Below are 207,698 nucleotides of genomic sequence, written 5' to 3'. Positions count from 1 at the left end.
TGCTGTTGTTTAGTGGGATATATTCTATACTGATAGCCTTTTTGCTGTAACATATCGTTCACCTCCTGTCACTTACTATTATATCACCACTATGTTCTATTGTCCACCTCAATTACTTGCGTAAATTTGGTGGACGTGGCATTCATCTCCCGCCTATAGAGGCATGGAGTCTTCTGCCACATTAAGATAAAATTTCTCTTACCCTGTTCAAGGCACTTCTTATCACATCATCCATATCATAATATTTATACTCTGCCAGCCTGCCACCAAAAATGACATGCTTCTCTCCTGCTGCCAGCCGGGCATATCTCTCATACAGAGCCTGATTCTTGTCATTATTGACAGGATAATAGGCTGTCTGCCCCGGCTGCCAGTCAGCAGGATATTCTCTTGTTATATAGGTCACAGGCTGAGTGCCGAACTCAAAATGCTTATGCTCAATCACCCTTGTATATGGCACCTGACGCTCCGTATAATTCATCACTGCCACGCCCTGATGATTGACTTTCTCCAGTCGCTCTGTCTCAAAGCGCAGCCCGCGATACTCCAGCTGGCCCAGCTGATAATCAAAATAAGCATCAATGGCACCCGTATATACCACATGCCTTGCCATGCCAGCATACTCCTGACGGCAGGCATTATAATCCACGCCAGTGCGCACCTCTATGCCATCCAGCAGACCTGCAATCAGCTTATTGTAGCCGCCAATCGGAATCCCCTGATATCTGTCATTGAAATAATTATTGTCAAAGGTATACCGCACCGGCAACCGCTTGATAATAAACGCTGGCAGCTCCCTGCAGCTTCTGCCCCACTGCTTTTCCGTATAGCCCTTAATCAGCTTCGTGTAAATATCCGTGCCAATCAGGGAAATTGCCTGCTCCTCCAAATTACGCGGCTCACCGCTGACCGCCTTGCGCTGCTCCGCAATTTTCTCCGCTGCTTCCTTTGGCGTTGCTACCCCCCACATCTTGCTGAAGGTGTTCATGTTAAAGGGCAGATTGTACAGCTCCCCCTTATAATTCGCCACCGGGGAATTCACATAATTATTAAACTCCGCAAACTGCTGCACATACTCCCACACTTCCCTATCATCTGTATGAAAAATATGGGCACCATATACATGAATATTGATACCTTCCTTTTCCTGACAATAAACATTGCCTCCGGTATGCTCACGCTTTTCCAGCACCAGCACAGACCTGCCAGCCTTCTTCATTTCATGGGCAAACACTGCACCATACAGCCCACTGCCCACTATCAGATAATCGTACACAGCTATCTCTCCTCCTCGCATTCTATCAATATCACTTTACAAAAAATTCTCTATAATTACAAGTAAAACTTGCATTTTCTCTATCCAAAAATGCTGTAGAGGCTAGAAAAAAAGGATTATAAGCAATTTCCCATATATGATGTGCCACTACACCGTTAATTGCAACTACAACCAATACAACCAGCATATACTTATTATCTGTACACTTTTTCCAAGCAGAACGATTAAATAAAAACACTGCCAGTAATCCTAACACACCATACCTCATCAAAATATTTTGATAGGAGCAATCTATAAAGAAATACACTTGTGAAAAAGGTGCCAACGTACCACCATTCCCTAAAAACTTAATATGTTGCCCAAATAAAGTAACAGGATAATCCAACAAGCCTTTGTGTCCCAAATTCAAACGCTGTGATAAAATATTATTTAGTTCTTTCAAAATAAAATTGTCAGGTGTGTAAATATATGCCAACCCCATGATAACAAATGCAAATAAAGGCATAATATACATACCATATTTTTTGAAAAATGCTATCATAACTCCATTGCTACACTTAAATCCATTTGTTTTTAACCATCCCCTGCAAACAGAAAAAGCCAATATAGCAATCAGCATACACCCACAGTCAAGTCTTGTATGGCAAAAAGCGTATACAAAAATCATTAGTATAAAACAACATAGCAAATGGAATTTTTTTATTTTATCACCTAACAAATACAATATTCCAAGCATCAGGAAACAAATATGAGCTGCAAAATTCGTTGGATATACCATTCCAAAAGAATTTCTCTCGAATACATATCCAGCTCTATCCACATATACTAAATCCTCTATAACATCCAATCTGGAAGCAACAAACGACAAAAACAAAGTCATGCAATTCATAAGCACAAACACCTTGATTATTTTTCTAAAGCTTATCCCTTTAGCTCCCAGTAAAACTAGCACATATAGTAAAAAATCTATTTCACGGGTAAAAAAGAAAATAAGTGCCCCTAATAGGCAAACAACACTTCCCAAAAATACTTCTCGATAAATATAGCTATCAAACCACAGCATCTTGCTAATTATAAGCAACAAACCTAATAATATGAGCAACTTTGGCGCATAAGGTATCTTAAACATTGTTGTTGTCAACAAGCTTCCTAGTAACACTATCCCGTATCCCGTTAAATATAATTTTTCCCTGGTTATGCCATACAACACGCTTGCCATAAAACTGCCAACTCTCACCAAATCAATACACCACCAATGCCCCCCAGATATTTATGCCAAGAGTTTTGCAATACCTTAATAATTCTTCTATCTTGCAATATAGATCTACTCCAGGTCTAATAATAAAAATTACTTGCCCAAAATCTGATAAAGCTTTCAATTTATCACTGTCAACACAGGCTGTATTAATATATTCAAAACACACGTCTTTTATCTGTAAGGAATTATTAAACTTGTTAAATTCAATCATATTATCTGACATATCACAAACAGTTACCTTTTGAGCACTATATCGCCTTGACAATAATTCTAACTCCAAACTGGTTTCAGACATATCATATCTAAAATTCCCATCTGCAAATGAATTTAATACCGTTATCCCGGCAGCTTCCAATTCTGTTTCTGACTTGATTTTGTCATTAAACATATACTTAACAATGTACCAAAAAATTGGTACACTCACCCCCAACGCAAGACCAAACAGTAAAAACTTTAGTGCTGCCTTTATCGGACTTTTATGAATTACAGATGTTGGCTCATTTCGCTTAATGAATTCAAATTTTTCACGCTCTTGAAATGCCACAGCCTTTTCCATATTAGCAATATTTAACTTATCATTTTGTACAATATTCCTTATGTTATTTTGCTTATTTAAAATATCATACTCAACAGCATATCCACTTCCCTGCTTCACCAAAACAGTTTGAGCTTCATCAGCCCATTCTGTCTTTAATATGTTTGCCTTTATGCATTCAGCTAATGGAACCACCGTATCCATATCCTTATGCATAACTGTTACATTGAATAAATTACCATAAGAAAATACCTTGACTGCACTTTCCAAATCCTCACTGGAAATATCTTGATATAACTTTGTGATTTCTTCTCTAAAAGCCGTGCTCTTTATATACGCAACATACTTATTTACCAACAAATGAGGATTTACCTTGGTTTTTACCTCAAAGACCATTTCACATTCTGGAACTTTATACGGATCTAATTGCATTATCATAGATTTCGTTTTAAATTTCTCAGATTCCACCAAGCGTGCTTTTGCTTCATCCATACTCTCTGTATATTGTGCTATTTGGTTCTCTAACAGAGCAATCTGTTCCGAATGAATTTTTCCCTCTGCCCCTTTGTCAATGCGTGTATTATACATAGCCAAACAAAAACCTAATACACTGCAACCAATTGCACATAAAATAATCCATACACCTATTTTCTTCCTTTGTTGCCATGCTTGAACCAAAATCTCCCTCATGACAATATTGCGTAATTTAATATCATTTATATTTACATACTGAATCAATCTTTGAATCATATATCTTCACTTTCCTAACCTTTATGATAGCTCAACTTTATTTTTCCTCAAAACAATCCACATAACCAATGTAACCATTGTCTCAGTCAACATTACTGTTACACTTACTCCCTCTGCCGCAAAAAAATAAATCATTGGCAATACCAGGCATGTATTAAAAATTGCCGCTGCTATTAAAATCATATTGAATGCACGCTGCATACCAAATGTCAGCATTGTCTGTATACCAAAAATATTACTCAGTGATATCATGAAAGGACAAAAGGCCATAATCCGCAGCAATAGAACAGATTGGTCATACCCATTTCCCAGCAAAATATTTATTACCCGCTCAGCAAAGATAAAAATAACTATCGAAAGAACAAAATTACTCCCACCCAACAGCAGCAACACCTTTCTTAAAAATACCAAGGCATCTGTTTTTGATTCAGCTACCTTTTTGCTTACATGAGGATAAATTGCCTGAGTTACAGGAGATAGAAGTTGCACAACATTATCAATTATTTTTTTCGCACCACTAAAGTACCCCACCACCGTATTATTTGTCAGCATCCCAAGAAAAACCACATTACTGGCAGTATACAAATTTATCGCTACTGTAGAAGTAAATATCGGCCAGCCATCTGCCAGTCCCCCCTTAACATCATTATAAGTTGGAACTACAAACACCTCCGGGTATTTTCTCAGCAATATCAGCCAGGAAAACAGCGCAGCCAGCAATGGCACTGCTGACTGGCAAAGAGCTGCTATAATATAATCATCTGAATCATTCACCGAAACAAAAATACCTATGACACTAAAAAATCTGGCAAGAACATTCACCAGTGTTATGTAACGCATCTGCTGAATTCCTTGGAAAAACCAAACTGGAAACAATACATTCCCAACTACAGTAATGTATAAAACAGAATACAAGCAGGCATCCAAATTTGTATATGCGCTTCCCACTAAAAGCCATACCACAAATACGATGGTACTCAGCAATAACAAAAGCACCTTCCCGCCAAAAATTCCAGCAAATACTTTCCCACGCCTTCTAGGAGAATCATGCCTCGCAATTTCCCTGGGTGCCAGCAAATTGAACCCATAATCTGTGAACAATACAAAATACTGTATTATCCCTTGTGCGAACACAAGCATGCCATAACCGTCCACTTCCAATACACGCACTAAATACGGAAAAGTAATGAAAGCAAGAACATACTGCAAGCCTTTGATGATACCAAGAGAGCAAATATTTTCTGCTAATTTTAAATTTGCCTTTTTCATAAATTACGGTTTCCATCCTGGTTTATAAATTTCATTCATACCCATATTTCCTAATAAACCATCCCTGATAGCTCTCATGCGTAAAATCACTTCCACTTTTGATTTCCCACGCAACGGACACAAAATAGCTTTTAATATTGACACAAATAAGGATAATATAAAATACTTTTTAAAATGTGTTTTTCTAAATGCAATAAAATTACGCCATCCATAGTAACTTTTCCATGATAGTTCATTGTAATTCATCATAGTATCATGAACCATCTGATATTTAGAAATACCTACTATCTTTCCAACTTTACTCAACCGATATGAATGCTCCACATCATCTTGCCAAATAAAATAATCTCTACGAACCAAGCCAACCTGTTCCATTTTTAATTTATTTACAACAATGCCTACATAAGAAGTAAAATCTGGATAAAAATATTCATTCTTAAAGTCATCCTCTGGAACATTTAGTTGTATCCTTCTTGACCATTTTGATACTAAATATCCTCTATGAAAATTGTTATAACTATCTTGTTCCACGACCTTGCCACACACTATTGATAAATTTTCATCCAAATGTGATTCGATATATGCCTGCATTCCCTGCAAATAATCGGATTCCGGGTATGCATCATCATCTGATATCATAATCCAATCAGCGTCCAGTTCCAAAGCTTTTTTTTCTCCTAAATAAAAACCACCACTTCCCCCTGTATTTACTTCAGAATATATTGTGTATTTTTCAAACTTTTCTGCGTGAGTTTTCCATTCATTCAAAAACTTTTCTGTTCCATCCGTTGAGCCATTATTTACCACTATTACATATTGGGGGGCTTGTATTTGTTCTGAATAACATTTTAAAGCTTTTTTCAACTTTTCTAAACGATTATATGTAACAATAATACATCCTATCAAAGCATCTTTCTTGCCCCATAAAGTAACATCATTAGAATGCAAAATATTCTCTCCTTCTATGAAAATATCAATTATTGCCCATAATATGCATTTTTCCCATGCTTTCTCATGTAATGTTTATCTAAAATATATTGCTTCATCTCAGACGATGGGTTTAACATCAACGTTTTATAATCCATTTCAGCAATTTTCTCTAAAACAACCGCATTATGCACAGCATTCGCAGCATCACTCCCCCATGTAAACGGACCATGGTTTCTTACGACAATACCTGGGATACTCATGGGATCATATCCTAGTTTTTCTATAGTTTCTATAATAACCTTTCCTGTATTAGCCTCATAATTATCCATCACTTCATGTACCAACAATTCTCTAGTACATGGAATATCCCCATAAAAGTAATCAGCATGAGTAGTCCCTACAGCAGGTATATTAATTCCTGCTTGCGAAAAAGCCACTGCATTAACCGAATGAGTATGGACTACCGCATTTATACTATCAAAATGCCGATACAATTCTAAATGTGTTGCAGTATCTGATGACGGTTTCCACTTCCCCTCAACAACTTTACCTGTTCCAATAGACAAAACCACCATATCCTCAGGTTTCATGCCATCATAAGGTACACCAGATGGCTTTATTACCATAAATTCTCTATCTGAAGATATGCCGCTGACATTTCCCCAAGTATAAATGACAACACCTTTTTTAACTAACTCTAAATTAGCTTCACAAACCTCTCTCTTTAATAAATCCAACATATATTTGCACCACCCAATCGCCATACGATACACTAAACATTGTGCACTTCCTTCAATATATTCAGTGTATGCCTAATCCCATCCTCCAAACTAAAAGCAGGCTTCCATCCCATGCTCTCAATCTTTCTAGTACTTAAAACTTGCTTTACAATAGGTGACGTATTTTTATTTGGAATTTCATCAGACAGTAAAAAATGTACGCTTTTCTCCCCTGCATTGCCAATAACTTTCGCTAAATCAGCAATTGTTACTACAGAATCTGGATTTGCTAAATTATATGCCTCTCCACTATTCCCCTTAGTAAGTACTGAAAACAATGCTGAAGCACAATCCCCAATATAATTGTAACTTCTTATTTGTTTGCCATAACTTTTTAGAATTATATCCTCACCAGAAATAACATTCTTAAAGAACTGAGCATGTGCCCTATTATCACTATTAGTAATATACGGTCCATATGTATGAGATGGGCGTACAACTACACTCTCAACGCCATATTGCTCCATATACGAACAACACAGATTTTCCGTAGCTCTTTTACTAGACGGATAACAAGAACGCATAGATTGAATATCTAAATAACCCAAATAATCTTCTTCAAATGAACTGAGTTTCAAATCTCCTTGACCGTAAACTTCACCAGAGGAAACGTATAAAAACCTCTTAACTGAATATTTCTGAGCATACTGTAGCAAATTATATGTACTAACGATATTTCCTACTATAGTACCGACGGAATCACTAATAAACGCAGAAGGATGTGCATTTCCAGCAGCATGTATAATATAATCAACTGGAAAATTGAATTTAATATTCTCCTTTAAATCATAATACACAGGAATAACTTCATTAAATCCTGCATATTCATTTTTAATTTTATTGACATCACGTCCTGCAACAAAAATACATATACTACCACTTATTTTACGATTGTATCGTATCAACATATCCGTTAAAAAAGAGCCAATAGTTCCCGTTGCACCAGTGATTAAAAATTTAGCATTACATAACTTTTCTACATCCAAAGTATGATTTAGTGCAACATCCAAGTCATTTATATACGTTTTGCTATTGTGCAAATTATTACCCATAATCCCCATAAATGTACCTTTCTACGACCATCTACTTCAGCCAATCAGAGCGTTTCGCACTAAGCAATGCTTTGAAAATATCAATATCATCAACCGTCGTGAGCTTAATATTCTTTTCTGAACCAGCAGAAAAAAATACTTGCTGTCCCATCTCTATCATAAGCGTGCAGGATGCAACCGAGTTGGTTATTCCAGCCTCCAAAGCTTTCTCGTGCAAATTGCATATATCTCCCAAATAAAATCCTTGAGGAGTTTGGGTTCTCTTTAATCTATCTCGTGGATAACTTCCTATAGACTGAAATCCATTATCAGTTTCTATCATAGCTTCCGCACAAGGTATTACCGTGATAGCATTTCCTTTCTTTTTAGTAACACGTATGCAATCTGAAATGATTTCTGCTGAAACCATGGGACGTATAGCATCATGAACTAGCACTATATCATCATTTCGGTACTGTTTACGCAATGCATATACTCCATTACGTATAGAAGCCTGCCCATTTTGTCCCCCTGGCACAATAGTAGTTAGTTTTGAAATATTAAATTGTTTAGCATATGCTTGTAAAACGGACTCCCAGCCTTCAATACAAACAACCGCAATCCCATCAATTTCAGGATGATTTTGAAATGCCTCTAACGTATATACAATAACAGGTCTTTCATTTACTGTTAAAAACTGTTTAGGTATATCTTGGTTCATTCGCTCTCCGGAGCCACCAGCAATTATTAACGCAATGTTAGCCATAACAACCTCCTGATATCATTAAGCCATAAATATATAATCAATCATCTAAATAAACTTCCATACCATGTGTCTGCCGTTTTTGTTCTGGAGGCAACACCATATAATCCTGATATATCCCAGTTAAATATGAATCCCAGCAAGAAAAAGTAGGGTATTTTTTTCCTTCAAATTCAACATAAACTGTTTTTTCAAAATCTGCTTTTAGCATACGTTCTCCTACACCATATATACCTGCAGTAACTACACCTACATATTTACTGCCTTCATAACAATTCTCGCTGGCTATATCAATAATTTTATTAACGCAATATCTTTTGCCTATTAATTTAGCCACAGGTTTTAGTAAGTATTTAAGATACTTCTTGAATTCTGTTCTACCTTCCCCTAATTTTGCATCTATTAAAAAATACATTTTTCTATAAAAACTACATCTCCGATAAACATTCTTTACCATTTCCATATCTTCGGGTAAGCCATCTACAGGAAGAATGTCCACCCACAATTTTTTCTCTGCATTTTCAGAATATCTTATATCCATACTCGTATTAATATTCACTAATTGCGCATATGGATAAAAAATACCATTTCGTTCCCCTGAATATATTTGATATTTTTGACCTTCATTTTCATACAATTTTATTAGCTTTTCGTAATCACTTCTAGGCATGCATACATCAATATCATCATCCCAAGGTATAAATCCCTTGTGCCGTATAGCCCCCAATAAAGTTCCACCGACCAATAAGCATCTAAGATTATGGTTATTGCAAAACTCCATTAATACATCTAACATTTTCAGTTCTTCTTTCTTTATTTCTTCCACCGATAATTTTCTCATATTATATTTCACCTATACAGTTTCTTAATCTGCTAAAATGCAGTACCTTAAATTTATTTATCTGTACCATGATGTTTGCGCCCCTCATGAATAATTCCAGCTACATGTTTTACATGGTTCATAACATACCAAGATAATAAACGATAAACCAAAAACAAAAATGGCAACCCGCAAAGAATTGGACTCCATATACCAATTCCTACTAGTACTATTGAAATAGCACATATTAAAATATAGTACTTAATACGAAAGCTATCCACATCACGTGTAACCCTGATGCGAGGAAAAAATTCTTTCTTTGAGATATACTCAATAAAACGCACCAATACAATAGTCAATAATACAACGCTCAAAGATGTAATCAACCTATCATCAGGTATAAAAATAACTATAGGAATCATATATTTTAAAGTAACTTCTATTGCCATGGTTAAGGCATTAATTTTTCCTCGATAAAAGTTATGCACACTATAAGTAACCAATAACAACAAAACACAAAAAACATATAATCCTCTATTATCGGGAAACATACTCATTAGAAACCAACTACCCAACACTCCCAGCACAACCCTGACAGTAATCAAATTCTCCAAATGTCTGAGTATGAGAAAAAAATATGGCTCTGGTATTCTAATAGTGGGATTTTTTTCATAACGAACACTAACAATTTCATTAAAAATATAGCCACATTCGTAAAAACAAAACATTGTAACGAAAGCAATAAACCAATTTACTGCAAGTTCAAGCCTAAAGTCTGACAGGGCGAATACTAAATAGAGACTTGGTAAGGCATCTATCAAGAAAAAGGATATTATATTTATTGGATTTGTATATCTGGTAGCAAAAGTCCAGCGTAATGGTAAGTAGTAGCATCCCCAATTTAACTTTGACACATTTTCAAGGGGATTTTTCATATTACCTTTCAGCTCCTTCATCAATAAATTGATATTTTTTACCATTTAATCTTTTTTCAAAATACCTTCTATCCTCTTTTTTACAAGTTATTACCGCCTCATCAGCTATTTTCAACAAATCTATATCTGTTTTATTATCTGTACAAACAAATATTCTTTTATAGCAAAATCTTTCTGCAACCACTTCTGCTTTTCCTCCAAATTCGGCTCTAATAGCTAACACATTTAGCATATCACCAGCAGTTTGCAACAAATCAGCAGGAGCGTTGGATACAATAACCAATGCATATCCAGCATTCAGTTTCTCATGCATAAGCTTAATAACCTCCTGACGATATGGCAGAACAAAACCATAGCGATCACTTTGAGGTATCTTATTATATGCCCAATAACAAAGCTTCATATATAGAGAGGGAAATATTTTACCAAAGGCTCGCATAACAAAAGAAGTAAATATTTTTGTGTGATAATAATAATTAAGTAAAGCAAAATGAGAATTACCATCATAAATAGTATCATCCAAATCAAATACCGCTAAATTATCAACCTGTTTTCTCATAACACCCATCCCTCACAGCAAAAAAATTTGCATAGAAATATTCATTTTTACACAAAACCCTTCCCGTGATTCCCAAACTTCCTTTTTAAAAACTTATAAACCTTTTTCCCCCAGTTTTGCTTCTCCAAAAACACCACTGGCATCTCTACGCACCTCAGCTGATTATATTCCAGCCAAACATTGAATAACCGCTCGCTCAAGAAACCATATACCCTTGCTTCATATTTGTCATAATCCGTAATATCAATCTGCTTCTCCAGCTCAAAAAGAATATCAAACAGCCATCTGCAATATTCATCAAACAGCTCCTTTTTCATCACAAACATATTAAGAATATGCAGGCTGGTGCGATTCATAACCCTGCAAAAAGCTTCATGGTACTCAGGATACTTGGCTGCCAAAATCATCTCAACAGCCTTCAAGTCCCGCTCATTATGAGCATGCGCATATTGGCTTCTTACAGTTTCAATATAATAATTCCGCTTTTTAGGCAGTATAACATCATATTTTGCTAATAAGTGTTCATAATCAGTCCTGTGCAGGATTGACTTTCGCTTCCCTGCCAGGGTGCTATGGAAGCTGCCATCTGAAAAATACCGTCTATAATGGCATAACCCCAGATATGCACACGACATATTTTTCCACGCCCAATACAGCCCTGTCAGCTCGCAATAGTTAGCATTCCTGCCGGAGATATTATCCCCTGTGTTATCTCCTATATAGCCCAGGCCTGACTTTCCTGCTCTGCCTACATGCAAGGGAACATACACATCTTCCTCAGGCATCCAATATTTCTTATGCGTCGCAACTATAATCTTTATATCCAAGATACCTAGCTCCCTCTCCACCTTTAATATTCACCTTTAATATGCACCTTTTTTATGCAGCACCGCCGAAAAAGTCTGTAACAAATATTTTAAATCCAGCCAGATAGACCAGTTCTTCACATACCACGTATCCATGGCTACCCTCTCATCATACGTGGTATCGCTGCGCCCGCTGGCCTGCCACATACCGGTAATACCAGGACGCACCATGTAATATTCCCTGATATGATTGCCATACTTTTTGACTTCTTCTCTCACGATTGGACGAGGTCCGACCAGACTCATCTCGCCTTTAAGAACATTAAAAATCTGAGGCAGTTCATCCAGACTTGTTTTACGCAAAAATGCCCCCAGCCTGGTAACCCGCGGATCGTCAGTCAGCTTGAAATTGGCTTCCCACTCTTTTCGGGCTTCCTCATTTGCTGATAAATACTGTGCCAAAACTTCATCAGCATTCTTTACCATAGTCTGAAACTTATAACACGGAAATTCCTCGCCATTTCTGCCCACACGCTTGTGGGCAAAAATAATGCCTCCGCGATTATCTATCCCCACCGCTATAGCTAAAAATAATAAAATTGGCGATATAAGCAAAGTTCCAATAGCAGTCACAGCCATATCAAAGGCAAACTTAAACACACGGTTATACCAACGCGACAGATTATTCTTGCTTTTGATAATCGTCAGCTGCTCCACAAAAAGAGTGCTAATCTCCACGCTCCCCAAAGGTGAGCCCACAAGATTCGGCGTAAATAAAATAGTATCTGTCAAGTGCTGTACACTATATAACAAGCTACGCATCCTGCCAGGCTCCAAGCCTGGGGCAGCAATTATCAACGTCCTTACGGAGGAATTTTGAAGAACCCTGGCAGTATCGCCAAAATCTCCCAGCACCTTGTATTGTTCCGGCAAATAGCTTGATATCGGATGGTCATCCAAAATTCCAACTACCTTGTAAAAGTAACAGCAGTCATGCTGCAGGCTGTTTACCAAGAGTTCGGCTGTCTTCCCCGCCCCCACCAGCAAAACCGGCTCTTTCAGAAAATCACGCCCCTGCATCCATTTTCCTGCCATGCAGCGGAACAACACCATATATACAAGGGAAAAACTGAAAAAGCAGCCTGCATAATACCTTGATATGTGCATATTATTTCTTACCAAAAAGATAAACAGCGTATACATGAGCAAGCTGAAGCAAATGCCCTTGAAAATATCCTTTGCCATTTCTAATGATGGCCGGTTGAACTTGTACCCATCACTCAAAAACATCAACAAGATAAACATTATTGGTATGTAAACATACTGATAATCCCATGGCAACACCATCATCCGGCTTGCATCTATCCTGAACATTCCCTGCAATATCAGGGCAGTTTTCTCCGCCAATACCAAGGCGATGTAATCAAACAAAATGTACAGCAGTACAATCAACCTTCTGCTATATATTGTCCCCAAACGATTTGTGGTTATTTTCAAAGCAAAACTCCCCCGTCAAAAGTACTACTGCTACAAGCAAAAGTTATCCACAATTTTTTGTCTTCGTTCACTATGATAACACATCCGCCCCCCCGAGCAAGACACGTAACGTTTTTTTTAAAAAAATGACAGTATTCTCCCTGTTTCTTTACACAAAAAATAAGTGTAGTCATCAGAGCCCACTACACTCTGACAACTACACTTTTATAAGACTAAAGAGCAGCCTAAAAAACACCTATGAAATTATTAGATAATCCCGTTACTATCTCTTGCCTGGCACCATTTTCTGCAAATATGCCTCGCTGTCTGACAACAATAGCTGCAAATCCTGCCAGTCCTGCTGGCTAAAACAAGCTTCATACAGCTCCTGCTTGTTCTCAGCTCCCCGGAACTCCTCCAGCATGTGCTGCACATAAAGCTGGCGATATTCCCTGCCAATGCGGTGCAGGGTAAACACAGCATTGGTGTATTTCTTGCTCCAATAGATTCCCTTGAACTTAACAAAATCCTTGCTGCTGGACAAAAAGCCGTAAATAAAGCCGCATTCCTCGTTGATGGCAAAAAGCTTGTCCGAGCGTACCGAGGAATCAGGATTGTCACGGCGATAATAATACCCCGGCTTGTCAATGAAAATCACCCTTTGAGCATAGCACATAAGCTGGAACCAGAAGCCGTTGTCCTGATAGGATGCCCCAGGCGTTTCATTGTGGCGGATATGATGCTCCTGCAAATAATCACGGCGGATAATGCCGCACCAGCTCATCATGGCACAGAAAAAAATATCCATATCTTCCTGAGGATTTTTTACAACATTATACACTCCATCAGGGGCGGCATGCTGATATTCCTTCTTGCCCTCGCGCCAATCGCCCGTAAAATGATAATAATCCGCCTTAGTGATTTCCGTCTGATACTTTTCAGCGGTCTCCACCAAAGTAAACAGCATATCCGCCCCCAGGGCATCATCAGCTTCCAAAATCTGGATATACTTTCCACGGGCAGCATCCATGCCGGTATTGACTGTATGGCCGTAGCCGGTATTTGCCTTGCTGATAATCCTTATCCTGTCATCCCGGTCAGCATAAGCCTGCAAAATATCTGCTGAGCCGTCTGTAGAGCCATCATCCACCGCAATAATCTCAATTTCCTTCAGTGTCTGCTCCATGGCACTTTCCAGTGCCCCTGCCAGATATTTCTCCACATTGTACACAGGAATAATCACCGACACCAGCGGGCTGTCCTTGTCATAGGTATAGTATTCCTTAAACTCTGTGAATCTGCCAGTCTTGTGCTTTTTGAGATAATCCTCCATGAGCTTGTCACCCACAGCTCCCATATACTTTGCCGCTGCCTTATAATCCCCCTGCTTTTCTGCATTTTTCCCTGCCAGATAGCATATCCTGACATTCTTGCTGACCTGCTTTTCCATGTCATACCAGGGAGAACGGCGCACAACCTGCCAGTAAGGCTCCGCTATCTGCTCATCCGCATACTCAAACCATGGCTTGCCCTCATTGAGAAAATGCCAAAAAACATTCTGGCTTTCGTCACAATGGATTTTATAATGGTTAAAGGCATCCATCAGCAGTATGGTACCGCTTTCCCATACCTTAAAATCACCCTGCAATACATGGTTGATAGCATCCTGCTCCAATATTGCATACCGTGGCTTGTTCTGCTTGAAGTCCATCAGTATTTCCTGTGTCAGGTTCATCTCCCGCCATTTTGCCACATCAATCAGCATACAGCCGGCATTCAGATAGTTTTCTGACCTGAGATTCAGCCTTTTGGCACTTCGCTGGTGATTGCCCTCGTTGACAGCCGCCATGGGATGGCCATCCAAATCCGTCTGCCACAGGCTATCCAGCTTGCTGACGCACAGCATGTCCGCATCAAGATACAGCACACGCTCCACATCATCAGGAACCACCAGCGGCACCATCAGCCTGATTAGCACCGTATTATTCAGCCTGCCGATGCCGATATTGCCCAGTGCCTCATCCATTTCCGCCAGTTCATTGGACACCTCATAGACACATATCTCCACGTTGCTATAGAGATTGCCCATTTCCTCCAGCTTTTCCACATCCTCGTCATTGATTCCCTTGGCAAAAAGATGAAATGCCACGGGATGCCCCGGATTTTTCAGCACAATGGAGGTCATGACAATTCCGGCATATTTAACGTAATTGGCATCTACGCCAAAGGCACAGTGAAATTTTTCCTGCATATCTATTACTCCCCATACAAACCGAGGCCTTCCCACGCAGAATTATCCCTAATCCTCCCATGAGAAAGCCTCCTCTGCTCTTTATCCTGTTGTTAGAAGCTCCATCTATAACCCAGATTTACGCGCCAGTTCTCTGACAGCTTATCTGCCAAAGCCGTGCGTGTCAGCTCGGCATAAAGGTTCTGCTGCGGTGCAGTCTGGAAATTGAAACCGATGCCGTACTCCATCCATGTGTCCTTAAAATCTGCCGTTGCCTTGTCATGCAAGGTCTTATAAGTCATATAGGTCGTATTCTCACCTATAAATTCCCTGAGCAACGAGCAGGTCAGATAAAAATTCCCCTTGTCTACCTTTCTGCCGAAGTTAAAACCTGCCCTGCCCACAAGGGAATCCGAGCCCTGCATGTCAATCCTGGAGCCGTTGCTCATATAGAAGGTATCGCCATCCATACGGCTATAATTCAACTCCACTTGCGGTTCTATATAATAACCGCTCTTGAGCTGCTGCCGATAGCCATACTCCAGTGAGGTATTAAGACCATTGGAGCTGGTATCACCACTATATGTCTTGCGGGTATTGTCATCAGTAGCAGTGATTTCATTGGACATGCGCCCATATTTCATGATGGCATCAATATAATGCCCCTTGTTGCCAATAAAGCTGCCATACACTCCCAGGAAATTACCATTACCGCTGCCATCAGCTCCCATACCGCTAAAATCAGCCTTGGTATGCAGATAGCTAAGACCGGCAATCACCTTGCCGTCATTTCTTTCATAAGTCCTGTCGTAACCGCCCTGAATACCCAGCATCTTGTAGTCCATGCCGCCTTCCATGTCGCCATCACCGCCATAGCTGCGGAGCCAAACGCCTTCCTCGGCAGTGTTGTCCCGCAGGTCACCCATACGCTTATGAATATCGTTGTTGGCAATACGCGACAAGAAGAAGAACACCCTCTGAGTATTGCAGACAACCTTGGTAACAGCTTCCATCTCTGCTTTCATTTCCGCCTGCTCAGCCGCCCGTATTTCTTCTTCAGTTGGGCCTATTTCAGTTTGTATGGTAGTCCATGTCTGACCATTAACACTAAGAACACCACTACCTATATCTGTGTAAGTATTTGTCTGAATTGTTGTCCATCCAAGTGCTGCATTGGCAACTCCCGGTACAAACAAAGCATACCCATCAAAGCTCGCATGCTCATCCACATTTACTTCCGGCTCCGGCATGGCAACTGCCGCCACACCCTGGGCACCTGCCACTACAGTCAGTGCCGTCATTACTTTTGCCAAAGAGCTTTTTGCTCTTTCCGGCATCATGTTTAACATATCCATTCCCCCATTATAACTATCTGTATAAAACCACAGGACAATTATACTTAAAAAATGGATACATAGTCAAACGATTTTTGTTCAAACAACTAGACAATTTGCTTTATTTTTTGTTCACGCTTACAGCTCTATCACGCCATAATGCACCTTGGAATACTTTCCCCCTGCCATCCGATGAAAACCCAGCCGGGCAAATTCGCCGCTGCCGCTGGCTTCCTTCATGACAACACGCAGCCTTGCCACACGGCAAGCTTCAGCCACAGCTTCCTCGGACAAAGGACGATGGTCAGCCACGCCACGCAGGGGGGAAATACTGCTGCTGGCAGTCAGGGGCTTTCTGAACATGGGATCAAAATACACCACATCCACGGAGTTATCCGGCTGCTGGCGAAGATAGTCCAAATAATCCTCATTGACCACATTGATGCGCCGCATGGCGGCATACAGAGGATAGTTGCCCGGCAGGAAATGCTGCAAGCCGTAGCCTGTCACCGCCGCAATCAAGGGACTGACCTCCAGGCCGGTAACGCTGCCACTCTCCCCGACGCCAAAGCTTGCCACGATAGCATCCGCCCCAAAGCCCAGGGTACAGTCCAGCACAGACATGCCTTCCTGCAAGCCCATTGCCTCTGTCATGTGGTCTTTTTCGCCTAACCGCAGGTTTTTCAGCCGCAGCTGGGACATATTGGGATGAAAGAACAGCTCCCCTGCCTCCGTATGCAGCCGCAGCTCCTTCTGCAAGGCTACCAGCACCGCATCAGCCTGATAGCGTTCCATCAGCTCTGCCACCGACTCCTTCTGCCGGGGAACCTGCTGCAGCCCCAGCCTTTTCGCCATCTCAGCCGCCAGCTCAAGGCTCTCCTTATGACATTTTCTATCCGTAGTCACTACTGCAACCATAAATACAACTTCACCACCAGACTAGATTTATTTATCGAACTTTCCTAACAATAACGAAAGACAGTATGACAATTATGTACATTTCAGCAGGAACGAAGAACGGCATGGCATGTACCATTCATAGGGCACTGAGACGCGCCTCGGTACTTAACGATACACAAGCCGCAGGCGCAGTGTGAGTTTAGTACCGCTAGGCGTGGATAGTAGCGCGAGCGTGCCCAAGAATGGTACAGCCATGCCGTTCGCGATATCATTGCGTGATATTATTACGCATATTCAAAATCCTGTCCTCTTAAACATCTTCGCCAGCTCATCGGTGCTGAATTTAATAATTGTCGGCCGTCCATGAGGGCAGGTATAAGGCATTGCCGTATCATTAAGCTCTGCCAGCAAAATCTCCATCTGCCGGAAATTCAGCTTGAACCCGGCCTTGATGGCTGCCTTGCAGGAAGCAGTGGCAATAGCTGCCTGGCGAAGCTCCGCTGCCGATGGCTTGTGCAGCTCCTCCAAAGATGCCAGTATTTCCCGGATAAAATCCTCCGCTTCCCCGGAGGGCACATCCGCAGGCACTTCCGTCAGCCGGAACTGGTTCGGCCCCGCAGGCTCCAGCCCGAAGCCCAGCTCCTTCAGCATAGCCAGATTATTTTCGATAATCTCCGCTTCATGGCTGCTGAAATCCAGCATCAGGTGCACCAAAAGCTGCTGCACAGGAATCTCTCCTGCCCGTGCCGAAAACCTGTCAAACAAAATGCGCTCATGAGCGGCGTGCTGGTCCACAATATACAGCCCATCTGCATCCTGGGCAATAATATATGTATTGTCCACCTGCCCGATAGGCACCATCCGGCAGGATTGTTCCCTGTCATTTTCCACAGGCATAGGCTCAGGCACAGACACAGACTCAGGTACATGCTTCATCTCAGGCACAGGCACAGATACCATCTCATGCACCGTTTCAGCCTCAGCCTCAGGCACAAACACCGGCTGAGGCTCAGGCTCAGGAGGCTCAGCAGTTTTGGGCACTTCCATCCTGGCTGCCGCCTCACGCCATTGCATAGCCGCCTGCCTCCGTTCCTCATACACAGGCACATACCTGGCAGGAGCCGCCGAAGCACGTTCCACATCCTTTGCCTCCAGCAAAATTTCCTGCATTCCATGAGCCACATGCCTGTCTATCTCCGCCTGCTCCACCCCGGCAGCCATATTCCCCAGCTGTCCCAGCTGCCGCACCTCATCCTTTGGCCTGATGGCATCCAGCACAGCCTTGTAGACAGCCTTGAACACCCGGCTCTCATCCTCAAACTTCATCTCGCTTTTCTGAGGATGCACATTCACATCAACAGTATTCTGAGGCACCTGAATATTCAGTGCCACCAGGGGATAGCCGGTCTTGGGTATCAAAGCATGGTAGGCATTATCAATTGCCCTGGCAATAGCCCGATTGGCAATAATCCTGCCGTTGACAATAAAGGTCTGCCAGCTGCGGCTGCTCCTGATAGCTGACGGCTTGGTAACAAAGCCCGAAAGCCTGATATCCTCGTCCTCAAATTCCAGCGGCAGCAGGGCACTCCCCACCGTACCGCCATAAATGCTTTGCAGGGTATCCTTCAAATCACCATTGCCCGGGGTAGACACCGCCATCTTATTATTATTTATCAGCTTAAAGGCAATCTGCGGATTGGAAATCGCCAGCTTGACGATAAACTCATTGATTTTGCCGCCCTCGGTATTGTTGGTCTTCAAAAACTTTTTCCGGGCAGGGGTATTGAAAAACAAATCCTCCACCCGGATGGTGGTGCCGATGCCACAGCCTGTTTCCCCAATCTCCGGCAGGCTGCCGCCGCTGATTTTAATCTCCGTCCCCAGCTCGTCACCGGCCTGACGGGTAGTCAGGGTAAAACGTGACACAGAGGCAATGCTGGGCAGTGCCTCTCCCCTAAAGCCCAGTGTACCGATGGTCAGCAGATCATCCACCTTCACAATCTTGCTGGTGGCATGGCGGAGGATAGCCAGCTCCGCATCCTGACGGCTCATGCCGATGCCGTTGTCCGACACCCGCATAAAGCTGGTGCCGCCGGCGGCAATCTCCACCTCGATGCGGTCAGCATGGGCATCAATGGCATTTTCCACCAGCTCCTTGATAACGGAAGCCGGACGCTCCACCACCTCACCGGCAGCAATCTTGTTAATGGTATTGTCATCCAGCACATGCACAAAGCTCATCCCAGGCCAGCCTCCTTTTTCGCCTGCTGCTGCAAGCGGTACAGCTCATTCATTGCCTCCAGCGGCGTCATGGTCATCACATCCAGCTTCAGCAAATCATCACTGAGGCTGCTGGCAAACAGGGAGCCCATATCAGCACTTTCCTTAACAGGCTTAACAGGCTTAACAGTTTTTGCAGGCTTAACATTCTCAGCACTACCTGCTCCCATATCTCTTACAGCTCTCACATCAGGCGCAGCCTCCGCCATCTGCGGCGCAGCTGCCCCTTTTTCCAGGGTTGCCAGAATCTTTTCCGCCCTGCCTGTCACAGCCTTGGGCAGGCCTGCCAGCCTTGCCACATGGATGCCGTAGGACTTATCCGCCGCCCCGGCAATAATCCGCCGCAAGAAGGTAATATCCCTGCCCTTTTCCTTGACAGCAATACAGAAATTCCTGATTTTGTCATCCTCCAAATCCGTCAGCTCATGGTAGTGGGTGGCAAACAAGGTCTTGGCATGCACCTTCTCCCTGATGTGCTCAATCACCGCCCGGGCAATGCTCATGCCGTCAAAGGTGCTGGTTCCCCTGCCTATCTCATCCAAAATCACCAGGCTGTCACTGGTGGCATACTTCAAAATCTGCGCCACCTCGTTCATCTCCACCATAAAGGTGCTCTGGCCGCTGACCAGATCATCACTGGCACCGATACGGGTAAAAATCCTGTCCACCGGCGCAATCACCGCCTCCCGTGCGGGGATAAAGCTGCCAATCTGCGCCATCAGCACCAGCAGCGCCGTCTGCCGCATATAGGTGGACTTGCCTGCCATATTTGGCCCGGTGATCAGCATAATCTCGCATTCATCATGGTTCAGCCTGGTGTCGTTAGGCACAAACAAATCCCGCTGGAGAATCCTCTCCACCAGAGGATGCCTGCCATCCTTGATGTCGAGCTGTCCGTTATTGGCCAGCCGTGGCCGCACATAGTTGTAGCTGGCTGCCGCCTCCGCCAGCCCCGTCAGCACATCCAGCCGGGCAATCTCCCGGGCCGTAGCCTGAATATCCCCCAGCTTTTCCTTGATGGCATCCCGGATTTCCACAAAGAGGTTATACTCAATAGAAACAATCTTCTCCTGGGCTCCCAGGATTTTCGTCTCAAACTCCTTCAATTCCTCTGTGATATACCGCTCTGCATTGGCAAGAGTCTGCTTGCGGACATAATGAGGCGGCACCTTGTCCGCACCGCTGTTGCGCACCTCGATATAGTAGCCGAAAACCTTGTTGTAGCCGATTTTCAAGAAGCGGATGCCGGTCTTTTCCTTCTCCTGCTCCTCCATCTGCTGCAAAAGCTGCCTGCTGTCACGGGAAATCAGCCGGTACTGGTCCAGTTCCTCGTTGTAACCGTCACGGATAATCCCCCCGTCACGGATGGTCAGCCCCGGCTCATCCACGATAGCACGCTGCAGCAAGTCCACAAAATCCTCATAGAGATGGATGCCCTCCCGGCACTTCTGCAAAAGCCTTGACTTCGCCCCGGTCAGGGCGGCATGAATACCCGGCAGTGCCATAAAAGAGGTACGCAGTGCCGCCAGATCCCTGGCATTGGCACTGCCCACCTCAATGCGGGTTAAAAGCCGCTCAAAATCATAGATGCTCTTGCAGGCTGCCTGCAGCTGCTGCCGCATGAGAAAATCCCCTGCCAGCTCCTCCACGCTGTCCAGCCGCTGATTAATTTTGCCAATATTCATCAGGGGATATTCCAGCCACTTCTTCAAAAGCCTTGTGCCCATAGCCGTATGGGTAAAATCCAGCACATCCAGCAGGGTATCCTTCTTGCCGCCGTCCCGGAGGTTCCTGGTAATCTCCAGATTGCGCAGGGTGCAGGTATCCACCACCAGATTTTCCGAATAATCCAGCCGGGTCAGCTGGGAAAGGTGAGTCAAATCCGTCCGCACCGTATCATGGAGATACCCCAAAAGGGTAGCCACCGCCACCTCCGCCAGGGGCTCTGCCGGGCGGTTATTCACATCAAAATGCTGCACCAGCAGCTCCTGCACATTCTTTACCGGCACCTCAATATCCGTAAAGAGGCAACTTGCCATCCTGAGGGAGACAAACTCCTCCAGATCCTGACGGCAGGACAGCTCCCCCAGCACCAAAAGCTCCGGCATCATGATGCGGTACAGCTCATCATACAGCCCCTGCTGGCGGTCAGCCCCCTTGTAGATGCAGTAAAAGCACTCACCGGTGGAAATATCCGCCCCTGCCAGCACCAGCTGGCTCTCCTGTTCATACACCAGGGCGATATAATTATTCTGGGCAGATTTCAGCACGCTTTCCTCCAGGATGGTGCCGGGGGTGACTACCTTCACCACCTCACGCTTGGTCAGCCCCTTGGCCTTGGGGTCACCAATCTGCTCGGCAATCGCCACCCGGTAGCCCTTGGTAACCAGCTTGCCCAGATAATTGTCCACGGCATGATAAGGGATGCCGCACATGGGATTTTTGGCCACGTCCCCGCTGCGGCTGGTCAAAGTAAGCCCCAGTTCCTTGGACACAATCTCCGCATCCTTAAAGAACATCTCATAAAAGTCCCCCAAACGGAAGAACAAAATCTCCTTGGGATGAGCCTCTTTGATTTCCATATACTGCTGCTGCATCGGGGTAAGTTCCATTAGTGCCAATCTCCTTTAATCAATGCCAATCTCCCTTAATCTAGTTCGCCTTTAACTCAGGGGCAAATCTCCCTCAAGCCAGTTCTCCCTTGAGCAGCCAGGTCTGGGCTGTGTGTATCTTCACCTGCACCAAATCCCCCGGCTTTTCGCTGCCAGAGTGCTTCCAGAGCACAATCTTGTTGGTATCGGTACGTCCCGTCCAGACCGTATCATCCGTCTGGCTTGGACCTTCCACCATGACCTCAACTGTCTTGCCTGTCAGCTGCTGATTGATTTCCAGGCTGATGCTGTTCTGCAGCTCCATCAGCCTGTTCAGCCGCTCATGCTTGCAGCGGTCATCCACCTGATTTTCCATCTCCGCCGCCGGGGTGCCGGAACGCTTGGAGTAAATAAAGGTATATGCCTGGTCATAGCGTATCTCAGCCAAAAACTCCATCAGCTGCTGGAAGTCCTCCTCGGTTTCCCCCGGAAAGCCTACAATCAGGTCGGTAGTCAGGCTGGCCTCCGGCACAGCCGCCCTTATCTTCCTCACCAGCTCCCGATAGCCCTCCACCGTATATACCCGGTTCATGGCCTTGAGAATCCTGTTGCTGCCGTACTGCACAGGCAGATGGAAATGCTTGCAGATATGGCGGCTGTTCTTGATGACCTCAATCACCTCGTCACTTAAATCCTTGGGATGGGAGGTCATATAGCGAATCCTTTCTATGCCCTCCACCTTGTCCACCATAGCCAGAAGCTCCGCAAAGCTGGCCTTGCCGTGGTCCTTGCCGTAGGAATTCACATTCTGGCCAAGCAAGGTAATCTCCTTGAAGCCCTGGGCTGCCGCTTCCTGTACCTCTTTCACTATATCCTCCGGCAGGCGGCTCCGCTCCCTGCCCCTTACATAAGGCACGATGCAGTAGGTGCAGAAATTATTGCAGCCGTACATGATAGGAATCCAGGCTGACAGGGCAGTCTTCCTGTGGATTGCCACATCTTCCGGCATTTCGCTTTCCCTGATTTCCGTGTCCACCACATGCTTGACGCTGGCAGCCTCCAGCTTCTGCACGGTGCTGACAACCTCGTGAATCTTGTTGGTGCCCAGCACAAAATCAATATGAGGCGCCCTCTTAATGAGCTTTTCCCCTTCCTTCTGAGCCATGCAGCCGGTGATGCCCAGCAGCAAATCAGGATTTTTCCGCTTCAGGCCCTTGATTTCGCCAATCTTGCCATACACCTTGTCCTCTGCCGTCTCCCGCACACAGCAGGTATTAATCATGATGAGGTCAGCCTGCTCCATGCTTTCCGTCGGCTCATAGCCGATTTTTGCCAGCTCCCCTTCCATGCGCTCCGCATCGCTGAAATTCATCTGGCAGCCATAGGTTAAAAATTTTACATATTTTTTGTTTTCTGACACCTTTTCTATCATCCTTTTAATATTTTTCCATAGATTTCACTCATTTATTGACTCTTAATTTTAACAAAAAAAGTCGGAAATGTCCATAACCACCATAAACGCCATAAACGCCATAAACGCCATAAATTCATAAATTCGTAAAAATTTCTTTATACCGGCTGTAATCATCATCGCCTTTTTGCGTATAAGATACAAAAGTGAGGCAAATTGAGGAAAATCTCCTTGGCAGCAAGCAAAAAGCAGGAATTTCACAAAATTTGTCGAATATAGTCGAATATAATCGCATGTAAATGTCTACAGGGCGAACAGCAAATGAAAATAAGAAATGAGGAATGCAGAATGAAAATGAATATGAAGAAATTATTAGTTTTTATCTCCGCCCTTGCCATGAGCATCATGCTGCTGGCAGGTGTGTGCAGTGCCGCCGCCAGCCAGGGCAGCAACGGCAAGGACAAGGTAGCCATCCTGCTGATGGGCAGCAACGACTTCAAGTCCACCCAGTATTTCACCATGATTGAAAACCACTTTTTAAAGAATAATCCTCATGCCAGCCAGATTGTCCTGGGTACCGACATTCAGAGCAAATACCAGGAATACTGGCTGGACAAGGGCTTCCTGGAGGAACAGCAGCCAACCAAGGATGACCTGCTGGCCATGCCGGAATACCTTGGCGTTGACAAGGTGCTGGTGCTGATTGTCAAGGACCCGGTAGTGGAAAAGCATTTTGCCTTTACCCTCATGGAGTCCGGCGAAAAATCCCGTGCCTCCATCCAGATTAACGCTTTCCTGATTGACAAAGAAAAAATCCTCAAGAGCAAGGTTTCCAACAACGAAGATGATTCCTTCTCCAGCGACCTGCGTGCCAAGCGGGGTGCCTTCAAGAAGTGCATGAAGGAGCTGAGTGCCGAGATGCTGCCACTTTTCTAAGCAGTACCGCACGCTAAAAAAACATCTGCAATAATATTAAACGGGCTGTTCCTATAAGATGGGAGCAGCCCGTTTTTTATCGATCAACTATGATAACTATTAACTATTGATTTTTGTATTTATCCCATGCCCCGGTATAATCGTCAATGCCGAATTTCTCAGGGGCAAAGACAGGGTCCCGCCCGGCTTTTTTCTGCTGTTCATAGTCCCTGAGAATTGCCACCGCCTTAGGCGCCATCAGGATAATGGCAATGATATTTGCCCAGCCCAGAAGGCCGTAGCCAATATCGCCCAAAGCCCATATAGCATCCGCATTCACCAGGCAGCCAAAGAAGGAAGCCAGCACGAAGATAATCCGCACGGTATTCAGTGCCAGCTTGTTGCGCTTGAACAGGTAGCGGATATTTGCCTCCGCCTGATAGCAGTAGCCGGTCAGGGAGGTAAACACGAACAGCACGATAATCACCGCCAGCACCTTGCCGCTCCATGCCCCGAAGGTATTCATCAAAGCGTACTGGGCCCACTTGATGCCGGACTCAATATCACCGATGCTGCTGAACAGCAATCCCCCCTGCCCGTCTGATACATTGTAGGTGCCGGTCAGCATGATAATCAAGGCCGTAGCCGTGCCAATCAGCAGGGTGTCCACGTATATGGAGCAGGCCTGTATCAACCCCTGCTTGGCAGGATGTGAGGTCTCAGCCGCTGCCGACACGATGGCACCGCAGCCCATGCCTGCCTCGTTGGAGTAAATGCCCCGCTTGACGCCCCAGGAAACAGCCGAACCGATAATCCCGGCAAACAGCGGCTCAGCACCTATGGCAGAGGTGACAATCATCTGCAGCATCCCCGGAATCTTGTCAAAATTCATGCCCAGGATAATGACTGCAAAGCCCATGTAAATCAGGCACATAAAAGGCGTCAGGATTTCTGCCACCTTGGAAATGCGCTTGATGCTGCCGAAGATAATAAAAGCCAGCAGGGCACAGCAGATAAAGCCCACGATGGTGCGATCCACCGCAAAGGCTTCCTCAAAAACCAGCACAAGAGAGTTTATCTGCACTCCCGGCAGCAAAAGCCCCGGCCCCATCACCGCCAGCACCGCAAAAAGCCTGGCATAATTTTTGCACTTCAGGCCATGCTCCAGATAATAGGCAGGGCCTCCCATGAACACGCCGCTGGAATTCTTTATCTTGTAGGCCTGTCCCAGCACCGACTCCGTAAAGGCGGAAGCCGCCCCGATAAAGGTAATCATCCACATCCAGAAGATAGAGCCGGGGCCGCCGATAAAAATGGCCGTGGCCACACCGGCAATATTGCCCATGCCAACCCTTGCCCCTACCGTGGTGGCAAAGGACTGAAAGGAGGAAATGCCATGCTCGCTTTTCTTGTCGCCAAAGAGCAGCCGCACCATCTCCCCAATCAGCCGCACCTGGGGAAATCCCAGGCGGACAGACAGGTACAGCCCTGCTCCCAGGCAGAGGCTGACCAGTGCCATGCTCCAAATCAAAGCATCCAGCTCATTCACCAGAACTGAAAAATTTTCCATACAATAACAACCCCTAACACATTTCTTTAAATTATCACGCTACCCAAAATGCCAATATGCAAATATAAATCCATATACAAGCGCAGTGAACATATTTTATAGCCTTTGCGCACGACCGTCAAACCCGTCCACTGCACAAATACTTTAAAATTCCAGTTCCACACCCGACAGACAAAAAATAATCAAAAGCCAAAAAATCTCCCACAAAAAAAGCGGTCAGAGAAACGTCCCCTGCACCGTTTTTTTGCAGTTTTTTAAGTTTTTTCTATTATCTTTATTAATGCTGCCACGAATTTATTACATCACTACATAAACAGCCAGACTGCTGCACCATATTACCGGCTAATTGCCTGCATGGCTATTTTTCCTGCATGGCTGACCTGACATTGCTCAAAACCCCCAGATGCACCTCCATCGGCAGGTTATCCACCGTTTCCTCCGGCTTCTTCGTGCAGCCGTCCACGCTGCCTGCCAGCACCATCTCATGCAGCATGCCCCGCTCCATATCGTCGGAGGGCAGCAGGCTGATGCCGTACATTCTGGACAGCAGGGCGCTGACGCCCCAGCCCCACCAGTTGGAAACACCGCTGATGAGGGCAATGTCCGCCACCTCCCTGGCGCAGATAGCCTCCCCGTGAGGGACATACTTTTCGATGGTCTCCGCCAGGGCACCCATGCCGATTTCGTTACCACCATCACCGATAGAGATAGTAGTTATCCCCCGTTCCCGGGCGGCCTCAATAATGCTGGAAGCATCCACGAACATGGCATCAATAATGCCCCCCCGCATGTTGTGATAATGCCCGTCCCGTGCCTTGCCTGGACGCTCAATAGTCAGCACATGGCTAGGTTTAATGGCATCCAGCTGGGCGGCAATAAACTCATCCGCCTCATACTTAGGCAGCATGAGAGGACGGCATTTGCAGCCACGCCTGGTCACTGCCGCATTCACCACCCAGTAGGCTTCCTCATCCGTCAGCAGCCACACAGGCACGCCTATGGACTCAAAGGCAAAGGCAAGATTGGCAGCCCCCAGGGGGCCATCCGTCTCCCCGGTAAAATTGTGGAGCCCCAGCCGCACCGGAAAGCCCGTCAGGATAACCACGCCGGTAATCTCCTGCAACGCCTCCTGCAGCCTGTCCAACGGGTTGGCAGGTGCATTGGCTAAAAGCCCCCTGTTGCCCGGATCATATCGCATTGCCTCATCTAATTTCTTAAAAAAGCCCACAGCAAACACACCTCACAATTCAATCCATTCACACAATACAATTGTAATATAATTTACTACTTTATTTAATTATTTTATTTTTTCTTCTGCTCCAAAAAATCATTGACTGCATCATTTTTCATGTTGGTAATAAACATATGCCCAGGTGCATGGGTAATCACCAGCGGCAGCTTCGCATGCTCAATCACCGACTGTGGCGTAACGCCACAGCCCCAGAAAACAGGAATCTCCCCAGGCAGTATATCCACCGGGTCACCGTAGTCCGGCTTCATCAAGTCCGTAATCCCCAGTTTCTCAGGCTCCCCGATATTCACAGGCGCACCATGCACGTTGGGGAAACGCCCCGTAATCTCATTAGCCCTGCCTGCATCCTCCGGCGTCATCGGCCGCATGCTGACCACCAGCTCCCCCTTGAAAGGCCCGGCAGGCTCAGTCATCACCTTGGTGCGGAACATAGGCACATTGCGCCCCATGGAAATGTGCCGCACATCTATACCGGCCTCCATCAATGCTTCCTCAAAGGAAAAGCTGCAGCCAATCAAAAACACTGCCATATCATCCTGCCAGTAAGGCGTAGCATCCGTCACTTCCTTTACCAGCACGCCATTTTCAAAGATGCGGTACTTGGGAATATCCGTCAGGATATCTGCCCCCTTGCCCATATCCTGCACATATCTGCTGCCATGCATAACCTCCAAAAGAGGGCATGGCTTGGGATTCTGCCGGGCAAACTGCTCAAAGTCCCCGGCGTATTTTTCAGGCATAATCACCAGATTTGCCTGGGCATAACCGTTGCACATGCCGGATGTCTGCCCGGTGATTTCACCGCTCCTGATTTTCAGCCATACATCCTCCGGCCTCGCATTGCTATAATCTGCCATGAAAATCACTCCTGCCTTATAGTCATATAGAGCCTGCCATCATATCATCTTTCTAGTCACATCAGGCTCATATTCACATCTGCCTAATAGCCACATCAAAAGCTTCGCCATTTATCGTCAGCCTGAACTGTTTTGCCACTGCACCGGGCACCGCCAGTACAGCCTGTTCCTTCATCTGATTGATAACCTCTACCATAGCCTCATGCTGCTGCCGCAAAAGCTGCTGTGCCTCCTGCACGGAAATCAGCCTGAACTGCAGCCTGTCCCCGGGCATGGACTGAGCCAGAAGGGGCAAATCCACCGTTGCCACCGTAGCCAGCTTCGGATACCCACCTGTGGTCTGATGGTCTGCCAGCATAATAATAGGCTGGCCGTCCGGGGGAATCTGAATTGAGCCGAAGGCTATGCCATCCGTAATCAAATCCTGCTGCTTTGCCTTTTCCACCGCCGGCCCCTGCAGCCTGTAGCCCATGCGGTCAGAATTATTTGATACTGTATAGGCAGCTTCTGCAAAGGCAGCAATGGACTGCCGGGAAAAATAATCCTCCTGGGGCCCCAATATCACCCGTATCTGCCTGCTTGAGCCACCGTCAGCACCTGACACAATGCCTCTCTTTGCCATTGCATCCACATAGCTTGACGGCAGTTTCCGAAGCCCTGCTTTGCCTGACAAGGCCTTTGCCGCATACGCCCCCGGAGCTCCCACCGGCAGCACATCACCTGCTGCCAGCTTGCGCCCATGATAGCCACCCAGCCCCAGCTTGAGATTAGTGGACCTGCTGCCCAGCGCCCTGTCTGTGGCAAATCCCCCTGACACGGCAATATACGCCCGAAGGCCTGATTTTTGCGCCGCCACCTTCAGCCGCTGCCCTGCCTTGACAGCTATCGCCCTATAGGGCTGCACAGGCATACCACCCAGTTGCACATCAGGCATGCCTCCGGCAACAGCTGCCAGCGCATCCTGCCCAAATTCCAGCTCAGGCCCCAGATAGGTCGCCTCCAGCAGGGCAGCATCCTCAGAAAGCTCATCGTTGCCTACCAGGGCATTGGCCAGCAGGGCGGCAGTCCTGTCCATTACCCCTGAGACCTGCACGCCGCTGGCCTGATAGCCATACCTGCCCTCATCCTGCACCGTAGTCAGCATGCCGCCATTTATCACCATGATACCTGCCATCGTCTCACCCACCGAAATTCCACAAAAAACATTCATCAAAACTCATTGACGTACATTAATGCTCACTAACACATAAAAATATCCGCCAAAATTCACCAACACTATTCACTATCATTGGCTATCGCCTTGTATTCAGCCTCAGAAATCGGCTTGAATTTCACATAGCTGCCAGCTGACAGCAGCACGGGATTTTCACTTGCCGCATCATATAGCTTCAAAGGCGTGCGGCCAATAATCTGCCAGCCCCCCGGTGACTCCACGGAATAAATCCCCGTCTGCCCTCCGGCAATGCCCACGCTGCCGGCGGCAATCTTCAGCCGTGGCGACTTCTTCCGAGGCGTAGCCAGCCTTTCATCCATACCGCCCAGATAGGGGAAACCGGCCACAAACCCCAGCATATACACAGGGTACTCGGGGGCAGCATGCAGCCGGATGACTTCCTCTGCCGTCATGCCGTGTTGCGTTGCCACCTCATCCAGGTCAGGGCCGTACTCGCCACCGTACACCACGGGGATTTCCACGACCTGCCTTTCCCCTGCATCCGCCAGCTTCATGCTGCCAATGACAGCCGAGAGCTTCTCCACCAGCTCATCATAGCCCAGCACCAGCGGATTGTACACGATCATCAGGGCACAATATGTAGGAACCGTCTCCACAATTCCCTCAAGCTCCCCTTCTGCCGCTGCCATTTCCACACAGCTCTGCAGTGCCATGACCTTGCGATTGATTTCAATATTTATTTCCTGCCCGAACTCCACGGAAACCGCGCTGTCACCCAGCACCAGAAAGCGCACCCCGGCAGGAACAGCTGACTCTGCCAAGCATGTCACCCCATTTCCTCTTTATCTCAAACACTATTTACCTCAAACAACAGCCTGCGCAATATTGCAGTTATAGCACTTTATGGCATCGCACCATATTATATCGCATTGCGCCTTGCCACCTCATATTCCGCCTTATTGTGCCTGAAAGTTTTGCACGGCAATCCCTTCTGCCGCCAGTGAAGCACGGATTTTCTTCACCAGCTCAATAGCCGCTCCATTGTCCCCGTGCACGCAGATACTGTCTGCCTTGATATCTATGGTCTTGCCATTAATGCTGACCACCTTGTTTTCCTTGGCCATTTTTACTGCCCTTGCCGCAGCCTCGTCCCCATCGTGGATAACTGCGCCCAGAATCTTGCGGTTTACCAGGGAGCCATCGTCATTGTAGGCCCGGTCAGCAAAGACCTCGCTGATGACGGGCAGCCCTGCCTTCTCCGCTTCCTCTAGCATCACGGAACCGGCCAGCCCCATGAGATAAATCCCCGTATCCACGCTGGCCACCGCCTCGGCAATGCCCCTTGCCAGCTTTGCATCCTTGGCTGCCATGTTGTACAGTGCCCCGTGGGGCTTTACATGCTGCAGCTTCAGGCCGTGGCTTTTGGCAAAAGCCATCAACGCTCCCAGCTGGTATTTCACATAGGCACCGGCCTCCTCCGGCGTCACCGTCATAGGCCGCCGCCCGAAGCCCAGCAAGTCAGGAAAACCGGGATGAGCTCCCACAGCCACGCCATATTTTGCTGCCAGTGCCATGGTCTTTTCCATAATCAGCGGGTCACCGGCATGATAGCCGCATGCCACATTAATAGATGTAACATGAGGCACCACCGCCTCATCCATGCCCATGGTATAGGCACCGAAGCTCTCCCCCAAATCGCAGTTCAAATCCACACAGCTAAAATTTACACAGCTCATGATTTTCCTCCAAAATTTATGAAGTTTATCAAAAATATATTCATTTATTTTTTTGTATACATTGTGAAAAACTTTGCCCGAAAAAACAACAAAGGGCCATCAACTGACAGAAAGCTATTCATATCAGCTGATTGGCCCATTCCAATCCAAAATATTTACTTTTTAGTCCAGCAGGGTTGCCTTGCCGGTATAGTCAAGATACTCCTGAATGACTTCCTTCTCAATGCGGTGCAATGTCTCAGGGTCCTTGCCGCCGACCTTCCTGCCCTCAATCTCACAGGCATGCTGGCACATCCTGGAAGAAGCGGTCACGATAACCTCGTCTGCATCATACATCTCCTCCAGGCTGAAAGGACGCTCCATTACAGTGATGCCCAGCCTGCGGCATGCCTCAATCATGTGGGTCTTGGCAATGCCCCGGAGAATAAACTGGTCATCAGGATGAGCAATCAGCATGCCATCCTTCAAAATCTGGATGTTGCTGTGGCAGCACTCGGTCACAAGGCCGTCACGATGCAGCACGCACTCGTCGGCACCGGCACGGACAGCCAGCTCAGTGCCCATAACAGCAGGCAGCAGGTTCAGCGTCTTGGCATTGCCATGCTGGAAGCGAGTATCAGGACGGACGATCAGCTTCAGCTCTTCATTCGGATCGCCAGCCTTGGACGGCTTAATCCACACCCACAGCTTGCCCGGCATGTCATTGCCATAAGCATGGTTACGAGATGCCACGCCACGGGTTACCTGCCAATAGACGAAATGGGTTTCCCCCTCCACCTGGCGCAACAGGTCGGTGAGCAGCTCACCCAGCTCCCGCTTGCCCATAGGAATCTTGATATCGAAATAATTGGCACTGGTATAGAACCTGTCCAGATGGTCTTCCAGCAGGTACACCACATGATTGCCGCCGATAGTGGCATCATAAACGCCATCGCCAAAGAAATGTGAACGGTCATTGAATGGAATCATCACCTCGTCAGGGGTACCAATCTTTCCATCGTAGTAAGCTAATTCTTTAAACATACAATCACCTCATAAGCAAAATTCTAAGGCATATCTGTTTTTCACAGTTACTACTATAACATACTGTAGACGATTTGGCTATATTTTTTCTTTATTTTCGCTATGTATACAAAATATTTCTAAATTGGCTATGCAGTGCCTTTTCAGCAGCTGTGAAAGCTCCCCATAACCCGGTTGTCGTACCTTGTTACCTGCCAATAGGCTTGACAAGCCGCGCCATATCCTCTATATTGACTTTAGCACTGCCACAAGTGCTGCAAGTACTGTAAAAACAGAAAAGGAGTGCTATTTATGAATTCACACACAAAGCTTTTACGCATGGTCTTCATGGGCATGATGATAGCCCTGGGCGTTGTCATTTCCCCTATTCTCAGGGTGGAGGGCATGTGCCCTATGGCTCATCTCATCAACATCACCTGCGCTGTCATGCTGGGACCTCTGGAAGCCTTTATCTGCGCCTTCCTCATCGGCATCATCCGCATGGCCTTGATGGGCATACCGCCTCTGGCACTGACAGGTGCCATCTTCGGCGCCGCCCTGTCCGGCATCCTTTACCGCGCCAGCAAGGGAAAGATTGCCTTTGCCTGCCTGGGGGAAATCATCGGTACCGGCATCATCGGCGCCATCGTCTCCTATCCTGTCATGGCACTGCTCTGGGGGCGCAGCGGCCTCACCTGGATGTTCTATGTGCCGTCCTTTATTGCCGGAACCCTCATCGGCGGCTCCATCGCCTTTATCCTGCTGACAGTGCTGCAGAAAAACGGCGCCCTGAAAAATATCCAGCAAAAGTTAGGAGTAAATATACATGGACGGCTCAAATAAGGACAGAAATGTAAGCAGGCTGACGGAGGCAATCCCCCTGCTGCTGGGCTATATCCGGCAGCAGGCACCCCTCATTCACTGCATAACCAACCCCATCTCCATCAATGACTGCGCCAACATCCTGCTGGCAATCGGTGCCCGTCCCATCATGGCCGAGCACCCAAAGGAGGTGGCTGAAATAACTGCCATAGCCAAAGCATTGGCACTGAACCTGGGCAATATCACCGATGCCCGCATGGAGTCCATGCGGATTGCCAGCCAGGCGGCACACCGGCTGCACATTCCGGCCGTCATCGACCTGGTGGGCATCGCCTGCAGCAGCCTGCGCCTTGACTACGCCCGTAAGCTGATCAGCCAATATCCCCCGGCCATCATCAAGGGAAATATCTCGGAGCTGCGCACCCTGCTGGGGCTGCCGGTTACCCCCGGCATGGGTGTAGAGGCAGGTGCCAGGGAAATGGCCACAGCCGAGAATGCACCTGAGTACATCAGACTGTTCAAGGAAAAAGCCAGGGAGTACCATACTACTCTCCTGGCTACGGGGCCTATGGACCTGGTGGTGTCGGAGCATGCCGCCTGCACCATACAGAACGGTACGGAGGCACTGGCTTCCATTACCGGCACCGGCTGCATGACCAACGTGCTGGCAGGTGCCTGCCTGGCTGCCGCCAGCCACACGAATAGAACAGACCTTGAGGCGGCCATGCTGTCCTGCCTGCTTCTGGGTATTGCCGCCGAGAAAATCCATCACATCTATACGGAAAAAGGCCCCGGCAGCTTCCACCTGCACCTGATGGACAGCATTCACAGCCTCACCCCGGAGGACTTGACCGCAGCTGCCAAAATAACTCAGTATTAATCCATAAAAATAAGCACAGCTGCCAGAGTTAATTACTCTCCGACAGCTGCACTTTTATAGCACTAAAGAGATGCCTCATTTCATACAGCTCATGCGGTACGCAATAAGGCATCTCTTTTCTATTGTCCCAAAAATACATTGCGTAATACATTGATTGGCAGATGAACAGACAACCATTGCACAAAAATATTCCCAGCCTCTCCACTACTGTATTGACAGAAGCACTTTCTGCTATTATAATATTCATAACATATTTACCAAATATGTATTATATGCTTTATCGTATCAGCTATAGTTTACAGGAAGGAAGATGTTTATGAAAGATTTTACTATTGAGGTTCATGGCTGTAGGCAGGCAGACTATACCGGCGCCTTGAGCCAGCCGATTTATCAGTCTGCCACCTTCAGGCATCCAGGCTTTCAGCAGAGTACAGGTTATGACTATAGCCGCTGCGGCAACCCTACCCGGGACAACCTGGAGGAAACCATCGCCGCCCTGGAAAAGGGCCAAAAGGCATGGGCCTTCAGCTCCGGCATGGCTGCCATCAATACAGTGTTCCAGCTGTTCAAGCCGGGAGACCACATCCTGCTGACGGAGGATTTGTACGGCGGCACTGTCCGCCTGGGAGAAATTTTCGCCAAGTACGGCATTGAGTTTGAATACATCGACACCACCAATTTAGAGCTTGTGCAGCGCAGCCTCCGCCCTGCCACCAGGGCAATTTTCATCGAAACACCTTCCAATCCTATGATGCTGATTACTGATATAAAGGCGTTGGCTGAACTGGCACATATCCATGCTGCCCTGCTGGTCGTTGATAATACCTTCCTGACACCTCATTTTCAGAAACCCCTGACACTGGGGGCGGATATCGTGGTGCACAGCGGCACCATGATTTCCTTCAAGGTCAGGGATAGCGACCTCGCCAGGAGCATTCTGGGCAAGGTGAAGCTGATTGCCTTTGCGGAAAGCCTGGGGGGCGTAGAAAGCCTGATTACCTACCCTCTCTACCAGACACACGAATGCATGCCAAAATACCTGCTGGAGCGCACCGGGCTGGATGACAGGCTGCTGCGCCTGTCCGTAGGCATTGAGGCAACGGAGGATTTGATTGCCGATTTGCAGCAGGCATTCCAGTAAAATCGAGTATACATTTATATCTGTAAAACTGGAAAATCCTGTAAATCTCATTAAGCTTTATTTCATAAAATAATCTTTATTCCATAAAATCTCAATCAGCTGCAAGGAGGAATTGCCATGAGCCTGAGTGAAACAAAAAATAATCTAAATAGCACACAAACAGATTTTGTTGAATTACTCCCTCCTAACGCCTAGGCGTTTGAGGAGGGAGATTCCCACTTCTACGAGAACAGCCTTCTGCCTTGGCAAAAGGACTTACACACTCTCCGTGGGCGTTAATTTCCGTAATTCCTACGGTATTTTTACGCTTTGAAGCTTATGCAGATATTATTTCTTTTGCTTTAGCCAGAATATTCCTGGCTGCATTCACATCTCTATCGTGATGATGACCGCATACCGGACAATCCCATGCACGAATAGCAAGATTTTTTGTATCTTTATTCTGATAGCCGCATTTACAGCAAGTTTGAGAACTTGGGTAGAATCTAGGAACCCTTACCACTCTGCAACCATGGGGCACTGCCTTGTATTCAAGCATCCTGAAAAACTCCGACCATGATATATCAGAAATGGCTTGTGCCAATTGATGGTTTTTCAGCATATTCCTGACCTGCAAGTCCTCTATACCGATCAGTTGGTTTTCCTTGACCAGTTTAGTGGAGACTTTGTTCAGATGATCCTTGCGGATATTTGCTATCTTTTCGTGTATCCTGGCAACGATTATTCTCTGCTTATTGCGATTATTACTGCCTTTGACCTTGCGAGAAAGCTTTCGCTGCTCCCTTGCCAGTTTTTTACTGTATTTCTTCAAGGTTTTCGGATTAGCAGCAACATCACCATTAGAATCGGAGTAGAAATCCTTAATGCCCACATCTATACCTATTTCTCCGCCATTATTAGGAAAAATTTCTACTTCTTCCTCAACACACAGGGAAACAAAATACTTGCCTGTAGCCTTGCGTGACACAGTGACATTCAAAATTCTGCCTGTGAAATTCCTGGAAAGCTTTATTTTTACCAGGCCTATTTTAGGAAGCTTCAGCTTGCCATTCTTGATTGCAATATTGTTATTAACGCACTGGGAACGATAGCTGAGACAATGATTGTGCTTTGATTTATATCTCGGATAGCCTGCTTTTTTGGCAAAAAAGTTTTTGAACCCCTTATCCAAATCCTTTAACGCCTGCTGCAGCGAGGTACTATCCACCATATTCAGCCATACATAGTCCGGCTCACATTTTAACTCGGTCAGCATTTTGCTGGTCTGCTTGTAAGTCACGCTTGTTTTTGAATTTGTCCATGCTTCTTTACGGATATTCAAAAACCTGTTATACACAAACCTGGCGCATCCCAGTGTCTGATTGATTAGCTGTTGCTGTTGTTTAGTGGGATATATTCGATACTGATAGCCTTTTTGCTGTAACACATCGTTCACCTCCTGTCACTTACTATTATATCACCACTATGTTCTATTGTCCACCTCAATTACTTGCGTAAATTCGGTGGACGTGGCATTCATCTCCCGCCTATAGAGGCAGGGAGTCTTCTGCCACATTAAGATAAAAATGCATATGAAAAAGGTACTGTCATGTCCCATTCCCCAGTGGGGAAGCACCATAACAGTACCTTTTATTTTTCTGAAATTATTGTATCTGGTTCTCAGCTCACGGCAAAACCTTCATATCGGCAAAAGGCCAGAATACCACCATTGCCTTGCCCTTGATTAAATCAAAAGGCACAAAGCCTACATCCGGGAAGCGGCTGTCCTCTGAGTTATTGCGGTTATCCCCCATCACAAAGATATGCCCCTCCGGGATAGTAACCTTCGGATAATCCCCCCGGCATTTGCTGAGAATATAATTCTCAGTCTGCAGCTCATCATTGACAAACACGTTGCCATCCTTGATTTCGATAGTATCTCCCGGCACGGCAATCACACGCTTGATAAAATCACGGCTCTGATCCTTCGGATACTTGAAAATCAGGATTTCCCCCTTCTCCGGCGCACGGAGATGGTAGATAAACCTATTTACAATCAGCCGCTGCTGATTTTCCAGGGTAGGCCGCATAGAAGGGCCATCCACCAGATACGGCTCCACGATAAAATTGCGAATAATCATTGCCAGCACCACGGCAATTACAATGGATATTACCCAATCCTTGATTTCTTCCCCTAAATTATCCATACCAACACCTCTGCATTCTCTCTTGCTGTGCTGCTGTCACATCAGCACAATGCTGTAATATAGTAATAACATATAATAATATATACTGACATAACAACATGATAATACCACAATATAATATCACAATACCACAATACTATCAGCTATTTTTCAGAAACTGCCTGTAACGAAAAATAGAGGCTGACCAAAAAGGCAGCCTCTACAATTACCGGAATTAACGCTTCTCGCGGATACGAGCAGCCTTACCAGTGAGGTTACGGATGTAATACAGCTTCGCACGACGAACTACGCCACGACGCTTAACCTCAATCTTCTCCAAACGTGGGGAATGTACTGGGAAAGTACGCTCTACACCAATACCGCAGGAAATCTTGCGAACGGTGAAAGTCTCACGAACGCCGGAGCCGGAGCGCGCAATTACAACGCCCTCAAAAGCCTGGATACGCTCACGGGAACCCTCCACTACCTTTACCAGGCAGTTTACGGTATCACCCTGCTGGAAAGCCGGGATATCGCTTCTGAGCTGTTCTTTCTCTAATTCCTGAATAATGTTCATTTCATTTCCTCCTCTTTACGGACGTTCGTGCCAAGTGTTGGATTCTAATATAGCCTTGATCAGAGGACCGCCCAAATACCCCAATATAATATCACAGAGAAGAAAGACCTGTCAAGAAATTTTCAGCTAACAATATCCTATACTCATCAAATAACAGCCGTCTTTTTGCTGATAGCTGCCACCTGCTCAACTGTCATCTTGGCAACTCTGGCAATAACCTCGATGCTGATATTCTCCTTCAGCATGTTGTTAATCATTTCCATCCTGTTTTTTTCCATGCCCCTTGCTTCACCTTGTGCCACTATTCTATCCAGTACCTCACACATATTGGTTCCCTCCGTTTCAAAAGAATGATCTGCTATGCTTTCAGCGTAGCGCATATCCTTGGTCAAAACCGACATCAGCTTCAGCATGCTATCAGTATGCTGTATCTTTTTTGTTGATGGTATATACTCCCTGCCGCTATTAATCTGTACAAAATAGTCAGCAATAATCTGAAAATCACCTTTATATTTCTTTACCTGCTCAGGAGTGAGCCTCGGAACATCAATGAGATTTATTTTGAAATCATTAACAAATGGCTTCAATATATCCGGCACCTCAACCACATCATATAGGCTCATTGGCTTCTTCCAAGGAGTTTTGCCAAAATACAGCACCAGCGTTATGACAGGATATCGCTTATTGCGTACCCTGCGTTTTTTGCCAGTAATCTCATCAGCTACAACCTTATCCTGATTCATCTCATCACGATAGGAATCACCATCATAGCCAAAAACCCTTATAGGCATATCCCAATCTATAGCAATCTGGTTTTCAAAGCCAATCAGTGCCAGGCGAACATTGCACTTCACATCCATGCAATATTTTGCCACATCACGCTCTTGCTCATGCAACGTGCCATCATCAGCCTTATACTGAGAAAAGGGCTGAGCATCCACCAGGCTGTCCGCCTTGATAATCTCCCTGCCATCAAAAAGGCTGCCATTCACGATATCGGCTACAACATCATTATATGCCTCAAAATTCTTCTGTGCAATATCTTTTTCCCCCATAGCATATCCCCCTAGCTATTATCTTCCCCTAACATCTTCATTATAAAGCTATAAACAAACAGGCTGCTACCCAATAAAAACATTATAGTAACAGCCTGTCCATCAACACATATACAATTATACAATCTTCCCCATGGCTTCACGCACCACAGCCTCTGGCACATCGTTCCTGCCAGTGACAGTGCCAATGCTGCCATCCATCAAAATCCACTTTACCTTGCCGCCTACGGTCTTCTTGTCGTGGAAAATATCCCCATAGAGCTGGTCAACAGTACAGCCCTCTGCCCTGATTGGCAGATGCAATGCCTCAATAAGCCGGATGACACGCTCCACCGAAGCACCATCTATCATGCCCAGTGCCTGGCTGATGTGTGCCGCGCACACCATGCCGATGCCCACAGCCTCGCCATGGTTATACCTGGTGTAGCCAGTGTTCTTTTCGATGGCGTGAGCCGCCGTGTGGCCAAAATTCAAAATCGCCCGCAGCCCCAGCTCCTTTTCGTCCTGGCTGACCACCTCTGCCTTAATTTCACAGGAACGCGCCGTCATGTGCAGAGCCGCCTCGTTGTCAAGGCTCAGCACCGGCTCCGGATTATCCTCAAGATACCTGAAAAAATCATTATCATAAATAATGCCGTATTTGATAATCTCGCCCAGTCCCGTGTAAATCTCCCGCTTCGGCAGGGTTGACAGCGTATTTAAGTCCATAAATACCGCCTTTGGCTGATAGAAAGCACCAATCAGATTCTTGCCCAGCCGGTGATTTACCGCTACCTTGCCACCCACGCTGGAATCAACCTGTGCCAGCAGGCTGGTAGGCACCTGTACAAAAGGCACCCCCCGCATGTAGGAAGCTGCCACAAAGCCGGCCAAATCGCCAACCACGCCGCCTCCCAGGGCAAAAATCGGGGATTTCCTGTCCAGCCCCAGCTCTATGCATCTGGTAAACAAATCCTCCGCCACAGCCAGGGACTTGGAGCTTTCACCGGCAGCAATCTCGTAAACCTCCGCCTCAATGCCGCCCTGACGCAGCAAGCCTGAAAGCCACTCTCCATACAACGGTCCCACATTGGTATCAGTAATAATCAGCCCTTTGCCGGAAAAACTGCCCTGACGGCAAAAATCTGCTATTTTCTCTCCCAAGCCATTGCCAATATAAATATTGTAGCTGTCCTTCCCCAGCTCCACAGGTACTATACGCATGTCAAAACCATCTTTCTAAAAACACATTGCATAACACTATATAACATCTCATTATATAACTCTATATAACTCCGGATAACACTATGAAAATCCAAATAACACCACATCAAAGCCCCCGCAGCCTTACTCAATCAGCCCCAGGTTTCTCATGACATTCTCCACCTTGTCCGTATCCACAGGCTTGGAGGCATAAGCATCACAGCCCTGACGGAAGGCCTCATCCACATACCCCACATCTGCCAGGGCAGTCATCATAATAATCTTCAGGTGATCCTCATCCGCAACATTCTTCTGCCTTTCCAGCTGGCGGATTACCTTCAGCACCTTCAGGCCGTCCACCTTCGGCATCATGATATCCAGGCAGAGCAAATCATACGGGCTGTTGTTCTTTATAGAGTCCATATAGAGGTCAACCGCTTCCATGCCGTCAACTGCCACATCCACCTCACCATAGGTCTGCATGAATTTCTGCAAGAAATTGCGGCTAATGCGGTCATCCTCTGCTATTAAAATCTTCATTGTTATTCCTCCTAGCTGTTCAGCTTATCTTCGCAATACTTTAAAAGATCAAGAATATCGTCATCAGGCTCCTCATTCCCATCATCGTCCAAGACAGGTACATGCAGCTCCTTCGGCAGAGTATTTTCCGCCTCCGGCTCAGAACCGGATTTTTTCTTTTTCTCCCAATAAGGATTCACAAACACTGACTGGTCCTTCAGCTCCGTGTCCGCCTTATCTGCCAGCACCAGCGGTATGGTAAAGGTAAACCTGCTGCCTGCCCCCGGCTTGGATACCAGATGGATTTCTCCATCCATGGCAGTCACCAGCTCCTTGACAATCATCAGCCCAAGGCCTGTGCCGCCAAAACGCCTTGTGGTGGAGCCATCCACCTGGCTGAAAGGCTTGAACAGCTTTTCCTGTGCCTCCATGGTCATGCCGATGCCGGTATCCTCCACAAAGAACTCCAGCAGGCTCTTGATGCCCCGCTTAAAAGTCCTTGCCCCCAGGGTAATGGAACCCTTGGCTGTAAACTTCAGGGCATTATTCAAAAGATTGTGCAGTATCTGCCTGAGCCGCAGGGGATCCCCCTGAATAAACTGCGGCAAATCACTGCAATCAGGCGGAATAAACTCCAGCCCCTTGCCTGCTGCCACCTGCCCATGCAGGGCGCTAACCCTTTTCAGCAGCACATGCAGGTCAAGGTCAATCTTCTCTATGACCATCTTGCCGTTTTCCAGCTTGGCATAGTCAAGGATATCGTTGATGATTTTCAGCAAGTCCTCGGAGCACTGCTTTGCCGCCTGCAAATTCGCCCTCTGCTCCTCGTTGAGGGGCGAGCGCAAGGTCAGGTTGATCATGCCAGTCATGCCGTTAATCGGTGTCCTGATTTCATGGCTCATATTGGCCAGGAACTGGGTCTTGGTGTTGTTGGCAGCCTCCGCCATGCGCCGTGCCTCGGTAAGCTCCTTCTCCCGCTGCTTGCGCTTGGAAATATCTATCATGGTCAGCACAATCTGCTTCTCGTTTTCCTTCCACACCTGCGTCAGGAAAAACTGCAGCCAGATGGGCTCCTCTGTCACCCTTGAAATCACCGCCGCCACGAACTCGGCTGAAAAGCCGTCATCCAGCACGGCAGCCTCAATATTGTTGCGGATAATGCAGAACTTGCACTTATCACTCCTGCCGCAGCCATAGGGCATGCAGTTTACGCATTTGAACACATCCCCCAGCTGCTGCCCCAGTGCATCGTTATAGGTTCCACCCAGGGTTTCCAGTGCCGCCTCATTGACCTCCACAATCTCGCCCCTGATGCTCAAGCTGCAAATGCCTATCTTGGCAGCCTCGAATACAGAGCGCATATAGTACTGGTCGCTCTCCATTTTTCTTGCCAGCCCGTGCAGCCTTGTTATATCACGAAACACCGACGTACTGCCGATGATATTGCCTGCCTTATCATAACGGGGCGAGCAGGTAGCTGACAGGTACACCTGCACATCACCATGCATGATGCCTATATTTTTCCCCAGCCCCACTGTCCTGTTTTCCTTGATTGCCCTTGCTACCGGGCAAAAATAGCGTTCCTTGGTCTCCAGGTTCACCAGCCTGCATATATCAGCAAACAGCATCCTGCTGCCAGGCTCATAGCTACATTCAAAAATAGCTTCCGCAGCCTTGTTCATATATGTGATAAAGCCCTGCACATTGGTCAGCACAAAGCCGTCTCCCAGCCCGCCAAGAACGCTTTCCAAATCCCCGTAGGAAAAAGGGGTTCCTGTATCTACATGCACTACTAACGCCTCCCCTGATACCTGGCTACGTTGGTAATCATGCTGGCCATGCCGGACAAAGGCAGCTGCTGCAAAACAGCCCCCTTCTCATAAGCAGCCCGCGGCATACCATATACTACACAGCTTGCCTCATCCTGCCCCAGGGTAACAGAGCCTGCCTCCCGCATTTTCAGAAGCCCCCTTGCTCCATCATCCCCCATGCCTGTCAGGATTACGCCCATTGCCCTGTCCCCGATTCTTTCCGCTACGGAATTGAACAGCACATCCACGGACGGGCAATGCCCATTGACCTTGGGACCATGATTTACATCCAGCTGCATCATGTCCCCCAGCCTCTTTACCATCATCTGCTTGTCACCTGGCGCCACATACGCCCAGTTATTCTCCAGCCTGTCACCGTTTTCCGCCTCCTTGACGGAAATGTGGCACTCGTTGTTCAGCCTGTCAGCAAACAGCTTGGAAAACATAGGCGGTATATGCTGGACAATCACAATCGGCGGCAAGGGCGGCTGCAATGCCTTCAAAATCGCAGACAATGCTTCCGTACCGCCGGTAGAAGCTCCGATAGCTATCAGCTGCACTGCCTTGCCAGGCACAGGCACCTTGATCTGACTCATCGGCACAGACTTTGGCGGCTCCCTGTCCTCGCCCCGCATGGCAGACATCTGCTTCATATTGCTGACGATCTTGTTCATGTTGGCAGCGATTGTTTCCTTGTAGGAGTCCGTACTCATCCTGCTGCCATTATAAACAAAGCCATTGGCAGCAGACATGGTATTGGCAATAGCTGTAGTGGACGCCACCGTAGCAGTTGCCGCCTCCACCGCCGCCCGGGCTGTAACCGCTGTTTTCGGCACCTCCTGCACCACCTCTGCCATCCTGATGGTGCTGCTGCCCTCGGCTGGAAAGCTGGCTGTCAGGGACCTGGCAGGCGGCTTTTTGTCAGCCAGTAGCTCATAGGAAGCCAGCGGCCTTGGCGGATTGGCATCAGCCTGCTTCACCAGCTCCTCCACCTGCGCCAGCTGGGCTTCCTCAGCCTCTGCCTCCTGCTTTGCCTGTTCCACCATCAGCCTGCCGTGCTCCCGCGCCTTTTTTACCATATCTGCCATATCATCCATGTAGCTGCCGCTGCTCAGGGTGCTGGATGGCTTCTCAATAAACGCAAAAGCCCCTGCCTCCATGGCCAGTGCCTTGTAGGCAGGCCTGGAGCTTGACACAATCGTCGGCAGGTTGTACTGGACGATCAGGCGGCGCAGAAACTCAATGCCGTTCATGTTCGGCATTTCCACGTCCAAAATCATCACATCCGGGTCAAAGGACAAAATCTTGTCCCTGGCTGCAAAAGGCTCCCCTGCCTTCTCAATGGCACTGCCAGACGGCAGCCTGTTCTTCAGCCCCCTGGCCAGCACTTCCCGGAAAAACATCGAGTCATCAACTATTAAAACTTTTATTGCATCCATACTAAAGGATCACTTCTTTCGATAAACGGACGGCATCACATACTCAAAAGGTGCCGACTGCCTGTCAATTACTTCGGAGTGGCCCACAAACAAAAAGCCTCCCGGCTCTAAAAAATCATAAAACTTCCTCACCAGGGCATCCCTGGTGGGCGTATCAAAATAAATCATCACATTGCGGCAAAAGATGACGTGGAAGGGCTTCCTGAAAGGAAAAACCGGCGTCATCAGGTTGAACTTCCTGTATAGCACCTTTTGCTTCAGCCTGTCGGAAACCTGATAATTCCCATCAGGCAGGCGATGAAAAAACTCCGCCTGCCACTGTGCCGGAAGGCTCCTGACCGCCTCTCCCGTATAAACCCCGGACCTTGCCACATCCAGAATATCCTGGGACAGATCCGTTGCCAGCAGGGTTGTCTCCCATTCCGGCCCCCGCAGGGCGAAAAAATCCGCCATAATCATCGCCAGCGTATAAGACTCCTCACCACTAGAGCAAGCCGCACACCAGGTGCGCACATCACCATCCCTTATGCAGCTCTCCAGATAAGGCAGAACCTGCTTGCCAAAAAAGTCAAAGTGGTCCGCCTCCCGCATAAAAAACGTATGATGGGTGGTAATGGCCTCTGAAAGCAGCGTCAGGGCTTGCCCTGACGCATCCTCCAGCACATAATTCAGAAATTCCCTCTCATCGCCAAAGCCAGGCTGCCCATGCCTTTCATTGAGCAGCTTGAACAAACGCGATTCCAGCAGTGCTTTCTTCTCCAATGGCAGCTGTATGCCGAAATGCTGCTGAACCAGCTGGGCATACTGCTGAAATAAAGCCTCCTGCATAAAGCTCTCTCCCTCATTCTCCAAGCCCTAAAAGCTGCATAAGCGTCAATACTTGCCAAAGCCCTCATCATCAGTCAGGGCAATGGTCTTCGGCTTTACCCCCGGCCGTGCCGGCTTCACGGCACCTGACTCATTGAGGACAGGCTTCTGGATAGCATCCATCTTTGCAGGGGCACTTGCCGCAGCCGCCGGCTTAAAAAAGCCGCTTCCGGCACTTCCCAGCCTGAACTTGCCCACGTTGGCCTTCATGCTGTCAGCCTGAGCACTGAGATGCTGGCTGGCAGTAGCAGCCTCCTCGGAGGTGGAGGAATTGGACTGAACTACCTGGGATACCTGCTGCACGCCCTGATTGATCTGCTCCAGGGCAAGCTTCTGCTCATTGGAAGCCTTGGCAATGCTTGCCACGATGTCAGCTACGGAAGCCACATCCCCCACAATCTCGCTCAGTGCCTGGGCTGTCTTGTGGGCAATGCCGCGGCCTGCCTCCACTTTCTCCATGGAGCCCTCAATCATATCCGTGGTCTCCTTGGCAGCCTTGGCACTGCGGGCAGCCAGGTTGCGCACTTCCTCCGCTACCACGGCAAAGCCCTTGCCATGCTGTCCGGCACGGGCAGCCTCTACAGCCGCATTCAGTGCCAGTATATTGGTCTGGAAGGCAATCTCATCGATTACCTTGATAATCTTGGAAATATTCACGGAAGAAGCATTGATTTCCTCCATGGCAGCCAGCATTTCCTGCATCTCCTGGTTGCCCATCTCAGCCCGGTTCCTGGTACCTACGGTCAGCTCATTTGCCTTCTCCGCATTCTGGGCATTGCTTGCCGTCTGAGAAGCAATCTCAGAAATAGAGGCTGACAGCTGCTCCACGGAAGCTGCCTGCTCGGAAGCACCCTGGGAAAGAGCCACGCTGGCGTCGGACACGTTCTGTGCCCCGGCAGCCACCTGGTCCGCCCCATGATTGATTTCCAGCAATACATCGCGAACACGCTGGCGCATGATTTCAAAGCTGGCAGCCGCATCCCCCAGCTCATCGCCGGTGCTGGTAACAACCTCGGTTGCCAAATCGCCATCAGCAATCCTGTCCGCAGACTCGCTAAGCTGAATAAGGCGATTCTTCACATCCCGGTTAAACAGAATACCTGCAGCAGCAGAAGCCAGAACCATTGCCAATGCCACCATCACGATAGCAATAACATCCCTGTCCAGTTCCTCACTGATAGCTATATCGCGCTTCTTGGCTGAATCGTAACCCATATCGGCAATCTCATGAAGCTTGTCGGCAATGGCTTCATCATTCTTGACATAGTTGGTGGCAACAGCCGTTCTTGCACCTGACTCCAGCGGCTGCACAGCCTGCTGCCTGAGATAGCTGGCCGTGCTCTGGCGGAAATTGTTGTATGCCGTAGTCAGGGTTGCAATCTCAGTCTTTGCCTGATCGCTCTTGGCAGTCTGCTGCAGCACCTTCAGGCACTCATCTGCCTCATCCAGATTCTTCTCCATGGCAGCTGTGTATTCCTGCTTCTTTGCCGGATCATCACTGCGCAGCACCAGCAGCATATTTGCCCTGGCATGCTGGAAATGCATGCCCATCTCATAGGCATTGGCACTGGCCGCCACATCGTCAGCCATAATCTCCCTGTAGGTTGCATCCGTATCCCGTGCTACCGTGATGCCATAATAAGCAACGCCCACAATCAAAAGCTCCATGATGACCATGAATATCATCAGCTTGGTTCCAATTTTCATATTCTTAAATAACATCATATCTGCACCTCTATCTCAATACGCCGGACAATTACTGCATCCATGCGTTTATGATTTGACAGCTGCATCCCCCCGGATGCACCTTTATGGCTGCTTTTCCCCAGCACCGCTGCCATCCTCGGCCTGTTCAGCCGTCTCCCCGGCAGCACCGCCCAGAAGTTCCTGATCATCCTCGGAAAACAGCTTTTCCCAGTCCAGAAGCAGCACAACGCTTGACTCCAGCTTGCCAATGCCCCTGATGTACTTATTCTGGGAAGCACGCAAATCCGGCGGCGGTACCACGTTCTTCTCCGCAATGTCCAGCACCTCGGATACACCGTCCACAATAAGTCCGATGAGCACGCCATTGATTTCCACCACAATCACGCAGGTCCTGTCCGTGTACTCGCGGTACTCGCGCCTGAACCGTAGACGCATATCCACCACCGGGATAATCTTGCCCCGCAGGTTGATGATGCCCCGTACATAGTCAGGCACCTCTGGCACATTGGTAATCTTCTGAATGCCAATGATTTCAATAACCACCCTGATGTCAATACCGTAAACCTCATCCCCCAGGGAAAAGGTCAGATATTTGTCCTTCTGGGTATCTTCTTCCTCCATGAGATTTTTCTCATCTTCCACTCAAATCCCTCCCCAATTATGAATAAATCATATTATGCAGCATCTGCGGGTCCAGTATCAGGCTGATACTGCCATCCCCCAAAAGGGTGCACCCGCTGATGCCGGTTGTATTCATCAGCTTGCTGATGTACTGCGGCACAGGCTTTACCACGATTTCCTGTACCCCCAGCAGCTTGTCTGCCAGCACGCCAAAGGTCTTCTCCCCTGCTTCCAGCAGCAGCACAATCCCCTCTGACGGCTCCGTAATAGCCTCATCAATCTTGTACATATCATAGAGGCGCACCACAGGGCAGCACTTGCCCTGTACCATAATCATCTCCTGCCCGTCAGGGTCCTGGAAAATCTGCCCCTCCTCCGGACGGAAGGAACGGCTGATGCTGGTTATAGGTATCGTAAAGCTGGAACCGCCCACGCTGACGGACATGCCGTCAATAATCGCCAGCGTAAGAGGTATCCTGATAGTAGTGGTGCTGCCCTGTCCCGACTCGCTGTCCACCACAACATTGCCCCCCAGCGTCTTAATGTTGGACACAACCACATCCATGCCTACGCCCCTGCCGGAAAACTCCGTCACCTTCTCCTTGGTGGAGAAGCCAGGTGCAAAGATAAAGGAATAGATTTCCCTGTCGGTGTATTCCGCCTCCGGCTTGGTGAGAAGCCCGTTCTTCCTGGCGCGTTCCATGATTTTTTCCTTGTTCAGGCCGCCACCGTCATCCTTGATTTTGATAACTACCTCGCCACCGGCATTTTCTGCTGACAGGGTAACGGTTCCCATCTCCTGCTTGCCGGCATCCAGGCGCACCTCCGGCATCTCAATGCCGTGGTCGATGGAATTCCTGACAATGTGCATGAGCGGGTCAGAAATATGCTCATTGATGTTCTTATCAACCTCTGTTTCCTCACCAACCAGCACCAGCCGCGCCTTCTTGCCCAGCTTCTTGGTCATATCCCGGACGATGCGGTTCATCTTCTTGAAGGTACCCTCCAGCGGCACCATGCGCAGTGCCATCACGCTGTCCTGCAGCTCCCCATTAATCTTGTGCAGCTGCCTGGCAGCCTTCTGGAAATTGTCCAGCTCAAGGCCGGCCAGGTCAGGATTCTGGGTAACCATGGCCTCGGCAATAACCAGCTCCCCCACCAGATCCATCAGCTTGTCCAGCTTGTCCACCCGGACGCTGATCATCTGGGCTCCTTCCCCGTGATGCACAGGCGTCCTGCTGCCGGTTACAGGCGGAGGCGGCGGTGCCATCGGCTCCGGCCTTTCCGATACAGGCGGCAGCTCAGGCTTGATAGGCTCCGTGTTTTCCATGGCGTTGATTGCCACTGTCTCAGGTGTCGGCCAGTATTCGCACTCTGCCGTGCTGCTTAGCTCCTTCAGCTCCAGCTTCTCCATGAAAATGGTCTGGTCAAGCTCCTTCTTCACCTCATCATAATCCATTTTGGTAGTGAAGAAAATACGGAAACCCAGCGATTTGATGGTATCAACAGCTGTATCGTCCTCCAAAATCTTTTCCGGCAGGTTATGGATTTCGATAACCTTTTCCTTCAGGTTGTTCAGCACCCCAAAGGCGCGGACCTCCTCCATCTCGCAGCCTTCCTGAAAGAAGATAGTGGCTGCAAAGACATGGATGCCATCCTCCTTCTTGCCTTCCCCTGCCGCTGCCTCCCCGGGCTCCGGCGTCTTGGCTGCACCGATGTAATACTGCTTCGGCTTTTTCTTGGCGGCATTGGCATTCTTTGCCTTCCTGAGATCAATATCCGGGTCATCGCCATTTGCTATTTTCATCTCCCTGAGGAAATTCTTGGTATAATCCCTCAGCTCCTGGCTGCTCATGTCCGGCTGACCGCCATTATCCAGCTTGTCCATCTCAATGCGGATAAAATCCACCGCATTCAGCACGATATCCGTAATGGCTGTGGCATCCACCTTCTGCGGATGCAGCTCACGGATATAGTAGAAAATATCCTCTACCGAGTGTGCCAGGGTTGACACCTCATCGAACATCATCATGGCCGCGGAGCCTTTTATCGTATGCATGGCGCGAAAAATTTCATTTACATCGTCCACACTGAAGCCGCCGTTTTCCTCACTGCCCAGGGCAATCTGTTCCAGCTGCTCCAAAAACTGTCTGGTCTCGTAGATGAACACTTCTACCATAGGTTCTGCCACACAATCATCCCCAATCCTAAAAATTACTAATATCCCACTTTTTCATTATACATCAAAAACAGGCACTAGTCCAAAAATACCATACTATCACTTATATAGATTCAATATATGTTTTAAAAATCCTGCTTTTTCGTCAAAAAATTTTTATTTTCCCAGCTCAATAGCAAGGGAGCTGCCGTTACGCGTTTTTGTCACCTGAATTTGCTGGGAAACAGCCTCGATAAGCTCCTCACGATGGCTGATAATCGCCACCAGCTTGTTGCTGTCCGAAAGCTTCAGCAGGATTTCCATTGCCTTCTCAATGGATTTCTTGTCCAGGGTGCCGAAGCCCTCGTCTATAAACAGGGCATCCATGGAAATTCCTCCCAGCTCGGAGGATACCTTGTCAGACAAGCCCAGTGCCAGGCTCAGAGATGCCTTGAAGCTCTCGCCGCCGGACAAGTTCCTGACAGGGCGGCGCCGCCCTGTATAGTTATCCAGCACCTCCAAATCAAGATAGGTATGGCTCTTGTTCCCCAGCTCCTTCTCCTGCCGGTACAGCTCATACTGCCCGTCACTCATAGGTATCAGCCGCCTGTTGGCAGCCCGGATAATGCTGTCAAAGCCTGCCGCCTGAATATACTGCTCCAAGGTCAGCTTGCCCTTGCCGGTCTGACCGCTAACCAGGTTGTAGAGCCTGCTCATGATGTGCGCCTCATGCCTGGCAGCCGCAAACTCCCCCTGCAGCTCTGCGATTTTGGCACGGCGGCTGAGATTGTTCTCCCGGCGGCGGCTGATGCGCCCCAGTGCCTCCTGACATTCCTGCTGCTGCACCTTGTTCTCAGAAATCTTTCGCTGCAGCTGGCCACGGTATTCTGCCAGCTCCGCTTCACGGCTGCCGCCGTTTCCACCGTTACCACTGTTACCGCCGTTACCACTGTTACCGCCGTTACCACTGTTGCCACCGTTACCACTGTTACCGCTGCTACCGCCGTTGCCGATTTTAAGTGCCAGCTGCTCCAATAGCTGCCTCTGGCCTTCCCGGTCAGCGACAGCAGTCTTGGCATTCTCCCGCTCCTTGAGCAGCTTCTGCCTCTTTAGCTGCAATGCCTCCGTGTCCCTGCCGGAAGCTTCTGCCAGCTCCTTTTCCACCTGCTGCAGCCTTTTTGCCCTGCTCTGAAGGTCAGCAGCTGACTCACGCTTTTTTTGCAGCAGGGCTGCCAGCTGCCCTGCTTGCAGCTGCACCAGCTCATAGAGCTGCCTGAGACCTGCCTCTGCCGGAATTTCCATGGCAAAGGCCTCACCCCTTGCCACAGCCTCCAGCCAGCAGCCGGATTTCAGGCATTCCAGCATGTAGCTCCCTATCTGGCTGTCCAGGGTGGCCAGCTCCGCCCGGGCTGCTGCCGCCTCCGCTGCTGCACTGCTTCTCGCCGCCTCCGCCTTTTTCTCCTGCTGCTGCAATTTCTTTACATCCGCCTCCGTAACCGCCTTTTCCGGTAGTTCCGCAGGAGACGGATGCATAGTAGCACCGCACACAGGACAGGGCTGTCCTGCCACCAGCTTTTGAGCCAGGATGCCTGCCCTGTTCCTCTCAAGCTGCATCTCCCCATCCAGCCTTGCCCTCATGGCAGCGGCATGGGCGGACTGGGCTGACTCCAGCCCCTCCTGCAGCTCCGCCAGCCGTTTTTTTGCCCTGCCGTACCTGGGCACCTGCTGGCTCTGCAAATTACCCAGCCTGTCCGCCAGCTCCCTCAGGGCATTGATTTCCTGCTGGCAGGCCGCCAGCCTTTCAGGCACGCTGGAAAGCTGCTCCCTGCCGGACTGCAAGCTGCGGATTTTCTCCTGCAGTGCCTTTTCTGCCTCCGCCATCTGCTGTTCCCTCTTTTCGCAGTCAGCCAGCCGCTCCCGGAGCCCTGCCAGCTCCTTTACCAGCCCGTTGTATTTTTTGAGATTATGCTCAGTGTTCTCCGCCAGTGCCAAATCCTTCTGCAGCTCCTGCAAGGCCTCCCGCAGGGCGGCAAGCTTCTCCGCCAGCTCCGCCTCCATCGGCACGTCCGCCTCTATGGCCCTGTCCAGAAGGGACAGCATTTCCTCTATGCTGCCAATGCCGCCGCTCTTTCGCAGCTGTTCCTGCAGCTGGCTAATTTCCTCCGCCAGTGGGCTGCCCGGCTCCGCCTCCGCATCACAAAAATACTGGATCAGGCTCCTTTCCAGCACATCTGCCGCCTTAATCGCCTTTCCCCGGCGTTCCCTCAGCTGCAATTCCATGGCCTTGTAGCCCTCGGTCATGAAGATGTGCCGCAAAATGCCGGTACGTTCCTCGGTTTTGGCATTCAAAAGCCCCCAGAACTCCCCCTGGGCAATCATGGCCAGCTGCTTGAACTGCTTTTCATCCACATGGAGAAGCTCCTGCACCGCCTGATTGACCGCCTTGATGCCCTCGATAGGCGTATCATCTCCCGGATAAAGCACCGCCTTCTCCTTTTCCAGCTTAAAGCCGGTGCCTCGCTTCAGGGGGCGCATGTAGGAGGGCTGGCGGTAAATCCTATATATCCTGCCCTGATGGGCAAAAGTAAACTCCACATAGCTCTCCGTCCCCGGCGGGGCATACTCGCTGCGCAGGCTGTCCGTGCTGCGGTAGCTGCCGCTGGCAGCATCAAAGAGGGCGAAGCAGATGGCATCAAAAATCATGGTCTTCCCGGCACCTGTTTCCCCGGCAATCAAAATCGGCATATTCAAATCAAAGCTCTGAAAATCTATCTCCGGCATCCTGTCCCCATAGGGGCCGATGCCGCTGATAACCAGCTTAATGGGCTTCATCCACTACACCTGCCTTTGCACCAATCTCCTGCATAACCGCCATTTCTTCCTCGCTGATCTCCTGTCCGTAGACCAGCCGGTAAAAATCCCCCACCAGCTCGTCAAAGGAACGCAGCTCCGCCGCCCGGAACACATCCTCCTGCTCCAGCGCCATGGTACGGGAATTGCGATAATCCAGCTTGACGGCGTTGGGATAGTAGCCCTGAATAATCCCCATGGCGTTGTCCAGAGGCTCCTCATCCGTCAAGGTAACGTAGATATAATCATCTGTATCCTGCAAGTTCTCCCGGCTGACCAGCTGCTCCAGCCTGCCGGTCAGGTGCCGCAAATCACGCCTTGGCTTCAGGGGCAGCAATTCCACTGCCACATGGCCGGCCCCATCAATATCTACAAGCGGCACGCTCTTGTCATCGTTGCACTCCCCCAGGGAGTATTTCAAGGGGGAGCCTGCATAGCGCACATTTTCCCCGCCTGCCTGCTGGGGCCTGTGGATATGCCCCAGGGCCGTGTAGGCAAAAGGCGCAAAATTATCCGCCCCGATCTGCTCCACCAGCCCCACCTGCTGCACGGCAACGCTCTCCGAGCCTGCCAGCTCCGGCAGCAGGCTGCTGCCAGCTACAAACTGGTGGGCCACCAGCACATTGCAGGCTTCAGGATTGATATCTGCATGCCGCAATATCACCTTTACCGCCTGGTCATAGCTCTCAATTTCCTCATCAGGAAAAAAATGACGCACCTGTGACGCCTTCACAAAGGGCAGAAGGTAAAAATTCACCCCGTCAATGCACCTGTGGTAAAGCTCCCCCTGATACCTGGCAGCAATATAAATCCCCTTGGCCTCGAAGAAGCTGCTGCCGAAGTTCAGCCGCTCATCCGAGTCATGGTTGCCGCTGATCATGAACACCTTTATCCCACGCTCTGCCAGCCTGTTCAGAAAATAATCCAGCAGCCGCACCGCCCCCTCGCTGGGCACAGACCTGTCGTAAATATCCCCTGCCAGCAGCACGCCATCCACCTGCCGCTCATATGCCAGCCGGAGCACCTCGTCCAGTATATAACGCTGCTCCCCCAGCAAGTCAAAATCCCCCAGTGACCTGCCCAGATGCAGATCCCCCAAATGCAAAAGCTTCAAACCGCACACTCCTTTCACTGACTGTGATTGCAACTGCAATTACGATTAGGATAGATGATATATATATACATGTATGTATGTAACATTTCAGATGCAATATGCAAATAATCTGCACGCAAAAAGCGCAGCACGGGTACTGCCATCCACCGGCAATGCCCCATGCTGCACCACATCATGCGCCATCCGTATACAACTCTGACAGATTGCTCTTTTTCACCTTGGCAAGCTTAATCTGCTGGATAAAGGCCTCCTTGATAGCCGTTATCAGCTTTGCCAGATGCAGATCCTTGCCATCAAAAGGCACAAAGCCCCCTGCCATCACCTGATGGCCGCCACCGCTGCCAAAGCCTGCCAGGGCTCTTGCCGTAATCACACCGGCATCCAGGCCGCTGCTGCACCGTACTGACAGCTTGAGCCCCTTTTCCTTCTTGGAATACACCACCGAAAAGCTGACCGCCACAAGGCTCAAGATAAAATCCGAAACTGATGCCACCAATGCCTCCGGGCAGTTTTCCCCGGCAAAAGCAAAGGCCGTATCCCCGTCGTACAGCTCTATGCTCTCTATGGCCTTGGCATAAGCCTCCAAATCCTTGAATTCCAGCTCCGAGTTTTCCAGGTAATAAATGGTATCCCCGTCGCAGAAGGCAAACAATCTGGAGAGCATATCCAAATCCAGCTGGCTTACCCCCCTAGACAGCTTCGCCGTATCGCTGCGGATGCCAAAGGTCAGCACCAATGCCGTCTTCTCATCCATAGGAATCTCATTTTCAAAAAAATAGCTGGCAATAATCGCCGCACAGGAACCCACCTCCGGGCGAATATCCGAAAAGCGGTACTCAGCCGCAAAAAATGTGGGATGATGGTCAATGCTGGCAATTTCTACACCCCTGGTATCATCCACATTGGCATTGTACTTCTGTGAGTCAATCAGGATAATCTCATCGTCCTCCCGCAGGATATCACTGATATCCACCAGCCTGCTGAAGCTGATGCCCAGCTTTTCCATGATATAGTTTGTGTTGAACCTTTCAATCTTGCCCTGATAGCACACCGTGGACTCCACGCCGCAGTGCCTGAGAAGCTGCTGCAGCCCGTAGGCGGAGGCTATGGCATCCGGGTCCGGGAAATTGTGGGTCTGAATATATACATGCTCATGAGTAATCGCCCTCAAGAGCCCATTTAACTGCTCCGTCATGAAACTACCTCCCTGTATAATTTCCATCTGACAATATATAGTATAATCTACTTACGCCTTTACTGCACTAAAATTTTTTCCAAAATCCAAAAATGTTTCCAAAAAGAGAGATATTTGCTATAATATCACTGTGTTAGGAAAATTTTATGAAGGAATGTGATTTAATGATACCTGAGAAGTTTATGCAGATTGGTGCCATGATTATGCAGAACCCTGAGATGCTCCAGAAGCTGGCTGCTGCCAAAAGCCCACAGGAAGCATATGAAACAGTAAAGCCTGCCCTGGGGGATATGAGCCTGGAGGAGTTCCTGGCTGCTGCCGCTACCCTGGCACCGATGATTCCACCTGACCTGACTGATGAGCAGCTGGATGCCATGCCTGCCGGCAACATCATCCGCGCCTTCAGGGGCTGGGTAAAGGATCTGCCACCTCTCCAGTAAGCAGCAGTCAGCTTAGAAACGGCAAACAGACCACCAAAAAGGGACTATCCCCCATGACAGGCTTGAACGGCTCTATGCCGCCAGCCGGCCTGGCAAGGGGACAGTCCCTTTTTCTATGGACATTTCATTAGTACAGCTTGCCTGCTAACAAGCATTTTCAGCCAAACAGCCTGCAAGGCTTAGTAAAACAGCTTCAGAGCCTTGGGAATGGTCTCGATTTTCAGCGGCAGCTTCGGCCCCAGCTCCCCGTCCAGGTCGCTGACCAGCTCCGTATCACAGGACACCTCAAAATTTGCCGCCTGGCGATAGATGACCTCCTTGCGCCCCGTCACATCCTTGCCAGCCAGCAGCTCTGCCGTCAAGGTCATCAGCTCCGCAATATTGCACTGCTTCACCAGCAAAAGGTCCAGCTTGCCATCCTGCACGCTGGCCAGCTTCGCTGCGTTCTTGAAGCTTGCCACCACGCTGCTGTTCACAATCAGGAACAGGAAAACCTTCTCCCGGATTTCCTCATCTTCCGTCCTGATGGTAACATCCAGTGCCTTGAACTGGGGCAGGGTTTTCAGCCCCTGCACATAGTAGGCCAGCTTGCCGAAGGTATTTTTCAGCTTGGTGTCCACCTCGTGGGCAATGGAGGTCACCATACCGGCACTGGCCACATTGATGAAGTATTCATCCCCCACCTTGCCCAGGTCAACTTCCATCACCTTCCCCTGAGCAATCCTGTCAAAATATTCCTTTGTATCAAGCCGCAGATAGGTGGCAAAATCGTTAGATGTGCCGCTGCCGATAATGCCCACAGGCACATCAAAGCCCTCATGCATGACGAGATTTACCACCTCATGGACGGTGCCATCGCCCCCTGCCGCAATAACGCCCTCCGGCTCCGCCTGGCGGATGAACTCCGCCAGATCCTTATTTTCCGGGGTAGTGCGGTAAGGTATCACCATGCAGCCCCGCCTTTGCAGCTTGCCAATAATATTGTCCAGGCTGCGCTTGAACTTCGCCTTACCGGACACGGGATTATATACCAGTACAATCTTTTTCATAACAATCAGGCAGCCTCCTTGCCAGAAGTTGTGTCCTTGAACACGCCAATGCGCCTCAATGCCCTGATGCTGTAGGCACCAATCATCGGAATGCGGGCAATATCCTCCTCCAGCATGCCGCCAATGACCAGCAGCACTGCTAGATATACGATGCAGCCTACAGGCACGGCTGCAAAGGTGGAAAATACGTTGCTGCCCCACCATTCCATGGTAAAGCCGTAGAAGAAATAAACTGAAACCGCCATGACCGCCGCAGCCGCAATGGTCTTGATAAACTGAGGCAGCTCAATCCGGTAGCCTATATAGCGATGGATAAAGTACATATTGATGATGGCCGCCACACCCATATCGGCAGCCGTAGCCCAGGCCGCACCCATGATGCCCAGGGACGGCTGTGCCGTCAGCACCCAGTTCAGCACTACCTTGAAACCGGCGGCAATAATCATGTTCACCATAGGGATGGAAGGATGCCCCAGCCCCTGCAAAACTGCCGTAGAAACCTGATGCAAGCCCAGCAGCACAATGCTGAAGGAAGACACCAGCACCGCAGGACCTGCCCCCGGCGCATTGTAAATCAAGGTGGAAATCGGCGTTGCCAGCACAAAGACGATGACAAAGGCCGGGAAGCACACAAAGTTGGAAATGCGCACCCCGGAAGCCGTCTGGCTGAATACCAGCTTGTCATCCTTCAAGGCCCGTGCCTTGGAAATGGCCGGTACCAGGCTGACCGCCAGGGAAGCCGTCAGGATGGTGGCAAGGTTCACCAGTGGCACAGCCATGCCCGTAAGATAGCCGAACAGCTCCGTGGCCTCGTTGACGCTGTAGCCTGCCACCTCCAGCCGCTGGGGCACGATGGCCAGGTCGAGGTTGGACACCACCGGCAGCATGATGCTGGCAGCGGACACCGGCAGAGACAGGGCAAAAATACGCTTGATAATCTTCCAGGTGGAGGAACGCTCCGACTCCGGCAGGGGCTTTATATCCCTGCCATACTCATTTTTGATGTCCCTTTCCAGCTTCCAGTGGAAATACACCAGCACCAGAAGGCCGGCCACTGCACCGGCAAAGGCACCCAGGCTGGCACCTGCCGCCGCAAAATCCAGTCCCCAGGGCAAAAACAGGCTGGCGAACAAAATCATGGTGACAACCCGGAAAATCTGCTCCACAATCTGGGAGACAGCCGTTGGCGTCATGCGCTGCCAGCCCTGCAAATATCCCCTTGAGCTTGCCAGAAGCGTCACGAAGAAAATCGCCGGTGCCAGTGCCACCACGGACCAGTATGCCCTGGCATCCCGGATGAAGTGCCAGTCAATCAGCCATTGGGCGCCAAAATAAGTCAGGGCAGTAAAAATCAAGCCCGTCACAAACATCAGGGACATGGAAATCCTGAAAATCCGCTTTGCCCCGAAAATATCCTTCAGGGCCACCCGCTCTGCCGTAATGATGGAAATCGCCACCGGCACCCCTGCCGTAGAGACACTGAGGGCAAAAAAGTAAATCGGAAATGCCATCTGGTACAGCCCGATACCCTCGCCCCCCAGGATTCTAGACACAAAAATCCAGTTCAGGGAACCGATAACCTTCACCACTACACCAGCAACCGTCAGAATCAGGGTGCCCTTCAGAAAGGACTCCGCCTTGCTGGATTTTTTCTTCTCATCAACTTCTTTTTCCTGCATAACGAGAAACCTTCACCGCCTTTTTAGTGGGATTTGCCTCAGTTGCAAATCCTTCCTAATCTAGCTATAATTAAGAAAGGGCTATAAACATAGCCTCTCCATCTTACACTATAACAGCAAAATTATATCATCTAATACAAAACTCTGCAAGCAGACTATTTTTTTGAGAGGAGGCAGGAGCCCGGCTGCCTGATGAAGCCGGGATTCCTTACACATGAGCGTAAACTTACTTGACTTCAACATTTCCGTGGGCAGAAAGAAACCCCGCACCATCCCGGGCCTGCCCAATCAAAGCACCTGTCCTTTCTGCGATGTGGAAAACCTGACCGGCATCCTGGCCACCGAGGGCAATATCATCCTGCTGAAAAACAAGTACAATGTCATGGTGCCCTCGGACCAGCTGGTGCTGATTGAAACTGACCAGTGCGAAAGCGACATTCCCGACTACACCCCGGAGCACATGCACAGGCTTATCCGCTTCGCCCTGCGCCACTGGCTCACCATGACCAACTCCGGTGACTACAAGGCAGTGGTGCTGTTCAAGAACTTCGGCCCTCTCTCCGGCGGCACAATCCGCCATCCCCACATGCAGATTGTGGGCTTTCCGGAAATCCAGCCGGAGCTGATGTATGACCCGAAGGAGTTTGACGGCATCCAGGTAGCAGAAAAAAACGGCGTGGAGATAAATATTGCCACCCAGCCTCATGTGGGCTTTACGGAAATCAACATCAATCTGCTGCCAGCTGCCTACTCCGACAAGGTGAGCTTCGCTGACGGCACTGAGCAGTCACCGGCACCCCTGCCCCTGCCAGCAGCCATGAACGCTTTGGCGGACTACATCCAGGGGGGCGTGTCCTTTCTCAGGGACATCCATCAGAGGGAGAGCTTCAGCTACAATATCTTCTTCTACATCTACGAGGGCAGGGTGCATGTGCGCCTGATGCCGCGCTACCCTACCTCGCCGCTCTTTATCGGCTACAACATCCATCTCAGCCCTACCAACAAGGAGCAGACAGCTGCTGCCCTCAGGGAGAAGATATTGAACTATTGATACAAAAAATTGGGACTGCCACCAACGCAACAGTCCCAATTTTTTTGTCATATTTTTTAGGTAATCAAGCCTCTTGCTAAGATGAAGAACAGCATTACCGGCAGCACATACTGCAAATACGGCTTCCATCGGCAGGAAATCTTCATGCCGCTGCCAATATTCGCCTCCTGCAAATAATTGTCAAAGCCCCAGCCATACCTGCTGACGCAGAACAAAAGATAAATCAGGGAACCGCCCGGCAGCAGCAGGTTGCTGACAATGAAGTCCTCGCTGTCCAGAATCCCCCTGTCCCCCAGCAGCGTCACATGGCTCCACTCGTTGAAGCCCAGCACGCACGGCATGCTGCCCACCAGAATCAAAATGCCGTTAAAGATGACCGCCTTCTTGCGGCTCCAGCCAAAGGTATCGATGAACAAAGCTATAATGTTTTCAAACACCGCCAGCACCGTAGACAGGCTGGCAAAAGTCATAAACAGGAAAAACAGGCTGCCCCACAGCTGCCCCCCTGACATGTTCACAAACACGTTAGGCAGGGTAATAAAAATCAAGGACGGACCGGCATCAGGCCGCAAGCCGAAAGCAAAGCAGGCCGGGAAAATAATCATGCCTGCCATAATAGCCACAAAGGTATCAAGGGCACAGATGCGGACAGATTCCCCAGCCAGTCCATGAGCCTTGGACATATAGCTGCCAAAAATCTCCATGGAAGCGATACCCAAAGACAGGGTGAAAAACGCCTGATTCATGGCGGCAGTAATCATATTGCCAAAGCCTACATGCTCCACAATATCCCAGTTGGGCATCAGAAAGAACTTCATGCCCTCCGCAGCCCTTTCCAAGGTCAGGGAATGTACCGCCAGCACCACAATCAGCACCAGCAGTGCCCCCATCATCACCTTGGTAACACGCTCCAGTCCCTTCTGCAAGCCAAAGCTGCACACAAAAAAGCCAAGGACAATGGTCAGCACCGTCCAGAAAGCCATCTCCAAAGGACTTGCCAGCAGGCTGTTGAACACGCCGCCTACCTCCTCAACGGACTGGCCGGCGTAAAACTCACCTTGCAAAAACTTGAAAAAATACGTCATCATCCAGCCTGACACCGTGGTATAATACAGCATCAGGATGATATTGCCTGCCAGGGCAGCCCAGCCGTGGAGCTGCCACAGCTTATTCTCCGGCTTCAGCACCCGGTAGGCACTCACCGCACTCTTTCGGGTATGCCGCCCTACAGCCAGCTCCATAGTCAGCACCGGCAGCCCCATAATCAGCAGGAACAGGAGATAAAACAGCACAAAAAAGCCGCCGCCATTCTCGCCTGCCACATAAGGAAACCGCCATACATTGCCTATGCCGATGGCACAACCGGCACTAACCAGAATAAACCCGATACGGGAATTAAAGGACTCACGCGCCATCTAAAACTTTCCTCCTACACAAAAACATTCACAAGTCAGTATTGTAATATAAAACAGACAAGTATGCAAATGAAATTTGTTCTATGTATACAAAAAGAAAGCACCCGGCAGATACCAGGCATGGCAGGCAGGGCAGCTATGCTATCCATTCATGCCTCGGGATTGTCCAGCACATCCACACAGTCCTGAAAATCAATGTACTCCCCTCGCACCGCAAGGATATTTCCCTCGTCAATAAACTTTTCCAGCCAGTCGTAAAAAGTCTCCATGCTGTCAAATTTCCAGGACTTTGACTCCAGCCATTCCTTCAGCCGGTGCCTGCTGGTAAAATCCTTTTCAAACCTCACTACCACCACTCCCTTGCATATTGCAAAAATATATAGGGGGATTGGCTATCCCCAACCTAATCATTTTCTATAGCTGTCCAGCCCTGCAAAGCAGAACTTTTTGATATGGCTCAAAAGCTCCCCGTCACTGCAGCTGATATGAACCATCTTCTGATACTCAATATTGCTGTGCTTGCCATAAGTCACCAGCAGTATAGGCGCCATAAAGCAGAAAAAGCAGATGTACAGCCTGATATCGTCCATGGCCAGCCCCGTATAATCGCTGAACAGCTTCAGGGCCAGGCTTCCCTTCACCTTCACCACCTGCATCAGCACCGCGCTGACATGGGCAGACTGATCCGTGTGCATAACCTCCCGGCTCCAGACCTGCATCTGCCAGTTTTCCCTGCTCCATGCCTGCTCCGCCACCATGTCCACCAGGGCCGAAATCTTCTCCCTGGGGGAGCTGTCCCTGCTGGCAATCTCCCGGAGGCTGTCCTCATTGACCATGAACTGGTGTATCTGATACAAAAGAGCCTCATACAGCCCCTCGCGGCTGCCAAAATGATAGTTTATGGCCGCCAGGTTCGTCCCTGCCATCTGGCAGATTTCCTTGCTGGTCACCAGGGAAAAGCCCTTCTGGGCCGCCAGGATACCGGCACATTCCAAAAGCCTTTCCCGTGTCTGCCTGCCGTCATCCCGCTGCTGCCTCTTAGGTTCACCTTTTTTCAGGCTTCCTGTTTTTTTATTTTCCATGTTCATAAAATACCCACCTGACCTTTTACACAGTTTTATTATAAAACAGCCAGCCCGACAAAGGCAAGGTTACGGCAGCGATAATCAGCAGGGGCACAAAATCCCCCAGCAGCTCACCTGCCGCCGCCCCCTCCAGATAAATCCGCCGCACCGCATCCACCGCAAATCGCAATGGGTCTGCATAAGTGGCGTACTGCAAAACATCAGGCATGTTGATAACCGGCGTTGTCAGCCCCGACAGCAGCACCATGGGCATCATCAGCACCATCAAGTATACCATGACCTGCTGCATACTATCTGAAATGGCGGAAATCATCAGCCCCACGCCAATCAGGCTGAAAATAAAAAGTATCAGTGCCAGATACAAGGTCACAAGAGAGCCTGCAAAAGGTATCTGGAACCAGAACCTGGCGATGCAGAAAAGAATCGTGCTCTGCACCAGCCCGATCAGCATGGGTGGCACCGCCTTGCCCAGCAAAATCTCCGCCGGGGACAGGGGCGTAACCATCAGCTGGTCAAAAGTGCCCTGCTCCCTTTCCCGGGCAATGGACATGCCGGCCAGCAGCAGCACCTGCACGAAGGCAATCATGGCAATCAGCCCCGGGGAAAAAATCCAGCGTGTAATCTGATTGGGGTTGAACCAGGTACGGCTCCTGACCTCCACCTGTCCCCCGGTGAGGCCTGCCTCCGCCAGCCGCTCCCGGTTCCATGCCGCCACCACCTGCCCGGCATAGCCTGTTGCCATCCCGGCTACGGAACTGTTCCTGCCATCGGCTATTACCTGCACCTCTGCCAGCTCACCCCGCTGCAGCTTCTGCTCAAAGTCCCGGGGTATCACCACCGCCATAATAATCTGCTCACTATCAATCAAGCTGCCCAGCTCATGGGGGCTGGTCAGATAAGCCGCCTGCTGAAAGCAGCCGGAACCGGCAAAGTGCCCCAGAAGGCTCCGGGAAGCCTCGCTGTGGGACTCATCTACCACAGCATAGGGTACATTATCAAGGTTGTAGCTGGCGGCATAGCCGAACAAAAAACCCTGCATCAGGGCAGGCACCACCATCATGGCCCGCATCCTTTTGTCCTTCAAAGTAGTCAAAAGCTCCTTCTGGCACATAAAAAGCAGGCGGCGCACAAAAACCACCAGCTTTTCCTGCCACAATCCTGCCATCGTCATCATCCACCCCTTCTTAATCCTGCCATCGTCATCACCCAAACCTTCTTGCTCCTGCCATCATCATCACCCAACCCTTCTTTTCGTCAGCCGGAAGGCCAGCCCGATAAACAGCCCCCCATAGCCAGCCAGCAAAAGGCACTTTTCCACAATCAGCGGCCAGTAGTTGCCAGCCAAAAACAAGGATTTTATCAGCTGTAAATAATGGGTGGCAGGAAAAATCTGGCTGATGACCTGGATGGCCAAGGGCTCTGAATGCAAATCAAAGAGAAAGCCTGACAGCATCATGGAGGGCAAAAAGCTCACCAGCATGGAAACCTGGCAGGCAAGGAACTGATTCTTGGTCACGGCGGAAATGGTCAGCCCCAGCCCCAATGCCACGATGATATACAGCATGGAGGCAAATAAAATCACCGCCAGGGAGCCCCGCATGGGCAAATCATACAGCACACGCCCCACCACCAGGCACAGGCAGAAGCCGATAAAGGCCACGCAGAAATAGGGGATGATTTTGGACAGCACGATTTCCAGAAGGCTGGCCGGGGTGACAAAGATGGCTTCCAATGTTCCCCGCTCCCACTCCCGGGCCATGACCACTGCCGTCAGGAACACGCCGCATAGCGTCATGACCATCATCAGGATGCCCGGCACGAAAAACCAGGTGCTGGTATTGGCATCGTTGAACCACACCCGGCTTACCACTGTTGCCTGTCCCACGGCAGCTGTCCCTGCTTGACCGTATGAGGCCGACAAGGCGTTATTGGCAGCCCATGCCAGCACCGCCGACTCAATATACCGCTGGGCGGACATGGCGGTAATCGCCTCCACTCCATTTAGGAGCACCTGCACCTCTGCCCCGCCTGTGGTTGCTCTGGCAGCAAAGTCCCCCGGCACCACAACGGCGGCATGCACCTCATGGGACAGCAGCATTTTCTCCGCTTCCTTCATGCTGGTAACATAGTGAGGCGAAAAATACTCGGAGCCCTCCACAAAACTCACAGCCGACCTAGCTGTGGGGGAGCTGTCTAAAAGAACTACCGCCACCGGCACATTCCGCACATCCAGAGACATGCCGAAGCCCATGATGATGATCAGGATAATGGGCAGAACCACCCCCATCAAAAAGGTGCTGCTGTCCCTTTTGATCTGCAAAAATTCCTTTTTCACCAGTGCCCAAAGCCGCCCCGGGCTAAATGACCTGCCAGCTTCGGCCGGTATTCCAAGCCCTCTCCGGCTGAATGACTTATCAGCCATGCTTGCCACTTCCTTCCTGCTGCCTTGCCTGTTCCACGATGGCAATAAAAATCTCATTCATACCGGCCCCCGGCATTCCCAGCCGCCGGCGGATTTCTTCCGGGCTGCCCAGAATCAGCATTTCCCCGTGGTCCTGAATCATGATGCGGTCACAATACTCCGCTTCCTCCATAAAATGGGTAGTGACAATAATCGTCGTACCGGCAGCTGACAGCCTGGCAATCTGCTGCCAGAAATTCTGCCTTGCCTCCGGGTCAATGCCGCTGGTGGGCTCATCAAGAAACAGGATTTTCGGCCTGTGCAAAAGTGCCGCCGCCATGGACAGCCGCTGCTTGTAGCCCAGGGGCAGGCTGTCTGCCACCTGCCCAAGCTTTTCCGAAAGGCCGAACTCCCCCACCACCTCATCAATGCGCCGGGAGAGCTTCCTGCCCCACAGGCCGTATATGCCGCCATAAAAATGCAAATTCTCCTGCACCGTCAGGTTTCCATAGAGGGAAAACTTCTGCGCCACATAGCCGATGCCCTCCCTGGCCTTGTTCCTGTGGCGGCGCACATCTACTCCCCCCACAAAAAGCTCCCCGGAGGTGGCCGGCAGCAGGCCGCACAGCATACGGAATGTAGTGGTTTTCCCGGCGCCATTGGGGCCCAGCATGCCAAAGACCTCCCCCCTGTACACCTTGAATGAGGTATGGGACACAGCTGTAAAATCCCCGAATTGCTTGACTAAATCATGGACAATGATATCTGCCTCTGCCGTGCTTTTATCCTCTGCCCCTGCCATTTCTGCCATAGCAGCCGGTGCCGCCACAGACCGCCCCTCAGCCTCCCCTACAGCCTGCTGACCGGCTGTCCGCCTGACGCCTGCGCCGTTCATGCCCTTTAGCCCCCTTGGCCAGTCCTCCTGCAATTCGGCCGGGGTTCCCTTTGCCAGCAGCCTGCCCTTGTCCAGCATGTAGACCATCTGACAGCGTTCTGCTTCCTCGCCGTAGGCGGTATTGACCAGCACCGTCAGCCTTTCCTCCTGCACCAGCTGCAAGAGGATTTCCCACAGCTCACGCCGGGAAAGGGGGTCCACCCCCACGGAGGGTTCATCCAGCAGCAAAAGCTCCGGGGATCTGACCAGGGTACAGATAAGCCCCAGCTTCTGCTTCATGCCCCCGGACAGCCTGCCAGCCAGCCTGTCCGCAAACCAGGACATCTCCGTCATAGCCAGCAGCTTGCCTACACGCTTTTCCCTGGTATCCTGCGGCACCCCGTGCAAATCCGCATACAGGTCAATGTTTTCCTGCACGGTCAAATCCTCATACAGGCCGAATTTCTGAGGCAGATAGCTGATGAGGGACTGCACCCTCTGAGGCTCCCTGGCCACATCCATACCTGCCACCTGCAAATGGCTGCCCTCTCCCAGTGGCAAAAGGCCGCACACCATCCGCATGAGGGTGGTCTTCCCGGCGCCATCCGGGCCCACAAGGGCGGTTATCTCCCCGGCTGCCACCTCCAGCCTCACATCCTGCAGCACCACGCCGGACACCATGAGCTTCCTTGACTCTCCCATTTCCTCTGCTGATACCCTGAGATGATTTTCCCCGGCAGCTGCCTGCAACCTGTTTCCTGACATTTCCCTCACCTCAGCGCACTATCCTGACTGTGGCCGGCATGCCCAGCCTCAGCACATTATCTGCATCATCCACATAAACCCGTACCTCATAAACAAGGGAAGTACGCAGCTCCTCCGTCTGCACCTGCTTCGGTGTAAACTCGGCTGTGCCGGAAATATAGCCTACCTGCCCATCGATTGCCTTGCCCGGCAGGCTGTCAATATACACCCGTGCCTGCTGTCCTTCGTATACCCTGCCCAGCTCCGTCTCCGGCACATAGGCACGCACCCATTTCTTGCCCGGCAGGGACAGCTTGAACACAGGCCTGGATGGAGATGCCATATCCCCGGCCTCTAAAAGACGGGAACGAATGACACCATCATCAGGTGCCTGCAGCTCATACTGGGACAAAAGGTAGATATAGCGCAGCTGCTCATTCCTCAGTGCCTGCAAGCCTGCCTCTGCTCCGGCAATATCCTCCTGCCTAGGACCGGCTTTCGCTTCCTGCAACGCCGCTTCTGCCACAGACATGGTGGCCTGCTTTGCCTCCATATCATGATAGGCATTGTCCAGCTCCTGCTGGCTGATACCAGCGATGCTGGTATATATGTCACGCTTCCTCTGATAGACACCGGCGGCATGCTCCGCCGCTGCCTGTGCCTGACGGAGATTACCCTCCGCCTGGCGGATTTCCTCCGGCCTGGTGCCGTTGTGCAGCTTGTCCACCGTGCTCTGCTGGGCGGCAATCTCTGCATTCAGCCTTTGCAGCTGCAGCTCCAGCTCCCGGGTATCCAGCCTGGCCAGCACCTGCCCCTTCTGCACCCTGTCACCTTCCTCTGCCAGCATTTCCAGTATCCTGTCACTCTGACGGAAAGCCAGGGACACCTCACGCACATCTACATTGCCCTGCAAGACCAGTTCCTCCTGATTGTCCTGCTGGCAGAAAGCATGATACAGATATGCCGCTAGCCCCAGCAGGCAGGCTGCTAAAAATAAAACCGCCTTTTTCTTTGCTGCCATGATATTACCTCCCATGTTGCTTACGTTGTAATTCAAATTTTAATTTGAATTTATTGTATCACACCATCAGCCAAAATTCAAATTGAAATTTGAATTTTGGCTTGTTTTCTTGATAAAAAATTAGTGCAGCTGCCGGAGCCAATTATTCTCCAACAACTGCACTTTGCTAACTTTGCTGCATTTTTATGATACCAACAGAACTACCCTGCTGATAAATTCACCTTTTTCAATATTATTTAAGCAAACTGAGGAACCAGGCTGCATTCTGATTGGACTGAGCCAGCATGGCCTGTGCCGCCTGCACCAAAATGCTGTTTCTGGCGTATTCCATGATTTCCTTTGCCATATCCGCATCCATGATGACGCTCATAGCACTGGTCAGATTCTCGCTCTGGGTTGTCAGGTTGCTGATGGTGTAATCCATGCGGCTGGAAACCGCACCGATGGTGGTGGACTGCCCCAGTGCCTTGTTCAGGGCATTGTCCAGCACATTAATCGCTGCATTGGCAGCCTCCTGGGTGCCCACACTCAGCACGCTGCCATCACTGCCCTTGAGCCCCAGCCCATAGGCGGTCATATTGCCGATGCCCAGCTTGATGCCCTGGTTCGCCTTGGTGCCGGTCTGGGTATAGAGGGCATTGTCACCACAGCCGTTCCGCGCCTCAATGGTTTCCGTAAAATCATCCAGCACCGCATTGACCGTCTTCTTCACATTGCCCTGGCTGTCCGTCACGCTGATGGTAAAGCCGCCCAAAGCACCATCCAGCCCCTTATCCTTCGCCTGCACCGTAATGCCGTTCTTGCCGCTGGCAGTCTTCACCTCATTGCCGTTGGCATCAGTACCTATGACATTGGTAGTATCTGCCGAATCCAGATTAGCAGCTTCAAAGACACCGGCATTATTGTTCAGCCTGTTGGCTTCCTTGAAGATGTCACCCAGGGTTTTATCCTTGGCAGCAAAGCTGGTGGTGCAGGTCTTGCCATCCTTCACGTAGGAAACGCTTACCTTATCAGTGTCCTGAATGTTCAAGTCCTGGCCCGCCCTGGACTGCAAATCCGTCAGCTTGGTGGAAAATGTGGTATCTTCTGCCAGGCTCTGATTGGTGAAGGACTGCTTGGTGGCACTGCCCTGACTGTTGTGGGAGCCATCCAGCAGGTATTGGCCGTTAAAGGTCACCAGGGCATTGTCATCTATCTGGTCAATGTACTGGTCAAACTCCTTCTGCACGTTGCGCCTGTCTGCATCCGTCATGGTGCCGTTGGCGGCAGCAATGGCCTTTTCCTTCAAGGTGCGCAGAATATCTATAGTGGAGGACAGTGCCCCGTCTGCCACCTTCATCATGCTCTGGCTGTTCTGGGCATTCTGCCTGGCCTGGTCCAGGCATCTTATCTCCACGCTCATGCGCTGACCTATAGCCCAGCCCGATGGATCATCTGCCACGCTGTTTATCTTCCGTCCTGTGGCAATCCGCAGCATGCTCTTGTGCATGGCGGCATAGTTGCGATTTAGTACATTCAAAATGCTCAGTGAGCAAACAAAGTTATTCTTCATGGTTATCCCGTCCTTGTAAACCACTACAAATTGCAGATTAACAGCTTCAGTTGCAAGCTAAAATCACAAATCCAAACTGCAAAAACATATAAAAACGTACACAATATGAGAAAATCCATTTTCTCACTTTATATGTATATCGTAATATTGACATGATAAATTCACCTTTGTGATTATACGTTACGCTAGCAATATCATCAATGGCTTGTTATTTCGTGCACGCTGTTCAGACATTAAAAAGGGACAGGTAGCGGCAGTACCTGTCCCTCTTGAGGTCTGAACAGATACAACAAAATGATCCGCGTCGCTTTATAAAAAAGACAGCATTTACCAATGATGATGAAATAGCAAATATCCATGACCTTCTCGATAACAAAAAAGACAGATACATCACAAAGACATATCTGCCTAATTTTCACCTTGATTTTCCTGCAAGGCTGCCAGGTACTGCAAATCCTTCTTGTCCAGCTCCGCTGTCCTGAGAAGGTCAGGGCGGTGCTTCAAGGTTGCCTCCAGGGACTTTTCCCTGCGCCATCTGGCTATTTTGGCATGGTCGCCGGAAAACAGCACCTCCGGCACCTGCATGCCCTCAAACTCCCGGGGCCGCGTGTACTGGGGATGCTCCAAAAGGCCGTTATAAAAGGAGTCGGTAGGCGCGGATTCCTCGGAGCCAAGCACTCCCGGCAGCATCCGGGATACGGCATCCGTAATCATCATGGCTGGCAGCTCGCCGCCAGTCAGCACAAAATCACCGATGGAGATAATCTCATCGGCAAGATTCTCGCTGATACGGGCATCAAAGCCCTCATAGTGGCCGCAGATGAAGATAAGCTGCTCATACTGTGCCAGCTCCCGTGCCTTGGCCTGATTGAATACCGCCCCCTCCGGGCTCATCAGAAGCACCCTGCGCTTGGTATAATTGGTAGTATCCTTCAAAAAGCGGACAGCCCGGAAAAGGGGCTCCGGCTTCAGCACCATGCCGCTGCCGCCCCCGAAGGGAGAATCATCCACCTGCTTGTGCCGCCCTTCCGCAAAGTCCCGGAAATTCATGATATGAATATCCAGAATACCCTTTGCCACGGCACGTTTGGTAATGCTCTCCCCGAAGGGGCCCGCAAACATGGCAGGAAACAAGGAAAGAATATCTATCCTCATCAGGCTTCCTCCGGCAAATCCACCACCATCCTGCCCTCAGGCACGTTGATTTCCTTGACTACGGCTTTCAGGGCAGGCACCAGAATCTGCTTCGCCTGGCCCTTCCGGGACACCACATACACATCGTTGCTGCCGGTCTTCAAGACCTCGGTAACAAAGCCCAGGGACTCTCCCTCCAGGTCAAAAACCTCCAGCCCGATAATGTCAAAGGTATAGTATTCCCCTTCTTCCAAAGGCATAGCCTCAGACTTATCCACATACAGCAGCTTGCCGGTCAGCAGGGCTGCCGCCTCCCGATGAGGGCACTGCTTCAGCTTCATGATGACAAACTGCTTGTGATACCAGCAGTCCTCCACATCCATCAGCTCATCGCCCACATAGACATGCTCCAGCTCCTGAAACCGCTCCGGGAAATCAGTCAGGGGAATTACCCGCATTTCGCCCCGGACACCGTGGGGTGCGCCTGCCTTGCCGATGACAATCCTGTCACCCTTGTCGGCTGCCCTATTTTTCTTAGCTGCGGATTGCGATGATCTTATCATCTTCCACCACTACTTCCACATTGAACTGGTCACGGATGTTGTCCCCAACCTTCAGCTCAACAAAGCGCTCGCTCTGTCCCTGCACAATCTCTGCACCCAGTGCCAGCTTCTCCAGCTCGTCACGACGGGCAGTAGTCTGAGCTATGTACTCCTCACGCTTCTGACGCTCCATGCCGAAATGACGGTGAATCATGGCCTGAGCTTCCTCGTTAGGCAGGTTGCCCTCATCGTCCTTCTGGTTCAGGGCACGCTCTGCCTGAATATTAATCTGGGAAATCTCCAGCTGTGCCTGCTGAATGCCGTTATTCATTTCCTCCAGCATGGAATTCTTCAGCTTTTCTGTCAGCTTTGCCTTTATCGTCAAAGGGAATTTTACTAAAACCTTGTCCATTATAAAGCCTCCAATCCTCTCATAATCAACTTCTACATTATTTCACCGGCATATTTCATTTCACATTTTATCTCATAGCATATGCCATACTTCATGTCATATTATGCCATATTTTGTGCCATATATAGAAATTGCGGCAGAAAAATCTGCCGCAGTTTCGGCTGAGGTAATCAGCTAACTATTTCTACATTCACTTTTTTATTCTCGCGAGTAGCAGCAGCCTTGACAACAGTACGCAACGCCTTGGCGATACGACCAGATTTGCCAATTACCTTGCCCATATCCTCATCAGCCACATGAAGCTCGAACAGGACGATGCCGTCCTCCTCTTTTTCATTCACAACAATCTGATCAGGATGATCAACAAGGGACCTCGCAATAATCTCAACGATCTCTTTCATGCTATGCCTCTTTCTTAGTCTTTAGCATGCTTAGCCGCATCAAACTTAGCCATGATGCCCTGCTTGGAGAACAAAGAACGAACAGTGTCAGTAGGCTGTGCACCCTTGGACATCCACTCCAAGGCCTTCTCCTCGTCGATGTTTACTACTGCAGGCTCCTTGGTGGAGTCATAGTTGCCAACAATCTCAATGAAACGGCCATCGCGTGGTGCACGGGAATCAGCTACAACAATACGATAGAAAGGGTTCTTCTTAGCACCCATACGGTTCAAACGAATCTTTACTGCCATGTGAAAATTCACCTCCTTAGATGTGGTATATCTAAACTCTATTTTTTATAGAAGATATACTTGCTTAGATAATATATAATCAATGCATGAACGGAAGCTTTAGGCCGCCAAAGCCGCCTTTCTTGCCGCCCTGCATTTTTTTCATGCGCTTCATCATCTTCTGCATTTCCTCAAACTGCTTCAGAAGCTTGTTGACGTCCTGCACACGGGTACCGCTACCCATAGCTATGCGCTTTCTGCGGCTGCCGTTGATGAGCTTTGTATTTGCCCTCTCCTTGGGAGTCATGGACAGGATAATCGCCTCTATGCGACGCATTTCCTTGCCATTGAGGTCAATGTCCTTGTCCTTCAGGGCATCCTTTACCTGGCTTCCCAGCCCCGGAATCATGCCGATAATCTGCTCGAAGGAACCGAGCTTCCTTACCTGCTTCATCTGGCTCAGGAAATCGTCCAGGGTAAATTCATCCTTGCGCAGCTTCTTGCTTAATGCTTCCGCTTCCTTGGCATCAAAGGCATCCTGCGCCTTTTCAATCAAAGAGAGCACATCGCCCATGCCCAGGATACGGGAAGCCATGCGGTCCGGATGGAAGGGCTGCAAAGGCTCCAGCTTTTCGCCCATGCCCACGAACTTGATCGGGCAGCCGGTCACTGCCTTGACAGACAATGCCGCACCACCGCGGGAGTCACCATCCATCTTTGTCAGAACCAAGCCGGTCAGCTCCAAATCTTTGTTGAAGCTTTCCGCCACGTTCACGGCATCCTGACCGGTCATAGCATCTACCACCAGCAGAATTTCGTGCGGCTTTACCTCACGCTTGATGTCCTTCAGCTCCTGCATCAATTCCTCATTGATGTGCAGACGGCCAGCGGTATCGATGATAACCACATCATTGGCGTGAGTAAAGGCATAATTCAAGGATGACTTGGCAATAGTCACAGCGTCAGTCCCCGGCTCCATGGAGAATACCGGGATGTTCAGCTGCTTGCCAATGACCTGCAACTGGGTAACAGCTGCCGGCCTGTATATATCAGCCGCTACCAGCACAGGGCGCTTGCCCTGCTTTTTCAGTGCCAGTCCCAGCTTGCCGGCGGAGGTTGTCTTACCTGCACCCTGCAAGCCTGCCATCATGATGATGGTTGGCGGCTGTGATGACATATTTATCTTGCTCTGGGAACCGCCCATCAACTCGGTCAGTTCCTCATTAACAATCTTGATTACCACCTGGGCAGGCGTCAATGCTTCCATAACATCCTGACCGATGGCGCGCTCCGTTACACGCTTGACAAAGTCCTTTACTACCTTGAAGTTTACGTCTGCCTCCAAAAGAGCCATCCGCACTTCCTTCATGGCAGACTTTACATCGTCCTCTGTCAGCTTGCCGTGTCCGCGCAGCTTTTTAAATGTTTCCTGCAGTCTGTCTGCCAAACCTTCAAAAATCAAAACTATTCCTCCTGAGCCGTGTCAAGGCTGGTATATGGTGCAAGCCGCTGCAATACTGCGGCCACCTGCGAACCTGCCCCGCCAACATCAAGTCCTTTCAGCTCATCATAAATTTCTGTCAGTTCATGACGCTGCTTCTCAATCCTCTGAGCCAGCCCCAGCTTCGCTTCATACTCTGCCATGGTCTGCTCGGAGCGGTGCAGTATATCGTATACTGCCTGCCGGGATACACATAGGCTTTCCCCTATCTCCGACATGGAAAAATCCTCAAACAGGTGCATTTCCAGGCAACGCTGCTGCTTTTCTGTCAACAGCGGCCCGTAGACATCATATAGCTGAGCCAGATATAAACGCTGTTCCAGCACAATACCACCTGCTTTCAAGGCACACCCTTACCCGACCATAGCTATTATAACCAGCTGGGGAGGGGTTGTCAAGTATTTTTCCTTGTCAGCTCAAAAAATTGCCATTATTTGGCGGCTGGCGGTGGAAGAAGTGGAGATTGTTCAGGCGTTAAGGGGGAGGAGGCGGGGCATAAGAAAAACCGGTTATGAAATAACCGGCTTTTCTTATGATATATCATTCGATGATACTTTTGCGCAAATTAGATAGCTCTCTCGACCTTGCCAGAACGCAGGCAACGGGTGCAAACATTAACACGCTTAACCTCGCCCTCAACAACGGCACGAACACGCTGAATGTTTGGCTTCCAGGTACGCTTGGTCTTCAAGTGGGAATGGCTGACATTATTGCCGCTCAACTCACCCTTACCGCATACTTCACATACACTTGCCATGTAACACACCTCCTTATAGTATCTATGAGTGTGTACGGTCTTCACACACAATATGAAAATTATAACACACGCTCACTGTTGATTGCAACCACCGGCATAAATTTTCTTCCACAAAAAAACCGACACCGTTGCCAGCGGCAATATCCCCTTGCCCCTGACTCGCTGCAAAGCATGACAGCATTTCTCACGCTGTCACAGTTAGCTATTATAGCAGATAAAAAACTTGTTGTAAAGTATTTTTACTTTACAGCATCGGCTAATTTTAAAAGATGCTGCAATTCTTCCTTGCTGAAGTGATATTTCTCGCCGCAGAAGTGGCAGCATACCTCCGCCTGCCCGTCTGCAATCAGGGATTCCATGTCATCATGGTTGAGATTAAGCAGCACGTCCTCCAGCCGTTCCTTTGAACACTGACACCTGAAAGCAAGGTCAGTAGTAGTCAAAAACTCCATCTCAAAGCCATTCATGATTTCCAGAATGATTTCCCTGGCATCCTTGCCCTCATCAATCATGGTGGTGACAGGGCGGAGCTTTTGAAGGTTTTCCTCCAGCCTGCTGATGGTTTCCTCATCTGCATCCGGCATGGGCTGAATAATAAAGCCTCCTGCCGCTTTGGCAGAAAAGTCCGTATCCACCAGCACGCCAAGTCCGATGCTAGAAGGCGTCTGCTCGGAAACATATAGATAATTGGTCAAATCCTCGGCAATCTCACCGGTGACAATCTCGCTGCTGCCCCGCATAGGCTCACGCAGGCCGGTGAAACGGGTAACGGTAACAAGTCCCTGGCCCACACCGCCGCCTACATCCAGCTTGCCCCTGTCATTCAATGGCAGCTCCACATGAGGATTAGCCACATAGCCACGGACAAACCCCTCCGGCACCGCATCCGCCGTAATATTCTTCAGAGGGCCGTCCCCCCGGATATTGACAGTCAGCGCCTCTTTATTTTTCAAATTTGCCGCCAGCAGCAGTGCGCCTGTCATGGTGCGCCCCAGGGCTGCCGCCGCCACAGGATAGCAATCATGCCGCCTGATGGCTTCATTTACCAAGTCCGTAGTCACGGCAGCATACACCCTGACACCTTTGGTAATCGCCTTTACTAACTTATCGCTCATAAATCCATCTCCATGACAACCTCGCCGGAGTTAATATCATAAATCCGTATAGAGTCATTCTCAATTACAGCACAGGTCTGCCTGCCGTCCTCACGCTTGGAAAGGGACGGGGAACCAGGGTTCAGGAACACTGTATTGCCCCGCTTTTCCAGCACATTGACATGCACATGGCCGCAGATAAAAATATCCGCCCGGATTGCCTCTGCCATCCTATCCTTCTCAGCATCAGCCTCCACAGTATGGCCATGCACTGCCACAATATGGCGCCCGTCTGCAAAAGCATGGACATAAGGGGACTGAATAGGCATATTCAGCACCAGCTGGTCTACCTCGGAATCGCAGTTGCCCTTACAAATCAGCACAGGCTGCGAGCAGCCATTGATTTTTTCAGCCAGCCCTGCCGGATTGTAATCCTCCAACATAGGATTGCGGGGCCCGTGGTACAGCACATCCCCCACATGGATAATAAAATCCGCGTCCTTGAAAAATTTTTCATAAGCCTTTGCCCAATGCTCCTGACAGCCGTGGGTATCGCTTATTACACCAATCTTCACAGTAAAGTCCCCCTTATCAATTGCCTACAACATCTGATAGCAAAACACGCCTATCAAATCTGGCGCAGCAGGTTTGCCATCTCAATAGCAGTCATGGCACCGTCAGCACCCTTGTTGCCAGCCTTGGTGCCGGAGCGCTCAATAGCCTGGTCAAGATTTTCAGTAGTCACCACGCTGAAGGACACTGGTACGCCGGTAGCCATGCTCGCCTGAGCGATGCCCTTTGCAGCTTCGTTGCACACATAGTCATAATGAGTAGTTGAACCGCGGATGACAGTGCCCAGGGCAATAATCGCATCATACTTGCCGGACTCAGCCATCTTCTTGGACACCAGCGGCAGCTCAAAAGCCCCCGGCACCCACGCAACCGTAATATCATCCTCGCTGGCACCATGACGATGCAGGGCATCCAGTGCGCCCCCCAGCAGCTTAGAAGTGAAAAACTCATTAAAACGGGAAACCACAATACCAAAACGCAGCCCCTGCGCATTCAGCATACCCTCTAAAACCTTAACTTCCTTCATATCACTATTCCTCCTATAAAACGAACTAATATAGAATAATTAAAGAGAAAAGCACATTATACTTATACGTCACTGTTCACATGAAGGCGGCGGCATTGGCGGTGCCATAAGCAGGCCGTTGTTCAACCTCGGTACTTAGCGGGTGATATGCCGGTGGCATATCACCCAGTACAAGACAACTGCAATGCGTTGTCTTGTACTGCGACTTTGCAAGCCGCAGGCGCAGCAATAGCTTAGTACCGCCAGGTTGAATGCCGAGTGCAAACGTGCCTGCGATGGCACTGCCATGCCGCCCGCCCCCAAAGTGAACAGCGTAACGTAATGTTACTTATTCGTGCAAAATATGTCCCATCTTGGTTCTCTTAACCTTCATATATCCTTCATTGTACTCATTGCGAGGAGTCTCCAGCGGCACCCTGTCCACAATCTTCAGGCCGTATCCCTCAAGTCCTGCCCTCTTTGCCGGATTATTGGTCATCAGACGGATGGTAGTCAGCCCCAAATCTGCCAAAATCTGCGCCCCGATGCCATAATCACGCTCATCCGGCGCAAAGCCCAGCAGCACATTGGCCTCCACAGTATCCTTGCCCTGGTCCTGCAGCTCATAAGCACGCATCTTGTTGCCCAAACCGATACCGCGTCCCTCCTGACGCATGTACAGCACCACGCCGGTGCCCTCAGCCTCAATGCGCTTCAGGGCAATAGCCAGCTGATCTCCGCAGTCGCAGCGCAGGGAGCCCAGGGCATCTCCGGTCAGGCACTCGGAATGAACGCGCACCAGCACATCCTCCTTGCCCTTTACCTCGCCCTTCATAATAGCCAGATGGCACTTGCCGTCCAGCTTGCTCTCGTAGGCATGGATGCGGAAATGGCCGTACTTGCTAGGCAGGTCTGCCTCGGCAATCTTTTCCACGAAGCACTCAGTCCGCTTTCTGTACTCAATCAGGGACTGCACCGTAATCAGCTTCAGGCCGTGCTTCTTAGAAAACTCAATGAGGCGCGGCGTGCGCATCATGTGCCCGTCATCATCCATAATCTCGCAGCAGAAGCCAGCCGGAGTCAAGCCTGCCAGCTTTGCCAGGTCAGTAGTAGTCTCGGTGTGGCCCGCCCGGCGCAGTACGCCACCCGGCACGGAGCGCAGCGGGAAGACATGCCCCGGACGGCGGAAATCCTCCGGCTTGGAGTTGGGGTCGATCATCTCCTTGACAGTCTGGCACCGCTCAAAAGCAGAAATGCCGGTGGTGGTGCTGGTGGCATCCACAGACACGGTAAAGGCAGTCTCATGATTATCGGTGTTGTTCACCACCATCTGCCCGATCTTCAGCCTGTCCAGAATAAAGCCCTCCACCGGGGTGCAGATAAGCCCCTTGGCATGGGTAGCCATAAAATTAATATGCTCCGGGGTGCACTTATCTGCTGCCACAATCAGATCGCCCTCGTTCTCGCGATCCTCATCGTCCACAACCACAATCATATTTCCATTCCGGATTTCCTCAATTGCTTCTTCAACTGTTGCAAAATCTGCCATTATAACCGCTCCTTAAAATATAAAAATAATCAAAGCCTTAAATAAATCAAAGTAAAATCAAACCAAACCAGCCCTGTAAAGCCAGGCACCAGTCAGTCAAAATCCGCTTTTTAGCAGCATTTCCATGGTAACGCTGCCAGCCTCCGGCTGCCCATCCTTCCGGGCTGACTGCCTTGGCAGCAGCAGCTTCTCCACATACTTGCCTACCACATCGTTCTCGATGTTGATCAGGGAGCCTTCCCCCTTGCTGCCCAGGTTTGTCACCTGACGGGTATGGGGAATCAGGGACACCGTAAAATCCCTGTCCGTCACCGCCGCCACTGTCAGGCTGATGCCATCCAGGGCCACAGAGCCCTTCTCCACAATGTAATGCAGAATATCAGCATCTGCCGCTATCTTCATCAGCACGGCATTCTTGTCATCCTTCATAGAAACAATCCTGCCTACGCCATCAATGTGGCCGCTGACAATATGCCCTCCCAGGCGGCTGGCAAGAGTCAGTGCCCGTTCCAGATTGACCGGGCTGCCAATCTTCAGCTCCGCCAGGGAAGTGCGCCTGACGGTCTCCGGCATCACATCAGCCCGGAAGCTGCTGCTATTGAACTCCGTCACTGTCAGGCAGATACCGTTGACTGCAATGCTGTCCCCCAGCTGCACATCCTCCAGCACCCTGCTGGCAGACACCTGCAGCACACCGCTGCCTATGGCCTTTATCCTGCCCACTTCTTCAACAATTCCTGTAAACATGTCCTTCACCTTTTAACTCAGACTCACATCATTATATATACGATATGCCTCTGGATTTTTCCTGCATGATACAGAAAATTTTTCTATTTTTCCGTATTTCTTTTTACAATTCCCGTCAAAAGCACATCAGAGCCCAGCTGCCTCAGCTGAATGTCCTCCAGCTCCACGGCATGGCTTAATTCCCGGAAGCCATCACCTTCCACCGGGGTAAGGGCATCCCTGCCTCCTACCAGCTTCGGTGCAATAAAGGCATATACCCTGTCCACCAGACCTGCCTGCAAAAGGGAAAAATTCACGCTGCCGCCTCCCTCAACCAGCACGGAGGATATCTTCATGGCTCCCAGCTGCTCCATCAGGCTGTGCATATCCACTTGGCCGCCACTGCCAGCCACAATGACTTCCGCACCTGCCGACCGCAGTGCTTCCAGCCGGTCTGCCGGTGCCCCTGCCGTCACAGCCACAATGGTACTGGCGGCACCGTCTGTCACCAGCTTTGACTCCAAAGGCAGCCTTGCCCGGCTGTCCACCACAATCCGCACAGGATTCCTGCCCGGATACTCCTTCAGCCTGGTTGTCAGGGCAGGATTGTCCGCCAGCGCCGTATTGATGCCCACCAGGATTCCATCGTAAACATCCCTCAGCCTGTGAGTCTCGTAGCGTGATGCCTCATTGGTAATCCACTGGGACTGACCGGCGGCCGTGGCAATCTTGCCATCCAGCGTCATGGCGGTTTTCAGTGCCACAAAGGGCAGCCCTGTGGTCATCCATTTCAGGAACACCTCGTTCAGCTGCCTGGCTTCCTGCTCCAGCACCCCTGTAGTCACCTGAATGCCGGCTTCCTGCAAGATGGCAATGCCCTTGCCAGCCACCTTGGGATTGGGGTCCATCATGGCAACCACCACCCGGCTGACACCTGCCTCCACCAATGCCTTGGCGCAAGGACCCGTCCTGCCATAGTGAGCACAAGGCTCCAGGGAAACGTACACCGTAGCCCCCCGTGCCAGCTCGCCAGCCATGTTCAGGGCATGGATTTCAGCATGGGGAGTACCGGCCTTCCTATGCCAGCCCTCTGCCACTATTCTGCCGTCCCTGACAATCACGGCTCCCACCAAGGGATTGGGGGACGTGCGCCCCAGGCCGTTTCTTGCCAGGCTGATGGCACGCGCCATCATCTGCTCGTCGAAATCCTGAAACTGCCCTGATGCAGCAGCTTCCCCCCATCCGGCAAGCCTTCCTTTCAAATTCTTTTGCATCCTATCACCTCTGATTTTTGCATGATACAAAATATTTGAAGTACAGAGTGAAGTCCTCTAAAAACGCAAAAAATGGCTGTCGAAGAAAAATCCTCAACAGCCATCGTAAACACACAAAAAGATGCACGCAACACGTCTTTTCTCATCCAGACTATACTGTCGGCTCCGGAATCTCACCGAATCCTGCCCTCCCCAGCTCATGCACGGCAACCGAAGCTGCCGCCCCATTCACTGCCTCAGGCTCGCGGGCTGTACCGCCGGTAGGGAATCACACCCTGCCCCAAAGACTGTCTCTGTATTTCTGTGTATTATTTTAGCATAAATTTATATTATATGCAACACATTTTCCCAAAATACTATGCCGGGATGTAGTTTCAAGTTCTTGTTTCTCTTTCCGGGTGAAACAAATCCACCTGCCGCCTGGCAGCCCTGTCCACATCAAACATGTTGACCAGCTCCTTCACTGCCTGCGTAGGGGAAATCACGCCCTGCAACACGGCTTCCCTAACCTCCGGCATCCTGCCGGTAATCACCGGGTCCTCAAAGAACAGGCTGTGGAGATGCTCGTCAATCATGCTGTGCATCCACTCCAAAAGCTGCCCCCGGCGCCGCTTCTGAAAGACGCCGCTCTTTTCCGTCACTTCCCGGAACGCCCTGATAACCTCCCACAGCTCAGGAATACCATCCTTGGTATAGGCAGAGCAGGTATAGGCATGAGTCTGCCAGCCCTCGGTAGCCGGGCGAATATATTCTATCATCCGCTCATATTCGCCCCTTGCCACCTTGGCCTTCAGCAGATTGTCCCCATCTGCCTTGTTGATGACGATGGCATCCGCCAGCTCCATAATTCCCTTCTTGATGCCCTGCAAATCATCACCGGCGCCGGTCAGCACCACCAGCATAAAGAAGTCTACCATAGAGCGCACCGTGGTTTCCGACTGGCCAACCCCCACTGTTTCAATCAAAATCACATCGTAGCCTGCCGCCTCGCACATGAGCATAGTTTCACGGCTCTTGCGCGCCACCCCCCCCAGGGTTCCCCCGGCAGGTGAGGGCCTGATGTACGCTTCCTGCCGCCTTGACAGGGTTCCCATCCTGGTTTTATCCCCCAGGATGGAGCCCCTGGTGACAGAGCTTGTCGGGTCTACCGACAGCACCGCCACCCTGTGCCCCCTGTCACACAGCATGTTGCCAAAGGCCTCAATTATCGTACTCTTGCCAGCTCCCGGCACACCTGTAATCCCTATACGCAGGGCTTTCCCCGTGTGGGGCAGCAGCCGCTGCAATACCCGCTGTGCCTTGACAAAATGCTTGGAGCTATTGCTTTCAATGAGAGTTATAGCCCTTGATAATACCATGCGGTCGCCTTTCAGAACACCATCGACATATTCATCCTCGCTCATGATAAGCCGCCGCTTCGGTTTCATTTTGCCGCTGGCCAGCATAGGATTAATATTGCCCGTAGTTGTGTCCTTAACTCCCTCTATACCGCTCATGACACTACAGGCAAACTTATCATCCTTTTCCTCCGGCACCCAGCTGGGTTTTGATGTGGTATATTTTGCCATAACTCACACTTCCTTCTAGCTCCTTCTAATCCCTTCTAAAGCTTATTCTGCCAGCTCCTCCTTCGCCCTTTCAATCAGCAAAGTAAGCAGCTTGATGCCTGCCTCCGGAATGTTCGTGCCCGGAGCAAAAATTGCCACAGCACCGCTCTCATAGAGGAAATCGTAATCCTGCACAGGTATTACTCCCCCTATGCACACCATAATGTCCTCCCGTCCCAGCTTGGCAAGCTCCTGTACCAGCTGCGGCAGGAGCGTGTTGTGCCCGGCTGCCAGGGAGCTGAAGCCTACCATGTGAACATCGTTATCCACCGCATCCTGAGCAGTTTCCTCCGGTGTCTGGAACAGAGGGCCTACATCCACATCCCAGCCCATATCCGCAAAGGATGAAGCGATAACCTTCTGTCCCCGGTCGTGTCCGTCCTGTCCCATCTTTGCCACGAAAATACGCGGACGGCGGCCTGTCAGCTCCTCAAACTCATCAGCCATCTCACGGGCTCTGTCCAGCTCCGTCTTGTCGGTAAACTCAGAGGAATACACGCCGGAAATGGTGTGGATAACCGCCTGGAACCTGCCGGACACCTTCTCCACGGCATCGGAAATCTCACCAAGGGAAGCATGTGCCCTGGCTGCATCCACCGCAGCCTCCAACAGGTTGCCGTTCTCACGGCTCTCTGCCGCCTTGGTAACACCCTCCAGGCAGCGGCGCACATCATCAGCATTACGCTCCCGGCGCAGCTTCTCCAGGCGCTCAATCTGCGCCTGCCGCACAGCGGTGTTATCGATGGCAAGGATTTCCAATGGGTCCTCCTTTTCCAGCCGATACTTGTTCAGGCCGATGATGGACTCATTGCAGGAGTCAATCTGCGCCTGGCGTCGTGCCGCCGCTTCCTCGATGCGCATCTTTGGCAGGCCGCTGGAAATGGCCTTTGCCATGCCGCCCAGGGCCTCCACCTCCTGAATATGCGCCCAGGCACGGCGGATAATCTCGTTGGTAAGAGCCTCCACATAGTAGGAGCCGCCCCACGGGTCAATAATCTTGCAGACACTGGTCTCGTCCTGAATGTACAGCTGGGTATTTCTGGCAATCCGTGCCGAGAAATCAGTCGGCAGGGCAATAGCCTCATCCAGCGCGTTGGTATGCAGGGACTGGGTATGCCCCAGCGCCGCCCCCATTGCCTCCATCAGCGTCCTGGACACGTTGTTGAAAGGGTCCTGTGCCGTCAGGGACCAGCCGGAGGTCTGGCAGTGGGTTCTCAGTGCCATGGACTTGCTGTCCTTTGCACCGAAGGACTTGACAATCTTCGCCCACAGCACACGGGCTGCACGCATCTTTGCCACTTCCATAAAATAATTCTTACCGATCGCCCAGAAGAAGGACAATCGCTTGGCAAAAGCATCCACAGGCAATCCCGCTTTGATACCTGTACGGATGTATTCCAAGCCGTCGGCCAGGGTATAGCCCAGCTCAATATCAGCCGTTGCGCCAGCCTCCTGCATGTGGTAGCCGGAGATGGAAATGCTGTTGAACTTAGGCATGTACTTGGTGGTATACTCGAAAATATCACCGATGATGCGCATGGACATTTCCGGCGGATAAATATAAGTATTCCTCACCATAAATTCCTTCAAAATATCGTTCTGGATAGTACCGGCCATAACCTTCTTATCCACACCCTGTTCCTCGCCGGACAGGATGTAAAAGGCCAGAATCGGCAGCACCGCACCGTTCATGGTCATGGATACGGACATCTGGTCAAGAGGTATGCCGCTGAACAGGATGCGCATGTCCAGGATGGAGTCAATGGCAACGCCTGCCTTGCCTACATCGCCCAGCACCCGGGGATTATCCGAGTCATAGCCCCTGTGGGTAGGCAGGTCAAAGGCGATGGACAAGCCCTTCTGACCGGCAGCCAGGTTGCGGCGGTAAAAGGCATTGGATTCCTCCGCCGTGGAAAAGCCTGCATACTGCCTTACTGTCCAGGGACGGAACACATACATGGTAGAGTACGGACCTCTCAGGCAGGGCGGTATGCCGCTGGCAAAATCCAGATGGTTCATGTGATCGTATTCATCGTGGTTATATATAGGCTTGATAGGAATATGCTCCATGGTCTTGCCGGTCAGGGCGGCAAAATCAGCACCGGCAGCCGACTCAAACAGCCTCTGCCACTCCGCCCCGCTGCCTGCCGGAGCTTCCTTCAACTTCATATTGGTAAAATCAGGAAAAGCAGCCATTACTCAATCATCCCCTTCCTCTTCTGCAAAAGCTGCAGGATAGCGTAGCAGTTGGCACGGACATTGATATACTCGTCAATCCCTGCCTCCCTGTAGGTATCTGCCAGCTCCTTCGGCGCGGCACCTGCCAGGAATACCATTGCCTCCGGCAGTGCCTCATGAAGCTTCGGCGCAAGCGCCGGCACAATCTCCGGGTAAGTGGCATCCGTGGAGCAGATAACCACCGCATCCGCCCCGGACCTGCCTGCCGCCTCCGCAGCTTCCTCCACAGTCTGGAAGCCGTTGTTGCCCAGCACCTGGAAGGCTCCCACCTGCAAAAAGCCCGTGGTGAAGTCCGCCCTTGCCTTGTGCTGCGGTATCGGCCCCATGTTGGCCAGGAAAATCTTTACGTTGTCATCATGCTCTGCCTGATACTTCTCCGTAGTCATGCGCAGCTCCTCATACCGCTCGCTCCAGCGGTGGGGCAAAATCGCCTGTACCGCTTCCTTTGCCGCGGCCTCAGCAGACCGGCTGCAATCAATGGCCGCCCTCAGTTCGCCGATATCGGCACCTGCCCTGGCAGCCTCAATGGCAACCTGCACAATATCGCCGCCTTCCTGGCTGATTTTGCCCAGCTCCGCCAGCTTTTCCGCCTTGAACACCTCGTCCATATCTGACTGGTAGGCTGCGATGGCCTCGCTCCGTGCCCTGCGGTTAGCCTCAAAATCCTCCGGCCTCTCATCCAGCAGCTTTTCCGTCATATTCGGGTACATGTTGCTGCCTACGATGCGGTCACGCCTGAACTCCAGCTTCTTGAAGCGGCTGGCAAGCACTGCCCCCACCTGCGCCTGAGGATATCCCTCCAGCAGGGCTGCTGCTATACCGCCCATGCCTTCCACAGTCTGAAACTCCGCCCAGATTTTTTCCTTAATCTCTTTGGTCAGGCTTTCCACCGCCCAGGAGCCACCTGCCGGGTCAATAGGCTGCAGCAGCCCGAACTCCTCCTGCAGCATAACCTGCACGTTCCTGGCAATACGGCGTGAAAACTCATCCCCCTTCCGCACTGCCTCATCAAAGGTGCCGTTCTCGAAGGACTCAATGCCTCCCACCACCCCGGAGAACATCTCCGAGGTATTGCGGAGCATATTCACATAAGGGTCATACTTAGTCTTGAAAAACAGCGCCGGCTTGCCGTGGATATGTATCCGCTGGGCCTCGCTGCTGCAGCCAAAGGCCTCGGCAATCTGCGCCCAGACAGGCCGCACCGCCCTCAGCTTGGCAATCTGCATAAAGAAATTGGCGCCCATAGAGAAGCCGAACATTATCTGCCCGGCAGCCTCGTCCGCCGTCAGTCCCCTCTCCAGCATGGCACGCATATAGTCCGCCGCTATGGACAGGGTATAGGCGATTTCCTGCACATCGTTGGCGCCGCCCCGGCTGAACACATCGCTGCCAGCCATAAAGGTCTTCAGGCCTGGCGCATTTTTAATCGCCCACTTTGCCGCCAGATAGGCCTCATCGTACAGCTTGGCCAGGGACTGGCTGTTCCTGCCCCTGGCAGCCAGCTCACCGACAGGATTGGCGCCCACAATGCCCTTTAAATTCCCCAGGCTGCCGCCCCCTGACCGCACAGCCGCTGCCGTCAGTGCCAGCACAGGCACGGCAGAAGCACCTGCGTAGATGTACAGGGGGTACTTGTCGAGCTTCAAATCCGAAAGCAAAGTGCTCATGTCATCCAATGTGCTGATGCTGCAGCCTCCGTCACCGGGCCTTTCTGCCTTGTCACTGCTCCGGCAGTCAAGGGTGGCAGCATCCAGGCGCACATTGTAGATAGTAGAGCCCTTGTCCTGCTCGTGGCGGAGCAACTGGTTATTCTCCTGTGGCATAGTCAGATCACATGCCTGGGCAATCCCCCAAGGCGCCTTGATATAGCCGTTTGGCGTAGCACCACGCAAAAAATCATCCATGCCGGGGAAGGAATTTTTCGGCAGTATTTCCTCCGTATCCCTGCGGAAATACATAGGCGAAAAGGTAATCCCCTCGTAGGTGTCCGTATACATCTTCTTTTCAAAGGGCGCACCCTTCAAAAGAGCTATACAGGCTTCCTTCCATTCATCATAGCCGGGCGGGGCAAATTCATCCAAAGGCACATCAGGAAAAACGCTTTCCTGCTCCGCCCTTTTCAAAATCGCCTGAAGGTCCAGGTCCTTCTCCTCACTCATACAACAACCTCCTTCAACTAAAAAATCCATCTGCCAGAGCATGCAGATGGACTTGCTACGATAGCATGCGGCAGCCTGCCACAGGCTCATATGCCATGACAAAGGCTATAGCGGCACTCAATGCCTGTTCTATAGCCAACGCCAGAAAGGCAACGGAAACCAGCTGCCTAAAAAAACAAAACCAGCCCCGGGGACGCCGCGGCAAAGCCGCAGCAACCCCAAAGCTGGTAGAAGACCGATTTCACGCCCAAAGCAAAAGCTGTCGTTTCATAGCTCCATCCCCTACCCATCGCTCGCAGGTACAAGCAGATGCATCCAAAACTCCCCTGCTGTGGATGCAGCCGCTAACGGTGACGATTGAACAGGCAGTTCTCCTGACTCGGCTTCATAGGTTGGCACGCCTTCCCAGAGCCATCACGCCTTTACGCCGCAATGTGCTGCCCCAGTGACATAAATGTGCCGCCCTCTGCCTTACAGTGGCGGGACCGTTCCGGCTTATACCGGATTCTCTATTAAGTCTGATATACAGACACCTGTCCTTACTCTATTAAATTAATTATATTGTACAGCTAGATTTTATTGTTGTCAATTAATTTGATATATCTTACGATATTATTTTTTTATATTTCCTATGAATTATGAATCAACTGCCCGGACAATGTTGCCTGCCCCCTCTGCCTATATTATACTACCAATATCTATCAAAGCATAACAATAAAGATAAATAAATAATGCTAAAATAAAGCACCTGCTGCCACTAGTGCATTGACATACAGGTGCCTCATAAAATTAGGAGATATCTAGAAATTATATTAGAACTTGTAACTGAAACTCAGCAGATAATTCACCGGCGCAGAATAATAATAGGACGAGCTATGGCTCAAATTATCCTTGCGATCCAAAATGTTATCTACAGAAAGCGCCACCTCGGTATTCTTGTCAGGAGCGTAGCTGGTACGCCAGGAAGTCAGGAAATACGGCTTGGTAGCATAAGCAGGATCACTGGACGGATTCATAACTCGACTGCACAGATATGAGCCGGAAAGGGACGATGTCCACTTCTCTTTTTTATAGGTAATACCGCCGGTAAGCTGCAGCTTGCCCTGAGTACGCTCCCAGCCTAATTTCTTGCTTTCACTTTTGGTCTCAGGATTCTGCCAGGTAACACCATACTGATACGACCAGCCATTGGTACCGCTAATATCGCAGGAAAGCTCAATGCCTGTATTGCGAAAATCCTCGTTGGTATATGTATAAGATGTTTTCTTTTTATCCCACTTGGCTGCAATGTTGTCCGTTATATCCGTATGGAAAATTGCCAACCGCCAATTGTGTTTGTTATGGTTCTGCTTCCAGCCAATTTCATAATTTATGCCATACTGCGGCTTTAAATCAGGGGCAGGATTTGCATTATCTGAGGACGGAAACATCTGAGCAAAAGTAGGCATAATAAAAGACTGATTTACACTGGCATAAAGATTATTATTATCGTTCATCTTATGCAGCCATTGCAGGGAACCACTCAGGTTATTATAGTTTTCAGCAGCTCCCGTTGTCCAAGTTTCACGCAAGCCGAAAATACCTGTATTTTTCGCATCAAAATGCTGCTCCCATTGGCCAAAGACGCCCCAGTTATTGCGCATGCGATTTTTGATGCTGTTACCTGTCGTGCTAATAGCCGGTAAAGCCTGATATACCTCGTGCTGACCGCTTATCCCCAGAATTGCCGTGGACTTATCGCCAATTTCCCAGATACGCTGACCATCAAAGCCATAAGTCGTATTACACTCCCTGGTATTATATCTGCTATCTGTACGCTTGCCGGATGTACTGCCAGTAGTTGTGAAATATGTCGGCCCCTCTGACTCAACAGTACCAGTATTCCAATACAGATTTCCCTTCCACTTATCATCCTTGTAGTTCAGCTGTGTTACATGCTGCTCCGTGGTGTATTTCCGCCCATTAAACTGTTCTCCGGGCACAACTCCCTGCCCGGCAGAATTATCTACCCGCGTAATAAAACGCTGGTAGTCAGCTTCTGTCTTAAAGAAATCGTACACCATCTGCAAACGAGGATTGATATTCCAATTGAATCCGAAATTAAGCTTATCGGCATCCAAGATATCAGTACGCGATTGTCCTTTCAATTTCTTATAATCTAAATCAGAAAGGCTTGCCCCTTCCTGCTTATCCCATTTATCAGTATGCAGATGAATGCCAAGTATTTCATCGCCAATGCTCAAATCATACTTCTGCTGGCCATAGTTGCCAAAGCCTACAGTAACTTTATTAGGGTTGTTCTTTTTCAAAATAATATTTACAACGCCAGCCATTGCCTCACTGCCGTAAAGCACGGAGCCGCCACCCTTGACAATTTCGATGCGCTCAATATTCTGGGCCGGGATCATTTCCAGATTATACTTGGTACGCCAGGCAACCGGATTGCCATTGACAAGCACCAGCGTACCATTACGATTGCCGCGAATACCCAGCTCATTGTTCATAGTACCCATAGAAGCACCATTAGCACCAAAGGATTTATAAGTAAAACCATTAAGCTGGCTAAGTGCTTCTGCCGCGTTAGTGGCTCCGCTTTCCTTGATCTTTTCCGCAGTCAGCACCATTGTAGATGCCGGCACATCCACATCTTTTTTCGCTGTGCGTGTCGCAGTGACGATAGTATCATCCATCTCGTACACATCCACTGTACTTGTACTATCATTCCCTCCTGGTGTACCATCTTCAGCAGCCAAAGCCAGCGGCGCATGTGCGCTTAAAGCCAGAATAATACCTGCTGTCAGCCATTTCTTTTTCTTCATCTAAATAACCTCCCACCGTGCTGCAATAATACTGCGCAAAAAATTATATATTACGGGTTGAAAACAACCCTCTTGCTGATAATGCACGTTACCGGCTCATCATAAACATTCCTGGCAGCAGCAAAGCTATAGCTGTAGGCCGCCTTTACCGCAGCATTATCCAGGTCGCTATAGCCGGATGAGCCTGCCACCTCTACAGATGACACGCTGCCCTCGGCAGTCACCGTCAGCCTTAGCAGTACAGTGCCGCCAATTCCCTGCTCCTGCAAGTCACGAGGGTAACGTGGCTCATTGCCGCCAAGAAACTTTGGCGGAGTCTTTGGCCTCTTTGCCGCAGCTTCATCCCTGCCGGAACCGCTGCCATCGCCGTTTCCCTCTCCGCAGCCATTACCGCTGCCGGAGCCATCCCCCGATCCTGTCCCGGTTCCATTGCCACTGCCCTTCCCTGTACCACTGCCGTTGCCATGGCCGATACTGGAAGCAGCTCCACTTGCAGCAGGGCTGGCAGCTACTGTACCAAATACCTGCCGTGGTGTCTCTGCCGTTCTATGGATTTCCCTGTATTCCTGCTGCTTTTCCGGCTCCTTTGTATACTCCTCGGCAATCTCAGGCAGCTTCGCTGTTTCAGCAGGCAAAGCTACTGCATCAATAGCCTGGGGCAATTCTGCCGCAGGTGCCGGGGCAGGACTTCCCCCACCGCCGCCACCGCCATTATCGGCAGCCATATCATATACCGTCACATCCACAGCAGGCTTCTTTTCCTGTGCCGCCTGGGCAAAAATCCCCGTTAATGCTACCAGCATAAATACAATAATATGAAATATGGCAGAAATGCCATAGGCATGATATTTATCCTTCTGCTCCTGTGTCATGTCAGGACCTCCCGCTCTCCGCCGCCAAAGCAAAGCGTGTAACGCCAGCCCCTTTCATCTTGTCCAAAAAGCCGATAACCATGCCATAATCCATGCCCTGGTCTGCACGCACCACCACTGCAAAACGCGGATTGCGCCGCTGCTCTGCCGCCGCCCGGCGAAGAAGCTCCCCCTCTGCAATAGGCTGGTCCTCCAGCCACAGGGAACCATCCGCCTTCATGGTCACAAGATAAGTCACCTTCATCTGCGTTTCCGCATGCTGCGCCTGTGGCAGATTCACATCCACGGTCTTGATATTCACCATGTACAAGGTACTCATCATAAAAAATACCAGCAGGAAAAACATGATATCTATCATAGGGATAATATTTACTTCCGGCTTGCAGGCAGCCCGCCTGTCCCTCAGCCTCATACTGCCTCACCTGCTTTATACAGCTCACCTGGTTTCCCTGACAGAGCCTTCCTGCTGGCTTCCACCAGGGAGAAGCACTGCTCCATATCCGTAATTATATTCTCCAGCCGCTGGGTAAAATAAGAATGCACTGCCAGGGCGATAATCGCCACGCACAGCCCCATTGCCGTGGCAATCAAGGCCTCGCCGACACCGCCTGTAATAGCAGTTGCCTGTCCTGATTCCACATTGAATACACTAAATGCGGAAATCATGCCGCTGATAGTTCCCAGGAGTCCCAAGAGGGGTGCCATGGTCACGATAACGCTGAGATAATACAATCTTTGGCGCAATCTGGACAATGCCACGCCTGACTGCACCTCCATATAGCCTGTCAGCTGCCCATGCTCTGCCCCCTCGGCAAGTATCTTAAACGCCCCTGTCAATAAACCTGCCAGATCACCACTGCCATCTTTAGCAATACCAATTGCCTTGCCAAAATCCCCGGCTGACATTGCCTCCGCAAACTGCCTGGTAAAGCCGCGCCCACTGTCACGACGGGCAAAATACCGCCATCTTTCGATAGCTATGCTTACCACCAGAAATGAACATAGCAGCAATACATACATAATGGAGCCGCCCTTGTGAAAAAACTCTACGCCATTAACAATCAAATCCATAAACTATAATCTCCTGTACAATACCTTTTGCTGCTGTACCAGCTTGTTTTCCCAGTCCTCATAATTTTCAGGCACAAACTCATGCACCAGATACCGTGGCTGCACTGCATCCACAATCCGCCTGGCGGCAGCCGTCCTGAAAGGCTGATGCCGGTCAACCTTCAATACATAATCCATCATTTCCCCGGCAGACAGATTATACTCAGGCTGGTTATGCCGCTGCCTCTCCTTTTCCACATATTCCCCGGAAAAAGAGGTATGCAGATGAACCCCCTGGATACTGCCAGCAGCTGAACCAAGGCTGTCCACTATCCGCAAAATATAGTCTGCCGCCTGCGACTCACAGCACAGCCTCGTGTTTGTATTCATCAAATGCCCTGTATCCAGCATGATGCCGCACTTGTGCTTTGTACCAGCCAGCAGCTCATGCACTAAGGCTGGCAAAGTTAAATCCAACCCGGGCCACCAGAGATTTTCATATAGGAGGGCCATCTCCGATGGCAGCCGGGCTGTAAGCTGATTGATTATATCCAGCACAGCTTCTATGACCTGTGCTGAACTGTAGGCAAAGCTGCGGCAGCGGATTTCGCTGCTTCTTGCCTGCGCCACATGAAAAACGGCATATTCTGCACCGCAGTCTGCTGCCTGCTGAAAATTGGCTGCCCACCTGTCCAGCCATGCCTCACGGGAAGCACCAAAGCAGCTTTCAACCTTCTCCCAGGAACCAAATTCCCGCAGCAGTGCCTGTTCATTTTCCAGCCAGAAATCCAGCCAGCTGGGCCAGAACCAAAGATGAAAGCCCTTGATGATATCCGGCTGATGAAAGCTTTTATCCCAGGGGGCACAGCACATAAACTCTATGCCGTCAAGATGATGCCTTTGCAAAAAAGAGGCAAGCTGTGCCGAATTGCCTCCCAGCAGACCTTCTGTATCTGTAATATCATTGGAGAGGTTGACTAATTCCAGCATAAACTGCCTCCTTTACAATCGATTATTAGAAAGTGCAGGTAAGGCCTACCTGATAGAAGCGGCCTGCACATGGGTAATAACTTGCCGGTCCCCATGCACTAGCTAATGAGCCTTTCTGCTCAAAATGCTCCTGATTTGTAAGATTGTTTACCTTGAAGTAGGTAGTAATGTTCTTCTTAATATCATAGCTGAGGTTGAAATCCCAGATGTTATAGCTACTGTTGTTATTATAATACTGAGCATCCAGGCCACTGCCGATAGTACCCAGCAGATTTGCCTTCCAGGCACCGCTGTGATAATGAACACCGATGCGATAGCCATTCGGCTGAAGATTGCCAGAATCTACAGCCATAGGCGAGCCTCTAAATGTTTTCTCACGCTTGATGTAGGAATAGCCTAAGTCATAGCTCCACATCGGGCTAAGCTCCTGCTTGAAGGACAGCTCCATGCCACGGTGTTTTTCCTCATCAACATTTGTTGCCTCCCAAATAGTACCACTAGGTAAATTCATCCACTGGATAGCATCTTTAAGCCTGCTATAAAAGAAAGAGATTCCCATGCTTGTCTTTTCATCAAAGTTATGATTCATGCCCACAGTGGCAGTATAACCTGTCTCTGGTTTCAGATTCGGGTTACCAACATATCCATAACTATTGTAATACAAATCATCGGCAGTAGGAGCCTTGAAAACACGTCCCCAGGAAGCATATACCTGGGTGTCAGCATCCGCTAAATAGTTTATAGCAATCTTTGGGGACCAATGAGTACCAAACATACTATGATTATCCATGCGTATTCCCGGCACTAATGTCCACTTATCTGCAAATTTCCAGGTATCCTGCAGGAAAACGCTCTTATTGTTAAGCTTTTTGCCATAATATCCATTTGTTGCATTTTCCGAATTGCTCTGATGCCATTCTACACCGGTAATCAGCGTATTATAATCATTCAAAAGCCAGCCATATTGTGCATCCAATCCCATGGTACGATTACTAAAAGAACCACTCTGGTCTATCCATTTGTAGTTATAAAAAAACCGCACATACCCTGGCACATCAGTATCTTCGTTAAAATTCCAAGTCAAATTATAGTTGTTAAAATTCTCTCTTAATCGCAACCCATAATAATTAGGCTGGGAAAAAGAACCATAACACTCATATTGCCCATCATCAACAGAACGATGAGCATAAGACAATGCCAGCGAGTCACTATCTGACAAACGATTTTTCAGCTTCATGGAAAAGCTGTTATTATTATAATCGCTATTTGCCATAGTAGGACTATTGCCATCAAACTTATAGTCAAAATGACCGCGCTTCTGCAAACCGCCAGTTATAAACCAGCTGAAATCATTCTCCTTGCCCTGAGTGCTGATTGCATAGTTATGGCTTCCCCAGGAGCCGATATTAATGTCCACCTTGGTTTCATTTTTTACTGCATTTTTGGTAATGATATTGATAACACCGCCAACTGCATCACTGCCATACAGGGCACTGCCACCGCCCTTGACAACTTCAATGCGCTGAATATTGTCCATAGACGGTATCATATTAAGGTCAACACTTGCTCTACCAAAGCCCCCTTGAGCATCATTCAACTTCTGGCCATCCACCAGCAAAACTACCCTCTCATCGCCATTAATTCGCACATAACTGCGCAAACCACCTGCCATGCGCACAATGGATACACCATTAACATGGCCGATTGCCTCATCCACGCTCTGATAATGATTATCCTCAATCTCCTTTGCCGTAATGACCGCAGTATTGGCAGGTGTTTCCAGCTTCTTAGTCGGCATGCGCTCTGCCGTAACTACAGTATCCTCCAGTTCATAGACATCCACCGCCGTGTCAGCAGCATTGCTGTTTTCAGCCTCTGCCGCAAATGCCGTAGTGCCCATAGCTGCACCTGCCAACAAAGCAGCCATTACCTGCATAGTCAGTTTCTTTTCCCATTTTCTCATTTTCTTCATATAATCTCTCCCCTTGCCTGATAAAAAAATAAGCCGGCCACAAGCTCGAAAAGCCTTGACCAGCAAATACCTCCGCGTGAAATAATGCAACAAAATGCAAAGCATTAAATCTGCACAAAGACACACAAAAAAGGAGTCCCTCCATAAAAAGAAAGACTCCCCTATTATCGTCAATCTCCTCCCCATCGCTCGTGGGTGCGGCAAAGCATCGTTGCCTGCCTTAACGGTGATTCATGACAGGCAGTTCTCCTGGCTCAGGTTCATCATGCCTGTGCGCCTTCCCAGAGTCATCGCTCCAGTGACATAACTTATGCACAGCACTCCCCTTACAGTGGCGGGACCGCTCCGGCTTTGCACCGGTATTCCCTTTTAAACCCGGCACAGCAAAACGCCATGCCAAGGTACCTGACACACCCATATTCAATTTGTATAACCTTTTTTCATGCTACATCAAAAAACAAATTCTGTCAAGACATATTTTCTCACTCAGAATACAAAAAACTTTCTTTCTAGCTATCATCAGCCAAGGGCAATTCCCTCACATGGCAGATAGCTTCTGATACTCCGGCAGGCTGGCAAGCCTGTACATCAGCTCATTGGTCATCAGGCAGTCAGAGGCCGCCCGGTGGTGGGTATCAACAATGCCGAAATAATCACAGAGATATTCCAGCTTGTGACAGGATACATTTTTCAGAAGTTTTCTAGACAAATATAAGGTATCAAGATACCATCCTTCAAAGCTCACTCCCTGCGCCTTGAGAAAATTCATATCAAAATTCACATTGTGCCCCACGATGGTCTCCCCCTGCAAAAAGACACTGATTGCAGGCAGGACTTCCTCAATCATCGGGGCATCTGCCACCATTTCATTGGTGATGCCAGTAAAATTCTGAATAAAATACGAAATCCTTCTCCGGGGCCGCACCAGCTGCTGAATAGCCTCCACCTGCTCCCCGTTCCGATATTTCAGGCAGGCAATCTCAATGATTTCACTTTTTGCGGGACTTGTCCCGGTTGTTTCCAAATCGATAACCGTATAATCCTTGGGTATGTCGTATGTCAGCTTCGCCATAAGCTCTCCCTTTTCTCCTGATATATAACCATAATAATTGTATTACATTTGATTGACATCTAACTTTGTTTGCAATATAATATTTACAAACATATTTTTAGGAGGTAAATTATTATGCCAGTCAAAGCAGCTACCAGCATGGTGCAATTCCGCATGGACACTAACCTGAAGGAACAAAGCGAGGAAATTTTTAAAAAGCTTGGTTTAACAATGACCTCGGCATTTACAATTTTCGCCCAATCGGTAGTAAACCACCGCAAAATACCATTTGAAATCAGTCTGCCCGAAGAAACTCCCAACTATGCCACCAAAGCAGCTATGGAAGAATTTTATGATGCAAAAATGGTTGCAGAACCGGGAGCCGAATATCTTGCCAAACGTTTTCAGCGGTGATTATAATGCTGTATGTCAAGGAATCCAGCCAATACAAAAAAGATTTTGAACGTGCCATCCGTCAAGGTAAAAAGCTTGAGCTGCTGGAAAAAGTATTGATTCTTCTCCTCAACCGCCAAAAGCTCCCCCTGCAATACCACGACCATAAATTAAGCAGCAACTACAAGGATTTCCGTGAATGTCACATACAGCCGGACTGGCTGCTCATCTACCGCATTGAAGGCGATACGCTGTTCCTCGCCCGCCTTGGCTCCCACAGCGAGTTATTCAAATAAAGCACAGCTGCCTCAGTATTGCCAATTTATCAGCATTTGGCAATACTGAGGCTTTTCTTTTTAGTTAACCAGCTATCTGCGCCTTCATGATTTCATCAGCACCCTATTCCACCATCGCCAAAAATTCCGCCTCGCTGAGGACAGGTATCCCCAGCTCCTGTGCCTTCGTCAGCTTGCTGCCGGCAGCCTCCCCGGCCAGCACATAGTCCGTCTTCTTGGACACGGAGCCTGCCGCCTTGCCGCCGTGGGACTCAATCAGCGACTTTGCCTCGTTGCGGCTGAGAGTTGGCAGGGTACCTGTCACCACCACCGTCTTGCCAGCCAGCTTTTCATCCACAATGCCGCTGTCCTTCAGCTCCATGTTGACGCCTGCTTCTTTGAGCCGTTTGATAATATCAATATTCACAGGGTCCCGGAAATACTCATAAATCGCCCTGCTGCTGATCTCGCCGATATCATTGACTTCCCGGACAGCCTCCGCATCAGCCTCCGCCAGCTTATCCACGGAATGGAAATGCAGCATCAGCTCCCGGGCAGCAGCCTTGCCAATGCCGGAAATGCCAAAGCCTGCCACCAGCCGCTGGGGCTCGTTGGCCTTTGCCTTTTCGATAGCTTCCAGCACCTTGTCAGTATTTTTTTCCTTGCCAATCAGCCCCGCTGCGATCATGGCCTCCCGATGCCGGGACAGCACAAAGATATCCGCCACATCCTTCACCAGCCCGGCTTCAATCAGTGCATGAATATTCTGCTCTCCCATGCCCTTGATATCCATGGCATCCCTGCCCACAAAATTGATCAGATGATTCTCCATCTGTGCCGGGCAGGATGGATTGGTGCACCTGATATCCGCCATGCTTTCCTCCCGGACAGCCTTATGGCCGCATACAGGACAGGTATCACCAATAAAAAATGGCTCAGTGCCCTCAGGCCGCAGATCATGATTTACAGAGCGCACCTTGGGAATGATTTCCCCGGACTTGAACACGCGGATGGTATCCCCAATCCTGATATCCAGCTCATCAATAAAATCCTGGTTGTGCAGGGTTGCCCGCTCTACCTTGGTACCGCAAAGCTGCACCGGCTCAAAAACAGCCGTCGGGGTGATGCGGCCTGTGCGCCCTACGGAAAGCTCAATATCCAGCAGCCTGGTTTCCTTTTCCTCCGGCGGATACTTGTAGGCCACCGCCCACTTGGGCACCTTGGAAGTCTGCCCCAGCTGCTCCCGCTGGGCAAAATCATTGACCTTTACCACGGCACCGTCAATATCATAAGGCAGGCTGCCCCGGGAGGCCCCGATTTCATCAATAGTTGCCATGACCTCCTCGGCAGTACGGCAAACCTTGTAGTTGTGAATGACCTTCATACCCTGCTTTTTCATGAAATCATAGGCTTCCGTATGGCTGGCAAACTCCCTGCCCTCAGCTGCCTGCAAATTGAACACGAACATGGACAGCTGCCTTTCCTTGGTAATGCGGCTGTCCAGCTGCCTGAGGGTACCGGCAGCACAATTCCGGGGATTAGCAAAAGGCTTCAATCCCAAAAGCTCCTGACGGTCATTTACCTTGGCAAATGCCTCCCGGCTCATGTACACCTCCCCCCGCACCTCAAAGTACGGCAGGCTGTCCTTCAGCTTCTGCTTTATATCCTTGATGACACGGGCATTTTCTGTCACATCCTCCCCCTGAATTACCCCGTCCCCCCGGGTAATAGCCTGGGTGAGCAGGCCATCGCGGTAGCGAAGGGCCAGGGAAAGGCCGTCAATTTTTTCCTCCACCACAAACTCCGGCTCATCCAGTGCCTCAATAGCGGAGTTCACAAAATCCGCCACCTCCGCCTTGGAAAAAACATCCTGCAAGGAAAGCATAGGCACATCGTGCTGCACCAGCACCCCTGCCTCACGCCTTGCCGTACCGCCCACCTGCTGGGTAGGAGAAGTCTTGGTAATCAGCTCAGGATATGCCCCTTCCAGGGATTTCAGCCGCTGCATCAGCAGATCATACTCATAATCACTGATTTCAGGACTGTCATTGTCATAATAGCATTTATTATGATGGCGGATTTCCTTCCGCAGCCTGTTCAGCTCCTTTTTGACCTCCGCTATATCCATCTCGTTTACGTTTACATTGGCACTTTCACTTGCGTTCACGTTTGCCTTTGCCTTTACATTCACATCTGTAGCCATACACTTACACCTTCTTTAATGGCGCATACTTCTGCATCAGCTTTTTCAGCCCGATGCCCGGAAAATTAATCTGTATCTCCCTTTCCTCCCCGGAGCCGGAGACACCCACCACAGTTCCCGTTCCCCACTTGCTGTGGGCTGCCTTGTCACCAGTTTTCCACTGGATGCTCATATCAGGGCGTGCCAGGGATTTGGTGCCCATCTGCACCCCCTTGGCAATGGCAGGATTGATGCTGCGCACTGCCGACAGAGCTTCCAACCCCGACATTGGCTGTCCCTTGGCAGCTGCCGGACGGCTCGCACTGCTGGAAAAATGCGGAGCAAAGCTGCCAGCAGAAGCCATGCCCCCGGCAGGCCTCTGCTGTTCTATCGTACCGGCCTGAGGGGAATTCTTTGCCGTAAAACCTCCTGCATTGCGGCTGTAGCCACCGTAGCCGAAACTGCCCCCAAACCGCTTGCCCCCATAGCGGCTGCCATTGCCATGGCTGCCATAACCATTGCTGCCACTGCCGTAGCCATCATAATCATTATAGCCCCCAAAGCCGCCTTCATCATCAAGCCGCCTGCGTCGGAAAGCAAGCTCCTCCTTCAGCTCATCAGGAATTTCATCCAAAAAGCGTGACGGCTCATATACATTGGTACGGCCATAGATGGTGCGCATACCTGCATAAGTCATATACAGCTTCCGCTGGGCACGGGTGATGCCCACATAGCAGGTACGCCTTTCTTCCTCCATCTGCTCCGGCTCCATCAGTGTACGGGCATGAGGGAACATCCCCTCCTCCATACCTGCCATGAAAACTACCGGGAACTCCAAGCCCTTGGCGGCATGGAGCGTCATCAGGGTAACCCGTTCCTCCTCCAAGTCGGACTCATCAATATCGGAAAGCAGCGCCATCTTGCTCAGAAAATTCTCCAGATTCGGTTCTTCTTCCTCCTCCTTCTCAAACTCCTTGGCAACGCCTATAAATTCATGCAAGTTCTCAATGCGGGACTCATTCTCGATTTTCTTCTCCGCCTTATCATTTTTCAGTGCCTCTACATAGCCGGTCTTCTCCATGACCTCCTCAATCAGGTCGGACACCGCCAGCTTGTCCATGCGCTCCATCAATTCCAGCAGCAGCAGGGCAAACTGCTTCAAAGGGTTGCGGCTTCGGGCTGTAAGGCCCGGCACGGCAGCCAGCAGTTCCTCATTGGCTATTACCTCAAACAGGCTCACATCATTTTCCACCGCATAAACCATCAGCTTGTCCACGGAAGCGGCGCCGATACCCCGCTTAGGCACGTTGATGATGCGCATCAGGCTGACAGTATCCATAGGATTGAACATAACCCGGAGATAGGCCACAATATCCTTGATTTCCATGCGGTCATAGAATTTCAGCCCCCCTACCATGGTATAAGGCAGTCCTACACGCATAAAGGCATCTTCCAGCACCCGGGACTGGGCATTGGTGCGGTACAAAATCGCCATATCGCCATAAGACGCCTTGTAAATATCATGCTGCTTGCTGATAGTATCCGTGATGAACCGGGCCTCATCCCGCTCATCCGAAGCAAGATAGGTGGTAATCTTGTCCCCCTGGGCATTATCCGTCCACAGGCGTTTCTTCTTGCGATGAGAGTTGTGGTCAATTACCGCATTGGCAGCCGCCAGTATATTCTTGGTGGAGCGATAATTCTGCTCCAGCATGATGGTACGGGCATCAGGATAGTCCTTCTCAAAGTTCAGGATATTGGTAATATCCGCACCGCGCCAGCCGTAGATGGACTGATCCGCATCACCCACCACGCAGAGATTGCGGTAGCCCCCTGCCAGCAGGGTGGTCAGCTGATACTGTGCCCCGTTGGTATCCTGATACTCATCCACCAGAATGTACTTGAAACGCCTCTGATAGCGGCTGCGGATTTCCTCATTTTCCGACAGCAGGGACACCGTCACCAGCAGCAAATCATCAAAGTCAAGGGCATTGTTCTCCCGAAGCATTGCCTGATATTTCTTGTATACCTCGGCAACCTTTTTCTGATAAAAATCCGCTGCCTGAGCCTCAAATGCCAGAGGCCCCAGCATCTGATTCTTGGCGTTGGAAATAGCATTGCGTATAGCTCCCGGATTGTACTGCTTATCGTCCAGATTCAGCTCCTTGATGACCTTCTTGACCACCGTCTGAGTATCACCAGTATCATAGATGACAAAATTGCTCTTGTACATGCCAGTGGCCTCAATCTCCCGGCGCAGAAATCGGGCGCAGAAGGAATGAAAGGTACTGAGCCAGATTTCCTTGGCATAAGGTCCAATCATGTTCTCCACACGCTCCCGCATCTCAGCTGCCGCCTTGTTGGTAAAAGTGATGGCCAGAATACTGTAGGGGGCAACGCCATGCTCCAACAGGTTGGCAATCCTGTGGGTAAGCACCCGTGTCTTGCCTGAACCGGCACCTGCCATAATCAAAAGAGGGCCTTCAAGACATGCCACCGCTTCCCTCTGGTCATCATTCAATCCGCTAAAAATATCCAAGCCGCTTCATCCTCCCGCTCTCGGTCACTCCCTGACCACCTCAATACAAACCGTTCAGCTTATGATTGCCCTGTGGCATAATTAACGCAAAAGGGCTGGCATTAGCCATAAGCAACCTCTGCCAGCCCATTATCACAACTAAACTCTTACATCTCTAAACTTTAAGCTCTAACATCTAAGCTTTAACATCCAAGCTCTGACTTATTACAGACCTATTACAGCTTTGCAGCAGCCTCAGTCAGCTGCGGTACAATCTGCTTCTTGCGGGACATAACCCCCGGCAGATATATAGAATCACCAGAGGCATCCTTGCCAAAGGCGTCAGCAATCAGCTGCTTCGGCTCGCCCACAAATACCAGCTCCGTAGACTCCTCCATGATATCGGTAACCATCAGCAGAGCCAGGTCATAGCCCTCTGCCTTGCACAGCTCATTCATGGCAGCAGTCAGCTCTGCCTTCTTTGCCAGGATATCGGCGGTGTCCATTACGGAAATCTGGCTGACGATAGCCTTGTAGCTGCCAAATGAGAACGGCTTTGAGTCAGTTTTAGCAATCTGGGCAGGAGTCAGGTCACCCAGGTCGGCACCTGCCTTCAGCATAGCCATGCCGTACTCCTTCAGATCAACACCGGCAATACCTGCCAGCTTTTCAGCGGCATCCTTGTCCTGCTGGGTGCAGGTAGGAGACTTAAAGAGAACAGTATCGGAAACGATAGCAGACAGCAGCAGGCCTGCAATCTCCTTGGTCAGCTCCACCTGCCAGCGGTCAAACATCTTGGCAACGATGGTGGCGGTGCAGCCAACAGGCTCAATGTGCACGAAAATCGGGTTGGCAGTATTGATGCCCCCCAGGCGGTGATGGTCGATAATGCCCTGCAGGTCAGCAGCTGCCAGGCCGTCTACAGCCTGTCCTTCCTCATTGTGGTCAACCAAAATAATAGGCTGCTTTTCCTCTACGGACTGCACCAGCTCCGGTGCCTCCACCTTGAAGTAATCCAGGGCATACTGAGTCTCCTTGTTCACCTCACCGGCACGGATTGCCACAGCATCCACCCCCAGGCCCCGCTTCAGGGCAGCATAACCCAGTGCGGAGCAGATAGAATCAGTATCAGGATTTTTATGACCGGTAACAAATACTTTACTCAAAACAACTTCCTCCTAAAAATGTGCATTATTTATCATAATTCATCGACAATTACAATAATCAGCCACACCAGCAAGCAGCTACAACAAGCAGCTACAACAAGCATCAGCTTCTGGTGCCTGGCCCTTCCTGCAAGAGATTGGCATAATCCAGCTGCCGCATCGCCTCATAGGCCACAATCGCCGCCGCATTGGACAGGTTCAGGGAACGGGCTCCCTCAATCATGGGAATACGGATGCAGTGCTCCCAGTTTGCCTTCAGGATATCCTCAGGGATACCGGCTGTTTCCTTGCCAAATACCAGCATATCATCCCTGCCAAACTGCGCCTCGGAATGAGCCCGGGGTGCCTTGGTGGAGCAATAATGGAATTTGTGCTCAGGATACATGGCCTTTACCTCGGCAAAATTTTCGTGAACATGCACCTTCACCAGATGCCAATAATCCAGCCCGGCCCGCTTCAGATGCTTGTCATCAATGGAAAACCCCAGGGGCTTCACCAGATGCAGCTCTATGCCCGTAGCAGCGCACAGGCGGGCAATATTGCCGGTATTGCCGGGAATTTCCGGCTCAATCAATACGATGTGCATTTCCTGTCACCTGCAGCCCATCAATCGCAGTCAGCAGTAACTACCGCACCCTTGGAAGCGGAAGTGGTCAGCTTGGCGTAACGGGACAGGTAGCCGGTCTTGATCTTCGGCTCAGGCTTTACCCAGGCAGCCTTGCGCTTGGCCAGCTCCTCATCGCTGACACGCAGCTCCAGCTTGCGGTTCGGGATATCGATATCGATGATGTCCCCGTCCTCAATCAAGGCAATCGGGCCGCCAGCCATTGCCTCAGGGGAAACATGGCCGATGCAGGCACCGCGGCTGGCACCGGAGAAACGGCCATCAGTAATCAGGCCTACCTTCAGGCCACGGCCGGAAATAACGGCAGTTGGATTCAGCATCTCCTGCATGCCAGGGCCGCCCTTAGGGCCTTCGTAGCGGATAACAACTACATCACCCTCCACAATCTGCCCCTCCATGATGGCATTCACAGCAGACTCCTCAGAGCTGAAGCACTTGGCCTTGCCGGAGTAAACCAGCATATCCTCTGCCACAGCGGAAGCCTTCACTACAGCGTTTTCAGGACAGAGATTGCCGGACAGGATAGCGAGACCGCCCTCCTTGCGATATGGATCCTCAACAGTCCTGATCACATCAGGGCGGAGCGTCCTGGCATTGGCAATCTTTTCCTCTACTGTGCCCACAACAGTCATGGCATCAGTATGAATTACGCCCTTCTTGGACAGCTCCTTCATGACGGCATTGATGCCGCCTGCCTCGTTCAGGTCAATCATGTGATGGGTGCCTGCCGGGCTCAGCTTGGCAATATAAGGAGTGCGGCGGCTGATTTCATCAAACTTGGCTGCCGGCAGCTCAATACCTGCCTCATGGGCAATAGCAGTCAGATGCAGTACAGTATTGGTAGAGCCGCCAATACCCATATCCACAGTGATAGCATTCTCAAATGCCTTTTCAGTCAGAATATCCCGTGGCTTAATATCCTTCTCAATCAGGTTCATGATTACCTGACCGGCACGCTTTGCCAGCTGGCGGCGTGCACCGGTATAGGCGGCAGGAATGGTGCCGTTGCCAGGCAGCCCCATGCCAAGAGCCTCAGTCAGGCAGTTCATGGTATTGGCAGTAAATAGGCCTGCGCAGGAACCGCAGCCAGGGCAGGCAGCGGACTCGATGGCAGTCATATCCGCCTCGGAAATCTTGCCTGCGGCAAACTCACCGGCAGCCTCAAAGGACTGGCTTACGCTGATGTCACGGCCATTGTAACGGCCAGGCAGCATCGGGCCGCCGCTGACAACTACGCAAGGAATATTCAGCCTTGCAGCTGCCATCAGCATGCCAGGCACAACCTTGTCGCAGTTAGGAATCAGCACCAGGCCGTCAAAGCCGGTAGCAGTAGCCACAGCCTCGATAGAATCAGCAATCAGCTCGCGGCTGGCAAGGGAAAACTTCATGCCGGTATGCCCCATGGCAATGCCGTCACACACGCCAATAGCCGGGAATTCCATCGGCGTACCACCGGCAGCGGCAACTCCCAGCTTGGCAGCCTCAGTTATCTCCCGCAGGTGAATATGACCAGGAATAACCTCGTTGAAGGAATTGCAGATACCGATTAACGGCTTCTTCAAATCCTCCGGCCCAAAGCCCATAGCATTAAACAAGGAACGATGGGCACACCGCGTTGCGCCCTTCTTTACAACATCAGACTTCATTACACAACTCTCCTAAAATAAAATTAGCAATTTTAGCTTCATATATTTTGTATACTTCAGTTTCATATTATTTTACACCAAAATCACCGTCATGCCAATAAGGAAAACGAAAATTTGTTTAAAATCACTCCCCACTGCCCAAATGCAGCATAGGCAAGGCGGAAAAACCGCACAGCAAAAAGCCCCGGCATTTCGCCGAGGCAATATCATCAAATGGTGGCTGCGAAGAGACTTGAACTCCTGACACTCCGGGTATGAACCGAATGCTCTAGCCAGCTGAGCTACGCAGCCAATATGGAGCTGATAACCAGAGTTGAACTGGTGACCTCATCCTTACCAAGGATGCGCTCTACCTACTGAGCTATATCAGCATATTAACAATAACATCATCTATACCAAACAGCAAAGCGATTTGGTTGCGGGAAGAGGACTCGAACCTCTGACCTTCGGGTTATGAGCCCGACGAGCTACCTGCTGCTCCATCCCGCGATGTAAATGATGCCTGCGCTCTCACAAGCACCGACAATTTGGTATTATATCAGCATAATAACCATTTGTCAAATAAAATTTTAAACTTTTTTACTGCTGTAGTATTAAAGGCAAACATGATATAATACTAGCATTACATAATGATAATATTATACTACGAAAAGTTCCCAATGATACTTTGATACTTTTCAAATGATATCTTTCTAAACAATACCCTACCTGGAAAGTGGTGAGATATGTGCTTGAAGACAATAGCATAGTATTGATGCACAAAAATATACCTGTCGCCCATTTCAATATAGACTCATACACAGGACGCATCATCAGCAAAATCAGCATCCTTAATCACGAGCATCTGCCCATACCCGTGCAATGCAACTCTGGCAATGATTTCACTGCTGTTGATGCCATGCAGAACTGGGTGGCTTTTCGTAGTATTCCAGCCAGCAGAAGCCACTTCACCAACTACCTGGAAAAGCTGGGAGTAGTTACGCCAAGTGCAGCTGCCTACAAAAGCCTCGGGCTGAATCTTTCTGACCAGTACTGGTACAGACCGCTTCATATGGATATTGACTGGCGCGATATAAACTTGTTTGAAAACAGCTTTCTCAGGGAAACCTTCCAGTCCCATGCCAGCAACGATGGCAGCTTTATATCACCTGACAGCAATTCCAACGGCGAATTGCCAAAATTCTGGTGCATTGAGCATGGAAAAAGATTGTTATACAAACAGGGCTCCGGCCCTCTTTATCAGCAGCCATACAATGAGGTATTTGCCAGCACTTTATTAGATAAATTGCAGATGAGCCATGTTTCCTACCAGCTAAATAGCATCGGAGATAAGCCCTATTCCGTATGTGAAACCTTTGTCGATGACCATACGGAATACATCCCGGCCTCAGACATACTCATGATGAAAAAGCATTCCAACAATGACAACGCCTATCAGCATTTTTTCAAGTGCATCGAGGCTCTGAAAATTGATGTTCCCCAGCAAGCTATAAACAATATCCTCATATTTGATTGCTTAATTAATAATATAGACAGGCACTACGGCAATTTCGGTTTTATACGCGATGCAGACACGCTGGAATTTAAAGGACTGGCGCCTGTTTTCGACAACGGCAACAGTCTTTGGTACAACGTATCTGATTGTGAAATAATTACTAGAAATCAGCCAGCCAAGCCATTTAGAAATACCCACGAACAACAGCTTAAGCTGATAAAAAGCTCTGCCCTCTTATTGTCCATGCTTGATGATAATTTTGTCAAAAAAGCTGCTTATGATATTTTTGCACCAGCAGTAAAAACAGGCAGAATTAGCATAAAAAGAGTAGAAAGCATCATACGGAATGTGAATTACAACGTGCTGGTATTGCACAAATTTCAAGAACAAATTAATAATAAATAGAATAAATCAGCTATAAATAGAATTATAGAATTTTGATGCACGTGATGTGATATAGCGAGCCATGTTTTGGTTCGCTATTTTTTATCCCCTCCCCTGTCATCCCTCCCAAGCCGCATGATACCTGCATTCACCCACCTTCATTACAAAGCGTGCACCACAGAACGGTAGCTCTATGATGAAGGTTGCCGAGGGTGCTGTAAGCTCCACCGTTGAGATTCTGAAGACCTTGAAGGAAAAGGCTGTAAACGCAGCTAACGATTCCAATACCGATAGCGATCGTCAGACTATCCAGAAAGTCATTAGTTGATGAATATATTGATATCGGGGATTTATCAAGAGAAGATATGGCAGAAAAAATAAAATCAATGAACGTTGATATATTAGTTGACTTGGCAGGTCATTCGGCAAATTCTGGTCTTTCATTATTTGCGTATAGAGTTGCTCCAGTACAGATTTCAGGCTTGGGCTGGATGGAAACTACAGGTTTTTCAGCAGTTGATTACCTTATAACTGATGAATATTTGGATCCGACTGGTAATACATATATAACAGAAAGACCATTATACTTAAAAAGTCAATTTTGTTACAAATGCCATAGGGATGTAGTTGCATCATCAGGTGCACCATGCATAAAAAATGGATATATTACATTTGCTACGTTCAATCGTATTAGTAAATTTACTAGTGAAATTCTAGAGCTATGGCGAAGAATTATGTATTTAGTTCCAAATTCATTTCTATTATTGAAGTGTGATATCTTATCCAGCAAATCGAATATGCAAATGGTTCGTAAAAGGTTAGCTAATGCAGGTCTTGACAACAAACGTATTATATTGGAAAGTCCATCATTAGATTATTTAGAGCGTTATCTAGATGTAGATATAGCTCTTGATACTTATCCATACACTGGTGGCGGTACTACTTTTGATGCACTTTATATGGGGTTTCCAGTGGTCAGCCTTTATGGGGAACGCCGTAGCTCACGGTTTGGGCTTAGTATCCTGACCAATGCTGGTGTGGGGGAATTAGCTGTGCCCACACCAAAAGAATATGTAGAGCGTGCGGTTGCTCTTGCTAGTGATTGGGATTTACTAGATGTTCTTCACAAAAATCTGCGTACCATGCTGGAAAATTCGCCTGCTATGGATGCAGAAGGCTATGTGCGCGAAATTGAAGGTAAATATAAAGAAATTTTATCTGCGGTACACAACCATGATGTTTTCGATTAAATATATTTTCTTATGTTCGTTCTTATGTTATAATAATGGAAACAGAGAGTATATGTGTTGCGGTTGTAAGTTTATTTTGGGAGGCGATGCATGTGAAGAAGATTTTAGGTATCATGATTGTGCTGGGGGCAATTTTGCTAAGCAACATAGTTGTGGATATGCCTTTGGCACATGCTGCATATTGGTGTGATTGGTGCAACGAGCGTGGCGTATGCCATGAACGTAATACTGATTGTCCATATTGGCAGGATGGTCAGCAAGGACAGGGCAGGCATCAGGGGCATCATCGTCGTGCAGCTCATTGTCAGTGGTAAATAGTATATGATGTAAAAAAATCCTGTTTCAGATGTTTTTCTGAAACAGGATTTTTCTATTATCTCTATTGCAGCATCATGGCTTTGCCATAGCAGCTAACTCCTCTGGGGAGTATCGCCCAGAAGCTTTCAATGCCTCAAGAGTAACAATTCCATCGGACAGCAAATCGCGTATTGTATTAATTCGTCCACGCGCTTCTCCACGGGCTTCGCCAGCCTCCAGCAGGGCTTCTCGTTCCTCTTTTTCGTTCCATTCAAAGCCAAACATATCAATTACCTCACTTTCGTTGTGCAGCAAGTAATTCTTCATAACATCGTTATCAATGCAGTATCTGATGGTGTCCCTGACAGCTTCATCTACAGTCAGTCCCTGCTTTCTGAGCAGCTTATAGTGATTGGAAAAAATGCTGTATTCTCGTAACGGCTTGCATATCTTCTTCAAATCTTCGTTCTTGCCGGTTGCCAGGTTATAGACATGAACAACCAGTTCCAGCTTGTCAGAAGGTGTCTTGAAAGCATCGCTCAGCCTGAGTTCTTTGTGCTCAAAGCTGGTATCCTCACCATCATAGAAAACATAAAACTCAGGGGCGGGGAGCTTTATCAGTTCCGTGCTGTATATCTTACTCCTTTGATTATAACAGAATTGAGCGATTTTGTGAATCGTTTCCACTATGTAGACGAAAAACTATTCTACAAACATTATACCACTTTTTGATAAAAATAGGAATGTATTTTTGAAAAATATACATAAAAACCAATTATTGGTTCAGCCTTGAATTCACCAGCACTTTATAGCTAAGCAAATAGACAAAAATTATGCAACAAAAATATCGCCCCCGCAAGACTTGGCTTACAGCCTGTCTCACGAGGGCGATACAAATTTATATACGCTATTGAAAAACTTTGCTAAACAATCTCATAAGGCTTCATAAGACTTCATAAGCCTTATAGCATCAATGCCTCTTGGTACGGAGCAATGCCCAGATCAGGTTCTTGATGTCCTTATCCTTGTCAATCTTGACCTGTACGGCACGCTCGTTGCCGATGATGTTGAAGTTCTCAACCAGGAAGCAGTAAATCAGGATGCCCAGGGCAACCAGGCCCACGCTGACGATGATTTCGCCGATGCCTGGGAAGTATGCACCGCTCTCATACATGGAGGTGAATACGCAGTTCAGGCGGTTGACAATAACACCCAGAACTGTCAGCCAGGCATAGGTCAGGAGACCGCCTCTGGTCTTTCTCAGAGGACTGAACATAATCAGGATAGGAATGATGATACCAAAGAGCATCTCCGCACAGTACATATTGCTCTGGAGAGTACCCTGGAACACATAGCCCCACAGATCCATAGAGAACAAATCATAGAGCTTCATCAGGAGATATACGCCCATGATACGGGTACCCACGCGGGTAAGCTTCAGCATAATCTCATGAGGAATCTCATGGCCATAAGCGGTTTTGGCGAGAGTAGTCTCAATCGTCACCATGGCAGAACCAACGAAGAAGGAGGACAGCAGGAAGTAAATCGGCAGGAACTCACTCCACCACAGTGGGAACATTCTTTCCTTCATAATCAGGAACAGGCCGCCCAGGGAGGACTGATGCAGTACCGGGAAAATAAGGCCGATTACCACCAGCACAGGCAGTATCTTGACGATATATCTGTGCAGCTTCTTGACCAGCACACGCTCAGTAATAATCTCGAAGAACTCCAGGCTCTGGATGGTAGTATACAGGGAAATACACCAGAATACCTCAAAGAGTACCGAGGTGTGTCCCCATGACACGAACGGACGCCAGAAGTTGAACCACTGGCCGATATCCAGGAAAAGTCCTGCCATTACCAGCACATAGCCCAGCAGGGATGTCAGCAGGGCACCACGGGCCACAATCTCATACTGCTCATAGCGGAACATGTGCACAAGCAATGCCGTGGAATAACCACCGCCTGCCAGGGCAACGCCGCACATTACGTCAAATGCAATCCACATGCCCCACGGAGTTTCATCGGTCAGATTGGTAACATACTGGAAGCCTGTCAAAAGACGGAACAGCACGGTGGCTGCCATCAAAAGCACAAGGCCTGTCAGGACAAAACGAGTCGGGGTGATGGTAAAGTCCCATCCCAAAATTCTAAAACACTTATATACCTTCATGCTCAGCCCTCCTTATCCTGCTTGTCATCATCCTGCTTCTTGTTCTTTTCCACACGATGATTGTAGAATGAAAGGCCTGCCAGGAACAATGCCCAGGCAGCGGCAAAGCCAGGAACCTTGGACATATAGCTCTTGGTGTAGCTGGTAACAGGTGTCTCGCTGACCTGCTTGAAGCCAAGTTCCTCGAAAGGCACATCGGAGATGTAGAGCCACTGGGAACCGCCTACCTCATGCTCGCCATAGACATGGTTCACATAGCGGCTATCGGAATTGATGATTTCATGAGCTTTCTTGATGAGCTCGTCCCTGTCACCGGAAATAAGTGCGCCGGTGGTGCAGGCGGATACGCAGGCAGGAGCATCGCCCTTTTCTACCCGTGCTTCGCACATCTGGCACTTGGCCACCTGCGGGAACTGCTCGTTCCACTGATACTTAGGAATGGAGTACGGGCATGCTACCAGGCAGTAGCGGCAGCCTACGCACAGGTCAGGGTAATAAACCACGGCTCCGGTCTTCTCGTCCTTCTGAATCGCCTTGGAGAAGCAGGCGGAAGCGCAGGCAGGCTCCAGGCAGTGCAGGCACTGCTTCTTGACAAATCTCAGCTTGTCATCCGGGCGGAACTCCTGAATCACCGTCCAGCGGTTGTCATCCAGCTCCACGCGGCCATCCTTTATATTGCGAGGCTTCGCCTTGAAGTCAAGGCCATTGTACATCTTGCAGGCAACGCTGCAGCCCTCGCAGCCAATACATTTTGTAATATCTACTAATACAGCCATTTATTTCAACCCTCCTTAACTAAATAACCGGTCATGACGGTTTACAAAGGTTGTATGCAGGTACTTTTCAGCCTTCTCGCTAAGAGGCTTGCCGAAAAATTCCTTGTAAACGGACTGAATTTCGGTATTATCATGGCTGCAACGCTTGGCTGAGCCGGTATCTTCCTTGTAGATGGCTTCGATGCGCTTCAGCTTGGCGCTGTTCTGAGCAGCTACGGTGGATTTCGGCTGTCCGCCGCCACCGATGCAGCCGCCAGGGCAGGCCATGAACTCAATAAACTGCCACTTGCTGCTGCCGCTGGCCTTGATGCCGTCCAAAAGCTGACGGGCATTCTCCAGGCCGTGGCACACGGCAATATTCACTGTGCCAACACCCGGAATAGAGGCAGTTGCCTCCTTGACCGCAGTCATGCCGCGGACAGGCTGCCAGGACAGAAGGTCAGCAGGCGGATTGGAGCCGGTGGCAAAGAAATAAGCGGAACGGACTGCCGCTTCGGTAACACCGCCGGTAGCACCGAAAATCTTGCCTGCACCTGTGGATTCACCCAGAACGGAGTCATATTCCCGCTCAGGCACGGTATTCAAATCAATGCCCTTGGACTTCAGCAGTACGGCCAGTTCCCTGGTGGTCAGCACATAGTCCATATCCCGGTTGCCGTCTACCTCCAGCTCCTCGCGGGCTACCTCAAACTTCTTGGCCGTGCAAGGCATGATGGAAACATTGACGATGTTTTCCGGCTTGATGCCCATCTTGTCAGCATAGAAGGACTTGATGGTAGCGCCCATCATGTTCTGCGGTGACTTGCAGGTGGACAGGTTGTGCATCAGCTCCGGGTAGAAATACTCGCAGTACTTTACCCAGCCAGGGCAGCAGGAGGTCAGATGCGGAATCTCATCCTTTGCCGCAGTCAGCCTGTGAACAAACTCGGATGCTTCCTCCATGATGGTCAGGTCGGCTGAGAAGCAGGTATCAAATACTGCATCAAAGCCGGCTTCCTTCAATGCGCCAGCCATCTTGTTGCCAACGCTGGTGCCAGGCGGCATGCCGAACTCCTCACCAAGAGATACCTTGGTGGCCGGTGCGGTCTGCACTACCACATGCTTGGTATCATCATCGATAGCTGCCAGCACTTCCTTGATGTTGCGCTTTTCCGTGATAGCACCGGACGGGCACCACATAACGCACTGGCCGCAGTTGACACAGGCGATTTCGCTTTTCAGCGGCAAAGGATAATTGCCATACACGCCCATGACATTCTTGCAGGCCTCCACGCACTGGCCGCACAGGATGCACTTTTCATCATCTCGTTCAATGGACGGATTGGCATCGCTGATGGCTACACGGCCCTTGAGGTTAACCGGGAAATCGCCCTTGCCCTGATACTGGTCAGGAATCCAGCCTTCGGCTCCTGATGGCTTTCCCTTGCAGCCTGCGGCCATGACGCCGAAGCCCACGGCTCCGGACCCAGCTACAAGCTTTAAAAATTTGCGCCGAGAAATTTTGCTACTCATACAAACTCTCCTTATAAAAACATAACTCCCCAACAAGAAAAACAATAATTCCCATTTATTATTTTATCACTTAAAAATAAGGATAAGAAATATTTTATATTTATGGAATGATTAAGTTCACCTATAATAGGCACTCAAAAACAGTTAATTAATGTTTGATGGACGCTTAATTAACGCTTAAAAGGATATTTTATCAAGAATACCCGTCAGATATGCGATGGTAACACCATAATTGGTCATAGGCACAGCTGCCTCCTTCGCCTTCTGGATGCGCGCCATAATAAACTTGCGGTTGAACATGCAGCCGCCGCACTGAATAATCAGGTCATACCCGGACAGCTCAACAGGAAAATCCGTACCGCTGACCACATCAATCTGCATATTCTCACCAAATCGCTTTCTGAGCATGCACGGAATCTTCTCCCGGCCGATATCTTCCTTCAAAGGCGCATGGGTGCAGCACTCAGCGATGAGCACCCGGGATTTCTCCGTGAGGCTGTCTATATGCTGTGCCCCTTCAACATAATATGAAAGGTCTCCCTTGTAAGCTGCGAACAGCACGGAGAAGGAGGTCAGCCTGCTTTCAGCCGGCTTGTGCTCATAGACATGCTTGAACACCTGGGAATCCGTGATAATCAGCTGGGGCGGGGCACTCAGCCGGGACAGGGCCAGCTCCAGCTTTTCTGCCGTGGTGCTGACCACAGTGCATTTCCTGTCCAAAAGCTCCCGGATGGTCTGCACCTGGGGCAGAATCAGGCGGCGCTTAGGTGCCTGAATGTCCTGGGGCATTACCAGCAGCACCACATCATCCTCCTTGACCAGCCTGCCTGTGATGAACTCATTGTCATAGTCCTCCGGCATCAGCTTGGCAAGAGCCAGGCGCAGCCCGTCTACATCCTTTGCCCGGCTGCAATCCAGCAGCAAAGCTTCTACCTTGCTTTCCTTCAGCCTGCCCTTGAGCTGTGCCTTTAGATTAGCTGCCACAGCCTCGTTGTCACCGAAGATGTTGATGAGGCACAGCACAGGAATATCCTTCTGGCGGAAGGAATCCAAAAGCCCCAGCTCCGCGGCAAAATCCGCCCTGCCGTCAGCCGGAAAGACGATGATGGCAATCTCCGCCTTGTCCATAGCCAGCTTTGTCTTTTCCAGCCGCTGGGCTCCCAATACCGTGGTATCCTCAAGGCCTGCCGTGTCCATCAGCACACAGGGACCCAGGGGATTGATTTCCATGGCCTTGTAGACAATGTCCGTAGTTGTTCCGGCCACCTCGGATACGATGGAGGTGCTCTGGCCTGTCAGGACATTCAGGAGAGTTGACTTGCCGCTGTTGGTCCTGCCAAAAATACCTATATGAAGCCTGTTTGCGTTTGGTGTTGAATTTAACTCTGCCATAATTAAAACCTGAAATCCCTTTTACCCTTGCTAATATCGGCAATATGCTCTGCGGCAATCTTCCTGACCTTTTCGTTAGGAATCTTTTTCAGCTCCTCGGCTATCATGGCCATGCCCTTTGCCCTGGTTTCTTCACTGGCATAATCCTCCAGATATTCCTTCAATGTCATCAGGGCATTTGGATGGCAGCAGTTCAGAATCTGCTTGCTCTTGCAGAGGGACATGAACCTGTCCCCGGTACGGCCTTCTCTATAGCATGCCGTGCAGAAGCTTGGCACATAGCCCAGATTGATGAGCCAGCTGATTACCTCATCCAGGGTGCGCTGGTCGCTGACATCGAACTGGGCGGAGTTGTCATCCTCAGGCTCCTCCTCGGCATAGCCGCCTACGCTGGTACGGGAAGCACCGCTGATCTGGGAAATGCCCAGCTCAAGAGCCTTCTCCCTGACGGCCTTGCCCTCACGGGTGGAGATAATCATGCCGGTATACGGCACAGCCACCCTGATGAGGGCGATAATCTTCTCGAAGATTTCATCGCTGATGCCATTGTCAAAGGCCTCAGGGTCAATATCATCAGCCTTCTTGACACGGGGCACGCTGATGGTATGAGGGCCTACACCATGGACGGCTTCCAGATGCTCTGCATGCATCAGGATACCGGCAAATTCATAGCGGTACATTTCCAGCCCGAAAAGCACGCCCAAGCCTACATCATCAATGCCGCCTGCCTGGGCCCTGTCCATGGCCTCTGTATGGTAGGCATAATCATGCTTTGGTCCGGTCGGGTGAAGCTTTTCATAGGCTTCCTTGTTGTAAGTCTCCTGGAACAGGATATAAGTGCCTATACCGGCATCATGGAGCTTCTTGTAGTTTTCCACCGTGGTAGCGGCAATATTGACATTTACCCGGCGGATGGCGCCATTCTTGTGCTTGATGTTGTAGATGGTGTTGATGGATTCCAGCACATACTCGATAGGATTGTTGACCGGGTCCTCGCCAAGCTCGATGGCAAGCCGCTTATGTCCCATATCCTGCAGGGCGATTACTTCCTTGCGGATTTCGTCCTGAGTCAGCTTCTTGCGGCTGATATGCTTGTTTTTCAGATGATAAGGGCAGTACAGGCAGCCGTTGACGCAGTAGTTGGAAAGGTACAACGGCGCAAACAGCACAATGCGGTTGCCGTAGTAGTCTTCCTTGATCTGCCTTGCCAGGTCATAAATCTCCTGCAGCTTTTCCTCATTGTCGCAGGCCAGGAGCACGGAAGCCTCCCGGTGGGTAAGCCCCTTGCCAAGCTTCGCCTTGGCAATAATGGCATCAACTACCTCCATATTGTCCTTGTTCTCATCGGCATATTGCAGGGTTGCCTTTATTTCCTCGTCGGAGATAAATTCCTCTGCCTTCATTGATTTTACATCATACATTTTCTATCCCCCTGTTTCTATAGTCTCCCCGGTCACAGACTATGTTGTAACCGGCATTTTTAACACGGTTTTTTAAGCACACAATACACTCTGCCGCTTCCTCGCCTGTGCAGATTTTGGCATCGTACAGGGCATACTTTTTGCGTACTGCCTTGGGCGAAAGGTTCGGCATGACTACGTTGGCACCTGCCCTGAGCCCCTTTTCCCTGCCCACCGGGTCAATGGTGCCCAGAGCCGTGGTGGCAGGCAGCAGTACATTGGGCAGCAGCAGCCGGATGATGGACAGCAGGGTGAGCGTCATGGCAGCCGTTCCCCCCGGCTCATTGCCAAAGGGCGTATCATGCTGCGGTATAAAAGGGCCGATGCCCACCATGTGAGGCTTCAGCTCCCGCAGGAACTGCAAATCCTCATGCAAGGTATCAACGGTCTGCCCCGGGGAGCCTGTCATGAAGCCTGCTCCCACCTGATAGCCTATTTCCTTCAGCGCATACAGGCACTCTTTGCGATGCTGCAGGGACATTTCCCTTGGATGGAGCTTTCTGTAGTGCGCCTCGTCAGCCGTTTCATGGCGCAGCAGGTATCTTTCAGCACCTGCCTCAAAATAACGCTGATAGCTGGCCCTATCCTTTTCACCGATGGACAGGGTGATGGCGCAGTCAGGATGGTTTGACTTGATGCTGCTGATAATCCGGCACAGCCTGTCATCTGTAAAATACTCATCCTCGCCTCCCTGAAGCACAAAAGTCCGAAAGCCCAGCTCATAGCCGTTTTGGCAGCAGTCCAGGATTTCCTCAGCGGTCAGCCGGTATCTGGAAGCCTGCCTGTTATCACGCCTGATGCCGCAGTAGTAGCAATTGTTCTTGCAGAAATTGGTGAACTCGATAAGCCCCCGGATAAAGACTTCCTGCCCATAGACGGCTTTCCTGACGGCTACAGCCCGCTGACGCAGGTATTCCCCTTCGTTGCCCTCCAGCAGATACTGAAGCTCGTCCCTTGTGATATCCTTTTTTGCTTCAATATCGTCAACAACAGAAATATTATCATCTCCTAAAAATAGCTACTATTTATACTTACAGATTAATGATATTACTTTTGCTAATTTAAAGCAACATTATTAACAGAAAATTTCTACAAAAAACGCAAAAAACTTCATGGGCAGCAGACATTTGACTGTTGTTCAATAACATATTTTCCCACTAATAATATTATGCCTGATAGTATGCTTGCATTTTTTGAGAAATGGGCGTAAAATGTAGGGAGCCTTTGGCTACAGTTTATTTTCATATTTTAGCTATATAATGCGGTGAAATTGTTTTTGAAAGGTGAGATTTTATGTTCAGTGGCATTGGTGTTACAGAGCTTGTTTTGATACTGGTTATTGCCTTGGTAGTTTTCGGGCCTGGCAAGCTGCCTGACGTGGGCAAGGCTTTGGGCAAAAGCATCAGGGAGTTCAAGAATGCTGAGAAAAACATCATTGAGGATGTTACCGTTGTAGACGAGGATAAGAAGTCTACCGGTACCAAGGCGTAAGCCCCATGGCGTATAAGGCATAGTGATATGGCAAATACTTCAGAGGTATCAAGTGTATCGGATGAGCTGACGGTACAACAGGAGGAAGCGGTGCAGGAGCAGGAGAGCACCATGCAGGAACGTGAGGATGTGCAGCAGGAGAAGGCAGTACAGGAGCAGGAGAATGCCGGGCAGGGGCATGAAGCTGGGCAGCAAGAGCCTGAGGAACAGGCAGCCAATATGTCCATCCTGGCGCACCTGACGGAGCTGCGGCGGCGTATCCTGTACAGCCTGCTGGGCGTGGCGATGGGTTCAGCTATTGCCTATGGCTTCCTGGACAGGATTATGGCCTGGCTGGTTGAACCGGCAGGAAAGCTCTACTATATGCAGCCGGCGGAGGCATTTTTTGTCTACATCAAGGTGACCATGTTTTCCGGCTTCATCATCTCCCTGCCGATTATTTTTTATCAGGCATGGGCGTTTCTGCTCCCGGCCCTGACCATGCGTGAGCGGCTGATGATGTCAATACTGGTGCCTGTGTCCGTGGTGCTCTTTGCGGCAGGTATGCTGTTTTCCTTCAAGCTGGTGCTGCCGGTGGCCATGAGCTTCTTTTTGGGCATGGGGAACACTGATTTTCAGCCGTTTTTGTCGGCTGGCAGCTATTTTGATTTTATCCTGACCTTTGTGCTTCCCTTTGGCATGCTGTTTGAGATGCCGCTAGTCATGCTGGTGCTGGCATGGATGGGCATTGTGACATCTGATATGCTGGCGGCAAAATTCCGGGTTGTGATTGTGGTGTGCTTCGTGATTGGTGCCCTGTTCACGCCGCCGGACGTTATCAGCCAGAGCATGATGGCAATTCCGATGATTTTGCTCTACGGAGTTGGCTATCTGGCAGTAAAGTACATATTGCACAAGTAAGCGGCACAGGAAAAAATGCACATGGCATAAGCAAGTGACGCAGGAAAGAGTACATATTGCATAAGTAAGCGGCACAGGCGGATAGCGTGAAGGCGATTCATGGGAATAAGCTCCGAAGATAAAGGAAGATAAAGATAGAAAATCCTGTTTCAGATGGTGATATGTCTGAAACAGGGTTTTTTGTTTATGTATTTGGGGCTGAGAGCCATTCAAGTACATTGACATGCTGAATGCCTTCAAAGGAAATATTCGGGAAATAATCCATAGTCAGCAGATACTTGGGATAATTATCCTTTATCCCCTGCAATGGGGCAAGCTCACGGTGCAGGGTGTTTTCATCAAGGACGGACTGAGAAACCTGGTAGTACGCCTTTTGTCCATTGTGAATGGTGACAAAATCTACTTCTGATGTACCTGCCTTTCCCACAAATACTTCATTTCCTCTACGGAGCAGTTCAAGATAGACAATATTTTCCAGAATATGCCCTACATCACCAAAACTTGTTCCAAGCAAATAATTGCGCAAGCCAATATCTACTGCGTAATATTTTGCACCGTTTTTGAGGCGTTCCTTGCCGTGAACATCGTAACGATTGGCCTTGTACAGGATGAAGCTGTCCACAAGTGCCTGTATATACGCTTCTACCGTATTGGTGCTTATTTTCCTGCCAGCAGATGTCATAGCACCGGCAATTTTGGCTGCTGAGCAAAGGTTGCCAATATTGTCATACATAAACTCCACAATGCTCTGGAGCATTGCTATATCCGAAATACGCCTGCGTGTTGCAACATCCTTAATGAGGACGGTGTTGTAGATGCCCTCAATATATGCACGTATGTCGTCCTGCTCCCGGTATTCCAATACGCCGGGAAATGAGCTGTTTACGAGATATTTGGAATACAGCTGTGGCAGGTTGCCTGTCTCAGGCGATACAGAAACAAACTCAGCAAAAGAAAGAGGCAGCATTCTTATTTCCATGTGACGCCCGGACAGCAGGGTTGCAAGCTCCCCCGACAGCAGATAGGCATTTGAGCCTGTAAGATACAGGTCAACTCCTGGTTTGGCATATAGCCAGTCTACAGCCCGTTGAAAGTCAGGAACATTCTGCACCTCGTCCAAAAAAACATAATTAGTTTTATCTGCACACAGCCTTTGCTCCACATAATCATATAAATCATCTGCGGTACGGATTTTGCGAAAATCACCGCTTTCAAGGTTGACAGCAATCATGCGCTCTTTCTCTATGCCATGTTCAGCCAGTTCCTTTTGAAACATGTGCAGTAATGTAGATTTGCCACAACGCCTGATGCCGGTAACTACTTTTATGATATTTTTATCTCTCAGCCTATGAAGCTGGTTCATATATACATCACGCCTAATCATTTTATCACCTCAATGATATTATAGCACAAAATGTTTACATTTTGTCATTGTATTGACATTTTTGGAATAATAAAGATAAAAATGTCAATGTAATGACAAAAATATAAAATTGGCGAATAGAAAATCCTGTTTCAGTAGTTGTATGCCTGAAACAGGATTTTGGGGCTTAAATATGTATTTGTGTTTTAGCTGAGGAATTAATTACGGTTTTGCTATGGCTGCCAGTTCCTCGTTAGAATGAAATCCCGGTGCTTTCAGTGCCTGTATAGTCACAATGCCATTGGTAAGCAGCCTGCGTGCAGAGTCAATTCGTTCGCGAGTTATGCCACGGTTTTCGCCAGCTTCCAGCAGGGCTTCTCGTTCTTCTTGTTTGTCATACTGTCATCCCCTTTAAATATAACAGAATTGAACACTTTTGTTAACCGTTTTTACTTTGTAATAAAAAGATTGTTCTACAAACATTATACCACTTTTTTCGGTAAATATCGGAATATATTTTTGAAAAATATACATAAAAAACAGATATAAGTAATGATAAGCGATATATCTTGTAATTACTTATGTCTGTTAATTATGCCTTACTCTTGTAAAGGACTCAATATTTGCATTCTATATCAACTAATTACATAAATATCATATAGAACATTCTTTGAAGCCAAAGAAGTTTTGCAGTCCATCATCTAATGCTATTTTGCATTGCCAGCCGGGCAGAATGTTGCCGAAAATCCAGGGCTTCATAACCTCCCTAGCACGATAAGGCCTGCCGCCAAATTCAATATTCAGGCTGCCGCCTGCAAGCTGCTCAATCCTTTCAACCAATTCCCTGAGGGAAAACATTTCCTGTGCTACTACCGCATATGTACCACATTTATCATAGTCTCCCGACAGCAAATAATTCCCCGCCAAGGAAAAAGCTGACACAACATCATCTATATGCACCAGATTTAAAAGCTGCTCCCCTGGTGACATGGACAATTTCCTGCCGTTTTTCAGGCAATCCCGCAATAAATTAAGCAGTTTCTGCCGCTTGTCATCTGCGCCATAGGTATCAAACAGTTGCAGCTCAATCACTTTCAGTTCACGGGCTTCCACATAGTATTGCAGCATATCATCAAATGCCTGCTTGCTGGCGGCATACAAATTCACCGGGCTGTATGGCTTGTTCTGATAATGCTGCCATGAAGTGCCTGTATTTACCAGCCTGCAACAGCCATTATTTATCATTGCCTCAACCAGCAAAGTGCCAAATGTTACATTGCTCTCAACAAGGGCAGGAATATCCTCATAAGCATGGCTGGACAAATACAAAGATGCCAGATGAAAGACAACCTCCGGCTTTACTTCTGCCATTATGCTATTCAGGCTTTTTCTATCATTGTGCATATGCAGCTTTATCCTGTCAGTCAATTTGCCAATCAATTTGCTGGTATCTGAGTTTTCCCTAACGATGCCATGAACCTCCCAGCCTTCGGCCAGCAGTTTTTCAGCCAGATGGCTTCCCACAAAGCCGGTAATACCTGTCAGCAAAGCCCGTTTGGTAAAAGGGGAAGAAAATTCTGCAAAGGTGCAGAAATTTTTGTCCCTCTCAGATATAACAGGTGGCTCAATCTCATCAACAGGCCAAGGAATATTCAATGAATTCCACAAAATTCCACTGTCACGTTCCGCATCATATAAGCTGGTTACGTTATACATGACCACAGCCTGCTGAGATAATGTATAAAAGCCATGTGCCATACCCTTAGGTATATACAGCATTTTGCCATTTTCCGCAGAAAGCTCACAGGTATGGAAGTGACCATAGGCAGCAGAACCATGGCGCAAGTCCACAGCCACATCAAAAATCCTGCCCTCAATGCAATAGACCAGTTTTGCATGGTCAGAGGGCGGCAATTGAAAATGCAGTCCGCGCAGCACATGCTGCTTGGAGACAGAGTAATACTGCTCAACAAAATCAGCCTCCAACCCCAGTTCCTTAAAGGCATCCTCGTGAACAGTCTTAATAAATGTTCCCCTGCTGTCACTGCGGCGGCAGGGGATGATTTCATAACATCCAGGCAATGGAGTATCTAGCCGTTCAAACAAATTCCTGCTGTCCTTCATTTTTCCACTGCCTCCTTGATAGTTCGCACTATATAATCAAGCTGTTCATCTGACAGGCCTGGATAAACCCCAACCCAGAAGGTATCCCGCATGATTCGGTCGGTATTTGTCAGTGAATCGGCTATCCGATAGCCGGTATGGCTGCGGCGAAGTTCATCAAAGCAGGGCTGTCGCACAATATTTCCGGCGAAAAGCATCCTGGTCTGAATGCCCTTTGCTTCCAGGTAGCGCACAACCTCGTCACGGTTTACCTCGGCACGGCATGTCAAGAGAAAGCCAAACCAGCTAGGCCTACTGCCAGCCAGCGGTTCCGGCAAAATGAATTTATCCGCTACATCCTGCAGCCCCTGATGCAGCCTGTCAAAATTCCGCCTGCGCCTTGCCGTAAACAAAGGCAGCTTCTTTAGCTGGGCGCATCCCACTGCTGCCTGCATATCGCTGATATTCAGGTTCATGCCAAAATGGGAATAAACATATTTGTGATCATAGCCGGATGGCAACTCGCCATGCTGTCCGTCAAAGCGATGGCCGCATAGATTATCCTGCCCGGATGGGCATACGCAGTCCCGGCCCCAGTCCCTGAAAGAGCGCAGGATTTTGTGCAGCAATGGATTATCCGTATATACAGCACCGCCCTGTCCCATGGTAATATGATGGGGCGGATAAAAGCTGGATGTGCCTATATCACCGACCGTGCCGGTAAGCCTCTCTGCGCCATCCACAGGGCAGGTGCTCCCCAGCGCATCACAATTATCTTCTATCAGCCACAGCCCGTGCCGGCTGCAAAAATCCCTGACCTTCTGCACATCAAAAGGATTGCCCAATGTATGAGCCAGCATCACGGCCTTTGTGCGTTCAGACAGGGCATTATCCAAACTGGCAATATCAATGTTATACTGGGGAATAGTTACATCCACGAAAACCGGCACTGCACCGTAATTGATAATCGGTGAGACAGTAGTAGGAAAACCTGCCGCAACAGTAATCACTTCATCACCTGGCAAAATTCTCCGTTCCCCTAGCAAAGGAGACGTCAGAGCCATAAAAGCCAGCAGGTTTGCTGATGAGCCTGAATTGACAACAGAAACATAGCGCATGCCTAGGAATTTTCCCAGCTTGTGCTCAAATTCATCCACATAACGGCCGGAAGTCAGCCAGAATTCCAGGCTGCTGTCCACAAGATTGCACATTTCCTCATGGCCATATACCCTGGCAGCATAGGGAATACGTTCTCCCTCCTGCCATGGGGCTGGCTGGTTATGAAAATCCTCACAATATATCTTTACCAGTGACAAAATTTTGTCATGCAGTTCCTGCTGTGTCATATCCTATCCACCTCTCCAAATCCAAATTCCCGTATCTGGTCTTCCATCAGACCGGCTATATTGTCACCTGCATAATAAGCCTTTGCCCACGCTACAGTATGCTGCACGGCTTCTTCAATATGCCAGTGTGGCTGCCAGCCAAGCACAGCTTTTATCCTGCTGCAGTCCAGCTTCAAAAAATTCGCTTCATGAGGCTGCACTGCATTTATACAGCGCCATGTTGCGCCATAACCCCAGGCACGGCAAAATAACTGTACCAGCTTTTCCGTCGTAGTGCAGTCAGTATCATCAGGCCCGATGTTGTAGCAGCCTGACAGTTCTGGATTATCCATCTGCCTTGCCGCCATCAAAAGATAGGCAGACAAAGGCTCCAAGACATGCTGATAGGGGCGTACCGAATGAGGGCTGCGGATGGCAATCTCCCTGCCGCTGATCGCTGCCCTGATGCAGTCAGGAATAATGCGGTTTTCTGCAAAATCACCACCACCGATGACATTGCCAGCCCTGGCTGTGGACACAGCTATGCCTGCTGGATGCAGAAAGCTCTTGCGATAGCTGCTGGTAACCAGCTCCGAGCAGCTCTTGCTATTTGAGTAAGGATCATATCCGTTCAATACATCTGTCTCACGATAGCCCCAGCACCATTCATTATTTTCATATACCTTGTCCGTGGTGACATTCAGCAGGGAACGGACCGATTCGCTGTGCCTGGCACATTCCAGCAGGTTTGCCGTTCCCATGACATTTACAGCATAAGTTTCCAACGGATTTTCGTAGCTTTTCAGCACCAGGGGCTGGGCTGCCAGATGAAAGATGATTTCCGGGGCAGCTGCCTCAAAAGCCTTATGCAGGGTAGCATAATCACGCACATCGCCATTGACATGCCGGACGCACTCCGCCACCCCTGACCTATGAAAAAACTCAGCCGCCTCCCGGCTGGCAGAAGGCAGGGCATAGCCTGTTACCTCCGCCTGCGCCATGGTCAGAAGCTTGCACAGCCATGTACCCTTGAAGCCTGTATCCCCGGTAACGAAGACCTTTTTGCCCTTGTAAAATTTCATCAGTTCCGGCAGATTATTCATCATCATGCCACACTTTCCATTTGGCCTGCTTACTGTGCCACAGTGCTTCCAGCCGCTGCTTGTCACGCAGGGTGTCCATGCACTGCCAAAAGCCATCATGCTTATACGCCATCACTTGATGTGCCTTGATAAGCTCATTCATAGGCTCCTGCTCCAGCATGACATTGCCATGCAGATAATCAAAGACCTCTGGCTCCATGACCATGAAGCCGCTGTTGATATAGCCTACATCATCACGGCTTTTCTCCCGGAAGGCATTGACCTGGCCGCCCTCCATTTCCAGATAGCCAAAGCGGCTTTCCGGCTTGGTGGCGGTAATGGTGCAGATTTTTCCATGGGACTGATGGTAGGCCAAAAGCTCCTTTATGTTCACATCCGAAACCCCATCACCGTAAGTCAGCATAAAACGCTCATTGCCAATATACGACTGGATTTTCTTGATGCGCTTTCCTGTCAGGGAAGCATAGCCCGTATCCACTACAGTTACCTTCCAGGGCTCGGAAAAATTGCTATGCACCTTCACGTTTTCCCGACCCTGAAAATCAAAGGTAATATCGCTATTATGCAGGGCATAATCCGCAAAATACTTTTTTATCATGTGCTGTTTATACCCGGCACAAATCACAAAATCATTCACTCCGTAATGGGAGTAAATCTTCATGATATGCCAAAGTATGGGATAACCGCCGATTTCCACCATGGGCTTGGGACGCACCTGGGATTCCTCGCTGATGCGCGTACCAAAGCCGCCTGCCAATATAACAACCTTCATAATTTTCTCTTTCTGTCAGCCTAAATCACTGACTATATTCACTGCGTTCTTTTCTCTTGTTTCCTGCAAGATTTTCTCATACTGCGCTTCCATTTCCCTTGCATATCGCCTGCCGTCCATGGCAGTGGAGTTTTCTAGCATAGTACGGAGATTTTTATGAAGCACATCTAAAAGCTCCCAGTCATGGGCTAGAGCCACAGCTCGTTCTGCATACTCATCCGCTGTAGGCACAGCCAGCTCACCAATCCCTGCATTGTTCAAAATGCTCAGGCCAAAACGAGAACTACGACGTTCTCCATACATACTTACCACAGGCACCCCCATGTACAAAGCCTCAAAAGTCGTACCACAGCCCCCATAAGGATATGTATCAAGGGCAATATCCATATCAAGGTAACGTAGCATATAATCCTTCGATGAAGGCTCAAGAATTACACGTTCAGGGTCTATGCCTGCTTTTTTGAATCTATCATGTACAAAAAAACGAACTTTTTTCCCATGAAGCGAAGGACTGTTCAACAAGATTTTTGAATCAGGCACATGATTGAGAATTTCCCGCCAGGTAATCAGCATTTCATCTGTAATCTTGGTAATGCGGTTCATTGTACCAAAGGTAACATAGCCATTCTTCTTGCAAGGAGCTCCAGCGGAAACAGGAAAATCCTTCTTTTTGTTATAACAAAAGCATGTGCTTACATATAACGGTTTTTCTGTAATATAGCTATGCCCAGGCTCATCCATGAATTTATCTGTAATAAGATAATCCGTTTCTTTCATTCCTGTGCTTTCCATCCAGCCCAGGCCTGAAATCTGTACAGGTGCTACACGATAGCGAAACAATGAAATGCCAGTATTAGCAGTAAAGCCAGCCAAATCCACGGCTATATCAACCCGCATGGATTTTAACATAGCTGCGATTTTACTATATGGCATACCTAAACAAAATTTAAAATTATCTGCCATCTCTTGTGCTTGCTTAGTATATTCATCTTTAGGTTTATTCAAATAAATGCAAGTTACATAAAAACGGCTTTTATCATAATATTTTAAAAGGGGCGGATAAAAATAACCCATAACATGATTATTAAAATCGGGGGATATATAAGCAACGTGTATTTTTCCATCATTTCTTCTAGGTTCCAAGGGGAGCATTTCATCTGGCTCAATCTTTCCATCCGGCAGCATTTCATCTGCCTTATGCAGACCCTGCAACATCCTGGCAGGTGATGTATTGGCCGCTACCATAGTATAAAGATATGTCATCAAAATACCGTATTTATTGGGCAGATTGCATCTCTTATAAGCTTCCTCGTAAAACTCAATGGCATTTTTATTCAATCCAGCTGTTGAGCAGCTACGGGCTAAATACCAAAAAATCTTGTATTCAAAATCTTTATTGATTACATTATTAGGATTTTTCAAAAATTCTACAGCATTGCAAAGACAACCCATAGACTCCACATAGTTTCCCGCTTTTTCGTGCATCATACCAAGAAAATAGAAAATCAATGCATTAAATTTTCCATTTTCAGTATAAGCACTTTTTAAGCATCGTGCTGCCTTATCAAATCTGTTTTTATCAATGTAAATAGAAGCTTTTTTTATTAGCTTTTGCTGCTTGTTTTCTGTCATGACCTTCCACCTGCCATATAACTAATTATTTTTTTACGTAGTTGCAACAAAGCATACATATCATCAAGATTAGCATGATGCCTATTTTATCTTCATTATGTATCTCAGTAGATTGATTAATAAAGTCTATCACTTGAAATTTCAGTACCTGTTCAATAATCTCAGAACCCCATTCAGCTATATTTTTACTTATGGAAATACCTTGCTCAGTGTAATCTTTACTATTCACAACAGTTACAGTGCAATCTATATCATAAGTAATTTTTTTGCCAAAATTATGCAATATCTGTATGCTGTATTTTTCATCACAAACATCAATTAATTTTCTTACAATGATATTGCGCTCCTGCTCGGGCAACGCAGAAAATCTTCGTCTCAATAATTCTATTATGCCACTAGTATCTGCCGCATAATGATTGACAGATTTGCCTGTTTTTATCTTATAGCAACCAAAGTTCTTTTCATATTCCTTAATCTCACACTTTAGCACCTTAGTTAATTCATCAACAGAAACTTCACCACTTTTGATAATTGCCCCTAACAAATCCATTTCTAAAATAACCTCCCTTATTATTAATGGAATGGAGTGACAACTTTCCCGCCCCACATGTAATGGTAGTTCTAATAACACATCGTGTCCTTCAGGCTAGCAACAAGAAGGGATGTAGAATTAGCATATTTATATATCAGCCAATATGGACTGAGCAACCTGAAAGGGAACATTAATAATTACAATGTCTGCTCTAAAATTTTAATTTTTGCCCTTTCTTTGGCTTCAGTCAAAATATCGCATCGGCAAGCATCAAAATTTTCACATCTTGGTATAGCTCGATTGGTCTTAAGTATTGGCTGCAAACCTCCTAGGGTATATATTTTGGCAGTTTCGACACAAACAAGAACATACTTGTTTAGTTTTGGACAAAAAAACTTAACAGATATATCATATTTAACGTTAGGCCTATACACTTTTTCCTCCAATAACAATTCTTTGTTATTATAAGTATGGGACGGGAGTGACAACTCTCCCGCCCCACATGCAATGGTAGTTCTAATAACACATCGTATCCTTCAGGCTAGCAACAAGAAGGGATGTGGAATTAGTATATTAATTTTATATATCAGCTAACATGCCGGAGCATATCAGCCGGATACATCAGTATGAACCAATAACAGAAATTACTGGAGCAAGGACAGTACGTTGGAGCTGGACTGGTTAGCCTGTGCCAACATAGACTGAGCAGCCTGCAAAAGGACATTGTTCTTAGTATACTGCATCATTTCCTTGGCCATATCTGCATCGCGGATAGTGGACTCAGAAGCCTGAACATTCTCTGATGCAGTGGTCAGGTTGCTGCTGGTGTACTCAAGGCGGGACTCAACAGAACCGATAGTTGTCTGCTGGTCGAGAGCCTTCTGGATAGCATTATCAAGCACGTTAATAGCAGCGTTAGCCTTGGTCTGAGTGGAGATATTCAACTTAGTGCCATCTGCACCCTGCAAGCCAAGAGCCTCAGCACGCATATCGGTAAGACCTACCTTGATGGACTGGTTAGCAGATGCACCTACCTGCAAGCTGATAGCATTATCATCAGACTTGTTCTGAGCACGGATAGTCTCACCAAAGGCATCAAGAGCAGCGTTAGCAGACTTCTTCACATTGCCCTGAGAATCGGTAATACTGATATTAAAGCCAGAAATCTGCCCACCAATACCAGCAGTATTTGCAGTGACAGTAATAGCCTTCTGACCAGATGCAGTGTATACGGCATCATCAGAAGCAGCGTAACCAACCTGACTACCAGTGAGCAAATGAGCCTTACCACCATTTGTACGATAATCAGCCAATGCAGTATCATAATCATACTGTGCTTTTTCGGCAGAACCAGCAGCAGCATCACTACCAGATTTACTCAGATTCGTAGCAGAAGCACCAGAAGCATAGCCAGTACCATTCCAAGCAGACATTGCATCACTAACAGCTTTCATCGCATTTGTTACGCCCGTATCACCTGAAATATTCGTATACACACCAGATGCAGCAACATTTTCCAAACCAGTAAAATAATCATCCTGTGCCAATGCTGCCAAATTAGCAGCAGAAACATCCTTAGCTGAATCAGTCTGGGTAGCATTATAAGCCTCAAGGGCACCCTTCAGGCCCTTAACAGCCTCATCCAAGGCAGCCTTGGCATCAGCAGCTGTACCGGTTCTCTTCAACTCAGTAAGCTTATCATCAACCGTTGCTTTTTTGTTAATAATGGTAGTTTTTGCAGTTGCAATCTGAGTATCTGTCTTACCTTCTGCTTTCATAACATTGGCGTTGGCATCGTTGGCAAAAATCTCGCTATCTTTATCAATATCCTCTGCCTTGTTAAAAATATCCTGCAAAGTAGCAATCTCGCCAGTTTTTGCATCCTTAACGTTAAAAGTAGTGCTGTAGGTCTTGCCACCCTGTACATAGGAAACAGTAACCTTATCAGTATCGTGAATCTCAAGGGAATCACCATTGCGAGCTGCCAGGTCGGTCAGCTTGGTTTCACCGGTAGTACCTTCCTTCAGGCTCTGGTTGGACAGGGCAGTATAGGTAGCCTTACCAATAGTATTCTTGGAACCATCAACGAGATACTTGCCGTTGAAGGTTACGTTTGCATTATCATTAATCTGGTCAATGGACTGGTCAAGTTCCTTCTGGATAGTCTGACGGTCAGAATCAGTGTTGGAATCGTTGGCTGCGTTTACAGCCTTTTCCTTCAAGGTCTTCAGAATCTCAACTGTGGAGCTTACAGCACCCTCGGCAACCTTCATCATAGAGCTACCGTTCTGGGTGTTCTGGTTAGCCTGATCCAAGGAACGGATCTGAACGCGCATGCGCTCGGAAATAGCGTAACCGGAAGCATCATCAGCTGCACTGTTAATCTTCATACCGGAAGAAACCTTCTGCAGGCTCTTGGACAGTGCGCTAGAGTTCTTGTTGAGAATGTTCAGTGTGTTTACAGCGGTCATGTTGTTCTTTACGACCATAGCCATGATAAATTCCTCCTTGACTAAAAAATAATCCATGGGATTGCATCCGTGCTCTCCCACCTCATCCTACCGAATCGCCTTATTTGCTATTTTAGCAAATAACAATACGCAAGATGACCAGATAATTCGCCCTTTTATCCGCGGAATATAGACGAAACCATCTATAGCCACACATAAAGGCAGGGTATCGTATACTCTACCCTTATTTTGCCGTATTAGCAATTCTTTATACCTATTATATTTTGCTATTACAGCAAAGTCAAGTTTTATTTTGCCAAATTAGCATTTTTTCTGTTTTATCATTTTTTCCATCTATAATTAGTGTGGTTTGTTAGCATTTTCTAATTTTCTATGTACATATTTTCAGGAGGTGGCTTCAATGGAAAACAATCACTCAACAATAGGTCAACGAATTTATGATTTGCGCATTGAGAATGATGTGCAGCAGGGAGAGCTTTCCAAGGCCATCGGATTGCATCAAAGTGTGTTGAACAGGATTGAAAAAGGCACCCGCCCGGCACGGGATACCGAGATTATATCCATTTCCCGTTACTTTAACGTATGTACAGATTATCTGCTAGGCATAACGCAGCATAAAAATCATCAGCCCATTGATACTGCTGGCGACAATCATGATGATGGTAATATACATGATGATGCCATTGAAGATACACAGCAAGATCAGCATCCCGAAGCTTCTCCCCCAGCATCCAAATACCGCACTGCAAATGTGACACATCTATCTAGCCATTGGGCTTTGGATAAAACCGAGACTGACCTGATTAACAAATTTCGCACGTTGGATGAAAGGGGAAAACTTGCTGTTATGGATACTGCAACCAGGGAATATGGATATGCTTTTTCAGAGAGAGCAATTGTGTCGTCCTAAAATTTCCAAATAAAAATGAAACATAATCTTTCTTACAAAAATAGGGCATTGCCTGTTTTCTTCTCATGAAATCAGACAATGCCCTGAAATTTTTTTACACAAATCCTGCCAGCTTCTTAAAGGCTTCCTCACTCATGCCTGCTTCGGAAGCTGCATCGCGTATGGATAACAAATTCTTTTTAACTAAGCTTACCAAGGTACTCTGAACCCCAAGAATTTTGCCACGTGCTTCACCGCGAGCCATTCCACGGGATTCAACTCTATCCAATACCTCGCACATATTCATTCCCTTCCTGCCAGCTTCTTAAAGGCTCATCACTCATGCCGTTCGCCATACAGCTGATAATACTTTGCCTTGTTCTTCAATACGCTGCGGACATATTCCTCCGTTTCCCGGAAGGGTATGGCATCCACATCATGAAAATCATAATCCCAGCCGTATCTTTCCATCCATTCAAGGACATTGCCCCGCCCGGCATTATAAGCCGCCAGCATCAGGACCTCATTGCCGCGAAATTCCTCCTGCAATGAGCCAAGATACCATGTGCCATAGCGAATGTTGCACCAGGGCTCCTGCAAGCTGCTCACGGAAAACTGGGTATCATCCAGCTGCCCGGCAATCCACACTGCCGTCTCCGGCATCAGCTGCATCAGCCCCACCGCACCATAGCTGGACTTCGCATTGGACTTGAACTTGCTCTCCGCCTTGATGACCGCAGCCACCAGATACGGGTCCACCTGATAACGCCGGCTGTACTCCACAATGTCCTCGCGATAATCATAAGGATAAATATAGCTGCGCTGCACATCCTCGTGCTGCAGCACCAGAAACGCCACAAAAACCGCCAGCAGCACGCACATACCAATGGCAAAGCTGACCACGCGCCGCTTTGCCTCCAGATGCTCGAGCAAACGCTGCCTTCTGAGTTCCCTTTCTTCATCTGTATACTGCATCTGCCCTTCACCTGCCACAATAAACCATCCTCTGATACATTATCCTCTGCATTCAGCTATTGCCAGCCCTGCACCTGCGGCTAGGCGCAAAGAGCTGCAAAGAGCTTGTGCACCTGCCGGGATAAATCCTCAAGGCTGCCGTTATTATCTATTACCACATCAGCCCGCCGCTTTTTCTCAGCCATGGGCATCTGGGCTCCGATGCGCCGCTGCGCCTCAGCCTCAGAAAAGCCGTTGCGCTGGCACAGCCTCCTGAGCTGATTGGCCTCATCAGCATATACTACCCAGACAATATCTGCCATATAGTCCCAGCCAGCCTCGTACAAAAGCGGCACATCAAGGAAAACCACATCCCTGCCTGCTGCAATCAGCCTCGCCAGATTACGCTGGATTTCCGCCTTTATCATAGGATGTGCGGCTGAATCCATCCACTGCTTTTCCGCCGGATTTTGAAATACCACTGACGCCACAGCCTGACGGTTCAGTGTCCTGTCATCGTTCAGCACCTTTTCGCCATAACGGTCATAATACGCCTGCCACAAAAAATTGTCCGGTTCTGCCAGCTGCCAGGCAATCCTGTCCGCATCAATAACAGCGTAGCCATGCTCTGCCAGCAGCCTTGACACCGTCGACTTGCCGCTGGCAATACCGCCTGTAAGCCCTATGATTTTCATCCTCTGCACCTCCCGGTTAATGACTATGCTATACTATACTTTATTTTATTTCACAGCTCAACATCAGCTTGATAACTTACTTCGTGACAACTTACAGCTTGCTTCGTATCAATCTAAATCTTCTGGCAGGATGGACAGAAACGGGTTCCCCTGCCCCCTACCTTGGTTTTCGCAATCAGCGTGCCGCATCTCTTGCAAGCCTCGCCATCCCTGCCATAAACAAAGAGATTGTCCTGATGGCTGCCCTTGCCTCCATTGCCATCACGATAATCACGGAAAGTCGTGCCGCCATCTGCAATGCCGTCCGCTATAACCCTGTTCACAGCCTCATGCAGCCGCTGTATTTCATCACCTGTCAATGAGCCTGCCAGCCGCATAGGGTGCACCCCTGCCAGAAACAGCGCTTCATCCACATAGATATTGCCCAGGCCGCCAACCTTGCTCTGGTCCAAGAGAAAGCTCTTGATGCGTGTTTTTCTGCCAGCAGCAGCCGCTGCCAGGTATTCTGCCGTAAACTTTTCCGATAAAGGCTCCGGCCCCATTTCCGCCATGCCCCTGATGCGCCACAGCTCATCCTGATGCATGGCATACAAGGTGCCAAAGGTACGTGTGTCACTGAACACCAGCCTTGCACCATCATCCAGATAGATAATCACGCGGTTGTGGTGGCTGGCATCCGCTGCCCCGGCTGCCACATACACCAGCTGCCCCGTCATCCGCAGATGAAAAATCAGTGACACCTGGTTGGACAGCTGCAAAAGCAGATATTTGCCGATGCGCTCCAGCCCCACAATATCTTCCTGCAAAATCCTCGCCACGAATGCCTCCGGCTCCGGCCACTTAATCTGCCGTGCCAAAAGCACCTCCACATTCTCTATTTTCCTGCCCCTGATATGTGGCTCCAGCGACCGTCTGATGGTCTCTATTTCCGGCATCTCCGGCATAATCAATTCCCCCAGTCCTTATCCAGACTAAATCACACTTATGCTTTATATCACTTTGCTTCCGCCCAGTTTTCGCCGGTATTGATATCTATGGTCAGCGGCACGGAAAGCTCTGCCGCCTTTTCCATTGCCTCCTGCAGGAGAACCTTTACCTGAGCCAGTTCATCCTTTGTTACCTCCAGCACCAGCTCATCATGCACCTGCAGCAAAATACGGCTTTTCAGCCCTGCATTCCGCAGTGCCCTGTCAGCCCGTATCATCGCCAGCTTGATAATATCAGCTGCCGTCCCCTGAATAGGTGTATTCATGGCCATGCGCTCAGCCAGGGAACGCTGGTTGAAATTGCTGCTCCTGATGGCAGGCAAATCACGGCGGCGGCCATACCTGGTCAGCACATAGCCATTTTCCTTTGCCTCTGCCACAACCTTGTCAATAAAGCTCTTTACCCCCTGGCACTTGGCAAAATACTTGTCAATATAATCCTTTGCCTCTGCCCGTGGGATATGCAGATCCTGCGCCAGCCCATAATCGCTGATGCCGTAAACAATGCCGAAATTGACAGCCTTTGCCTTGCGGCGCAGCTCACCATTCACCTCGTCTATTGCCACGCCGAAAACCTCTGCCGCAGTCCTGGCATGGACGTCCTCCTGCTGCCTGAAGGCGCGCAAAAAATTCTCGTCCTGGGACATGTCAGCCAGCACACGCAGCTCAATCTGGCTGTAATCTGCCGAAAGCAGCAGGTCATACCCCTCCCCCGGCTCAAACAGCTCCCGGATATGCCTGCCCTCCTCCCGGCGCACAGGGATATTCTGCAAATTCGGCTCCGAGCTGCTGAGCCTGCCTGTTGCAGTGACAGTCTGATTGAAGGTAGTATGCACCCGGCAGGTGCGGCTGTCTATCAGGGGCGCAATGCCGTCCAGATAAGTGGATTTCAGCTTTGTCCACAGGCGGTAATCAAGGATTTTACTGATGATCGGATGCTTGTTGTACAGCTCATTCAGCACCTCCACGTCGGTAGAATAACCGGTTTTCGTCTTTTTGATGACAGGCAGCTTTAAGTCCTCAAAAAGCACCTCTCCCAGCTGCTTCGGGGAGGAGATGTTAAATTCCCTGCCAGCCAGGCTGTGGATTTCCTTTGCCAGGGCAGCAATTTTTTCCGCCACCTGCTCCGTCTGCTGCTGCAGCTTGCGGCAGTTCACCCTGATGCCTGCCAGCTCCATGTCAGCCAGCACGCGCACCAGGGGCAGCTCTATTTCCTCATACAGCTTCGTCATGCCAAGAGCCGCCAGCTTATCGGTCATGGCCTTGGCAACATCTGCCAGCACCAGGCACTGCCAGCCAGCCAGCTCCGCCTGCTGCCACCCATCAGCCTTCTCAATCACATTGCTGCTGCCATACCGTTCAGCCAAATCCTCTACAGCATACCTGCTGGCAGACGGATTCAGCAGATAGCCTGTCAGCTCCAAATCCACCACCCTGCCGGACATTTCGATGCCTGCAAGATAAAATTCCTTCATGCCATGCAGGTACTTGGTGATTTTCTCATTGGACAAAGCAGCCGCAAATGCCGCCCAGGCGGGATTTTTTGCCACAGCTGCTGCAGGCTCCTGGTCAGCCTCAGCCATTTCCATACCGGCAAAAAGGCTATCCATGCCGCCATCATCGCAGCCATCCTCATTGCAGCTGAAATAATAAAGCTCAGGCCTCTTTCCACCTGCATCTGCCAAGGCAACAGCAACGGCCAGCAGCCGCCTGCGAGGCACCTTGCCTTCAGCTACAGGCACCAGGTAAATGCTGCCGCACTTTGCTGCCTTCCTGGCAAGGCTCCTGCCCTCCTTCTCCGTCTGCAAAAGGGTAATCTCCAGCAGCTTCCTGGCAGCCTCATCCCCCTCTGCCCCGCTATGGCCAGCTGTGCCACCGGCATACATGGACGCCAGCTTTTTCACATAGCGCAAGATGGAACGGATATCATACCTGCCATAAAACTTGTTTAATGCCTCCCCATCAAGCCCCAGGGCAAAGCTCTCCCGGTCAAACTCCACCGGCACATCCAGCTTGATAGTGGCCAGCTGCTTGGAAAGCACCGCCTGCTGCTGATTTTCACGCAGCCGTTCCTTCAATGCCTTGCCTGAGATTTCCTCAATATGGAGCAGCACCTGCTCCACGGAGCCATAGGCGGCAATCAGCTTCATGGCCGTTTTCGGGCCAACCTTCGGCACCCCCGGAATATTATCCGAGGTATCCCCCATCAGTCCCTTCAAATCAATCAGCTGAATGGGATCCAGCCCCTCGTACTCCGCCTGAAAGGCCGCTTCATCATAAACTGCCAGATCGGATATGCCCTTTTTCGTAAACAATACCGTCAGGTCAGGCTTTACCAGCTGCAGGGCATCCCTGTCACCTGTCACCACATAGGCTTTCATGCCCTGCGCCACTGCCTTGTTTGCCAGGGTGCCGATAATGTCATCAGCCTCATACCCCTCCAGCTCCAAAAGAGGCACGCCCCATGCCTCTGCCAGCTCGTGCAGCATCGGCACCTGGCTGCGCAGCTCCTCCGGCATAGGCTTCCTGGTTCCCTTGTACTCTGCAAACATATCCGTGCGGAAGGTATGCTTGCCCTTGTCAAAGGCAATTGCCAGATAATCAGGCCGCCAGTCATTTAAAAGCTTTACCAGCATGTTGGAAAAGCCCACTATGGCATTGGTATACACACCTGCCCCGGATTCCAGAAGCGGCAGGGCATAATACGCCCGATACAAAAGACTGCTTCCATCCAGGATAAAAAATTTCTGCTTGTTCATGATTCCCTTCCACCCCTATAAGCTATGTATTGCACATACTGCGCTATATTACACTATATTGCACTATATTGCGCTGTTATTTTAAGCCACTCATACTGCATGTACCATTTTATCATTCATACATGAAATTCTCAAGAAAACACAGAAAAAGGAGCCGCGTGCCAGGGCAGCACAACAGCCCCTCATAAAACTGCATTTGATTGTCAGCCGCCAATCGGCAGCAATCCTGCCAGCAAACGGACTAATTGGAGGACACTAGCGCCCGCCGCAGCTTCCACTGCCGTACCCTGTACACTGCCATCGGCACCACCAGGAACGGCACGCCCACCAGCAGGCTTTCCCGCAAATCCGGCTCAAAAGCCAGCACCACCAGGCAGAAGACCTGTGCCCAGATGCCGAACAGTGTAACATAAGGAAACAGCGGTGTCTTGTACTTCAATGCCGCAAAAGTGCCGTCAGCCACCGCCTGCTTGCGGAAGCGATACTGGCTCCAGCAGATGGAAATCCAGGCTATGACCCCGGTAAAGCCCGACAGCGCCAAAAGGTAGGTGTAGACCGTCGCACTGGCATCAAAGCTGTACAGCAGGATGATGAACCAGCAGGAAACGATGGAAATCAGCACCGCATTCTTCGGCATGCCGTTCTTGTTCAGCTCCGCAAAGCTCCGTGGTGCCATGCCCAGAGTAGCCAGGGAATACATGGCACGGCTGGTACCATACAGGCCGGAGTTGGAGCAGGACAATGCCGCCGTCAGCACCACGAAGGCAAACAGGGCACTGAAGCGCTCAAAGCCGTAGTTTGCCATGGCAACGGCAAACACGCTGTCATCCAGCCCCGCCTTATCCCAGGGCAGGATGGAAATCAATACCGAGATAGGAATGATATACAGGGCAATAATACGCCAGGTCACGTTGCGCACTGCCAGCGGAATGCTCTTTTCAGGATTTTTGCACTCCCCTGCCGCCAGGCCGATGATTTCCGTGCCCTGAAAATTGACCAAGATAATGGTCATGGTGAGGATAATGGACCAATAGCCGTTAGGAGCAAAGCCGCCGCTGCCCAAAAAGATGCTGCTGCCCAGATAGCCGGTATCACCTATAATGCCAAAGACAATCAGGGCCCCCACAATGCTGAAGGCAATCAGGGCAATAATCTTGATGATAGCCAGCCAGAACTCGCTCTCACCAAATTTATCCACATGAAACAGGTTGACTATTGTCACCAGCAAGCCAAAAAGCACAGCCCACCAAAGCTGGCTGATCTGGGGGACGAAATTGTTCATGATTATCCCTGCGGCAATCATCTCCGAGGGGACATAGGAAACCCAGGTCATCCAGTAGGTCCAGCCTACACCGCAGGCCCACGTAGGGCCGATGTATTTACGGGCATAAGTAACAAAGGAACCGGCTATGGGCTCCGCCACTGCCAGCTCCGCCAGGCAGAGCATCACGCACAGCACAATAGCACCGCCCAGCAGATACGATAATATCGCTGCCGGACCGGCTTTTTCCAGTACATATCCCGTTCCCAAGAAATATCCGCTGCCAATAATCCCGCCCAGGGAAATCAGCTGCAAATGGCGATTTTTCAGCCCTCTGTTCATTTTTGGCTCGTCCATTGTCCACTTAACACAACCTTTCCTATGCAACCAGCGCATTTCATTCCGCCATGCAGCAGCACACAGCATGGCGTGGCAATCTTGTAAATCGTAATAATGATACCACTTTTGCAGGCAAAATACTATAAAAATTTACCATGAATTATTTATATGCTATAATAAATGAAATCGGTGTATTCTAGTGTCTTATCACACAATGCCAAACGGTATTGCACAGGCGGATTACACATTCTGCATTCTAGGAGGAACGATATATGGCTGACACTCAGAAGCTGTCCATTAAGCCGGGGACAGGGCATTTTTACTGGATACTTTTCAAGAGCACCTTTATCATCAGTGCCTTTACCGTAGGCGGCGGCATGGTGATTATCCCGCTGCTGAAAGCAAAATTCGTGGACGAATACGGCTGGATTGATGACAAGGAAACTCTGGACATTGTTGCCATCGCCCAGTCCATGCCGGGCGTTATGGCAGTCAATGCCGCCATCATGCTGGGCTACCGCATGTCCGGCATTGCAGGTACCATGGTAACGCTGCTTGCCACGATTATGCCGCCACTGATTACCATGACCATTATTGCCATGTTCTACGACATGTTTGCCCACAACCAGTACATACAGATGGTACTGAAGGGGATGCAGTGCGGTGCCACCGCCATTATCGTCAACGTGGTCTTTAATCTGGTGAAAAAGCTGATAAAGAAGCAGCTGGTACTGCCTATCCTGATTTTTCTCGGCACCATGATTGCCGTGCTGGCTTTTGATGTGAACCTGATGTACTGTGTGCTGGCTGATGCCCTGCTGGGGCTTCTTCTGCTGCGGGATGCCAAATACAATTAAGGAGGGCTGCATAAACATGGAAATCTGCTTACTGCTTTACTGGGAATTTTGCAAGATAGGATTGTTCTGCATCGGCGGCGGCTACGCCTCCATGCCGTGGATTCAGGCAGCCGTAGTGGACAATTACCACTGGCTGACCATGAGCGAATTTATTGATATATTTACCATCTCACAGATGACGCCGGGGCCTATCGGCATCAATGCCGCCACCTTCGCCGGTACGAAAATCGCCGGGCTGCCCGGCTCCATTGCCGCCACCCTGGGCTTTGTCACCCCATCCCTGATTCTCTGCCTGGGTGTTACCTGGCTGCTGAAAAAGTATGGCGATATCAGTGCCATCAAGGGAACGCTGAACGGGCTGAGGCCTGCTGTGGTTGCCCTGATGCTGGTGGCAGGGCTCAGCTTCCTCTACCTTTCTATTTGGAACGTGGAAACGCTGCCTGAGGATTTCGGGGCATTTGACCTCAAGGGCATCATTATCCTGGTGCTGGCATTCATCGCCGTGCGCCGCAAGATGGGAGTTATCAACCTGCTTGCAGCCAGCGGCATACTGGGGCTGGTTCTAGGATTATTATAAATTTCAGTTTCTCGTAGTGCCGGTTTGTTACTTCGTGCACATACTGACTGAAATGTTTTGATAGTTCGTGGATTCTGTTCAGACATTTTAAAGGGACAGGTAGCGGCAGTACCCATAGAAAACTCGCTCTCGCTCTTAGCACAGCCTCGCGCTTCTAAGCTCCTGCGTCGCTTACGCTCGCACTCGCTAAGAAGCGAGGCTGCACTCAAGGTTTTCTTTGGGTACATGCCGCACCTGTCTCTCTTTGTGTCTGAACAGATATGCACATAGTTATCAACTATACTCTGCTGTACGCTACCAAGGTAATCAATCTGACTTTACGAAAAAGCTGAAAAGGGGGAGCCGGGAGGCTGACGAAACTTGCTACTGCCGACCGCTGTATAAACTGAAAGTTAAATACTTCCTGTTAGAACAGCCTCTATCGCTTCATTGAGACTGCCATAGACTGCATCCGCCAGGCTGCAAAGCTCCGCATCCGGCTCAATCAGGTCAGGTATCATAACCGTGCAGCAGCCAGCTGCCGCCCCGGCACGAATACCGTTAGCACTATCCTCAAACACATAACATTCCCCAGGCGCACAGCCAATCCTTTCCGCAGCCAAAAGGAAAATATCCGGCGCAGGCTTGCCCTTTTCTACCTGCTGACCGCTGACCACAGCATCAAATAACGGCAGCACCCCCAGACGCCCCAGGCTATCTGTGATGGTGTCCAGCTTCGTACTGCTTGCTACCGCCAGCTTTACGCCATGCCTATGAAAGAAATACAATATTTCCCGCATCCCCGGCTTTTCGGGTATTTCCCTCTGCAAAATATCCAATACCCTGTACAAGCAAAAATCCCTGAAGGCTTCTGCATCAACTTCAGGATAATATTTCCCGATAATATCCAGCATCTTCTGCCCGCCAGAGCCACATACCGCCCGGGGAAATCCCTCCACCGGCTCTTGCCCGAATGCCCTAGCCGCCTCTATCCAGCTTTCACAATAAAGCCGCTCCGTATCCAGCAGCAGGCCGTCCATATCAAAAATTGCACCCTTTAACATAACATCCTCGCTTTCTTAAACCAATATATATTTTGCCACAGTTTATCCCACATACACCAAAACGCCGCCTGCACATAATGGCACAAGCAGCGTTCAGGTGCTGCGCTTCATGTCAATTAGGAGGGGAGCATGAAACGCCGATAGGAATTAAAAGGAGTATAAAATATTGGGAGTAAAATCTATAACAAATATCTGAGTAAGCAGATACCAGTTATCATATTGCATATCACAGCCCGTCAGTGATGCGGATAACGGAACCAATCCTGATGACCGGCATAGGCTTATGCTCCACATAGATAGTGCCGGGCAGCTCCACCTCGGTAGCACCGCTGAAATTAACGGTGCAATGCCCCAGCCCTGCCAGGGTAACAGGGGCTTCCTCCCCCACAGCAGTGATGGTATAGCACTGGTCATCCACGGAAAGCACCTGCCCTGGTGCGATTGTGCCATTAATAGGCTGCACACTGACAGAATAGCAGTAATCCTTTAATTCATCCGGCGCATTATCACCAAACATGATGAAAATGCCCTCGTCCTTGAATTCTTCAACACATTCGCCCAATGCCTTGACCTGATTTTCATAAATAACGCTCATCGCAATTCCTCCTAAAAACTTTACACAACAAGGGCTATGCCATCTGCCCCAAAGACAGGTTACAATCATCTGTCATCAACCACAATCAGTTACCTGCAACACCAACCGTCCATCATCAGCATATCATGCAGCTGCATACAGCCCGAAGCTGGCAAAGTAAGCGATAATTACCCGCAGCCAGCCGGTGGCAAAGCGTGAATACATAACCGACACAACGCCTACCTCAATTGTTTCCGTCTCTGCCTCAGCCAGGCCCAGGCCTACAGGGATAAAGTCGCAGGCACCCTGGGTATTGATAGCAAACAGGGCTGGCAGTGCCATCTGAGGATCGATATTGCCCTTGCCTATTTCTGCCCCCACCAGGGTGCCGACTATCTGGGCGATTACCGCACCAGGGCCAAGCAGGGCGGACAGTCCCGGAATAGAGCAGATAATGCCCAGGATGACCAGGCCGAAAATATTGCCTGCCAGCGGCGTCAGGACAGAAGCAAAGGCATCGCCAAAGCCGGAACCATTGATAATGCCAATCAGCATGGAAACAAATGCCATGAAAGGCAGCAGCGTGGTAATGCAGGTCTGGATGGCATCACGAGCCGCCTGATAGAAGGTGCTGACCACCTTGCCTGCAGCCAGGCCCACAATGGTGACAATGCTCTTATTTTCCTGCTCTGCCAGCGTCTGGGAAACCTTTTTGGTTGCAGTAAATTTACCAGTCTCCGGCTTTGGCAGGTCAGCTGCCTGAGGTTCCGCCGAAGCTGCTACAGCAGCCGCCTCCCCCTCTGCCGGGTGCACCTGCTTGGAAGTAACACCTGATACATAAATATCCTCGGTGATATACTTTGCCATAGGGCCTGCCTTGCCCACAGGATTGGTATTGATGGTAGGAATACGCTTCTTGGGATAAATGCCGCAACGCAGCGTGCCACCGCAGTCAATAATCACCAGTGCCAGCTCATCCTCCGGGCAGTTGGTCTTGAAGCCATTGACAGGCGTCAGCCCTGTCAGCTCCACGATGCGCTGCAGGCACTCAGGCTCTGCACCGCCGCCGGTGATGTACATCACCTTGTTCTTCTTCTCAGTGGGGGTTATTACCAATGGGCCGCCAAAGCCGCCGGCACCATGCTCTACACGAATAGACTTAAACTCTGCCATTTTGCCTGCCTCCTTAATTATGCGCTGTCTTGAACTCACGGCTCAGCCTGATGCCCTGCTGCCTTTCCACCATGCGGGTAGTAAACTCGGTGGCATAGCCGGAAATAAAGTTTGCCACCAGGCCTACCAGAAGGTAGCGGACAGCCAGCGGAGCCATGTCCAGCCCCAGCTGCGCCACACCATTGGCAATACCCAGATAGATGAACAGCTCTGCCACGTTGATATGAGGGAAAATACCGCTGTTGGTGTGGCAGTGATAGGTTGCCGAAGCATAATAGCACGGCTTGTAAAACTCAGGCATGAACTTGCCGATGGACAGCGCCATCGGATTGCCCAGCATAAATGCACTGATAAAAGGCAGCACCGCATATCTCAGCACTGGATTGCCTGTGCAGAATTTTGCGATTTTCTCCATGCGCTCAGGTCCTACAATCGACATAATCGCGTTCATCAGCACCAGAAGCATGACGATGGTGGGAATAATCCCTGTAATCCAACTGACAAACTGCTCGCCGCCCAGCTTGAACAAATTCATAAATCCCGATGCAAAACTAACGAGAATATCCATATCTATCTTCCTCTCTCACTTCTTCAAATCACATACCGGCACTTCATACTGACAGTACCGGCAAACCCGGAAAGCAAGGAAGCCGTCAGCCCCATACCTTCCTGCGCTGCAGCGCATTGCGTACATTAATGGCAGCTAGCTGGAAAGGAGATGGCGGCGGCGTAATAGGCTCGCCGGAAACGAATTTCCGATAAGTCAGTGCCGCATCCAGCACAGCCTTGCGGAGATTCTTGTTCTTCGTCTCCACCTCGTCACCAGTCAGGTCACCTATATACCTGCCTTCAAAGCCCGACATAGGCTTTACCCGGGCCAGGAAGGTAACCCCTTCCATCTTGCGGGCCTCCCTGATGATGCCCTCATCATCCAGCAGGAACATGACAATGGCTCCTGCCCGGAAGCCTCCTGCCTGCCTGCCGCAGGCTACCCTGCCCTGCCGCCTCAGCTTCATAAATTCCTTGGAAAAATGCTTCATTTGCAGCATGCTAAGCACCGCCTGCAATATAAAAGCCCCCAAAATCGCCAGTCCCAGCTCCAGCATCATTGCCAGCTCCTCTCCTATCTGCCTATCATCATAAAATATCCATCATCAATTATGAGCTTTGCCGCTAATCATTTTCGCCTGTACAGGGCACTCAAAAGCTCCTGGAAGCTGCCAGCCTCTGACAGCCTGCCCAGCACCGCCTCATCCTTGGCAATGCTGATAATCTCGTCATACACGCGAATCAGCACGCTGTCATCCTCGTCAATATTCTCCGGCACCCCCAGCAGGAAAATCACCCGTACCTCCTGCTCCTGATACCTCAGGGGCTGCCTTGCCACCCCCATGGCAAAGACCACCCGCTCACCGGCATACTGCACCGTGTGGGGAATAGCTACAGAGTGGCCGAACACCATCGTGCCCTGCTGCTCCCTCGCCTCCAGCCTTGCCAGAAAGCCCTCGTCCAGATACCCCCGTTCTGTCAGGCTCCTTACCATATAGGCAACGGCTTCCCCGTACTCCTCGTATCCATTGAGGATAAACGCCCTGTTTTTGCTCAAAAGCCCTGTCATAACCAGCTGATTGTTATCCAGCACCGGCAGCTCTATAATATCCCAGTACCGTGCCTTTTCCAGCTTGTAGCGCAGCTCCTGCTCATTAAAAATCTCATTAATCTGAATCACAGGACGCTGGCACTGGCAAGCCAGCCTGACAGTGGTAATCACCACATCATACTGATTGAGCTGCTCAGCCGTTACCCGTTCCGCGGAAAACATCTCCATTTCCGCAGAGCTGTCCAAAATCTTTTTCAGCTGCACTGCCACCAGCCGGGATGTCACCCTGCCTGTGCCACAGACCAGGGCAAGCCTGAATTTCCTGCTGCCAGCCAAATCGCTTTCCGTCAGGAACACCCCGAAATAGGCTGCCAGATAGCCACGCTCATCATCAGTCACCGTCACCCCATACTCAGCCTCAATAATCGAGGCGGCAATGCCTGCCATCTGATATGCCAGCGGATATTTTGACTTCAAATCCTCCAGCATGGGATTGACCAGCCTGATGCCATACCGCAGCCTGTTCAGCATGAACATGATATGATACAGAAACTCCTGGGTAAATTCATTGTTGGCAAGATTGATATTCATCTCCTGGCGGATTTTTAAAACAATCTTTTCCAGCACCGCCCGAATGCCCTCATCCAGCTTGATATGGTTGATGCTGCTTATATCCGCCGGGGTGCGCATGCCAAGGATAGGCAGAAAGGAAAACAGCTTTTCCTCAATGGGAAACTCCACCTGCAAAATCTGCCCAATCCTGTTAATCAGGGTATCAACAATCTCAAACTCATCCCTGGAGCCCAGCTTGTAATACCCCGGCTCCAGCCTGCCGATATAATGCCCCGTCAGGAACCTGTCCAGCATCAGGGTGACAAACTCCTCAAACCTTTCCTGCACGCTCTTTTCCAGGGCATAGGCATTGAAGGTTTCCGTAATCGCCTCCATCAGCTCCCTGTCCAGCGGGTATTCCCGATACAGCTGATGATAATTGTTGTCCAGGATGTATTTCCTGATATCCGGCTCGCTGCCATGCAACAAAAGCCCCTTGCTGGCCTTGCCAATAATCGTCAGGCTGTAGGGCGCCAGCTCCTCCCTCAGCTTCTTCAAATCACCAATCAGGGTAGTACGGCCCACATTCATTTCATAAGCCAGCTCGTCCGTCAGAATAGGCTCCTCGGAGCGAATCAGCTTGCCGAATGCGTAATCCATGCGATTTCTTGTAGAATTGAGAAATGTGTCTGTTTCGACTAATTTGGCATATATTGCCCGAAATCCCTCGGCAGAATAGATATGCAGGCTGTATTTCCCCTTTTCGCCATCAATTAGCCCGCAGGAGCCCAGCTCCTGGTTTAGCTGCCTGATGTCATTGCGGATGGTCCGCTCGCTGACTTCCAGCTTGTCAGCCAGGGTGCCTACCGTGATAACCGGAGTCTTTCTAAAATATTGCAGTATTCTGGACATGCGATTATCATTAAACAAGTTTTTCAACTTCAGCACCCTTTCTTTATCTGTCAATCCCGGCTATCAGCCTCGGGACTTGCCGCCTGAAATATTGATGGTCGTACCGGCGATGTAGCTTGCCCTGTCAGATACCAGATAAGCCACCAGGTCGCCTACCTCGTCCAGCTTGCCATCCCTGCCCAGGGGGATTACCTTGGAATAATCCGTGGACAAATCCTCCGGCTTGCAGCCACGGGTATAGGCAAGTGCCTCGTTGTAGGCATCCGTCCTGAGGCCGGTGGCTTCCATGATGCCTGGGGCACATGCCAGCACCCGCACATTGTACTTGCCCAGCTCCTTGGCCCAGGAACGGGTGAAGCTGTCTACCGCACCCTTGGTGGCAGAGTATGCCGACTGCCCCTGGGAGCCTTCCTTGCCGGACTCGGAGGACATATTGACAATCACGCCCTTGCCCTGCTTCAGCATCTGCCTGGCACATGCCTGGGCACAGAGGAATACCCCCTTTACGTTGACCGAAAACATCTTGTTGAAGCTGTCATCGTTCAGCTCGTATTCCGGCCTGTCTCCCTGCACATCCACCAGAAGCCTCGGCATGTTGATGCCAGCATTGTTCACCAATGCGTCAATACGTCCGTACTTCTGCACCACGGTATCAGCCATTGCCCTGACGCTGGCGCTGTCAGTTACGTTGCACTGCACGCAATAAGCGCCATCCAGCATCTCACCTGTGGTTACATTCATGTCTACAATGACTGCCTTTGCCCCGGCAGCTACCAGCGTGGTTACCACATGCCTGCCAATGCCGGAGGCACCCCCCGTTACGATTACGACCTTGTCTGTAAGTCCCAGCCAGTTCTCATTCATCACAAATTCCCCTTTCCTTTTGCCCTGTGATTCTGCACTTGCTTCTGTGCTCATTGTACTTTCTGTACTTTTGATACTTGCTTTTCCTTAGATACCATTCCGTATCTGTTGTACTTATTGTAGGAGAAATTTATGATATTTTTAATACATTCTTTTTCCATCTGCTGGAAAAACATTAGTACATCATTTTTCCAGCAGGCGGAAATTTGCTGCAGGATGTACATGCCGGGAAAAGGCATCAGTTTATACAGCGGTTGGCAGTTGCAGGTTTCGTCAGCCTCCCGACTCCCCCTTTTCAGGCTTGTTCGTAAAGTTAGATTGATTACCTTGGCATCGTATAGCAGAGTATAGTTGATAACTATGTGCATATCTGTTCAGACACAAAGATGGACAGGTGCGGCATGTACCCAAAGAAAACCTTGAGTGCAGCCTCGCTTATTAGCGAGTGCGAGCGTAAGCAATGCAGGAGCTTAGAAGCGCGAGGCGCAGGGGATGACGAAACCCTATTGACATGAATTAGTTTCGAGGATAAATCCTTGTATGCTAGGCGGAGGAAGAAGGCATGGTGGTTCCATGCCGACCGACGACAACAACGCAGACAAGGATTTAGACCGAAAATAATCATGGAAATAGGGTTTTGTCACCCCTCCGAGCGAGAGCGAGTTTTCTATGGGTACTGCCGCTACCTGTCCCTTTAATAATGTCTGAACAGAGTCCACGAACTATCAAACCATTTCAGTCAGTATGTGCACGAAGTAACAAACCAGCACTACGACAAACTGAAATTTATATTGTAATAGTGAAAAGCTTTTTTGACAGCTCTATCATTTCAGGCTCAGGGCTGCTGTTCAGCCACTGGATGCTGCCCGGCTGCTGGCTGGTTGTCAGCAGCCGGCGGCTGTACAGGCGGCGGCGCAGCTGCCGTGCCGTACCTGCCGCACCGTCAAACACCTTCACCTGGGGGCCCAGAAGCTCCGCAATCACCTTCCTGACAAAAGGATAATGGGTGCACCCCAGCACCACGCCATCCACAGGCCTGTCCGCAAGCTGAACAAAAAATCCCTGCAGAAACTCACGCAGCTGCGGCGAATCCAGCTCCCCCCGCTCCACAAACTCCGGCAGCCCCGGCAAAGGCAGCTTGATAATCTCCGCCTTTCCCTGCCATTCCGTCAAAAGCCTCGCAAACTTCCGCTCACGCAGGGTTGCTTCCGTTGCCAGCACTACCACCCTGCCACCGGGACAGGCAATCACAGCCGGTTTCAGTGCCGGTTCAATCGCCACGATGGGCAGCTCAGGATACTCCGCCCGAAGCCTTGCCCCTGCCGCACTGCTGGCAGTATTGCAGGCAATCACCACAGCCTTTACGCCACGCTTTAAAAGCTTCTGCACCACCTGCTCCGTCAGCTGATAAATTTTCTCCGTGCTGCGGCTGCCATAGGGTGCATTGGCAGAATCGCCATAAAACACAAAATTCTCATGGGGCAGCAGCCCTGCCAGCTCCCTGAGCACGCTGATGCCACCCATACCGCTATCCATGACGCCTATCGGCCCATCACAATCCAGCCTGATTTCCATACACTATCCAACTCCTGCCAACAAGTACAATAACATTTATTTACAACAACGCAGCTTCGCAACAATATTGCTCACGACAAGCACTACAGGCGCCTGATGACAAATATCAGGCCGCACATCAGCCACAAAAGCATGGAAGACGGTATGTTGAACAGCACATCATCCGTCACACCATTGAGGGCAACAGAAACCAGGGCAAGCCCCAGCCCCAGAAGCAGCCCTTCCATGGCCTTGTTAGGCAACACGCGCCGATTGAACAGCGCCACACCCATAGATTTGAAGAAATAGACAAAAAACGCCGCACCGCCCAGAAGACCGATTTCTGCCGGATAATTCAGATAGATGTTGTGAGCATGAACCAAGGTCACGCTGCCATCCACAATATATGTATCATACAGCGGATAAACCATCCAGTAAGCTCCCCAGCCGATGCCAAGCAAAGGATGGTCCATAATCATCTGCACCGTGCTTTCCCACATGGCGATGCGCATCTCAGATGATGTATCCGCCACGGAAAAAGCAGTCTTCATACGCTCCAAAAGCACCGGGTCCAAAAGCAAAATCCCGGCAATCACCACAATCACCGCCAGCAGGATGCGCTTGTCCCTGAGGATGCCGTAGCCAGCCAGGATGACCACGATAGTCAGGAACGCCCCCCGGGCATAAGTCATAGCAAGGCAGGCAAGACATGCCACTATGGCACCGCCCAGCCAGATACGCGTAGTTTTGTCCTCCAGCTTTGCCAAAAGCCCCAAAAGGACGCAGATGACAATATCAAGATATGCTGCCAGAATATTGGGATTTTCCCAGGTGGAAAACACCCTTTTTCTCAGCTCGGGAAAAGCCTCGCCATCAACCCACTTCATCTCGCTGGTATCAATGCCAAAGGTATACTGAAAAAATCCATAGGCCACCACAATAGCAGCTGACAGCCCCAGGGCATAGGCAATATACTTCACTTCGCCCTTGGTAGTCACGTTCTGCGTAACCAGCACAAAGGTCATGCAGTAAACCACCGCCAGATTGTACCAGTTGTAAAAACTGAAGCCCCTGTCCGGGGATACCAACACCGATACCCCGCCGCACAGCATGAACACCAGTATGGCGCCAAAAACCGGGCTTTTGCGGTAATGATAGCCGCTGTCAAATTTCCAGCGGAATAAATACACGGCAAATCCCAGCAGCAGGGCGATTTCAGCCACCACAGGCGACAGTGCCACAAAAAATGCCTCTGCCACAACTGCCATTACAATCAAATCCCTGCAGCCCCGGGAAGAAGCAAATTTTCTCAACCCACTCAATATCTGCACCTCATTTTCCATGATTTTGCAGGCACTGCCCATGCGGCAGCAGCCTGTCCGAATTTACCTTCCCATTTTACCACTAATAGCGGTCAAATACAATTGACCAATCACATAGTATAATGTTATGCTTATGAATAGCTTTTTGTGTAGCATCATATCTGCTCAAAGAGCTATATTATGCCATAATATATTGACACATTACGCAGGCTGCATCAGAGCCTGATTTTTGAGGAGGAACCTTTAGCTATGAGTTTAGACGGCATTTCAATGCACCCCCTTGCCATAGAGCTGGACAGGGCAGTGGCAGGAGGGCGCATTGACAGAATAAATCAGCCCAGCAAGCAGTCCATCGTCATGTCCCTGCGCCTGCCGGGCAAAAATGTATTGCTTCACATCACCATCAATCCCCAGAACCCTGCCATGCACCTGATTGACAAGGCACCGGAAAATCCGCCGGAGCCGCCCATGTTCTGCATGGTGCTGAGAAAGCACCTGGAAACAGGCAGGATTGCCGGTGTACGCCAGTACGGGCTGGACAGGCTGCTGATAATGGATATTGATTTCCTGTCTGCCGGAGGCAAAATTATCACCAAGACTTTGGTGGTGGAGCTGATGGGCAAATACAGCAACATCATCCTTGTGCAGGATGGCATCATCATCGATGCCCTCAGGAAGGTGGGCACCAATTCCAGCCGCGTCAGGACAGTCCTGCCGGGGGATGCCTATGTCCTGCCCCCCCAGCAGGACAAGCTGAACCTGCTGGAAACGCCCATCAGGGAGGCCATAGCTGCCATCAGAACCAAAGGGGACATGAAGCTCTCCAAGGCCATCCTCGACACCTGCCTGGGCTTCGGCCCCGTGACGGCAAAAGAAGCTGCATACGGCGCCGGATTGCCTGCCAGCATGACCATCAGCCAGCTGAATGAGGGGGATTTTGCCTCACTGGAAAACGCACTGCAGGAAATCACGGACAGCTTCCGGGAGCCCTGCGGTGCCGCTTCCATCGTCATCGACAAGAACCACAAGCCCCTTGCCACCGCCTCCTTCCCCCTCCATTATTTAACCAATGAAACAATCCTCACCTTCCCCACCATCAGCGAAATGCTGGGCAGGGCATCCAGCCTCACAGGCAGCTACCAGATACCTGACAAGGACAGGTTCAGGAAGCTGATGAAAAACGAGCTGAACCGGGCAGAAAACAAGGTACAGAAGCTGCGTGATGACATAGCTGCCGCCGACAATGCCGAGGAATACCGCATCAAGGCAGACAATCTCATGACCTACCAGTATCAGTTTCAGGACAGGGTAGATGCAGAAGTAACCGTGCCCAACATCTACAGCGAGACAGGCGAAAGCATCACCATCAGGATGGACCAGCGGCTGTCCGTGGTGGAAAATGTGCAGGCCTACTACAAGAAATACGACAAGCTGAAACGGGGCAAGGAGCTTCTAGAGCAGCAGCTGCAGCACTGCCTGGATGACATACAATACATGTCATCCATTGAGGCATCCCTGGAGTCCTCCACCCGGCTGGCAGAAATCAACGATATCAAGGCGGAACTGATTGCCAGCGGCATCCTCAGGGAAAAGCCGAAAAAGCATGCCGCCGAGAAGCAGTCCCAGCCTTTCAAATTTACTGCCTCTGACGGCACCCAGATATTGGTAGGCAAGAACAACTATCAAAACGACAGGCTCACCTTCAAAACCGCCAATCCCGGGGATATCTGGCTCCATACCCAGAACATTCCCGGCTCCCATGTCATCCTCCGCTGTGACGGTGATGAACCAGCAGAGGACACGCTGCTCCTGGCCAGCTACCTGGCTGTGCATTTCTCCAAGGCCCAGGGCTCCTCAAAGGTTCCTGTGGACTATACCCGGGCACGCTTTGTCAAGAAGCCATCCGGGGCAAAGCCTGGCTTCGTAATCTTCACCAATCAGACAACCCTTTATGTCACGCCGGAAGCAGAGGTCTTGCAGCCTGTGCTTTTGCAGGAAGCATAAATCATTGACAAAGAAAAAGAGTTATGGCATCACTATACCGTGAACCATAACTCCTTTTTTATTGAATTTATTTTTTAAATCAATTCATACATGTTCCTGGTCTGCTCAAGAATGCTGTCGCGGCGCTTCTTGGACTCGGCAAAGTAATCATGCAGTGCCTGCCTGTCATTGTTTTCGATGGCACCTGCCACCTCTCCCAGGATGCCCTGCAAAATCCTGATGTGATTGACGATTGCCTCCCCATTGGTCATGCAGATATCAGCCCACATGTCAGCATTGGAGGAAGCAATGCGGGTAGTGTCCTTGAATCCGCCTCCTGCCAGCTTCAGGCAGGCCTCCTTGTCACCGTGGCTCCTGTTCAGAAGTGTTACCAGCGCAGCAGCCGCCACATGAGGAATATGGCTGATAACCGAAGCACAGCGGTCGTGCTTGGCAATATCCAGCGTAGTCAGGTTTGCTCCTGTCAGGCGCACCAGGTCGCAGATTTTCTCATGCACCTGCTTTGGCACTCCCTCATTCTCCACGATAACGTAGCACTTGTTGACAAACAAATCCTTCTGGGCGGCATCAACACCGCTTTTTTCCCTGCCGGTCATGGGATGCCCCGGCACGTAATAAATATCCGGCGGCAAAATCTCCTTCAGGCCGTTCCAGATGTACTGCTTGGTGCTGCCTGCATCCGTAATAACCGTTCCCGGCTTCATAAAGGGAAGCAGCTTTTCCACCATAGGCACCATCTGCAATACAGGGGTGCTGAGGAAAACAATATCTGCCCCCGTGACCACCTCTGCCGGATTGTCGGAGGCAAAATCCACAGCCCCCAGGGCTACAGCCCTCTCCATAGACTCCCGGGTACGGCACATGCCGGTAATGTAAATCTCATCCCCCAGCTTATCCTTCAGGCACAGTCCCAGGGAACCGCCAATCAGCCCCACGCCGATAATGGCAAGCTTCAGCTTTGACATCAGTCCTCACCTCTTAAAAGGGAAGCAACACGCTTGATATCTGCCATTACTTCCTCAAAATCAGCAGGAGTCAGGGACTGCTCACCATCGGAGAGAGCCACCTCAGGATGCGGATGCACCTCGATAATCAGGCCGTCTGCCCCGGCAGCGATAGCGGCAATGGCCATAGGTCGCACCATGCTGCGGCGTCCCGTGCCGTGGCTAGGGTCCACCACGATAGGCAGGTGGGAAAGCTCCTTGATGGCGGCTACGGCACTCAGGTCAAGGGTATTCCTGGTGTAGGTCTCGTAGGTGCGGATGCCCCGCTCGCAGAAGATTACATCGTCACAGCCCTCGCTCATGATGTACTCAGCCGCATTGAGCCACTCCTTGATGGTGGCGCAGAGGCCGCGCTTCAGCATGACAGGCTTGCCAGCCCTGCCCACTTCCTTCAGCAGCTGGAAGTTCTGCATGTTCCTGGCGCCAATCTGCAGCACATCTGCATAGCTTGCCACAGTCTCGATAGAACGCTGGTCCACAACCTCGGTGACAACCTTAAGGCCGTTAGCATCCGCTGCCTCCCGGAGCATTTTCAGCCCCTGCTCTGCCAGCCCCTGGAAATCGTATGGGGATGTACGAGGCTTGAAGGCACCGCCCCGCAGGAACTGGGCACCAGCCTTGGCCACGGCAGTAGCCGACTCCATCAGCTGCTCCATGCTCTCCACGGCGCAAGGGCCTGCCATGACAATAGGCTTGCTGCCGCCGATTTCCACGCCGCCAACGTTGATGACGGTGTTGTTTCTCTTGAACTCCCGGCTTACCAGCTTGTACTTCTCGGTAATGCGCACGGTCTTCTCCACGCCGCTGAGGTGCTGCATCTCCAGCTGGCCGATAGCTGCCTTGTCACCGATTACGCCTACAATAGTGCGGCTGGTTCCCTGGGAAAGATGTACATCCAGCCCCTGAGACTTCACCTTGCTGATAACATTGTCCAGGTCTGCCTGAGTTGAATTTGGTGCCATTACGATAATCATGATAATTCCCCCTAGTATAACATAAAATTAATTAACTAAAATTAAGTAAAAATTTGAATGATAAATTTAAGCTGAAATGAATAAAATCTAAATCTGAATACAAAAAAACCGCCCCCAAATACAGGGACGGCTGTTGACCGTGGTACCACCCTGCTCGCTTTCGCAAGCACTCTTTTCGGATACTAGCATATCCTAGCCCATGATAACGGAAGCAATCCGGCGAAGCCTACCATCACCATCATAAAAGCAGACAAGGAACGTCTTCCCCTGCCGCACAGTACGGCAACCTGCCTCAAGTGACTTCAGCCCGCAGCTCACGAGTGTATATTCCCAGCTTCTCCTGCTGTGTCGCAGCAACCCACAGCTCTCTGCAAAGTGCCCACTGGATTTCTCTCGCTCATAGCCATTAGCATATAAAACTCTGCACTCAGAATTTGTTTAACAACTTTGTACAACTTACAAGCCCTATTTTAAACACTAAAAGCAGATTTGTCAAGAACAATATTAAAAAATTATTATTTATTACCATTCACCATCAGTAATTACCAGTTATGATGTACCATCCGATATCTGCTTTGTGTACGCTGCCGGTCATGCTATTCCCTGCGTATCAGGGCAATCTCATCACAGTCCGGGAACTTCGGGCAGTCAATGCAGTCCTTCCATATCTTGTGAGGCAAATCATCACGGGAAACCACCGTAAAGCCCAAGCTTTCAAAGAACTTCGGCTTGTAGGTCAGGGTAAAAAAGGTCTTTACCCCCAGCTCCCTGCCTTCCTCAATCAGCATGTTCACAATGCCGCTGCCGATGCCCTGGCGAACCATCTCCGGTGCCACTGCCATAGCGCAGATTTCCGCCATGGAATCCCAGGTAATATGCAGGCCGCCTACCCCCACAACCTCGCCATCTTCGTCCTCTGCCACTACCAGGTCACGCAGATTTTCGTAGATGGTATTGCGGGAGCGTGCCAGCATCTCGCCATTTTTCGCATAGACCGCTATCAGGTGAAAAATCGTTTCTGTATCGCCAAAGCGAGCCTTCCTAAAAATCATTGATGCCCACTCCTAAAACTTCAAAATCTCTTATGCCTTGCCCATGCTTGGGCACACTTCCCCCAATGGGCATTCACCGCACAGAGGCCTGCGTGCCTTGCACACCCTGCGGCCATGCCAGATGAGCCAATGATGAGCCTGGCTCCACAATTCCTTGGGGATAGCCTTCATCAGCCCCTCCTCCACCTCCAGGGGAGTCTCCCCCACAGCCAGCTTCAGCCTGTTGGCCACCCGGAAAACATGGGTATCCACCGCGATGGCAGGCCGGTCAAAGGCAATGCTGGTAACCACGTTGGCAGTCTTCCTGCCCACTCCCGGCAGCTTCAGCAGGGTATCAAAATCCTCCGGCACCTTGCTATCAAACTCCCGCACCAAAATCTCGCAGGTAGCCATGATGTTCTTCGCCTTATTGCGAAACAAGCCGCAGTCCTTGATTTCCTGCTCCAGGGCCGGCAGCCCCATGTCCACAATATCCTGCGGACATGGAGCCTTGGCAAAGAGCCTTTCCGTGGTAATGTTCACCCTTACATCCGTACATTGGGCAGACAAAATCACCGCAACCAGAAGCTCAAAGGGATTGCGGAACTTCAGGGCAGGCTTGGTATCCTTGTACACCTGGCCCAAAATAGCAATTTGTTCAGCCTTTATTTTCTTGGTAACACGCATAGCATCACCGCCACATGAACAGTTAGTTTATTATAACAATAAGTTTATTAGTTGCCTAATTTAGCAATTAAGAGGTCAGGCTAATTAGTTTGTCAGGCTCCTGATCGGTGCCGGAATGCGTCCGCCACGGGCAATAAATGCCTCGGAACTCCAGTTGTTGCGAACCTTGACAATAGGGCAGCGTCCCAAAAGACCGCCAAACTCCACGCTCTCGCCCACCTTCTTGCCTGGAACAGGAATAACGCGGACAGCAGTGGTCTTGTTGTTAATCATGCCGATAGCCGCCTCATCAGCAATGATGCCGGAAATAGTAGCGGCAGTGGTATCGCCCTCTACAGCAATCATATCAAGGCCTACGGAGCATACGCAGGTCATGGCCTCCAGCTTCTCAATGGACAGGGAGCCGCACTCAATGGCCTCAATCATGCCCTGATCCTCGCTGACAGGAATAAACGCACCACTAAGGCCGCCTACATGGGAAGAAGCCATCAGGCCGCCCTTCTTCACAGCATCATTGAGAAGTGCCAATGCCGCAGTTGTACCCGGTGCGCCGCAGCGTTCCAGCCCCATTTCCTCCAATACGTTGGCAACAGAGTCACCAACTGCCGGAGTCGGAGCAAGGGAAAGGTCGATGATGCCGAATGGCACACCAAGACGCCTGGAAGCCTCACGGGCAACCAGCTGGCCTACACGGGTAATCTTGAAGGCAGTCTTCTTGATGGTCTCAGCCACCTCGGTAAAGTCAGCGCCCTTCAAATCCTCCAGGGCATGCTTAACAACGCCAGGGCCGCTGACACCTACGCTGACAACCTTCTCCGCCTCACTGACGCCGTGGAAAGCACCTGCCATGAAAGGATTGTCCCCAGGGGCGTTGGCAAACACTACCAGCTTGGCACAGCCTAGGGCATCCTGGTCACGGGTCAACTCCGCAGTACGCTTGATAATCTCACCCATCTGGCGCACACAGTCCATGTTGATGCCTGCCTTGGTAGAACCCAGGTTGACAGAGGAGCATACCACATCAGTGGTAGCCAGTGCCTGGGGAATGGAGTCCAGCAGGATTTTATCGCCATTGGTAAAGCCCTTTTCCACCAGTGCAGAAAAACCGCCGATGAAGTTTACGCCCACAGCCTTGGCAGCCTTGTCCAAGGTCTCAGCTACCGGCACGTAAGAGTCAGTCTTGCAGGCCTCGGCAGCAATGGCAATAGGGGTTACGGAAATACGCTTGTGAATAATAGGAATACCATACTGAGCCTCGATATCCTCACCGGTCTTTACAAGAAATTCGGCAGATTTGGTAATCTTATCATACACATTGCGGCAGAACTGGTCAATGTTCGGATGAGCACAATCACGCAGGGAAATGCCCATGGTAATGGTGCGCACATCCAGCTTATTCTCCGTAATCATGCGATTTGTTTCTAAAATATTATCTATAGTAATCACAAAAAATCCTCCATATAGTCATATTACGACAACAAATGTATTACTATCCTGCACATTGTGCAGATATCACGCGTAGCGAATGAATATTGTGCATAATATGCTTAAATATTGTGCATAATGTTGAAGATTTCCTGATTCTGTACCTTTATCTCCAAATCCAGCTCCTGCCCCTTTTCCCTGAGCAGCTTCTGCATCTCTGGCAGCTTTACATTGTCCCCTACAGTCTCAGCCATCATAATCATGTTGAAAAAGCCATCCATGATGTTCTGATTTACACTGAGGATGTTGATATTGTTCTCCGCCAGAATGTTGCTGACCATCGCAATAATACCCACTCTATCCTTACCAACAGTAGTAACAACCAATTTCATGCTATTCTCTCCTATCATAACTCAAGTGAACAGGATACAAAATCCCCGATGTTTTTACATTATAGCATAGTAAAGGAAAATTTATAACTACCTAGGGAAAAATATTTGGGAAATTTAGCTATTTCTCCGTAAAATATCCCTCCATAATCATCATAGGTCAATTCTTAGATTTGATTCAATACTTTCTGCACACTTTCTGAATCAAACATTAAATCATATGAAAACAGATCTGCTTTGAATATAATATTATCATAAATGCGACAGACAATCACCTAAAGACTATCTGCCGCATCCAATATCACTTCTTATTCAAACTCAATAGTCGCAGGCGGCTTGCTGGTGCAATCATACATTACACGGTTTACGCCCTTAACCTCATTTACAATACGGTTGGTTACCTTGTGCAACACTTCCCATGGGAGCTGGGCACTCTCAGCGGTCATGAAGTCACTGGTCATAACGGCACGCAGGGCAATAGCATAATCATAGGTGCGGAAATCACCCATAACACCTACGGAGCGCATATTGGTAAGGGCAGCGAAATACTGTCCCAGATTCTTGTCCACACCCGCGGCAGCCACTTCCTCCCGGTAGATGGCATCTGCCTCCTGCACGATTTTTACCTTTTCAGCAGTTACCTCGCCGATAATGCGGATGCCCAGGCCAGGGCCAGGGAACGGCTGACGGTTCACCAGATAATCAGGAATGCCCAGCTCGCGGCCGGCCTTCCTCACCTCATCCTTGAACAAAAGGCGCAGCGGCTCCACAATCTCCTTGAAATCCACATAATCAGGCAGACCGCCTACGTTGTGATGGGACTTGATTACCGCAGACTTGCCCAGGCCGCTCTCAATAACATCAGGATAGATTGTGCCCTGTACCAAAAAGTCCACGGCACCAATCTTCTTGGCTTCCTCCTCAAATACCCGGATGAATTCCTCGCCGATAATCTTGCGCTTCTGCTCCGGCTCGGTTACGCCCTTGAGCTTCTCATAGAAACGCTCCTGCACATTGACCCGGATAAAATTCAAATCATATGGGCCATCAGGACCGAATACTGCCTCAACCTGATCCCCCTCATCCTTGCGTAAAAGGCCATGGTCCACGAATACGCAGGTCAGCTGCTTGCCGATGGCCTTGGACATGAGCACAGCCGCCACGGAGGAATCAACGCCGCCGGACAGGGCGCAGAGTGCCTTGCCGTTGCCTATCTTTTCCTTCAGCTGCTGGATGGTAGTCTCCACAAAGGAATCCATGCGCCAGTCACCGGCGCACTGGCAGACATTGTACACAAAGTTGCTGAGCATCTTCGTGCCCTCTACAGTATGCAGCACCTCAGGGTGGAACTGTACGGCATACAGGCCCTCTGCCTCGTTCTCCATAGCCGCTACAGGGCATACAGGAGTATCAGCCGTAATGGTGAAGCCCTCAGGAGCCTTGGAAATATAGTCAGTGTGGCTCATCCAGCAGACGGTATTGGCAGATACGCCCTCAAACAGCTTGGAACCAGCTGCCTTGATGCTGACATCAGTCTTGCCGTACTCGCTGACAGGAGCAGTCTCCACCTTGCCGCCCAAAAGATGCGCCATCAGCTGGGAGCCGTAGCAGATGCCCAGCACAGGCACGCCAAGCTTGAATACCTCTGTGCTGATGGTTGCAGAGTCAGATGTATACACGCTGTTAGGGCCGCCGGTAAAGATGATGCCCTTCAGGTTTTTCATAGCCTTGATTTTCTCAAGGCTGAGAGTATTGGGATGCACCTCGCAATAAACATTGCACTCACGCACACGGCGGGCAATCAGCTGGTTGTACTGGCCACCAAAGTCCAGGACAATAATCATTTCATTTGTCACTATTTATGCTCCTCCTCAATCCACACAAATCACTCACGGGCTGGCTGCCTGCAAAAATCACATAGCGCTTTCATATTCGCCACAAAACAGCACAGGCAAAGCCTGAAACACCAATCCATTATATCATATATCCTCGTCCCATTCCAGCCGCAAATCCTCCACAGCGTTCCTGGCCGTATCGTAGTCAAAGCCCTTCATGTACAGATGCTGCAGCATTTTCTGCTGCTCCGCACCTGCCTTGAACCTGCGCCGCACCACCTTCATGGCCACGGCATACTCCCGCTCATCAGTATCATCCGGAATGCACTCCCTGATCATATCCCGGTCATATCCCTGCTGCTGCAGCTTCGCCACAATCTGCCGCACACTGTAGCTGCTGTCATGGTAGAGAAACTCAAACCGCCTCCGGCAGCCCTCCTCCTCCTGGATAAACCTTTTAGACTGCAGCCACTGAATAGTTTCCTCTATCTCATCCTCTCCGTAGCCCTTCCTGGACAGCTTATCTGACAGCCTGCGTATGCTCTGGTCACTGCGCGCCAAAAACTCTACAGCCTTTGCCTTGCAGGAAGGCTGTCCCTCGCGAGAACCAGATGATTTTGCAGCTGACCGCTCCTTACTCATCGGAAGCCTTGCCCTTCTTGGCCGGAGAAGTCAGCCTCTGGATGACATCCGCATCCTTCAGCATCTCATACAGCTTCGCCTCTATCTCTGCCATCAGCTCAGGCTGGTTTCTGAGAATTTCCTTGACAGTGTCCTTGCCCTGTCCCAGACGGTTGCCGTTGTAGGAATACCAGGAACCGCTCTTGTTGAGGATATCCAGGTCAGCGGCAATGTCAATCACGCTGCTTTCCTTGGAAACACCCTCCCCGTACATAATATCAAACTCAGCTACCTTGAATGGCGGAGCCACCTTGTTCTTCACTACCTTTACCTTGGTGCGGTTGCCCAGGATAGTGGTACCCTGCTTCACCACATCAAACTTCCTTACATCCAGACGCACTGAGGAATAGAACTTCAGGGCACGGCCGCCGGTGGTGGTCTCAGGGTTACCATACATGGTGCCCACCTTCTCGCGAATCTGATTGATGAAGATAGCAGTAGTCTGGGACTTGCTGATGATACCCGTCAGCTTGCGCATGGCCTGGCTCATGAGGCGCGCCAGGAGGCCCACATGGGCATCCCCCATATCGCCCTCAATCTCCGCACGAGGCACCAGAGCCGCTACAGAGTCCACCACGATAATATCGATGGCGCCGCTGCGCACCAGGGCCTCCACAATCTCCAGCGCCTGCTCGCCGGTATCAGGCTGGGAAATCAGCAGGTTGTCAATATCCACCCCCAAATTCTTGGCATAAACAGGGTCCAGCGCATGCTCCGCATCGATAAAGGCTGCCACGCCCCCCTGCCGCTGCGCCTCGGCAATCATGTGCAGGGTTACAGTAGTCTTACCAGAGGACTCAGGGCCGTAAATCTCAATGATACGCCCCCTAGGAATACCCCCTACGCCCAAGGCGATATCAAGGGGCAGGATACCTGTAGAAATAACTTCTACGTTCATATTGGCTGCCGCATCACCCAGGCGCATAATGGCACCCTTGCCATAGTCCTTCTCAATCTGCTTCATGGCATTTTTTAAAGATTCTTCTTTTTCCTGATCCATATTTCAAAACTCCTTAATCACAATGAAATTCTATACCTATTATAACAAACACGGGTTTTTTGCGCAATAGGTAAATAGAATATTTTTAACTTTTTGTTCTGTATATATAAATATAGATATAAATATAAATATATATTTATATTCAATGGCATTTATACCTGGCATTTTGCCCAAAAAAACAGGGCGGCTTACGCCGCCCCGTCAAAACAATACACAGATTGTAAAATCCGAGCTTGATATTTCAAGCAAATTTGCAATTACGCACCATTACATGTAATCGGTAGAAGTCTTCTTCTTCTCCGTCTTCCTGATGCCCAAAGTCCTGGAAATGTACTCGGTCATCACATAGAAGGCAGGGATGATGAAGATAGCGATGCCAGTTGCAAAGAGCATACCGCCAACTACCGCCACACCCATGCCGTTACGGGCAGCCGCACCGGCACCCGTTGCCATAGCCAGCGGCAGACAGCCTATGATGAAAGCAAAGGAGGTCATGAGAATAGGACGCAAGCGCAGTCCTGCCGCCTCAATAGCTGCCTTTAAAGGATTCATACCGGCATCTACACGAATCTTGGCAAACTCTACAATCAGGATGGCGTTCTTGGCTGCCAGACCAATAATCATGATAACACCGATCTGCATGTACACGCTGTTCTGCAGTCCGGCATTCGGCGTACCATCCAGAGCCTGCACTATGGACAGGAAATACTCGGAGAACAACGCGCCAAAGATACCTACCGGTACAGACAGCAGCACTGCAAACGGTACGCTCCAGCTCTCATAGAGGGCGGCAAGGCAGAGGAATACAAACACAAATGCCAGCGCCAGCACCTGACTGGTGGAGCTGCTGGTCTTCTGCTCCTCACGGGCCTGACCGGACCACTCTATACCGAAGCCATCAGGAGCAACCTCCCTGACTATTTCCTCAATGGCAGCCATGGCCTCACCGGAGGAATAACCGTTGCCGGCGTTGCCCTGAATACCAACAGAACGAGCTGCATTAAAGCGGCTGATATTGCTGGCACCAGTAGTTTCACGCGGCTTTAGCAAAGAATCCAGAGGCACCTTGGCACCTGTATTGCTGCGCACATACATAAAGCGCATATTTTCCACATCACTGCGGAAAGTTTCATCTGCCTGCACAACTACCTTGTAGGTACGGCCAAACTCATTGAAGTCATTGACCTGATTACCGCCATAAAATACCTGCATGGCAGTGAACACATCAGAAAGGCTGACCCCCATTGCCTTAACCTTTTCCCTGTCAATATCATACTGATAAATAGGAGAGTTAATAGAATAAGTTGAGCGCACACCCTGCAGCTCAGGACGCTGGTTTGCCGCAGCCAGAATCTTCTTGGTAATCTGATCCAGCTCCTCGTCAGTATGGCCGGACAAATCCTGCAGCTCCATCTGCCAGCCGCCAACAGTACCAAGGCCTGGCAAAGCAGGCATGTTAAAGGCTATAACCCGCGCCTCCGGCGCAACCATGGCACCTACACCAAAGGTTTTCATAACGATGGCATTAATCTGTGTTTCCGCAGTAGTCCTATCAGCCCAAGGCTTCAAGCCAACGAACATGGCACCAGCACTGGATTTGCCGCTGAAGGCCATGATGTCAAAGCCAGGAATACCCATGACACCGTCAATACCCTCTACCTGCAACAAGGCAGGTATCAGCTTGTCGATAACCTTCGTCGTCTGGTTCAGGGAAGCTCCCTCCGGCAGGTTTACTGCTACAGCATAGTAGCCCTGATCCTCATCCGGCACGAAGGTGGACGGCACAATCTTGTACAAGAGCCCTGTCAGGCCGCAGACAATCACCACAAACACCAGGGCAACCTTGATGTGGCCAATAAACCAGCCCACCACGCCCTGATAGCTGAGGCGCATCCTGTTAAAGGCCTCGTTGAATTTATCAAAGAACCGTCCCAGTACGCCCTCATTTTCATTCTTCTCATGAGGCTTCAAGATAGTAGCACAGAGAGCCGGTGTCAGTGTCAGTGCCACAAAAGCCGACAAGGCCATGGAAATAGCGATGGTCAGGGCAAACTGGCGATACAGCACGCCCATCATGCCCCCCAGGAATGCCACCGGCACAAATACTGCCGCCAGCACGAAGGCAATAGCCACAACAGGGCCCTGTACCTCGTCCATGGCCCGCTCAGTAGCGTCCACAGGATTCAGGCCCTTCTCCATGTGCGCCTCAACGTTCTCGATAACAACGATCGCATCATCTACTACCAGGCCGATTGCCAGCACCATGGCAAACAAGGTCAGGGTGTTGATGGAGAACCCCAGGAAAGTAAAGGCAATAAATGTACCTATCAAAGATACAGGCACTGCCAAAAGAGGAATGAGGGTTGCCCGCCAGTTCTGCAGGAAAACAAATACTACCAGCACAACCAGCACCAGTGCCTCGATAAATGTATGCACAACCTCATTGATAGAGGCACCAATAAACTTAGTGCTGTCTACAATCTCCTTGATTTCCAAATCAGGCGGGAAGTCCTCCCTGGCATTCTCCAGGATTTTCTTTACTTCCGCTACAGTAGTCATAGCGTTGGCATCACTGGTGAGCTGGATACCGAAGCCCACTGCATCCATGCCGTTGTAGCTAGGTATGAAGTTATAGTCCTCAGCACCAGTTTCTACCCTGGCAATATCCTTGATGCGCACATACTGTCCGTCAGTGGTAGCCTTCAGGATGATGTTGCCAAACTCCTCGGTACTGGTCAGACGGCCATCAATCTTGCCGGTGGCCTGCTTTTCCTGACTGTCAGCCACAGGCGCGGCACCTACCGTACCTGCCGGAGCCTGCACGTTCTGCTCATTGATGGCTGCCATGATGTCAGCAGCCGTAATATTCATCTCTGCCATCTTGGCAGGGTTCACCCAGATGCGCATGGCATGGTCAGCACCAAACACCATTACGTCACCTACGCCGTCTACGCGCTTGATCTGATCCAGCAGATAAATATCCGCATAGTTCTTCATCCACGGGCGGTCATAGGTCTTGTTCGGGGAATACATTGCCATCATCAGTGCCATATCATTGGATGATTTGCTGGTAGTTACGCCCATAGACTTTACGGATTCAGGCAGGCTGGAGTTGGCAATTGCCACATTGTTCTGCACCTTTACCGCATCCATGTCGCCATCGGTGCCCAGATTGAACACTACGCTCAGGCTGTACCTGCCGCTGTCAGCAGCAGTAGAGGACATGTAGTCCATGCCCTGGGTACCGTTTACCTGCTGCTCAATAACCTGTGCCACCGTATCATTAACAGTTTTCGCATTGGCACCTACATAGGTGGTGCTGACGGAAATCGTCGGCGGCGAAATCTGCGGATACTGGGCAATCGGCAGCTGAAAAGCTGCCAGCACACCGATGATTACAATCAGCAAGGATATTACGATTGCAAATATCGGTCTATGTATAAAAAACTTAGCCAAGTGGACGCCCCCTTATAAATTGCTTGCAGTGAGGGAGAAGCCCATATCCTCCGGCTTTACCTCGGTGATAGCCAGATCCATGCCCTCGGTCAGGGAGGTAAGCCCCTCTACAATAACCTGCTCCTTGCCAGCCAAGCCCTTCTCAACAATGCAGTAGCTGCCAATCTTGGAGCCAAGCTCTACATTCTGGGCCTTTGACTTGCCATCCTCGCCCACAATCATTACGAAGGACTTGCCCAGAAGCTGCTGCACAGCACGCTCCGGCACCAGAATTGCCCCCTTAAGGGTATCGCCGGTGAGCTTGGCACGGGCAAACATACCAGGCACCAGTACTCCGTCAGGATTGTCGAACTGCGCCTTGACAATCAGGGAACCGGAATTATCCTGCATAGCACGATCAACCTCTACAATGCTGCCCTCAGCAGGATACTCGGAGCCGTCACTGAGGGTAATCCTTACGCTCTTGCTAGGCAATGCCTGCCCAGGAACTACAGAGGCTCCCACATACTTCAGGTACTCGCCCTCACTGATGCTGAACTGCACAAAAATCGGATTGCTGGAACCAATCGTCACCAGCGTGGTGTTGCCTGCGGCAGCATAAGTGCCCACAGCCACATCATCAACAGCCAGCTTGCCGCTCATCGGTGCATAGACAACAGTATCATCCAGATTCTGCTGAGCCTGCTGTACCAGGGCTGCCATAGCATCAACATTTGCCTGGTAAGCAGCCACCTGGGCACGCTGGGTAGTAACTACCTGCTCAGAAACAGCCGCTGCTGCCAGAAGCTGCTCATTGCGCTGCAAATCAATCAGGGCATTGTTATAAGTTGCCTGGGCCTGGGCCAGATTGGCCTGAGCCTGCAGCAGGGCAGCCCGATAATTGCGGTCATCAATCTTGTACAGTGCCTGACCGGCAGACACATACTGTCCGCCCTTGATATACTTGTCCGTCACATTACCGGACACCCTGGCCTGCACCTTTACTTCATCCTTGCCCTTGACGGAGCCTGCATACTCAAGAGTCAGAGGCGTATCCTGCACCAGCACGTTCATCGCCTTGACCTGCACGGCCCCCATAGCTCTCTGCCGGCCGCCGCCACCGCCAAAAATTCCCATCAAAAGTGTTCCAGCAATAACCACCACCACGATGGCTATTGCTATAATAGCTTTTTTAGACAAATCTACCTACCTCCTATTATTCCCATATAAACATAAATAAGGTTGAATACGAACAATATATCCCTGTACATGATACATTCACTCCGGGAAAAAGTCAACATATACAGGCACTATTTCAGGCACTGTACAGTATAAGCCCTTATTATGAAAAATACCTAAAAACTCAACTATCACAATCCATCAAAATTTGTATCTAACAAGCCCGATTACATCCAAATCATCAGGCACAAAAACGTGGCCGCTAAAATATTTTTCACACTCTCTCCTATATTCCCTTTTGCGAGTAGAAATAGTCTTATCCTCAGTGTGATAAAGAACGACATGCCCTACTCCCAGCTGCTGCGCCAGCTCCCCTGCCTCCTTGACAGTACTGTGATTTTTTTCATAAGGCTTGAACTCATCCCTGTCATCGTACTTGCAGAATGCCTCAGACATCAGCCAGTCCGCTCCCTCAACGTACTGACGGCACTGAGGATTGTATGGCTCATCCCCCAGGCAGGTCAGCACCAAGCCATCATCCTTGAACACCATCCGATAGCCAAACTGCTTTGCCTTGGTGGAGAAAATATCAAATGCCGTCAGGGTAAGCTCCGGCAGCTCCACCTTTTCCCCATCCCTGACCTCATGGATGAGAATATCCCTGCCTACATTGGCCAAATCCTTCTTTTTCAACATCATGGCGCACATCTTCTCCAGCATATCCTTCACCACATCGTGGCAGTAAATATGCAGCTGCCCCTGATACTTGCCATTATTCATCAGGGAAGCAATCTTCCTGATCATCCAGATTGCCCCCAGGATGTGGTCCGTATGGCCGTGAGTCACAAACATGTGATGGAGCCGCCTGTAATCTGCCCCTGCCAGCTCCATCTGCCTCAAAATGCCGTTGCCGCCACCGGCATCCGTCATAAAAAGCTCCCCATCCGGAAGCTCAATCAAGAAGCAGGTATTAAATACCTTGGTTACCATTGCATTGCCTGTGCCCAGCATAATCAGCTTTTTCACACCATTCATCTCTCATACTCCTTATCTTTCTCATCTTCGCTTATTATTATATGCTTCTTTATTGCGGCAAAAGAGCCCCCTTCTCCATGGGATCTATCTTGCCTGGCAAATCCCATTATAACAAAAAAAGAGGCGTTTATGCCTCTTTTTTCTTGCGATTATTCAAAATCTCTAAAGCTTGGCGTGCTGCCTGCTGTTCAGCAGCCTTTTTACTTGGACCCTTACCTGTTCCTAAAACTTCGTCATTAAGCTTCACAGCAAACTCAAACACCTTGGCATGGTCAGGCCCGGTGGCACTCAGCAGCTCATAGCTGACATGGCTGTCAGCCCGGCGCTGCACCAGCTCCTGCAGCATGGTCTTGTAATCCCTCACCCGGGTACTGCCATCCTCAACCCTGTGCAGATGCTCCTCCAGCTGCCTGAGCACATAGCTCTGAGCCTTCTCCCAGCCCTGGTCCATGTAGATGGCACCAATAACAGACTCAAAGGCATCCTCCAGAATAGAAGACCGCCTCCGTCCTCCTGATGTTTGCTCTCCATGTCCTAACAACAGGTAATCTCCCAAATGCAGCTCCGCGGCCCGGCTGGAAAGACTAGCCTCACATACCACTGCTGCCCTGGCCTTTGTCAGATCACCCTCAGGAAGTCCAGGAAAATGATTAAAGAGATAGGTGCTGATAGCAAGCTCCAGCACCGCATCTCCCAAGAATTCCAAGCGCTCATTATGCTCTACCTTCACACGCGACTCATTAGCGTAGGAGGTATGCGTCAGTGCCTGATGCAGCCAGCCGATGTGGCGGAAGGAAACCCCCAGCCTCCTGGAAAGCTCCTCCAGCCTGCGGCGGCGCTCAGCCGTAACACGATCACTCACACGACCATTCATAATAAAACACTTCAACTCTAATTCATTTCCTCAATACATATAAAACTACGAAATCACCTGCTAAACAATGGTCACCGGCGTAACCGGACAATTGCTTAAGCACTTCAGCCATTATTTAGCATACTTCTTCAGCACCAGGCAGGCATTGTGGCCGCCGAAGCCAAAGTTGTTGGAAATAGCTGCCCGGACAGTCTTCGCCTTTGCCTTGTTCGGCACATAATCAAGGTCAAGCCCCTCCTCAGGGTGCTCATAATTGATAGTAGGCGGCAGCATGTCATTCTCCACAGCCAGGGCAGTGGCAATAGCCTCAACGCCACCGGCAGCTCCCAGCAGATGACCGGTCATGGACTTGATGGAGCTTACGGAAACATTCTTTGCCTCATCGCCCCAGACAGTCTTGATAGCCTCAGTCTCACCCAGGTCATTCAGATGGGTGGAAGTGCCATGAGCATTTACATAATCAACCTCGGCCGGAGTCAGGCCAGCATCCTTCAATGCCAGTGCCATGCACTTTGCCTGCAGCTCGCCATGGGGAGCCGGGCTGGTAATATGATAAGCATCGGAATTGGTGCCATAGCCCACAACCTCGGCGTAGATATGGGCACCGCGCTTCTCAGCATGCTCCAATGTCTCCAGAACAACAATACCGGCACCCTCGCCCATAACAAAACCGCTGCGGGTTGCATCAAACGGACGGGAAGCCTTCTGTGGATTGTCATTGCTGTCGCTGCACAGAGCCTTCATAGCACAGAAGCCAGCCACAGCAGCCGGGGAAATGCTGGCCTCAGTACCGCCAGCCAGCATAACATCAGCATCGCCTCTCTGCAGCACGCGGAAAGCATCACCGATGTTATTGGTGCCGGTAGCACAGGCAGTAACCACGCAGCTGCTCGGTCCCTTCAGGCCGAAGGCAATAGATACATGGCCGGCAGCCATGTTACCGATCATCATCGGAATGAAGAACGGGCTGATACGGGAAGGTCCCTTGTCAAAGAGCTTCTCATACTGGCCGTGCATGGTCTCAATGCCGCCGATGCCGCTGCCTACATAGGTACCGATGCGCTCACGGTCCTCTGCCTCCAGATCCAGCTTGGCATCCTCGATAGCCATCTTTGCCGCAGCTACAGCAAACTGGGCATAACGGTCAATGCGCTTGGACTCCTTCTTGTCCATATAATCAGCCGGCTCAAAATCCTTTACCTCGCCAGCCACCTGCGCCTTGTACTCAGTTGCATCAAAGCGGGTAATTTTATCAATACCATTTTTGCCGGTCATCATAGCATCCCAAAAAGCATCCTTGCCGATACCAACCGGGCTCACTACACCTAAACCGGTAATCACAACACGATTAGACAAAAATAACACCTCACAATTTTTTAAATAGCAGCAACCTCTGCTTCAATCTGCCGGAAGATTTCCTCTACGGTCAAAATCTTATCAATGGTAGGCAGATACTCGCCGGTAAATACCAGGCCGGTCTCTACGTCACCCTGCTGCGCACGGCTCAGTGCGCGGATAATACAGAAATTATGCTTGCATGCCTTCAGGCAGTTATCACACTTGTTTGGCGGTACAGGACCTTCCATGACACGCTCCGCCCACGGATTGCGGACAGCACGCCCCGGCAGCCCTACCGGACTATGGATAACCACTACATCCTCCGGCTTTGCCTTCAAGTAGAATTCCTTCAGTGCAGGGGCGCTGTTGGCCTCTGCGCTGGCGGCAAAACGGGAACCCATCTGGACACCGCTTACCCCCATGTTTATTAAATCAGCAATATCCTGGCCGTGCAGTACGCCACCGGCAGCAATGACAGGAATATCCACAGCAGCCACAATATCAGGGATGATGTCCTTGATGGACTGATCAGTTCCCAGATGGCCCCCTGCTTCCTTGCCCTCTACCACAATGGCAGCAGCACCAAGACGCTGAGAAATTTTCGCTAATTTTACAGATGATACAATCGGAACCACCGGAGTCCCTGATTCCTTGCCCAAGGCAAAGATGTCACGGGAAAAGCCTGCACCTGCAACTACCAGGTCAATACCCTCATCAATAGCAGTGTTCACCATCTGGGCAAACTTCTTTGCCGCAAACATGATATTGATGCCAATAATGCCCTTGGAAAGTGCCCGGGCCATCCTGATTTCATAACGCAGCTCCTCCGGAGACATGCCGGAAGCCGCAATCAGGCCGATACCGCCCTGATTTGCCACAGCTGCTGCCAAAGCACCAGTAGACAAGCGAATAGCCATTCCACCTTGCATAATTGGAACCTTCGCAATTTTAGTACCAATCTTCAGTTCAGGAAGCTTCAAATTTACTCCTCCATTCGTAGGCCCGCCCTACCCCTGTCAGAAAATCCCGCGAAATGCATTCACGGGACTTTCCTAAAGGTAAGACACTAATTATTTGTTCTGGTCAATGTAGGAAACAACGTCCTGAACGGTCTTAATCTTCTCTGCAGCCTCATCAGGAATTTCGATGCCGAACTCCTCCTCAAAGGCCATGATGAGCTCTACGATATCCAGGGAGTCAGCACCCAGGTCATCGATAAAAGTGGACTCGATGGAAACCTCATCCGCCTCAACACCCAACTGATCAACTACGATATCTCTTACTTTCTCAAAGGTAGACATGTATGTTTCACCTCCTCTTACGGTTCTCTATATATCCATGTTACATGACCATACCGCCATCAACATTGATGACCTGGCCGGTAACATAAGACGCACAATCAGAAACAAGGAACAGCACTGCGTTGGCAACATCATCAGGCTGGCCGGCCCTGCCCATAGGAATGCCGGTCATCATAGCCTCCTTGACCTTGTCAGAAAGCACTGCCGTCATATCAGTCTCAATAAAGCCCGGTGCTACCATGTTCACGGTAATGCCACGGCTTGCCAGCTCCTTGGCCATGGACTTGGAAAAGCCCAAGAGGCCTGCCTTGGCAGCTGCATAGTTTGCCTGGCTGATATTGCCTGTCAGGCCAACTACGGAAGTCATATTTACAATGCGCCCGAAGCGCTTCTTCATCATAGGCTTGGTAACAGCCTTGGTGCAGTAATAGGCACTCTTGAGGTTGGTGTTGATAACAGCATCCCAATCCTCCTCCTTCATGCGCATCAGCAGGTTGTCCCTGGTAATGCCGGCGTTATTTACGAGAATATCAACGCCCCCGAAGGTATCCACAACGGTCTTGACCATCTCATCAACAGCTTCACCATTGGAAACGTCAGCCTGGACGACAATAGCCTTGCCGCCTGCTGCCTCAATCATTGACTTTACTTCCTCGGCAGCAGCAGTATTGCCTGCATAGTTAATAGCCACGGCAGCCCCTTCCTGGGCAAGCCTCAGGGCGATAGCCCTGCCGATGCCGCGGGACGCACCTGTAACAAGCGCAGTTTTTCCCTCTAAAAGCATATTAACGAACCTCCTTGAAATAGTCAAGAGATTTTTCTAAAGATTCTACATCCTCTACGTTCAGGCTCTTAATAGACTTGTCAATTCTGCGGTTGAAGCCGCACAGAGTCTTGCCAGGACCTGCCTCCAGCAGTACATCGGCGCCAAACTCCTTCATCTTGGCCACGCAGTCCTCCCACAGAACAGGGCTTGCTGCCTGGGCAACCAGGCTTGCCTTGATATCCTCAGCCTTGGTCAGCACCTGGGCATTGACATTTGCCACCACAGGAATCCTGGCATCAGACAGGGTAACCTTGTCCAGCTCCACAGCCAGCTTCTCGGCAGCCGGCTTCATCAATGTGCTATGGAACGGTGCGCTTACAGGCAGGATAACCGCCTTCTTGGCACCGGCTGCCTTCAGCTCCTCCACAGCCAGCTCCACGCCGCGGGTAGCACCTGCAATAACAATCTGCCCAGGGCAGTTGAAGTTTACTGCCTGCACAGGGCTCTCAGAGGAAACGGACTGGCAGATCTCCACAATCTTTTCACGGTCTACGCCTATAATAGCAGCCATACCGCCCTCGCCTACAGGCACGGCCTCCTGCATATAGGCACCACGCTTATGCACCAGCGCAACAGCATCCTGAAACTTCAGCACACCTGCTGCCACCAGTGCGGAATACTCACCCAGGCTATGGCCGCCGGTAATCTCCGGCTGCACGCCGTTTTCCTTCAAAATCTCATTAGCGATGCAGCTAATGGTCAGGATAGCCGGCTGGGTATTGGCAGTCAGCTTTAAGTCCTCCTCAGGCCCCTCAAAGCACATCTTCATGATGGAATAGCCAAGAGCCTCATCGGCCTCCTTGAACATTTTTTTGGCAACATCGTAGTTATCAAAAAAATCCTTGCCCATGCCCACCTTCTGAGCACCCTGTCCCGGGAATACAAAAGCTAATTTACTCATTTTTACCTCTTTCTTTTAAAACACAATCTCTATGTTCCTGCAACAAAGTCACAGGCAATAAGTCAAAGTATTGCTTAAAATACAGATAGATTATTTCAGAGTATTATGAACTCGCTCACCTACGGCAGCAATCCCGCCTACCAGCTCCTCAATAATAGTAGCCACAGGCTTAATCTCATGGAACATGCCGCAGATCTGGCCGATCATGACGGAACCGTTCTCCACATCGCCCTTGTGGGTTGCCATATTCAGGCGGCCTGCACCGAACTTCTCCAGTTCCTCAACAGAAGCCTGATTTGTCTCCAGCTCTGCATACTCGCGGGTCATCTTGTTGGCGATAACGCGGACAGGATGGCCGGTAGAACGGCCGGTAACCACAGTGGAGCGATCCTTTGCCTTCAAGACGAGATTCTTGTAGTTCGGATGGGCAATACACTCCTCGGAAACCACGAAGCGGGAGCCCATCTGCACGCCGGATGCCCCCAGGGCAAAGGCAGCCAGGATACCACGGGAATCACCGATACCACCGGCAGCGATAACAGGCACATCCACTGCATCCACAACCTGAGGTACCAGTGCCATGGTGGTAATGTCACCAATATGGCCGCCTGACTCAGTACCCTCGGCAATAACGGCATCAACGCCGGAACGCACCAGGCGCTTTGCCAGTGCTACAGAGGCAACCACAGGAATAACCTTGGTGCCAACTTCCTTCAAAGCCGGCAGATACTCGGCCGGGTTGCCGGCGCCGGTAGTAACAACTGCTACCCGCTCGTCAATCACAACCTGCATAACCTCTTTTACGAAAGGAGACATCAGCATGATATTTACGCCAAAAGGCTTGTCGGTCCAGCGCTTTGCCTTCTGGATTTCTGCCCGGAGCAGGTCAGGCGGCATGTGACCGGCACCAATAATGCCCAGGCCACCTGCGTTGGATACGGCAGAAGCCAGCTCCGCCGTGCCAATCCACGCCATACCGCCCTGGAATATTGGATACTTGATATTTAATAATTTACAAATTGGATTTTCCTCAAACATGTTAATCCTCCTTAGACCATCTGATAATGCAGGATGCCCATGTAAGCCCTGCACCAAAACCAGACAGTGCTATAATGTCTCCCTTTTTGAACCGCTTGGCAGCAGATGCCTCAGCCAGGGCGATTGGAATGCAGGCAGCAGACATGTTGCCGTACTTCTGGATATTGACAATCACCTTGTCCATCGGCATGGACAAACGCTTTGCGGCAGACTCTATGATACGGATATTAGCCTGATGCGGCACCAGCCAGTCAATCTTTTCCTGTGGCATGCCAATCTTCTCCAGGGAGTTCTTGACAGTCCTGCCCATTGCCTTTACAGCAAACTTGAAAACTTCCTTGCCATTCATGTGAATGAGATTGAGCCGCTGGTCTATGGATTCCTTGCTGACAGGCATCAGGCTGCCGCTGGAAGGAATCTGTATTGCATCGCCGCCGGAGCCATCACTGCCCAGGTCAAAGCTGAGTATTCCATAGCCATCCTCAACCTGCCCCAGCACAGCAGCACCGGCACCGTCACCAAACAACACACATGTATTGCGATCTTCCCAGTTGATGTACTTGGAAAGAGTTTCTGCTCCTATCACCAGTGCCTTCTTGTAGACACCGGTCTCAATAAACTGGGCTGCCACGCTGGCTGCATAGGCAAACCCGGAGCATGCAGCAGACAAATCAAAAGCCGCAGCATGCTTTGCTCCCAGACGATTCTGAAGCATACAAGCAGTAGATGGAATAATTCTGTCAGACGTCAGGGTAGCAACAATTATCAGATCAAGCTCCTCAGCAGCCGTACCGGCATCAGCCAGCGCACTCTCAGCAGCCTTCATAGCCAAATCGGACATAGGAACCCCGTCCTCAGCGATACGGCGCTCCTTGATACCTGTTCTCTCAACTATCCATTCATCACTGGTATCAACTATCTTTTCCAAATCAGCATTAGTCATTATTTTTTCTGGAACATAATAGCCAGTTCCAAGAATACCTGCACTATATAGTTTCGCTGTCATTCGCTAGCAACTCCTCCTCTGCAATACTGTCACGGATATGGCCCGTAACATCATTCTTCACACACTCTATGGCTACGCCAATAGCACTGCAAATCGCTTTAGCGTTGGAAGAACCATGGCATATTATACAGCAGCCATTTACGCCCAAAAGCGGCGCACCGCCATATTCGGAAACATCCAGACGCCTGCCCAGCTTCTTCAGGGCCGGCATTACCAGCACCGCGCCAAGCTTTGCCAGAATGCCGCCGTTCTTAATCGCATCCTTGATCAGCTGGAATAAGGTCACAGCCAATCCTTCTGCAAATTTTAACACAATATTGCCAACAAATCCATCACAAATTACAACATCCGCCTTGCCGCTAGGGATATCACGGCCTTCAATATTGCCGATGAAATTTACATCCTTCGCCTGCTTCAGCATGGGATACGTGGCCTGAACCTTCTTGTTGCCCTTAGTTTCTTCCTCACCGATATTCAGAAGCCCCACCTTGGGGTTATCTATGCCATAAACATACTTGCTGAAAATCGAACCCATCATTGCCATCTCCGTCAGGTCCCGGGGCTTGGAGTCCACAATGGCACCGGAATCCAGGAGCAGTGCAATGCCGTGGGTGGTAGGCAGCGGCGTGGCAATCGAAGGACGGTCAATCCCCTTAATCATCTTCAGGAACATCTTGGCAGCCACCGTAGCTGCCCCGGTGCTGCCGGCTGACAGCACTCCGTCACAATCACCGCTCTTGACCAGCTTCGTGGCAACCACCAGGCTGGCATCCTTCTTGTGGCGGATGGCCTCCACGGGATGCTCCCCCATCTCAATGGCCTCGCTGGCATGATGAATGATCAGATGAGGATTATTGGCCATGCCGGTCTTCGCCAGCTCTGCCTTTATTTTTTCCTCATCGCCTACCAGAACTATATCGCATTTATACTTACGGACAGCTTCTACCGCACCCAGCACAATCTGCGCCGGTGCGTAGTCGCCCCCCATCGCATCAACTGCAATTCTCACAAAAAAGCCTCCTAATTAACTTCTGCCAAAGACACCATGATAAACTTCGCCCGGAACACCTCCTGCTTCTCGTTCCTGGTCTTTACCCAGACGAAAAACTTGTTGCTCCTCTGCTTGATGACCTCTGCCTTGGCTATCAGCATCTCCCCCACCTTCACCGGCACCTTGTACTTGATATTTGCCACGCCGGTCACAGCCAGCGGTGCATCAATCAGGGCCAGGGCAAGGGAATTGGCCTGAGAGAAAATAAAATGCCCCTTGGCAATCTTATTCCTGGCAAAAACCATATCCTCGGTAATCTTCAGCAGCGATATCCCTGAGTGACCTCTTTCCAAATCAATGACGTCACCTACAACCTCAGTCTTTTCCAAAGCGGTTATGTTGTCCTGAGCCTTCTCAGCCACCTGACGTATGCGCTCACGCACCTCAGGTATGCCCAATTCCATCCGGTCCAGGCGGATGGTCTGAATGCTGACCTCAAAAAGGCCCGCCAGCTCCTCATCCGTCAGGAAGGGCTTTTCCCGTACCTGGCGCAAGAGAATTTCGTGTCTTTCCTTTTTTTTCAATCTTGCCATCTCTATCACCTGTACATAAAAACAAGGCACAGTGCTGCAATCTGCTTGCACCAGGATGCCTGCTCACGAAAAATTAGTACCAGCTCATATAACTTGATTGCAATTATACATGGTTATATATAAAAAGGCAAGCGAAAATTATAAAATTTTAATGGAACTCACACAGCTGAGCAAAACACCCCCATGTCAGTATAATAAATTTTAGGCTTTTAGTACAGTGTTTTTTTCCAATTATGTAGCAATAATATTGCAATATCATGAATATTATGCATGCACAAAGTAAAATGAGCAGAATTTCAATCCTCATAAAACTGAAGGAACGAAACTCTGCTCATATTACTCATTATTCAGCTGCGGAAATTACTTCCTTGCCATCATAGTAACCACACTCTGTGCAAACATGATGAGGCAACTTTGGCTCATGGCACTGAGGGCACTCAACATAGCCAGGAACTTCCAACTTCCAGTTAGCACGACGGGAATCGCGACGAGCCTTGGACATCTTACGCTTAGGTACTGCCATTTCAGGATACACCTCCTTGGAAATTATTCGATACTCGAATTATTTTGCTTCAATAATTGCTGCAATGCCGCAAGTCTTGGGTCAATAACAGTACGGTCACAGCCACAATCGCCATGATTGAGGTTTGCGCCGCACTTCAGGCACAGACCGCGACAATCAGCGTTGCATATATTATTTAACGGCTGGTCGGACAGAAGCACGTCCCTGACCACAGGAGACAGGTCTATCACATCGCCGTCAAAATAATTCACTATTTTTGCCTTTTCGCCACCGGACACAGGCTCACTGCCATGCTGAAATTCTTCATTGAAGTCATGCACCTGCTGCAAGGAGGATGGCTCCAGGCAACGGTCACAGACGAAGGACTTGGTACAGCTTATCTGCCCGGTAAAACGGTAACAGCGACCGGTATGCACATATACGCCCCTGACAACGATATCCCCCTCAAAGGAATATGTGTCAGCAATGGCATCTATTTCCCCGGCTGTAGTGGTAAACTCAAAAGGAATTTCCTCACCGGGACGGTCAGCTAAATTTGCTACATTGATTTTCATCATAGAAATGTCAACCTCAATAATTATAGCTACAGAAAAATGCTTTGTCAAGTAAAAGTTCTTGACAGGCTGTTTTTTATTGTGGCATGATGGCGGCATGACAATGTCCACCTGCGTACACCTACCGCAATAATGCTGTCCACAGACACACAAACAGTATTACAAGCCTGCCAGAATCTCAAGGGCCTTCTGCACGGCATCGGCCTTGCCGGCGGTGACTGTCTCGCCGCTGCGGCGGATTTTCAGCTCCACCACGTCCTCTGCCACAGCCTTCGGGCCTACAGTGATACGCAGCGGATAGCCAATCAGGTCTGCATCCTTGAACTTGACACCGGCACGGTCCTTGCGGTCATCAAGAAGCACATCCACCCCTGCCTTTTTCAGCTCGGCATAGATGGACTCCGCCAGCTGCAGCTGCTCCTCATTCTTGGCGTTGACAGGTACAACCACAACCTCAAACGGTGCAATAGCCTTCGGCCAGATGATGCCGTTCTCATCGTTGTTCTGCTCCACAGCAGCCGCCATGGTGCGTCCTACGCCGATGCCGTAGCAGCCCATGACCATCGGCTGCTCCCTGCCGTTCTCATCCAGGAAGGTAGCCCCCAGAGCCTTGGAATACTTGGTGCCCAGGGTAAATACCTGGCCAGCCTCGATGCCCCTGGTCATCTTGATGGTGCCGCCGCAGCGAGGGCAGATATCCCCTGCCTTCACCATGCGGATATCAGCTACAACTACATCCTTGAAATCACGCTTCGGATTTACGTTGATGTAGTGCATATCCTTTTCGTTAGCACCGGCACAGGCATTATACATCTCCATAACGGTCTGGTCTACGACAATCCTGGTGCCTTCCTTGATGCCGATAGGGCTCATGAAGCCAGGACAGCCGCCAGCCGCCTCAATCACAGCCTCGTCAGCCATCCTGAGCTCAATCGCCCCCTCAATCAGGTTGATGACCTTTACATCATTTACCTCATGGTCACCACGGACAAATGCCAGCACCAGCTCATCAGTATCCGTCTGGAAAGCCACTGCCTTGATGCACTTTTCCAGCGGCAGGTTCAGGCACTCTGCCACCAGCTCAATAGTGTGGGCGTCCGGAGTTGCCACTTTTTCCAAAGGCTTTGCTTCTTCCTCCAATGCCCTGATGACATTCAGCTCCGCCTTTTCATCGCTGGCTGCATAGTCACAGCTGTCGCAGTAAGCTATGTTGGACTCACCGGCTGCTGCCAGCACGGTGAACTCATGGGAATGGCCGCCGCCGATGGCGCCGTTATCAGCCTCTACCGGGCGGAAATCCAGCCCCATACGGGTATAGATACGGGTATAGGCATCATACATCTTCTGATAAGAGAGATTCATGCCTTCCTCGTCCTTGTCAAAGGAATACAAATCCTTCATGATGAACTCACGGCCACGCATCAAACCGAAGCGGGGGCGTATCTCATCACGATACTTATTCTGAATCTGATACAGCATCAAAGGCAGCTGCTTGTAGGAACGCACTTCATCACGCACCAGGGTAGTCACCATTTCCTCATGGGTAGGCCCCAGGCAGAACTGACGGCCATGACGGTCACGCACCCGGAACATCTCATCACCGTACACGCTCCAGCGGCCGCTTTCCTGCCAGATTTCCGCAGGCTGCACAATCGGCATGGAAATCTCCTGGCCGCCTGCCTCGTCCATTTCCTCACGGATAATCTGCTCAATCTTCTTGATAGTACGCCATGCCAGAGGCAGATAGGTATAAAGGCCGCCGGCAGCCTTCCTGATCATGCCGGCCCGCAGCATAAGCTGATGGCTCCTGACCTCCGCTTCAGCCGGAGTCTCCCGTAATGTAGGTGCATAAAGATTAGTAGTACGCAATTTTATTTTTCCTCCTCCAGAATGGATTTTATTTCCTTGAACAATTCATCTACCAGCTCAGTCTCCGCCACCTTGCGGACAATCTCGCCCTTGCGGAACACCAGGCCTTCCCCCTTGCCACCTGCGATGCCCACATCTGCACCGCGGGCCTCACCGGGGCCATTCACCACACAGCCCATGACAGCCACGGAAATCGGCTCCTTGATATCAGCCAGCCGTGCCTCCACCTGGTCGGCAATACCGGCCAGGTCAATGCAGGTCCTGCCACAGGTCGGGCAGGAAATCAGCGTAGGGCCGTATTCCTTCATGCCAAGGGACTTCAAAATCTCGTTGGCCACCTTCACCTCCACCACCGGGTCTCCGGTGAGGGAAATACGGAAGGTATCGCCAATCCCCTGTGCCAAAAGGGCGCCAATGCCTACCGCGGACTTAATCATGCCGGTACGTGCCGTACCAGCCTCGGTAATGCCCAGATGCAACGGATAATCCACCTTTTCCGACATGAGCTTGTATGCCTCCAGCGTCAAAGGAACATCATGAGCCTTCAGGGAAATCTTCAGATCATAAAACTCCTGCGCCTCCAAAATCCTCACATGCTGCAGGGCAGACTCCACCAAAGCCTCCGCCGTTACGCCGCTATACTTCGCCAGGAGCACCTTGTCCAGGGAACCGGCATTGACGCCGATACGGATAGGAATACGCCGCTCCTTGGCCGCCTTCACCACAGCCTTGACATTTTCCTCCCCACCGATGTTGCCAGGGTTCAGGCGCAGGGCAGAAATCCCCTGCCTGATGGCTTCCAGTGCCAGGCGGTAATCAAAGTGGATATCCGCCACCAGCGGCACATTGACTTTTTTGATAATATTGCCAAGATTCAGTGCCGCCTCCATATCCGGCACCGCCAGCCGCACAATGTCACAGCCTGCCGCCTGCAGGGCATTGATCTGTGCCACCGTAGCCTCTGTATCCGTAGTCTTAGTATTGGTCATGGACTGCACCGAAACCGGTGCACCATCCCCAATAGCCACATCGCCAATATAAATCCTGCGAGTTTTTTTCCGTTCTATCATGTACCCAAACCTCACTTCATCAGGTCATTAAACGTCGTAAATATCATCAGGGACACCAGCAGGGTGACACCTGCCGCCTGAATGTAATACATTGCCTTCGGCCCCAGTGGCTTGCCCCTAAGTCCCTCCAGCACCAGCATCACAAAATGGCCGCCATCCAGGGCAGGTACAGGCAAAAGGTTGATAAGCCCCAGATTCAGGCTCAAAAACGCCGCAAAGTTCAAAAGAGGCAAAATCCCCTGATTGGCTACCTCGCCGGTCATTTGCACGATCCCCACAGGACCTGACAGCGCATCCGCCCCCACAGAGCCCTGTACCAGCTGGATAAGTGCCCCCAGCATGGCCATCAGCACAAAGACCACCTTCTGGAAAGCCAGCCCAGCCGCTTCCAAAATCCCCGGCTGATAGATATCAGCACTGCTGGTGATGCCAATGATAACACGCTTGCTGTCCGGCTCCTCCTCAGGTATCAGGGTAGCAGACCGAACCTCACCATCCCGCTGATATGTCAGCTTAAAAGGCTTGCCCTCTGCACCCTGAATCTGGCGGGAAATATCTTCCCATTTGGTAACCTCACTGCCGTCAATGGTCAGAATCCTGTCACCCTTCATAAGCCCTGCCATAGCTGCCGGCTTCTCCGCCATGACAGCTCCGATGACCGGCTCCGGCGAAGGCGTTGCCACTCCGGAAAAATAAAAAATCCCGAAAAAGATGAATATAGGCAGGACAAAATTCATGAAGGAACCTGCCAGAACCATCAGCATCCTTGCCCAGACTGGACGGCGGAAATAGGCACGTTCACCGGCACCTTCCTCATCCGGCACCATCACCACATTATCCCTGCTTACAGATGGCACATAGCGCTTCCAGCCACCAGGCTTGCCATCATCCTCTGCATTTTCCTCCGCCTCATTGCCCATGCGCTCAATGATCTCATAATCCATACCGGCAATCCTGTTAAAGCCCCCCAGGGGCACGGCACGAATAGCATACAGTGTTTCACCGTATTTGCGGCTCCACAGCTTCGGCCCGAAACCGATAGCGAACTCATCCACCCGCATGCCGGTGAGCTTTGCCACTATAAAATGTCCCAGCTCATGCACCAGCACCAGAAGGCCAAAAACAAAAATCGCCGCCACAATTGTCGTCATAAAGTCACCTCATCTTTTCCAGCCGGCTTCTGGTAAAGCTTCTGGCCCACTGGTCAGCCGCCAGAAGCTGCTCCAGGTCAGGCTGATACTCCACGTTACCGGCAGCCATCGCCCTTTCAATCAGGGTATAAATATCCAAAAAGCCCGTCCTGCCCTGCAAAAATGCCTCTACAGCCACCTCGTTGGCAGCATTCATGATGCAAGGCATAGTACCACCTGTACGGCCTGCCTCAAAGGCCAGCTTCAAGCCCCGAAAGGTGTCCAGGTCAGGCTTCTCAAAGGTCAGCTTCGCCAGCTCATAAAAATCCACCCGCGGGAAACCGGATGCTACCCTGTCAGGATAGGTCAGGGCATACTGTATGGGCAGACGCATATCCGTGCAGCCCAGCTGCGCCATGACAGTGCCATCATGATACTGCACCATGGAATGGACTATGCTCTGAGGGTGCACCACCACCTGAATGCGGTCATAATCCACATCATAAAGCCAGCGCGCCTCTATAACCTCCAGCCCTTTGTTCACAAGAGAGGCCGAATCCACCGTAATCTTCTGTCCCATATTCCAGGTAGGATGCGCCAGCACATCTTTTTTAGTAACTTCGGTCAATTCTGCTGCCTTCCTGCCCCGGAAAGGTCCCCCGGAAGCAGTCAGGATCAGCCTTTCCACAGCAGAGGCATCCTGCCCCTGCAAGCACTGGAACAGGGCACAATGCTCGCTGTCCACGGGCAGGATAGCCCGGCCCAGCTCCCTGGCCTTTGCCATGACCAGCTCACCTGCCACCACCAAAGTTTCCTTGTTGGCCAGGGCAATATCCTTGCCTGCCTCCAGTGCCGCCATGGTAGGCTCCAGCCCGGCAAAGCCCATCAGGGAAGTCACCACCACATCCCCGGCAGGATAAGCCGCCGCCTCAATTACCGCCCGGCGTCCGCCAGCCAGCTCCGTCCTGCCCTGATACCGTTCCTTCAGCCTCCCATAGGCTATCTCATCAGACAGCACAGCCAGCTCCGGCTGAAACTCCTCTATCTGCTTTTCCAACAGCTCATCACTACGGTTAGCCACCAGCACGGACACATGGAATAAATCAGGATGCTCCCGCACCACATCCAGGGTCTGGGTGCCGATAGAGCCGGTAGAGCCCAAAACAATCAAATTTTTCATAAACCGTTACCTCAAAGCCACAAACTGCACAAAATAATACACAAAAGGCACCGTATAAATAACGCTGTCAAACCTGTCCCAGATACCGCCATGGCCCGGAATAATATGCCCGGAGTCCTTGATACCCGTATAACGCTTCATAACTGACTCCACCAGATCCCCCAGTGTAGCAATAATGCAGATGCACAACCCCAGCACAGCCATCATCTGCACATCAAAGCCAAACAGCACCCCAAGCCCTGCCACAGAAGCAGTAGTGCCAATCAGGCCGCCAACAAAGCCTTCCACAGTCTTGCCCGGGCTGATGGACGGGCAAAGCTTGTGCCGACCCAAAAAGGACCCGGCAAAATAGGCAAAGGTATCGCTGGCCCAGGTACCAATCAAAGCAGTCCAGATCAGGGCACAGCCCGGCTCCAACACTCCAAGCTGAGTCTCCACCGGCGCCATGCCATGCTCCATCACCCGGAGCCCGATCAGATGGGCAAAGGACATGCCCAGATACAGCACACCGGCTGCTGAAACAGCTGCCGAAGGCACGCTGAAGGAGCCATGCAGCAGCACCGTCAGCAAAAACATCACCAGTACCGCCCCCAGGGACAGCATAGTCAGAAGCCCCGTGTCAAGACCGCCATAAGCAGCATAGCACATGGCAGACACAAACAAGCCGCCTATCACCAAGGCAGGACGGTATCCCTTCTTATCAAAAGCATTACAATACTCAAACCAGGCACCCAGTGCCAGCACCAGGCCGCAGACAGCAAACAGCGTACCGCCTGCCTGAATGACAAAGGCCGCCAGGCCGATGCCCACGATGCCGGTAATTATCCTAACTAACATGCAAACAACCTCTCATTATACAGCCTTGACCGCTGCCGGCCACAAGACCTGCCACCTATGCAGCACACCTCACCGCCAGTCAGCAGGCTATTATTATTTCTTCGATAAGCCGCCAAAACGCCTGTCGCGATGGGCATACTCATGCAATGCCCTGCCAAACTCCTCCTGGGTAAAATCAGGCCAGTTGGTATCCGTGAACCAGAACTCCGCATAGGCAGTCTGCCACAGCAGGAAATTGCTGAGGCGCATGTCGCCGCTGGTGCGGATAACAAGATCCACCGGGGGCAGGCCGCAGGTATCCAGCTGCTGCTCAATATCCTCCGCACTTATCTCCTCAGGCTTCACCATCCCTTTAGCAGACTGGGCAGCCAGCTCCTGCACCGCACGCACCAGCTCATCCTGGCCGCCATAATTCACGGCTACAGTGAACCTCACCCCGGTATTGTCCTTCGTCTGCTGCCTGGCATCCGCAATCTGCTTCTGCAGCCCCTTGGAAAGCTCCCAGGTGCGGCCAATAAAATCAATCCTTACATTATCCTCATCCATCTCATCAATCTCTTTGGCAAGATATTCCGAGAACAGATCCATTAAGAAATCAACCTCCGCATGAGGCCGTTTCCAATTTTCAGTAGAAAATGCATATACTGTCAAAGCATTAAGCCCCAGGGCAGTACACGCCTTGACAATTTTCTTCAACGTCTTTACACCGGCCTTGTGACCGGCAGTACGGATCAGCCCCTGGCCAGTAGCCCATCTGCCATTGCCATCCATAATAATAGCCACATGCTGTGGCAGCTGATCCTCAGTCAATTCCTCAAGATAAGATTTGTCCGAAGCATCATCATTTTTCTGTACACTAGAAAACAATTTTTTCCACACGATGATACCCTCCTGTACTAAGAAAATAAGCCCCTCCAAAGCACTTCAGAGGGGCATGTGGTTCTTCCCGGCACGGACAAGGCCGCGCCAAAAAAGTCATCAAGGAGCTACGATAGCACCTACAGGGCAACCTGCTGCGCAGGCACCGCACTCAACGCAAGTATCCTCGCTGATCTCATAATGAGACTCGCCCTCGCTGATAGCCTCTACAGGGCAAGTACCTGCACAGGAACCGCAAGAAATGCACTCATCACCAATCTTGTAAGCCATTACCAGACACCTCCTTCAGCAGCCGAGCTGCCAGTGTAATCTCCAAAACACCATCACCAAGCCGCTTCTGCCTGATGACATAATACCCATTATCCTCCAGAGGAAAAAAACTCTTAGTTGGATAAGTGATAACTGAATTATACATTATATGTGCCTCATTTAGCAAGCCTTTCGCCAAATCCCAGGGCAGGCCTACCACATCAGGCACCAAGCTGCCCTCACTCATAGCACACATTCCTTCAAAATACCGGCCCCAAAAGCCTGCCATCAGACCTCCATGATTTCCTTTTCCTTGGCTTCCCTCAGGGTATCAACGGTCTTGATGTACTTGTCAACCAGCTTCTGAACGGACTCCTGCCCCTTCTTGGACTCGTCCTCGGTAATCTCCTTTGCCTTCTCCAGCTTCTTGATGGCATCGTTGCCGTCACGGCGGATATTGCGGATAGCAACCTTGGCCTCCTCAGCCTTCTTGCCCACGGTCTTTACCAGCTCCTGGCGACGTTCCTGGGTAAGCTGCGGAATGGACAGGCGGATGGCAGTACCATCAGAGTTAGGGGACAAGCCCAGGTCAGACTTCATGATTGCCTTCTCAATATCGTGCATCAGGCTCTTTTCCCACGGGGTAATCAAAATCATGCGCGGCTCCGGCACGGAAACCTTTGCCACCTGGTTCACAGGGGTAGGTGTGCCATAATAATCCACCATTACCTTGTCCAACAGGGACGGAGTTGCACGGCCGGCACGCAGGGAGCCAAACTCCCTCTTTAAGGCCGCGATAGACTTTTCCAGACGCTCTTCGTTATTAGCAATAATTTCCTTAACCAAAATCAGTTACCTCCTACGGTAGTGCCGATGACCTCACCGACAGCTGCCCGGTAAATATTCTCATAATCTTCAATATTAAATACAACCAGCGGAATATCGTTGTCCATGCACAGGCTGGTAGCAGTGCTGTCCATGATGGCAAGACGGCGGGCCAGAATCTCTGAATAGCTCAGCTCGTCAAACTTCTTGGCATCAGGATTTTTATTAGGATCTGAATCGTAGATGCCGTCAGTGCCCTTCTTGCCCATGAGAATAACATCAGCCTTGATTTCCGCTGCACGCAGGGCAGCAGTCGTATCCGTGGAAAAATAAGGATTGCCGGTACCGGCACCAAAAATCACCACGCGCCCCTTCTCCATGTGGCGGATAGCCTTGCCACGGATATACGGCTCTGCCACCTGGCGCATCTCAATAGCAGTCTGCACCCGGGATGGCACACCCACCTGCTGCAGGCCATCCTGCATAGCCAGCGCATTCATGCAGGTTGCCAGCATGCCCATATAGTCAGCCTGAGCCCTGTCCATGCCCTTGGCACTGCCGGACAGGCCGCGCCAGATGTTGCCACCGCCTACAACGATAGCCACATCAATGCCTTCCTCATGCACACGCTTAATCTGCTTGGCAATAGTCTCCACCACGGCAGGATTGATGCCAAAGCCCTGATCACCTGCCAGGGACTCACCACTAAGTTTCAGGACAACCCGCTTGTATTTAGCTGCTCCCACTCAAATCCCTCCTACTTATCGGAAATATCATACTCTCTTAATTATACACTTTTAAAAAAAAGAGAACAATAAATTGTTCTCTTTTTATGGAAAAACATGTAAAATTTCTTACTTAATCTGAGCTGCAACCTCTGCTGCGAAATCCTCGTTCTTCTTCTCCAGGCCCTCGCCCATCTCGAAGCGTGCAAAACGACGAACCTCTACGCCGCCCAGAATATCCTTAATGGTCTTGTCGGAATCCTTGACAAACTCCTGCTCAACCAGGCATACTTCCTTGTAATACTTGTTGATACGGCCATCAACCATTTTCTCAACAATCTTCTCAGGCTTGCCTTCCTCAAGAGCCTGCTTGCGGAGAACCTCACGCTCATGAGCAAGAGCGTCAGTATCAACATCAGCACGGCTGATGCACTGAGGCTTTGCAGCGGCAATCTGCATAGCAACATCCTTGCCCAGCTCATCCTCACCGCCGGACAGCTCAACGATAACACCGATCTTGCCGCCCATGTGGATGTAGGTAGCCAGCTTGCCATCCTCGGAAGTATAAACCTCGAAGCGACGGAGGGACAGCTTCTCACCGATGGAAGCAACAGCCTCGGTCATAACATCAGCAACAGTCTTGCCATCCAGCTCAGATGCATTCAGGGCATCCATGTCAGCAGGCTTGGTAGCAACGATATGCTCGGCAATCTTCTTTACCAGGTTCTGGAAGTTCTCGTTCTTTGCTACGAAGTCAGTCTCGGAATTTACCTCGACGATGCAGGCAGTGCTGCCGTTGGAAGCTGCTGCAACAACACCCTCGGAAGCGATACGGCCGGCCTTCTTGGCAGCCTTGGCAATGCCCTTCTCGCGGAGATAGTCAATAGCCTTGTCCTTGTCACCCTCGCACTCAACCAGGGCCTTCTTGCAGTCCATCATGCCTGCGCCGGTAATCTCGCGCAGTTCCTTAACCAATGCAGCAGTAATCTGTGCCATTATATATTTCCTCCTCAATTCTATGCGATATTTATAACAAAAAAGGGCAAAGGGATAAAAATCCTCCCTTTACCCCAATTAATTCTTATGTTGAGAAATTATCTGAGAAATAGGATTACTCAGCATCCTCAGCAGGAGCCTCTGCAGCCTCGCCCTGACGGCCCTCAATGATTGCATCAGCAATCTTGCCGGTCAAAAGGCGTACAGCGCGGATAGCATCATCATTGCCAGGGATTGGATAATCAATCTCATCAGGATCACAGTTGGTATCGATGATAGCAACGATAGGAATGTTCAGCTTGTGAGCCTCAGCAACAGCAATGCGCTCCTTGCGAGGGTCAACGATGAACAGAGCACCTGGAAGCTTGTCCATGTCCTTGATGCCGCCGAGATACTTCTCCAGCTTCTCCATCTCATGCCTCAGGCCCTGAACCTCTTTCTTGGTGAGGACCTCGAAAGTGCCGTCAGCCTCCATAGCCTCCAGCTCCTTCAGGCGGTTTACGCGCTTCTGGATAGTCTGGAAGTTAGTGAGCATGCCGCCCAGCCAACGCTCGTTTACGAAGTACATGTCTGCCTTCAGAGCTTCTTCCTTGATAGCCTCCTGAGCCTGCTTCTTGGTACCAACGAACAGAACGGTCTTGCCTTCCTCTGCTACGCTGCGTACGAAGTTGTAAGCCTCCTCAGCCTTCTTTACGGTCTTCTGCAGGTCAATGATATAGATACCATTGCGCTCGGTGAAGATGTACTTTGCCATCTTCGGGTTCCATCTCCTGGTCTGATGTCCGAAATGAACACCAGCCTCCAATAACTGTTTCATAGAAACAACTGCCATAGTGGTGCACCTCCTGTTTTTCTTTCCTCCGCCAGCCTCATCCTTTGTTAAACCATATAGGCACAGTACAAATATCAGCCGGCGTGCGTTTTTCTAATTACACCGCTTGCTACTATACCATATTTCTTGGTTTTGCGCAAGTTTTTTATCAAAAATACCATATCCGTTTTTCACTTCTGCAAAAGCACATAGCACCCCGGGGCAATCTCACGGGTTGCCTCTATCTCCACCGAAACGCCGAAGTCCTTTGCCAGCCCGGCAAAGTAATCCGTGCCTTTCAGCTGGTTTGCGGTATCCGGCGCCAGCTGCACCAGATAGCCCTCTGACACATGCTTCCTTGCCTCAATGCGCCTGATATCGCGGCAGATTTTGATGGCAACAGCCTCCGGGGAAAGCACCTTGCCGGAGCCTTCGCACACAGGGCAGACAGTATGCAGGAGATTTTCGATGTTGTGCCGGGATTTTTTCCTGGTAATCTCCACCAGCCCCAGGGAGGTAATATCCACTACATTGGTCTTTACCCTGTCCAGCTGTGCCAGATGTCGCAGCTGCTGCAAAAGAGCCTTGTTGTGGCTGTCCTTTTCCATGTCGATGAAATCCACAAGGATGATGCCGCCAATATCCCTGAGCCGGAGCTGCCGCATTATTTCCTCCGCCGCCTCCTGATTGAGGGCAAATGCCGTCTCCGCCAGATTCAAATCACCTACGAAGCTGCCCGTATTGACGTCAATAACAGTCATGGCCTCGGTCTTGTCAATCACCAGAAAGCCCCCGGATTGCAGCTCCACATAGCGGCTTTCCAGCTTGGCAATTTCTTCCTCAATGCCATACTCGCGAAAAATCTTCCGCCCCTCATAGAGCTGCACCCTGTCCGCCCAGCCGGCATCAATATCCTTCAAAAGCTCCTTGACACGCTGGCAGACAGAGGCATCATCTATCACCATCTGCGCCACATCATCATTGAATATGTCCCTGACGATGCGGATGACCAAATCCACATCCCGGTACAGGAGCCCGGTATTTTTGGTGATCCTCTCCCTTGCCTCTATGGACTGCCAGACCTTTGCCAGATAGCGTATATCCCTCTGGATGCTCTCCGCGCTCTGCCCCATGGCAGCCGTGCGGATAATCACTCCCATGCCCTCAGGGCATGCCGCCTTTACGATATCATAGAGCCGCTTCCGCTCCTCCTCCGAATCAATGCGGTGGGAAGTGCCGATATAAGAGGACCTTGGCATCAGCACCACATTCCTGCCGGGGATAGTCAGGTGCAGGGTAGCGCGGGGGCCCTTGCTGCCCACCTCATCCTTGGTAATCTGCACCGGCAGCACCTGCCCGATATGGATTTTTTTCCTCTCGCCGCCGGGATTTTCTGCCGTTTTGCCATCACCTATATAGAGAAAGGCATTTTTACTCCAGCCTATATCTACAAAGGCTGCCTGCATACCCGGCAATACGTTCTGCACTATTCCCTTGTAAATGTTGCCCACCAGATGGGAATGCCTGGGACGTTCCAGCTCCAGCCCTGTCAGCCTGCCGTTTTCCGTTACGGCAATCCGTGTTTCCTCTGGCATCACATTAACGATAATAGACCTCATAAAAGTCCCCCAAAATCACTTATTTGTTCAGCCGCTGGTCATGGCTGCTGCACCATTTTGCTGCCCCGGCAGCCTGCAATTTATACCAGCTCAATCAATGGCTTTCCCTGCCCCTTCATGGCAGTACGCCTGATGAGCACCCTGCTCAAAATCCCCGGCAGGCCGTACTCCTTCACTAAAAGCTCCAGCACCTCCCCCGGCTTCACGCTGCCGGTCTGGGTAATGGCAATATCCATATTCAGCTTCAGCAAATCCCCTGCCATGGACAGCTTCACAGGCTGCAGCATGTACTGCTTGGTTTCAATCTGCTTGTCCGTCTTCGGGGTAACCCGGTGCACAAATGCTTCCTTGGCCTCATTGTACGCCTTTACCGCATTGACTGCGCCATCCCAGCCAGCACCCTCCGCCATAGGCAGCAAAAGCTCGTATTCAGCTTCCTCCACCTCTGCCATCAGTGCCTTGTGCTTCTTCCCCTTGCAGGGCTTCGGCTCCCGGACAGGCTTCAATCGTAAAAGCTTTACCCCCTCCGGCAGTGCCTGGCTGAGCTTTTCAAAAACCTCCGGCTGGCAGAGGGGCCTGGTCAGCTCAAAATCCATATACTCCGCCTCGCTGACCACCCCCAGGGACAAGGCCGAGGCAAAGGCCATCTTGATATGGGGATTGAATCCCTCGGAGTAGGCCGCCGGCAGCTTGGCACGGCGGATGGCACGCTCCATCACCCCGGCATAATCCAGATGGGAAATATAGCGGATTTCCTCTCCCTTGGTAATTTCTGCCCGATACTTATACATGCTCACGCCTCCAATCCACAATCTTCGCCTCCAATGAAGGGCATACACCGCAGGCGGAGCATTTTCCCCGGCGGCAGTCCTCTGTCAGCTCCTCTGACAGAGCCTTCTTGTACTCACGGAGCAAAAATTCCTTGGTTACCCCCGGCGTAGTATGCTCCCAAGGCAGCTTCTCGCTTCGCTCACGGGTACGCTGGTTATACAGCTCCAAATCAATGCCGCACTTCTCAAAAGCTGCCAGCCACACATCGTTCTTGAAGTGGTCGGTCCAGCCGTCGAACTTCGCCCCGTCCTGCCAGGCCTGATAAATCACCTGGCTGATGCGGCGGTCACCACGGGCGATAGCCCCTTCCAGCACGCTGACGCTGGCCTCGTGATAGTTGAACTTAACAGCACGCTCCTTGATGCTGGCCCGCAGCAGCCTCTGGCGCCGCTCAAACTCCTCACGGGATACCTGTCCATACCACTGGAACGGCGTATGAGGCTTCGGCACGAAACAGGACACGCTGATGGTCACCGTCACGCCCCACTTGCCGGTTACTTCCTTGTATTTCTGCGCTACCTTCTCTGCCAGTCTGGCAATGCCCACAATATCCTCGTCAGTCTCCGTCGGCAGACCCATCATGAAGTACAGCTTCACCTGCTTCCAGCCCTGCTTGAAGGCAGCTTCCACCGCTCCCATGAGATTTTCCTCTGTAACGCCCTTGTTGATAACATCCCGAAGCCTCTGGGTACCTGCCTCCGGTGCAAAGGTCAGGCCGCTTTTCCTGACCTGCTGCATCTTATGTGCCAAATCAATGGAAAAGCTGTCTATGCGCAAGGATGGCAGGGAAAAGCTCACCTTTTCATCCTTGAAATCCGCAAACAGGTCATCTACCAGCTCCCCAAGGCAGGAATAATCTGCCGAACTCAGAGAGGTCAGGGACATCTCGTTGTAGCCGGTAGAATCCACCAGCTTCCGTGCCAGCTCCCGGAGCCTCTTGCGGCTGCGCTCACGGATAGGACGGTAGGAAGTACCTGCCTGACAGAAGCGGCACCCCCTGGTGCAGCCCCGGAAAAGCTCCAGCATAATACGGTCATGGACAATATCAATATATGGCAGTACCGGCTTTTCCACAAAAGGCACTGCATCCATGTCCTTAACCAGCCGCTTGTAAATCACAGGCCTTGCCTCAGGCTCCATAGGCTCGATGGAAGCAAACAAGCCCTGCTCATTGTACTCCACATGGTAGAAGGACGGCACATAGATGCCATCCAGCCCTGCTACACGCTTCAAAAAGCCCTTTCGTCCCCCGGGACGTCCCTCCTGCTGCCACTGGCTAAACAGGCATGCCACCTCGCCGATGACTTCCTCTCCTTCACCCAGGATAAAGAAGTCAAAGAAATCAGCAATGGGCTCCGTGTTGTACACGCAAGGACCGCCGCCTACGATAAAAGGCTCATCCTCGCCCCTGTCACGGCTCCATACGGCAATCCCTGCCAAATCCAGCATGTTCAGAATATTGGAATAAATCATCTCATATTGCAGGGAAAAGCCCAGAAAATCAAAATCCTTCACGGCATGAAAGCTCTCCAGGCAAAACAGCGGAATCTGCCTCTCACGCATAATTGCTTCCATATCCACCCACGGTGCATACACACGCTCGCAGGCGGTATCCTGCCTGCTGTTTAGCACCTCATAGAGGATTTTCAACCCCAGGTTGGACATGCCCACCTCATAGATATCCGACAATGCCAGGGCAAAATGGCAGGGCACGCTGTCCCAATCCTTGTGCACCGCATTCAGCTCATGCCCCGTATAGCGTGCCGGCTTCTCCACCGCCTGCAAAATCTCCGGTTCCAAGTTTATAATCAAAGCTCATACCTCTTTCTCTAGTTAAATCAACCACTGTTTCTATTCTAGATTTCCATTTTAAATTTCCATACTAAAATTGCAGCTTCTGATTGCGCAGATATATATTCATCAATATCGTAATCGCCCATATATTAGTAGTCAATGCACTGACACCGTAGCTCATAAATGGCAGCGGAATGCCCGTTACCGGCATAATACCGGCTGTCATGCCCACATTTACCAGCACATGGAAGGCCAGCATGGAGGTAATTCCCACCGCCAGCAGGGTGCCGAAGCTGTCCTGTGCCTGACGGGCAATCTGTATCCCGCGCCACAGCACCACCAGGTACAAAAGCAGCAAGACCACCGTGCCAATAAAGCCCCACTCCTCGCCTACCACGGCAAAGATAAAGTCCGTATGGTTCTCCGGCAAAAAGTTCAGCTGGCTCTGAGTTCCCTCAAAAAGCCCCTTGCCAAAGAGCATGCCGGAACCGATGGCTATCTTCGACTGGATGATGTGATAGCCTGACCCCAGGGGATCAACATTTGGATCAAGGAAAACCATGATGCGCATCTTCTGATAATCCTTCAGCACATGCCACAAAAGGGGCAGGCAGGCTATGCCCGTGCCGAAAATACCTGCCAAAAGCTTCAGGTTAATGCCGCAGGCAAAAATCATGCCGAAGAAAATCGCCATGAACACCAGCGAGGTGCCCAAATCCGGCTGCTTCATAACCAGCAGGAAGGGGACGCCCACATAGGCCGCCACCGGCAGCAGGTCGGACAGGGTGTTCAGCTTGCCCACCTTCTCCTGCAAGAGAGCCGCCAGGGAAACAATCATGATGATCTTGGAAAACTCCGAAGGCTGCAAGGTAATAGGTCCCAGCTGTATCCAGCGCTGTGCCCCCAGGGCTGACTGTCCCACAAACATAACCGCCAGCAGCATGACCAGGTTGAAAATATACATCTTCTGCCCATACCGCTGCAGCATCTTGTAGTCAAAATTCATCAGGAAGATGGCTACCCCTGCATTAATCAGGGCAAACATGCCCTGCCTCTGCACGAACCAGTATCTCTCCTCACTGGGTGTATTTACATGAGTAGCACTGCCGATAACAATCAGGCTGATAATGATTATTGCCGTTACCGAAAGCAGCAGCTTCATATCCATTTTTCTCAGCAGCTTTTTATCTAAAAACAAGGCCAATCCCTCCCGTCAAAGCCATGCAAAATAATTCCTTCTCAACCCTATAATGATAGCACGAACCAGCAAAAATAACAACAAAAAACGCCAATGCAAGCTCTGCATCAGCGTCCTTGAACAGCATATCATTGATGGCGCATATTCTGGACAGGAATATTTGCCACCAGTGCCACGGAATCCTCCACATTTTCCAGGGAAATCTCCATATCGCTCTGATTGATGACCATGTATTTGGAAATCACCTTGATAATATCGTCCCTGAGCTTCTCCATAACCTCAGGTGATACACTGGCACGGTCCTGGATAAGCACCATCTGCAGGCGCTTTTTGGCAACCTTGCCGGATTTTTCTTTCTTAAAAATGCTTAACAGTGAACTCAGCATTATCCAGACCTCCTTATATTCCCAGGGCTTTCTTCAGGCGTGAGAAGAAACCATCCTTGGCGAAGGTCATAAAAGGCACATCCTCCCCCAGCAGGCGGCGGACAATATTGTCATAAGCAATGCCTGCCTGGGACTTTGGATTGCCTACCAGCGGCTCGCCCCGGTTGGCAGAGGTAACCACCATCTCATCATCAGGTATCTGGCCGATACATTTGATGGAAAGAATGTCATCGATATCGCTCATATCCATCATATCGCCGCTTTCCACCATCTGCGGACGTATCCTGTTGACAATCAGGCTGATATTGTCCTTCTCAGCACGTCCCAGCTCACCGATAATCTTGTCCGCATCACGCACAGCGGAAACCTCCGGCATGGTGACAACAATAGCGCGGTCAGCAGCGGCAATAGCCGTCTTGAAGCCCTGCTCGATGCCTGCCGGGCAGTCAATAATCACATAGTCATACTCCTTGCGCAGCTCATCGCACAGCACCATCAGCTGGGCAGGATTGACAGCTGACTTATCCTTTATCTGGGAAGTAGGCAGCAAAAACAGGCTTTCATACTTCTTGTGGCGCACCAATGCCTTCTTGTACGGCACACGCCCCTCCGTAACATCTACCAAATCATACATAATGCGGTTTTCCAGCCCCAGCAGCAAATCGAGATTGCGCAGGCCTGTATCAGTGTCAATCAATACCACGCTCTTGCCCCGCTGTGCCAGCCCCACGCCAAGATTGGCGGTAGTGGTAGTCTTGCCTACGCCGCCCTTGCCGGATGTAACTACAATAACCTCACTCATCAGAACAACATCCTACCTTTCTGTTACCTTCCAAATTATCTCTACAGCAATTATATAGCAACTATACAGTAATTATACAGTAATTCTCTTTCCGGCAGTTACCTCTCTATCGGCTCAATGATAATCTGCCCGTCCTTTATATAAGCCTTCTCGGCATAATCGCTCTTTTCCGGGTTGTCCGGGGAGCGGGCTATCAGGTTGGCAATGCGTATCTGCATAGGCATCAGCCTGTCTGCCACCACAAATGCCTGATAGTCCCCCATAGCTCCGGCATGGACAATCCCCCGGCAGTTACCGCGGACATCAATGCTGCCGGCTGCCACAATCTTGGCACCGGGATTTACATTGCCGCAGATCATCACGGAGCCCTGGGAGGTAATCTCCTCACCATTCCTGACTGTACGGTTGATGACGGTCATCACCTGCTGCTCCTCAGTCAGGCGGCTGCCGCCCTCTGACTGAAAGGACTGCTGAGCTGCCTGCACAGGCGGCTGCATGCCGCGCCCCCCGGAGCTTCCCTGCTGCTCCTGCCGCCTGAGAGGCTTCCTGTCACCTGCAGTCACCGCCAGCCCCTTGTCCGTAAGGAATTCCTTCAGGCCGCTGCGCACGGATTTGCTGAGATCTGCCACCACCAGCTGAAACTCTGTACCCTTGGGGAAAAACTCAGGATGCTCGGAAAGCTTTTTTTCCAGCTCCTCCTGCACATCAGCAAGCTCTGCCGAGCTGTCTATCATCAGCTGAAAGCCGCCTGCACCGCCCTTGATTTTGATTAGTTCCCTTGCCATACAAACACCTCTCGCAATTACTGCTTTTTCTGAACCTGTGCCGTTGCAGCCGCCCTTGCCCTGGCTTCCGCCTCAGCCTTGGCCTTTGCCTTGGCTGCCACCTGGGCCGGGTCCGGGATATGGAAGGCCGCATCCAGGATTTTCTTGCCGATAGGCACCGCAGACTGGGAGCCGTAGCCGCCCTGCTCAACAATCACCGCTACCACGATGGTAGGATTGTCAAAAGGCCCATAGGCCACAAACCAGCCGTGATCCCTGCCGTGGGGATTCTCCGCTGTACCTGTCTTGCCGGCAATCTCCACAGGATAATTTTTGCCGAAGATAAAAGCCGCAGTACCATATTTGGTAACCTGATGCAATCCAGCCTGCACCAGGCGGATAAACCTTTCCTCCACATCCAGCTGGCTCAAAAGCTCCGGCTTGAACTGCTTGACCACATTGCCATTCACATCAACGATTTTATCCACCAGATAAGGCTTGTACCTCTTGCCATCAGCGGCAATCTCTCCCATGATGGAAGCCGCCTGCAACGGTGTCACCAGATTGAAGCCCTGGCCAATGGCAGCATCAAAGGTCTCTGCCAGATACCAGTCCTCCTCAAAAACACGCCTCTTGTACTCCTTGCATGCCACCAGTCCCTCTGCCTCATAAGGAAGGTCAATACCTGTTGTCTTCCCCATGCCGAACATGCGGGCATACCGCTCAATCTGGTCAATGCCCAGACGATTGCCCATCTCATAAAAATACACATTATCCGAATGTGCCATGGCTTCCTCAAAATTCAGCCAGCCCAGTGCCTCGCCACCGGCATTGCCCTTGGGGATAATCCAGTGATGGCCGGAGTCAAAAATCTTCTCCTCAGGAGTTACCTTTGCCTCGGACAGGGCTGCCGTGCCGGTGATAATCTTGAAGGTGGAGCCAGGAGGATACTCACCGGTAATGGCCTTATTGTCCATAGGATAATAAGGATTGTTGTTGATTACCGCCCAGTCCTTGGAGGAAATGCCATTGACGAAAAGATTGGGGTCAAAGGCAGGACGGCTGACTATGGCCAGCACCTCGCCGGTATGAGGGTTCAGAGCCACAGCTGCCGCCGCATGGGCGCCAATCTGCACCAGCTGCTCATCGATGGCCTTTTCCGCTGCCGCCTGAATTTCCTGATCGATAGTCAGGTGCAGGTCATTGCCGGGAATAGGATTTTTCTTGCCCAGCACCTGCACAGGCTTGCCGGTAACATCCACCTCCACCTGCTCGCCGCCGTTAGTGCCCCGCAGGTACTGGTCATAGACCTTTTCCAGCCCGAACTTGCCGATGATGTCACCGCTCTTGTAGCCCTCATCCTTCTTTTTTTCCAGCTCCGCATCGCTGATTTCACTTACATAGCCATAGGCATGGGCGCCCTGGGTCTTGTAAATATAATCGCGGATAGGCAGGACCTCCACTACAACCCCCGGATACAAATCCTTCTGCTCCGCGATAATCGTAGTCAGCTCCGGCCCCACATCGGTCTTGATGCGGATGGGGTCAAAACCTACATGGGCAGCAATCTTGCTGTGGATTTCCTCCACCGGCACATTCAATAGCGCCGACAGCCTGCTGATGACCTCCTCGGAAATGGGCTCCGTCAGGGGCAGCAGGGAAACGGTAAACCCGGGATGATTCGTTACCAGGATATTGCCGTTCCTGTCGTACATTGTCCCTCTCGGGGCAACCGAAGGAACCAGACGGATGCGATTGCCGTCTGCCAGATTTGCATAATATTCGCCATCGTACACCTGCAGATACCCCATCCGGGCAATCAATGTACTGATGACAAGAACAATGATGATGCTCAGCACCTTCAGCCGTCCACTAAAAATATCCTTATCCGACATTTAAATCTCCCAATCATCTATATGCCAGCAAAGCACTGGCAAAATAAACAACAAAATGTGGCAGTCCCTGCTGCCACAAATTTATTTTTTTTCAGATACACGCTTGTCAACCTTGTGCACCATTACATGCACCGGCCAGGCAAAAACTATGTTGTAGCACAGCATGGGCAGCAGCTTGTACTTGATATGCGCCAACGGAAAGAAGCCATACCCCAGCAAGAGAAAAATAATCTCAAACAGGCAGAACACCGAAATGGTGCTCATCCATGCCGCCGCTATAGGCAGGATAAAGCTGTCCCGGAGCACCCTGTTGGAAAAAATGCCGCAGCAGTACCCCATCATCATGTTGGCAAAGGTATTCATGCCCAAAAAGCCGCCGGAGGCAAGGTCTTTGAAAAGCCCCAGCAAAAAGCCCATAAAGCAGCCCAGCCGCCTTCCCTTCAGAAAGGCAAAGGAAATCGTAATCAAAAGCAACAGATCAGGCCCGATGCCGCGATAAAAAATCAGCGGCAGGAACGACGTCTGCACCACATAGGCTGTCACCACCAGCGCCAGCCAGTACAAGAAAGTCCTCATTTTTCACTGCCCTCTGCCTTGATAAAATTGCCATCCTTATCGGTCTCCGTGCCCGGAGTCTGCGGTGGCGGCGTCAATGCCGCAGGCGGAGCCTCACGGGATGCCGTAATAATCAGCACATCCTCCAGCCGCTGGAAATCCACTGCTGGTTCCACCACGGCAACCTCCAGCAGTCCGCCGCCGTCATCATGAAGCGACCTGACCTTGCCCACCATGATGCCCTTGGGGAAAATCCCGCCAAAGCCTGATGTGATGATGATATCCCCCTCCACCACGTCAGAATTTTTCGGGATATTAATCATATTTGGTGTCAGGGCATCCTCGATATTGCCCTGCACAATGCCTGCCACCCTGGATTCCGGCCTCTGTATCAGCGTACCCACGGAGCAGCGTGGATCCAGCACCAGCTGTACCTTGGCAGCATTGGGCGAAACCTCCGTCACGACGCCTACCAGGCCCTTTTCCGTCACCACCGGCATATTCCTGGCAACACCGTCACTGCTGCCCCTGTTTACTACAATCATGCTGGTCCAGGTAGCCTGTTCCCTTCCAATCACCTGGGCTGCCATCAAATCAAACTGGGAAGCTGTCTGCTTGTAGCCAAGCAGATTGCGCAGCCGCTCATTTTCAGCAGCATACTCGGCAGCTGTCAGGTTCTGCTGCCTCAGCTGCACTACCTCGTTTTTCAGCAGCTCATTCTGATAGTAGGCAGACACCAGCTCCCAGATTGCCGAGGTAACGCCATTGACCTGATAGCCAGCCCAGGACACCGCCCGCTGGAAGGGAGCCAGCGCCCCCGTTACCGCCTGGCTGCTGACAGGGGCGGAAAACCTGCCCCTTGCCGCAAAAAATATAATCACAAAGATACTGACCGCCACAAAAATCAGCAGCCAAACCGTGCGCTGTGAATTTTTATCTCGCCGTACCCTGTTCATCTTATCTCAACTTCTTCGTAGTCATAACAACGCGCTTCAACAGCTCAATGTTCTCAAGGGAACGCCCGGTACCCTCGCCAACGCAGGACAGGGCATCCTCAGAAACCAGCACCGGCATGCCGGTCTCACGGCTCAGGAGCTTGTCAAGGCTGGTCAGCAGGGATCCGCCGCCGGTCATCATGATGCCATGATCCATAACATCGGCAGCCAGCTCAGGCGGAGTCTTCTCCAAAGTGCCCTTTACTGCATCCACAATCTTCTGCACCGGCTCACTGAGGGCGGAGCAGATTTCGCTGGACACGATCTTGATGGTCTTTGGCAAGCCGCTGACCAGATCGCGGCCGCGGATATCCATGGTCTTTTCCCTGGATGGCTCTGCAATGGCAGTACCGATATTGATCTTGATTTCCTCCGCAGTACGCTCACCGATCAGGAGGTTGTACTCACGCTTGATATACTGGATGATGGAAGAATCCATCTCATCACCGCCGATGCGGATGGAGCAGCTGGTAACGATGCCCCCCAGGGAAATAACTGCAATCTCGGTAGTACCGCCGCCGATGTCAACCACCATGGAGCCGGTAGCCTCCTCTACAGGCAGCCCTGCACCAATAGCGGCAGCCATAGGCTCCTCAATGAGATACGCCTCCCTGGCACCTGCCTGCTGTGCTGCATCAATAACGGCACGCTTCTCCACCTCGGTAACGCCGGATGGTACGCCCACCACTACCCTTGGACGCACAAAGGACTTGGTATTCATGGCCTTTCTGATAAAGTACTTCAGCATGGCCTGAGTCACATCAAAATCCGCGATGACGCCATCCTTCATAGGGCGGATAGCCACAATGCTGCCAGGAGTACGGCCAATCATGCGCTTCGCCTCGTCGCCTACAGCCAGCACATCACCAGTATCGCTCTTTATTGCTACAACAGACGGCTCACGGAGGACAATGCCCTTGCCCTTGATATGAACCAAAGTGTTTGCTGTTCCCAAATCAATACCCATGTCATGGGATAAACCACCAAAAATGTTCCACATGTTAAAAATTACTCCCTTCAAAAATAGAACCGCTGCCATACCCCTGCCACATCAGCTTCGATACAGCAAACTCTATTTTATCACACCTTTTTCTTTAAGGGAAATATAATTATCATTTCCTAAAATAATATGATCCAGCACGGGAATATCCATCACCCTGCCTACCTGCACCATCCGCGCCGTAACCTCAATATCCTCCTTGCTGGGAGTGGGGTCACCGCTGGGATGATTGTGCACCAGGATAATGGATGCCGCCGCCTGCTGGATTGCCGCCTTGAACACCTCCCGGGGATGCACCACGGAAGCCGTCAGGCTGCCAACAGAAATCACAGGCATAGATAAAATATGATTTTTTACATTCAATAAAATAACTGCAAAGTGCTCCCTGTCCTCGTACCTGAAACGCGGCATGGCATAATCAGCCGCATCCTCCGGGCAGGTGACCATCGCCCTCTGCCTGGCTATATGGGCATTCAGCCGCTTGCCAAGCTCCACCGCGGCCATCACCTCGGCAGCCTTGGCACTGCCTATGCCCTGGAGGCACATCAGCTCTCCTGCCGTCATACGGCCCAGGGCTGAAACGCCATCATCCTTGTACAGGCTCAGTATATCCTGGGCCAGCTGCAAGGCTGACCTCTCCTTGGAGCCATTTCGCAGCACAATTGCCAGAAGCTCTGCATTGCTCAAAAAACCCGGTCCCAAAGCCAAAAGCCTTTCCCTTGGCCTCTCGTCAACCGGCAGTTCCCTCACCATTGCCATATAAATCAATCCCCGCCTTCCTGGCAAGGCCGTCAAGACAATGGAGCGGCAAACCTACGACATTGGAATAGGAACCTCTGATTTGTTCAACAAAGACAGCCGCCCGTCCCTGAATACCATAAGCACCAGCCTTGTCAGCGGGCTCGCCGGTATCGACATAACGGGTAATCGAAGCTGCCGAAAGCGGGGCAAAAACTACCTCCGTCGTTTCGTATGCCTGCCAGATGCGTCCCTTCCATGCCAGGGCAATCCCGGTCATAACCTGATGTGCCCTGCCGGAGAAACTGGTCAGCATCTCTATAGCATGCTCCCTGTCCCTAGGCTTACCATAAATATTTCCATCAAGGCTCACCACCGTATCGGCACCCAGCACCGGTATATCCGGGTGCAGTGCCGCCACGGCAGCCGCCTTTAAATGCGCATTTTTCATCACCAGCTCAGAGGGAGTCATGCCCTCGCCGCCGGCTTCCTCAGTATCGGCTGTCTCTATCCTGAAGCAGCAGCCGATTTGCTCCAAAAGCTCCTTCCGCCTGGGAGAAGCAGAAGCCAGAATAAACATTAAGAATTGCCTCCTCGGATTGCAGATGTACCTGATGCAGCTGCTCAGGTATGCCTGAATATCCACACCGCTATCACCACGCCGATGATGCTCATGAGATTTGGCGAAAAGGAAAATCCCACCGTCAGGCTGATAACATAGATGTCAATTACCGACGGCACCACGTTGATTACCGGGTACGGATTTTTCAGATAGGGCATCAGGCTGCTCAAGGCATCCACGCCGGAAAGCAGCTCCCCTAGAAGTCCGCCCAAAATGGCTCCTATCACTACATAAAGCACCAGGGTACCATAGCTTTTGCTCAACACGCTCACATCCCAAACCTCCTATTGCCTGTCCGCGGCACAGCTCCTGTCAGAATCGGCACCGCCAACATAAAAATCCCTCCTAACATAATAAAAGACTCTGAGAGAAAAATCAAGTCACCCAGAGTCTAAATTTCATGTTTATTTATGTTTATTTTTTCGCTTTGTTACCAACGGAAAAACATGGCAGCACCATCAATATTTTTCCAGTCAAATAACTTGCCAAAAGCGACAAAATACTAACAATTATGTACTTTGGATAAGTTGGCAAATCAATGGACAGGAAGCCCCATGCTATCAGCATCACCAGCCCCATGTGGGTATAGTACATGTTGTAGCTGTTGGCAGCCAGCTCCCCCAGGATGCCATTGGTATAATCCAGCTTGGACTGGAAAACCGCCAGCAGGCCGAAGACAGCCGACAGCAGGAAAAGAACGTGAATGGCAGCCTTGACCAGCATGTACTGCTCCGGGCTGGCTGCCGTAGGAGCACCCATGGTGGTATAGAACAGGTAGGCAATGCCGGTCACAATGAAGGCAGGCAGCCATTTGGCCGGATCAGCCTTGTAGCCTCCCTCCACAAACCACTGATTCCGCCAGGCATATGCCCCCAGGAAGAAATACAGCGGATAGAAGGAAATGCGGGTAGGCTGGTAAACCAGAACCGGCCAGATATTGCACCACAGGTCATAGTTGCCATTAACATAGAAGTAGGCAGCAGCCGTGCAGATATAGCAGAGGACAGCAAAGCCCACAAACAGCTTCGGGCCCGGTATAGAAATCCCCTGACGCTCCTTGAAGGAGGGCATGATTTTGCAGAACAGGAACAAGGCGATGTAGAGATAAGTCAGCATCCCCAGGAACCAGTACTGCACATGGCTGAAGCATGGGCCGAAAACAAACAGCTTGAAAAGATAATCATTAACATAATCCATCGGTATGCCACGGCTGGCAAACATGATGTAAGTCACCGGCGGTGCCAGCAGGATAACGCCTGCTATCCAGGGCAGGACAATGCGCAGGAGCTTGCTTTTCCAGAACTGCGCTCCGGTCTGCTTGGACAGGGACATGATGCCGAAATAGCCGGAGATGAAGAACATCACCGGCATGATGAAGATGTCTGCCCAGAGCACGAACAGGGTGAAGGCAAACTTCGGGTCCGCCTTGTCCACCGTGTACCACCATTCAGGTGCATAAGCCATGTAGCACATGGCTGCGTGGAAGACAATCATCAGGCAGACAATAAATGCCTTGAGATTGTCCAGAAAGAATATACGCCTTTTCTTTTCCAATTTTGTAACCCCCTAGAATAAAATTTTTGTGATGTAATCAGATTTTTTTTTGCTTCTGACGTCTTTCGTAGATAATGAAACCGACTACCATAACAATTGCCAGGACCAGGGAAAAGACCAAACGATAAGGATTTTCGCTGGCTGTCACCGCATCATGGCCTATCATTGCTTCGATAGCGGTAGATGGCAGCTTGCCAATCAGGGCAGCGATAGTAAAATCCCTGAAGGACATTTTGCTGACAGCTCCCAGGGCATTAAGCAGCCCGGAAGGCAGATATGGGATGATGCGGGCAATCAGCATGACCTTGAAGCCCTGGCTGCCGCTCAGCTCGTCAATCTTCTGCAAGGACTTATGCTTCGAGATGACGTCCTCTGCCGCATCCCGGAAAAGGAATCGCAGCAGTACAAAGCTCAGTGCCACACCCACAGTCTCCGCAATCCATGCCAATAAAATTCCCGGCACAATGCCAAAAATCAAGGCATTGGCAGAGGAAAAAATCATGGCAGGCGGAAAGCCTATGGCATTGACGCACAGCACCAAAAAGAAGCTGAACACCATTGCCCAGGCTCCAAAGGAATTGATATATTCCGCTACCCGGTGCATATCACCGCTGAGGCACACATCCCACAATTCTCCAAAAAATGCAGGATTTAAAAGGTAAACAATGCCAAACAGCAGGCAGAGTGCCGCCACGGCACCAATTTTTATCGGCAAAGTAGATTTCGACATTTTCATAGGCTACAATCTCCTAACACAACCACCTGCAACCGGCTGACAGCGCAGCCAATTGCATACCAATACAATCATGTAGAACATTATAGCACAATACACTCATTATGTCTTTATCACTCTTTTTCCTTGCCACCTGACCAAAAGCCATCTTCATTCTGGCTGATGCTTACAGCCTCCCAGCTCATGCGGAAAAATACCTCATACCAGTCAGGCTGGGGATGGTTGCCCCAAATCATATCGCCAAATAAAAGCCCTGTAAGAGGCATAGAAAAATAACTCAGGATGGCAATCGGAGCTACCGGCTTGATGAGCCCCTCCCGCTGCCCCCGATAAACAAACTCATACAAAGGCTCATAAAAAACATATACCTGCTCCAGAGCCAGCTGCTGGCTCTGCATGGACGCCAAAAACTGCTCATGGACAAGAAATTTGTCACTGTGCTCCTGCCCCAGCTTAATCAGCCGCCGATAATACTCCCTGAAGCATTCCTTAACCGGCTGGTCCATATCGAGCCCCTCCGCCAGATAATGGCAGATAAATTTCTCCGTATACTCATACACCTCCCTCAAAAGCTGCTCCTTGCTGGAAAAATACACATACATGGTAGCCTGGGGCACACCTGACTTTTTTGCCAGCTTGGACATGCTGATGCCAGCCAGTCCGCCATCAGCAATCAAGGCAATGGCTGCCTCAAATATTGCTTTTTTCTTATCCTCACTTTGTCTGCGCATAATAAAATCCTTTTCTGCCGCTGTCCCGGTCACAGCAGCCATGACATGAGCAGCTATCCCCTGCTCACTGCTTAAATTATAACCGATTGTTCAGTCGGTGTCAATTTATGTAAAATTTATATAATCCCGCCATAAAAAGATTGACTAAGATGCGCTGGTGGTAGTAATATTTGTATGGCAAAAAATTATTGCACGATTGTATATTGCGAGGTGAAAACAATGGACGCAGGCCCTGAACCCCAGGACAAACCAAAATTAAATAGGGAGACTGTATCTATTGCCCCGCAGCATATAATGCATATAAAGGTTATGTGTACTGCGTAATCTATGGGCGGTTGCTATGTGCCGGGCGAGAAGCAGTTGCCAGGCACATGGCAATCCTGCATGGCGATGGATAGAGTCTCCGTAACGAAAGGAGAACCATCACTATGCTGAAGATTTACAAATCTTTAGAAACCGGGCCACTACAGGAGCTGAGCCTTAAAACCCTTGAAAGCGGTGCCTGGATTAACATCGTGGACCCTACACCTTACGAGCTGAAGGTGGTAGGCAACCTGACCGAGGTTGAGCCTGACTTTCTCCGCTCCGCACTGGATGACGAGGAGCGTTCCCATATTGACATTGAGGATGACAGCGTGATGATTTTGACCAACGTGCCGGTGGTACGGGACGAGGGCAGCTACGATACACTGCCGCTGGCCATCATCGTCACAGAGGAATACATCATCACTGTCTGCCTGGAGGAAACCCCGGTGCTTTCCTACTTCAACGAGAAAAGTGCCCGCTTCTTCCGCACTTTCAAGAAGACACGTTTTCTTTTTCAGATACTTTATCGCAGTGCCACCTTTTACCTCCGCTACCTGCGCCAGATCAGCAAGCAATCTGACGAGATCGAGAGCAAGCTGCGCCATTCCATGAAGAACCGGGAGATCCTGAAGCTTTTGGAACTGCAAAAGGCACTGACCTTCTTCAACGCCTCCCTGCGTTCCAACGGTGCCGTGCTGGAAAAGCTCATGCGGCTCCGCACCACTACCTCCATGCAGCCCATGCTGAAATACTACGAGGAGGATGAGGATTTGCTGGAGGATGTCATCATCGAGAACAAGCAGGCACGGGAAATGGTAGAGATGTACAGCAAGATTCTGGCCCGGCTGGCAGATACCTTTTCCTCCATCATGTCCAACAACCTGAACCAGGTCATGAAATTCCTGGCAGCTGTAACCATTCTGCTGGCCATACCGACTGTTATCTCCAGCTTTTTCGGCATGAACGTGCCGGTGCCTATGGCAGAAAACTCCAACGGCTTCTTCTTCATCTGCGTGCTGGCAGGTTCCCTGGCAGCCTTCTGCGGCCTCCTGCTATGGAGACGGGACATGTTTTAGGAGCACGGATATTTTTTGATAAAAGGAGCTGTTATGTATGATACCGCTTTCTTCCTCTGAATTTCTCAAGGAATTTTCCATCTATGCTGACAAGGCCAATGACGAAAATCAGGCGCTTTTTGTCCAGCGCAGCAACGACAAGAACCTGGTGGTGCTGCCTATGGACATGTACAATGACCTGCAAAAGCAGATTTACCAGCTGAAAAACAAGAAATAAATAACACTTTTTAAAAAAAGGCTTATGACGAGGTTAGCCAACCATTGTCATAAGCCTTTTTCAATGCTAAAAAGTTATTAAAATCAGTCTAAAATGTAAATCTCCAATACCTGCCTGCCAAAATAAAGGGCTTCCTCATGGGTATCAAAAGCAATATCGATAGTATTGCCCTGAATATTCCAGCCGATATCCTCTGCCACCGCATCGCCGTAGTCAGGAATATAGACATTGGTGCCAATCGGGATATAATTCGGATCAACCGCTATCACACCTCGTCTCAGGGGCGTTCCCGATGCCGTATACTTGCCCATGCCGGGGTCCTGAGGGCTGTAGGCGTAAGCATTTACCGTCACAACCCTGGCATGACTCAGGTCGTGCCTGTGAGCCACAGGACGCAGCTTCCGCATGGTCATAGGACCAGCTATCCCATCAGCATCCAGATGATGGGCACGCTGAAATGCCTTGATTGCCTCCACCGTTGCCTCGTCGCAACGGCCATGAATTTCTGCTTTATAGTAACCCTTTTCCTTTAACAGTGTCTGAACTTCCTCTACATAACGGCCTTCATCACCGGCCTCCACCATCGCACCATGGGCGGCAGCAACTGAGGCAAAAAATACCATCAGCAGCCCTGCCAGAATGCAAAAACTGAGCTTGCCAAGTCTCACAAAACCACTCTCCTTCGTTTTTTCAGATTTATTTCATTTTACCATGCCTGAAAAAACGTGTCAAAATTTCTAAATGTTAGTTCAAATGACAAGGTTCAAAGAGGGCTTCGCGCCTATATAAAAAAAGAAATTTCCTGCTTAAATCAATCCATGCGCAAGGCAATAATGGTAAATGCCATCCTCGGACACCTTGCCGCATACGTCCCTGGCAATAGCCTTCAAATCATCAGAGCCGTTGCCCATGGCAATGCCGTTGTCCACCGCCTGGAACATTTCCAAATCGTTGTTGCCATCACCAAATGCCATAGCATTGGCACGGTCAATGCCGAAATACTCCAGCACCTTCGTCACGCCAACCCCCTTGCCGCCGTCAGCAGGCACAATATCCACTGCCCTGTCCCACCAGGCTGCTACCTTGGCATTGTCCGTATCCTTTACCAGCTGTGGCCTTTCAGACAAATATCCCCCGGACATAATCTGAAATACCTCCTGCTTGGCAACCTCAGCAAAATCAGGGCTTTCCTCAATGCTATGACCGCCAATCTGGAAAAATGCCAGCAAATCATCATCCAGGCCATTGGCGGCAAACCGCGTCTTGGTTGCCAATGCGACAGGACGGTTGATTTCCCGGGTATTCTTGATAATCTGCTGTACATCCTTTGGTGACAGGGGATTGCTGAAAATCACCTCATCGTCATTGAAGCAGTAGGAGCCATTGAAGGTAACATAGGCATCAAACCGCACCCCGAAAATATCATACAGCAAAATCGGTGACCTGCCGGTGGCAATGCAAATCTTAATGCCATTCTCACGCAGCTTTTTAAAAGTCTCCTTCATCCTGTCAGAAACAGTCTTGGTGTCCATGTCAAAAACAGTCCCGTCAATGTCAAAAAACGCAATCTTAATTTCGTTCATACAAAACCTGCCCCTCTAAATATTCAACAAAAAGCGCCAACCATACAGCTGACGCTTCCTGACACATTATAACATTATAACATTATAACATTATAACGTTATAGCATTTACCTAAATAACATATTACTTAGCGGTAATTCTTTTCCCACATGTGCTGTGTGTGCAGCAGATGCTCCGCCTTTTCCGAAAGAGGCGTCTCCAAAAATTCCTTGTACAGCTTCTGTACCTGCGGATTTTCGTGGGAACGGCGCAGCTTGCGCTCCTTGTCCAGCTCATAGAGGCGTTCGCCGCGCTTCGGTGCCCATTCAGCTTCCTCATGGATAGGCTGTCCGCCGCCGCCTACGCAGCCGCCCGGGCATGCCATGACCTCAACGAAGTCATAATGAGCCTCTCCGCTCTGAATCTGCTGGATAACCTCCTCCGCATTCTTCAGGCCGCTGACAACGCAGGTCTTCAGCACCTTGCCGGCAATCTCAAACTCGGCAGTGCGTATGCCCCCCAGGTTGATGGCATTGTCACGCCCCTGGGTACGGGTATCGCGAACCGCCTTGAAGGCATCCTCGTCAGCTTCCTCCCCGGTTACCACCTTGTAGGCAGTGCGGAGGGCAGCCTCCATCACGCCGCCGGTAACGCCAAAAATAGCACCTGCGCCGGTGCCATCACCGATAGGCGAATCAAACGGCTTTTCCTTCAGTCCCCGCGGGTCAATATGCTCCGCCCTAAGCAGGCGCACCATCTCACGGGTAGTCAGCACATAATCCACATCCTGATAGCCGCTGGCATTCATGGATTCCAAAGCAGCCTCACGCTTCTTGGAAACGCAAGGCATAATGGCGATAGAGCAGATATTTTCCGGGGCAACTCCTGTCTTTTCCGCAAAATAAGTCTTGATCAGGGCACCGAAAATCTGCTGAGGGCTCTTGGTAGTGGACAGCTGCCCCAAAAGCTCCGGGTGATACATGGTAAGGTAAGAAACCCAGCCAGGACAGCAGGAGGTGAACATCGGCATCTGCTTCTTGGAACGCAGCCGCTCCAAAAGCTCATTGCCCTCCTCCATGATAGTCACATCAGCGGAGAACACGGTGTCCAGCACATAGTCAAAGCCAATTCGCTTCAGGGCTGCCACCAGCCTGCCCTCGGTGTCAATCCCAGGCTCCACGTCATTGCGCTCCAGCCAGGCAGTGCGCACTGCCGGAGCAATCTGCACCACGGTCACCTTATCCGGGTCTGCCAGGATATCATAGATAGCCGGCAAATCATTGCGCTCTTTTAAAGCACCTGTCGGGCAGTGGGTGATGCACTGGCCGCACAAAGTGCACTTCGCCTGAGAAATCGGCATGTTGTCCACGGTGCTGATATTGGTATATGCCCCTGTATTCTGCACATCCCAAATATCGCAGCCCTGTACCTTGCTGCAAATCTGCAGGCAGCGCATGCACTTGATGCACTTCTTGGAATCCCGGATCAGCGGAAACTCCTTGTCCCAAGCCTGCTCCGTTACCTGCCGCTCAAAAGGCAGGTCATAAATGCCCAGATGACCGGCCAGTGTCTGCAACGGACAGTTGCCGGAGCGCACGCAGGTAGCACAGAGGCAGTCGTGCTGGGACAGGATAAGCTCCACATTGGATTTTCTCACGCTTCTTGCCTTGGCGGAGTTGGTGAACACCACCATGCCCTCGCTGACAGGGGTGGAACAAGCCGTAACCAGCTTGTCCTTGCCCTGAATCTCCACCACGCAGACCTTGCAGGCAGAAATCTCATTTATCCCCTTCAGGAAGCAGAGATGAGGAATGTAAATCCCCAGCTTCTTGGCTGCTTCCATTATGGTAGTGCCTTCCTCCACGGAAAGCTCAATATCATCAATCTTCAAGTTTACCATCTGAGTCTGCGGCCTCCCTTCAGGGCAGAGAATCCATACTTATCACAGCGCAGGCACCTGCCAGCCTCCTGGCATGCCTCCTGCTCGCTCATGCACAGCTCCATCGGCTCGAAGCTCTGCTTGCGGATACCTGCCTCCTCCTCAGCCAGCTGCACCTTGCCGCAAGGCACCTTGTCAGCCAGGTCAGGCTCAGGAATCTGCACATCGCAGGAAATAATATGCTTGTAGCCCAGATATTCATCAATATTGGCAGCCGCCACCTTGCCTGCAGCAATCGCCCTGATAACAGTAGCAGGGCCGGTAGCGCAGTCACCACCGGCAAAGATACCGCCGGCATTCTGCACCTCGCCGGTCATAGCCGCCGCAATAGCCCCCCGCTGGATGCTGATACCGGCATCCTCAAAAGCCTTGCTGTCAATGCCCTGACCAATAGCCACTATAATAATATCGCACGGAATCCTCATCAGAGGCACATCTGCATGAATAGGGCGGGCCCTGCCCCAGGCATCAATCGGGCCGATAATCTGCGGCTCAACCCAGAGAGCAGTCACGTTGCCATTCTCATCCGCCTCAATGTGGTGTGGAGCCTTCAGGCCGTAGAGCTCTGCCCCCTCGGCAATGGCACCCTCTACCTCCTCCGGCAGGGCAGTCATATCCTTCTGGCGGCGCCGGTAGGCAATGCCCACCTTCTTGGCACCCAGGCGGATAGCGGAACGGGTGCAGTCCATGGCTACGTTGCCGCCGCCGACCACCACAACCTCCTTGCCGGTAAAGTCAGGCATATCGTCATCGCCAATCCGCTTCAAAAGCTCAACTGCGGAGATGACGCCCTTGGCATTTTCCCCTTCAATGCCAATCTTCTTGTCGGTATGGGCACCGATGGCGATATAGATGGCATCGTACTCATTGTTCAAGGTCTTGAGGGAAATCTCGCCTTCACCCTCGCCAATCCTCGTATTCAGGTGCACCTCTACGCCTGTACTCAGGATTGCCTGCAAATCCTCGTCCAATCTCTCCCGTGGGAAGCGGTAATTCGGAATGCCATATCTCAGCATGCCGCCCAGCTTCTTCTTTTCCTCAAAGACCACCGCATGGTGCCCCATCAGCTCAAGATAGTAGGCAGCCGAAAGCCCGGAAGGGCCGCCGCCGATAATTGCCACCTTTTTCCCGGTGCTCTCGCACTTCTCAGGCACAGGCACCGTATCTGCATGGGCATGGTCAACAGCCATGCGCTTCAAGCCGCGGATGTTGACTGACACATCAATCATGCTGCGGCGGCAGCGGGCCTCGCAAGGGTGCTCGCAAATCAGTGCACATGCCGTAGGGAACGGATTATCCTTGCGGATAAGGCGCACCGCATCAGCATAGCGCTTTTCTCCCACCAGGGAAATATACCCCGGAATATCCACCTTGGCAGGACAAAGTGCCACACACGGAATAGCGTGCTGGGCATGCACGGAACAGCAGCCTTCCTTTACATGGTGCTCATAGTCCTCCCGGAAACCATCGAAACCTGCTACCAGCATGTGGGCAGCCTCATAGCCAATGGCACAGTCAGCACTTGCCTCGATGTTCTTGGCCGTCTTCTCAATCAGGGCCAGGGTTTTCATGGTTGCCTTGCCACTGAGCACATCTTCAAGAAGATGCTGCAGCTGGGTCAGCCCCACACGGCATGGCACGCACTTGCCGCAGGTCTGCGCCTGGCAAACCTTCAAGAAGGACAGCTGCAAATCCACCGGGCAAAGCCCCGGCGGCGAGGCAATGATGTGCCGCTCCAAATCCTTGTACAGCTTCTCCACCGTCAGCTGCACCCGGTCCGGAGTCTCTACTTTTAATCTACTCATACGCTTCTCTCCACAACACACAAATGAATACTAAATCTTTTACCCATGCAATTATTATATCATAAATCAGAAGATGTTGCACAAATTTCAAAAGCCTTGGAACTATTATTCAATGCATATTCATAGAATACAAACTTCTTACATCTTAACCCTAGGAACAATTGTATAAACAATTTTGGCGAATTACACAATATTCCCTCTCTAAATTTCCTCCATCATGTTAATAACATCACTGACACCACCATACCCAGTGAGATTTTGGACAATCTCGCGAGTAAACAGCTGCATAATTTCCAGATTTGGTATCTTTGAATCCAGGGTCTTCCCAATGCACCCGATTGGATATTTGTACATTTCAGATACCCGGTTGTCAACTTCATTGTATTCTCTCAAACACATACTCAGTATCAGAAGACAAATTCTCCCGGAAAATATATCCCAGGCGATTAAAATGCTTTATTTCCATGGGATTTTCAATACAATTCTCAGCCATATACCTGACCATTTCCCCGCGAGCCATCTTGGCATAGGTTCCCTTGGTCACCAGCTTATCCCCTGCCTTTTCGCAGAATACTATAGTGATATAAGTATCATCTGCCGTCAGATATTTCTCAATGCATCTGGCATATTCCTTGGAAGCAAGATTGATGATGATGCCGCTCTCATCCCGCACAGCTTCATACAGCCTGCTCCCCCAATAGGAATACATATCCCTGGCGGTTCCTATGGCAGCCTTCGCCTGCATTTCCAAGCGGTAGGGAACCACCCCGTCCATCGCCCTCAGAATACCATAAAAAGCCGACAAAATCCGCAAGTGCTCCTGCACATATTCAAAATGGCCATCCTCAAATACCGCCGGTGCCATATACTGATATGCCAGCCCCTCATAAGCCAGCACTGCCGGTGTCAGATTTCTTGTCAAATCCAGCTTCTCAAGCCGCTGGAAATTCAACCCGGCTATTTTGTCATTGCAGCACCAAAGCTTCTTCAGCTCAGGATATGACTTCCCCTTCAGCCAGGCAGCAATTTCCTTTGTGCTCTCCAAAAAGACCGGCACGCTAAGGGGCAGCAGGCTATCCGTATCCACATTCATTTTCTTGGCAGGTGACAGGATAATCTTCATCAGCCAATCACCTGCAGCATCTTTTCTGCATCATCTGCCGTCTTTACCTTGCCATTGGCCATAACTATTATGCCCTGCTCATCAATAAGATAAGTGGTCCGAACCACGCCCATGGAAACCTTGCCGTAGTTTTTCTTTTCCTTCCACACATCATATGCTTCGATAACTTTGCGTTCCGTATCTGAAAGCAAAGTAAATTTGAGGCCATATTTTTCCTCGAACTTTTTGTGAGAAGCCACCGAATCCTTGCTTACGCCCAAAATGACAGCTCCCTGCTCCACAAACTGGTCATACAGCTCAGAGTAGCCGCTTGCCTGCCTGGAACATCCCGGCGTATTATCCCGCGGATAAAAATACAAAATAACCTTCCTGCCCAAATAATCACTCAGCTTGTGCAGCTGGCCATTCTGGTCAGGCAGCTCAAAATCAGGTGCCTTGGTTCCTACTTCTAACATAGTTATTCCTCCCATTCTAAAAAACACTAATACTTATACTTATACTATACTTATACAATGAAATTTTCATCAAAGCTACATTTTAACATACCTTTGATTTCTGCTATTTGAATGCCGTGTGACTGTTTATTCTGCCAACCTTTTCGGATATCTCGGCAACAAACTCAAGCATTTTATTTTAATGTGGCAGAAGACTCCCTGCCTCTATAGGCGGGAGATGAATGCCACGTCCACCGAATTTACGCAAGTAATTGAGGTGGACAATAGAACATAGTGGTGATATAATAGTAAGTGACAGGAGGTGA

The 207,698-nt window shown here is 50.2% G+C and carries 186 protein-coding genes, 3 tRNA genes, 4 pseudogenes and 3 riboswitches; of the genes and pseudogenes, 20 read left to right on the top strand and 173 right to left on the bottom strand.

Translation table 11 applies throughout. The features are described 5' to 3' along the window. The 20 genes from FYJ84_RS14960 to miaB all read right to left on the bottom strand — a co-directional run. Positions 1 to 53: helix-turn-helix domain-containing protein (locus FYJ84_RS14960; protein WP_154405249.1), on the bottom strand; the 53-nt coding region annotated here is incomplete at its 3' end. A 128-nt stretch (positions 54 to 181) separates the two neighbouring features. After that, positions 182 to 1,276, bottom strand: coding sequence for a UDP-galactopyranose mutase (gene glf, locus FYJ84_RS00965; RefSeq protein WP_328596301.1), 1,095 nt, complete (start codon positions 1,274 to 1,276; stop codon positions 182 to 184). A 31-nt stretch (positions 1,277 to 1,307) separates the two neighbouring features. Then, entirely contained in the window at positions 1,308 to 2,495 is a 1,188-nt protein-coding gene (locus FYJ84_RS00960) for a hypothetical protein (RefSeq protein ID WP_154405197.1), read from the bottom strand. A gap of 22 nt (positions 2,496 to 2,517) precedes the next feature. After that, positions 2,518 to 3,819 (bottom strand): hypothetical protein, encoded by a 1,302-nt coding sequence (locus FYJ84_RS00955; RefSeq protein WP_154405195.1) that lies wholly within the window; start codon positions 3,817 to 3,819, stop codon positions 2,518 to 2,520. Between the two features lie 21 nt (positions 3,820 to 3,840). After that, complete coding sequence (locus FYJ84_RS00950) at positions 3,841 to 5,088, bottom strand: flippase (protein ID WP_154405193.1); 1,248 nt, start codon at positions 5,086 to 5,088, stop codon at positions 3,841 to 3,843. 3 nt (positions 5,089 to 5,091) lie between these two features. Then, positions 5,092 to 6,036: a glycosyltransferase gene (locus tag FYJ84_RS00945; RefSeq protein ID WP_154405191.1), complete on the bottom strand. Its 945-nt coding sequence runs from the start codon at positions 6,034 to 6,036 to the stop codon at positions 5,092 to 5,094. A 29-nt stretch (positions 6,037 to 6,065) separates the two neighbouring features. After that, positions 6,066 to 6,758: an L-ribulose-5-phosphate 4-epimerase gene (locus FYJ84_RS00940; protein ID WP_154405189.1), complete on the bottom strand. Its 693-nt coding sequence runs from the start codon at positions 6,756 to 6,758 to the stop codon at positions 6,066 to 6,068. A 32-nt stretch (positions 6,759 to 6,790) separates the two neighbouring features. Beyond that, positions 6,791 to 7,858, bottom strand: a complete 1,068-nt coding sequence (locus FYJ84_RS00935) for an NAD-dependent epimerase/dehydratase family protein (RefSeq protein ID WP_154405187.1) — start codon at positions 7,856 to 7,858, stop codon at positions 6,791 to 6,793. 22 nt (positions 7,859 to 7,880) lie between these two features. Continuing rightward, complete coding sequence (locus FYJ84_RS00930; RefSeq protein WP_154405185.1) at positions 7,881 to 8,594, bottom strand: IspD/TarI family cytidylyltransferase; 714 nt, start codon at positions 8,592 to 8,594, stop codon at positions 7,881 to 7,883. A gap of 37 nt (positions 8,595 to 8,631) precedes the next feature. After that, on the bottom strand, positions 8,632 to 9,432 hold the full coding sequence (locus FYJ84_RS00925; RefSeq protein WP_154405183.1) for a LicD family protein: 801 nt from the start codon (positions 9,430 to 9,432) through the stop codon (positions 8,632 to 8,634). Between the two features lie 53 nt (positions 9,433 to 9,485). After that, a complete protein-coding gene (locus FYJ84_RS00920) occupies positions 9,486 to 10,391 on the bottom strand; it encodes a hypothetical protein (protein ID WP_154405181.1) in 906 nt (301 codons plus the stop codon). Beyond that, positions 10,348 to 10,905, bottom strand: a complete 558-nt coding sequence (locus FYJ84_RS00915) for an HAD family hydrolase (RefSeq protein WP_154405179.1) — start codon at positions 10,903 to 10,905, stop codon at positions 10,348 to 10,350. Before FYJ84_RS00915 ends, FYJ84_RS00920 begins: the two co-directional genes overlap by 44 nt. A gap of 47 nt (positions 10,906 to 10,952) precedes the next feature. Beyond that, positions 10,953 to 11,732: a DUF4422 domain-containing protein gene (locus FYJ84_RS00910; RefSeq protein WP_154405177.1), complete on the bottom strand. Its 780-nt coding sequence runs from the start codon at positions 11,730 to 11,732 to the stop codon at positions 10,953 to 10,955. A 36-nt stretch (positions 11,733 to 11,768) separates the two neighbouring features. Next, a complete protein-coding gene (gene wbaP, locus FYJ84_RS00905; protein WP_235901290.1) occupies positions 11,769 to 13,208 on the bottom strand; it encodes an undecaprenyl-phosphate galactose phosphotransferase WbaP in 1,440 nt (479 codons plus the stop codon). A 262-nt stretch (positions 13,209 to 13,470) separates the two neighbouring features. Then, positions 13,471 to 15,438 carry a glycosyltransferase gene (locus FYJ84_RS00900; protein ID WP_154405175.1) on the bottom strand — a complete coding sequence of 656 codons (1,968 nt, stop codon included), beginning with the start codon at positions 15,436 to 15,438 and terminating at the stop codon, positions 13,471 to 13,473. Between the two features lie 92 nt (positions 15,439 to 15,530). Then, a complete protein-coding gene (locus FYJ84_RS00895) occupies positions 15,531 to 16,766 on the bottom strand; it encodes an autotransporter outer membrane beta-barrel domain-containing protein (protein WP_205764028.1) in 1,236 nt (411 codons plus the stop codon). A gap of 123 nt (positions 16,767 to 16,889) precedes the next feature. Then, positions 16,890 to 17,669 (bottom strand): class I SAM-dependent methyltransferase, encoded by a 780-nt coding sequence (locus FYJ84_RS00890; RefSeq protein WP_154405171.1) that lies wholly within the window; start codon positions 17,667 to 17,669, stop codon positions 16,890 to 16,892. A gap of 276 nt (positions 17,670 to 17,945) precedes the next feature. Next, positions 17,946 to 19,892, bottom strand: a complete 1,947-nt coding sequence (mutL, locus tag FYJ84_RS00885; RefSeq protein ID WP_154405169.1) for a DNA mismatch repair endonuclease MutL — start codon at positions 19,890 to 19,892, stop codon at positions 17,946 to 17,948. Beyond that, positions 19,889 to 22,543: a DNA mismatch repair protein MutS gene (gene mutS, locus FYJ84_RS00880; RefSeq protein WP_154405167.1), complete on the bottom strand. Its 2,655-nt coding sequence runs from the start codon at positions 22,541 to 22,543 to the stop codon at positions 19,889 to 19,891. The genes mutL and mutS overlap by 4 nt, the downstream gene beginning before the upstream one ends. A gap of 73 nt (positions 22,544 to 22,616) precedes the next feature. Continuing rightward, complete coding sequence (gene miaB, locus FYJ84_RS00875) at positions 22,617 to 23,954, bottom strand: tRNA (N6-isopentenyl adenosine(37)-C2)-methylthiotransferase MiaB (protein WP_154405165.1); 1,338 nt, start codon at positions 23,952 to 23,954, stop codon at positions 22,617 to 22,619. Positions 23,955 to 24,281: 327 nt separating this feature from the next. Here miaB and FYJ84_RS00870 point away from each other — a divergent pair, with 327 nt between their 5' ends. Next, positions 24,282 to 24,869 carry a hypothetical protein gene (locus tag FYJ84_RS00870; RefSeq protein WP_154405163.1) on the top strand — a complete coding sequence of 196 codons (588 nt, stop codon included), beginning with the start codon at positions 24,282 to 24,284 and terminating at the stop codon, positions 24,867 to 24,869. A 103-nt stretch (positions 24,870 to 24,972) separates the two neighbouring features. Here FYJ84_RS00870 and FYJ84_RS00865 read toward each other — a convergent pair whose 3' ends face one another. From FYJ84_RS00865 to FYJ84_RS00835, 7 genes are all read right to left on the bottom strand, one after another. Next, positions 24,973 to 26,418: an alanine/glycine:cation symporter family protein gene (locus tag FYJ84_RS00865; RefSeq protein ID WP_154405161.1), complete on the bottom strand. Its 1,446-nt coding sequence runs from the start codon at positions 26,416 to 26,418 to the stop codon at positions 24,973 to 24,975. A 358-nt stretch (positions 26,419 to 26,776) separates the two neighbouring features. Then, complete coding sequence (locus FYJ84_RS00860; RefSeq protein WP_205764027.1) at positions 26,777 to 27,646, bottom strand: DUF4392 domain-containing protein; 870 nt, start codon at positions 27,644 to 27,646, stop codon at positions 26,777 to 26,779. 74 nt (positions 27,647 to 27,720) lie between these two features. Next, positions 27,721 to 28,527 carry a putative hydro-lyase gene (locus tag FYJ84_RS00855; RefSeq protein ID WP_154405159.1) on the bottom strand — a complete coding sequence of 269 codons (807 nt, stop codon included), beginning with the start codon at positions 28,525 to 28,527 and terminating at the stop codon, positions 27,721 to 27,723. Positions 28,528 to 28,600: 73 nt separating this feature from the next. Further along, positions 28,601 to 29,701: a 5-oxoprolinase subunit C family protein gene (locus FYJ84_RS00850; protein WP_205764026.1), complete on the bottom strand. Its 1,101-nt coding sequence runs from the start codon at positions 29,699 to 29,701 to the stop codon at positions 28,601 to 28,603. Between the two features lie 101 nt (positions 29,702 to 29,802). Continuing rightward, entirely contained in the window at positions 29,803 to 30,531 is a 729-nt protein-coding gene (gene pxpB / locus FYJ84_RS00845; protein WP_328596300.1) for a 5-oxoprolinase subunit PxpB, read from the bottom strand. A 126-nt stretch (positions 30,532 to 30,657) separates the two neighbouring features. Next, the gene (locus FYJ84_RS00840; protein ID WP_154405155.1) at positions 30,658 to 31,437 is read right to left on the bottom strand and encodes a LamB/YcsF family protein; all 780 of its coding nucleotides are present in this window, start codon (positions 31,435 to 31,437) and stop codon (positions 30,658 to 30,660) included. Positions 31,438 to 31,599: 162 nt separating this feature from the next. After that, entirely contained in the window at positions 31,600 to 32,460 is an 861-nt protein-coding gene (locus tag FYJ84_RS00835) for an aminotransferase class IV (RefSeq protein ID WP_154405153.1), read from the bottom strand. A gap of 291 nt (positions 32,461 to 32,751) precedes the next feature. On the opposite strand from FYJ84_RS00835, the gene thiW reads away from it, so the two are divergent. From thiW to FYJ84_RS00820, 3 genes are all read left to right on the top strand, one after another. Beyond that, a complete protein-coding gene (thiW, locus tag FYJ84_RS00830) occupies positions 32,752 to 33,282 on the top strand; it encodes an energy coupling factor transporter S component ThiW (RefSeq protein WP_154405151.1) in 531 nt (176 codons plus the stop codon). Continuing rightward, positions 33,266 to 34,141, top strand: coding sequence for a hydroxyethylthiazole kinase (thiM, locus tag FYJ84_RS00825; RefSeq protein WP_154405149.1), 876 nt, complete (start codon positions 33,266 to 33,268; stop codon positions 34,139 to 34,141). Before thiW ends, thiM begins: the two co-directional genes overlap by 17 nt. A gap of 316 nt (positions 34,142 to 34,457) precedes the next feature. Then, positions 34,458 to 35,282, top strand: a complete 825-nt coding sequence (locus tag FYJ84_RS00820) for a trans-sulfuration enzyme family protein (RefSeq protein WP_154405147.1) — start codon at positions 34,458 to 34,460, stop codon at positions 35,280 to 35,282. A gap of 316 nt (positions 35,283 to 35,598) precedes the next feature. Here FYJ84_RS00820 and tnpB read toward each other — a convergent pair whose 3' ends face one another. The 15 genes from tnpB to FYJ84_RS00740 all read right to left on the bottom strand — a co-directional run bounded on the left by tnpB (position 35,599) and on the right by FYJ84_RS00740 (position 54,542). Continuing rightward, positions 35,599 to 36,708 (bottom strand): IS200/IS605 family element RNA-guided endonuclease TnpB, encoded by a 1,110-nt coding sequence (gene tnpB / locus FYJ84_RS00815; protein WP_328596299.1) that lies wholly within the window; start codon positions 36,706 to 36,708, stop codon positions 35,599 to 35,601. 238 nt (positions 36,709 to 36,946) lie between these two features. Beyond that, the gene (gene lepB, locus FYJ84_RS00810) at positions 36,947 to 37,468 is read right to left on the bottom strand and encodes a signal peptidase I (protein ID WP_154405145.1); all 522 of its coding nucleotides are present in this window, start codon (positions 37,466 to 37,468) and stop codon (positions 36,947 to 36,949) included. Between the two features lie 214 nt (positions 37,469 to 37,682). Then, positions 37,683 to 38,024 (bottom strand): 50S ribosomal protein L19, encoded by a 342-nt coding sequence (rplS, locus tag FYJ84_RS00805; protein WP_154405143.1) that lies wholly within the window; start codon positions 38,022 to 38,024, stop codon positions 37,683 to 37,685. 146 nt (positions 38,025 to 38,170) lie between these two features. After that, complete coding sequence (locus FYJ84_RS00800; protein ID WP_154405141.1) at positions 38,171 to 39,079, bottom strand: Rpn family recombination-promoting nuclease/putative transposase; 909 nt, start codon at positions 39,077 to 39,079, stop codon at positions 38,171 to 38,173. Positions 39,080 to 39,196: 117 nt separating this feature from the next. Beyond that, positions 39,197 to 40,282: a 3-dehydroquinate synthase gene (gene aroB / locus FYJ84_RS00795; protein ID WP_154405139.1), complete on the bottom strand. Its 1,086-nt coding sequence runs from the start codon at positions 40,280 to 40,282 to the stop codon at positions 39,197 to 39,199. 123 nt (positions 40,283 to 40,405) lie between these two features. Next, positions 40,406 to 40,801, bottom strand: coding sequence for a response regulator (locus FYJ84_RS00790; protein WP_154405137.1), 396 nt, complete (start codon positions 40,799 to 40,801; stop codon positions 40,406 to 40,408). Between the two features lie 11 nt (positions 40,802 to 40,812). Next, the gene (locus tag FYJ84_RS00785; RefSeq protein WP_154405135.1) at positions 40,813 to 42,570 is read right to left on the bottom strand and encodes a PAS domain-containing sensor histidine kinase; all 1,758 of its coding nucleotides are present in this window, start codon (positions 42,568 to 42,570) and stop codon (positions 40,813 to 40,815) included. Between the two features lie 2 nt (positions 42,571 to 42,572). Beyond that, complete coding sequence (locus tag FYJ84_RS14400) at positions 42,573 to 44,030, bottom strand: chemotaxis protein CheB (protein ID WP_205764025.1); 1,458 nt, start codon at positions 44,028 to 44,030, stop codon at positions 42,573 to 42,575. Between the two features lie 9 nt (positions 44,031 to 44,039). After that, positions 44,040 to 44,858, bottom strand: a complete 819-nt coding sequence (locus tag FYJ84_RS00770) for a CheR family methyltransferase (protein ID WP_154405134.1) — start codon at positions 44,856 to 44,858, stop codon at positions 44,040 to 44,042. Positions 44,859 to 44,903: 45 nt separating this feature from the next. Continuing rightward, on the bottom strand, positions 44,904 to 46,622 hold the full coding sequence (locus FYJ84_RS00765) for a methyl-accepting chemotaxis protein (protein WP_154405132.1): 1,719 nt from the start codon (positions 46,620 to 46,622) through the stop codon (positions 44,904 to 44,906). A gap of 84 nt (positions 46,623 to 46,706) precedes the next feature. After that, positions 46,707 to 47,246 (bottom strand): chemotaxis protein CheW, encoded by a 540-nt coding sequence (locus FYJ84_RS00760; protein ID WP_277008921.1) that lies wholly within the window; start codon positions 47,244 to 47,246, stop codon positions 46,707 to 46,709. A gap of 16 nt (positions 47,247 to 47,262) precedes the next feature. After that, positions 47,263 to 49,416, bottom strand: a complete 2,154-nt coding sequence (locus tag FYJ84_RS00755; protein WP_328596298.1) for a chemotaxis protein CheA — start codon at positions 49,414 to 49,416, stop codon at positions 47,263 to 47,265. 144 nt (positions 49,417 to 49,560) lie between these two features. Beyond that, positions 49,561 to 52,215 carry an AAA family ATPase gene (locus FYJ84_RS00750; RefSeq protein WP_154405130.1) on the bottom strand — a complete coding sequence of 885 codons (2,655 nt, stop codon included), beginning with the start codon at positions 52,213 to 52,215 and terminating at the stop codon, positions 49,561 to 49,563. After that, positions 52,202 to 53,347 carry an exonuclease SbcCD subunit D gene (locus FYJ84_RS00745; RefSeq protein ID WP_205764024.1) on the bottom strand — a complete coding sequence of 382 codons (1,146 nt, stop codon included), beginning with the start codon at positions 53,345 to 53,347 and terminating at the stop codon, positions 52,202 to 52,204. Before FYJ84_RS00745 ends, FYJ84_RS00750 begins: the two co-directional genes overlap by 14 nt. 172 nt (positions 53,348 to 53,519) lie before the next feature. Beyond that, positions 53,520 to 54,542, bottom strand: a complete 1,023-nt coding sequence (locus tag FYJ84_RS00740; RefSeq protein WP_154405126.1) for a DHH family phosphoesterase — start codon at positions 54,540 to 54,542, stop codon at positions 53,520 to 53,522. Between the two features lie 146 nt (positions 54,543 to 54,688). On the opposite strand from FYJ84_RS00740, the gene FYJ84_RS00735 reads away from it, so the two are divergent. Continuing rightward, positions 54,689 to 54,982 carry a hypothetical protein gene (locus FYJ84_RS00735; RefSeq protein WP_154405124.1) on the top strand — a complete coding sequence of 98 codons (294 nt, stop codon included), beginning with the start codon at positions 54,689 to 54,691 and terminating at the stop codon, positions 54,980 to 54,982. A gap of 179 nt (positions 54,983 to 55,161) precedes the next feature. Here FYJ84_RS00735 and FYJ84_RS00730 read toward each other — a convergent pair whose 3' ends face one another. Next, the gene (locus FYJ84_RS00730; RefSeq protein WP_154405122.1) at positions 55,162 to 56,031 is read right to left on the bottom strand and encodes a diacylglycerol/lipid kinase family protein; all 870 of its coding nucleotides are present in this window, start codon (positions 56,029 to 56,031) and stop codon (positions 55,162 to 55,164) included. Positions 56,032 to 56,036: 5 nt separating this feature from the next. Continuing rightward, the gene (locus tag FYJ84_RS00725; protein WP_154405120.1) at positions 56,037 to 57,710 is read right to left on the bottom strand and encodes a putative polysaccharide biosynthesis protein; all 1,674 of its coding nucleotides are present in this window, start codon (positions 57,708 to 57,710) and stop codon (positions 56,037 to 56,039) included. Positions 57,711 to 57,924: 214 nt separating this feature from the next. Here FYJ84_RS00725 and FYJ84_RS00720 point away from each other — a divergent pair, with 214 nt between their 5' ends. Further along, positions 57,925 to 58,761 carry a DUF4931 domain-containing protein gene (locus FYJ84_RS00720; RefSeq protein WP_154405118.1) on the top strand — a complete coding sequence of 279 codons (837 nt, stop codon included), beginning with the start codon at positions 57,925 to 57,927 and terminating at the stop codon, positions 58,759 to 58,761. 56 nt (positions 58,762 to 58,817) lie between these two features. Here FYJ84_RS00720 and FYJ84_RS00715 read toward each other — a convergent pair whose 3' ends face one another. From FYJ84_RS00715 to FYJ84_RS00560, 32 genes are all read right to left on the bottom strand, one after another. Continuing rightward, positions 58,818 to 60,176 carry a sodium-dependent transporter gene (locus FYJ84_RS00715; RefSeq protein ID WP_154405116.1) on the bottom strand — a complete coding sequence of 453 codons (1,359 nt, stop codon included), beginning with the start codon at positions 60,174 to 60,176 and terminating at the stop codon, positions 58,818 to 58,820. 149 nt (positions 60,177 to 60,325) lie between these two features. Further along, positions 60,326 to 60,523 carry a hypothetical protein gene (locus FYJ84_RS00710; protein ID WP_154405114.1) on the bottom strand — a complete coding sequence of 66 codons (198 nt, stop codon included), beginning with the start codon at positions 60,521 to 60,523 and terminating at the stop codon, positions 60,326 to 60,328. Between the two features lie 60 nt (positions 60,524 to 60,583). Further along, positions 60,584 to 61,264 (bottom strand): TetR/AcrR family transcriptional regulator, encoded by a 681-nt coding sequence (locus FYJ84_RS00705; protein WP_154405112.1) that lies wholly within the window; start codon positions 61,262 to 61,264, stop codon positions 60,584 to 60,586. Between the two features lie 19 nt (positions 61,265 to 61,283). Next, positions 61,284 to 62,471 (bottom strand): ABC transporter permease, encoded by a 1,188-nt coding sequence (locus FYJ84_RS00700; RefSeq protein ID WP_235901289.1) that lies wholly within the window; start codon positions 62,469 to 62,471, stop codon positions 61,284 to 61,286. Between the two features lie 24 nt (positions 62,472 to 62,495). Beyond that, entirely contained in the window at positions 62,496 to 63,683 is a 1,188-nt protein-coding gene (locus tag FYJ84_RS00695; RefSeq protein WP_154405110.1) for an ABC transporter permease, read from the bottom strand. Continuing rightward, positions 63,676 to 65,301 carry an ATP-binding cassette domain-containing protein gene (locus tag FYJ84_RS00690; protein WP_235901288.1) on the bottom strand — a complete coding sequence of 542 codons (1,626 nt, stop codon included), beginning with the start codon at positions 65,299 to 65,301 and terminating at the stop codon, positions 63,676 to 63,678. Before FYJ84_RS00690 ends, FYJ84_RS00695 begins: the two co-directional genes overlap by 8 nt. Before the next feature lie 10 nt (positions 65,302 to 65,311). After that, positions 65,312 to 66,301 carry an efflux RND transporter periplasmic adaptor subunit gene (locus FYJ84_RS00685; RefSeq protein ID WP_154405108.1) on the bottom strand — a complete coding sequence of 330 codons (990 nt, stop codon included), beginning with the start codon at positions 66,299 to 66,301 and terminating at the stop codon, positions 65,312 to 65,314. 232 nt (positions 66,302 to 66,533) lie between these two features. Then, on the bottom strand, positions 66,534 to 67,853 hold the full coding sequence (locus FYJ84_RS00680) for a flagellin N-terminal helical domain-containing protein (protein WP_154405106.1): 1,320 nt from the start codon (positions 67,851 to 67,853) through the stop codon (positions 66,534 to 66,536). Between the two features lie 408 nt (positions 67,854 to 68,261). Beyond that, the gene (gene trmD, locus FYJ84_RS00675; protein WP_154405104.1) at positions 68,262 to 69,008 is read right to left on the bottom strand and encodes a tRNA (guanosine(37)-N1)-methyltransferase TrmD; all 747 of its coding nucleotides are present in this window, start codon (positions 69,006 to 69,008) and stop codon (positions 68,262 to 68,264) included. Beyond that, the gene (rimM, locus tag FYJ84_RS00670; protein ID WP_154405102.1) at positions 69,008 to 69,550 is read right to left on the bottom strand and encodes a ribosome maturation factor RimM; all 543 of its coding nucleotides are present in this window, start codon (positions 69,548 to 69,550) and stop codon (positions 69,008 to 69,010) included. The genes trmD and rimM overlap by 1 nt, the downstream gene beginning before the upstream one ends. Then, positions 69,522 to 69,941: a YlqD family protein gene (locus tag FYJ84_RS00665; protein ID WP_154405100.1), complete on the bottom strand. Its 420-nt coding sequence runs from the start codon at positions 69,939 to 69,941 to the stop codon at positions 69,522 to 69,524. Before FYJ84_RS00665 ends, rimM begins: the two co-directional genes overlap by 29 nt. Before the next feature lie 170 nt (positions 69,942 to 70,111). Beyond that, on the bottom strand, positions 70,112 to 70,342 hold the full coding sequence (locus tag FYJ84_RS00660) for a KH domain-containing protein (protein WP_154405098.1): 231 nt from the start codon (positions 70,340 to 70,342) through the stop codon (positions 70,112 to 70,114). 14 nt (positions 70,343 to 70,356) lie between these two features. After that, positions 70,357 to 70,632 (bottom strand): 30S ribosomal protein S16, encoded by a 276-nt coding sequence (gene rpsP / locus FYJ84_RS00655; protein WP_154405096.1) that lies wholly within the window; start codon positions 70,630 to 70,632, stop codon positions 70,357 to 70,359. A gap of 79 nt (positions 70,633 to 70,711) precedes the next feature. Next, a complete protein-coding gene (gene ffh, locus FYJ84_RS00650) occupies positions 70,712 to 72,073 on the bottom strand; it encodes a signal recognition particle protein (RefSeq protein WP_154405094.1) in 1,362 nt (453 codons plus the stop codon). A gap of 2 nt (positions 72,074 to 72,075) precedes the next feature. Next, a complete protein-coding gene (gene ylxM / locus FYJ84_RS00645; RefSeq protein ID WP_328596297.1) occupies positions 72,076 to 72,438 on the bottom strand; it encodes a YlxM family DNA-binding protein in 363 nt (120 codons plus the stop codon). A gap of 239 nt (positions 72,439 to 72,677) precedes the next feature. Then, on the bottom strand, positions 72,678 to 72,869 hold the full coding sequence (rpmB, locus tag FYJ84_RS00640; protein ID WP_154405092.1) for a 50S ribosomal protein L28: 192 nt from the start codon (positions 72,867 to 72,869) through the stop codon (positions 72,678 to 72,680). A gap of 239 nt (positions 72,870 to 73,108) precedes the next feature. Next, positions 73,109 to 73,984, bottom strand: a complete 876-nt coding sequence (gene hslO, locus FYJ84_RS00635; protein ID WP_154405090.1) for an Hsp33 family molecular chaperone HslO — start codon at positions 73,982 to 73,984, stop codon at positions 73,109 to 73,111. Then, positions 73,981 to 74,538: a phosphodiesterase gene (gene yfcE / locus FYJ84_RS00630; protein WP_328596296.1), complete on the bottom strand. Its 558-nt coding sequence runs from the start codon at positions 74,536 to 74,538 to the stop codon at positions 73,981 to 73,983. Before yfcE ends, hslO begins: the two co-directional genes overlap by 4 nt. Positions 74,539 to 74,591: 53 nt before the next feature. Then, positions 74,592 to 75,062, bottom strand: coding sequence for a 6,7-dimethyl-8-ribityllumazine synthase (gene ribH / locus FYJ84_RS00625; RefSeq protein WP_154405088.1), 471 nt, complete (start codon positions 75,060 to 75,062; stop codon positions 74,592 to 74,594). A gap of 328 nt (positions 75,063 to 75,390) precedes the next feature. Next, the gene (locus tag FYJ84_RS00620; protein WP_154405087.1) at positions 75,391 to 76,590 is read right to left on the bottom strand and encodes a bifunctional 3,4-dihydroxy-2-butanone-4-phosphate synthase/GTP cyclohydrolase II; all 1,200 of its coding nucleotides are present in this window, start codon (positions 76,588 to 76,590) and stop codon (positions 75,391 to 75,393) included. Between the two features lie 96 nt (positions 76,591 to 76,686). Continuing rightward, positions 76,687 to 77,337 (bottom strand): riboflavin synthase, encoded by a 651-nt coding sequence (locus tag FYJ84_RS00615; RefSeq protein WP_154405085.1) that lies wholly within the window; start codon positions 77,335 to 77,337, stop codon positions 76,687 to 76,689. Between the two features lie 83 nt (positions 77,338 to 77,420). Then, on the bottom strand, positions 77,421 to 78,509 hold the full coding sequence (gene ribD, locus FYJ84_RS00610; RefSeq protein WP_154405229.1) for a bifunctional diaminohydroxyphosphoribosylaminopyrimidine deaminase/5-amino-6-(5-phosphoribosylamino)uracil reductase RibD: 1,089 nt from the start codon (positions 78,507 to 78,509) through the stop codon (positions 77,421 to 77,423). Positions 78,510 to 78,720: 211 nt separating this feature from the next. Beyond that, positions 78,721 to 78,882: riboswitch (FMN riboswitch) on the bottom strand. Positions 78,883 to 78,964: 82 nt separating this feature from the next. Next, positions 78,965 to 80,158 carry a methylmalonyl Co-A mutase-associated GTPase MeaB gene (gene meaB, locus FYJ84_RS00605; RefSeq protein WP_154405083.1) on the bottom strand — a complete coding sequence of 398 codons (1,194 nt, stop codon included), beginning with the start codon at positions 80,156 to 80,158 and terminating at the stop codon, positions 78,965 to 78,967. 42 nt (positions 80,159 to 80,200) lie between these two features. Further along, on the bottom strand, positions 80,201 to 82,393 hold the full coding sequence (scpA, locus tag FYJ84_RS00600) for a methylmalonyl-CoA mutase (RefSeq protein WP_154405081.1): 2,193 nt from the start codon (positions 82,391 to 82,393) through the stop codon (positions 80,201 to 80,203). Further along, complete coding sequence (locus FYJ84_RS00595) at positions 82,393 to 84,594, bottom strand: methylmalonyl-CoA mutase family protein (protein ID WP_154405079.1); 2,202 nt, start codon at positions 84,592 to 84,594, stop codon at positions 82,393 to 82,395. The genes scpA and FYJ84_RS00595 overlap by 1 nt, the downstream gene beginning before the upstream one ends. Positions 84,595 to 84,941: 347 nt before the next feature. Then, positions 84,942 to 85,146, bottom strand: a riboswitch (cobalamin riboswitch). 260 nt (positions 85,147 to 85,406) lie between these two features. Then, positions 85,407 to 87,413, bottom strand: a complete 2,007-nt coding sequence (locus FYJ84_RS00590) for a TonB-dependent receptor plug domain-containing protein (RefSeq protein ID WP_154405077.1) — start codon at positions 87,411 to 87,413, stop codon at positions 85,407 to 85,409. A gap of 50 nt (positions 87,414 to 87,463) precedes the next feature. Then, positions 87,464 to 88,285: an energy transducer TonB gene (locus FYJ84_RS00585; RefSeq protein WP_154405075.1), complete on the bottom strand. Its 822-nt coding sequence runs from the start codon at positions 88,283 to 88,285 to the stop codon at positions 87,464 to 87,466. Between the two features lies 1 nt (position 88,286). Next, positions 88,287 to 88,697 (bottom strand): ExbD/TolR family protein, encoded by a 411-nt coding sequence (locus FYJ84_RS00580; RefSeq protein ID WP_154405073.1) that lies wholly within the window; start codon positions 88,695 to 88,697, stop codon positions 88,287 to 88,289. Beyond that, the gene (locus FYJ84_RS00575) at positions 88,694 to 89,356 is read right to left on the bottom strand and encodes a MotA/TolQ/ExbB proton channel family protein (RefSeq protein ID WP_154405071.1); all 663 of its coding nucleotides are present in this window, start codon (positions 89,354 to 89,356) and stop codon (positions 88,694 to 88,696) included. Before FYJ84_RS00575 ends, FYJ84_RS00580 begins: the two co-directional genes overlap by 4 nt. Before the next feature lie 3 nt (positions 89,357 to 89,359). Then, positions 89,360 to 90,325, bottom strand: a complete 966-nt coding sequence (locus tag FYJ84_RS00570; protein ID WP_154405069.1) for a TIM barrel protein — start codon at positions 90,323 to 90,325, stop codon at positions 89,360 to 89,362. A gap of 25 nt (positions 90,326 to 90,350) precedes the next feature. Next, positions 90,351 to 92,297 (bottom strand): TonB-dependent receptor plug domain-containing protein, encoded by a 1,947-nt coding sequence (locus tag FYJ84_RS00565; RefSeq protein ID WP_205764021.1) that lies wholly within the window; start codon positions 92,295 to 92,297, stop codon positions 90,351 to 90,353. A 222-nt stretch (positions 92,298 to 92,519) separates the two neighbouring features. Further along, positions 92,520 to 92,721: riboswitch (cobalamin riboswitch) on the bottom strand. Between the two features lie 114 nt (positions 92,722 to 92,835). Continuing rightward, a complete protein-coding gene (locus FYJ84_RS00560; RefSeq protein ID WP_154405065.1) occupies positions 92,836 to 93,369 on the bottom strand; it encodes a 3'-5' exonuclease in 534 nt (177 codons plus the stop codon). Between the two features lie 114 nt (positions 93,370 to 93,483). Here FYJ84_RS00560 and FYJ84_RS00555 point away from each other — a divergent pair, with 114 nt between their 5' ends. Both FYJ84_RS00555 and FYJ84_RS00550 read left to right on the top strand, forming a co-directional pair. After that, positions 93,484 to 93,762: a type II toxin-antitoxin system RelB/DinJ family antitoxin gene (locus FYJ84_RS00555; protein WP_154405063.1), complete on the top strand. Its 279-nt coding sequence runs from the start codon at positions 93,484 to 93,486 to the stop codon at positions 93,760 to 93,762. Positions 93,763 to 93,767: 5 nt separating this feature from the next. Next, entirely contained in the window at positions 93,768 to 94,037 is a 270-nt protein-coding gene (locus tag FYJ84_RS00550; protein WP_154405061.1) for a type II toxin-antitoxin system YafQ family toxin, read from the top strand. A gap of 103 nt (positions 94,038 to 94,140) precedes the next feature. Here FYJ84_RS00550 and ligA read toward each other — a convergent pair whose 3' ends face one another. The 8 genes from ligA to FYJ84_RS00510 all read right to left on the bottom strand — a co-directional run bounded on the left by ligA (position 94,141) and on the right by FYJ84_RS00510 (position 102,642). Then, a complete protein-coding gene (gene ligA / locus FYJ84_RS00545) occupies positions 94,141 to 96,144 on the bottom strand; it encodes an NAD-dependent DNA ligase LigA (protein WP_154405227.1) in 2,004 nt (667 codons plus the stop codon). Positions 96,145 to 96,223: 79 nt separating this feature from the next. Continuing rightward, positions 96,224 to 98,737 (bottom strand): DNA helicase PcrA, encoded by a 2,514-nt coding sequence (gene pcrA / locus FYJ84_RS00540; protein ID WP_235901287.1) that lies wholly within the window; start codon positions 98,735 to 98,737, stop codon positions 96,224 to 96,226. Positions 98,738 to 98,952: 215 nt separating this feature from the next. Continuing rightward, positions 98,953 to 99,882: a manganese-dependent inorganic pyrophosphatase gene (locus FYJ84_RS00535; RefSeq protein ID WP_154405059.1), complete on the bottom strand. Its 930-nt coding sequence runs from the start codon at positions 99,880 to 99,882 to the stop codon at positions 98,953 to 98,955. 103 nt (positions 99,883 to 99,985) lie between these two features. After that, positions 99,986 to 100,468, bottom strand: coding sequence for a tRNA (cytidine(34)-2'-O)-methyltransferase (locus FYJ84_RS00530; RefSeq protein WP_154405057.1), 483 nt, complete (start codon positions 100,466 to 100,468; stop codon positions 99,986 to 99,988). Positions 100,469 to 100,488: 20 nt separating this feature from the next. Further along, positions 100,489 to 102,153: a dihydroxy-acid dehydratase gene (ilvD, locus tag FYJ84_RS00525; RefSeq protein ID WP_154405055.1), complete on the bottom strand. Its 1,665-nt coding sequence runs from the start codon at positions 102,151 to 102,153 to the stop codon at positions 100,489 to 100,491. Positions 102,154 to 102,367: 214 nt separating this feature from the next. After that, positions 102,368 to 102,444: transfer RNA gene (locus FYJ84_RS00520), tRNA-Met, on the bottom strand. Positions 102,445 to 102,448: 4 nt separating this feature from the next. Beyond that, positions 102,449 to 102,524 (bottom strand) — tRNA-Thr (locus FYJ84_RS00515). 42 nt (positions 102,525 to 102,566) lie between these two features. Next, positions 102,567 to 102,642 (bottom strand) — tRNA-Met (locus tag FYJ84_RS00510). A gap of 238 nt (positions 102,643 to 102,880) precedes the next feature. Here FYJ84_RS00510 and FYJ84_RS00505 point away from each other — a divergent pair. From FYJ84_RS00505 to FYJ84_RS00490, 4 genes and pseudogenes are all read left to right on the top strand, one after another. Then, positions 102,881 to 104,053, top strand: coding sequence for a HipA domain-containing protein (locus tag FYJ84_RS00505; protein WP_154405053.1), 1,173 nt, complete (start codon positions 102,881 to 102,883; stop codon positions 104,051 to 104,053). Between the two features lie 157 nt (positions 104,054 to 104,210). Then, positions 104,211 to 104,357 (top strand): annotated as a pseudogene (locus FYJ84_RS00500) (flagellin N-terminal helical domain-containing protein); the annotation flags it as partial. A gap of 40 nt (positions 104,358 to 104,397) precedes the next feature. Beyond that, complete coding sequence (locus tag FYJ84_RS00495; protein WP_154405051.1) at positions 104,398 to 105,282, top strand: O-linked N-acetylglucosamine transferase family protein; 885 nt, start codon at positions 104,398 to 104,400, stop codon at positions 105,280 to 105,282. A 92-nt stretch (positions 105,283 to 105,374) separates the two neighbouring features. Beyond that, positions 105,375 to 105,596, top strand: a complete 222-nt coding sequence (locus tag FYJ84_RS00490; RefSeq protein WP_154405049.1) for a hypothetical protein — start codon at positions 105,375 to 105,377, stop codon at positions 105,594 to 105,596. Positions 105,597 to 105,672: 76 nt separating this feature from the next. On the opposite strand, the gene FYJ84_RS00485 is transcribed toward FYJ84_RS00490, so the two are convergent. The 7 genes from FYJ84_RS00485 to hydE all read right to left on the bottom strand — a co-directional run bounded on the left by FYJ84_RS00485 (position 105,673) and on the right by hydE (position 113,829). Beyond that, positions 105,673 to 106,266, bottom strand: coding sequence for a hypothetical protein (locus FYJ84_RS00485; RefSeq protein ID WP_154405047.1), 594 nt, complete (start codon positions 106,264 to 106,266; stop codon positions 105,673 to 105,675). Positions 106,267 to 106,549: 283 nt separating this feature from the next. Next, positions 106,550 to 107,755 carry a polysulfide reductase NrfD family protein gene (locus tag FYJ84_RS00480; protein ID WP_154405045.1) on the bottom strand — a complete coding sequence of 402 codons (1,206 nt, stop codon included), beginning with the start codon at positions 107,753 to 107,755 and terminating at the stop codon, positions 106,550 to 106,552. A gap of 2 nt (positions 107,756 to 107,757) precedes the next feature. Beyond that, positions 107,758 to 108,531 (bottom strand): 4Fe-4S dicluster domain-containing protein, encoded by a 774-nt coding sequence (locus FYJ84_RS00475; RefSeq protein WP_154405043.1) that lies wholly within the window; start codon positions 108,529 to 108,531, stop codon positions 107,758 to 107,760. Between the two features lie 15 nt (positions 108,532 to 108,546). Then, positions 108,547 to 110,043 (bottom strand): [FeFe] hydrogenase, group A, encoded by a 1,497-nt coding sequence (locus tag FYJ84_RS00470; RefSeq protein ID WP_154405041.1) that lies wholly within the window; start codon positions 110,041 to 110,043, stop codon positions 108,547 to 108,549. A gap of 177 nt (positions 110,044 to 110,220) precedes the next feature. Further along, complete coding sequence (hydF, locus tag FYJ84_RS00465) at positions 110,221 to 111,435, bottom strand: [FeFe] hydrogenase H-cluster maturation GTPase HydF (protein WP_154405039.1); 1,215 nt, start codon at positions 111,433 to 111,435, stop codon at positions 110,221 to 110,223. 2 nt (positions 111,436 to 111,437) lie between these two features. After that, a complete protein-coding gene (gene hydG / locus FYJ84_RS00460) occupies positions 111,438 to 112,856 on the bottom strand; it encodes a [FeFe] hydrogenase H-cluster radical SAM maturase HydG (RefSeq protein WP_154405037.1) in 1,419 nt (472 codons plus the stop codon). Further along, positions 112,849 to 113,829: a [FeFe] hydrogenase H-cluster radical SAM maturase HydE gene (hydE, locus tag FYJ84_RS00455; RefSeq protein ID WP_235901293.1), complete on the bottom strand. Its 981-nt coding sequence runs from the start codon at positions 113,827 to 113,829 to the stop codon at positions 112,849 to 112,851. Before hydE ends, hydG begins: the two co-directional genes overlap by 8 nt. A gap of 359 nt (positions 113,830 to 114,188) precedes the next feature. Between hydE and FYJ84_RS00450 the strand changes: the two genes are divergently transcribed. Next, on the top strand, positions 114,189 to 114,386 hold the full coding sequence (locus FYJ84_RS00450) for a twin-arginine translocase TatA/TatE family subunit (protein ID WP_154405035.1): 198 nt from the start codon (positions 114,189 to 114,191) through the stop codon (positions 114,384 to 114,386). 27 nt (positions 114,387 to 114,413) lie between these two features. Continuing rightward, complete coding sequence (gene tatC, locus FYJ84_RS00445; RefSeq protein WP_235901286.1) at positions 114,414 to 115,286, top strand: twin-arginine translocase subunit TatC; 873 nt, start codon at positions 114,414 to 114,416, stop codon at positions 115,284 to 115,286. Between the two features lie 184 nt (positions 115,287 to 115,470). Here the strand turns inward: tatC and FYJ84_RS00440 are convergent, their stop codons facing one another. From FYJ84_RS00440 to FYJ84_RS14540, 9 genes and pseudogenes are all read right to left on the bottom strand, one after another. Beyond that, positions 115,471 to 116,670, bottom strand: coding sequence for an ATP-binding protein (locus FYJ84_RS00440; RefSeq protein ID WP_154405033.1), 1,200 nt, complete (start codon positions 116,668 to 116,670; stop codon positions 115,471 to 115,473). Between the two features lie 633 nt (positions 116,671 to 117,303). Then, complete coding sequence (rfbC, locus tag FYJ84_RS00435) at positions 117,304 to 118,773, bottom strand: dTDP-4-dehydrorhamnose 3,5-epimerase (RefSeq protein WP_235901285.1); 1,470 nt, start codon at positions 118,771 to 118,773, stop codon at positions 117,304 to 117,306. Then, a complete protein-coding gene (gene rfbH / locus FYJ84_RS00430; protein WP_154405031.1) occupies positions 118,770 to 120,098 on the bottom strand; it encodes a lipopolysaccharide biosynthesis protein RfbH in 1,329 nt (442 codons plus the stop codon). Before rfbH ends, rfbC begins: the two co-directional genes overlap by 4 nt. Continuing rightward, on the bottom strand, positions 120,095 to 121,180 hold the full coding sequence (rfbG, locus tag FYJ84_RS00425) for a CDP-glucose 4,6-dehydratase (RefSeq protein ID WP_154405221.1): 1,086 nt from the start codon (positions 121,178 to 121,180) through the stop codon (positions 120,095 to 120,097). The genes rfbH and rfbG overlap by 4 nt, the downstream gene beginning before the upstream one ends. Beyond that, positions 121,173 to 121,952 carry a glucose-1-phosphate cytidylyltransferase gene (gene rfbF, locus FYJ84_RS00420; RefSeq protein WP_154405029.1) on the bottom strand — a complete coding sequence of 260 codons (780 nt, stop codon included), beginning with the start codon at positions 121,950 to 121,952 and terminating at the stop codon, positions 121,173 to 121,175. Before rfbF ends, rfbG begins: the two co-directional genes overlap by 8 nt. A 15-nt stretch (positions 121,953 to 121,967) precedes the next feature. Then, positions 121,968 to 123,584: an O-linked N-acetylglucosamine transferase, SPINDLY family protein gene (locus tag FYJ84_RS00415; RefSeq protein WP_154405027.1), complete on the bottom strand. Its 1,617-nt coding sequence runs from the start codon at positions 123,582 to 123,584 to the stop codon at positions 121,968 to 121,970. A 25-nt stretch (positions 123,585 to 123,609) separates the two neighbouring features. Further along, positions 123,610 to 124,215, bottom strand: coding sequence for a hypothetical protein (locus FYJ84_RS00410; RefSeq protein WP_154405025.1), 606 nt, complete (start codon positions 124,213 to 124,215; stop codon positions 123,610 to 123,612). A 545-nt stretch (positions 124,216 to 124,760) separates the two neighbouring features. Beyond that, a pseudogene (locus FYJ84_RS14545) lies at positions 124,761 to 125,354 on the bottom strand (flagellin); the annotation flags it as partial. Positions 125,355 to 126,139: 785 nt separating this feature from the next. After that, a pseudogene (locus FYJ84_RS14540) lies at positions 126,140 to 126,611 on the bottom strand (flagellin); the annotation flags it as partial. 376 nt (positions 126,612 to 126,987) lie between these two features. On the opposite strand from FYJ84_RS14540, the gene FYJ84_RS00395 reads away from it, so the two are divergent. Continuing rightward, entirely contained in the window at positions 126,988 to 127,497 is a 510-nt protein-coding gene (locus tag FYJ84_RS00395) for a helix-turn-helix domain-containing protein (RefSeq protein ID WP_154405023.1), read from the top strand. A 94-nt stretch (positions 127,498 to 127,591) separates the two neighbouring features. On the opposite strand, the gene FYJ84_RS00390 is transcribed toward FYJ84_RS00395, so the two are convergent. The 6 genes from FYJ84_RS00390 to FYJ84_RS00365 form a co-directional block, all read right to left on the bottom strand. Continuing rightward, positions 127,592 to 127,777: a hypothetical protein gene (locus FYJ84_RS00390; RefSeq protein WP_154405021.1), complete on the bottom strand. Its 186-nt coding sequence runs from the start codon at positions 127,775 to 127,777 to the stop codon at positions 127,592 to 127,594. A 35-nt stretch (positions 127,778 to 127,812) separates the two neighbouring features. Continuing rightward, positions 127,813 to 128,469 (bottom strand): lytic transglycosylase domain-containing protein, encoded by a 657-nt coding sequence (locus FYJ84_RS00385; protein WP_407060730.1) that lies wholly within the window; start codon positions 128,467 to 128,469, stop codon positions 127,813 to 127,815. A gap of 62 nt (positions 128,470 to 128,531) precedes the next feature. Then, the gene (coaE, locus tag FYJ84_RS00380; RefSeq protein WP_154405019.1) at positions 128,532 to 129,125 is read right to left on the bottom strand and encodes a dephospho-CoA kinase; all 594 of its coding nucleotides are present in this window, start codon (positions 129,123 to 129,125) and stop codon (positions 128,532 to 128,534) included. 113 nt (positions 129,126 to 129,238) lie between these two features. Further along, entirely contained in the window at positions 129,239 to 130,069 is an 831-nt protein-coding gene (mutM, locus tag FYJ84_RS00375) for a bifunctional DNA-formamidopyrimidine glycosylase/DNA-(apurinic or apyrimidinic site) lyase (protein ID WP_154405017.1), read from the bottom strand. A gap of 50 nt (positions 130,070 to 130,119) precedes the next feature. Continuing rightward, a complete protein-coding gene (gene polA / locus FYJ84_RS00370) occupies positions 130,120 to 132,870 on the bottom strand; it encodes a DNA polymerase I (protein ID WP_154405016.1) in 2,751 nt (916 codons plus the stop codon). A 241-nt stretch (positions 132,871 to 133,111) separates the two neighbouring features. After that, positions 133,112 to 134,488, bottom strand: a complete 1,377-nt coding sequence (locus FYJ84_RS00365; protein WP_205764019.1) for an amino acid permease — start codon at positions 134,486 to 134,488, stop codon at positions 133,112 to 133,114. Positions 134,489 to 134,742: 254 nt separating this feature from the next. Between FYJ84_RS00365 and FYJ84_RS00360 the strand changes: the two genes are divergently transcribed. Together FYJ84_RS00360 and FYJ84_RS00355 are read left to right on the top strand one after the other, a co-directional pair. Continuing rightward, a complete protein-coding gene (locus FYJ84_RS00360) occupies positions 134,743 to 135,327 on the top strand; it encodes a chromate transporter (protein WP_154405012.1) in 585 nt (194 codons plus the stop codon). 16 nt (positions 135,328 to 135,343) lie between these two features. Then, entirely contained in the window at positions 135,344 to 135,904 is a 561-nt protein-coding gene (locus FYJ84_RS00355; RefSeq protein ID WP_154405010.1) for a chromate transporter, read from the top strand. Positions 135,905 to 136,296: 392 nt separating this feature from the next. On the opposite strand, the gene FYJ84_RS00350 is transcribed toward FYJ84_RS00355, so the two are convergent. The 9 genes from FYJ84_RS00350 to FYJ84_RS00310 form a co-directional block, all read right to left on the bottom strand. Further along, positions 136,297 to 136,947 carry an HAD family hydrolase gene (locus FYJ84_RS00350; protein ID WP_154405008.1) on the bottom strand — a complete coding sequence of 217 codons (651 nt, stop codon included), beginning with the start codon at positions 136,945 to 136,947 and terminating at the stop codon, positions 136,297 to 136,299. A 226-nt stretch (positions 136,948 to 137,173) separates the two neighbouring features. Beyond that, positions 137,174 to 137,542, bottom strand: coding sequence for a PTS glucitol/sorbitol transporter subunit IIA (locus FYJ84_RS00345; protein WP_154405006.1), 369 nt, complete (start codon positions 137,540 to 137,542; stop codon positions 137,174 to 137,176). A gap of 123 nt (positions 137,543 to 137,665) precedes the next feature. Then, positions 137,666 to 138,694, bottom strand: coding sequence for a PTS glucitol/sorbitol transporter subunit IIB (srlE, locus tag FYJ84_RS00340; RefSeq protein ID WP_154405004.1), 1,029 nt, complete (start codon positions 138,692 to 138,694; stop codon positions 137,666 to 137,668). 13 nt (positions 138,695 to 138,707) lie between these two features. Next, positions 138,708 to 139,262 carry a PTS glucitol/sorbitol transporter subunit IIC gene (gene srlA, locus FYJ84_RS00335; RefSeq protein WP_154405002.1) on the bottom strand — a complete coding sequence of 185 codons (555 nt, stop codon included), beginning with the start codon at positions 139,260 to 139,262 and terminating at the stop codon, positions 138,708 to 138,710. 85 nt (positions 139,263 to 139,347) lie between these two features. Then, complete coding sequence (locus tag FYJ84_RS00330) at positions 139,348 to 139,803, bottom strand: transcriptional regulator GutM (protein ID WP_154405000.1); 456 nt, start codon at positions 139,801 to 139,803, stop codon at positions 139,348 to 139,350. 68 nt (positions 139,804 to 139,871) lie between these two features. Continuing rightward, positions 139,872 to 141,785, bottom strand: a complete 1,914-nt coding sequence (locus tag FYJ84_RS00325) for a BglG family transcription antiterminator (RefSeq protein ID WP_154404998.1) — start codon at positions 141,783 to 141,785, stop codon at positions 139,872 to 139,874. Positions 141,786 to 141,821: 36 nt separating this feature from the next. Continuing rightward, positions 141,822 to 142,622, bottom strand: coding sequence for an SDR family oxidoreductase (locus tag FYJ84_RS00320; protein WP_154404996.1), 801 nt, complete (start codon positions 142,620 to 142,622; stop codon positions 141,822 to 141,824). A 786-nt stretch (positions 142,623 to 143,408) separates the two neighbouring features. Continuing rightward, a complete protein-coding gene (gene murI, locus FYJ84_RS00315; RefSeq protein ID WP_154404994.1) occupies positions 143,409 to 144,197 on the bottom strand; it encodes a glutamate racemase in 789 nt (262 codons plus the stop codon). 83 nt (positions 144,198 to 144,280) lie between these two features. After that, complete coding sequence (locus FYJ84_RS00310; RefSeq protein ID WP_235901284.1) at positions 144,281 to 145,498, bottom strand: O-antigen ligase family protein; 1,218 nt, start codon at positions 145,496 to 145,498, stop codon at positions 144,281 to 144,283. Between the two features lie 249 nt (positions 145,499 to 145,747). Between FYJ84_RS00310 and FYJ84_RS00305 the strand changes: the two genes are divergently transcribed. Continuing rightward, positions 145,748 to 147,502: an Rqc2 family fibronectin-binding protein gene (locus FYJ84_RS00305; protein WP_154404990.1), complete on the top strand. Its 1,755-nt coding sequence runs from the start codon at positions 145,748 to 145,750 to the stop codon at positions 147,500 to 147,502. Positions 147,503 to 147,576: 74 nt separating this feature from the next. Here the strand turns inward: FYJ84_RS00305 and FYJ84_RS00300 are convergent, their stop codons facing one another. The 52 genes and pseudogenes from FYJ84_RS00300 to FYJ84_RS00045 all read right to left on the bottom strand — a co-directional run bounded on the left by FYJ84_RS00300 (position 147,577) and on the right by FYJ84_RS00045 (position 198,952). Continuing rightward, positions 147,577 to 148,467 carry a prephenate dehydrogenase gene (locus tag FYJ84_RS00300; RefSeq protein ID WP_154404988.1) on the bottom strand — a complete coding sequence of 297 codons (891 nt, stop codon included), beginning with the start codon at positions 148,465 to 148,467 and terminating at the stop codon, positions 147,577 to 147,579. Beyond that, positions 148,467 to 149,480, bottom strand: coding sequence for a 3-deoxy-7-phosphoheptulonate synthase (gene aroF / locus FYJ84_RS00295; protein WP_154404986.1), 1,014 nt, complete (start codon positions 149,478 to 149,480; stop codon positions 148,467 to 148,469). Before aroF ends, FYJ84_RS00300 begins: the two co-directional genes overlap by 1 nt. Before the next feature lie 596 nt (positions 149,481 to 150,076). Further along, on the bottom strand, positions 150,077 to 150,532 hold the full coding sequence (locus FYJ84_RS00290; RefSeq protein ID WP_154404984.1) for an N-acetyltransferase: 456 nt from the start codon (positions 150,530 to 150,532) through the stop codon (positions 150,077 to 150,079). 30 nt (positions 150,533 to 150,562) lie between these two features. Next, positions 150,563 to 151,198, bottom strand: coding sequence for an endonuclease III (gene nth, locus FYJ84_RS00285; RefSeq protein WP_154404982.1), 636 nt, complete (start codon positions 151,196 to 151,198; stop codon positions 150,563 to 150,565). A gap of 84 nt (positions 151,199 to 151,282) precedes the next feature. Continuing rightward, positions 151,283 to 152,644, bottom strand: coding sequence for a PFL family protein (locus tag FYJ84_RS00280; RefSeq protein ID WP_277007179.1), 1,362 nt, complete (start codon positions 152,642 to 152,644; stop codon positions 151,283 to 151,285). Positions 152,645 to 152,745: 101 nt separating this feature from the next. Then, complete coding sequence (locus FYJ84_RS00275) at positions 152,746 to 153,015, bottom strand: ACT domain-containing protein (RefSeq protein WP_154404980.1); 270 nt, start codon at positions 153,013 to 153,015, stop codon at positions 152,746 to 152,748. 305 nt (positions 153,016 to 153,320) lie between these two features. After that, entirely contained in the window at positions 153,321 to 154,856 is a 1,536-nt protein-coding gene (gene guaA / locus FYJ84_RS00270) for a glutamine-hydrolyzing GMP synthase (protein ID WP_154405213.1), read from the bottom strand. A gap of 135 nt (positions 154,857 to 154,991) precedes the next feature. Continuing rightward, entirely contained in the window at positions 154,992 to 155,489 is a 498-nt protein-coding gene (locus tag FYJ84_RS00265) for a regulatory protein RecX (protein ID WP_154404978.1), read from the bottom strand. Continuing rightward, positions 155,482 to 156,528, bottom strand: a complete 1,047-nt coding sequence (recA, locus tag FYJ84_RS00260; RefSeq protein ID WP_154404976.1) for a recombinase RecA — start codon at positions 156,526 to 156,528, stop codon at positions 155,482 to 155,484. The genes FYJ84_RS00265 and recA overlap by 8 nt, the downstream gene beginning before the upstream one ends. A gap of 267 nt (positions 156,529 to 156,795) precedes the next feature. Continuing rightward, complete coding sequence (locus FYJ84_RS00255; RefSeq protein WP_154404974.1) at positions 156,796 to 159,984, bottom strand: efflux RND transporter permease subunit; 3,189 nt, start codon at positions 159,982 to 159,984, stop codon at positions 156,796 to 156,798. A 12-nt stretch (positions 159,985 to 159,996) separates the two neighbouring features. Next, positions 159,997 to 161,100: an efflux RND transporter periplasmic adaptor subunit gene (locus tag FYJ84_RS00250; protein WP_154405211.1), complete on the bottom strand. Its 1,104-nt coding sequence runs from the start codon at positions 161,098 to 161,100 to the stop codon at positions 159,997 to 159,999. 243 nt (positions 161,101 to 161,343) lie between these two features. After that, entirely contained in the window at positions 161,344 to 162,177 is an 834-nt protein-coding gene (locus tag FYJ84_RS00245) for an MBL fold metallo-hydrolase (protein WP_154404972.1), read from the bottom strand. 127 nt (positions 162,178 to 162,304) lie between these two features. Beyond that, complete coding sequence (gene rnc / locus FYJ84_RS00240; protein ID WP_154404970.1) at positions 162,305 to 163,051, bottom strand: ribonuclease III; 747 nt, start codon at positions 163,049 to 163,051, stop codon at positions 162,305 to 162,307. Between the two features lie 111 nt (positions 163,052 to 163,162). After that, complete coding sequence (gene fabF, locus FYJ84_RS00235) at positions 163,163 to 164,407, bottom strand: beta-ketoacyl-ACP synthase II (protein ID WP_154404968.1); 1,245 nt, start codon at positions 164,405 to 164,407, stop codon at positions 163,163 to 163,165. 20 nt (positions 164,408 to 164,427) lie between these two features. Then, positions 164,428 to 165,369: an NAD(P)H-dependent flavin oxidoreductase gene (locus FYJ84_RS00230; protein WP_154404966.1), complete on the bottom strand. Its 942-nt coding sequence runs from the start codon at positions 165,367 to 165,369 to the stop codon at positions 164,428 to 164,430. A gap of 90 nt (positions 165,370 to 165,459) precedes the next feature. After that, complete coding sequence (locus tag FYJ84_RS00225) at positions 165,460 to 165,690, bottom strand: acyl carrier protein (RefSeq protein ID WP_154404964.1); 231 nt, start codon at positions 165,688 to 165,690, stop codon at positions 165,460 to 165,462. Between the two features lie 40 nt (positions 165,691 to 165,730). Beyond that, entirely contained in the window at positions 165,731 to 166,474 is a 744-nt protein-coding gene (gene fabG, locus FYJ84_RS00220; RefSeq protein ID WP_154404962.1) for a 3-oxoacyl-[acyl-carrier-protein] reductase, read from the bottom strand. A gap of 1 nt (position 166,475) precedes the next feature. Next, the gene (gene fabD, locus FYJ84_RS00215; RefSeq protein WP_154404960.1) at positions 166,476 to 167,417 is read right to left on the bottom strand and encodes an ACP S-malonyltransferase; all 942 of its coding nucleotides are present in this window, start codon (positions 167,415 to 167,417) and stop codon (positions 166,476 to 166,478) included. A 90-nt stretch (positions 167,418 to 167,507) separates the two neighbouring features. Then, positions 167,508 to 168,455: an enoyl-[acyl-carrier-protein] reductase FabK gene (gene fabK, locus FYJ84_RS00210; RefSeq protein WP_154404958.1), complete on the bottom strand. Its 948-nt coding sequence runs from the start codon at positions 168,453 to 168,455 to the stop codon at positions 167,508 to 167,510. A 1-nt stretch (position 168,456) separates the two neighbouring features. Next, positions 168,457 to 169,461 carry a beta-ketoacyl-ACP synthase III gene (locus FYJ84_RS00205; RefSeq protein ID WP_154404956.1) on the bottom strand — a complete coding sequence of 335 codons (1,005 nt, stop codon included), beginning with the start codon at positions 169,459 to 169,461 and terminating at the stop codon, positions 168,457 to 168,459. Further along, positions 169,442 to 170,470 (bottom strand): phosphate acyltransferase PlsX, encoded by a 1,029-nt coding sequence (gene plsX / locus FYJ84_RS00200; RefSeq protein ID WP_277006789.1) that lies wholly within the window; start codon positions 170,468 to 170,470, stop codon positions 169,442 to 169,444. Before plsX ends, FYJ84_RS00205 begins: the two co-directional genes overlap by 20 nt. An 11-nt stretch (positions 170,471 to 170,481) precedes the next feature. Beyond that, positions 170,482 to 171,045 (bottom strand): transcription factor FapR, encoded by a 564-nt coding sequence (fapR, locus tag FYJ84_RS00195; protein WP_154404954.1) that lies wholly within the window; start codon positions 171,043 to 171,045, stop codon positions 170,482 to 170,484. Between the two features lie 343 nt (positions 171,046 to 171,388). Then, positions 171,389 to 171,568, bottom strand: coding sequence for a 50S ribosomal protein L32 (gene rpmF, locus FYJ84_RS00190; RefSeq protein ID WP_154404952.1), 180 nt, complete (start codon positions 171,566 to 171,568; stop codon positions 171,389 to 171,391). A gap of 23 nt (positions 171,569 to 171,591) precedes the next feature. Beyond that, the gene (locus FYJ84_RS00185) at positions 171,592 to 172,125 is read right to left on the bottom strand and encodes a YceD family protein (RefSeq protein WP_154404950.1); all 534 of its coding nucleotides are present in this window, start codon (positions 172,123 to 172,125) and stop codon (positions 171,592 to 171,594) included. A gap of 156 nt (positions 172,126 to 172,281) precedes the next feature. After that, positions 172,282 to 173,991 carry a proline--tRNA ligase gene (locus FYJ84_RS00180; RefSeq protein WP_154404948.1) on the bottom strand — a complete coding sequence of 570 codons (1,710 nt, stop codon included), beginning with the start codon at positions 173,989 to 173,991 and terminating at the stop codon, positions 172,282 to 172,284. Positions 173,992 to 173,993: 2 nt separating this feature from the next. Further along, entirely contained in the window at positions 173,994 to 175,061 is a 1,068-nt protein-coding gene (gene ispG, locus FYJ84_RS00175; RefSeq protein ID WP_154404946.1) for a flavodoxin-dependent (E)-4-hydroxy-3-methylbut-2-enyl-diphosphate synthase, read from the bottom strand. 11 nt (positions 175,062 to 175,072) lie between these two features. Continuing rightward, positions 175,073 to 176,212, bottom strand: a complete 1,140-nt coding sequence (gene rseP / locus FYJ84_RS00170; protein ID WP_154404944.1) for an RIP metalloprotease RseP — start codon at positions 176,210 to 176,212, stop codon at positions 175,073 to 175,075. A 4-nt stretch (positions 176,213 to 176,216) separates the two neighbouring features. Beyond that, positions 176,217 to 177,371 (bottom strand): 1-deoxy-D-xylulose-5-phosphate reductoisomerase, encoded by a 1,155-nt coding sequence (locus tag FYJ84_RS00165; RefSeq protein WP_154404942.1) that lies wholly within the window; start codon positions 177,369 to 177,371, stop codon positions 176,217 to 176,219. 6 nt (positions 177,372 to 177,377) lie between these two features. Continuing rightward, positions 177,378 to 178,208, bottom strand: a complete 831-nt coding sequence (locus FYJ84_RS00160; protein ID WP_154404940.1) for a phosphatidate cytidylyltransferase — start codon at positions 178,206 to 178,208, stop codon at positions 177,378 to 177,380. A gap of 93 nt (positions 178,209 to 178,301) precedes the next feature. Beyond that, entirely contained in the window at positions 178,302 to 179,087 is a 786-nt protein-coding gene (locus tag FYJ84_RS00155) for an isoprenyl transferase (protein WP_328596295.1), read from the bottom strand. Between the two features lie 99 nt (positions 179,088 to 179,186). Next, positions 179,187 to 179,357: a DUF362 domain-containing protein gene (locus FYJ84_RS00150; RefSeq protein WP_154404936.1), complete on the bottom strand. Its 171-nt coding sequence runs from the start codon at positions 179,355 to 179,357 to the stop codon at positions 179,187 to 179,189. Continuing rightward, entirely contained in the window at positions 179,338 to 179,625 is a 288-nt protein-coding gene (locus tag FYJ84_RS00145; protein WP_235901282.1) for a PASTA domain-containing protein, read from the bottom strand. Before FYJ84_RS00145 ends, FYJ84_RS00150 begins: the two co-directional genes overlap by 20 nt. Then, the gene (gene frr / locus FYJ84_RS00140; protein WP_405720651.1) at positions 179,625 to 180,185 is read right to left on the bottom strand and encodes a ribosome recycling factor; all 561 of its coding nucleotides are present in this window, start codon (positions 180,183 to 180,185) and stop codon (positions 179,625 to 179,627) included. The genes FYJ84_RS00145 and frr overlap by 1 nt, the downstream gene beginning before the upstream one ends. After that, positions 180,185 to 180,907: a UMP kinase gene (pyrH, locus tag FYJ84_RS00135; protein ID WP_277006766.1), complete on the bottom strand. Its 723-nt coding sequence runs from the start codon at positions 180,905 to 180,907 to the stop codon at positions 180,185 to 180,187. Before pyrH ends, frr begins: the two co-directional genes overlap by 1 nt. 108 nt (positions 180,908 to 181,015) lie before the next feature. Then, entirely contained in the window at positions 181,016 to 181,882 is an 867-nt protein-coding gene (gene tsf, locus FYJ84_RS00130; protein ID WP_154404932.1) for a translation elongation factor Ts, read from the bottom strand. 115 nt (positions 181,883 to 181,997) lie between these two features. Further along, on the bottom strand, positions 181,998 to 182,714 hold the full coding sequence (rpsB, locus tag FYJ84_RS00125) for a 30S ribosomal protein S2 (protein WP_154404930.1): 717 nt from the start codon (positions 182,712 to 182,714) through the stop codon (positions 181,998 to 182,000). A gap of 170 nt (positions 182,715 to 182,884) precedes the next feature. Continuing rightward, positions 182,885 to 184,312 carry an Rne/Rng family ribonuclease gene (locus tag FYJ84_RS00120; RefSeq protein ID WP_154404928.1) on the bottom strand — a complete coding sequence of 476 codons (1,428 nt, stop codon included), beginning with the start codon at positions 184,310 to 184,312 and terminating at the stop codon, positions 182,885 to 182,887. 80 nt (positions 184,313 to 184,392) lie between these two features. Beyond that, positions 184,393 to 186,952, bottom strand: a pseudogene (locus tag FYJ84_RS00115) (TIGR03960 family B12-binding radical SAM protein). Between the two features lie 73 nt (positions 186,953 to 187,025). Beyond that, positions 187,026 to 188,135 carry a rod shape-determining protein RodA gene (gene rodA / locus FYJ84_RS00110; RefSeq protein ID WP_154404926.1) on the bottom strand — a complete coding sequence of 370 codons (1,110 nt, stop codon included), beginning with the start codon at positions 188,133 to 188,135 and terminating at the stop codon, positions 187,026 to 187,028. Between the two features lie 128 nt (positions 188,136 to 188,263). Then, positions 188,264 to 188,521, bottom strand: a complete 258-nt coding sequence (gene minE, locus FYJ84_RS00105) for a cell division topological specificity factor MinE (protein ID WP_154404924.1) — start codon at positions 188,519 to 188,521, stop codon at positions 188,264 to 188,266. Between the two features lie 13 nt (positions 188,522 to 188,534). Further along, positions 188,535 to 189,323 carry a septum site-determining protein MinD gene (gene minD, locus FYJ84_RS00100; protein WP_154404922.1) on the bottom strand — a complete coding sequence of 263 codons (789 nt, stop codon included), beginning with the start codon at positions 189,321 to 189,323 and terminating at the stop codon, positions 188,535 to 188,537. Between the two features lie 98 nt (positions 189,324 to 189,421). Beyond that, on the bottom strand, positions 189,422 to 190,108 hold the full coding sequence (minC, locus tag FYJ84_RS00095; protein ID WP_154404920.1) for a septum site-determining protein MinC: 687 nt from the start codon (positions 190,106 to 190,108) through the stop codon (positions 189,422 to 189,424). A gap of 17 nt (positions 190,109 to 190,125) precedes the next feature. After that, positions 190,126 to 191,982 (bottom strand): penicillin-binding protein 2, encoded by a 1,857-nt coding sequence (mrdA, locus tag FYJ84_RS00090; protein WP_154404918.1) that lies wholly within the window; start codon positions 191,980 to 191,982, stop codon positions 190,126 to 190,128. An 81-nt stretch (positions 191,983 to 192,063) separates the two neighbouring features. Beyond that, a complete protein-coding gene (gene mreD, locus FYJ84_RS00085; RefSeq protein ID WP_154404916.1) occupies positions 192,064 to 192,558 on the bottom strand; it encodes a rod shape-determining protein MreD in 495 nt (164 codons plus the stop codon). Next, positions 192,555 to 193,493 (bottom strand): rod shape-determining protein MreC, encoded by a 939-nt coding sequence (gene mreC / locus FYJ84_RS00080; RefSeq protein ID WP_154404914.1) that lies wholly within the window; start codon positions 193,491 to 193,493, stop codon positions 192,555 to 192,557. The genes mreD and mreC overlap by 4 nt, the downstream gene beginning before the upstream one ends. A 1-nt stretch (position 193,494) precedes the next feature. After that, positions 193,495 to 194,532 carry a rod shape-determining protein gene (locus FYJ84_RS00075; protein WP_154404912.1) on the bottom strand — a complete coding sequence of 346 codons (1,038 nt, stop codon included), beginning with the start codon at positions 194,530 to 194,532 and terminating at the stop codon, positions 193,495 to 193,497. Positions 194,533 to 194,604: 72 nt separating this feature from the next. After that, positions 194,605 to 195,291 carry a RadC family protein gene (radC, locus tag FYJ84_RS00070; protein WP_154404910.1) on the bottom strand — a complete coding sequence of 229 codons (687 nt, stop codon included), beginning with the start codon at positions 195,289 to 195,291 and terminating at the stop codon, positions 194,605 to 194,607. Continuing rightward, the gene (locus FYJ84_RS00065) at positions 195,263 to 195,850 is read right to left on the bottom strand and encodes a Maf family protein (RefSeq protein WP_154404908.1); all 588 of its coding nucleotides are present in this window, start codon (positions 195,848 to 195,850) and stop codon (positions 195,263 to 195,265) included. The genes radC and FYJ84_RS00065 overlap by 29 nt, the downstream gene beginning before the upstream one ends. Before the next feature lie 44 nt (positions 195,851 to 195,894). Next, a complete protein-coding gene (locus tag FYJ84_RS00060) occupies positions 195,895 to 196,164 on the bottom strand; it encodes a DUF4321 domain-containing protein (RefSeq protein WP_277006743.1) in 270 nt (89 codons plus the stop codon). A gap of 142 nt (positions 196,165 to 196,306) precedes the next feature. Beyond that, positions 196,307 to 197,446: an acyltransferase family protein gene (locus FYJ84_RS00055; RefSeq protein ID WP_154404906.1), complete on the bottom strand. Its 1,140-nt coding sequence runs from the start codon at positions 197,444 to 197,446 to the stop codon at positions 196,307 to 196,309. Between the two features lie 37 nt (positions 197,447 to 197,483). Then, entirely contained in the window at positions 197,484 to 198,182 is a 699-nt protein-coding gene (locus FYJ84_RS00050) for a TVP38/TMEM64 family protein (RefSeq protein ID WP_328596294.1), read from the bottom strand. A gap of 110 nt (positions 198,183 to 198,292) precedes the next feature. Continuing rightward, positions 198,293 to 198,952, bottom strand: a complete 660-nt coding sequence (locus FYJ84_RS00045) for a TetR/AcrR family transcriptional regulator (RefSeq protein WP_154404904.1) — start codon at positions 198,950 to 198,952, stop codon at positions 198,293 to 198,295. A gap of 386 nt (positions 198,953 to 199,338) precedes the next feature. On the opposite strand from FYJ84_RS00045, the gene FYJ84_RS00040 reads away from it, so the two are divergent. Continuing rightward, positions 199,339 to 200,292 carry a magnesium transporter CorA family protein gene (locus tag FYJ84_RS00040; RefSeq protein WP_154404902.1) on the top strand — a complete coding sequence of 318 codons (954 nt, stop codon included), beginning with the start codon at positions 199,339 to 199,341 and terminating at the stop codon, positions 200,290 to 200,292. 37 nt (positions 200,293 to 200,329) lie between these two features. Then, positions 200,330 to 200,509 carry a type II toxin-antitoxin system Phd/YefM family antitoxin gene (locus FYJ84_RS00035; RefSeq protein WP_154404900.1) on the top strand — a complete coding sequence of 60 codons (180 nt, stop codon included), beginning with the start codon at positions 200,330 to 200,332 and terminating at the stop codon, positions 200,507 to 200,509. A gap of 83 nt (positions 200,510 to 200,592) precedes the next feature. On the opposite strand, the gene FYJ84_RS00030 is transcribed toward FYJ84_RS00035, so the two are convergent. The 6 genes from FYJ84_RS00030 to FYJ84_RS00005 all read right to left on the bottom strand — a co-directional run bounded on the left by FYJ84_RS00030 (position 200,593) and on the right by FYJ84_RS00005 (position 207,393). Next, the gene (locus tag FYJ84_RS00030) at positions 200,593 to 201,177 is read right to left on the bottom strand and encodes a peptidoglycan-binding protein (protein ID WP_154404898.1); all 585 of its coding nucleotides are present in this window, start codon (positions 201,175 to 201,177) and stop codon (positions 200,593 to 200,595) included. Positions 201,178 to 201,315: 138 nt separating this feature from the next. Next, entirely contained in the window at positions 201,316 to 202,092 is a 777-nt protein-coding gene (locus FYJ84_RS00025) for a Cof-type HAD-IIB family hydrolase (RefSeq protein WP_154404896.1), read from the bottom strand. Between the two features lie 127 nt (positions 202,093 to 202,219). Then, positions 202,220 to 203,971, bottom strand: a complete 1,752-nt coding sequence (locus FYJ84_RS00020; protein WP_154404894.1) for a [FeFe] hydrogenase, group A — start codon at positions 203,969 to 203,971, stop codon at positions 202,220 to 202,222. After that, positions 203,965 to 205,815: an NAD(P)-binding protein gene (locus FYJ84_RS00015; protein ID WP_154404892.1), complete on the bottom strand. Its 1,851-nt coding sequence runs from the start codon at positions 205,813 to 205,815 to the stop codon at positions 203,965 to 203,967. The genes FYJ84_RS00020 and FYJ84_RS00015 overlap by 7 nt, the downstream gene beginning before the upstream one ends. Positions 205,816 to 206,191: 376 nt before the next feature. After that, positions 206,192 to 206,938, bottom strand: coding sequence for a peroxide stress protein YaaA (yaaA, locus tag FYJ84_RS00010; protein ID WP_154404890.1), 747 nt, complete (start codon positions 206,936 to 206,938; stop codon positions 206,192 to 206,194). After that, positions 206,938 to 207,393, bottom strand: coding sequence for a peroxiredoxin (locus tag FYJ84_RS00005; RefSeq protein ID WP_154404888.1), 456 nt, complete (start codon positions 207,391 to 207,393; stop codon positions 206,938 to 206,940). Before FYJ84_RS00005 ends, yaaA begins: the two co-directional genes overlap by 1 nt. Between the last annotated feature and the right edge of the window lie 305 nt (positions 207,394 to 207,698).

It is taken from the genome of Anaerovibrio slackiae, assembly GCF_009695585.1.
GTDB classification, from domain to species: Bacteria; Bacillota; Negativicutes; order Selenomonadales; family Selenomonadaceae; genus Anaerovibrio; species Anaerovibrio slackiae.
This window is presented reverse-complemented; position numbering and strand designations above follow the sequence as displayed.

What these genes read in the sequence shown, in the direction of transcription:
- FYJ84_RS00580 (WP_154405073.1), bottom strand. Translation starts at nt 88,697, where the DNA reads ATGAGGCTGAGGGACAGGCGGGCTGCCTGCAAGCCGGAAGTAAATATT.
- ilvD (WP_154405055.1), bottom strand. Translation starts at nt 102,153, where the DNA reads ATGAAGTCTGATGTTGTAAAGAAGGGCGCAACGCGGTGTGCCCATCGT.
- FYJ84_RS00360 (WP_154405012.1), top strand. Translation starts at nt 134,743, where the DNA reads ATGGCTGACACTCAGAAGCTGTCCATTAAGCCGGGGACAGGGCATTTT.
- FYJ84_RS00415 (WP_154405027.1), bottom strand. Translation starts at nt 123,584, where the DNA reads ATGACAGAAAACAAGCAGCAAAAGCTAATAAAAAAAGCTTCTATTTAC.
- FYJ84_RS00330 (WP_154405000.1), bottom strand. Translation starts at nt 139,803, where the DNA reads ATGATGCTGGAGCTGGGACTGGCGATTTTGGGGGCTTTTATATTGCAG.
- rfbG (WP_154405221.1), bottom strand. Translation starts at nt 121,180, where the DNA reads ATGAATAATCTGCCGGAACTGATGAAATTTTACAAGGGCAAAAAGGTC.
- FYJ84_RS00705 (WP_154405112.1), bottom strand. Translation starts at nt 61,264, where the DNA reads ATGAACATGGAAAATAAAAAAACAGGAAGCCTGAAAAAAGGTGAACCT.
- FYJ84_RS00915 (WP_154405179.1), bottom strand. Translation starts at nt 10,905, where the DNA reads ATGAGAAAACAGGTTGATAATTTAGCGGTATTTGATTTGGATGATACT.
- rpmF (WP_154404952.1), bottom strand. Translation starts at nt 171,568, where the DNA reads ATGGCAGTACCTAAGCGTAAGATGTCCAAGGCTCGTCGCGATTCCCGT.
- FYJ84_RS00495 (WP_154405051.1), top strand. Translation starts at nt 104,398, where the DNA reads ATGGCAGAAAAAATAAAATCAATGAACGTTGATATATTAGTTGACTTG.
- thiW (WP_154405151.1), top strand. Translation starts at nt 32,752, where the DNA reads ATGAATTCACACACAAAGCTTTTACGCATGGTCTTCATGGGCATGATG.
- ribD (WP_154405229.1), bottom strand. Translation starts at nt 78,509, where the DNA reads ATGATGGCGCGTGCCATCAGCCTGGCAAGAAACGGCCTGGGGCGCACG.
- rpsP (WP_154405096.1), bottom strand. Translation starts at nt 70,632, where the DNA reads ATGGCAGTAAAGATTCGTTTGAACCGTATGGGTGCTAAGAAGAACCCT.
- FYJ84_RS00065 (WP_154404908.1), bottom strand. Translation starts at nt 195,850, where the DNA reads ATGTTTATTCTGGCTTCTGCTTCTCCCAGGCGGAAGGAGCTTTTGGAG.
- FYJ84_RS00025 (WP_154404896.1), bottom strand. Translation starts at nt 202,092, where the DNA reads ATGAACGAAATTAAGATTGCGTTTTTTGACATTGACGGGACTGTTTTT.
- minE (WP_154404924.1), bottom strand. Translation starts at nt 188,521, where the DNA reads ATGCTGAGTTCACTGTTAAGCATTTTTAAGAAAGAAAAATCCGGCAAG.
- tsf (WP_154404932.1), bottom strand. Translation starts at nt 181,882, where the DNA reads ATGGCACAGATTACTGCTGCATTGGTTAAGGAACTGCGCGAGATTACC.
- rfbF (WP_154405029.1), bottom strand. Translation starts at nt 121,952, where the DNA reads ATGAAGGTTGTTATATTGGCAGGCGGCTTTGGTACGCGCATCAGCGAG.
- mreD (WP_154404916.1), bottom strand. Translation starts at nt 192,558, where the DNA reads ATGAGGACTTTCTTGTACTGGCTGGCGCTGGTGGTGACAGCCTATGTG.
- FYJ84_RS00355 (WP_154405010.1), top strand. Translation starts at nt 135,344, where the DNA reads ATGGAAATCTGCTTACTGCTTTACTGGGAATTTTGCAAGATAGGATTG.
- FYJ84_RS00695 (WP_154405110.1), bottom strand. Translation starts at nt 63,683, where the DNA reads ATGGCTGATAAGTCATTCAGCCGGAGAGGGCTTGGAATACCGGCCGAA.
- srlA (WP_154405002.1), bottom strand. Translation starts at nt 139,262, where the DNA reads ATGGATATTCTCGTTAGTTTTGCATCGGGATTTATGAATTTGTTCAAG.
- FYJ84_RS00555 (WP_154405063.1), top strand. Translation starts at nt 93,484, where the DNA reads ATGCCAGTCAAAGCAGCTACCAGCATGGTGCAATTCCGCATGGACACT.
- rpsB (WP_154404930.1), bottom strand. Translation starts at nt 182,714, where the DNA reads ATGGCAGTTGTTTCTATGAAACAGTTATTGGAGGCTGGTGTTCATTTC.
- rfbC (WP_235901285.1), bottom strand. Translation starts at nt 118,773, where the DNA reads ATGAAGGACAGCAGGAATTTGTTTGAACGGCTAGATACTCCATTGCCT.
- tatC (WP_235901286.1), top strand. Translation starts at nt 114,414, where the DNA reads ATGGCAAATACTTCAGAGGTATCAAGTGTATCGGATGAGCTGACGGTA.
- FYJ84_RS00935 (WP_154405187.1), bottom strand. Translation starts at nt 7,858, where the DNA reads ATGGGGATTATGGGTAATAATTTGCACAATAGCAAAACGTATATAAAT.
- FYJ84_RS00320 (WP_154404996.1), bottom strand. Translation starts at nt 142,622, where the DNA reads ATGAATGAGAACTGGCTGGGACTTACAGACAAGGTCGTAATCGTAACG.
- rplS (WP_154405143.1), bottom strand. Translation starts at nt 38,024, where the DNA reads ATGAACATTATTCAGGAATTAGAGAAAGAACAGCTCAGAAGCGATATC.
- rpmB (WP_154405092.1), bottom strand. Translation starts at nt 72,869, where the DNA reads ATGGCAAGTGTATGTGAAGTATGCGGTAAGGGTGAGTTGAGCGGCAAT.
- radC (WP_154404910.1), bottom strand. Translation starts at nt 195,291, where the DNA reads ATGGCAATGGTGAGGGAACTGCCGGTTGACGAGAGGCCAAGGGAAAGG.
- FYJ84_RS00725 (WP_154405120.1), bottom strand. Translation starts at nt 57,710, where the DNA reads ATGCAGGAAAAAGAAGTTGATGAGAAGAAAAAATCCAGCAAGGCGGAG.
- FYJ84_RS00345 (WP_154405006.1), bottom strand. Translation starts at nt 137,542, where the DNA reads ATGAGCGTTATTTATGAAAATCAGGTCAAGGCATTGGGCGAATGTGTT.
- FYJ84_RS00585 (WP_154405075.1), bottom strand. Translation starts at nt 88,285, where the DNA reads ATGACACAGGAGCAGAAGGATAAATATCATGCCTATGGCATTTCTGCC.
- FYJ84_RS00225 (WP_154404964.1), bottom strand. Translation starts at nt 165,690, where the DNA reads ATGTCTACCTTTGAGAAAGTAAGAGATATCGTAGTTGATCAGTTGGGT.
- FYJ84_RS00015 (WP_154404892.1), bottom strand. Translation starts at nt 205,815, where the DNA reads ATGAGTAGATTAAAAGTAGAGACTCCGGACCGGGTGCAGCTGACGGTG.
- FYJ84_RS00840 (WP_154405155.1), bottom strand. Translation starts at nt 31,437, where the DNA reads ATGAGCTGTGTAAATTTTAGCTGTGTGGATTTGAACTGCGATTTGGGG.
- FYJ84_RS00620 (WP_154405087.1), bottom strand. Translation starts at nt 76,590, where the DNA reads ATGGCAGATTTTGCAACAGTTGAAGAAGCAATTGAGGAAATCCGGAAT.
- FYJ84_RS00820 (WP_154405147.1), top strand. Translation starts at nt 34,458, where the DNA reads ATGAAAGATTTTACTATTGAGGTTCATGGCTGTAGGCAGGCAGACTAT.
- miaB (WP_154405165.1), bottom strand. Translation starts at nt 23,954, where the DNA reads ATGATAGAAAAGGTGTCAGAAAACAAAAAATATGTAAAATTTTTAACC.
- FYJ84_RS00960 (WP_154405197.1), bottom strand. Translation starts at nt 2,495, where the DNA reads ATGGCAAGCGTGTTGTATGGCATAACCAGGGAAAAATTATATTTAACG.
- FYJ84_RS00150 (WP_154404936.1), bottom strand. Translation starts at nt 179,357, where the DNA reads ATGGCTTACAAGATTGGTGATGAGTGCATTTCTTGCGGTTCCTGTGCA.
- FYJ84_RS00685 (WP_154405108.1), bottom strand. Translation starts at nt 66,301, where the DNA reads ATGGCAGCAAAGAAAAAGGCGGTTTTATTTTTAGCAGCCTGCCTGCTG.
- FYJ84_RS00290 (WP_154404984.1), bottom strand. Translation starts at nt 150,532, where the DNA reads ATGATTTTTAGGAAGGCTCGCTTTGGCGATACAGAAACGATTTTTCAC.
- FYJ84_RS00925 (WP_154405183.1), bottom strand. Translation starts at nt 9,432, where the DNA reads ATGAGAAAATTATCGGTGGAAGAAATAAAGAAAGAAGAACTGAAAATG.
- FYJ84_RS00865 (WP_154405161.1), bottom strand. Translation starts at nt 26,418, where the DNA reads ATGGAAAATTTTTCAGTTCTGGTGAATGAGCTGGATGCTTTGATTTGG.
- FYJ84_RS00890 (WP_154405171.1), bottom strand. Translation starts at nt 17,669, where the DNA reads ATGGTTGCAGTAGTGACTACGGATAGAAAATGTCATAAGGAGAGCCTT.
- rnc (WP_154404970.1), bottom strand. Translation starts at nt 163,051, where the DNA reads ATGAATGGTCGTGTGAGTGATCGTGTTACGGCTGAGCGCCGCCGCAGG.
- FYJ84_RS00750 (WP_154405130.1), bottom strand. Translation starts at nt 52,215, where the DNA reads ATGAAGCCCATTAAGCTGGTTATCAGCGGCATCGGCCCCTATGGGGAC.
- FYJ84_RS00560 (WP_154405065.1), bottom strand. Translation starts at nt 93,369, where the DNA reads ATGGCGAAGCTGACATACGACATACCCAAGGATTATACGGTTATCGAT.
- mutL (WP_154405169.1), bottom strand. Translation starts at nt 19,892, where the DNA reads ATGAGCTTTGTGCATGTGCTGGATGACAATACCATTAACAAGATTGCT.
- aroB (WP_154405139.1), bottom strand. Translation starts at nt 40,282, where the DNA reads ATGCGTATAGTACCTGTGGAGCTGGGGAAGGACAGCTACAATATTTAT.
- FYJ84_RS00940 (WP_154405189.1), bottom strand. Translation starts at nt 6,758, where the DNA reads ATGTTGGATTTATTAAAGAGAGAGGTTTGTGAAGCTAATTTAGAGTTA.
- FYJ84_RS00035 (WP_154404900.1), top strand. Translation starts at nt 200,330, where the DNA reads ATGATACCGCTTTCTTCCTCTGAATTTCTCAAGGAATTTTCCATCTAT.
- hydG (WP_154405037.1), bottom strand. Translation starts at nt 112,856, where the DNA reads ATGTATGATGTAAAATCAATGAAGGCAGAGGAATTTATCTCCGACGAG.
- yaaA (WP_154404890.1), bottom strand. Translation starts at nt 206,938, where the DNA reads ATGAAGATTATCCTGTCACCTGCCAAGAAAATGAATGTGGATACGGAT.
- FYJ84_RS00480 (WP_154405045.1), bottom strand. Translation starts at nt 107,755, where the DNA reads ATGAAGGTATATAAGTGTTTTAGAATTTTGGGATGGGACTTTACCATC.
- rimM (WP_154405102.1), bottom strand. Translation starts at nt 69,550, where the DNA reads ATGATAAGATCATCGCAATCCGCAGCTAAGAAAAATAGGGCAGCCGAC.
- FYJ84_RS00565 (WP_205764021.1), bottom strand. Translation starts at nt 92,297, where the DNA reads ATGAAGAAAATGAGAAAATGGGAAAAGAAACTGACTATGCAGGTAATG.
- fapR (WP_154404954.1), bottom strand. Translation starts at nt 171,045, where the DNA reads ATGGCAAGATTGAAAAAAAAGGAAAGACACGAAATTCTCTTGCGCCAG.
- FYJ84_RS00245 (WP_154404972.1), bottom strand. Translation starts at nt 162,177, where the DNA reads ATGAATGGTGTGAAAAAGCTGATTATGCTGGGCACAGGCAATGCAATG.
- fabG (WP_154404962.1), bottom strand. Translation starts at nt 166,474, where the DNA reads ATGCTTTTAGAGGGAAAAACTGCGCTTGTTACAGGTGCGTCCCGCGGC.
- FYJ84_RS00800 (WP_154405141.1), bottom strand. Translation starts at nt 39,079, where the DNA reads ATGGGGGAAAAAGATATTGCACAGAAGAATTTTGAGGCATATAATGAT.
- FYJ84_RS00730 (WP_154405122.1), bottom strand. Translation starts at nt 56,031, where the DNA reads ATGAAAAAGATTGTACTGGTATATAATCCCGTGTCCGGTAAGGCGAAG.
- FYJ84_RS00530 (WP_154405057.1), bottom strand. Translation starts at nt 100,468, where the DNA reads ATGCACATCGTATTGATTGAGCCGGAAATTCCCGGCAATACCGGCAAT.
- FYJ84_RS00160 (WP_154404940.1), bottom strand. Translation starts at nt 178,208, where the DNA reads ATGTTAGTTAGGATAATTACCGGCATCGTGGGCATCGGCCTGGCGGCC.
- FYJ84_RS00305 (WP_154404990.1), top strand. Translation starts at nt 145,748, where the DNA reads ATGAGTTTAGACGGCATTTCAATGCACCCCCTTGCCATAGAGCTGGAC.
- FYJ84_RS00145 (WP_235901282.1), bottom strand. Translation starts at nt 179,625, where the DNA reads ATGGCAGGCTTTTGGGGCCGGTATTTTGAAGGAATGTGTGCTATGAGT.
- FYJ84_RS00450 (WP_154405035.1), top strand. Translation starts at nt 114,189, where the DNA reads ATGTTCAGTGGCATTGGTGTTACAGAGCTTGTTTTGATACTGGTTATT.
- trmD (WP_154405104.1), bottom strand. Translation starts at nt 69,008, where the DNA reads ATGAGGATAGATATTCTTTCCTTGTTTCCTGCCATGTTTGCGGGCCCC.
- FYJ84_RS00570 (WP_154405069.1), bottom strand. Translation starts at nt 90,325, where the DNA reads ATGCTGGAATTAGTCAACCTCTCCAATGATATTACAGATACAGAAGGT.
- FYJ84_RS00930 (WP_154405185.1), bottom strand. Translation starts at nt 8,594, where the DNA reads ATGGCTAACATTGCGTTAATAATTGCTGGTGGCTCCGGAGAGCGAATG.
- FYJ84_RS00870 (WP_154405163.1), top strand. Translation starts at nt 24,282, where the DNA reads ATGAAAATGAATATGAAGAAATTATTAGTTTTTATCTCCGCCCTTGCC.
- FYJ84_RS00045 (WP_154404904.1), bottom strand. Translation starts at nt 198,952, where the DNA reads ATGGCTGCTGTGACCGGGACAGCGGCAGAAAAGGATTTTATTATGCGC.
- FYJ84_RS00470 (WP_154405041.1), bottom strand. Translation starts at nt 110,043, where the DNA reads ATGAGTAGCAAAATTTCTCGGCGCAAATTTTTAAAGCTTGTAGCTGGG.
- FYJ84_RS00165 (WP_154404942.1), bottom strand. Translation starts at nt 177,371, where the DNA reads ATGAAAAATTTGATTGTTTTGGGCTCTACCGGCTCTATCGGCACCCAG.
- thiM (WP_154405149.1), top strand. Translation starts at nt 33,266, where the DNA reads ATGGACGGCTCAAATAAGGACAGAAATGTAAGCAGGCTGACGGAGGCA.
- FYJ84_RS00855 (WP_154405159.1), bottom strand. Translation starts at nt 28,527, where the DNA reads ATGGCAGATTATAGCAATGCGAGGCCGGAGGATGTATGGCTGAAAATC.
- mutS (WP_154405167.1), bottom strand. Translation starts at nt 22,543, where the DNA reads ATGGAACTTACCCCGATGCAGCAGCAGTATATGGAAATCAAAGAGGCT.
- FYJ84_RS00575 (WP_154405071.1), bottom strand. Translation starts at nt 89,356, where the DNA reads ATGGATTTGATTGTTAATGGCGTAGAGTTTTTTCACAAGGGCGGCTCC.
- mreC (WP_154404914.1), bottom strand. Translation starts at nt 193,493, where the DNA reads ATGAACAGGGTACGGCGAGATAAAAATTCACAGCGCACGGTTTGGCTG.
- FYJ84_RS14400 (WP_205764025.1), bottom strand. Translation starts at nt 44,030, where the DNA reads ATGGATGCAATAAAAGTTTTAATAGTTGATGACTCGATGTTTTTCCGG.
- FYJ84_RS00920 (WP_154405181.1), bottom strand. Translation starts at nt 10,391, where the DNA reads ATGGTAAAAAATATCAATTTATTGATGAAGGAGCTGAAAGGTAATATG.
- FYJ84_RS00690 (WP_235901288.1), bottom strand. Translation starts at nt 65,301, where the DNA reads ATGTCAGGAAACAGGTTGCAGGCAGCTGCCGGGGAAAATCATCTCAGG.
- FYJ84_RS00895 (WP_205764028.1), bottom strand. Translation starts at nt 16,766, where the DNA reads ATGTTAAACATGATGCCGGAAAGAGCAAAAAGCTCTTTGGCAAAAGTA.
- FYJ84_RS00075 (WP_154404912.1), bottom strand. Translation starts at nt 194,532, where the DNA reads ATGTGGAACATTTTTGGTGGTTTATCCCATGACATGGGTATTGATTTG.
- FYJ84_RS00715 (WP_154405116.1), bottom strand. Translation starts at nt 60,176, where the DNA reads ATGGCGCGTGAGTCCTTTAATTCCCGTATCGGGTTTATTCTGGTTAGT.
- FYJ84_RS00050 (WP_328596294.1), bottom strand. Translation starts at nt 198,182, where the DNA reads ATGAAAATGTCGAAATCTACTTTGCCGATAAAAATTGGTGCCGTGGCG.
- FYJ84_RS00395 (WP_154405023.1), top strand. Translation starts at nt 126,988, where the DNA reads ATGGAAAACAATCACTCAACAATAGGTCAACGAATTTATGATTTGCGC.
- nth (WP_154404982.1), bottom strand. Translation starts at nt 151,198, where the DNA reads ATGCGTGTTACCAAGAAAATAAAGGCTGAACAAATTGCTATTTTGGGC.
- ligA (WP_154405227.1), bottom strand. Translation starts at nt 96,144, where the DNA reads ATGGATATAGCGGAGGTCAAAAAGGAGCTGAACAGGCTGCGGAAGGAA.
- FYJ84_RS00680 (WP_154405106.1), bottom strand. Translation starts at nt 67,853, where the DNA reads ATGAAGAATAACTTTGTTTGCTCACTGAGCATTTTGAATGTACTAAAT.
- FYJ84_RS00615 (WP_154405085.1), bottom strand. Translation starts at nt 77,337, where the DNA reads ATGTTTACAGGAATTGTTGAAGAAGTGGGCAGGATAAAGGCCATAGGC.
- FYJ84_RS00250 (WP_154405211.1), bottom strand. Translation starts at nt 161,100, where the DNA reads ATGGGAATTTTTGGCGGTGGCGGCGGCCGGCAGAGAGCTATGGGGGCC.
- FYJ84_RS00365 (WP_205764019.1), bottom strand. Translation starts at nt 134,488, where the DNA reads ATGGACGAGCCAAAAATGAACAGAGGGCTGAAAAATCGCCATTTGCAG.
- FYJ84_RS00665 (WP_154405100.1), bottom strand. Translation starts at nt 69,941, where the DNA reads ATGGACAAGGTTTTAGTAAAATTCCCTTTGACGATAAAGGCAAAGCTG.
- meaB (WP_154405083.1), bottom strand. Translation starts at nt 80,158, where the DNA reads ATGGCAAAATATACCACATCAAAACCCAGCTGGGTGCCGGAGGAAAAG.
- scpA (WP_154405081.1), bottom strand. Translation starts at nt 82,393, where the DNA reads ATGGCTGCTTTTCCTGATTTTACCAATATGAAGTTGAAGGAAGCTCCG.
- rfbH (WP_154405031.1), bottom strand. Translation starts at nt 120,098, where the DNA reads ATGACACAGCAGGAACTGCATGACAAAATTTTGTCACTGGTAAAGATA.
- FYJ84_RS00300 (WP_154404988.1), bottom strand. Translation starts at nt 148,467, where the DNA reads ATGTCAAAGCTGAAGCTTGCCATTATCGGCGTGGGGCTGATTGGCGGT.
- FYJ84_RS00350 (WP_154405008.1), bottom strand. Translation starts at nt 136,947, where the DNA reads ATGTTAAAGGGTGCAATTTTTGATATGGACGGCCTGCTGCTGGATACG.
- FYJ84_RS00770 (WP_154405134.1), bottom strand. Translation starts at nt 44,858, where the DNA reads ATGCAGGAGGCTTTATTTCAGCAGTATGCCCAGCTGGTTCAGCAGCAT.
- recA (WP_154404976.1), bottom strand. Translation starts at nt 156,528, where the DNA reads ATGGATCAGGAAAAAGAAGAATCTTTAAAAAATGCCATGAAGCAGATT.
- FYJ84_RS00790 (WP_154405137.1), bottom strand. Translation starts at nt 40,801, where the DNA reads ATGAAGATTTTAATAGCAGAGGATGACCGCATTAGCCGCAATTTCTTG.
- FYJ84_RS00475 (WP_154405043.1), bottom strand. Translation starts at nt 108,531, where the DNA reads ATGGCTGTATTAGTAGATATTACAAAATGTATTGGCTGCGAGGGCTGC.
- guaA (WP_154405213.1), bottom strand. Translation starts at nt 154,856, where the DNA reads ATGATTATTGTCCTGGACTTTGGTGGCCAGTACAACCAGCTGATTGCC.
- FYJ84_RS00595 (WP_154405079.1), bottom strand. Translation starts at nt 84,594, where the DNA reads ATGAGTGAGGAGAAGGACCTGGACCTTCAGGCGATTTTGAAAAGGGCG.
- FYJ84_RS00950 (WP_154405193.1), bottom strand. Translation starts at nt 5,088, where the DNA reads ATGAAAAAGGCAAATTTAAAATTAGCAGAAAATATTTGCTCTCTTGGT.
- FYJ84_RS00390 (WP_154405021.1), bottom strand. Translation starts at nt 127,777, where the DNA reads ATGTGCGAGGTATTGGATAGAGTTGAATCCCGTGGAATGGCTCGCGGT.
- FYJ84_RS00735 (WP_154405124.1), top strand. Translation starts at nt 54,689, where the DNA reads ATGAAGGAATGTGATTTAATGATACCTGAGAAGTTTATGCAGATTGGT.
- coaE (WP_154405019.1), bottom strand. Translation starts at nt 129,125, where the DNA reads ATGAAAATCATAGGGCTTACAGGCGGTATTGCCAGCGGCAAGTCGACG.
- FYJ84_RS00550 (WP_154405061.1), top strand. Translation starts at nt 93,768, where the DNA reads ATGCTGTATGTCAAGGAATCCAGCCAATACAAAAAAGATTTTGAACGT.
- hslO (WP_154405090.1), bottom strand. Translation starts at nt 73,984, where the DNA reads ATGAGCGATAAGTTAGTAAAGGCGATTACCAAAGGTGTCAGGGTGTAT.
- rseP (WP_154404944.1), bottom strand. Translation starts at nt 176,212, where the DNA reads ATGACGACAATTGTGGCGGCGATTTTTGTTTTTGGCCTTCTGGTGCTG.
- FYJ84_RS00900 (WP_154405175.1), bottom strand. Translation starts at nt 15,438, where the DNA reads ATGCAGGAAAAATTTCACTGTGCCTTTGGCGTAGATGCCAATTACGTT.
- FYJ84_RS00850 (WP_205764026.1), bottom strand. Translation starts at nt 29,701, where the DNA reads ATGGCAGGTATCATGGTGATAAATGGCGGCATGCTGACTACGGTGCAG.
- aroF (WP_154404986.1), bottom strand. Translation starts at nt 149,480, where the DNA reads ATGATTATCGTAATGGCACCAAATTCAACTCAGGCAGACCTGGACAAT.
- FYJ84_RS00765 (WP_154405132.1), bottom strand. Translation starts at nt 46,622, where the DNA reads ATGATGTTATTTAAGAATATGAAAATTGGAACCAAGCTGATGATATTC.
- FYJ84_RS00740 (WP_154405126.1), bottom strand. Translation starts at nt 54,542, where the DNA reads ATGACGGAGCAGTTAAATGGGCTCTTGAGGGCGATTACTCATGAGCAT.
- FYJ84_RS00005 (WP_154404888.1), bottom strand. Translation starts at nt 207,393, where the DNA reads ATGTTAGAAGTAGGAACCAAGGCACCTGATTTTGAGCTGCCTGACCAG.
- lepB (WP_154405145.1), bottom strand. Translation starts at nt 37,468, where the DNA reads ATGGATAATTTAGGGGAAGAAATCAAGGATTGGGTAATATCCATTGTA.
- FYJ84_RS00185 (WP_154404950.1), bottom strand. Translation starts at nt 172,125, where the DNA reads ATGATGAAAATCAATGTAGCAAATTTAGCTGACCGTCCCGGTGAGGAA.
- FYJ84_RS00275 (WP_154404980.1), bottom strand. Translation starts at nt 153,015, where the DNA reads ATGAAATTGGTTGTTACTACTGTTGGTAAGGATAGAGTGGGTATTATT.
- ispG (WP_154404946.1), bottom strand. Translation starts at nt 175,061, where the DNA reads ATGATAGAACGGAAAAAAACTCGCAGGATTTATATTGGCGATGTGGCT.
- FYJ84_RS00660 (WP_154405098.1), bottom strand. Translation starts at nt 70,342, where the DNA reads ATGAAAGAGATCGTTGAGATTATTGCGAGGTCCCTTGTTGATCATCCT.
- mrdA (WP_154404918.1), bottom strand. Translation starts at nt 191,982, where the DNA reads ATGTCGGATAAGGATATTTTTAGTGGACGGCTGAAGGTGCTGAGCATC.
- FYJ84_RS00120 (WP_154404928.1), bottom strand. Translation starts at nt 184,312, where the DNA reads ATGAGGTCTATTATCGTTAATGTGATGCCAGAGGAAACACGGATTGCC.
- mutM (WP_154405017.1), bottom strand. Translation starts at nt 130,069, where the DNA reads ATGCCGGAGATGCCGGAAATAGAGACCATCAGACGGTCGCTGGAGCCA.
- ribH (WP_154405088.1), bottom strand. Translation starts at nt 75,062, where the DNA reads ATGAAGGAAGTTAAGGTTTTAGAGGGTATGCTGAATGCGCAGGGGCTG.
- murI (WP_154404994.1), bottom strand. Translation starts at nt 144,197, where the DNA reads ATGGAAATCAGGCTGGATTGTGATGGGCCGATAGGCGTCATGGATAGC.
- FYJ84_RS00835 (WP_154405153.1), bottom strand. Translation starts at nt 32,460, where the DNA reads ATGTTTAAAGAATTAGCTTACTACGATGGAAAGATTGGTACCCCTGAC.
- FYJ84_RS00020 (WP_154404894.1), bottom strand. Translation starts at nt 203,971, where the DNA reads ATGGTAAACTTGAAGATTGATGATATTGAGCTTTCCGTGGAGGAAGGC.
- srlE (WP_154405004.1), bottom strand. Translation starts at nt 138,694, where the DNA reads ATGGCAGAGTTTAAGTCTATTCGTGTAGAGCATGGTGCCGGCGGCTTT.
- FYJ84_RS00590 (WP_154405077.1), bottom strand. Translation starts at nt 87,413, where the DNA reads ATGAAGAAAAAGAAATGGCTGACAGCAGGTATTATTCTGGCTTTAAGC.
- fabD (WP_154404960.1), bottom strand. Translation starts at nt 167,417, where the DNA reads ATGAGTAAATTAGCTTTTGTATTCCCGGGACAGGGTGCTCAGAAGGTG.
- polA (WP_154405016.1), bottom strand. Translation starts at nt 132,870, where the DNA reads ATGAACAAGCAGAAATTTTTTATCCTGGATGGAAGCAGTCTTTTGTAT.
- FYJ84_RS00265 (WP_154404978.1), bottom strand. Translation starts at nt 155,489, where the DNA reads ATGAGTAAGGAGCGGTCAGCTGCAAAATCATCTGGTTCTCGCGAGGGA.
- fabK (WP_154404958.1), bottom strand. Translation starts at nt 168,455, where the DNA reads ATGTTTGAGGAAAATCCAATTTGTAAATTATTAAATATCAAGTATCCA.
- FYJ84_RS00440 (WP_154405033.1), bottom strand. Translation starts at nt 116,670, where the DNA reads ATGATTAGGCGTGATGTATATATGAACCAGCTTCATAGGCTGAGAGAT.
- FYJ84_RS00205 (WP_154404956.1), bottom strand. Translation starts at nt 169,461, where the DNA reads ATGACAGCGAAACTATATAGTGCAGGTATTCTTGGAACTGGCTATTAT.
- minD (WP_154404922.1), bottom strand. Translation starts at nt 189,323, where the DNA reads ATGAGTGAGGTTATTGTAGTTACATCCGGCAAGGGCGGCGTAGGCAAG.
- FYJ84_RS00720 (WP_154405118.1), top strand. Translation starts at nt 57,925, where the DNA reads ATGAGCGTAAACTTACTTGACTTCAACATTTCCGTGGGCAGAAAGAAA.
- minC (WP_154404920.1), bottom strand. Translation starts at nt 190,108, where the DNA reads ATGGCAAGGGAACTAATCAAAATCAAGGGCGGTGCAGGCGGCTTTCAG.
- FYJ84_RS00040 (WP_154404902.1), top strand. Translation starts at nt 199,339, where the DNA reads ATGCTGAAGATTTACAAATCTTTAGAAACCGGGCCACTACAGGAGCTG.
- FYJ84_RS00955 (WP_154405195.1), bottom strand. Translation starts at nt 3,819, where the DNA reads ATGATTCAAAGATTGATTCAGTATGTAAATATAAATGATATTAAATTA.
- hydF (WP_154405039.1), bottom strand. Translation starts at nt 111,435, where the DNA reads ATGGCAGAGTTAAATTCAACACCAAACGCAAACAGGCTTCATATAGGT.